General features: G+C 44.4%; 204 protein-coding genes, 7 tRNA genes and 3 pseudogenes (2 of these 214 only partly in view). 72 read left to right on the forward strand and 142 right to left on the reverse strand.

Annotation, left to right across the window (positions count from 1 at the left end; all coding sequences use genetic code 11):
* A pseudogene (locus PN836_RS05135) lies at positions 1–310 on the reverse strand (mechanosensitive ion channel family protein) (its annotated part extends 155 nt beyond the left edge of the window); the annotation flags it as partial.
* Between the two features lie 248 nt (positions 311–558).
* Between PN836_RS05135 and PN836_RS05140 the strand changes: the two are divergent.
* A complete protein-coding gene (locus tag PN836_RS05140) occupies positions 559–1,131 on the forward strand; it encodes a hypothetical protein (RefSeq protein WP_395344191.1) in 573 nt (190 codons plus the stop codon).
* Between the two features lie 393 nt (positions 1,132–1,524).
* Here PN836_RS05140 and PN836_RS05145 read toward each other — a convergent pair whose 3' ends face one another.
* Together PN836_RS05145 and PN836_RS05150 are read right to left on the reverse strand one after the other, a co-directional pair.
* Complete coding sequence (locus PN836_RS05145) at positions 1,525–1,887, reverse strand: hypothetical protein (protein ID WP_395344192.1); 363 nt, start codon at positions 1,885–1,887, stop codon at positions 1,525–1,527.
* Positions 1,888–1,949: 62 nt separating this feature from the next.
* Entirely contained in the window at positions 1,950–2,189 is a 240-nt protein-coding gene (locus PN836_RS05150; RefSeq protein ID WP_395344193.1) for a hypothetical protein, read from the reverse strand.
* 298 nt (positions 2,190–2,487) lie between these two features.
* Between PN836_RS05150 and PN836_RS05155 the strand changes: the two genes are divergently transcribed.
* Together PN836_RS05155 and PN836_RS05160 are read left to right on the forward strand one after the other, a co-directional pair.
* Positions 2,488–2,613, forward strand: a complete 126-nt coding sequence (locus PN836_RS05155; protein ID WP_395344194.1) for a hypothetical protein — start codon at positions 2,488–2,490, stop codon at positions 2,611–2,613.
* A gap of 9 nt (positions 2,614–2,622) precedes the next feature.
* On the forward strand, positions 2,623–3,165 hold the full coding sequence (locus PN836_RS05160) for an FRG domain-containing protein (RefSeq protein WP_395344195.1): 543 nt from the start codon (positions 2,623–2,625) through the stop codon (positions 3,163–3,165).
* A gap of 159 nt (positions 3,166–3,324) precedes the next feature.
* Here PN836_RS05160 and PN836_RS05165 read toward each other — a convergent pair.
* A tRNA-Pro gene (locus tag PN836_RS05165) sits at positions 3,325–3,401 on the reverse strand.
* 224 nt (positions 3,402–3,625) lie between these two features.
* Here PN836_RS05165 and PN836_RS05170 point away from each other — a divergent pair.
* Together PN836_RS05170 and PN836_RS05175 are read left to right on the forward strand one after the other, a co-directional pair.
* Positions 3,626–4,492: a YiiX/YebB-like N1pC/P60 family cysteine hydrolase gene (locus PN836_RS05170; RefSeq protein WP_395344196.1), complete on the forward strand. Its 867-nt coding sequence runs from the start codon at positions 3,626–3,628 to the stop codon at positions 4,490–4,492.
* A gap of 92 nt (positions 4,493–4,584) precedes the next feature.
* Positions 4,585–4,935, forward strand: a complete 351-nt coding sequence (locus PN836_RS05175; RefSeq protein WP_395344197.1) for a DUF1428 domain-containing protein — start codon at positions 4,585–4,587, stop codon at positions 4,933–4,935.
* A gap of 206 nt (positions 4,936–5,141) precedes the next feature.
* Here PN836_RS05175 and PN836_RS05180 read toward each other — a convergent pair whose 3' ends face one another.
* The 3 genes from PN836_RS05180 to apbC form a co-directional block, all read right to left on the reverse strand.
* On the reverse strand, positions 5,142–5,708 hold the full coding sequence (locus tag PN836_RS05180; RefSeq protein ID WP_395344198.1) for an exopolysaccharide biosynthesis protein: 567 nt from the start codon (positions 5,706–5,708) through the stop codon (positions 5,142–5,144).
* A gap of 3 nt (positions 5,709–5,711) precedes the next feature.
* Positions 5,712–6,308, reverse strand: a complete 597-nt coding sequence (gene dcd / locus PN836_RS05185; RefSeq protein ID WP_395344199.1) for a dCTP deaminase — start codon at positions 6,306–6,308, stop codon at positions 5,712–5,714.
* A 115-nt stretch (positions 6,309–6,423) separates the two neighbouring features.
* Positions 6,424–7,716 (reverse strand): iron-sulfur cluster carrier protein ApbC, encoded by a 1,293-nt coding sequence (gene apbC / locus PN836_RS05190; RefSeq protein WP_395344200.1) that lies wholly within the window; start codon positions 7,714–7,716, stop codon positions 6,424–6,426.
* Positions 7,717–7,831: 115 nt separating this feature from the next.
* Between apbC and metG the strand changes: the two genes are divergently transcribed.
* Together metG and PN836_RS05200 are read left to right on the forward strand one after the other, a co-directional pair.
* The gene (gene metG, locus PN836_RS05195; protein WP_395344201.1) at positions 7,832–9,898 is read left to right on the forward strand and encodes a methionine--tRNA ligase; all 2,067 of its coding nucleotides are present in this window, start codon (positions 7,832–7,834) and stop codon (positions 9,896–9,898) included.
* Positions 9,895–10,866, forward strand: a complete 972-nt coding sequence (locus PN836_RS05200; RefSeq protein ID WP_395344202.1) for a hypothetical protein — start codon at positions 9,895–9,897, stop codon at positions 10,864–10,866. Before metG ends, PN836_RS05200 begins: the two co-directional genes overlap by 4 nt.
* A gap of 22 nt (positions 10,867–10,888) precedes the next feature.
* Here PN836_RS05200 and PN836_RS05205 read toward each other — a convergent pair whose 3' ends face one another.
* Positions 10,889–11,683, reverse strand: coding sequence for a methyltransferase domain-containing protein (locus PN836_RS05205; RefSeq protein WP_395344203.1), 795 nt, complete (start codon positions 11,681–11,683; stop codon positions 10,889–10,891).
* 179 nt (positions 11,684–11,862) lie between these two features.
* Between PN836_RS05205 and gloB the strand changes: the two genes are divergently transcribed.
* Positions 11,863–12,669 carry a hydroxyacylglutathione hydrolase gene (gene gloB / locus PN836_RS05210; protein WP_395344204.1) on the forward strand — a complete coding sequence of 269 codons (807 nt, stop codon included), beginning with the start codon at positions 11,863–11,865 and terminating at the stop codon, positions 12,667–12,669.
* A 52-nt stretch (positions 12,670–12,721) separates the two neighbouring features.
* Positions 12,722–14,410, forward strand: a complete 1,689-nt coding sequence (locus PN836_RS05215; RefSeq protein ID WP_395344205.1) for a lytic transglycosylase — start codon at positions 12,722–12,724, stop codon at positions 14,408–14,410.
* Positions 14,411–14,440: 30 nt separating this feature from the next.
* On the opposite strand, the gene cysS is transcribed toward PN836_RS05215, so the two are convergent.
* The gene (gene cysS / locus PN836_RS05220) at positions 14,441–15,859 is read right to left on the reverse strand and encodes a cysteine--tRNA ligase (protein ID WP_395344206.1); all 1,419 of its coding nucleotides are present in this window, start codon (positions 15,857–15,859) and stop codon (positions 14,441–14,443) included.
* A gap of 242 nt (positions 15,860–16,101) precedes the next feature.
* On the opposite strand from cysS, the gene PN836_RS05225 reads away from it, so the two are divergent.
* From PN836_RS05225 to PN836_RS05235, 3 genes are all read left to right on the forward strand, one after another.
* Positions 16,102–16,596 (forward strand): peptidylprolyl isomerase, encoded by a 495-nt coding sequence (locus PN836_RS05225; RefSeq protein ID WP_395344207.1) that lies wholly within the window; start codon positions 16,102–16,104, stop codon positions 16,594–16,596.
* A 73-nt stretch (positions 16,597–16,669) separates the two neighbouring features.
* Complete coding sequence (gene lpxH, locus PN836_RS05230) at positions 16,670–17,425, forward strand: UDP-2,3-diacylglucosamine diphosphatase (RefSeq protein WP_395344208.1); 756 nt, start codon at positions 16,670–16,672, stop codon at positions 17,423–17,425.
* A gap of 155 nt (positions 17,426–17,580) precedes the next feature.
* Positions 17,581–18,561, forward strand: a complete 981-nt coding sequence (locus PN836_RS05235) for a hypothetical protein (RefSeq protein ID WP_395344209.1) — start codon at positions 17,581–17,583, stop codon at positions 18,559–18,561.
* Positions 18,562–18,602: 41 nt separating this feature from the next.
* Here PN836_RS05235 and miaE read toward each other — a convergent pair whose 3' ends face one another.
* From miaE to PN836_RS05250, 3 genes are read right to left on the reverse strand one after another with little or no spacing between them, the layout of a single operon-like run.
* Positions 18,603–19,451, reverse strand: coding sequence for a tRNA isopentenyl-2-thiomethyl-A-37 hydroxylase MiaE (miaE, locus tag PN836_RS05240; protein ID WP_395344210.1), 849 nt, complete (start codon positions 19,449–19,451; stop codon positions 18,603–18,605).
* A complete protein-coding gene (locus tag PN836_RS05245; RefSeq protein WP_395344211.1) occupies positions 19,408–19,539 on the reverse strand; it encodes a hypothetical protein in 132 nt (43 codons plus the stop codon). The genes miaE and PN836_RS05245 overlap by 44 nt, the downstream gene beginning before the upstream one ends.
* Before the next feature lie 34 nt (positions 19,540–19,573).
* Complete coding sequence (locus PN836_RS05250) at positions 19,574–22,228, reverse strand: DUF305 domain-containing protein (RefSeq protein ID WP_395344212.1); 2,655 nt, start codon at positions 22,226–22,228, stop codon at positions 19,574–19,576.
* A 350-nt stretch (positions 22,229–22,578) separates the two neighbouring features.
* Here PN836_RS05250 and PN836_RS05255 point away from each other — a divergent pair, with 350 nt between their 5' ends.
* The 6 genes from PN836_RS05255 (at position 22,579) to PN836_RS05280 (ending at position 31,778) form a co-directional block, all read left to right on the forward strand.
* A complete protein-coding gene (locus tag PN836_RS05255) occupies positions 22,579–23,097 on the forward strand; it encodes a type II secretion system protein (protein ID WP_395344213.1) in 519 nt (172 codons plus the stop codon).
* Between the two features lie 127 nt (positions 23,098–23,224).
* Positions 23,225–26,554 (forward strand): S41 family peptidase, encoded by a 3,330-nt coding sequence (locus tag PN836_RS05260; RefSeq protein WP_395344214.1) that lies wholly within the window; start codon positions 23,225–23,227, stop codon positions 26,552–26,554.
* Positions 26,555–26,708: 154 nt separating this feature from the next.
* Positions 26,709–27,851: an acetate kinase gene (locus PN836_RS05265; RefSeq protein WP_395345482.1), complete on the forward strand. Its 1,143-nt coding sequence runs from the start codon at positions 26,709–26,711 to the stop codon at positions 27,849–27,851.
* A gap of 75 nt (positions 27,852–27,926) precedes the next feature.
* Positions 27,927–30,113 carry a phosphate acetyltransferase gene (gene pta, locus PN836_RS05270; protein ID WP_395344215.1) on the forward strand — a complete coding sequence of 729 codons (2,187 nt, stop codon included), beginning with the start codon at positions 27,927–27,929 and terminating at the stop codon, positions 30,111–30,113.
* Between the two features lie 111 nt (positions 30,114–30,224).
* A complete protein-coding gene (locus tag PN836_RS05275) occupies positions 30,225–30,773 on the forward strand; it encodes a TlpA disulfide reductase family protein (protein WP_395344216.1) in 549 nt (182 codons plus the stop codon).
* 399 nt (positions 30,774–31,172) lie between these two features.
* Positions 31,173–31,778: a Yip1 family protein gene (locus PN836_RS05280; RefSeq protein WP_395344217.1), complete on the forward strand. Its 606-nt coding sequence runs from the start codon at positions 31,173–31,175 to the stop codon at positions 31,776–31,778.
* Positions 31,779–31,925: 147 nt separating this feature from the next.
* Here PN836_RS05280 and PN836_RS05285 read toward each other — a convergent pair whose 3' ends face one another.
* The 9 genes from PN836_RS05285 to PN836_RS05325 form a co-directional block, all read right to left on the reverse strand.
* Complete coding sequence (locus PN836_RS05285; RefSeq protein ID WP_395344218.1) at positions 31,926–32,243, reverse strand: hypothetical protein; 318 nt, start codon at positions 32,241–32,243, stop codon at positions 31,926–31,928.
* Positions 32,244–32,245: 2 nt separating this feature from the next.
* On the reverse strand, positions 32,246–33,643 hold the full coding sequence (locus PN836_RS05290) for a hypothetical protein (RefSeq protein ID WP_395344219.1): 1,398 nt from the start codon (positions 33,641–33,643) through the stop codon (positions 32,246–32,248).
* Positions 33,644–33,781: 138 nt separating this feature from the next.
* Complete coding sequence (locus PN836_RS05295) at positions 33,782–35,209, reverse strand: hypothetical protein (RefSeq protein WP_395344220.1); 1,428 nt, start codon at positions 35,207–35,209, stop codon at positions 33,782–33,784.
* Positions 35,210–35,636: 427 nt separating this feature from the next.
* Positions 35,637–37,157 carry an amidophosphoribosyltransferase gene (gene purF, locus PN836_RS05300; RefSeq protein ID WP_395344221.1) on the reverse strand — a complete coding sequence of 507 codons (1,521 nt, stop codon included), beginning with the start codon at positions 37,155–37,157 and terminating at the stop codon, positions 35,637–35,639.
* A gap of 71 nt (positions 37,158–37,228) precedes the next feature.
* The gene (locus PN836_RS05305) at positions 37,229–37,717 is read right to left on the reverse strand and encodes a CvpA family protein (protein WP_395344222.1); all 489 of its coding nucleotides are present in this window, start codon (positions 37,715–37,717) and stop codon (positions 37,229–37,231) included.
* 69 nt (positions 37,718–37,786) lie between these two features.
* Positions 37,787–38,443, reverse strand: a complete 657-nt coding sequence (locus PN836_RS05310; protein WP_395344223.1) for an SPOR domain-containing protein — start codon at positions 38,441–38,443, stop codon at positions 37,787–37,789.
* A gap of 2 nt (positions 38,444–38,445) precedes the next feature.
* A complete protein-coding gene (locus PN836_RS05315) occupies positions 38,446–39,774 on the reverse strand; it encodes a bifunctional folylpolyglutamate synthase/dihydrofolate synthase (protein WP_395344224.1) in 1,329 nt (442 codons plus the stop codon).
* Between the two features lie 24 nt (positions 39,775–39,798).
* Positions 39,799–40,737, reverse strand: a complete 939-nt coding sequence (gene accD, locus PN836_RS05320) for an acetyl-CoA carboxylase, carboxyltransferase subunit beta (protein WP_395344225.1) — start codon at positions 40,735–40,737, stop codon at positions 39,799–39,801.
* An 89-nt stretch (positions 40,738–40,826) separates the two neighbouring features.
* Positions 40,827–41,480, reverse strand: a complete 654-nt coding sequence (locus tag PN836_RS05325; RefSeq protein ID WP_395344226.1) for a TetR/AcrR family transcriptional regulator — start codon at positions 41,478–41,480, stop codon at positions 40,827–40,829.
* Between the two features lie 165 nt (positions 41,481–41,645).
* On the opposite strand from PN836_RS05325, the gene PN836_RS05330 reads away from it, so the two are divergent.
* The 4 genes from PN836_RS05330 (at position 41,646) to PN836_RS05345 (ending at position 48,282) form a co-directional block, all read left to right on the forward strand.
* Positions 41,646–42,569, forward strand: a complete 924-nt coding sequence (locus PN836_RS05330; protein ID WP_395344227.1) for a sterol desaturase family protein — start codon at positions 41,646–41,648, stop codon at positions 42,567–42,569.
* Positions 42,570–42,624: 55 nt separating this feature from the next.
* Entirely contained in the window at positions 42,625–45,228 is a 2,604-nt protein-coding gene (locus PN836_RS05335) for a TonB-dependent receptor (protein WP_395344228.1), read from the forward strand.
* A 204-nt stretch (positions 45,229–45,432) separates the two neighbouring features.
* Positions 45,433–46,470, forward strand: coding sequence for a hypothetical protein (locus PN836_RS05340; RefSeq protein ID WP_395344229.1), 1,038 nt, complete (start codon positions 45,433–45,435; stop codon positions 46,468–46,470).
* A 9-nt stretch (positions 46,471–46,479) separates the two neighbouring features.
* Complete coding sequence (locus tag PN836_RS05345) at positions 46,480–48,282, forward strand: S8 family serine peptidase (RefSeq protein WP_415926388.1); 1,803 nt, start codon at positions 46,480–46,482, stop codon at positions 48,280–48,282.
* 30 nt (positions 48,283–48,312) lie between these two features.
* Here the strand turns inward: PN836_RS05345 and truA are convergent, their stop codons facing one another.
* The 6 genes from truA to PN836_RS05375 form a co-directional block, all read right to left on the reverse strand.
* On the reverse strand, positions 48,313–49,125 hold the full coding sequence (gene truA / locus PN836_RS05350) for a tRNA pseudouridine(38-40) synthase TruA (protein ID WP_395344231.1): 813 nt from the start codon (positions 49,123–49,125) through the stop codon (positions 48,313–48,315).
* 6 nt (positions 49,126–49,131) lie between these two features.
* Positions 49,132–50,028, reverse strand: a complete 897-nt coding sequence (rluB, locus tag PN836_RS05355) for a 23S rRNA pseudouridine(2605) synthase RluB (RefSeq protein WP_395344232.1) — start codon at positions 50,026–50,028, stop codon at positions 49,132–49,134.
* A 15-nt stretch (positions 50,029–50,043) separates the two neighbouring features.
* Entirely contained in the window at positions 50,044–50,691 is a 648-nt protein-coding gene (scpB, locus tag PN836_RS05360) for an SMC-Scp complex subunit ScpB (RefSeq protein WP_395344233.1), read from the reverse strand.
* The gene (locus PN836_RS05365; RefSeq protein WP_395344234.1) at positions 50,684–51,550 is read right to left on the reverse strand and encodes a segregation and condensation protein A; all 867 of its coding nucleotides are present in this window, start codon (positions 51,548–51,550) and stop codon (positions 50,684–50,686) included. Before PN836_RS05365 ends, scpB begins: the two co-directional genes overlap by 8 nt.
* A gap of 117 nt (positions 51,551–51,667) precedes the next feature.
* Positions 51,668–52,288 (reverse strand): L-threonylcarbamoyladenylate synthase, encoded by a 621-nt coding sequence (locus tag PN836_RS05370; protein WP_395344235.1) that lies wholly within the window; start codon positions 52,286–52,288, stop codon positions 51,668–51,670.
* 146 nt (positions 52,289–52,434) lie between these two features.
* Positions 52,435–53,262, reverse strand: coding sequence for a PHP domain-containing protein (locus tag PN836_RS05375; protein ID WP_395344236.1), 828 nt, complete (start codon positions 53,260–53,262; stop codon positions 52,435–52,437).
* Positions 53,263–53,776: 514 nt separating this feature from the next.
* Between PN836_RS05375 and PN836_RS05380 the strand changes: the two genes are divergently transcribed.
* Genes PN836_RS05380 through PN836_RS05410 form a run of 7 tightly spaced genes read left to right on the forward strand, consistent with a single transcriptional unit; the run spans position 53,777 to position 60,982 of the window.
* Positions 53,777–55,444: an anthranilate synthase component 1 gene (locus PN836_RS05380; protein ID WP_395344237.1), complete on the forward strand. Its 1,668-nt coding sequence runs from the start codon at positions 53,777–53,779 to the stop codon at positions 55,442–55,444.
* A 1-nt stretch (position 55,445) separates the two neighbouring features.
* Entirely contained in the window at positions 55,446–56,081 is a 636-nt protein-coding gene (locus PN836_RS05385) for an aminodeoxychorismate/anthranilate synthase component II (RefSeq protein WP_395344238.1), read from the forward strand.
* Between the two features lie 9 nt (positions 56,082–56,090).
* Complete coding sequence (gene trpD, locus PN836_RS05390; RefSeq protein WP_395344239.1) at positions 56,091–57,152, forward strand: anthranilate phosphoribosyltransferase; 1,062 nt, start codon at positions 56,091–56,093, stop codon at positions 57,150–57,152.
* 1 nt (position 57,153) lies between these two features.
* Positions 57,154–58,647 carry a bifunctional indole-3-glycerol-phosphate synthase TrpC/phosphoribosylanthranilate isomerase TrpF gene (gene trpCF, locus PN836_RS05395; protein ID WP_395344240.1) on the forward strand — a complete coding sequence of 498 codons (1,494 nt, stop codon included), beginning with the start codon at positions 57,154–57,156 and terminating at the stop codon, positions 58,645–58,647.
* A gap of 13 nt (positions 58,648–58,660) precedes the next feature.
* On the forward strand, positions 58,661–59,842 hold the full coding sequence (gene trpB, locus PN836_RS05400; protein WP_395344241.1) for a tryptophan synthase subunit beta: 1,182 nt from the start codon (positions 58,661–58,663) through the stop codon (positions 59,840–59,842).
* The gene (gene trpA, locus PN836_RS05405) at positions 59,842–60,672 is read left to right on the forward strand and encodes a tryptophan synthase subunit alpha (RefSeq protein WP_395344242.1); all 831 of its coding nucleotides are present in this window, start codon (positions 59,842–59,844) and stop codon (positions 60,670–60,672) included. The genes trpB and trpA overlap by 1 nt, the downstream gene beginning before the upstream one ends.
* 10 nt (positions 60,673–60,682) lie before the next feature.
* The gene (locus tag PN836_RS05410) at positions 60,683–60,982 is read left to right on the forward strand and encodes a YciI family protein (RefSeq protein ID WP_395344243.1); all 300 of its coding nucleotides are present in this window, start codon (positions 60,683–60,685) and stop codon (positions 60,980–60,982) included.
* 37 nt (positions 60,983–61,019) lie between these two features.
* Here the strand turns inward: PN836_RS05410 and PN836_RS05415 are convergent, their stop codons facing one another.
* Both PN836_RS05415 and PN836_RS05420 read right to left on the reverse strand, forming a co-directional pair.
* On the reverse strand, positions 61,020–61,928 hold the full coding sequence (locus PN836_RS05415; protein WP_395344244.1) for a GGDEF domain-containing protein: 909 nt from the start codon (positions 61,926–61,928) through the stop codon (positions 61,020–61,022).
* A gap of 88 nt (positions 61,929–62,016) precedes the next feature.
* Complete coding sequence (locus PN836_RS05420; RefSeq protein WP_395344245.1) at positions 62,017–63,102, reverse strand: AI-2E family transporter; 1,086 nt, start codon at positions 63,100–63,102, stop codon at positions 62,017–62,019.
* A gap of 135 nt (positions 63,103–63,237) precedes the next feature.
* On the opposite strand from PN836_RS05420, the pseudogene folX reads away from it, so the two are divergent.
* The 6 genes and pseudogenes from folX to PN836_RS05450 all read left to right on the forward strand — a co-directional run bounded on the left by folX (position 63,238) and on the right by PN836_RS05450 (position 69,603).
* Positions 63,238–63,614: pseudogene (folX, locus tag PN836_RS05425) on the forward strand (dihydroneopterin triphosphate 2'-epimerase).
* Between the two features lie 37 nt (positions 63,615–63,651).
* On the forward strand, positions 63,652–64,542 hold the full coding sequence (locus tag PN836_RS05430) for a TIGR01777 family oxidoreductase (RefSeq protein WP_395344246.1): 891 nt from the start codon (positions 63,652–63,654) through the stop codon (positions 64,540–64,542).
* A 116-nt stretch (positions 64,543–64,658) separates the two neighbouring features.
* Positions 64,659–65,321 (forward strand): dUTP diphosphatase, encoded by a 663-nt coding sequence (locus PN836_RS05435; RefSeq protein ID WP_395344247.1) that lies wholly within the window; start codon positions 64,659–64,661, stop codon positions 65,319–65,321.
* A gap of 9 nt (positions 65,322–65,330) precedes the next feature.
* Positions 65,331–66,542, forward strand: coding sequence for a cation:proton antiporter (locus tag PN836_RS05440; RefSeq protein ID WP_395344248.1), 1,212 nt, complete (start codon positions 65,331–65,333; stop codon positions 66,540–66,542).
* A 158-nt stretch (positions 66,543–66,700) separates the two neighbouring features.
* Positions 66,701–68,662 carry a hypothetical protein gene (locus PN836_RS05445; RefSeq protein WP_395344249.1) on the forward strand — a complete coding sequence of 654 codons (1,962 nt, stop codon included), beginning with the start codon at positions 66,701–66,703 and terminating at the stop codon, positions 68,660–68,662.
* 32 nt (positions 68,663–68,694) lie between these two features.
* Positions 68,695–69,603 carry a hypothetical protein gene (locus PN836_RS05450; protein ID WP_395344250.1) on the forward strand — a complete coding sequence of 303 codons (909 nt, stop codon included), beginning with the start codon at positions 68,695–68,697 and terminating at the stop codon, positions 69,601–69,603.
* A 392-nt stretch (positions 69,604–69,995) separates the two neighbouring features.
* On the opposite strand, the gene PN836_RS05455 is transcribed toward PN836_RS05450, so the two are convergent.
* The 4 genes from PN836_RS05455 to PN836_RS05470 form a co-directional block, all read right to left on the reverse strand.
* Positions 69,996–70,307: a type II toxin-antitoxin system RelE/ParE family toxin gene (locus tag PN836_RS05455; protein ID WP_395344251.1), complete on the reverse strand. Its 312-nt coding sequence runs from the start codon at positions 70,305–70,307 to the stop codon at positions 69,996–69,998.
* Positions 70,300–70,560 (reverse strand): type II toxin-antitoxin system Phd/YefM family antitoxin, encoded by a 261-nt coding sequence (locus tag PN836_RS05460; RefSeq protein ID WP_395344252.1) that lies wholly within the window; start codon positions 70,558–70,560, stop codon positions 70,300–70,302. The genes PN836_RS05455 and PN836_RS05460 overlap by 8 nt, the downstream gene beginning before the upstream one ends.
* 308 nt (positions 70,561–70,868) lie before the next feature.
* Positions 70,869–73,385, reverse strand: coding sequence for an ABC transporter permease (locus tag PN836_RS05465; protein ID WP_395345484.1), 2,517 nt, complete (start codon positions 73,383–73,385; stop codon positions 70,869–70,871).
* Positions 73,386–73,449: 64 nt separating this feature from the next.
* Entirely contained in the window at positions 73,450–74,163 is a 714-nt protein-coding gene (locus PN836_RS05470; RefSeq protein WP_395344253.1) for an ABC transporter ATP-binding protein, read from the reverse strand.
* A 109-nt stretch (positions 74,164–74,272) separates the two neighbouring features.
* On the opposite strand from PN836_RS05470, the gene PN836_RS05475 reads away from it, so the two are divergent.
* Entirely contained in the window at positions 74,273–74,929 is a 657-nt protein-coding gene (locus tag PN836_RS05475; RefSeq protein ID WP_395345486.1) for an arylesterase, read from the forward strand.
* Positions 74,930–75,045: 116 nt separating this feature from the next.
* On the opposite strand, the gene PN836_RS05480 is transcribed toward PN836_RS05475, so the two are convergent.
* The 7 genes from PN836_RS05480 to gltX form a co-directional block, all read right to left on the reverse strand.
* Positions 75,046–76,362, reverse strand: a complete 1,317-nt coding sequence (locus PN836_RS05480; protein ID WP_395344254.1) for an amidohydrolase family protein — start codon at positions 76,360–76,362, stop codon at positions 75,046–75,048.
* The gene (locus PN836_RS05485; RefSeq protein ID WP_395344255.1) at positions 76,359–77,768 is read right to left on the reverse strand and encodes an amidohydrolase; all 1,410 of its coding nucleotides are present in this window, start codon (positions 77,766–77,768) and stop codon (positions 76,359–76,361) included. Before PN836_RS05485 ends, PN836_RS05480 begins: the two co-directional genes overlap by 4 nt.
* A 308-nt stretch (positions 77,769–78,076) precedes the next feature.
* Positions 78,077–79,003, reverse strand: a complete 927-nt coding sequence (gene dusC / locus PN836_RS05490; protein ID WP_395344256.1) for a tRNA dihydrouridine(16) synthase DusC — start codon at positions 79,001–79,003, stop codon at positions 78,077–78,079.
* A 281-nt stretch (positions 79,004–79,284) separates the two neighbouring features.
* Positions 79,285–79,360: transfer RNA gene (locus PN836_RS05495), tRNA-Glu, on the reverse strand.
* Between the two features lie 167 nt (positions 79,361–79,527).
* A tRNA-Glu gene (locus PN836_RS05500) sits at positions 79,528–79,603 on the reverse strand.
* Between the two features lie 133 nt (positions 79,604–79,736).
* Positions 79,737–79,812: transfer RNA gene (locus PN836_RS05505), tRNA-Ala, on the reverse strand.
* An 84-nt stretch (positions 79,813–79,896) separates the two neighbouring features.
* Positions 79,897–81,306, reverse strand: a complete 1,410-nt coding sequence (gltX, locus tag PN836_RS05510; protein ID WP_395344257.1) for a glutamate--tRNA ligase — start codon at positions 81,304–81,306, stop codon at positions 79,897–79,899.
* A gap of 281 nt (positions 81,307–81,587) precedes the next feature.
* Here gltX and PN836_RS05515 point away from each other — a divergent pair.
* Positions 81,588–81,663, forward strand: a tRNA-Val gene (locus PN836_RS05515).
* 27 nt (positions 81,664–81,690) lie between these two features.
* A tRNA-Val gene (locus tag PN836_RS05520) sits at positions 81,691–81,766 on the forward strand.
* A 125-nt stretch (positions 81,767–81,891) separates the two neighbouring features.
* Here the strand turns inward: PN836_RS05520 and PN836_RS05525 are convergent.
* Positions 81,892–82,395, reverse strand: coding sequence for a hypothetical protein (locus PN836_RS05525; protein WP_395344258.1), 504 nt, complete (start codon positions 82,393–82,395; stop codon positions 81,892–81,894).
* 560 nt (positions 82,396–82,955) lie between these two features.
* Between PN836_RS05525 and tnpA the strand changes: the two genes are divergently transcribed.
* The 5 genes from tnpA (at position 82,956) to PN836_RS05550 (ending at position 86,242) form a co-directional block, all read left to right on the forward strand.
* On the forward strand, positions 82,956–83,228 hold the full coding sequence (gene tnpA / locus PN836_RS05530) for an IS66 family insertion sequence element accessory protein TnpA (protein WP_395338416.1): 273 nt from the start codon (positions 82,956–82,958) through the stop codon (positions 83,226–83,228).
* A complete protein-coding gene (gene tnpB / locus PN836_RS05535) occupies positions 83,228–83,563 on the forward strand; it encodes an IS66 family insertion sequence element accessory protein TnpB (protein WP_395338414.1) in 336 nt (111 codons plus the stop codon). Before tnpA ends, tnpB begins: the two co-directional genes overlap by 1 nt.
* A gap of 23 nt (positions 83,564–83,586) precedes the next feature.
* Positions 83,587–85,170: an IS66 family transposase gene (gene tnpC / locus PN836_RS05540; protein ID WP_395341210.1), complete on the forward strand. Its 1,584-nt coding sequence runs from the start codon at positions 83,587–83,589 to the stop codon at positions 85,168–85,170.
* 7 nt (positions 85,171–85,177) lie between these two features.
* Positions 85,178–85,513: a hypothetical protein gene (locus PN836_RS05545; protein ID WP_395338410.1), complete on the forward strand. Its 336-nt coding sequence runs from the start codon at positions 85,178–85,180 to the stop codon at positions 85,511–85,513.
* 534 nt (positions 85,514–86,047) lie between these two features.
* Positions 86,048–86,242 (forward strand): ATP-binding protein, encoded by a 195-nt coding sequence (locus PN836_RS05550; RefSeq protein ID WP_395344259.1) that lies wholly within the window; start codon positions 86,048–86,050, stop codon positions 86,240–86,242.
* 102 nt (positions 86,243–86,344) lie between these two features.
* Here PN836_RS05550 and PN836_RS05555 read toward each other — a convergent pair whose 3' ends face one another.
* Entirely contained in the window at positions 86,345–87,001 is a 657-nt protein-coding gene (locus PN836_RS05555) for an ankyrin repeat domain-containing protein (RefSeq protein WP_395344260.1), read from the reverse strand.
* A 141-nt stretch (positions 87,002–87,142) separates the two neighbouring features.
* On the opposite strand from PN836_RS05555, the gene PN836_RS05560 reads away from it, so the two are divergent.
* Positions 87,143–87,218 (forward strand) — tRNA-Val (locus tag PN836_RS05560).
* 170 nt (positions 87,219–87,388) lie between these two features.
* On the opposite strand, the gene PN836_RS05565 is transcribed toward PN836_RS05560, so the two are convergent.
* The 4 genes from PN836_RS05565 to PN836_RS05580 all read right to left on the reverse strand — a co-directional run bounded on the left by PN836_RS05565 (position 87,389) and on the right by PN836_RS05580 (position 90,545).
* Positions 87,389–87,679, reverse strand: a complete 291-nt coding sequence (locus tag PN836_RS05565; RefSeq protein ID WP_395344261.1) for a hypothetical protein — start codon at positions 87,677–87,679, stop codon at positions 87,389–87,391.
* A 294-nt stretch (positions 87,680–87,973) separates the two neighbouring features.
* A complete protein-coding gene (locus PN836_RS05570; protein WP_395344262.1) occupies positions 87,974–88,564 on the reverse strand; it encodes a hypothetical protein in 591 nt (196 codons plus the stop codon).
* Between the two features lie 125 nt (positions 88,565–88,689).
* A complete protein-coding gene (locus tag PN836_RS05575; protein ID WP_395344263.1) occupies positions 88,690–89,235 on the reverse strand; it encodes a hypothetical protein in 546 nt (181 codons plus the stop codon).
* A complete protein-coding gene (locus PN836_RS05580; RefSeq protein ID WP_395344264.1) occupies positions 89,226–90,545 on the reverse strand; it encodes an RHS repeat domain-containing protein in 1,320 nt (439 codons plus the stop codon). Before PN836_RS05580 ends, PN836_RS05575 begins: the two co-directional genes overlap by 10 nt.
* Positions 90,546–90,599: 54 nt before the next feature.
* Here PN836_RS05580 and PN836_RS05585 point away from each other — a divergent pair, with 54 nt between their 5' ends.
* Complete coding sequence (locus PN836_RS05585) at positions 90,600–91,637, forward strand: IS110 family transposase (RefSeq protein WP_395344265.1); 1,038 nt, start codon at positions 90,600–90,602, stop codon at positions 91,635–91,637.
* A 305-nt stretch (positions 91,638–91,942) separates the two neighbouring features.
* Here the strand turns inward: PN836_RS05585 and PN836_RS05590 are convergent, their stop codons facing one another.
* From PN836_RS05590 to PN836_RS05615, 6 genes and pseudogenes are all read right to left on the reverse strand, one after another.
* A complete protein-coding gene (locus tag PN836_RS05590) occupies positions 91,943–92,119 on the reverse strand; it encodes a transposase domain-containing protein (protein WP_415926400.1) in 177 nt (58 codons plus the stop codon).
* 12 nt (positions 92,120–92,131) lie between these two features.
* Positions 92,132–93,193, reverse strand: a pseudogene (gene tnpC, locus PN836_RS05595) (IS66 family transposase); the annotation flags it as partial.
* Between the two features lie 348 nt (positions 93,194–93,541).
* A complete protein-coding gene (locus PN836_RS05600; RefSeq protein WP_395344265.1) occupies positions 93,542–94,579 on the reverse strand; it encodes an IS110 family transposase in 1,038 nt (345 codons plus the stop codon).
* 242 nt (positions 94,580–94,821) lie between these two features.
* The gene (locus tag PN836_RS05605; protein ID WP_395344266.1) at positions 94,822–94,992 is read right to left on the reverse strand and encodes a hypothetical protein; all 171 of its coding nucleotides are present in this window, start codon (positions 94,990–94,992) and stop codon (positions 94,822–94,824) included.
* 112 nt (positions 94,993–95,104) lie between these two features.
* Entirely contained in the window at positions 95,105–95,827 is a 723-nt protein-coding gene (locus tag PN836_RS05610) for a hypothetical protein (RefSeq protein ID WP_395344267.1), read from the reverse strand.
* A gap of 395 nt (positions 95,828–96,222) precedes the next feature.
* Positions 96,223–96,888, reverse strand: a complete 666-nt coding sequence (locus PN836_RS05615) for a hypothetical protein (RefSeq protein ID WP_395344268.1) — start codon at positions 96,886–96,888, stop codon at positions 96,223–96,225.
* 343 nt (positions 96,889–97,231) lie between these two features.
* On the opposite strand from PN836_RS05615, the gene PN836_RS05620 reads away from it, so the two are divergent.
* Both PN836_RS05620 and PN836_RS05625 read left to right on the forward strand, forming a co-directional pair.
* Positions 97,232–98,260: a BNR-4 repeat-containing protein gene (locus PN836_RS05620; RefSeq protein WP_395344269.1), complete on the forward strand. Its 1,029-nt coding sequence runs from the start codon at positions 97,232–97,234 to the stop codon at positions 98,258–98,260.
* A 59-nt stretch (positions 98,261–98,319) separates the two neighbouring features.
* The gene (locus PN836_RS05625; protein WP_395344270.1) at positions 98,320–98,634 is read left to right on the forward strand and encodes a hypothetical protein; all 315 of its coding nucleotides are present in this window, start codon (positions 98,320–98,322) and stop codon (positions 98,632–98,634) included.
* 217 nt (positions 98,635–98,851) lie between these two features.
* Here PN836_RS05625 and PN836_RS05630 read toward each other — a convergent pair whose 3' ends face one another.
* The gene (locus PN836_RS05630; RefSeq protein ID WP_415926389.1) at positions 98,852–99,925 is read right to left on the reverse strand and encodes a Fic family protein; all 1,074 of its coding nucleotides are present in this window, start codon (positions 99,923–99,925) and stop codon (positions 98,852–98,854) included.
* 328 nt (positions 99,926–100,253) lie between these two features.
* On the reverse strand, positions 100,254–101,672 hold the full coding sequence (locus tag PN836_RS05635; protein WP_395344272.1) for a hypothetical protein: 1,419 nt from the start codon (positions 101,670–101,672) through the stop codon (positions 100,254–100,256).
* A gap of 90 nt (positions 101,673–101,762) precedes the next feature.
* Between PN836_RS05635 and PN836_RS05640 the strand changes: the two genes are divergently transcribed.
* Positions 101,763–102,503, forward strand: a complete 741-nt coding sequence (locus tag PN836_RS05640) for a hypothetical protein (RefSeq protein ID WP_395344273.1) — start codon at positions 101,763–101,765, stop codon at positions 102,501–102,503.
* Between the two features lie 552 nt (positions 102,504–103,055).
* Here the strand turns inward: PN836_RS05640 and PN836_RS05645 are convergent.
* Genes PN836_RS05645 through PN836_RS05655 form a run of 3 tightly spaced genes read right to left on the reverse strand, consistent with a single transcriptional unit; the run spans position 103,056 to position 106,318 of the window.
* Positions 103,056–103,859 carry a hypothetical protein gene (locus tag PN836_RS05645; protein ID WP_395344274.1) on the reverse strand — a complete coding sequence of 268 codons (804 nt, stop codon included), beginning with the start codon at positions 103,857–103,859 and terminating at the stop codon, positions 103,056–103,058.
* Entirely contained in the window at positions 103,852–104,508 is a 657-nt protein-coding gene (locus PN836_RS05650; RefSeq protein WP_395344275.1) for a sigma-70 family RNA polymerase sigma factor, read from the reverse strand. The genes PN836_RS05645 and PN836_RS05650 overlap by 8 nt, the downstream gene beginning before the upstream one ends.
* Positions 104,471–106,318, reverse strand: coding sequence for a vWA domain-containing protein (locus tag PN836_RS05655; RefSeq protein ID WP_395344276.1), 1,848 nt, complete (start codon positions 106,316–106,318; stop codon positions 104,471–104,473). The genes PN836_RS05650 and PN836_RS05655 overlap by 38 nt, the downstream gene beginning before the upstream one ends.
* Positions 106,319–106,514: 196 nt before the next feature.
* Between PN836_RS05655 and PN836_RS05660 the strand changes: the two genes are divergently transcribed.
* From PN836_RS05660 to PN836_RS05675, 4 genes are all read left to right on the forward strand, one after another.
* Positions 106,515–106,934 carry a c-type cytochrome gene (locus PN836_RS05660; RefSeq protein WP_395344277.1) on the forward strand — a complete coding sequence of 140 codons (420 nt, stop codon included), beginning with the start codon at positions 106,515–106,517 and terminating at the stop codon, positions 106,932–106,934.
* Positions 106,897–107,391 (forward strand): PQQ-dependent sugar dehydrogenase, encoded by a 495-nt coding sequence (locus PN836_RS05665; protein ID WP_395344278.1) that lies wholly within the window; start codon positions 106,897–106,899, stop codon positions 107,389–107,391. The genes PN836_RS05660 and PN836_RS05665 overlap by 38 nt, the downstream gene beginning before the upstream one ends.
* Positions 107,392–107,640: 249 nt before the next feature.
* Positions 107,641–107,889, forward strand: a complete 249-nt coding sequence (locus PN836_RS05670; RefSeq protein ID WP_395344279.1) for a hypothetical protein — start codon at positions 107,641–107,643, stop codon at positions 107,887–107,889.
* Positions 107,890–108,018: 129 nt separating this feature from the next.
* Positions 108,019–109,533: a M20/M25/M40 family metallo-hydrolase gene (locus tag PN836_RS05675; protein ID WP_395344280.1), complete on the forward strand. Its 1,515-nt coding sequence runs from the start codon at positions 108,019–108,021 to the stop codon at positions 109,531–109,533.
* Positions 109,534–109,545: 12 nt separating this feature from the next.
* On the opposite strand, the gene PN836_RS05680 is transcribed toward PN836_RS05675, so the two are convergent.
* The 27 genes from PN836_RS05680 to tssA all read right to left on the reverse strand — a co-directional run bounded on the left by PN836_RS05680 (position 109,546) and on the right by tssA (position 142,108).
* On the reverse strand, positions 109,546–110,019 hold the full coding sequence (locus tag PN836_RS05680) for a DUF2802 domain-containing protein (protein ID WP_395344281.1): 474 nt from the start codon (positions 110,017–110,019) through the stop codon (positions 109,546–109,548).
* A gap of 149 nt (positions 110,020–110,168) precedes the next feature.
* A complete protein-coding gene (locus PN836_RS05685; protein WP_395344282.1) occupies positions 110,169–110,660 on the reverse strand; it encodes a chemotaxis protein CheW in 492 nt (163 codons plus the stop codon).
* Between the two features lie 16 nt (positions 110,661–110,676).
* The gene (locus PN836_RS05690) at positions 110,677–111,573 is read right to left on the reverse strand and encodes a chemotaxis protein CheW (protein ID WP_395344283.1); all 897 of its coding nucleotides are present in this window, start codon (positions 111,571–111,573) and stop codon (positions 110,677–110,679) included.
* Positions 111,570–112,337 (reverse strand): ParA family protein, encoded by a 768-nt coding sequence (locus PN836_RS05695; protein ID WP_395344284.1) that lies wholly within the window; start codon positions 112,335–112,337, stop codon positions 111,570–111,572. Before PN836_RS05695 ends, PN836_RS05690 begins: the two co-directional genes overlap by 4 nt.
* Before the next feature lie 35 nt (positions 112,338–112,372).
* The gene (locus PN836_RS05700; RefSeq protein WP_395344285.1) at positions 112,373–114,622 is read right to left on the reverse strand and encodes a chemotaxis protein CheW; all 2,250 of its coding nucleotides are present in this window, start codon (positions 114,620–114,622) and stop codon (positions 112,373–112,375) included.
* Between the two features lie 12 nt (positions 114,623–114,634).
* The gene (locus PN836_RS05705) at positions 114,635–115,429 is read right to left on the reverse strand and encodes a protein phosphatase CheZ (protein ID WP_395344286.1); all 795 of its coding nucleotides are present in this window, start codon (positions 115,427–115,429) and stop codon (positions 114,635–114,637) included.
* A 57-nt stretch (positions 115,430–115,486) separates the two neighbouring features.
* On the reverse strand, positions 115,487–115,870 hold the full coding sequence (cheY, locus tag PN836_RS05710; RefSeq protein WP_395344287.1) for a chemotaxis response regulator CheY: 384 nt from the start codon (positions 115,868–115,870) through the stop codon (positions 115,487–115,489).
* 75 nt (positions 115,871–115,945) lie between these two features.
* Positions 115,946–116,674 carry an RNA polymerase sigma factor FliA gene (locus tag PN836_RS05715; RefSeq protein ID WP_395344288.1) on the reverse strand — a complete coding sequence of 243 codons (729 nt, stop codon included), beginning with the start codon at positions 116,672–116,674 and terminating at the stop codon, positions 115,946–115,948.
* 10 nt (positions 116,675–116,684) lie between these two features.
* A complete protein-coding gene (locus PN836_RS05720; RefSeq protein ID WP_395344289.1) occupies positions 116,685–117,536 on the reverse strand; it encodes a MinD/ParA family protein in 852 nt (283 codons plus the stop codon).
* Entirely contained in the window at positions 117,533–118,927 is a 1,395-nt protein-coding gene (gene flhF / locus PN836_RS05725) for a flagellar biosynthesis protein FlhF (RefSeq protein ID WP_395344290.1), read from the reverse strand. Before flhF ends, PN836_RS05720 begins: the two co-directional genes overlap by 4 nt.
* 35 nt (positions 118,928–118,962) lie before the next feature.
* Complete coding sequence (flhA, locus tag PN836_RS05730) at positions 118,963–121,062, reverse strand: flagellar biosynthesis protein FlhA (RefSeq protein WP_395344291.1); 2,100 nt, start codon at positions 121,060–121,062, stop codon at positions 118,963–118,965.
* A 516-nt stretch (positions 121,063–121,578) separates the two neighbouring features.
* A complete protein-coding gene (locus PN836_RS05735; protein WP_395344292.1) occupies positions 121,579–122,163 on the reverse strand; it encodes a hypothetical protein in 585 nt (194 codons plus the stop codon).
* Positions 122,160–124,589 carry a hypothetical protein gene (locus PN836_RS05740; RefSeq protein WP_395344293.1) on the reverse strand — a complete coding sequence of 810 codons (2,430 nt, stop codon included), beginning with the start codon at positions 124,587–124,589 and terminating at the stop codon, positions 122,160–122,162. The genes PN836_RS05735 and PN836_RS05740 overlap by 4 nt, the downstream gene beginning before the upstream one ends.
* A gap of 3 nt (positions 124,590–124,592) precedes the next feature.
* Positions 124,593–124,958 carry a hypothetical protein gene (locus tag PN836_RS05745; RefSeq protein WP_395344294.1) on the reverse strand — a complete coding sequence of 122 codons (366 nt, stop codon included), beginning with the start codon at positions 124,956–124,958 and terminating at the stop codon, positions 124,593–124,595.
* Between the two features lie 68 nt (positions 124,959–125,026).
* Positions 125,027–125,569, reverse strand: coding sequence for a DUF4123 domain-containing protein (locus tag PN836_RS05750; protein ID WP_395344295.1), 543 nt, complete (start codon positions 125,567–125,569; stop codon positions 125,027–125,029).
* A gap of 1 nt (position 125,570) precedes the next feature.
* Positions 125,571–127,793 (reverse strand): type VI secretion system Vgr family protein, encoded by a 2,223-nt coding sequence (locus tag PN836_RS05755; protein WP_395344296.1) that lies wholly within the window; start codon positions 127,791–127,793, stop codon positions 125,571–125,573.
* A 315-nt stretch (positions 127,794–128,108) separates the two neighbouring features.
* Positions 128,109–128,624 (reverse strand): Hcp family type VI secretion system effector, encoded by a 516-nt coding sequence (locus tag PN836_RS05760; RefSeq protein WP_395344297.1) that lies wholly within the window; start codon positions 128,622–128,624, stop codon positions 128,109–128,111.
* Positions 128,625–129,167: 543 nt separating this feature from the next.
* Positions 129,168–129,428, reverse strand: a complete 261-nt coding sequence (locus PN836_RS05765) for a hypothetical protein (protein ID WP_395344298.1) — start codon at positions 129,426–129,428, stop codon at positions 129,168–129,170.
* A 234-nt stretch (positions 129,429–129,662) separates the two neighbouring features.
* A complete protein-coding gene (locus tag PN836_RS05770) occupies positions 129,663–130,178 on the reverse strand; it encodes an Hcp family type VI secretion system effector (RefSeq protein WP_395344299.1) in 516 nt (171 codons plus the stop codon).
* 224 nt (positions 130,179–130,402) lie between these two features.
* Entirely contained in the window at positions 130,403–132,046 is a 1,644-nt protein-coding gene (locus PN836_RS05775; protein WP_395344300.1) for a sigma-54 interaction domain-containing protein, read from the reverse strand.
* 27 nt (positions 132,047–132,073) lie between these two features.
* The gene (tssH, locus tag PN836_RS05780) at positions 132,074–134,779 is read right to left on the reverse strand and encodes a type VI secretion system ATPase TssH (protein ID WP_395344301.1); all 2,706 of its coding nucleotides are present in this window, start codon (positions 134,777–134,779) and stop codon (positions 132,074–132,076) included.
* 106 nt (positions 134,780–134,885) lie between these two features.
* Entirely contained in the window at positions 134,886–136,202 is a 1,317-nt protein-coding gene (locus tag PN836_RS05785; RefSeq protein ID WP_395344302.1) for a type VI secretion system baseplate subunit TssG, read from the reverse strand.
* Positions 136,166–137,956 (reverse strand): type VI secretion system baseplate subunit TssF, encoded by a 1,791-nt coding sequence (gene tssF, locus PN836_RS05790; RefSeq protein ID WP_395344303.1) that lies wholly within the window; start codon positions 137,954–137,956, stop codon positions 136,166–136,168. Before tssF ends, PN836_RS05785 begins: the two co-directional genes overlap by 37 nt.
* Before the next feature lie 4 nt (positions 137,957–137,960).
* On the reverse strand, positions 137,961–138,359 hold the full coding sequence (gene tssE / locus PN836_RS05795; RefSeq protein ID WP_395344304.1) for a type VI secretion system baseplate subunit TssE: 399 nt from the start codon (positions 138,357–138,359) through the stop codon (positions 137,961–137,963).
* A 38-nt stretch (positions 138,360–138,397) separates the two neighbouring features.
* Positions 138,398–139,879 carry a type VI secretion system contractile sheath large subunit gene (gene tssC, locus PN836_RS05800; RefSeq protein ID WP_395344305.1) on the reverse strand — a complete coding sequence of 494 codons (1,482 nt, stop codon included), beginning with the start codon at positions 139,877–139,879 and terminating at the stop codon, positions 138,398–138,400.
* A 9-nt stretch (positions 139,880–139,888) separates the two neighbouring features.
* Complete coding sequence (gene tssB, locus PN836_RS05805) at positions 139,889–140,377, reverse strand: type VI secretion system contractile sheath small subunit (protein ID WP_395344306.1); 489 nt, start codon at positions 140,375–140,377, stop codon at positions 139,889–139,891.
* A 24-nt stretch (positions 140,378–140,401) separates the two neighbouring features.
* Positions 140,402–142,108, reverse strand: coding sequence for a type VI secretion system protein TssA (gene tssA / locus PN836_RS05810; RefSeq protein ID WP_395344307.1), 1,707 nt, complete (start codon positions 142,106–142,108; stop codon positions 140,402–140,404).
* A gap of 291 nt (positions 142,109–142,399) precedes the next feature.
* Between tssA and tssJ the strand changes: the two genes are divergently transcribed.
* From tssJ to PN836_RS05855, 9 genes are all read left to right on the forward strand, one after another.
* The gene (gene tssJ, locus PN836_RS05815; protein ID WP_395344308.1) at positions 142,400–142,912 is read left to right on the forward strand and encodes a type VI secretion system lipoprotein TssJ; all 513 of its coding nucleotides are present in this window, start codon (positions 142,400–142,402) and stop codon (positions 142,910–142,912) included.
* A 14-nt stretch (positions 142,913–142,926) separates the two neighbouring features.
* On the forward strand, positions 142,927–144,270 hold the full coding sequence (gene tssK / locus PN836_RS05820; RefSeq protein WP_395344309.1) for a type VI secretion system baseplate subunit TssK: 1,344 nt from the start codon (positions 142,927–142,929) through the stop codon (positions 144,268–144,270).
* A gap of 25 nt (positions 144,271–144,295) precedes the next feature.
* Positions 144,296–145,696, forward strand: coding sequence for a type IVB secretion system protein IcmH/DotU (gene icmH / locus PN836_RS05825; protein ID WP_395344310.1), 1,401 nt, complete (start codon positions 144,296–144,298; stop codon positions 145,694–145,696).
* 2 nt (positions 145,697–145,698) lie between these two features.
* Entirely contained in the window at positions 145,699–149,277 is a 3,579-nt protein-coding gene (gene tssM / locus PN836_RS05830) for a type VI secretion system membrane subunit TssM (protein ID WP_395344311.1), read from the forward strand.
* Position 149,278: 1 nt separating this feature from the next.
* Complete coding sequence (gene tagF / locus PN836_RS05835) at positions 149,279–150,097, forward strand: type VI secretion system-associated protein TagF (protein WP_395344312.1); 819 nt, start codon at positions 149,279–149,281, stop codon at positions 150,095–150,097.
* A 1-nt stretch (position 150,098) separates the two neighbouring features.
* Entirely contained in the window at positions 150,099–150,872 is a 774-nt protein-coding gene (locus PN836_RS05840) for a PP2C family protein-serine/threonine phosphatase (RefSeq protein ID WP_395344313.1), read from the forward strand.
* A 63-nt stretch (positions 150,873–150,935) separates the two neighbouring features.
* Positions 150,936–151,310 (forward strand): hypothetical protein, encoded by a 375-nt coding sequence (locus PN836_RS05845; protein WP_395344314.1) that lies wholly within the window; start codon positions 150,936–150,938, stop codon positions 151,308–151,310.
* A gap of 310 nt (positions 151,311–151,620) precedes the next feature.
* A complete protein-coding gene (locus tag PN836_RS05850) occupies positions 151,621–152,136 on the forward strand; it encodes an Hcp family type VI secretion system effector (protein ID WP_395344315.1) in 516 nt (171 codons plus the stop codon).
* A 435-nt stretch (positions 152,137–152,571) separates the two neighbouring features.
* Positions 152,572–152,709 (forward strand): hypothetical protein, encoded by a 138-nt coding sequence (locus PN836_RS05855; protein WP_395344316.1) that lies wholly within the window; start codon positions 152,572–152,574, stop codon positions 152,707–152,709.
* 63 nt (positions 152,710–152,772) lie between these two features.
* On the opposite strand, the gene PN836_RS05860 is transcribed toward PN836_RS05855, so the two are convergent.
* From PN836_RS05860 to PN836_RS05885, 6 genes are all read right to left on the reverse strand, one after another.
* Entirely contained in the window at positions 152,773–153,045 is a 273-nt protein-coding gene (locus PN836_RS05860; protein ID WP_395344317.1) for a PAAR domain-containing protein, read from the reverse strand.
* Positions 153,046–153,048: 3 nt separating this feature from the next.
* Positions 153,049–155,145, reverse strand: a complete 2,097-nt coding sequence (locus PN836_RS05865; protein WP_395344318.1) for a type VI secretion system Vgr family protein — start codon at positions 155,143–155,145, stop codon at positions 153,049–153,051.
* A gap of 408 nt (positions 155,146–155,553) precedes the next feature.
* Positions 155,554–155,724: a hypothetical protein gene (locus tag PN836_RS05870; RefSeq protein ID WP_395344319.1), complete on the reverse strand. Its 171-nt coding sequence runs from the start codon at positions 155,722–155,724 to the stop codon at positions 155,554–155,556.
* Between the two features lie 15 nt (positions 155,725–155,739).
* The gene (locus PN836_RS05875) at positions 155,740–156,534 is read right to left on the reverse strand and encodes a hypothetical protein (protein WP_395344320.1); all 795 of its coding nucleotides are present in this window, start codon (positions 156,532–156,534) and stop codon (positions 155,740–155,742) included.
* 55 nt (positions 156,535–156,589) lie between these two features.
* On the reverse strand, positions 156,590–157,384 hold the full coding sequence (locus PN836_RS05880) for a hypothetical protein (RefSeq protein WP_395344321.1): 795 nt from the start codon (positions 157,382–157,384) through the stop codon (positions 156,590–156,592).
* 8 nt (positions 157,385–157,392) lie between these two features.
* Positions 157,393–158,826 (reverse strand): DUF4123 domain-containing protein, encoded by a 1,434-nt coding sequence (locus PN836_RS05885; RefSeq protein WP_395344322.1) that lies wholly within the window; start codon positions 158,824–158,826, stop codon positions 157,393–157,395.
* A gap of 491 nt (positions 158,827–159,317) precedes the next feature.
* On the opposite strand from PN836_RS05885, the gene PN836_RS05890 reads away from it, so the two are divergent.
* The 4 genes from PN836_RS05890 (at position 159,318) to PN836_RS05905 (ending at position 166,371) form a co-directional block, all read left to right on the forward strand.
* Positions 159,318–159,833 (forward strand): Hcp family type VI secretion system effector, encoded by a 516-nt coding sequence (locus PN836_RS05890; RefSeq protein ID WP_395344315.1) that lies wholly within the window; start codon positions 159,318–159,320, stop codon positions 159,831–159,833.
* A 220-nt stretch (positions 159,834–160,053) separates the two neighbouring features.
* Complete coding sequence (gene tssI, locus PN836_RS05895; protein WP_395344323.1) at positions 160,054–164,544, forward strand: type VI secretion system tip protein TssI/VgrG; 4,491 nt, start codon at positions 160,054–160,056, stop codon at positions 164,542–164,544.
* Entirely contained in the window at positions 164,537–165,247 is a 711-nt protein-coding gene (locus tag PN836_RS05900) for a hypothetical protein (RefSeq protein WP_395344324.1), read from the forward strand. Before tssI ends, PN836_RS05900 begins: the two co-directional genes overlap by 8 nt.
* A 410-nt stretch (positions 165,248–165,657) precedes the next feature.
* On the forward strand, positions 165,658–166,371 hold the full coding sequence (locus tag PN836_RS05905; RefSeq protein WP_395344325.1) for a hypothetical protein: 714 nt from the start codon (positions 165,658–165,660) through the stop codon (positions 166,369–166,371).
* 90 nt (positions 166,372–166,461) lie between these two features.
* On the opposite strand, the gene PN836_RS05910 is transcribed toward PN836_RS05905, so the two are convergent.
* The 3 genes from PN836_RS05910 to tagH form a co-directional block, all read right to left on the reverse strand.
* Positions 166,462–167,067: a zf-TFIIB domain-containing protein gene (locus PN836_RS05910; protein WP_395344326.1), complete on the reverse strand. Its 606-nt coding sequence runs from the start codon at positions 167,065–167,067 to the stop codon at positions 166,462–166,464.
* A gap of 140 nt (positions 167,068–167,207) precedes the next feature.
* The gene (locus tag PN836_RS05915; protein ID WP_395344327.1) at positions 167,208–167,591 is read right to left on the reverse strand and encodes a hypothetical protein; all 384 of its coding nucleotides are present in this window, start codon (positions 167,589–167,591) and stop codon (positions 167,208–167,210) included.
* 65 nt (positions 167,592–167,656) lie between these two features.
* The gene (gene tagH, locus PN836_RS05920) at positions 167,657–169,423 is read right to left on the reverse strand and encodes a type VI secretion system-associated FHA domain protein TagH (RefSeq protein ID WP_395344328.1); all 1,767 of its coding nucleotides are present in this window, start codon (positions 169,421–169,423) and stop codon (positions 167,657–167,659) included.
* Between the two features lie 154 nt (positions 169,424–169,577).
* Between tagH and PN836_RS05925 the strand changes: the two genes are divergently transcribed.
* From PN836_RS05925 to PN836_RS05935, 3 genes are read left to right on the forward strand one after another with little or no spacing between them, the layout of a single operon-like run.
* The gene (locus tag PN836_RS05925) at positions 169,578–171,905 is read left to right on the forward strand and encodes a protein kinase domain-containing protein (RefSeq protein WP_395344329.1); all 2,328 of its coding nucleotides are present in this window, start codon (positions 169,578–169,580) and stop codon (positions 171,903–171,905) included.
* An 8-nt stretch (positions 171,906–171,913) separates the two neighbouring features.
* Positions 171,914–172,885: a polysaccharide deacetylase family protein gene (locus PN836_RS05930; RefSeq protein WP_395344330.1), complete on the forward strand. Its 972-nt coding sequence runs from the start codon at positions 171,914–171,916 to the stop codon at positions 172,883–172,885.
* Positions 172,886–172,889: 4 nt separating this feature from the next.
* Positions 172,890–173,825 carry a hypothetical protein gene (locus PN836_RS05935; RefSeq protein WP_395344331.1) on the forward strand — a complete coding sequence of 312 codons (936 nt, stop codon included), beginning with the start codon at positions 172,890–172,892 and terminating at the stop codon, positions 173,823–173,825.
* A gap of 10 nt (positions 173,826–173,835) precedes the next feature.
* Here PN836_RS05935 and PN836_RS05940 read toward each other — a convergent pair whose 3' ends face one another.
* The 22 genes from PN836_RS05940 to PN836_RS06045 all read right to left on the reverse strand — a co-directional run bounded on the left by PN836_RS05940 (position 173,836) and on the right by PN836_RS06045 (position 196,643).
* Positions 173,836–175,272: a LysM peptidoglycan-binding domain-containing protein gene (locus tag PN836_RS05940; protein WP_395344332.1), complete on the reverse strand. Its 1,437-nt coding sequence runs from the start codon at positions 175,270–175,272 to the stop codon at positions 173,836–173,838.
* Between the two features lie 332 nt (positions 175,273–175,604).
* A complete protein-coding gene (locus PN836_RS05945; protein ID WP_395344333.1) occupies positions 175,605–176,477 on the reverse strand; it encodes a hypothetical protein in 873 nt (290 codons plus the stop codon).
* A 10-nt stretch (positions 176,478–176,487) separates the two neighbouring features.
* On the reverse strand, positions 176,488–177,537 hold the full coding sequence (locus PN836_RS05950; RefSeq protein WP_395344334.1) for a DUF2515 family protein: 1,050 nt from the start codon (positions 177,535–177,537) through the stop codon (positions 176,488–176,490).
* Positions 177,538–177,580: 43 nt separating this feature from the next.
* Positions 177,581–178,168, reverse strand: coding sequence for a type VI secretion system PAAR protein (locus PN836_RS05955; RefSeq protein WP_395344335.1), 588 nt, complete (start codon positions 178,166–178,168; stop codon positions 177,581–177,583).
* Between the two features lie 147 nt (positions 178,169–178,315).
* Positions 178,316–179,449 (reverse strand): flagellar biosynthesis protein FlhB, encoded by a 1,134-nt coding sequence (gene flhB, locus PN836_RS05960; protein WP_395344336.1) that lies wholly within the window; start codon positions 179,447–179,449, stop codon positions 178,316–178,318.
* Positions 179,450–179,468: 19 nt separating this feature from the next.
* Positions 179,469–180,245 carry a flagellar biosynthetic protein FliR gene (fliR, locus tag PN836_RS05965; protein ID WP_395344337.1) on the reverse strand — a complete coding sequence of 259 codons (777 nt, stop codon included), beginning with the start codon at positions 180,243–180,245 and terminating at the stop codon, positions 179,469–179,471.
* 7 nt (positions 180,246–180,252) lie between these two features.
* Positions 180,253–180,522, reverse strand: coding sequence for a flagellar biosynthesis protein FliQ (fliQ, locus tag PN836_RS05970; protein WP_395344338.1), 270 nt, complete (start codon positions 180,520–180,522; stop codon positions 180,253–180,255).
* Between the two features lies 1 nt (position 180,523).
* Positions 180,524–181,291, reverse strand: coding sequence for a flagellar type III secretion system pore protein FliP (gene fliP / locus PN836_RS05975; protein ID WP_395345492.1), 768 nt, complete (start codon positions 181,289–181,291; stop codon positions 180,524–180,526).
* Positions 181,284–181,823, reverse strand: coding sequence for a flagellar biosynthetic protein FliO (fliO, locus tag PN836_RS05980; protein ID WP_395344339.1), 540 nt, complete (start codon positions 181,821–181,823; stop codon positions 181,284–181,286). Before fliO ends, fliP begins: the two co-directional genes overlap by 8 nt.
* On the reverse strand, positions 181,783–182,214 hold the full coding sequence (fliN, locus tag PN836_RS05985; protein ID WP_395344340.1) for a flagellar motor switch protein FliN: 432 nt from the start codon (positions 182,212–182,214) through the stop codon (positions 181,783–181,785). The genes fliO and fliN overlap by 41 nt, the downstream gene beginning before the upstream one ends.
* 2 nt (positions 182,215–182,216) lie before the next feature.
* A complete protein-coding gene (gene fliM, locus PN836_RS05990) occupies positions 182,217–183,296 on the reverse strand; it encodes a flagellar motor switch protein FliM (protein WP_395344341.1) in 1,080 nt (359 codons plus the stop codon).
* A 37-nt stretch (positions 183,297–183,333) separates the two neighbouring features.
* Entirely contained in the window at positions 183,334–183,846 is a 513-nt protein-coding gene (gene fliL / locus PN836_RS05995; RefSeq protein ID WP_395344342.1) for a flagellar basal body-associated protein FliL, read from the reverse strand.
* Positions 183,847–183,873: 27 nt separating this feature from the next.
* Positions 183,874–186,267 (reverse strand): flagellar hook-length control protein FliK, encoded by a 2,394-nt coding sequence (locus tag PN836_RS06000; protein ID WP_395344343.1) that lies wholly within the window; start codon positions 186,265–186,267, stop codon positions 183,874–183,876.
* A gap of 341 nt (positions 186,268–186,608) precedes the next feature.
* On the reverse strand, positions 186,609–187,064 hold the full coding sequence (gene fliJ, locus PN836_RS06005) for a flagellar export protein FliJ (protein WP_395344344.1): 456 nt from the start codon (positions 187,062–187,064) through the stop codon (positions 186,609–186,611).
* A 5-nt stretch (positions 187,065–187,069) separates the two neighbouring features.
* Positions 187,070–188,422, reverse strand: a complete 1,353-nt coding sequence (fliI, locus tag PN836_RS06010; RefSeq protein WP_395344345.1) for a flagellar protein export ATPase FliI — start codon at positions 188,420–188,422, stop codon at positions 187,070–187,072.
* Complete coding sequence (gene fliH / locus PN836_RS06015) at positions 188,403–189,197, reverse strand: flagellar assembly protein FliH (RefSeq protein ID WP_395344346.1); 795 nt, start codon at positions 189,195–189,197, stop codon at positions 188,403–188,405. Before fliH ends, fliI begins: the two co-directional genes overlap by 20 nt.
* Positions 189,198–189,199: 2 nt before the next feature.
* Complete coding sequence (fliG, locus tag PN836_RS06020) at positions 189,200–190,249, reverse strand: flagellar motor switch protein FliG (RefSeq protein ID WP_395344347.1); 1,050 nt, start codon at positions 190,247–190,249, stop codon at positions 189,200–189,202.
* Between the two features lie 22 nt (positions 190,250–190,271).
* Complete coding sequence (fliF, locus tag PN836_RS06025) at positions 190,272–191,972, reverse strand: flagellar basal-body MS-ring/collar protein FliF (RefSeq protein WP_395344348.1); 1,701 nt, start codon at positions 191,970–191,972, stop codon at positions 190,272–190,274.
* 12 nt (positions 191,973–191,984) lie between these two features.
* Positions 191,985–192,314, reverse strand: a complete 330-nt coding sequence (gene fliE, locus PN836_RS06030) for a flagellar hook-basal body complex protein FliE (protein ID WP_395344349.1) — start codon at positions 192,312–192,314, stop codon at positions 191,985–191,987.
* A 371-nt stretch (positions 192,315–192,685) separates the two neighbouring features.
* Positions 192,686–193,513, reverse strand: a complete 828-nt coding sequence (locus tag PN836_RS06035; RefSeq protein WP_395344350.1) for an isocitrate lyase/PEP mutase family protein — start codon at positions 193,511–193,513, stop codon at positions 192,686–192,688.
* Between the two features lie 455 nt (positions 193,514–193,968).
* Complete coding sequence (locus tag PN836_RS06040; RefSeq protein ID WP_395344351.1) at positions 193,969–195,330, reverse strand: sigma-54-dependent transcriptional regulator; 1,362 nt, start codon at positions 195,328–195,330, stop codon at positions 193,969–193,971.
* Positions 195,327–196,643, reverse strand: a complete 1,317-nt coding sequence (locus PN836_RS06045) for a sensor histidine kinase (protein WP_395344352.1) — start codon at positions 196,641–196,643, stop codon at positions 195,327–195,329. The genes PN836_RS06040 and PN836_RS06045 overlap by 4 nt, the downstream gene beginning before the upstream one ends.
* Positions 196,644–196,936: 293 nt before the next feature.
* Here PN836_RS06045 and PN836_RS06050 point away from each other — a divergent pair, with 293 nt between their 5' ends.
* The gene (locus PN836_RS06050; RefSeq protein ID WP_395344353.1) at positions 196,937–198,394 is read left to right on the forward strand and encodes a GGDEF domain-containing protein; all 1,458 of its coding nucleotides are present in this window, start codon (positions 196,937–196,939) and stop codon (positions 198,392–198,394) included.
* 74 nt (positions 198,395–198,468) lie between these two features.
* Here PN836_RS06050 and PN836_RS06055 read toward each other — a convergent pair whose 3' ends face one another.
* From PN836_RS06055 to PN836_RS06185, 27 genes are all read right to left on the reverse strand, one after another.
* Positions 198,469–199,929 (reverse strand): sigma-54 dependent transcriptional regulator, encoded by a 1,461-nt coding sequence (locus tag PN836_RS06055; RefSeq protein WP_395344354.1) that lies wholly within the window; start codon positions 199,927–199,929, stop codon positions 198,469–198,471.
* Positions 199,930–200,052: 123 nt separating this feature from the next.
* A complete protein-coding gene (locus PN836_RS06060; protein WP_395344355.1) occupies positions 200,053–200,904 on the reverse strand; it encodes a pirin family protein in 852 nt (283 codons plus the stop codon).
* Positions 200,905–200,969: 65 nt separating this feature from the next.
* Positions 200,970–201,689, reverse strand: coding sequence for a pseudaminic acid cytidylyltransferase (pseF, locus tag PN836_RS06065; RefSeq protein ID WP_395344356.1), 720 nt, complete (start codon positions 201,687–201,689; stop codon positions 200,970–200,972).
* The gene (gene pseC / locus PN836_RS06070) at positions 201,686–202,843 is read right to left on the reverse strand and encodes a UDP-4-amino-4,6-dideoxy-N-acetyl-beta-L-altrosamine transaminase (protein WP_395344357.1); all 1,158 of its coding nucleotides are present in this window, start codon (positions 202,841–202,843) and stop codon (positions 201,686–201,688) included. Before pseC ends, pseF begins: the two co-directional genes overlap by 4 nt.
* A gap of 29 nt (positions 202,844–202,872) precedes the next feature.
* The gene (gene pseB, locus PN836_RS06075; protein WP_395344358.1) at positions 202,873–203,871 is read right to left on the reverse strand and encodes a UDP-N-acetylglucosamine 4,6-dehydratase (inverting); all 999 of its coding nucleotides are present in this window, start codon (positions 203,869–203,871) and stop codon (positions 202,873–202,875) included.
* Positions 203,872–203,900: 29 nt separating this feature from the next.
* Complete coding sequence (locus PN836_RS06080) at positions 203,901–207,533, reverse strand: 6-hydroxymethylpterin diphosphokinase MptE-like protein (protein WP_395344359.1); 3,633 nt, start codon at positions 207,531–207,533, stop codon at positions 203,901–203,903.
* A gap of 2 nt (positions 207,534–207,535) precedes the next feature.
* The gene (locus tag PN836_RS06085; RefSeq protein WP_395344360.1) at positions 207,536–207,886 is read right to left on the reverse strand and encodes a hypothetical protein; all 351 of its coding nucleotides are present in this window, start codon (positions 207,884–207,886) and stop codon (positions 207,536–207,538) included.
* A 14-nt stretch (positions 207,887–207,900) separates the two neighbouring features.
* On the reverse strand, positions 207,901–208,314 hold the full coding sequence (fliS, locus tag PN836_RS06090) for a flagellar export chaperone FliS (RefSeq protein ID WP_395344361.1): 414 nt from the start codon (positions 208,312–208,314) through the stop codon (positions 207,901–207,903).
* Positions 208,315–209,769: a flagellar filament capping protein FliD gene (gene fliD, locus PN836_RS06095; RefSeq protein ID WP_395344362.1), complete on the reverse strand. Its 1,455-nt coding sequence runs from the start codon at positions 209,767–209,769 to the stop codon at positions 208,315–208,317. It abuts the gene before it with no gap.
* 39 nt (positions 209,770–209,808) lie between these two features.
* Positions 209,809–210,315, reverse strand: a complete 507-nt coding sequence (locus tag PN836_RS06100; RefSeq protein WP_395344363.1) for a flagellar protein FlaG — start codon at positions 210,313–210,315, stop codon at positions 209,809–209,811.
* 129 nt (positions 210,316–210,444) lie between these two features.
* The gene (locus PN836_RS06105; RefSeq protein ID WP_395344364.1) at positions 210,445–211,269 is read right to left on the reverse strand and encodes a flagellin; all 825 of its coding nucleotides are present in this window, start codon (positions 211,267–211,269) and stop codon (positions 210,445–210,447) included.
* A gap of 868 nt (positions 211,270–212,137) precedes the next feature.
* Positions 212,138–212,974, reverse strand: coding sequence for a flagellin (locus PN836_RS06110; protein ID WP_395344365.1), 837 nt, complete (start codon positions 212,972–212,974; stop codon positions 212,138–212,140).
* Positions 212,975–213,607: 633 nt separating this feature from the next.
* On the reverse strand, positions 213,608–214,429 hold the full coding sequence (locus PN836_RS06115) for a flagellin (protein WP_395344366.1): 822 nt from the start codon (positions 214,427–214,429) through the stop codon (positions 213,608–213,610).
* Between the two features lie 223 nt (positions 214,430–214,652).
* Positions 214,653–215,474 (reverse strand): flagellin, encoded by an 822-nt coding sequence (locus PN836_RS06120; RefSeq protein WP_395344366.1) that lies wholly within the window; start codon positions 215,472–215,474, stop codon positions 214,653–214,655.
* Positions 215,475–215,815: 341 nt separating this feature from the next.
* Positions 215,816–217,039: a flagellar hook-associated protein FlgL gene (flgL, locus tag PN836_RS06125; RefSeq protein WP_395344367.1), complete on the reverse strand. Its 1,224-nt coding sequence runs from the start codon at positions 217,037–217,039 to the stop codon at positions 215,816–215,818.
* Between the two features lie 59 nt (positions 217,040–217,098).
* On the reverse strand, positions 217,099–219,252 hold the full coding sequence (gene flgK, locus PN836_RS06130; RefSeq protein ID WP_395344368.1) for a flagellar hook-associated protein FlgK: 2,154 nt from the start codon (positions 219,250–219,252) through the stop codon (positions 217,099–217,101).
* Between the two features lie 43 nt (positions 219,253–219,295).
* Positions 219,296–220,270 (reverse strand): flagellar assembly peptidoglycan hydrolase FlgJ, encoded by a 975-nt coding sequence (gene flgJ / locus PN836_RS06135; protein ID WP_395344369.1) that lies wholly within the window; start codon positions 220,268–220,270, stop codon positions 219,296–219,298.
* Between the two features lie 31 nt (positions 220,271–220,301).
* Positions 220,302–221,414: a flagellar basal body P-ring protein FlgI gene (locus PN836_RS06140; RefSeq protein WP_395345495.1), complete on the reverse strand. Its 1,113-nt coding sequence runs from the start codon at positions 221,412–221,414 to the stop codon at positions 220,302–220,304.
* A 5-nt stretch (positions 221,415–221,419) separates the two neighbouring features.
* Entirely contained in the window at positions 221,420–222,106 is a 687-nt protein-coding gene (flgH, locus tag PN836_RS06145) for a flagellar basal body L-ring protein FlgH (RefSeq protein ID WP_395344370.1), read from the reverse strand.
* Between the two features lie 10 nt (positions 222,107–222,116).
* Complete coding sequence (gene flgG, locus PN836_RS06150; RefSeq protein ID WP_395344371.1) at positions 222,117–222,905, reverse strand: flagellar basal-body rod protein FlgG; 789 nt, start codon at positions 222,903–222,905, stop codon at positions 222,117–222,119.
* A gap of 31 nt (positions 222,906–222,936) precedes the next feature.
* Positions 222,937–223,680, reverse strand: a complete 744-nt coding sequence (gene flgF / locus PN836_RS06155) for a flagellar basal-body rod protein FlgF (RefSeq protein WP_395344372.1) — start codon at positions 223,678–223,680, stop codon at positions 222,937–222,939.
* A gap of 395 nt (positions 223,681–224,075) precedes the next feature.
* On the reverse strand, positions 224,076–225,461 hold the full coding sequence (gene flgE, locus PN836_RS06160) for a flagellar hook protein FlgE (RefSeq protein WP_395344373.1): 1,386 nt from the start codon (positions 225,459–225,461) through the stop codon (positions 224,076–224,078).
* A 10-nt stretch (positions 225,462–225,471) separates the two neighbouring features.
* Entirely contained in the window at positions 225,472–226,164 is a 693-nt protein-coding gene (flgD, locus tag PN836_RS06165; RefSeq protein WP_395344374.1) for a flagellar hook assembly protein FlgD, read from the reverse strand.
* Positions 226,165–226,226: 62 nt separating this feature from the next.
* A complete protein-coding gene (flgC, locus tag PN836_RS06170) occupies positions 226,227–226,649 on the reverse strand; it encodes a flagellar basal body rod protein FlgC (protein WP_395344375.1) in 423 nt (140 codons plus the stop codon).
* Positions 226,649–227,095, reverse strand: a complete 447-nt coding sequence (gene flgB, locus PN836_RS06175) for a flagellar basal body rod protein FlgB (RefSeq protein WP_395344376.1) — start codon at positions 227,093–227,095, stop codon at positions 226,649–226,651. The genes flgC and flgB overlap by 1 nt, the downstream gene beginning before the upstream one ends.
* 120 nt (positions 227,096–227,215) lie before the next feature.
* Positions 227,216–228,067, reverse strand: coding sequence for a CheR family methyltransferase (locus tag PN836_RS06180; protein WP_395344377.1), 852 nt, complete (start codon positions 228,065–228,067; stop codon positions 227,216–227,218).
* Positions 228,068–229,006, reverse strand: coding sequence for a chemotaxis protein CheV (locus tag PN836_RS06185; RefSeq protein WP_395344378.1), 939 nt, complete (start codon positions 229,004–229,006; stop codon positions 228,068–228,070).
* A gap of 169 nt (positions 229,007–229,175) precedes the next feature.
* Between PN836_RS06185 and flgA the strand changes: the two genes are divergently transcribed.
* The 3 genes from flgA to flgN all read left to right on the forward strand — a co-directional run.
* Positions 229,176–229,883, forward strand: coding sequence for a flagellar basal body P-ring formation chaperone FlgA (gene flgA / locus PN836_RS06190; RefSeq protein WP_395344379.1), 708 nt, complete (start codon positions 229,176–229,178; stop codon positions 229,881–229,883).
* 411 nt (positions 229,884–230,294) lie between these two features.
* Entirely contained in the window at positions 230,295–230,627 is a 333-nt protein-coding gene (gene flgM, locus PN836_RS06195) for a flagellar biosynthesis anti-sigma factor FlgM (protein ID WP_395344380.1), read from the forward strand.
* 8 nt (positions 230,628–230,635) lie between these two features.
* A protein-coding gene (gene flgN, locus PN836_RS06200; RefSeq protein ID WP_395344381.1) for a flagellar export chaperone FlgN crosses the window boundary here: on the forward strand, positions 230,636–230,686 show its start. The gene runs 381 nt beyond the window's last position; 51 of the gene's 432 nt are visible here — the first part of the coding sequence; its start codon is at positions 230,636–230,638; its stop codon lies off the right edge, out of view.

Below are 230,686 nucleotides of genomic sequence, written 5' to 3' on the forward strand. Positions count from 1 at the left end.
AGTATTCTTGCGCTCGCAGCATAACAGTGAGGTTAATACTTGAGTTATCGAAGCCTGTAAAAATCACAAAGGTATCATAATCAGCAATGCCCCACTTGTGGCTTTGTAGAATTTCTTTGGCCACTTCGAGCGTGACACGTTCAACTTGATCTAGGTCAGAATCATAATGAACACCTAATTCAACAGGAACCGACAATTGCTTTTCCGGGTAATAATAATTAATGATTTTTGATTGAGCTAACACACTGTTGGGCATAATAACGACGTTATTCGGCAACATCTTTATCCAGGTAGAGCGCCAGCCAATTTTTAATTAGGGGATAGCGAGAAAAGTGTCGAGTTTTTTTACATACTTTTTACCATTATTCTCAACTGATTGTATTTACAAGAAAATTTACTTGGCTCTTTAATTGCTTATTTTATTGCTCATATCATATTGATTCGCAACTATTCATACTCAAAGGCAAATGTCCTTAGGATTAAGTATGTGAACGCATGTTTATCCATCTGCCCTAAGTCAATAATAGTGTTACAAAAAATAGTTTAAAAAGGACTACCATGAAAAACATAATAAGGCTCGTTATATTGCCTATTGCGATGCTTTTTGCTGCAAGTGCACAATCAGCTCTAATTACATTTAACTTCATAGATACTGATGAAAGAGGCCTGCTTTCTTATACTGACACACAGCAAGGTTTGACGTTAACGGTGGACAATCCAAAAGGTAATGACATATTTGACGAAAACAGCTTTGGATTTATATTAGGCGGTTTATTCCTTGACGGTGGATTTGCGCCTTCTGTAGATTTTACATTTTCGCAAGACGTTAGTTTAGTTAGTTTCACCCTTGCCAACGACGATATAGGCACTACATTTGATTTAACGCAGGGCACTGTTCAATCGCTTAGTCAAAGCTTAGACGTCTTAGGAACATTTAGCTTTAACAACACCAATTCAGTGTTTAATGCAAATCAAGCGATCACGCTGCTTCATAGCAATCACGATGGTGCAGGTTTCTCATTCAGCTCATTTACTGTCGAAACGGTGAGCCCAGTATCGAATGCGCCTTTGCTTTCATTAGTGACTTTGGCTGCCCTTGCAGTATTTTGGCGACGCAAATTTACAGTGTAGCGTTACATCACGACGTTTTACGATGTATTAACAAGTTAGAAAAGGAGCTTGAACGCTCCTTTTTTTATTGGTCTTAAGTTTCAATTAAGCTTGTACAATTCTTATTTAAACGCAGATTTGAGATAAAAAATTTTTCCTTCATTTAAACCTTTCCAATTTTGGAAACGACACACTAAATAAGCGCATATTTAAAGTGCGAACACTTTTGTAAAACAGAGCTTAGATATAGTCTAAATAAACTAAAAACTGACTGAAGGCTTGGTGCCGCGAGCCGTCGCGTAAATGATTAGTATTGCATGTGGACTTTGCAAAACAAGCGTCGCTCAATGTTTTAAATACTTTGATTTCTTGACACGACGTCTGTTTCAATGCATCGGTATCGCATTTTGAGAGCTACTTCTGAATGCATTGCCGAATCAGGAAATAGTTTGCTTTTTCGATGATGAAAATAAATACTAGCATGCTTAGCCAGCCTACTGCGGTTGCCGCGATATCCATCGGATCGAAAGTACGCTCGTCTATTTGGATTTGCAATATTTCATAGATAATGAGCCCAACCGAACAATAAAGGCTATTGATAACCAAATGACTTTTTAGGATTGCTAGCGCTAATCCGCTTACGACGAATACACTTAGAAAGTTTGGCGCAGTATCGAGTATAAGTATAGGTAGTGTTGTTGGTGCATTAATTCGAATGTCTGTTACGAGACCATTCAAATGATACGCTAATCCGGCAAACGCAAGATACAAAAGCATTCTAGGAGCATGCTTAAAAGAAGCTCGAAGGCTTCTTTTAAGATGCCAAAACCAAAAAGAAATCATGGATTTTCTCGGCGCTCGTCCTCTCGTTGCTGCGAGCGCGTTATTCTATCTATTCGTCTTTTCCAGTATCGATAACTTGCTCGCGCAGACGCGGTGCTCTTATCCAAGTAACTATCGATGCCTTCTTTACCGCCAATAGCCTCATAAACATAGGCGCCCGCAACCCCGTAGCCTATCGTAACAAGTGGATGTCCGCCGCTAACACTCGCCATCTCATCAGTATTTAAGTTCTGCATTTTAATTTCTCCTTGTTCATATTAAGCATCAAATGCAGATTCATCATAGCAACCCTAAGTCTAGCATCTACTGATCTAAAGCCTGCTTTTTGGTCTTCTGCCCAACGGCGTTATAGGGCGAGTCGCTGTCACACTGAAACTGTTTCGTGATACCTATGATCTATCATTTCATGAGGATATAAAAGGAGCTATTTTCATTCTAGGGTTTGAATTGAGTGAGTCACCAAAACTCTCTCATATACCGTTTAGTACCAGATAGGTTTGGGATAGATACGTATTATGAAAAGGTATATCGAAGGTGACTACATCGCAACGTGGAAAAAATAGCCCTAAACTCGCAGATAAGGAACAACCGTCTGATAAACCCTATCATGCAAGAGGCATGAGTTGGGCTCAGCGCCCGGTAGCCGCCACTGCTGATTAAGAGGCTTTAGTGCAAATTGAAAAATCAATGCTAAAACAGTTCAAAATCCAAGCTTACATTTTTATCAAAGAATCCCCTTCGAACGATTTTGAATGGCTAGCTCTTGCACAACACTTCGGGCTGCCAACACGCCTCATGGACTGGACTTTCAACCCGCTTGTTGCATTGTTCTTTGCTGTAGAGAATGAGCACGAAACAGACGCGGCAGTTTATTGTGCTATGCCAAGTGGTGGGCTAACGATTGAAACCATTTTATTTTCGCCGGATGGCATCTTTAATACCACTCACAAGGCCTTTAGAATTGTCCCCGATAGAAAACAAGTACGGTATCCAAATCAGAACGGACTTTTCACGCTCCACCTAAACCCTAAAGTCTGTGATGTGCAAAATTTTCAACAAAAGTTGCTAATACCTGCAAGTGCTAGAGAGAGCATTAGATGGCGGCTGCGTTCGATTGGGATTACGAAAGCATTCATCTATAACACGCTAGAAGGTTTAAGCCATGATATCGTTAAAGACCGCAAACGTATGTACGAGGACTTCTTTAACTAGGTGTGTCGAACGCGATACATTAACAGCGTTATTCTCTATTTTGAGTTCACTATAAACTCACAATAAAAGTGATTTTAGACCGCTACCCGTGACATAACCGTGTGACATATTCGAAAATGTTATAATGAAACTTAGATGAGGGCTACAGGCCTTTAGAATTGGTCGGTGTGAGAGGATTTGAACCTCCGACCCCTGACACCCCATGACAGTGCGCTACCAAGCTGCGCCACACACCGACCGAAGCACAGCATTATATTGATTGAGCATTAAAAAGCTACCGTTTTTCTAGTCAAACCTTTACATTTTTTGCTTCTCCTTGAAATCGCCTAAGAATCGAGCCATTGCATGGATACCATGACCTCGCTTCGAAGCAATCGCCGTGTCACCCTTATAAGACATATGAGCTACAATAAGCAATAATAAAAATGCGCTGATCGATGACGTCGCGAGGGGACAAACATTGGATAAACCAGACACACAAAAACACATCAAGCCATGGTCCAAATTTGCCAGCGCAATTGGCGCTCGGCTCGCTTCATTCTTAACAAAACCACGTACTGGCTACCGCAGTTTTAGCACACTCACTGCTGAGCAACTTCGCGAAAATTTAAAGCCAGGTGATTTGATTTTAGTCGAAGGCAACAGCCGAGTTAGTTCAGCTATCAAGTACATCACGCAGTCTACCTGGTCGCATGTTTGTATGTATATTGGTGAAAACACCACCCGTGGAGACCATACCCCTGAAACCCCTGACGCTGAACAAACCCCTCTCCTACAGCTTCTTGAGGCCGATTTAACTGAAGGGGTAATTACCTCACCATTGGACAAGTACGACGGATTCAACTTGCGGATTTGCAGGCCCGTAAACCTCTCTGAAAGCGATACGCAAGCGCTCATTGCATTTGCAGTTAGTCGTTTAGGCCATCAATACGACAAAAAGAATATTGTCGATTTAATGCGGTATTTAATGCCTACTCCTCCAATACCTCAGCGGTTTAGGCGGGGCTTATTAGAGTTTGGTAGCGGCGATCCAACAAAGGCCATTTGCTCCACGCTTGTTGCGCAAAGCTTTCAATCCATTAGCTATCCAATATTACCAATACAGCTGAATCAGGATGGAGAGGCCTTAAATATTGAGGATGCGCCTCTGGTAAAGCCCCTTTCTAGAATTAAACATCTGTTAGGTAAAAACAAAAAGGTCTTGTCTCGTCGACATTACAGTCACTACACACCCAGAGACTTTGATTTATCACCTTACTTTGAAATCATCAAACCCACTATCCGATGCGGCTTTGATTACAAACAAATTAACTGGGCAAACGACTAAGTCGCACTTATGGATTCAACAGGCTTGCTCACTTGACAATGAACCACTATAGGTAGATAACTTACAGACCGCTGATCTAATAAGGAAGCATCATGGCTTATGTAGACGGATTTTTATTAGCAGTACCTAAAGACAAAAAAGCAGAATACACAAAAATGGCAAAAACCTGCTTAGATATCTGGAAGGAAGAGTACGGTTTACTTGCTGGCAAAGAATGCTGGGGTGACGACGTTCCCGACGGAGAACACACTTCTTTCCCTATGGCAGTCAAACTCGAAGAAGGCGAAAACGTCGTTTTCTCTTGGACAATTTGGCCTGACAAAGAGACTCGCAATAATGCATGGGCAAAATGTCAGGAAGACGAGCGCTTTAAGAACATGGACATGGCCTTTGATGGGAAGCGCATGATGTGGGGCGGCTTTGAAGTGTTAATAGAAGTTTAGTATTTCAAAAGCAATCATTGTCAGCCCTTGGTGCTAAATCGACCAAATGGTGCTGCACTAAGAGACTGACTTTAATGTAAGCGACTTTATCGCTAGCACAGGTGTGGCAAAACTTTTTACCGCTATCGGACGGCGTAGCGCTGAGATTTTGCGTTGCCACTACAAACACAAAAGTGAGATTGAAGCATTTGGTACTTCGGCGTAGCTCAAAGAACCTGCGTATAAACCAAATACCCGCTGACGACCGATAGTATAACGCCGATAACTGACATCACGCCATCTTCTGTACTGATGCTCAATCCCAGCATCAAAACAGCTGCAGCAGGCAGTGCCGCGGCAAAGGGCACAATTTCTAAAGGGATCATTAAAAGTGCGGTAAGTCCGGCAACCGCCGATATGACACGTTTGCCTACCTCATTCGTCAAAAATGATAAGCGCGGTTTGAACACCTTGTCGATACGTTTAGTGTAGGGTTCAAATTTCTCTACGCCAGATTTAAGCTTATCTCGGCCAATTTCGATTTTTTTGAGCTTGTTAGGTAGCCACGGATGGCTTTTCCCCGCAATAATTTGAAGTACTATCAGCAGTATGCTTAAGCCGCAAATACTGGGTATGCCGGGAATAGCGCCTGTGGGCAGAAGCGCAACAAGGGCTGGTGCGATAAGCAAGGGCCCAAAACCACGACTCTCAAGCTGCGACACTACATCATTGATGGTTGTCGTATCTCCGTCAGTGTCATCGGAAATTTTGTTGAGTATCTCGGTAAGGTTCAAGGTTTACTCCTTACCCGCATCATCCCCGCTAATGCGGCTCGCAATTGCCCCATCTTGGTTGCGATACTTGGCATCTTCTCTTGAGTTATAGGGGCGCTGAGCATGGCCGCTTAACATTTCAAAGCTAATTGCGCCTATTTTCATGCCCGGCTTGAGCGCAAGCGGCAGCTTTCCTGAGTTGAAAAACTCAAGGACGATATTGCCTGACCAGCCTGGGTCAATCCTATGCGCCGTGACGTGCACCATGAGGCCGAGTCTTGCCAAAGAAGACCGACCGTCTAACCAGCCCACAATATTATCAGGCAAGCTTATGGATTCATGTGTAACGGCAATAGCAAGCTCTCCAGGGTGCAGAAAGAAAGACTCATCTGGCCCAATATCAATTTCATCCGACATGACTCTATCAAGCGCTGCTTGCACTTGTGCCTTTGGGCCGCTTAAGTCGATATAGGGCGCCGCATGGTCTTGAAATACACGGAACTTGTTACCTAGGCGAACATCAACCGTGACTCCGCTAATTTGGTCCTGCACAGGCGCAGGCGCAATTGCAATCTTTCCTTCGTTAAGGTACTTGATGATGTCCGTGTCGCATAAACGCATGAGATGCCTTTTGTCTTAGTGTTATTAGGTCGATGAAAGCTAGCGCCTGAATTATGCGCACTGCCTGTGGCCTTGGCAACAGCTTTATGCAAAAGCCAGTGACAAGGTCAGTGCTTTACAGTTGCGTAATATCTATTTGCGCTGCATCAGAGGCCATTGAGTGCTTAGCCAGGTCAGAGATTTGCAAGCGATGACACATTTGCAAGGACAACCGTTGTGCCCCCTGCATGAAAATCTTAGTCAAAACGTGGTCGGCTTGTTCGTTGATGATAGAGCGCCCATTGTCAGAATACTCTCTAAGCGCTGGATCAAGCGGCACTTCAGCTAAAAGAGGCACTTCATATTTATTTACCAAGGTCTGTGCACCCTCTTTATCAAAAATATGGCTTTGATGATGACACTGCGGGCACTCGAAGTAGCTCATGTTCTCTATTATACCAAGCACCGGCACATCTAATTTGTTGAACATCGCAATGCCTTTTTCGGCATCGCTTAGCGCAATAGTTTGAGGTGTGGTGACGATCACTGCGGCTGTCAAAGGAAGTTGTTGGGCCATGGTTAACTGAATATCGCCCGTGCCGGGGGGCATATCCACAATTAAATAGTCTAGCAGTGGCCAGTTGGTCTCATTTGCAAGCTGTGTCAGCGCTTTGCTTGCCATCGGTCCTCGCCATATTGAGGCATGGTCGTTTTTGACCAAATAACCGATGGAGTTAGACACCAATCCATGCGCAGGAACGGGTATCATGTGTTTGTTATCGGAGCTTTGTGGTGAAGCATTTACCGTGTTAAGCATGATTGGAATGCTAGGACCATAAATGTCAGCATCGAGTATGCCAACCCTTGCACCTTGTGCGCGAAGCGCCATGGCTAAATTTACTGCGGTCGCCGATTTACCGACGCCGCCCTTGCCTGATGACACCGCGATGATGTTTTTGACGTTTTTTATCAGCGATTGTTTTGTCTTAAAAATCGGAATATTGTACTCCACTGATATGGCTATCTTCTCGCGTTGAAAATCATGCGCTAATGCAGATAACCCATCTACGGTTGCTAGTCCTTTACGGACAAACTCGATTAAATCAGCCTCAGCGCTGGCACACGCGAAACCAAGCTTTACGAGATAGTGATTGTCTTTTCTGGAGGGGAGTACCTGCACAAATTTTGAAATGTCTTGAGGATCTTGAAGATTCACAGGGTTTGAATCATCGGCACCTTCTTTCGCTAGCTTATGGAAGCTGCCAGCTAAACCCTGCACAAAAAAAGAGACGCACAAGTCCTTAATATGATCTAAGTCACTTTGCAGCTCAGCAACAGTAATTTGGCCATCCGTCCCATCACTTTCGACAGATGTCGCTTCATTTTTCGTTTTGTTCTTGTTTTTGTTTTTATTTGTACGAAAGAACATATACCGCCTCGTATTAATCTTAGAACAAGCTATCAATATTAATGCAAAATTACGCGCTTTGGGCTAACATCTGCGCCCTATCAATCAAACTACAGCAATACAGGTTACGCTTTACATGCAAGAAAGTCAGTTGCAAGCACGCAAGCGCCGCATTTTAGTCACAAGTGCCCTTCCCTATGCTAATGGCTCTATTCATTTAGGCCATTTGCTTGAGCATATTCAGACCGATATCTGGGTGCGTTTCCAGCGCCTTCGTGGAAACACATGCTACAGCGTATGTGCCGATGACGCGCACGGTACGCCGGTCATGCTAAAAGCGCAAGAGCTTGGTATCACGCCCGAGGAAATGGTGGCTCAAACACGCAAAGAGCACCACCAAGACTTGCTCGACTTTCATGTAGATTACAATAACTACTATGTGACTCACTCGCCGGAAAACAAGGCTTTTTGCGAACTCATTTACAAACGCTTAGATGACGCAGGTTACATATCTAAGCGGTCAATCAATCAATTATACGACCCTGAAAAAGAGATGTTCCTGCCGGATCGCTTTGTAAAAGGCACTTGCCCTAAATGCGGGGCCGAGGATCAAAACGGCGACAACTGTGATGTATGCGGCGCAACATACTCTCCAACGGAGCTCAAAAACCCGCGCTCAGTAGTATCCGGCGCACAGCCGGTGATGAAAGAATCTGAGCACTACTTTTTTGACCTACCGCAGTTTGAAGGCATGTTGAAAGAGTGGATAAACAGCGGTGCTGTACAAAAAGAAATGGCGAACAAGTTCAATGAGTGGTTTGAGCAAGGTCTGCAACAGTGGGATATTAGCCGTGATGCGCCCTATTTTGGTTTTGAAATCCCTGGCGCGCCGAATAAGTTTTTCTACGTATGGGTAGACGCGCCAGTTGGTTATATGGCGAGCTTTAGAAACTACTGCGAAGCCCAAGGCATTGACGACACGCCCTATTGGAGCAATAACAACGACACTGAGCTTTATCACTTTATTGGTAAAGACATTGCCTACTTCCACTGCTTATTTTGGCCTGCAATGCTTGAAGGCGCGGGCTACAGAAAGCCTACCGGTGTCAACATTCATGGCTTTGTAACAGTAAACGGCGCGAAAATGTCAAAATCCAAAGGGACGTTTATTAAAGGACGCACCTATCTTGACCACTTAAATCCTGAGTATTTGCGTTATTACTACGCGAGCAAACTCAATGATGGCGTGAGCGATATCGACCTTAACTTGCCGGATCTAGCACAAAAGGTAAATGCAGATTTGGTCGGTAAAGTCGTCAATATTGCATCTCGCTGTGCAGGCTTTATCACGAAACGTTTTGATGCGAAGCTTTCCGACAACATTATTGATCAAGCACTTCTCACGCAATTCCAAGAAGCCGAAGACGACATTGCCTACGCATTTGAGTCGCGTCAGTATCACAAGGCTATTCGCGAAATTATGCATTTAGCCGATAAGGCTAATCAGTATATTGATGCACAAGCACCTTGGGTCACCATCAAAGACAACAGCAAACAATCCTTTACACACGATGTATGCTCCCTAGGTATTCACATGTTCAGAATCTTGATGATTTATTTAACGCCTGTGCTACCGAAACTGTCTGAACAAGCGCAAGCCTTTTTAAATGATGATTTTTCGTGGGACGGCGCACAAACGGTGAAAACCGGGCACAGTATCAATAAATTCAAAGCGATGATGCAGCGCGTAGACATGGATAAAATTGAAGCGATGGTTGAGGCAAGTAAAGAGAACCTTAAAGAGACACCTTCGAAAAAGTTAAGCTACGAGACAGCAGGTTCAACTAGCTCCAATCTTTCTGCTGACCCCATTAGCGACACCATATCATTCGAAGACTTTGCAAAAGTCGATTTGCGCGTTGTTAAAATTGTTCATGCTGAAGCCGTCGAGCAAGCCGACAAGCTTTTGCGCCTTGAACTCGACCTAGGCGGTGAAACCCGTCAGGTATTTGCGGGTATTAAATCCGCTTACGACCCGCAAAATCTCATTGGCAAACACACTGTTATGGTTGCCAACCTTGCGCCACGCAAAATGCGCTTTGGCGTATCTGAGGGTATGGTGCTTGCGGCGGGTCCTGGTGGCAAAGATTTATTTATTCTAAACCCAGACGAGGGCGCCCAAGCAGGTATGCGAGTAAAATGATGCGGACGCTATTTTTGCATGTTGGTCCAACAAAAACGGGAACCAGTGCAATACAAGCTTATTTTAAGGACCGGTCTTTCGCATCGCTCCACTACCCTAAGATTGGTCGTTGGGCAGATGGTTCTCATCATAAGCTTATGTTCGCAAGCCATGGCAGAAAGCAACATGGAGCAACTGAAATCCCTGACTGGCCCTTAATAAAAGAAGAGTTGATAGAGGAAATCGCGGCCACTGAGAAAAATGTCTTACTTAGCTCAGAGGTTTGTCAGCCAAATTTTGTTGCCCAAATCCAAGATATTATTGAGACATTCCACTTCAAGCTAATCGTCTTATTAGTATATCGAAGCGCTCAAGAACGCGCCGCCTCTGTATACAATCAAAGCGTAAAAGATCCACTTGTAGGCATGCATCTTGAGCCGGCGGAATTTCTTAGGCAAAACAGCGAGCAACTAAAAATCAGGCCGCTGTATGAGAGATGGTACGCAGTTTCGCAAAACATAAGGCTACTGCCATATTTTGATGAGCGTCCACTAATTGACAGGTTCTGCGATACCGTCTGCGTCGAATATGAACCCAGCGCGGTTAACACGATATATAACCGATCAATGGGTGGTCACGCCTTACTCGCAATGCTGCTTGCAAACCAGATTTTGACTTCCGATTCTGAACGTTCAGCATTTTTTGAAGCTATGCGTCAGCTAACAGATTTTCACATCTGGTCAGGCAATTCATACCCGTTTGATGCATCGGAAGTTCAGGAGATATCGACGCAATATCATGATGATCATATGTGGGCCATGTCCGTCATTCACAAAGTTAGTAGCAAGGCCAACAAAACTACTCACCATGAGCGCTTTACACTTAGTCCAGTCCAATGCGAAAAAATACGCGATTTGTTTATCAAACAAGGTCTGTACAGCGCTAATCAAGGGCTTATAGATAGTTCAATAGCGCGTTTTGCTAGCTAAGGAAGCTAAACCTTCTCGACACTTAGGCAACTACATCGTCCTCTTCTTTTATATCATTTGACTCTTTAATTAAATGATATAGCTCCGTTCTAATCGACGCAGCCGCTGGGCTTGATGCAAATTTTGGATTCAATTGCCATTTTGGTTTAATAGGCGAAAGCGGTATTTCACGTTTGCGCGCAACAATAATATACATGGACGAAAACCACGGTAAATATCGCTTACACCATTTTTGTATGCGGCTTTTTTGATTAAGTGTTTTGCGCATAAACAAGCCGGAATACATCACTTGTTCTTGTTGGATAATTTCAAAATCTAATAGCTGCAGCCAGTCTTTGATTCGAGCCGCAGTAAAAAACCGCCCTTGATGAAGAATATTCTTGCGATTTATTGGCAAGTATTTCATCACCCCTGCCAGACTAAAGGGGTTAAATCCGGCAATAATAACGTGACCATTCGCCGTAATTGCACGGTCAATTTCTCGAATAATCTGATGAGGGTCTTGCGCAAAATCAAGTTCAGCAGTGAGTAAGAATGCATCGACGCTGTTATTTTGCAGCGGCAGGCGACAGGACTTTGACTGCACATGGCAGGCATCTTGAGTATTTTGCGCTAAATTATATTGATTTTTGATTGGGCAGGCTGAGGCATCTAACTGCGAACTCAAATTCCCAAGTTTGACCAAGTAATAGCCAAACACTCGCTCCAAAATAGGCGCAATGGCCCGCTCAAGCTCAATACGCACATTTTCACCCTGACTTAAAGACAGCCATGCTTTTGGATACTTAGGGCGCTTAATTATTCGCGCTTCGCGCATTAGCAAATTGCTTTCCTTTGACTGACACGGTACATTCCGACCTTACATTAGGACGGCGCACTTGTACAACAGGTTCAACCGACAAAAAATACTGAACGAAACCTGATAATAGCCATCTAAGATAGACTTTATACGTATGAAAAATAGACGAACATATAATAAGAATATTAAATAGGTTTATGACTCAATCCATGTCCGACATCAGCATCTTCCCAATCAAAGCCTTTGAAGATAACTATATTTGGTGTATTCATGACCATGAGCGCGCAGTGGTAGTTGACCCGGGTGACGCTAAACCGGTTTTAGATTACTTAACGCAGCATTCACTTTTATTGAGCGAAATATTAATCACCCACCATCATTATGACCACACCGGCGGTATCCAAAGGCTTTGCGAAGCCGTTAATCACCTTACCGTTATTGGGCCGCACAACCCCAAAATTAGTGGACTAACGGCCAAGGTTCGCGAAGGTGATACTGTATCTGTGCTAAGTGATAAGGTGTCGTTCGACGTTATCGAAACTCCCGGCCATACAATGGATCATATTGCGTTTTACAATGACCACTGGCTTTTTTGCGGTGACACCTTATTTTCTGTTGGTTGCGGAAGAATGTTTGAGGGGACGCCTGAGATATTCTTAGCGTCGCTTGATAAATTAGCAGCTTTGCCTTCCAGTTTAGCGGTGTATTGTACCCATGAATATACCTTGGCAAATTTGCAGTTTGCCCGCCATTTATTGCCTCACGATTCAGCATTAAGCGATTATGAGCAATGGGCGAAGCAAATGCGTGCACAGGGTGAGATTACACTGCCAAGCAGCATCGCGCAGCAAAAACATCTAAACCCTTACTTGCGCTGCCACGACAAAGCATTTCAGCAAATTATTGCAGAACAATTAGCGATTGAGGCGAATGAAGCTGGCACAGACATTGCTCGCGCTATTAGCACATTTGCCGCCATTCGCTCTGCCAAAGATCATTTTTAAACCGAGAATGGTTGAAGCTCAGATTAACGCGAATAATAAGAATTAGGATGTTATGAAACTTTTATTTTGGATATTTTTAGCGCTAGTCATTAGCGGTTGTAGTCTTACCGAGGCGCCAGATGCCGAATCCCCAGAGCTTACAACAAGTCAGATAACTGATGAAAACAAGGTCACTGACCTTTCTTCATTAGAGCCATGCAGAATTAATCACGAGACCAGTGGTAATCAGCAAAAAATGGCGGCTGGAGGCCATGAGCAAGAAGCCTGCATCGAAAGTCAAGAAGGTGTCGCAAAGCTCATTCACCCCACCCAAGAAGTTGACGTTCCGCTACCCTTGCCCGAAACAATCCCAGCGGAGGTTGAAGCTAACTTATGGAAGTATATTGCGAAAAACGTTTCGCTGGAGGTTCCAACTGGCGAGCCGCGTCTAGAGGCACAAAAACGTTGGTATCTGCGTCACCCCGATTACATGAAGCGCGTTTCAAAGCGTGCTACGCCTTTCCTGTATTACATTGTAAAAGAGCTCGAAGCGAACGACATACCATTAGATATTGCGCTTTTACCCATTGTTGAAAGCGCCTTTGACCCCTTTGCCTATTCTTCCGGACGGGCAGCAGGTATGTGGCAATTTATCCCCGGTACCGGCAAACGTTTCGGTATGCCGCAAAACTGGTGGTATGACGGTAGGCGCGATGTGGTTGCATCAACTCAAGGCGCTATTGCATATTTAAAGTATCTTCACAATATGTTTGACGGCAACTGGATGCATGCGCTTGCTGCATACAACAGCGGTGAAGGTCGAGTACAGCGAGCGATACGCAAAAATAAGCGCGCTGGCAAGGCCACCGATTTTTGGTCACTAGATTTGCCTAAAGAAACCCGAGCATATGTGCCCAAGTTACTCGCACTATCCGACATGCTCAAAAATGCTGAAAACTATAATTTCAAATGGCCGGTCATTGATAATGTTGAAGTCATTCAAGTAGTTAATGTGGGCTCACAAATCGACTTAGCGAAAGCCGCACAAATGGCGAACTTAACGCTACCGGAACTGCAAGCCCTTAATCCTGGCTTTAATCAATGGGCAACTAATCCACAAGGCCCTCACCGATTAGTGCTGCCACTCGACAGAGCAGAGAGTTTTGGACTTGCGCTGAACAATACACCAGAAAATGAGCGCCTGAACTGGGAGCGCCACAAGATAAGAAGCGGCGAAAGCATTGGTAAAATTGCTAAACAATACAACACCAATGTTGATGTGATTAGGCGGATTAACAACATTAAGGGCAATACTATTTACGCCGGCGATCATCTGCTTGTTCCTGTCGCGTTAAGCGAGCTTGATGCCTACGCGCTAAATGCGGCTCAGAATCTTTATCACACTAGTAGCAATCGCTCTCAACAGGCGAAATTCACTCACACGGTGCAATCTGGTGACACGCTCTGGGACATCGCCGGATTGCACAAAGTCAGTGTTAATGATTTGGCAAGATGGAATCGCATGTCGACGCGCGACACTTTAAAGCTTGGCAAAAAACTTACGGTATATCAAAAAGGAAGCAGTACAGATTCTCGACGCTCAGTGACTTACAGCGTGCGCAGAGGCGACTCACTGTCGTTGATTGCCAGTAAATTTCAAGTAAAGGTGAATGACATCTTGCGTTGGAATTCGCTAAGTAAGAATAAGTATTTGCAGCCAGGTCAACAGCTTACACTTTTGGTTGATATCACCAAAAGCTAAGCTGCAAATATAAGTGAGGCAGCAGGCGCTTTAAAGCTTGCGCCATGTTGTGCCTGCAGCGCCGTCCTCTAATACTACACCTAGTGCGGTCAGTTCGTCTCTGGCAGCATCGGCTTGCGGCCAATCCTTATCGCTTCGAGCTTGATTACGCTTGGCAATAAGCGCGTCAACTTTCGCTGCAAAATCATCATCTTGTTCACCTGCTCCTTGCAAGTAAGCATCAGGATCGCTTTGCAATATGCCTAATATGGCACCTAACCGTTTTAGAATACTCGCTAAACGAACGGCAGAATCGCTGACTCTATCAAGCTTATTTAGCTCTTTTGCTACATCAAACAAAACTGAAAACGCCACGGGCATGTTAAAGTCGTCATTCATCGCCGCCTCAAAACGCTCAAGGTAGCCGCCGAATGACAAGTCAAATTGCGCGTGAACGCTATCGCTTAATTCAAAGCCTCTAAGTGCCGTGTATAAGCGCTCTAGTCCTGCCCTTGCTTGATTAATGTTATCTTGCGAGTAGCTTAGTTGGCTGCGATAGTGTGCCGACATGAGGAAAAAGCGTAAGGTTTCGGCATCGTGCTTTTGCAAGACGTCACGCAGGGTAAAAAAATTGCCCAAAGACTTAGACATCTTTTCGTTATCGACCTGCACCATTCCAGTATGCATCCACGTGTTAACGTAGTCGGTATCAAAGGCACAGCATGACTGCGCTACTTCATTTTCATGATGGGGGAAAATGAGATCAGAGCCACCGCCGTGAATATCAAAATGCGCCCCCAAATGTTTGTGATTCATTGCCGAACATTCTATATGCCAGCCCGGACGACCTTTGCCCCAAGGAGAATCCCAGCTTGGCTCATCAGGCTTTGCTGATTTCCAAAGCACAAAGTCCAACGGATCTTGTTTGTCGGAGGTTGTTTGCACGCGAATACCGGCCTGTAGCTGCGATAAGTCCTGCTTTGATAGCTTGCCGTATTGCTCAAATGCGCTGACATCAAATAGCACATCACCTGAATCGGAGACGTAGGCATAGTCTTTTTCAATCAAACGTTCAATCACGTCGATTATTTCAGGCATATGCGTGGTGACTTTCGGTTCAATGTCCGGCTCAAGCAAATTCAAAGCGGCAAAATCTTCATGCATCATGGCGATGGTGCGTTCGGTCAAGTCACTTGGACTTTCACCGTTCTCTGCTGCACGAGCAATTATTTTGTCGTCAACATCGGTAATATTACGCACGTAGGTCACGTCAAACCCAAGGTGGCGTAAATAGCGCACAATGATATCGAAACTTAAATAGGTTCGAGCATGTCCCATATGACATAAATCATAAACGGTGATGCCGCACACATACATACCTACTTTATTCGCATGCAGAGGCACAAATACCTCCTTTTTCCGACTAAGTGTGTTGTATATATGTAAGGCGCCTGCCTGATTTTCTGTCATGTAATAGTACCTGTTCATTGTTGGTGCACGGTTTGTATTGTTATCTATATTTGCGAATTTGTGCCCGCAAGCACATTTACAAACATTGAAAGCGCGTAAATTCTAGCATCTGTCTGAGCTTTTAAGCTACCATTGCGGTAACAAATAAGAATTCTTTTTCATGCACTTAAGTTTTACAACATTGAATGCCTTGAGACGATAGGTATCTATTATTAAGCTAAGCCAACAATATAGGAAATACGATGGTAGTTTTAGAAACGAATTTTGGTGACATCACATTAAAAGTACGCCCGGATAAAGCTCCGAAGACCGTAGCTAACTTTAAAAAATATGTTGAAGATGGATTCTACGACAACACCATTTTCCATCGCGTGATCAGCAATTTTATGATCCAGGGCGGTGGTTTTGAGCCGGGTATGCAACAAAAATCGGTCCGCGATCCCATCGAAAATGAAGCAGACAATGGCCTAAGTAACGCATTGGGCACAGTTGCGATGGCGCGAACCAACGACCCGCATTCAGCCACGGCGCAATTTTTTATTAACGTAAAAGATAACGATTTCTTGGATTTTTCAGCACCCAACCCGCAAGGTTTCGGATACTGCGTATTTGCTGAAGTTACTGACGGCATGGATGTTGTCGAAAAGATTAAGGGCGTCGATACAGGCAACAGCGGATTCCACCAAGATGTGCCGCTGGAAGATGTGGTAATTAAGTCTGCACGTATTGTTGAATAATAAAGTTGATCAACAAAGCATAGGAATAAAGTCTGTGAACTTGCTATACACGTTTGCGGTGTTTCGTTAATCAATGAATACTGCTAAGCAAAACCCGTCCAAGATCACCTACTTCATTTCCGATTTGCATCTTAGCGCAGAAAGAGAGGATATTACCGAGTGTTTTCTGCGCTTTATGCAGGATGAAGCCCCTCAGGCAGAAGCGCTCTATATCCTTGGCGACCTATTTGAAGTATGGGTTGGCGATGACGATGTAAGTGACTTCAGTGAACTGATTGCAAGCGCAATTGCTGAGATTTCTAAGCGAATGCCGGTATACTTCATTCATGGAAACCGTGACTTTGCAATTGGCAATACATTTGCCGATAGATGCGGTATGCAGTTGCTGCCCGAACAAGCAGTAATTGACCTATATGGAAGACAAACCTTAATTAGCCACGGTGATGAGCTTTGCACTCGTGATATTGAATACATGAAGTTTCGCAAAAAGGCGCGTGGCTGGTGGTGGCCAACAATGATGCTTGCTCTGCCTTTGCGTTTGCGTAAAAAAATTGCAGCGCGCGGACGAAGAGTTAGTCAAAAGAATCACCAGCGGCTTACAGAGGAGATCATGGATGTGACCCCTGCGGAAGTCCATAGAGTGATGCGCCATTATGGTGTCGATTTTTTCATTCACGGTCATACGCATCGTCCAAACGTCCATAACTTTGAGCTGGATGGTGAAAGAAAGCAGCGGATTGTGCTGGGCGATTGGTATGATCAAGGCTCAATTCTTTTGGCAAGTGCCAATGAGCTTAGCCTGCAAACTCGAGCATTTAGCGGCCAATAGAATAGATTTTTGCCGCCCTTGCAGTCGCAATTATACAAAGATCGCAAATTTCGCTTGAAACATCATATAAATGATGAATAATTAAGCGGAATAAGGGCGCCACGAGGCACGCATTTCCCCGCCATAAACACAACACAACTTGAGAAGGAATTCGCTTGTTTAATCGAAGCATTAAATACATCGTATTGCTGGTTATAAATATCATTATATTGATTGTGCTCTATGCGAATAATGACGCCGAGCAAACTGGCGTTTTTGACACCGAATTTGTTATTGATTTGCTCGCCGAACGCGATTCGCTTCAAGAAGCCCTAATAGATGCGGAAATCCTGCAACTTGAAGCCGAAAAAAAGCTAGGTGACGCACTTATTCGGTTTGCTGACAGTGATGTCAATGTGGAGCTTGCTCAGCAGCGGTTTGAGCGCTGCGAAAGTGCGCGAGAAAGCGCTCAGCAGCGCAGTCAAGACCTCGCCGCTCAATTAGCTAATTCTCAGTCAACGCTTGAACAAAATAATCGACAAATTATCGGCTTGCAAGACGATTTGATGGCGGCGAGAGCAGCTGCTAATAGCTCGACAGAAACACCAGCTTCGGAAGCTAACCCAGCCCCGGTTGTTGCCTTATGCGATACACAAGAGGCGGAGTTGGCAGAAGCTCGACAACAACTTGCTCGAATTGGTGTGCAAGTGGAGCAGCAGCAAGATACTATTAATGAATTGGAAACTCTTCTGTCGCAAGCCTCTGCACAAGACGATAGTGAAGCGCTAAGGGCAGAACTTGAAGAACTAAGAGCGATTATCGCTCAGCTTCGTTCGGATATAGAAAACCCTATTTACTTAAAAACAGTCTATTTGAACGGGAAAAAGTGTGACGCTCCACCTTTTGAGGAACTCGTATGTGTAGAAGAGTTTCTAGTGCGACCTCAATTCTCCAAGGCACCCACAAGTGATGTAACGGTGAGTGTTTATTCGCCTGATGAACAACTCATTGCCTCAGCAACATTTTCCTCAAAACGTGCACAGCTTTTTAGATTATCCATGAATAGTCAGCGCGAGTTAAACGCAGGTGAATTTACCGCGACTTTTGAAGTGGAAGGTGAATTGCTAAGAACAGACGGTCATTTAATTACCCATTGATCATGACGCTTACACAGTGACGGGGACAGGCTTTTACTTCATCAGCTAGCTTCGGCTACTTGGCTGCGCTCTTCGCTTTCTTTAGCGGTAAGGGGTGCGCCACTATGAAAACGAAACTCATTATCGACAGATCCAATTAACTCTGCTTCAATCTGCCCAAAATATAAAACACGTTCGCTAATGTCTTTGCCCGAAATTCGTTCTGCTAAGGTCAAGTAATCTTGAAAATGGCGCGCTTCTGAGCGCAATAATGATACATAAAACTGCCCTAGCGTTTCATCTACATGAGGTGCAATGGCGGCAAAGCGTTCACAAGAACGCGCCTCAATGTGCGCGCCGCATATCAATGTATCAATTAACTTGGCGGGCTCATGAGTGCGCACGTGCTTCATCATGCCTTTAGCGTATCGAGAAGCTGTGAGGTTGCTGTAATCGATATCTCGATTTTGCATGATCTCTAATACTTGCTGAAAATGGTGCAGTTCCTCTTTTATTAACAAAACCATTTTAGAGATAAGCTCATCACCATGCTCAAAATTAGATTTACTGATTAGCTTTTTTGATAAGCTTACGTGCTGGCTAAAATCACCATCGCCTAGCTTACGGTACACGAAATCCTCAAAAGGCCTAAGCCAAGCTAGCAAAGCATCACCGCTCTCCTTATCAACCGCATAACGTCGAAGTAATAACATGGCTGTTTGTGCGGCTTTTAATTCACAATTTGCATGGTCAACTAATAAGGTTGGCAGGTTTTCAGGCATTATCGCTTCATCAATCCAACTTTGTGGGCTCGGGCATTGAAGAAAGGCTTTTATTGGAGAAAGTAGCTCGGATATGTTCAAAATATTATTTCCAGCGTAAATGTAAAATTCGGATAATCGTAATGCCATAATCCGTTACTTTGAAATGAATGACATGTTTACCCTCTCTACAAAATCGATAACCAACCCTACTAATATGATCACATGAAATTGACATTTTAGAAGCGTCCGCAAGAGCAGCAAATGCGCCTTTAACTAAGCTTTTTAGATATATTGGACAAAGTATCCTTCAAGGCTTCTAAGCGTGATTTACCGTGCGCGCTTTGAATGTCAAAGCTGTCAGCCATGTTTTCCAATTCGTCGGCAAAATCATCGTCTTTATCACCGTTATCAAGGTGTTTTTGTGCGCGCTTAAGCATGGCCATAGCCTCTTGGTGAACTTGTTCGCTTAAGCCAAAATCACGGTGCAATTGGTCTACATACGCCATGGCAACCACCGGCACGGCGGGCCAGCTAACCGGCAGTTGTTGCTGAGGATTAAATACCTTACCCATATTGGCAATTTCGGCGGCGGCAATCTCATTCTCTGTCAAATGTTCGCTTGGCTTAAGTTCAAATACATCTAAACCGCGCACAATTTCGGTGCCGTAAATCTTACCGTCAAACCAATAGGTAGACCAATAACCGCCCACTACAATTTGTTCATCATGAATTGGGCCTCGGTCAAAATATGCGATTTCTTGCGGATTGGCAGCATCGGTGAAGTCTGAAATTGATAGACCACCCTGGTACCAAGCTTGCGCAAAAATATCGCGACCGGGCACGGGTATCAGTGAACCATTGTGCGCTACGCAGTTTTCTTGATCTGATTGTGGTGCGTCAATTTTATAATAACTTTGGAATTCAAGTTTGCCATCCACAATATTGTATATCGCGTTTGCACCCCATGTGACTGGATCAGAGGCTCTGCAGCGTGGTTGCGTGCCGCCGCCCCACTCATCCGTGAACAATACTTTTGTACCATCGTTGTTAAATGTAGCGGAATGCCAATACGCGAAACCCGGGTCTTTCACATCATCAATTCGTGTGGGGTTATATGGGTCGCTAATGTCAAACAAAATACCGTTTCCTGAACATGCGCCAGCCGCGATATTCAGTGAGGGGAATACGGTAATGTCATGGCATTCGTCGGTTGGGCGCGTGTCTTGCGTGCCTGCACCATGGTCACCACCGAGCCACAGGCCCGCTACGCGTCCTTCGTCGTCAGCAAATACAGCGGGGCTTGATGTAATGCGCGCACTTGCCGGATCATTTACCGGAATTTCGACCACATCAATTCTAAATAAAGCCGTGCGTTCATCTCCCGGCACCTCACCAACGCAGCCCGCTAGCTCCTCTTCATCTCTTACACTGGAGGTGCCAGAGTTATAAACAATAATGTTTTCATCGTCTGCACGCACAACTGAATGAGTATGCGAGCCGCGGCAAGTTTGCACTAAGCCCACTTGTACCGGACGCGTCACATCTGAAATATCAAAAATCCGCAAGCCTCTGAAGCGCTCATCGCTGATGTCTTCGTTTATACCTTCAAGCCCGCAGTCAATGCGTCCTCGCGTTTGCTCCACCGACATTATCAATAAATCGCCCACAATGGAGACATCGCCCTGCCCCCCCGGACAAACAATGGAGCTTTTAAGCGAAGGAATACCGTCGTAGTTTAATTGATAAACGTTAAATCCGTGATAGTTACCGGCAACTAAAATATCGTTGGCAAAGGCCATATCGGTATTCCAAAAGCTAAGCAGCGGCCAGCGTTCACTGTATTCGGTTTTCTCATCAGAATCAGCGTCGCTGCTGCGTTCAGGCATTTGGTGCTGGGCATGTTCATGAGCGGAAGGAATAGATTCCGTTGCACCGCTTGCTCTTTTTCGTGCCTCAGCGGCAAGGTCTTCTGGGATCAAATGATCAGAAAACTCAGGAACGTCAAAATCTTCATCCTCAAGATTTTTCACGTCTGCATGCATCGCATGATTAGAATGATCCATCGCAGGGGCTACATCCTTATCGTCATCATCGCGACTCAGGCGAATGGGCGGAATGTTTGACGGATTTTCGGGGTCAAAAAAACCAGCGGGCTTTTGCAAGGTAGCCACTAAACTCAAGTTAGAAATCGCTTCGCCTGCATCTCTAAATCCGGCTTGCAAGCCAACGCGAGGATCGTTTGACAAACCGGCTAAAAGCTCATTCATTCGCTCTATTTCAGCTTCTTGGTCGTTCACAATATCATTCACAAAATCATACAATATAGGGTCGTAAGCAGAGCCCGGTTGGTCGAGCAAATCCTCCACCATGCGAATAGCGCCTTCGTGATGCGGAATCATCAAGGTTAAAAACAAGCGATCAAAATCGGTACCTTTAGAAGCTGCGAGTTGCTGCATTTGTTCAGGCGTTGCCATGCCCATCATGCTGTGGTCCATATGCATGTGATGCGCAATTTCGGATGCTTGCCCCCGCTCCTCTAACCAGCGCGACATAAAAGCAATCTCGTCGTCTTGTGAGCGTTTGATTCGCCCTGCAATGTCAATAATTTCTGGGTTATTAGTGCGAGCATCAACCAGTAAGCCCATGTCTACAGCTTGCCCATGATGCGGAATCATATTCTGCATAAAGAGCACGTCATCGCGCGTAAAGCTGGTGTTGCTCAGCGCTATGGCTTGCTCAGCTGAAAGCGTTTTGCTCTGCTGACCTGGCGCACCTGGTTGAACAATAGGCACTTCTTGAGCTTTGGCATCATTAGGAAGAACAACACTCGATAAGCAGAGCGTGGTAGCAATAGCACTCACGATGGCTGTGGATAGTTTCGAGAATTTTAAATGGGATGTGTGTCGTAGGTTTTTATTATTCATCACTCACAAAGCTCGCATAAAGGACATTTAGTTGAACTAGCAATTCTGCCCTGCATAGCCGCGTTTATCAATAACATCTCAAGCGATAGCGCTAGATACTGCGTTCAGCATTGACTACTATAAGAAAGTGCTGAAACAATATTTGAAGGTATTGTGCAAAAAGCGAATTGCCTATGTGGAAAAGTCACCATTAATGCAGACTTTGACGGTCATAGTGCAGATGCTGTTCAGTGCCAATAAAGGATTTACTCTGCGTGCCGAAACAATAAGAAGCGCTGCATATGCTAGGACGTCTTGATGCATAGTTTGCAAAATCCTGCCCTCCTAAATATATATTGATGAGGCTTTTTATGAAACACCAGCACGGTTTTACATTGATTGAATTGATCATCGTAATTGTAGTGTTAGGCATTTTAGCCCTTGTCGCAGCGCCTCGTTTCATTAATATCCAATCAGATGCACGCACGCAAACGCTTAATGGCGTTAAAGGCGCGATTGAAAGTGCATCGCAATTAGTGTTCGCTAAATCAGCCATTGCTGGCATTACTAAGGTTCCCAACTCTGCTAGTAACTCTGAGGTACAAATTAACGGTGTACCCGTGCAAACGCATTTGGGCTATCCTGATGTTAATCCATACACAAAAATCGATTCTGATTTAAGCGCTTCCCCACCGACATATGGCATCGACAGTTTTGTAGATATTGACGCTTCCCAGCTTAATGTGACCATCAATTCGACGACTTCAGAAATGCGCATTACTTTTGCTGGAGAAGACTCTGCCACAAACAACTGCTATGTCAGCTACTTTAATGCCAATTCGAGCAATACTTCTACGCCAACACTGTTTGTTATTTCAGACGGTTGCTGAGTGAGATGCGTTTCATCATTGGATATTTCAAGTTTTAATGTAAACTCAACATCCAATTGGACAAACATCCAGAATAACCAAACCTAGGTTCCCCTAACAATAACCAGATTTACTTAACAGGTATGTTATGACTTCACTTTCAAACGCAGCCAAGTCTCTTTCTTCGCGCTTACGCACTCACTTTCAAGTTGGCAAATCAAACTGCAATCTAGCCCTTGTATGTATTGGCGTCGCCTTCTCAGCAGGCTCTATAGCCAAAGTCACACCTGAATGGATTCGTTATGCGGCAATTTCGCCAGACGCATCCACCATTGCCTTCACCTACCAAGGCGACATCTATTCTGTGCCTGCTGCGGGCGGCCAGGCAACGCGATTAACCTTTCACGAAGCACATGATTATGCAGCTGTATGGAGTAGCGATGGTTCTCGTATTGCCTTTGCTTCTAACCGCTTTGGCAATTTTGATGTGTACGCCATGAACGCAAAAGGCGGTGAAGCGCAACGGTTGACATATCATTCATCTGATGAAGAGCCTTACACCTTTTCTAATGACGATAAAAACATCATGTTTAAAGCACAGCGCATGGATACTGCGGAGCATAGGCAGCATCCTACTAGAAGACTGCCAGAGCTTTATTCAGTGCCTGGTACCGGCGGGAAGATTGAACAGGTAATGACCATTACGGCTGAATCTGTGCAGTTAAGCGCAGATGGCAACACATTGCTGTATCAAGACCACAAGGGCACTGAAAATCAGTGGCGCAAACATCATAGAAGCAGCGCGACGCGTGACGTATGGCGCTATGATGTAAACAGCGGTGAGCATCAGCAGTTGACGCAGTTTTCCGGAGAAGATCGCAACCCTGTTTTTTCACAAAATAATGACGCCATGTTTTATTTAAGTGAGCAAAACGGCAGCTTTAACGTTTATCGCATGGCCATAGATGATCCGCAAGACATTGAGCAAGTGACAAACTTTGACATGCACCCAGTAAGATTTCTATCCCGAGGCCAGAACACGCTTGCATTTACTCATCACGGTAGCCTATACACCCTCGATGTATCGTCAGACGCGCAAACCGCCTCACCTCAACAAGTTGATGTCACTATTCGTACGCAAGACATTGGCAACAACATGGAAATGCTCAGTGTAAATGGCGAAATTACGCAAATGAGTATTTCACCTAACGGCAAAGAAATTGCGTTTATTGCCCATGGTGATGTGTTTGTTAGCGATACAGAGGGTAATTTTACTAAGCAAATTACCGAAACTGCCGCGCGAGAAGCATCTGTTAGTTTTTCTCCTGATGGCGATTATTTAGTTTATGCAGCGGAAAGAGGCACCAAATGGAGCGTTTTTAAGGCTGAAAAAGTGCGTGAACAAGAGCCTTTCTTTTATGCTGCTTCGCTAATAAAAGAAAGCGCACTCATTGATAATGAGAAAGACAATTATCAACCTAAAATTTCTCCGAATGGTGAGCGTATCGCCTATGTTGAAGACCGCCGAACCATCAAAGTCATGGAGCTAGATTCAAAGGACAGTGTTGATGTTGTGCCCGGCGACCTTGCTATTCATTTTCGCGATGGTGACCAAGAGTTTAGTTGGAGCCCAGACGGTGAATGGATACTGTTTGAGTATCGCAAACTGCTTCAAAACACCGACGTAGCGATAGTGAGCGCAGATGGCGATGAAGATAAACGCATGCTTATCCCCAGCGGATATCGAGATTATAGACCAAAGTGGGTCAATAACGGCAAACAGGTGCTGTATTTTAGTAATAGCGAAGGTTTGAAAAGCTATGCAACGAGCGGAAGAAGTCAGTTAGACGTATTTAGTGTATTTCTTACACAAGAAGACTGGGACGAATTTACCATGAGCGAAGAAGACTTTGAGCTCATGCAAGCAATTGAAGATGCCCAAGACGAGAATGCGGAAGACGATGAACAAAGCACTGACGATGATAAAAAAGATGAAGTGGAAGTAATTGAACCCATCGAAATCGAATGGGACGGCATGGACAGACGCATTGCACGCTTAACCATTCACTCTTCTCGCCTAAGCGATGCCGTGCTAAATAAAGATGCCGACACGCTCTACTACTTATCAGAATTCGAAGACGGATTTGACCTATGGGAAACCAACCTTCGCAGCAAAGAAACCAAAAAACTCATTAGTCTTGACGCAAGCGGCGGCAGTCTCTTGTGGGATGACGATATGGAAACGCTTTATCTACTAAGCGACGGCAGTATCGCTAAATTGGATTTAGAAGACGCTTCTCGTGAGAATATTGGTATAAATGCAGAAATTCTGGTGGATCATGATGCGGTTCGCAAACATGCCTTTGACCATGTATGGCTGCGCACGTCTAAGATTTTCTACGAGCCAAGCTATCACGGCGTGGACTGGAGCTTGATGCAAAGTGAATACGCGCCAAAAGTCTCTCATGTAGCAAATGTGTTTGAATTTACTGAGTTACTAAGCGAAATGCTGGGAGAACTTAATGTATCTCACTCTGGCGCAGGCACGGGTCGCTTCGGCTCGCCTGACTATGGCATAAAAGATGAAACCGCAAGTTTGGGTATTTTCTATGACCATAATTATGATGGTGCTGGCATCAAAATTACAGAGGTGATTAAAGATGGTCCTCTAGATAAAGCCAAGTACGACGTGGAGGCTGGCTCAATCATCCGTAAAATAGACGGACAAGATATAAGCGAGAATATGGACTGGGCAAAATTGCTCAATCGTAAAGCAGGCAAATTTGTTTTACTGGATATCGCAAAGGGAGAGCGTGATAAAGCGGTTGAACAAATTACCGTTAAGCCCATTTCTCGTCGCGACGAAGGGAGGCTGTTATATCAGCGCTTTGTGAAAATTAATGAGCAAGAAGTGCTTGAACGAAGCGACGGAAAACTAGGCTATGTGCATATACCCAATATGGCTGATGGCCCCTATCGCAGTATTTATGACGATATGCTAGGGCGCTTTTTTGATAAAGAAGCCATGGTGGTGGACGCCCGCTTCAATGGCGGTGGCGACTTAGTGGCCGACTTAGCCATGTTTTTCACAGGCGAACCCTTCCTTACTTACGCCACCGAAGCGAAGGTGGTTGGCGGAGAACCCACCTCTCGCTACACCAAACCCATCATTTCCCTGTTTAACGAAGCCATGTATAGCGACGGCCATTGTTACGCTAGCGGCTACGTTGATTTACAGCTAGGTAAGTCAGTTGGCATGCCAGTACCGGGCACATGCTCTTTTGCTGGCTGGGAAGGCTTACCTTTAGGCGGTTTTTGGGGAGTAGTACCGGTTAGCGCGAAGAACAAAGCGGGGGAATGGTTGGAAAACAATCAAACCTCACCACAAGTGATTATCAAAAATATGCCTGAGGTGATCATTAATGGACGAGACCAGCAGCTCGAAAGAGCGATTGATGAAATCTTGGAAGACCTTTAGCAAAATACACGCCTTATTGGTTAGTGTGTATTTGGTTTAAAAAACACTGAGCTTACATGCTCACTGCATATTCTTAAGGAACGCGTCATTGGCAAAACAAGAACCACTGGTTTTAGTCCTTAATTGCGGAAGCTCTTCTATTAAATTTGCGATTATGAATGCAAAAACTGGCGAGACTTTATTAAAAGGGTTAGCCGAGAATCTGTTTTTGCCAACGGCTAGCCTTAGCTACTCTAACGAAAGTACAAACGAACAATATCCGCTTGCTAGTCAAAGTGATCATACACAAGCCTTGGATGCAATTACGCAGCTGTTAGATAAGCACCCGATGCTCAAAACATCATTAATTGCTGTAGGTCATAGAGTCGTTCATGGCGGGGAGTCATTTTCTGAATCGGTGCTCATTGATGACTTAGTGATTGACGCAATCGACAAAACATCGCTCATGGCGCCATTGCATAATCCTGCTAATTTAGCGGGGATTACAACCGCCCAAAGGGCTTTCCCGCACTTACCTCACGTCGCTGTGTTCGACACTGCATTTTTTCAAACCCTTCCGAAGCACGCTTATATGTATGGCTTGCCTAAGCGTCTTTATAAAGAGCACAGTATTCGCAAGTACGGCTTTCATGGCACAAGCCACTACTTTGTCAGCCATCGAGCAGCAAAACTGCTTGGCAAAGCCATTGAAACATGCAATTTAATTACCGCTCACTTGGGAAATGGTTGCAGTATTAGCGCCATTAAAAATGGCAAGGCGATAGATACCAGCCTTGGCTTTACGCCCCTTGAGGGTTTAGTCATGGGCACGCGCAGTGGCGATATTGACCCAAGTTTACCGAGTTATTTGATTGAACACTTAAACTACACAGCTTCTGACGTAACAACTATGCTTAACAAAGCATCCGGTTTGTTAGGGATTTCTGGTGTGTCGAATGATTGCAGAGAACTCGAAGCACAGGCGGCCTGTGGCGATGCAAATGCACAACTCGCGCTGGATGTGTTTTGTTATCGATTAGTGAAATATATCGGCAGCTATATGGCCATTACAGGCCCTTTAGATGCCCTAGTATTCACTGGCGGTATTGGCGAAAACTCAGCCCTGATACGAAATCAAGTTATCAAACAGCTGGCGCATATGGGCTTGGCCTTATCCGAATCTGCAAACAATACAATCCGCTTTGGCAAATCAGGCGCGATTAACCATCCGAATTCATTGCCCATTTTTGCGATTGCCACAAATGAGGAATGGGTGATTGCAAAAGATGCTTACGAACTGGCAGGCGCTAGTGATTAATTTCAGGCATGGAAGTGATGAAACGCACTTTCGATATTTGACCCGCAAAGAATAATTGACTTACAAAGGCTCACTATGACACACCGAATAATGCTTATTCCCATTGGCAGTGATGCCGGCTTAACGAGCGTGAGTTTGGGATTGGTGAGGGCTTTGCAGCAAAAAAGCTTAGACGTGAATTTTTTCAAACCTGTCAGTCAGCGCCGACAAGGTGACTATTCTGAAGCACATGCCACAGCAGATGAACACGATAAGAGCGAAGATAAATCAACCGCTATTTTAAAAGGTCTTGGGTTTACTGACATCAAAGCGCCTTTAGCCACAGGACATGTGGAGGATTTAATTGGCAACAACAAAACTGACGAACTCTTAGAAGAAATTATTGATAATTTTGAGCAATACGCCAATCAAGACGACATAGTAATGATTGAAGGGCTCATATCGACAGCAGGTCATCCGTATGCTGTAAAACTCAATCGAGCGATTTGTAATGCCCTTGACGCCAAAATCATCTTAGTAGGCTCTCCGGGAGGACTTAACTTATCGCAATTAAACGATAAAATTGAGATAGTGGCCGATAGCTATGGCGGCCATAAAGGTAAACGCGTCGTTGGGTGTATCTTAAACAAAATAGGTGAGCCTGAAGACCTCAAAGGGCGTTTGGGAACAGAGCTTATTCACCAACCGAGCAACGCTCACAGCGCCGGGAAGATAAAAAATCTGTCTCAACTGCCTGTGTTTTCACGTTCATTTAAGTTAATTGGCGGCATTACTTGGAATTTTGAGTTGCTTGCCCCGCGTGTTCAAGATATACAAAAACACCTGAATGCTGAGCTTATTAACGAAGGAGACTATTTGCATCGGCGTTTACGCAGCGTGCACTTGTGCGCGCGTGAAATACACAACATGACCTCGATATTGCGCCCTGGTGCGTTACTTATCATATCAGGTGATCGCAACGATATAATCGTATCCGCTTGCCTTGCCTCACTCAATGGCACAAAACTAGGTGCACTGCTGTTAACCGGTGGTTATCGACCTGCCCCCAACATTCTCAAGTTATGCGAGAGTGCCCTTGAAACCGGGTTGCCGGTTATGTTGGTCAACGACAACACTTGGCAGACCACTTCAAACTTACACAGGTTCAATCAAGAAGTGCCGGTTGATGATGCACAGCGCCTCGACCGCGTTATGGACCATACTGCAAGCTGTATCAATGAGCAGTGGTTAAGCAGCTTGTCAAAAAATGCCATGCGCAGCACAAGGCTTTCACCCCCCGCATTTAGGCATAAATTGACGCGTTTAGCACAGTTAGCTAACAAAACGATTGTGCTACCAGAAGGGAATGAGCCGCGCACCATTAAAGCCGCTGCGCTTTGTTCCCAGCGAAACATTGCTAAGTGTGTGTTGCTAGCCGAGCCAGAAGAGGTGCATCGAATCGCGAAACAACAAGGTATTGAACTGCCCAAAGGCATCTCGGTCATCAATCCCAAAGACATTCGAGACGACTATGTAGAGGCCTTAGTCGAGCTTCGAAAGCATAAAGGTTTAACGGAAGTTTACGCAAAAGAGTATCTTAAAGACCCTGTAGTGCTGGGCACCATGATGCTGCAACAGGGCCACGTTGATGGTCTTGTATCGGGTGCGGTGAATACCACGGCAAACACCATAAGGCCTGCTTTGCAATTGATTAAAACCGCGCCAAATGCCTCTATTGTTTCATCCATATTTTTTATGCTGCTCCCAGAACAAGTATTGGTATACGGAGATTGTGCGATTAATCCAGACCCAAACGCTGAACAGTTAGCAGAGATTGCGATCCAGTCTGCCGATTCCGCTTCACTGTTTGGCATTGAGCCGAAAGTTGCCATGCTTAGTTATAGCACGGGTGACTCTGGCTCGGGTGCTGATGTTGAAAAGGTCAAACAAGCCACTAAGCTTGCGCAAACTAAACGTCCTGATCTGCTGATAGACGGACCGATGCAATATGATGCAGCCGTAATGGAAAATGTCGCTGCCAAAAAGGCCCCCCAAAGCAAAGTAGCAGGACAGGCAACCGTCTTTGTTTTTCCGGATTTAAATACCGGAAATACAACCTACAAGGCCGTTCAAAGAAGCGCAGACCTCATCAGTATCGGTCCAATGCTTCAAGGAATGGGTAAACCCGTTAATGACTTAAGCCGAGGCGCACTTGTTGATGATATTGTGTATACCATCGCGCTGACGGCTATTCAGGCGTCTGATGAAGAGTCGAAGGCATAGTTAAAGACTTGGCTCAAACTTCTTAAAGGTCTTTATAATTGATTTGATGAAAGATAATGTCTTTTGCGCCTGTCTAGTTAATCATACTAACTAAGGGTTAAATGACAAATTATGAAACGCGTACTTCGCTCGGCTAAAATTACACTGATAACAACACTTACGCTAATAAGTCTTTCCACATTTGCTCAAAACGAAGCAACTAAACCAGAACAAACAGCACAGGATGCTGCTGAGCAACGCGTGCTTGCACCTAATTGGACGCTTGAGAATGCCGATGGTGAAATGGTGAGCTTTAGCGATTTCAAAGGCAAACCTACGATTATTCATTTTTGGGGCACCTGGTGTTCGTTTTGCAAGCGCTTACATCCGGGCTTAGAGAAAATTCGCGCTGAATATGAAAGCCAAGGTCTTCAGATTGTCGGTATTAGTATTAATGAGCCGATTGGAGCTAAGCCGGCACAAGTGCTAAAAGACCGAGGTATCAACTTTCCTACCCTTCTAGATGGTGATGACGTAGCACTTCAAGACTTTGAAATTTATGGCACGCCGACCACTATATTTATTTCTGCTAAAGGCGAAATACTTGGTGCTACGATGGAGTCAAATCCAGATGATCCGCGCTTTGAAAAAATTGCACAATATCTTGTGCAAACGCAATAAACCGCGTCGCAGGTATTTAAGCATCAAATTAAACGAAAAAAACTGACAATTTATCAGTATAAACTTGATCTAGATCTTGTTACACTTTTGTTAATGACTTATATTTATTGTTAAGAGTCGCTTATTCATTAGACTCATAACGCAAGTAAGACTTTCAGGTCTTAAATAACCTGAATCCTGTTTAAGAAACGGCGCTCAGCACCGCTAGAATTGCGAATTACTGCGTTGCAAAAGCCAGCAATAGAATAACTATTACGTGACTTTTGCGCCTTGTCCTTCACAATTCTAGCAGCACTGAGTGTAAAAATTAATTTAAGTATGTGAAACAAGCGCTTGCACCATTTCTTAAACAGGATTCAGGTTAAATATGGTTTCGATTAATAAATAAGGAGCAAGTTAGTGATACTGAACCATCTGTGGGGCATTTACCGCTCACCAAAACAAGAATGGCAAAACATAGACAAGCAGAAAGAGAGTTATTTCTATGCTTTGAGTCATATCCTAGTTGTTTCAATCATTCCAGCGGGCATGGCGTATTATGCCTCGGCTTATTTAGGTTGGGATATTGGTGCGGGCGTTACCGCAGAAACGATTAAATTAACCCATGCTAGCGCAATGTCAATGGCTGTTGCAATGTATGCTGGCCTTATTTTTGGTGTATGTGCACTTGCTGCGCTTATTTACGAAATGGCTAAAGCCTTCGACGCGAAAACCAGTTTTACACAAAGCTTAGACATAGCAGCCTACACCGCAACGCCATTATTTATGGCGGGGTTTAGTGCTTTTTATCCCGAGCTTTGGTTTATTATGATGGGAGTGCTTGCCGGTCTAACTTACTCGGTGTATTTGCTGTATACCGGCGTTCCAATTATGCTTCATATCCCCGAAGAAAAGGGCTTTATTTTTTCCAGTTCAGTAGTTACTTGCGGATTAGTGCTCATGGTTATTTTGATGGCTGCATCGGTCATATTATGGAGTTACGGGCTCGGTCCACAGCATATGTAAGCGAATATGCCGAATATCTGCAGCAATATTGCGGCATTAGGTAGACGGTTTTCCACACGCTTTTCACCACCTGCAGTACTTTATGATGGCTAATATAAACATGTATACGCTGGGCTACGAAATCCAGCGTATACAGTGAATAAGAACTTACTGTTGCTGCTTCATTTTAGCCAAACAGGCCTCATATTCAGCAAATGCCTGATTGTAGGCGTCTCCGGCTATATCACTTTTGGTCCTCGCAGTATCAGCCTCTGCGACGGCATAAGCGAGGGCGGCGACTGCGGCAGCGCAGGCTGCACCCGTGAAACCTCCACCTCCGAGAGTCCATATCGCTACCCCACAGGTGCCAACCATGGCAGCATCTGCGGCCAGCGCTAAATTTCGAGCACCCTCCCAATCTGCATATGCATTTCGCCAAGCGGTGAATTTGTCTTGTTGTCGATTATTTTCTGCTGTGCAAGGCATGATTAATTTACCTCCAACGCGGGTGTAAAGGACATGTTCATTCCATCTTGGTAGAGCAAAACATTGCTTCTTACTCTAAACACAAGATCATCGTACCAACTGGTTTTACGTAACTCGCTTAGGCTAACTCGGTCAATATCGACGCCAGGCGATGCGGACCACGCCGGGGCATTGCGAACAAATCCACTTAACTCTACAAACGCGCCGTCGCTCAAGCCATTGTTAATGAGACTAAACATATGTGCGCGCACTCGAATTGATTCATCGGTATCACTTGGTTTCAAATCAAAAAAGGATGAGAACTTAGGCGGTGACGGATCGTCTTCTATGGCCAAGTTGTCTACATAGCCTTGAATTTGAATAAAAGCGCCTTCAACTTGAGCACCACCTTTAATCGTATTTACATCAACAGGATCGCCCGAAGGCGCCTCTGAGTCCATTTGTCTATCGTCGACCCTGCGTTTTTCAAAGCTATACCACCTGTTGGCATTGACCCCGTTTGATTCCGCTTTAACCATACACAAATAGGCATGCACAACGCATAAACGGTTGATCATATCTAAGAGACTAAGAGCGAGCACGTGCTCATTGCTAGTGTCGGTGGCCGGTGTGTTTTGCTCAACTAAGTATAAGTAGCTCCCCACCAACATAGCACTGATAGGTAAACGCTTAGATATATCTTGCTCTGTGCTTTGGCAAAGTTTATAAAATGTATCTGCCTCTACTTTACTTACCAGCGCGTCATACAGCGACTGAATGCTTGAATCATGCAAGGTTGATAATTGATCGATCTCTGCACTTAGTATATCGCTATCGTCATCACCCTGCTCGCCGTCAATTTGTCCAGCATCCGCAAGCGCAGCCGTCTTCTTGAAAGCGCTGTTCATACTGGACTCAATATCGGCGCGAAGTGCGAGAGTAGCAAGTGATGTTTGCACCGGAATCAAAATATCTTGCTCGCTGTCTATCACCGATTTCGCTTGTTTTCGCGACTCAAAAAGCGCGCCTTCACCTGCCAGCAAGTTATCTAAAAACGCTTGTGCCTGCGTCTCATCGCCCTGAGAGGCGGTGAGCTCAGCCAACATCGCCGCTCTTAAAGTATCAGCCTGAGCTGAGTTGTCGGAGCTTAAGTCGGTAAACGCATTTTTTAGGCCACTGTCACGCAGTGATAAATAATCCACACTGCAACTGTATAAATGGGTTTTACTGGCGATGAAGTTAAGGATTTGTTCAGCACTTCCGCGCAGAGGGATGGTTTGGCTCTGAACCAGACGCCAATTGCGGGCTAACAAAAAACCTTTGTAAGTCTCCATTGCAAGCGTGGCTGATTCAACAAGTTCCACCGGGCCATGTGCAAAGGGCGGGAAACTCTCAAGGGGTAATTTTCTAATATTTGTCATAGTGTACCACCTTCAATTTAAGTCAGGTGAAAAGGAATGGGCTGCTCATTGCTCAGCCCTCGGTAAATCGCGACTATTGCAATAACCGTCTTATGTTTAGCTATATCAAACTCTGCGTTAATGAGCTTAAAAAGCTTATTAACGCTGGCTAAGATCAAAGGCAGCTTGAACGGCTAAGCCCCACTTCCTGCTACCGATTTTGGTGTAGCGCTTAACTTGGTATTGCATCCATTTTTCTAGCGCGAGCGTGTTCCCCATTCGTTCGCGCACCGACATACAAATGTTTCTTAAAATCCAGTAATTATGTCCAGAGCGATCCATTCTCAGTCGCTTGAGCATGGGCTCATCGCCTGACCTCATTTTGCTAAAAAATGGGGTGTTAGCTTCCACCAAGTCGGGGTTTTGCTTAAAATCTCGCATAACATTTTTGATGGTTGAGCTACTGGACACACCTAACTCAGCGCGCATTTTCGACCAGTTAGAGGGAAAGTCGTTTTCAAAACTCTTAAAAAACGGTGTTGTAGAGGTATAGGCCGTATTGTTAATTAGCGTAATGGCAGCCACCTTGTACATATCCATTTTTAAAAAAGCACTGCGAGAACCATAGAGCGTGCCCACGTATGCGTCCTTGAAAGGTGCGGTTGAGTCTATGCTTACCGCCCTCGAATTACGCAACATATGTCCGATTAAAGCCACTAAAATCGGCGTTCCAACGCCTAATATATGAATGGGTAAATTGTCTTCCAAGCCATCATTGGCGCCAAGGGTAATCGCAGTAGAGACTAAATATGGTTCGGGGAGCTTTTCATTAAACCTAATATTTTTCCCATTAAAATTCATTTCAGTGATCCAGCGTTTGCTCTTCATTGGACCGCCATAACTTATTGCAATGCCATCTGCCGGCGTTTGTAATTGCTTTGCCCCTTGAAAAGCGCTCGCATAGTCGTAAGCGTGAAGGACTAAAAACTGATGAGTGCCCTGCAATTCTTCATGCTTACCGAAGGCGCCTGCACGCTGCTGCTTAAAAATCTCTTGGGTCTTTTTCTGGCGGGCTTTAATCGACGCCGCTTTCGGTTTAAAAATAGGGTGCGTAAGCCCGCACATCATCAGCACTGGAATCACGTAGTCCTCCAAGCCAATGATATAATCTGGATTAATTAAGGTTTGCGTTGCAATAATTTGATTAAAATCCGCTGACTGGAAATCTAAGTCGCACTGCGCCTCAATTTCAGCGATTAACGCCAGCCTTTCACTCAAGGTTTGCTCGCTTATCGCTCCATCCTCTTCTTGCTCGTCAAGCGCCTTGTTTAGGATAGTTTCGCCTCGCTGTTCAAAAGTCTTAGCGATAGCGCTCATTCTTGAGAAGTTGCCATTGTCACTGACCAAAAGATTTCGACGCGCTTTCACCCACTTTGCACGAGCGACCTGTTCGGTGTTGGAGTATTGATCAGACAGCAAATACGCTTCACGCTTCAGCGTAATGGGGTGTGCTTCGCTTGCAGTAACTTCTTGCAAGTTAGAGACAAATATAAACTTATCTCTTTTGTAGCGAGGTATGTCAGGCATGCTTATCTCTCACGTTGACCAAGGCAGCGCAAACATTGTTGAAAGGTCAACTACGACAAGCACATATTCCAAGACGTCTGAGAAATAAAATTAGAAGATATGTTAAGCAGACAAGAGCAAGCAATGCTCCGCTTAACACAATATTAACAATTGTTCATATTTTGTACAACGCTTTGCGCAACAAGACCTCGTGCAGGCGCTTAAGCGTCAGAAAGCTAAAGGAATTTAGATGAAGATAATCTATTAGATGAGAAAAAAGAGCGACAGTATCTCGCTGTTAGAATGAGAATGAAAAACTCGGTTTCTACTCACATTATTTCAGTAAATTCTGAAGCGTACTGGTCGATTGCACAAAAACTTGCTTAGATCGGTAAAAACAATGTGCCTTGCTACCGCGCTAGAAGTTTATGGAACACAACGCTAAGTATCACTCGTTATCCATATTGTGCATTTCTAAATTACTCAACTCTGCCTGAAAAGTTAAAGCTGACTTTGAGGACTCACCGCGCGCTTTATCGATTCTCTCTAAGTAATCGTGATCGATATCTCCCGTCACATACTTTCCATCGAATACCGAGGTCTCAAATTGTGAAATACTTGGGTTTTCTTCTTTCACCGCATCAACCAAGTCTTCGATATCTTGGAAGATTAATCCGTCTGCTTTTATGCATTCACATATTTGTTCAATTTCGCGTCCATACGCAATGAGTTCGTTTGCCGAGGGCATATCTATGCCATATACATTAGGGAAGCGAATTTCCGGTGCTGCCGAAGCAAAATAGACTTTATTGGCTCCAGATTCACGCGCCATCTCAATGATTTGCTCTGAGGTCGTGCCGCGAACGATGCTGTCATCCACTAACAATACATTTTTCCCTTTAAATTCTGAAGGGATCGCATTGAGCTTTCGGCGCACTGACTTACGGCGCATTTTTTGGCCTGGCATAATGAAAGTGCGGCCTATGTAGCGGTTTTTCACAAAGCCCTGACGATAAGGTAAATCAAGCGTATTCGCTATTTGAAGCGCCACATCCATTGAGGTTTCAGGGATGGGGATCACAACATCAATATCAACATTTTCCCATTCTCGTTTAATCTTTTCACCAAGCTTACGCCCCATATTGACACGGGATGCATATACCGAAACCCCGTCGATAAAGCTGTCAGGGCGGGCAAAATAGACAAATTCAAATATACAAGGGTGACACGCTGCCTTGCTCGCGCACTGTTTGGTGTGAAGCTCTCCGTTTTCAGTCACATACACAGCTTCACCAGGTGCCACATCGCGTATAAAGGTAAAGCCTACCGCGTCAAGTGCAACACTTTCTGAGGCAACCATGTACTCGTCGCCTTTTTCAGTAACGCGTTTGCCCAGCACGAGTGGGCGAATGCCGTGCGGGTCCCTAAACGCGACCATACCCTGCCCGATAATGGCAGCGACAACCGCATAAGCGCCTCTTATCGCGCTGTGAACACGCTCAACCGCAGCGAATATTTCATCAGGGTGTATGGTTAAATCTGCCGTTTCATGCAAAGCGTGGGCAAATATATTGAGTAACAATTCAGAGTCTGAGCTTGTGTTTATATGCCTGCGAGCAATCTTAAACACGTCTTGTTGCAATTGATGTGAATTTGTCAGATTGCCATTGTGAGCAAACGCAATGCCAAAGGGAGAATTAACATAAAAGGGCTGTGCTTCGGCAGAATCTGAACTACCAGCGGTGGGGTAACGGCAGTGACCAATACCCACGTTACCCGTTAAGCGCTTCATGTGTCGGGTGTGGAAAACATCACGTACTAAGCCATTTGCTTTTCGCAAATTAAACATGTCGTTTTCAATGGTCATAATGCCCGCGGCATCTTGGCCGCGATGCTGCAGCACAATCAGTGCGTCGTAAATTGATTGATTGACAGGCTCTTTCCCTACAATACCGACGATGCCACACATATTTTATAAAACCCTGTTGTCACTTAAAAATGCGCATTAGCTGTGTAAACAGCTGATGCATAATTCGCGCACTATGCGCCAGAAAGAAAACTTGAGCTTCCTTCCACATATTCAAAAAACCATTCAATGATAAATGCAAATTCAGGAACGAGAATAGATGCCTGCCACCAAGCAGATGAGGCCGCTGGCGTGAATGTATCTAAAAAGAATAGTCCTGCGCTGATTATCAATACGCCTCTAAGCGCGCCAAAAACCGCGCCAAGCACTCTGTCGGTGCCAGATAAACCTGTGGCTTTTACGAGCTGAGAAATCACGTAATTTATGAGCGCGCCTGTGATTAACGTGCCAATGAACAAAATGGCAATGGCGACGCCGTTGCGAAACATTGTATCGTTTATTTGTGTGAGATATTCTGCAAGAGAGAGATAAAACTGGCTGGCAATAAAAAACGCCGAAATCCAGATAACAAGTGAAATTGCTTCTTTGACGAACCCTCTAACGACACTGATAATCGCAGAAAATGCGATAATGCCAATGATAGTAAAATCAAACCAGTTCATGGATGTGAACGTTCCCGACGACGGACATTTTAGCTTTCGGTTAAGTGGCGCGAAGTTTATCAAATAACCTTATTGAGCGCTAACCTCAAATTCAGTTATTTTTCCTTTTAAGTTTGTCAGTTCTTGCAGGCGAGGAAGCGCTTGTTCCAGCGGCTCTCTTTGCAGCTCAGGCCCAACAAAAACTTTATTTAATACGCCAACGCTAGTTTCAACCGGTCGGCTAAAGGCGCGATATCCCTCACCCTGTAGAGTGGCAATCAACTCTTTGACGTTTTTTTCATAGCGGAAGCTGCCTAATTGAATGACCCATCCAGAATCCTGCACAACAGCGTCGTTAGGAGTCGAGCTTGGTATAGTTGCATCTTGCTCAGGGCTTGGTTCATCTAAGGACACTTGCGCTTGCTCGCTTACTTCGCTGATATCATTAGATGGTGCTTGAGAGGCAGCATCAAGAGATCCTTCCTCTGACGCTCTATCCTCTGGCGCAATGTCATCTAGTGCTTGTTCATCAATAAGCTCTACCGGTCTGTCGAGCTTTTCATCTAATAAGGCTTGCGGAAAGGGCTCAACTTCTTCTATTTGCATTGCGGGTGGCGCGTCAGGTATGTCAACAAATTCGGCGCTGGATTGCGCCTTTTCGCCATCGAGCACTTCTGGCAGCACTATCACGACTAATGCGACAACAATAATTGTTCCAACTAATCTGTTTTGTAACGCTGCATTCATATTTACTGCCAATCTAAGCCTAAAACGTGCGCGGCATTCGCCACCGTGACAAAGGATCCAACCGCTACAATAATATCAGCAATCGATGCTTGTTTAATAGCACTATTAAGCGCGCCCTCTACACTGTCAAATGCGCTAATGAGCTCGCCGTAAGCACACACATCTGTCGCAAGAATATTTTGCAATACTGCGCCCTGTTCGCCTCGCGAGCCTGGCAGTGATGCACAATACCATTTCACTTCACCCTGCCCATTGATACGATTTAGCGCAAGCAAAGTTTGCTTGATGTTTTTATCTTTAAGCATACCCACTACAATATGACAGCGCTCAAAGCGATAAGTGCAAAGCACAGATACTAAGTAATTAGCAGATGCCTCATTATGTGCAACGTCTAAAAGAATATTAGCGGCGTGTTCACCGCCCTCTATAAGCTGCGCGCGACCCGGTAAACGAGTTTGCGCGATAAGCCTCGCAATGCCTTGACTGTCGACTAAACATTCATTCAGCGCCTCGCCTCGCTTAGTCTTCTTCGTTTGCTTAAGTAAGTCCTGGATGCTCCACAGCGAAGCTAATGCAGTCATGACATTCTGCTGTGGAATGTGGCGTTGTGACCAAGCGTAGTCAAAGGTTTTTCCTGCAAACTTTATGTGGCCTTTGCTCGGTGAAGTTAAGAAAAAATCTGTGTCGCGCCTGAGCACTGCCTTAGTTTTTTCGTTAATCGCATTTTCAGCATCAACGAAACGGTCCGCATAGCCAATTACCACGCGTTTGTGTGCTTTTACAATACCGGCTTTTTCTAACGCAATCTCCTCTAGCGTATCGCCAAGATAGTCTTGATGGTCCAAACCGATGCTTGTCAGCACCGCTAAATCCGCATCCACGATATTAGTCGCGTCCAACCTGCCGCCTAAACCCACTTCTAACAAAATAATATCTGGCTTAAAATCATTAAATATGAGCAATGCCCCAAGCGTTGCATACTCAAAGTAGGTGAGGCTAATGCTGCTTTTAGCGCGCTCTATTCGCTCAAAAGCATTAATGATTTGATAATCAGCGCATTCATCTTGATTAAGTCTAATGCGCTCATTGAAACGTAAAATATGAGGTGAACTGTATACGCCAAGGCTCAAGCCAACTGATGCGCATACAGTCTCAATCATCCGGCAAGTGGTGCCCTTGCCATTGGTGCCGGCAACGCCAACCACAATACAATCGCTGAAGTCGAGCTTAAGGCGGTTAGCCACTTCGCCCACTCGTGACAAGCCCATATCAATCTCGCTCGGATGGCTTGCTTGAATATGGCTTAGCCATTCAGTAAGAGACCGCTTCATCAGCGCACTAGGAAGAGTCGTTAGTTAATCGGGCTTGGGATTAGAAACGGGTGTATTGCTTAAATCGGGCAGCTCTTCGGCACTTTGAACTTTTCCACCAGTACTATGTCCAGTACTGGCTGAGTTGCCTTGAAGCTTGCTCAAAATACGATAAAGTGTATCGCGCATTTCTCGCCTATCCACAATCATATCGATTGCGCCTTTCTCTAATAAAAACTCGCTACGCTGGAAGCCTTCTGGAAGTTTTTCACGCACCGTTTGTTCGATTACCCTGGGCCCCGCAAACCCGATCAGGGCTTTTGGTTCAGCAATATTAATGTCACCCAGCATCGCTAGACTTGCCGATACACCGCCCATGGTTGGGTCGGTTAATACAGATATATAAGGCAGACCCTTTTTACTTAGACGTGCAAGTGCTGCGCTCGTTTTGGCCATTTGCATGAGTGATAGCAAAGCCTCCTGCATGCGTGCACCGCCACTGGTAGAGAAACAAATCAAAGGCAAATTATGCTCTAAACAGGCATTCACCGCTTCAACAAAACGTGCGCCGACTACCGATGCCATCGAGCCACCGAGAAAAGAAAACTCAAAACATGCTATCACCACAGGCATGCCATTCATTGTTCCTTTCATCACCACCAATGCATCTTTCTCTTTTGTCGCTTTTTGTGCACTGCTTATGCGGTCTTTATACTTTTTAGAATCTTTAAATTTCAACACGTCTTGGGGTTCGAAGCTCGCACCAAGCTCTTCCCTATCTTTACTATCAAGAATCGAATTGATGCGCGCTCGCGCGGTAATTCTCATGTGATGACCACATTTGGGACACACTTCAAACAGCTTCTCAAGCTCGGTTTTATAGAGCACAGCGTTACATGAGCCGCATTTTGTCCAAATCCCCTCAGGTACATTACTCTTAATTGAAGAGTTTGTTTTTGGCAGTATCTTTTCGATCCAGCTCATGGCAGCGATCCCTTTTTAGAATTCTTGACTGTTGTGTGCAGCATTTACAATGCACGTACTATAAATGATAGCACTGATTAATTGAAGGGCTAAGTGCTTGATTTAGGTAGGTCAAACAATAGGCTTAAGCATGTATCGACATGTTTGTTGATCACAGATTCATCATCAGCCGATTGACCACTGATAAGTTTAAATTCAGGCGCAAGAATAAAGGGAGAGGCAACCGCAGACGCTAGGATGTATTTTGCATGCATAATATCGACTTTTTTGAAGGTACCTGCATTTTGCGCTTGCTCAATAATATTCATAATCAGATGACTATGATGACGCTGATGAGTATCAACAAGCCACTCTAGCCTGTCGCTCTGCTGCATGCCTTCAAGAAAAAGCAAACGCATGTATTCTGGCGCTGAAGCGGTAGACTTTATATATCCAGTTAGTAAAGCGCGAAGATACGCTTCACCACTTAGACCTTTCAAAGTGTCAAACAAATGCTCTAAAGCAGCATCTAAGCGCGCAAAAACGTCATTGACACACGCTTTCCACAAGCCTTCTTTATTCTTAAAGTGATACACCACCAAGGGCACTTTTACCGAGGCATCGCTTGCTATATCGCTCAGCGAAGTGCCGGTAAACCCGATGCTAAAGAAGCGCGCGCTAGCGGCATCTTTAATAGCCTGTTGGGTGAACTTTTTTCCCTGAGCTCTGGTCATGGATGCCGGCGTCGGCATGTTCGATTTCATTTGTTTACCTAATCTCTACTCGCGTTTGCACGCGTAAATCTTTTCAAAAAATTCATGATGATATTTTTTCATTGACAAACTAGTCAGTCAATGAAAAACTTCAACTGACATGAGATTAACATCTTTGTTACAAATCGATCCAAAAAAAATTGACGAGATACACGCATGCAAGAAGATGCTGTCGGAGTACTAAACTTTATATATTCACTTGCCGAAACGGGAGAACTGTTTACGGTATTGTTATTTACGTACTTATCAATGATAGCGATAGAACGCTTGTTATACATCTGGCTCAAACCGAAAGAGTATAACGACAAAGACGGCCTTTACAGCATGGGGGTATCCACGCTCACGTCTATATCTCAATCTCTTATATTTGCTGCACTCTTCGTTGCTATCTACATTTTTGTCTATGAAAATTTTAGACTGTTCGACATGCCAAACCTCTGGTGGGCTTGGGTCGTTATTTTTTTGCTTCACGACTTTGCTTATTACGTCGACCATTACATTAGCCATCGCGTAGGTTTTTTCTGGGCATTTCACCATGTTCATCATTCATCTAACGAGATTAATATTACTACGGCGGCCAGAGGTTTTTTGTTGGGACAGCTCGCACAACCTGCCTACTTTTTGCTTCCGCTGATGGGTGTCGATTTAATTCAACTCGCTATCGTCGCCTTTTTCAAAAATCTTTGGGGTATTTTTAATCATACCCGTTTAGTCAATAAGATGGGGGTGTTAGAACAGTTTTTGTGCACTCCATCAGTGCACCGAGTCCACCACGGAACCCAAACTAAATACATCGACAAGAACTACGGTCAAGTTCTGTCTGTCTGGGACAAGATCTTCGGTACCTTTAAAACCGAAGAAGAGGAGCCAAAGTACGGCTTAGTCACCCCTTTGAATACCTACAACCCAATTGTTGCTCAATTCGCTGGCATTAAAGGCCTCGCGCTTAAAATCAAGCGAGCAGAAAAGCTTAGCGACAAGATAAAATATTTATACAAACCACCCGGGTGGGATCACATCAGTCAAAGTGAGCAAAGCAGGTACTCTGAAACCGTGCAGCAAGCAAGCAAACCGGGCTGAATTTTATATTGATTAATTTTGTAGCAAAGCTTTCAGTGCTTTGATGAGTGTTTGCGTGCCTAAATTTAGCGATATTTCGCGCGCCAGCGGCACTGAGCATTGTTTAAGAACGTCAATTTGTGGCCTTAGAATCGAGGGAATCATGATGAAGAAAAATACCAATCAGCCAAATGTAGCATGCAGGTACCGCTTAAAACCGATGGTATTTTCTATTGCGATGGCGCTAAGCACGCAAATAAGCTTGACCATGACGCTTAGCACTTTTGCGCAAGCGCAAGCACCTACTCCACAAGAATCAGATCCCTCTACTGACGATGATTCAATTGCGCTGGAAGTCATCGAAGTCAATGCGCTCAGGCGAACCGCCTCCATGCAAGAAGTCCCTGTCTCCGTGTCAGCATTTCGAGCAGATTTACTCGATAACATTGGTATGCGCGACATACGAGATTTGGAAAACTTGTCTCCAAGTATCGACGTCAGCACTGGTCAATCGGCTGCAACGGCCACTGCAATTAGTATTCGAGGAATAGGGACAGGGTCTGACAACCCCGGTTTCGAGCCCGCCGTCGGTATTTTTATCGATGGCGTCTATCGTAGCCGCACGGGCGTTGCTTTGTCAGAGCTGCCCGAATTAGAACGTGTAGAGGTTTTAAGAGGACCTCAAGGAACTTTGTTCGGCAAAAACACTTCAGCGGGTGCGTTAACAATCACCACTAAAGCCCCAACATTTGAACAAGAGGGATATGTCGCGCTTGCGGCAGGAAACTTCAGCGCACGCGAGCTAAGAGCCGCCTTCAATCAACCTATAAATGATGAATGGGCAGTGCGCATAAATGGCTCAACGAGACAGCGCGACGGATACATCGACGACGTAAACAGTGCACGCGAATTTAACGACGTGGATAGATTTACCCTGCGCGGTCAGGCTATGTATGAGGGCTCGGATTTGCGCGCTAGAATTATTGTTGATGGCGCTTCCACCGATGAAAACTGCTGTGCGGGAATCAATATTTTTACTGGACCAACAGCGCCTGCAGTGGACGCTGGCGCAAGCCTCCTTGGCCTTCAAGGCATAGTGACTTCAACCATCGAAGAATCACAAGTCGCCTTTAGCCCTAATCGCGATTTAGGGGAAGAGGTGGATGAGTGGGGCATTTCTGTCGATCTTGAATACGAGCTTTCATTTGGCACGCTATATTCTCAAACCGCTTATCGTGACTGGGAAGTAAACAGGGGTATGGACGTTGATTTTTCTGGCATTGACCGCGCATACCGCGATGACTATGTCTCTTCGGTTGCCGATTTCATGCAGGAAATTCGCCTGCAAGGCCTGGCATTCAATGAGCGCTTAGACTACTTAGTTGGCGCATTTTATTCCAATCAAGACTTAGGGTTGACCGACACTGTGCGCGTTGGTAGTCAAGGCAATTTATACGTAGATTTGTTGCTCAGTGGCCTGGCGGGTGGACAATTATTCGGTAGTCTTGGCCCCGCTGTTCCGACATTGCTCCCCATTCCAGTGCCTAGCTCAGCAGAAGGCGATGGACAACTAGCGGATAACTTTGATGTGAGAACCGAATCCATCGCTTTATTTAGCCATAATGTGTTTTCAGTGACTGAGGATTTTAGCATCACCGCAGGTATTCGCTTCCTGCATGAAAGTAAAGATGCTCGCGCTGATCTTAACGGAAGACTCCCCGCCTGTGATTTTTACCTTGATCCTAACAATGCACCTTTTACGCAAGGATTACTAAGCGTTGCTGGAGGTGCAGCAGTGTTGCTATCTTGCAACCCGGCCATTAACACAGAATTTAACGGTCAATATGCAGATGATAGAAGCGAAAACGCTGTCACGGGGACATTGAAACTGGCCTATCAACTTAGCGAGAACACACTACTGTTCGGCGGTTATGACCGCGGTTATAAGGCGGGCGGCTACAATCTGGATCGCGGTGGATTCGATAGCATACTCTTTGGGGGCGATGGCGCGCAAATGGACGATTTAGAGTTTAATGAAGAAACAGTGAATGCTTTTGAGTTCGGCTTAAAAACAAGCTTCCTTGATAAGTCTCTTGTTGTAAACACAAGTGCGTTCTATCAAGATTTTTCAGATTTTCAGTCACTGGTTTTTTCCGGCACAAATTTTACCGTACAAAACGTAGACAAAACCATTTCAAAAGGGCTTGAGATTGAGTCCACATACACGCCATCTGATAGTGTCCAAATTGGTGTTGCCTACACATACAACGAAGCCAATTTCGATGATGATGCAAACTTAGCTGGAACACCGCTTGATGGCTTGCAAGGCCAACAGCTTGCAGGCTCCCCTCGAAATGGCTATAACTTCAATATTACCTACACGCCGCAACTTACCGACACGATTAATTGGGTTGTACACAGCAATGTAAGGGCTTATTCATCGCATCGCGCAGAGAGCAGCGATTCATCACCTTTTAATGATTCTGGGGCCTTGGTGGGCCTAAAGCTAGGTATACAAAGTAGTGATCAGCAATGGGCGGTAAGCTTGCGCGCAGAAAACTTGTTTGAGGAGGAATTTTTTGTTGCCGGATTCTTCGTACCTGAACAAAACGGCACATTTGCAGGATATCCAAATACGCCTCGATTTGTCACAGTCGAAGCTGAATATCGCTTCCATTAGCAAAAGTGACGTAATAGTCATTCTATTGCTCGCTTTTGCAACACAGTAATTCGCGTTTTTAGCGCTATTTGGCCCTGTCGCTTATCCCAAGTTGAGGTTGCTTTAGGCTTTATAGCTACATTAATAAACAGGTATTAAATGGCAAACCCTTGCCAATTGAAATCTCTGTATCATTCGTTTGGTGAATGAATTTGAGATTATCGTATGAATTACAAGTTTTTATTGTTAGCGATTGTAGCATCAGCTTCGCTAGGTGCATGCGGCGGTGGCGGTGGCGGGTCCGATTCTGGTTCCTCAGTGTCTCCTTCGCCAGTATCAACAGCACCTTCACCTAATCCGGCACCTGCACCGACTCCAGCGCCAGTCTTAGAAGTGTCCATAGTGTCTGCGGATGGTAGAGATAACCCTGAAACAATACTGATTGATGACGGCACTTCTGTTGAGTTAACTCTCCAAATAAAAAATACCACAGGCGAAGCGCTTGTTTATGAATCAAGCACTCGTTCTGATAGTCAAGCGATAAATGTGCGGTTTGATGACAACTCAGTGGTCTTGGAAACAAATGAAATCTCATTCGATATAGACGAACTCGTCCAAACTTTAACCCTTAAAGTCAAAGCTGGTGATTTAACTGCAGAAACCAATCTTGTTGTCGCAGTGATGAATAATGAAAGAGCGCGTTATTCTGATGCTGCAGCAATGCTTACTGCGCTTGAAAACTTCAGCAAATTTCCGTTAGACCAAATTCGATCCGTTGAACGGCGCTACAGTCTTCAATCAGAAATACTCGGCTACATATCGCGTTCCGAACTCGACCGACGCACTCAATACCAGATAGACAAGGCCAATTCAGCATGGGAATCTTTAGTTAGTCTAATCAACGACAATTCCGACATTGCTTATCGCTCTGAACCTTTAGATGATGAAGATGCAGTCAAGCAGACAGGTGAAATGCAATCACTTATTACAGAAGCCTTTGAAATCTACAAGCACTATTACGATGACTCTTTTCTAGCGAATGAATATTCGAACTTAGATTTAGGACTTCCTCAATTCTACCCAATTTCTAATGTTAGTGACCTATCGATTGACAAAGATTCGGGCGAACTTTCTGCCATAAAAATAGATGGCCGTTACGGTCAATGGCTCAAAGGCAACAATGGAAGCTCTGAATTTGAATTTAATGAAGAGTATCGATTTTTAGAGACCGCTAGCTCTGCTGCATACTGCGGAATTTTGTAGGAGTTACTAATGAAATTACGATCAACCACTTGTGTAGCAGTAACTTGCGCTTTACTTAGCATCAATTCAGCGCTTGCGACTGAAAAGCTTATGGAGCAACTATTCGTCGAACAACAAGGCAAACAAACAGCTTTTTCAGCAAATTATAAAGGTGCACACAAGCGCGATATAACGATGGTGACGGGTGAACATCGCCAGCGCATTTTCGACGAACTTTACGGTCATTCTAGCTCAAAAGCTGAGCGGGTTGTCATTCTAGGGACAGCAATTAACAGCGAATACTACGAGACAAAACTGAAAAACGCACAGAGCTCAAGCGTCATATGGCAGCCCAGCGCATTGGCTAATGGAAGTATTGAAATTGTTCCAAACGATCCTTTTTTCCGAAGTAGCCAACTTGCTAACTTTGAAGATACTTCTGCAGGCAAATTCGCCTCACCCGAAGCGATAACCGCTTTTAACATCGTCTCTCCTATCCGCCCATCTCGAATTGGCATAGTGGACGGTGAATTTTCGATGGCCGATGATTTTGTGCTTAGAGACGGTGCTAACTTTGTTCGTGAAGAAAGCGAAGATGGTCGTGCAATTGGTCCAATTATGAATGACCAATTCAGCAGCGGTGCTAAACGCATCTGTGATGGCGACTCAGCATATCATGGTTTAGGTGTTGCATCGATTGCAGCCGCGAGCATGAATAATGGCGTTGGCCTAGCAGGCTACTCTGATGCCGACATCGTCTATGCTAGAAGCATGGAGTGCGGCACTGGATGGAGCTCAGACATAGCGAAAGGAATATATTGGCTTTCTGGCGCAAGCTCTGCAGAAGTTGCCAGTACACTTATTAATGATGAAGAACAGCAAACGTGGAGACAAACTGAAAAAACTGACGTTATAAACTTATCATTAGGGGGTGCGAATGAAGCCTGCATTAGCGCTTATCAAAACGCCATCGATTTTGCGCGCGACAAAAGTGTCGTGGTGGTTGCCGCTGCTGGAAACAGCGATATCGACAAAGCCGAGTCACCAGGAATATGCGAAGGCGTTATCACCGTCGTTGCACTCGATAGCAATGGTAATAAGGCTGAATATTCAAATTATGGCACAGGTGTTGACATCGCAGTCATCGGAGACGGCGTCGCCGCATATGGCGTGTTCGAGCAGATGACCGGCGATGAAACCCTTGATATATCTCGCGACATTGTCAGCAAACGACGCTTTATGTCAGGGACAAGCATGGCAGCACCTATTGTGTCTGCGGCAATTGCACAGTTAAAGCAAATTGATCCCTCCATTACGCCAGACGAAGCTTTACGCCTTATTCAGGAAACTGCAGATCCCTTCCCCAAAAGCTCCGATTGTTATGAAACTTATTACTGCGGCGCGGGTATCTTAAATACAGAAAGGGCTGTGCAAGTGTTATCAGGTATGACATTAAGCACAAAAGCAAAAGCGACGCCTGCATCTAATGTTTCTGGGCTATGCAATGAACAGGTGCTGACTTTAAACTACACAGCGCTTCAGAAAATATGTGAAACCTACCAACTCGATATTTCAGGCTTACAGTACAGCGTAAGACACTTTGACAATCCCGTATTCAATATCTATGCGATAGAAAAGGGAACGCAAACGCTGAGCAATAGCCAGCCGATTGCTCAGATTGACAGTACCATCGCATACATAAGAGATATTGACGCCACTGCACACGATTTTCTGGTGAGAGCATGTGATTCAAAACAATGCCTAGACTACCAAGACACAATTATTGAGTTTGGAGAGCGAAGCAATCAACTTTGCACAGAATTCGACCGCTAGACTAAAAGCAAGGTTTAAGCTTAGTTGTAGTCAACTTGCAGACAAAAAAAGCGGGCCTAGCGGCGTTGAGGGAACATTGAATTGCTCAGGATAATACACTTTTACTAAGTACAAACCATTGGGCTTAGCCGTGGCCGCCGCCAAGGTTCTATCTTTGGCGGCAAGCAAACTCTGCATCCAGCCAACTGGCGCTTCTTTTTGACCAATCACAAGTAGTGATCCGACAATATTTCGCACCATATGATGCAAAAAGGCATTCGCTTTGATATCCAATATGATGTAGCTACCCATTCTGTTGACGCTAACATTGTAAATGTTTCTAAACGGCGTATTGGATTGGCACAATGATGCTCTGAAGCTAGTAAAATCATGCTCCCCTATTAGGCATTGAGCAGCCTCATGCATACGACGCTCATCCAAGGGCTGATAACAATGCGTTAATCCACTTTGTAAAATTCCCGGCCGAAGTGCGCTGTTGAAAATTACGTAGCGATAGCGACGAGCAACTGCACTAAAACGCGCATGAAAGTCGCTACTCATTTCTTGTGCCCAGGTCACCGCAATATCTTTTGGCAATAAGGTGTTCATACCTCGGGTGTAAGCTTTTAAGGGTCGAGAAACCTCGGTATCAAAGTGTACAATTTGCCCGGTGGCGCTCACGCCCGCATCAGTGCGCCCAGCGCAAGTGACGTTCACCGGGTGCCGTAGAATATTTTCAAGAGCCTGTTCAATTAAAGGCTGAATACTTGAAACATGCGACTGGCGCTGCCACCCTCGATAAGCCCCGCCTTGATACTCGATACCTAAGACCATACGAGTCGCATTTTGCGAATTATTTTCCATTGTTCGTTAGCGTCTCGTTGAGGGTTTTTTCTTTAAATTTTGTCGGTTGCGCTGACGAGAAGACGCTACCTTACTGGTTTTGTGTTTTCTCACCGACCGGCGCATTCGCGATAGTTTTGTGTGGTCGAGTGTATCCAAGGTGTGCACTTTTGTTTCGGTCTCATCAGGTAATTGCACCATAGTACGAAGACCATTTACGTTTTTCAAATCAAGCTCTATCCAGGCGCCTTGAGGCAAGCGCTTAAACATTTCCAGGTTACCGTAACGAACGCGAATAAGTCGACTAACCTGCAAGCCTTGGGACTCCCACAAGCGTCTCACTTCTCGATTTTTGCCCTCAGAAAGGGTCACGTTATACCACTGGTTAAGCGATTCTTCGTCGCCCGGGCGAACATGAATATGATTAAACTTAGCCATGCCGTCTTCAAGCTCTACGCCTTTGCATAAGGTTCTCAGCGTTGCGGGCTTTACCTCGCCAAACACGCGCACAGCGTATTCTCGCTCCACCTCATGGGAGGGATGCATTAATCGGTTAGCCAGTTCACCATCGTTGGTAAATAGCAGCAAACCACTGGTGTTTATATCTAGGCGTCCAACTGCTATCCAACGCTCGCCCACAATGTGTGGAAGCCGGTCGAATACTGTCGCCCTGCCCTCAGGGTCTTTTCTTGAACACAACTCGCCCTCAGGTTTGTTGTACATTAGCACGCGACAGGCAGACTTTTCCTTAGCGCGAGCCAGGGGATTTCCGTCAACTCGAATTTGATCATTCGCTTCGACTCGATCGCCTAGCGTGGCCACATTACCGTTGACTGACACACGGCCGTCTTCTATCCAGCGTTCCATTTCCCGTCTTGAGCCTACGCCATTGTTCGCCAAGACCTTTTGTAGTTTTTCACTCATCGACTGTTTCTATCCCTAATGTAAATGCTGCTTATCATTTTCGATGCCGCTTGCGTCATCTGCGGTGCTCGTTTTGCTTGGCTGTAATGCATTATCCGTTGCTGCAAGTTCGCTGGCATCATCATCGCTCATGTGTTCGAATAAGTCTGTCGATGGCAGCTCGCTAATTGACGAAAGCGCAAAGTAGTCTAAAAAGGTATTGGTTGTTGCAAACAATGCCGGTTTTCCAGGCACTTCTTTATGTCCAACAGTTTTTATCCAGTCCCGCTCGGTCAGCGACTTTATAATATGACTACTTACGGCTACCCCTCTAACTTCCTCGATTTCACCGCGGGTAATGGGCTGGCGGTACGCAATTAGTGCGAGCGTTTCTAACATGGCGCGAGAATATTTTGGCACGTTTTGCTGCCAGAGTTTGCTTAGCAGTTGGCCTAGGCCCGAGTTGGACTGAAAACGATAGCCTGACGCAACTTTCAGCAATTGAATCCCACGCCCACTATAGTCAAGCTCAAGCTCTTTTAGCGCCTTATTTAACTGACGTGAGGATACCGAAAATTCGCTTAAAATGGTTCCCCGCATCTTATCTGTAGACAGAGGCTCGTCAGCAACGAATATAGCGGCTTCAAGGAGCTGTTTGAGCTGGGAATCGTTTATCTTATTCATCGTCAAAACTTCCGAGTTTTAGATGGATATTACTATAGGGCTGCGCTTGCTCAATTAGCACCAAACCCTCTTTACACAACTCTAAAATCGCAATAAAGGTCACCACTACACCTGATTTCCCCTCGCTTGGATTGAGCACTTTATCAATGCTGATATAGTCTGCATGAGACAGCTTGGTGAGTAACAAACTCATGCGCTCCCGAGTAGAAAGCACTTCTTTTTCGATGTGATGATGTTCAAAGGCATTCGCTCTTTGCATGGCTTGGGTAAAAGCAAATGCAAGCTCTTGAAGTTGTACCTGCGGCAACAATTTAATGGCCTGTACGTTGTCACTGGCGTCAGCATGCGCGACAAATAAATCGCGCTCAAGCCTCACAGCGCTATCTAAGCTGTGGGCAGCCTCTTTAATTTTTTCATACTCTTTAAGTCGACGAATAAGCTCCGCGCGAGGATCTTCTTCATCTTCATTATCATGAGCCACCTTGGGCAATAGTAAGCGTGATTTGATCTCAGCAAGCATTGCCGCCATTAATAAGTATTCGCCTGCAAGCTCAAGTTTTACCTCAGACATGGTGTCAACATATTCCATATACTGGCGAGTTACCTGCAACACTGGTAATTCAACAATATCAAGCTTCTGCTTTCTAATCAGGTACAGCAGCAAGTCTAGAGGACCTTCAAAGGTTTCCAGGATAACTTCCAGTGCATCCGGCGGAATATAGAGGTCTTCTGGTTTTTCGATGAGTGCTTCACCGTTAACAAAAGCCAGTGCAAGCGGTTGTTGTTGAGTAAGCGCGTCGCTTCGACTGGGCGTACTTTGATGGTTTTCGCTGTTAATCGGTTCGTTGGGAAGCGCCATATCAGCGTTTACCTATGAGCATTTTAACTAAAGGAGTTACAAAATTGGACGCAATATTGGGGGAAGCATTGTCCTTCACAGCGCTGAGTATTGAGAAAACAGTGATATTAAAAAACATCATTCAAATGGCGTCGCATCGCCGCTGCCATATCGCGCCACGCGGGTGCCTCCTTCAGACATGTCTATCACTGTGGTAGGTTGTTCACCCAAATATCCTCCGTGAATAATCAGGCCAACGCGTTTCTCGAGCTTATCTCGTATATCTTCAGGGTCAGTCTCGGTCATGCTTTCGTTGGGCAGAATCAGTGAAGTCGACATTAAGGGCTCGCCTAACTCTTCAAGAATTGCAAGCGCAATTGGGTTGTCGGGCACGCGGATACCAATGGTTTTTCGTTTAGGATTCTGCAAGCGTTTTGGTACTTCTTTCGTCGCTTTGAGGATAAAAGTATAGGGCCCGGGCGTATTGTTTTTAATCTGCCTAAATGCCACATTGTCAACTCGCGCGTAAACTGATAACTCAGACATATCGCGGCACATCAAAGTAAAATTATGCTCTTTGTCGATGTCTCGAATGCGGCATATTTGGTCTAAAGCCTTTTTGTTTTCCATTTGACAGCCAATGGCATAACCGGAATCCGTAGGGTACACCACTACTTCACCTTGATTGATAAGCTCGCACGTCTGCTTCACCAAGCGCGCCTGTGGATTATCGGGGTGGACGTAAAAAAACTGGCTCATTTGAAGTTGTTTGCTCTAGTGCGTGTTGACTTTATTATGCCTGCGCTCAATTTAAAACAGGGTCGTCGCTGTATAAATGCGCCTTATGGTGAGAGTATATCAAAGCTACGCTGAATTGCAGTGGAATTTATGCCTCAAGCTCCACGCTAAAACCAATCATGCCAAAGCGGTTTAATCGTATCTGGCAAATCTAAACGACGACCAAGTTCAGTCCAGCGGCCGGGTGCATGAAAATCGGAACCGGCGCTGCCCAATAACTCACATTCATTGGCTATCTCAATCATCAAGTCTCGCTTAGGTTTAGGCAAATTAGGATGCTGAACCTCCATTGCATCGCCTCCGTCATGCGCAAATTCATGACACAGACGACGAAGCCATTTTGTCGTCATATCATAATGAAAAGGATGCGCCAATACTGCTTGCCCGCCAGCATCATGAATCCAAGCAATTGCGCTTTTAATGTCTATCCATTTAGGACGCACATACGCTTTTTTATGTTTCCCCAAATAGTTGGAGAAGGCTTGCTGAGGATGGGAACACACTTGTTTATCAACAAGCAATTTTGCAAGGTGCGCCCTGGAGATAACCCCTTGTGCGAGGCTGTGGACTTCCTCCAAAGTAATATCGACGCCGACCTTTTGAAGTTTTAACACCATATCTTTGCCGCGCTGAGCACGTTCATTTTGCTGCTGAGCCAAACGTGTAAGGAACGTTTCATCGTTGTGATCGACACCAAGCCCGAGCACATGGATTTCAAATCCGTGCCACCACGTAGAGATTTCAACCCCACTTATCAACGAAAGTTTAGGGTAGATTGTGTTGATACTTTTAATGGCAGGTTCAATTCCGTCTACTGTGTCGTGGTCGGTGATAGCAAGCACATCAACTTGCATTTGTTGCGCACGCATTACCAACTCATCAGGGCTCAAGGCACCGTCTGAGAAACGCGTGTGGGAGTGAAGGTCAATTCTCAAGTTAATCGCTCTCGTATCTAGGGCATGTTGATCTAGTTAACCCGACTTCAGGTTATTTACAAATCCTCTTGACAACTTTGCGCATTTGTTATCTTCTATAGGGGCTCGTTGCAAGTAGGTTATCAAGGATACCTTCTTTATCGGCAAAGTTTTAAGTTAATATGTAAATTGCGTTATTTTAGTGCTGTACGTTTCATTTGTCTCTTGTAAAAGAGATAAAAAGAAACGCTTCTATATAGCGCAATCTACTTATCCAAAAGCAACTTTTGAGCAAAACAAATAATGGTTAACATGCAAATATCGAAACACAATGCATTGCTGGTAAATACACTTTGCCTTGCAACAGCAAACTGGTGGTGGAGCAACTCACTTTAGGGGCTCTGCAATCTTGTGCATGTTAATAAAGCCCGTTTATCGGGCTTTTTTTATGCTTGTTTTTTGCGATTTTTCCGATGAGATTTTTTAATAACACCTTGTAAATGCATCAAGAAATAACAATTTAATAGGAACGTACATGAGTTTGGCTCAACTAGGCACACAATCAGGAAAGGTAGAAACCATATTTGCAGAAGCGCCCTATTTGCCTGATCCCTTGCAGGGGTATCAAGCCATTGCAGGGAAAAATAGTGTATTGTTAGAGTCCGCAGAGATTGATAGTAAAGACAATTTGCAAAGTCTTATTTTATGCGATGCGGCCCTTAGAATTGAATGCCAAGGCCAGCAGGTATTGGTTCAGGCCTTGACGCAAAACGGCCGATCCCTACTTCCCTTTCTCTCAGAGAAACTGCCTTCAAATATTGCTAAGCACAATCCTCAGTCTCAGTTAGACGAATCTCAAAACAACACGCTCGAGTTTGTATTCGAAAAAGCCGACGACTCACTTGACGAAGACAGTCGCCTAAAGCAGCCCTTTGTATTGGATGTTCTGCGCACATTGCAATCTGAGCTTCACGTAATCAGAGAGCACCCGCACTGCGTGTTTTTGGGCGGTGTTTTCTCGTACGATTTACTAGCATGCTTTGAGTCATTACCTGAGGTCAAAACAGGCTTAAACACCTGCCCTGATTACGTTTTTTATCTCGCCGAAACACTCTTGCTGATTGATCATAAAGCGCAAACAACGCAAATTCTGGGTAGCGTGTTTAGCTCACCCAATGTGGCTCAGCAATACTTTGATATTCAACAGCGTATAGAATCGATTAAGCATTCATTGGAAAGCCTAGAACCTGAAAATGACTCGCTTAATGCGAAGAGCGCGCTTGGCAAAAAGAGGACCGACTCCGTACCGAATGTTGATAAATCCGACAAAGCATTCTGCCAGGAGGTAGAAGCCCTTCAAGAACACATTCTAGATGGTGACATATTTCAAGTGGTTCCCTCGCGCACGTTTTCACTGCCCTGCCCTGAGCCATTGCTTGCTTACAGACGCTTGAAGCAAAGCAATCCTTCGCCGTATATGTTTTTCTTATCCGACCAAGACTTTTCAATCTTTGGTGCATCACCAGAATCGGCTCTGAAATATGACAAAGACTCTAATCAAGTAGAAATCTATCCCATCGCGGGCACTCGTCCAAGAGGCAAGCGCAGTGATGGCACAGTTGACCTTGATTTGGACAGCCGACTTGAGCTCAATCTACAGCAAGATTCAAAAGAAAAGGCAGAGCATATTATGCTGGTAGATTTAGCGCGAAACGATGTTGCAAAGGTATCAAAACCAGGCTCAAGGCATGTTAAAGACTTACTTAAAGTGGACCGTTACTCTCACGTAATGCATTTGGTGTCCCGCGTGGTTGGCGAGCTTAGAGATGATTTAGATGGCCTGCATGCCTATCAAGCCTGTATGAATATGGGCACCTTAGTGGGCGCGCCTAAAATTAGCGCAGCCACATTAATACGCGAAACCGAAGGCTGCACGCGCGGAAGCTATGGCGGCGCGGTAGGTTACCTTAACGGACATGGCGATTTTGATACCTGCATTGTGATTCGAAGTGCGTTTGTCACCGATGACACAGCGTACGTGCAAGCCGGCGCCGGCGTAGTGAAAGACTCCATGCCGCAAGCAGAAGCGGACGAGACCCGTGCAAAAGCGCAAGCCGTTGTTCAAGCGGTGACTCAATCGCTTACGCCCACCACGTCTAATTCGGACGATGATGCATCGCTGACAGAAACGAAAGGAGCGTAGCATGGAACGCACACCAACTAGCCATATTAAACAAAACCAGATAAAAGTCGTGCTCATTGATAATCACGACTCGTTTACTTACAACTTGGTCGACGAACTGAGAGTGATGGGCGTAGAACTCACCGTTTTTCGAAACTCCGTCGCAAGCGAAACCATTTTGCAAACGCTGAATGGTTATAAAGCTAAAGGCCCCACTCTTTTGATGCTCTCACCCGGACCGGGAAGCCCCAGCGACGCAGGAAACATGCCCGAGATACTGCAAAAAGTGAAGGCGCAATTCCCAGTTCTTGGCATTTGTCTTGGGCATCAAGCGATTGTTGAGGCTTATGGTGGAGAGGTGGGGCGCGCAGGAGAAGTCATGCATGGAAAATCGTCGTTAATGGCGCACGATTTTGAGGTTTTGTTTCAGGCGCTTCCTAATCCACTGTCGGTGGCGCGGTATCACTCACTAGTAGCCACTCGCGTACCAGATTGTTTGCAAGTTATTGCCAGCATAGGGAATCTTCCTATGGCGATACTGCATAAGACTGATAAAATGCTGGGTTTTCAGTTTCACCCTGAGTCAATACTTAGCTGCGAAGGCAGTTTATTGCTCGAACACGCCATAGATTTTCTGGTAAATAAGGATAGGTTTTAAGCAAACATTATGACCCAACTAAGCCATTCTCAAAATCATTCAAATAGCGATGCAACTGCGCTGGAAGCATTAGAGCAGTTATATCAGCGCGAAACCTTAAGTTTTCAGCAAACCAGGGCGCTATTTAACGACATTATGCAAGGAAAGCTAAACGACACCTTGCTTACTGCCGTATTGGTTGCGCTTAAAATGAAAGGCGAGCATATAGACGAAATTGCCGGTGCCGCTAGTGCAATGGTGAATAATGCAAAGCCCTTCCCTCACATTACGTATCCACTGAGCGATATTGTTGGTACCGGTGGGGATGGCCACAATACAATCAATGTATCTAGCGCGGCAGCGATAGTGGCTGCCTGCTGCGGAATTAAAGTTGCAAAACACGGTAATCGCAGCGTTTCAAGCAAATCAGGCTCTTCCGACTTATTTGCTGGCTTTGGTATGGATTTAATGATGACGCCACAAAGCGCGAAGCGCTGCCTGGATGAAGCAAACTTGTGTTTTTTGGCCGCACCTAACTACCACGCGGGAGTCGCTCACGCCATGCCCGTGCGTACATGCCTTAAAACAAGAACGCTGTTTAACATACTTGGCCCGCTTGCCAATCCTGCACAGCCTCAAAATGGCGTATACGGTGTATACACCCCGACGCTATTAGGCATCTATGCTGAAGTTCTCCAAAAGCTTGGTCATCAAAATGCATTAGTGGTCCACGGCGATGGTTTGGACGAGATTGCCCTTCATGGTACAACTGAGGTACGCCACATCAACAATGGCAAAATTCAGTCCATGCAGTTTGAAGCGGCTGACTTTGGTGCCACGCCGGCCAATATAGATGCAATCAAAGGCGGTGAACCTGCGCAAAATGTTGAATTTACTAAAGCCGCTTTAAGCGGGACTGGCAAAGCCGCCCATGTGGATGCGATTGCCATGAATGCAGCTGCCTTGCTGTGGGTAAACCAAGCACAAAGAAGTTTAAGCGACTGCTTCGACCAAGCAAAAGCCGTCATGTCATCAGGTGAGGCGCTTAACACAATTGAACACGCTGCCAGCATCAGCCAAAAAGGAGCCTGAAGTGACTCAAGCAATTGAAAGCACTACTGTTACAAAGGCGTCTTATGCCAACAACGTGCTTGCTAAAATCGTTGATGACAAACGCGCTGAAATAGCCCAGCGCGAAACAGACTTTCCCTTGCAAAGCTTTATTCGCAAACTAAAGCCATGCAATAAATCCTTTATTGAAGCGCTTAGTCAGCCAAACGCGGGCTTTATTTTTGAGTGCAAAAAAGCGTCGCCGTCCAAAGGTTTGATCAGAGAACATTTTGATTTAGATGAAATTGTCAGTGCTTACGAAAAAGAGGCCGCCTGCTTTTCCGTATTAACAGACGAGAAGTACTTTCAAGGCAAGTTTGAATATTTAGAATATGTGACAGCCCGTGTTAAGCAACCCGTGCTAAATAAAGATTTTTTTGTTGTTCCGTATCAAATTTATTTGGCGCGTTTTTACAACGCCGATGCAGTGTTATTAATGCTGTCAGTATTATCGGATGATGAATACCGCGAACTTTCCTCCCTTGCGTTCGAGCTAGGTATGGAAGTGTTAACCGAAGTGAGCAATGAAGAGGAAACGGCACGCGCATTGGCGCTTCATGCAAAAATTATTGGCATTAATAACCGCGATTTACGGGACTTATCTACTGATTTAGCAACCACCGAGCGTTTGGTTCCGCAAATTCGCGCCACTGACTTTGACGGAGTGATTATTTCAGAATCGGGGATTTACACGCATCAAGACTTACTGCGCTTAAATCACTTAGTTGATGGTTACTTAGTTGGCTCTTCGCTCATGGCGCAAGCAGACCTAAACCGAGCAGTGAGTCAATTAGCATATGGAGAAGTGAAAGTATGCGGCGTTACCCAAAAACGTGACGCACATAGTATTTCACAAACACCGGCAAGCTACATGGGACTTATTTTTGCCCAGAAATCACCGCGCTATGTGAACCTTGAGCAAGCGGCCAGCATTTGCGCCCACGCGCCATTCAACTATGTAGGCGTATTTGTAGATGCCCCAATTAAACAGCTTGTAGAGTATGTAAATCGCTTGGATTTATGTGCCGTTCAGCTTCATGGTAATGAAGATAAGCAGTACATCCATGAGCTTGCCACAGCTTTACATGCCAATAATAACGCTACAGCTATATGGAAAGTGCTTCCTGTAGAAGCCGATGATACCGCTGAACACATTCAACAGCGTTTGGATTCGATAGAGGCAAACGAACATATTGATCGCATCTTATTTGACTGTAAAGTCGGCCAGCAATCCGGAGGGACTGGACAGCCCTTCAATTGGGATTTACTCGCTCACATTAAGACCGACAAACAAGTAGTACTGGCAGGCGGCATTTCACCCGATAACGCAAGCGCTGCGCGACGCACACTAATAAATACTCGCACTTCAGGACTAAAAGCGCTTGAGTGCATTGACGTCAATAGCAAAGTGGAAGATGCACCTGGAATAAAAAATACAGCAAGCATTGAGCACTTGTTTGCAACGATCAGAATATAAAGAGGAGAACACCATGAATCAACTTGAAACGAAATTTGGCGACTTTGGCGGTATGTACGTCCCCGAACTCCTCATTCCCGCGCTTGACCAGCTGGAAAAGGCTTTTTTAGATGCTAAGGAAGACCCAAGCTTTCAAGCCGAGTTTATGGCTTTATTAAAAGACTATGCAGGTCGTCCTACTTCAATGACGCTTGCGCGAAACTTAGTGGCTAACCCTAATGTAAAGCTTTACTTAAAGCGTGAAGATTTACTTCACGGCGGCGCGCATAAAACTAACCAAGTGCTTGGCCAAGCGCTACTGACCAAGCGCATGGGGAAAACCGAAGTAATTGCAGAAACTGGTGCGGGGCAGCACGGCGTAGCAACTGCCCTTGCCTGTGCACTGTTGGGACTAAAAGCCAGAATTTACATGGGTGCAAAAGATGTTGAGCGCCAAGCCCCCAACGTATTTAGAATGCGTCTTATGGGTGCACAGGTCATTCCTGTTGATTCAGGCTCTGGCACACTTAAAGATGCGGTTAACGAAGCCATGCGAGATTGGTCTGCAACTTACGATAAAGCGCATTATTTATTGGGAACGGCAGCAGGTCCGCATCCATTCCCAACCATAGTGCGTGAATATCATCGTATGATTGGCGAAGAAACCCGCGCACAAATCATGGAGAAAGAAGGACGCTTACCCGACGCTTTAGTGGCATGTGTAGGGGGCGGTTCAAACGCCATCGGCATGTTTGCCGACTTTATTGACGAGCCTAGCGTTAAGCTAGTGGGCGTAGAGCCGGCTGGCAAAGGCGTCCATACCAAAGAACATGGCGCGACCATATGCACCGGTACAAAAGGTATTTTGCACGGCGCGTTCACCTTTATTATGCAAGACCACGATGGGCAAATTGAAGAGTCATACTCGGTCAGTGCTGGCCTTGACTACCCTGCGGTTGGCCCACAGCATGCCTATTTAGCCGATATTGGTCGCGCAGAATATCATGCGGTAACCGATACCGAAGCGCTTAATGCCTTTCAACTGCTGGCAAAAAAAGAAGGCATTATTCCCGCACTTGAATCCTCACATGCCATTGCGCACGCGCTCAATATGGCTGAAGAGGCGGAAGATGGCACCATTATTGTGGTCAATTTATCTGGAAGGGGCGACAAAGACTTGGCTCACGTGACAAACATTTTAGGAGATAAGCTTTGATGACGACGCAACACTTTGAGGGAACGAAGCGCTACCAAAATATGTTTTCACGCTTGGATAGCGCAAATGAAGGCGCCTTTGTTCCTTTTGTCATGCTAGGCGACCCTGACGCAGAAGTATCATTTCACATCATTGAAGCACTCATTTCAGGTGGAGCGGATGCGCTTGAACTCGGCATTCCTTATTCTGATCCCATCGCAGACGGCCCGACGATTCAAAAAGCCAGTATTCGTGCACTCACAAATAAGGTCAATCCTGAGAAGTGCTTTGACATTATTGCCAAAGTTCGCGATGCACATCCCGACATTCCTATTGGATTACTATTATATAGCAACTTGGTGCTGGCACGCGGTATCGATGATTTCTACCAAAAATCGGCACAAGCGGGCGTGGATTCTATTTTAATTGCAGACGTTCCGCTTAGAGAAGCAGACCGCTTTATTGATATAGCGCAAACGCATAATATTCAGCAGATATTGATTGCACCGCCTAACGCAAGTGAAGAAACCTTAAGCGCTATTGGTGAACGCTCGAGTGGTTATACCTACTTACTCGGACGCGCAGGTGTAACTGGCGCAGAGACCGCCGCAGAAATACCCGCTGAGACCTTAATTGCGCAATTGGAGCAGTATCAAGTTGCACCACCATTACTTGGCTTTGGGATTTCTACGCCAGAACAAGTTGCTAGCGCAATAAAAAGCGGCGCAGCTGGTGCGATATCAGGTTCCGCAACGGTTAACATCATCGAAGAACATCTCAATGATGTACCCAAAATGCTGCGCGAACTCACGGGCTTTGTGCAAAAGATGAAGGCCGCCACTATCAAGTAGGAGTTTGATTATGTATTACACCATCGTAAGCGAAGATAAACCCGACTCCTTAGCCAGGCGCTTGGAGGCTAGGCCAGCACATTTAGCCAGATTACAATCCTTGCAGGCTGCAGGGCGACTTTTACTTGCTGGGCCAAATCCGGCGATTGATTCAGAAGACCCAGGGCCCGCAGGCTTTACCGGCTCACTCGTGGTTGCTGAATTTGAGTCTTTGGAAGAAGCCAAAGCCTGGGCAGGTGATGATCCGTATGCAAAGGCTGATGTGTACGCGACTGTAACCGTCAAACCCTATAAAAAGGTGCTACCCTAGCAGCCGTCAGCGACGGCTCAATTATTACTCCATAGCCTTAGGCAACATTTATTTGGTCGCGACCATTTTGTTTTGACATGTAGAGCGCCTTATCTGCGCGCTCCATCCAATCAGCCACTGATTCAGATGAGCGCAAGCGGCTAATACCAAAGGACACAGTGTATTTCGGCAAGTCTGAGTGGGTGCTTTGTGCAATGCAACTTTTAATTTTTCCTGCAACGCCAAGCGCATCATCTTCTGAGGCATCTTGTAAAATAATCGCAAACTCTTCGCCGCCTAGTCGATAGAGTTCATCGGAGCTGCGTAAGCACTGATGGACGATAGCCGTCACGTCTTTTAGGACAGCATCTCCCGTATTATGACCATAGGTATCATTGAGGCGCTTAAAGTGGTCCATATCAAACAACACTAGCACGCTACTCATGTTTTCGTGTTGCATCAATGCAATACATTGATGGGCAACGTAGTCAAAGGCTCGTCGATTGCCCGTTTGGGTTAAAAAGTCTTCTGTGGCTTGGGAGCGCAAGTTTTGATGCAGTTGTCTGAGCTGTTCAGAAAACACATACACAAACACGACAATCGGCACAATTGTCGCATAAAGCGTAAATACCTCAATGCGCGGGAAACGCTCAATGACAAAAGGAAATACAATAACGCAAATGGCAAAGCTTAGCGTGAACGCAAGTTTTGCATGCACGATGAAGAAAATAGCCGTGATGCCGGGGTACAACCAATAGGCATTGCTAGATTGGCCTATCGCCGTTGTGCCAATCATCCCCATGCAAATCATGAATGTCAGGACATAGCGGGAGAGGTCCATGTATCTCCCTTTTATAATAGTCAGGCTGATGAGGAAGAAGGCGATAATAAGAGCACCGTCTAGCGCTACCATGAGCCAATGCTCTGCGCGAAAACGCGCAACTAACATTGGGATAACTGCTAACATGCTAAGTCCTGCAACCGAAAACACCGCTCTTTCCATGAGCGTTCGGCATTTTAGTCGTTGGGAAATTATCGTAAACATCTTAAACAGCTCAATTCGTTTCACTCGCTGCATCACTTGCATCAGACAAGGCATCAATGGTTTTATTTTCTGGCTCTGCTTCAGAGGAGAGCAGCAATGCAAGCCATTGCGTTTCTTCACGTGACTCCATCGCAATTTTCACCACCATCGTCAGCGGCACTGAGAGCAACATACCCACGCTGCCGAGTAACCAGCCCCAAAAGATAAGGGATAAAAATACGACAAGTGTCGACAGGCCCAGGCCTCTACCCAAAAAGCGCGGTTCAATTAAATTGCCCATTACCATATTAACCACGACAAAACCTAATCCAGTCAAGCCCGCCTTGGCAAAGCCAAACTCAATAAAGGCCATAAAAATAGCGGGCACTGCAGCAATAATGGAACCTATATTGGGAATAAAATTGAGCATGAATGCTAACACGGCCCAGAGCATAAAGTGATCTACGCCTAAAATATAAAGCCAGATACCAATAAACGCGCCAGTGCCCATACTAACTAGCATCTTTATCACTAAATATTGATTCACCGATGTTAGAAAACGGTCGATGTGTGTGAGCTTCATGTCTGGGTCTGCCATGGCGACATGCACGCGCCGCGGCATACTATCGGCTTCGAATAGCATGAATAGCACAGTTAGCAAAATTAAAAATACGTTCGAAAGCACCGTGCCAAGGCCAGTGATAAAATTAGTCGCTACGTTCATCGCAAGGCCAGGGTCTAGATGTTCACTAACTAATTCGCGATTAATGTGAATATTAAAACGAGCAAGTTTATCCGCAATCCAAGCGAACTCTCCAGACAATTGGTCTCGGTAAACCGGCATGTTTTGACGAAATTCTGCAAGCGATTGGGTGATAAGGCCGGCTAACATAAAACCAATCACTACCATCAACAGTATAACTAAGCTAATAGAGAGCCATCGAGGCACGCGATATTGTGCAGACCAGTTAATTAACGGGCTAACGGCGATGGCAATAAAGGCTGATAGCAACAAGGGAATGACAATCACACTGGCGGCCTTAATACCTGCAAGCACAATGACGACTGCCGCCATTACGACCAGTACTTTAGTGGTTGAGGTAAGTTTTAAATCCATATATGTGTCCGTGATTGTATTAGTACATAAGCGAATACTGTTCGTTGCAAAAATGCATTAATGGATACCTTGCGATATCGCAAATTCAAACAATAATTATGAGCAACATCAATCCAATAAGGAAGTAGAATCTACATGAATTTAAATCTTGCCACTATTCGCATTAAAAACCTTCGCCTTCGCACTTACATCGGAATAAATGAAGATGAAATAAAGAACCAGCAAGACGTCGTGATTAACGTCACCATAGAGTACGACGCGAAAAAAGCGACTGATAGCGACCAAATGCAAGATGCACTTAACTACAAAACCATCACAAAACCATCACAAAAGCGATTATTCGTTTAGTTGAAGACAACCGATTCTCACTATTAGAAAAATTAACAGCAGATGTACTTGCGATCGCGGCAGAGCACCCATGGGTGATCACAGCCGAGGCTGAAGTCGACAAACCACACGCCTTACGCTTCTCTGACTCAGTGTCACTAGCCATTTCATGTACAAAAGACTAAGCGTGTTAATCGCCATGCATACTAAGGATTCAGCAGAATGAAAAGCATGTTGCTCACAGGCGGCACTGGACTGATTGGTCGCCACTTAATCAAAAAACTCAAGGACCAATACGATATCACCGTTGTGACGCGTGACCCTAGCCGAGCGCTACGCCTTTTAGGCAACGATATTAAAGCCATTGCAATGGATGATATTGATTCACTTGACAGCTATGATGCAATTGTTAACTTAGCGGGCGAACCCATTGCAGACAAACGCTGGAGCGACGCTCAAAAAGAGCGAATTTGTCAGTCTCGATGGCAGATTACAGAGCGCCTTGTTGCGATGATTAATCAAGCACAAGATAAACCCGATGTGTTTATCAGCGGGTCTGCCATAGGGTACTACGGACGCCAAGACGACACGCCAATCACAGAGGACTTTAAAGACTTCCATGAGGAATTTAGCCGCACCGTATGCGCCAAGTGGGAAGATATTGCCAACACCGCAAGCATACGGACTTGCGTGTTGCGCACGGGTGTGGTGCTAAGTGATGATGGTGGCGCTTTGTCTAAAATGCTCATGCCGTTTAGATTGGGTCTAGGCGGTCCTATAGGCGATGGAAAACAGTTTATGTCGTGGATACATATTGACGATATGGTGCGCGGGATTCAATTTTTGCTCGAAAATGACCAGTGCAGCGGCCCATTCAATTTTACATCGCCAAAGCCTGCGAGTAATGCTTTTTTCGCTCATAAGCTGTGTCAACGTTTGGATCGGCCATGTATTTTTACAACGCCAACCTTTGCGGTAAAAGCGCTAATGGGAGAATCATCTGAGCTGGTTATCTACGGTCAAAAGGTTATTCCGATGCGCCTTGAAAACGCAGGGTTTAACTTTTCGTTCCCGGTGCTTGCTGATGCGCTCGCTGCCTTGGATTTACGATAAAATACATTGATTTTTTGAGCGCTTGTCGCTAGTCTCGACGCCTTAGCGCTTGTCAGTTCAAGCGCGCAAACAAATAATATCGCGCTTGATACCAACCCCCTCGGAAACAACGATTCATGATTTCACTTGAACAAATCAACAAGATTGTCCTGCTGCAAAAAACAACTAACGATATAGCCAAACCAGACTGGCTCGATAATCCTCCGAATTATTTGCGCGCGGCGAAAATGGAAACCGTTGAGGCAATTGATCATTTATGCTCATGGAAGTGGTGGAAGGCAAATAATCCCGACTACTATAACGCTGCAATGGAAATGGTAGATGCTCTGCATTTTATCATTTCTGAAGAACTGGTTCGCTTTAAAGGTGACGTTGATGCGGTCTCAGCCTTGTTATTAAGCTACTTCAATATGCCTATTGATGAGGAGCAAGTTGCAGCCATGTCTGCAGAAGACGCCAATCAAATTATGGATGCAATGGACGTTGATTTTACAACTGGCAACATTCACTACCCTCGCTTTTTTACCGCGTCCGCTTTTCTGGGTCTAAAGCCTGAGCAACTTCTTAGCTGGTACTGCGGCAAAAATGCGCTTAATAATTTCAGACAAGCCAATGGCTATAAAACGGGCGAATATGTGAAAAACTGGTTTGGCAATGAAGATAATGACTACCTTATTGAGATAATTGAAGCCTTATCGACTGATGAACAACAAGACAGCTACCATGTTATCTATGAACGTTTAGGCATCAAATACAAAGAAGCTTTGGCCCAAGTGTAAACCTACATTATGCACAGTCATTCAGTATTTATCATCCTCGCGGGCTTATTGCTCGCGTTTGGCTTAGCTTCTAAACTATCACATCGCACTTTGGTATCTGGTCCAATGGTATTTGTGGCAGCAGGTGCATTGTTTGGATCCTTGGGTTTAGATGTTTTAGAGCTAAACATTACCTCCGAAGAGCTGAAGTTCGTCGCAGAAATCACCTTGATTTTGATTTTGTTTGTTGACGCTTCAATCATCCGTTTTAAGACGCTTGGGAGTGTTTTAGGTGGCATCCCTAGTCGTTTACTGGGAATAGGCCTTCCGCTTTCAATGGTGCTTGGCACGCTAGTGGCTGTTTGGATGTTTCCCAATAGCAGTATTTGGCTATTAATGTTAGTTGCACTGATGCTCTCACCTACAGATGCTGCGCTGGGGCAAGCAGTAGTCAATAATGAGCATGTTCCACAAAAAATCCGAGAAGGTATCAGTGTAGAAAGTGGCTTAAACGATGGTATTGCACTTCCTCCCATTCTATTGTGCATGGCGGTGTTAAGCTACGGTAATTCGGCTATAGGGCACGACGGTTACTGGTACGGCTTTTTGGCTATGCAACTCACTATCGGCCCGCTAGTGGGTGCTGCAGTGGGCATCATCGGTGCAAAATGCATAGATTGGGCGACTCATCGAAACTGGATGAATGCGACCTTTCACCAAATATCTGCTATTGCATTATCAATTTTAGCATACTCTTTGGCGGAGGCTTTTAGCGGCAACGGCTTTATCGCAGCTTTTTTTGCAGGCTTGCTGTTTGGTTCTAAACATATGGGTTCGAAAATCCCAAAAGTGCTAACGCGCTCGAGTGAGTTTGGAGAGGCGTTCGGTGAACTTTTATCGCTCATTGTGTTTTTTGTGTTTGGTGCAGTTGCTCTTCCCCACTTCTTGCCATTTTGGGATATAAAAACCATCATTTATGCACTACTGAGCTTAACGCTTATTCGTTTCATCCCGGTGTACATCTCACTCATCGGCACTGGGATTAAGCCCTACACAAAGTGTTTTATCGCATGGTTCGGCCCAAGAGGAATCGCTTCAGTCTTATATCTTTTGATGGTGATCACCGAGCTGGGTTTAGAACAATACGACCAAGCGCTTTCGATTGTCGTGCTTACCATTCTCATAAGCGTTTTTGCCCACGGTGTCAGCGCTGTGCCCATGTCCAAACGGTTTGCGAAATAACACAGCATACCAATGTGTGTCACGCGATTGATAGAAGTACCCTTGTCAACCTCGCAAAAGACCTATATCTTAGTTTTATTGAAACACTGAAAACTCGCGACTAGCATTTGCAAGAAGTGCAGTATGATTCATATTGCAAGCAAAGGAGCCGGTGCCACATGATGACACTTAAATGGATACAGGATGTTAAACCCCATGAGTTGGGCAAACTAGAGCAGCCCTTTGTGGCGCTAAGCTATGTGACGCGAGCCTACCACGATAAGTTTAATCCTGAGGTGCGCGGCATCGACGAGGTGATTAAGCGTTTTTCCGCTTTTAGCATTCCTGAGCGCGACAGCAACACCCTCGATAAGCTCACTAAAGCCATAAACGAAGGCGACATAGTGCTGATGCACCACCATAGCAATATACCCTTCTCCCCTATTTTTGTTGAAAAAAAGCCACTTGAGAGCGAACACGCTCAAAACATCGATAGCACAAAAGACAAAAACCTGCCCACATCTGCAAAAGTAGAATATGAAGTCAATCCCTCCCTGCAAGGGCGGTATATGTTTGCGAGAAATAAATTCAGCCGTTTGCAGCAAGGCTTCTATTGGCCTACATCATCACTGCCCAAAACAGATAGCCATGATTTGCTGGATGATGACACCAGTGAGGATAGCTTTGAAGGCAATGCGATTGCACCGGGCGTTGAGCCAACACAGGAAATCACAGAAGAGGCCACCGCCAATCTCGAACTCGATTATTGCTTTGATGATACATCCCCCGTAGACGATATTCCCTTTGAAGTCACTGACAGTGCAGGCACCAAACACACCGGCACGCTGAGTAAAGGCAAAGCTAGCTTAAGTGGTTTACCGCTAGGTAGCTGTCAAGTGGTCTATGTGAGCGATAGCGATGAAATAGAAGCGGAATTAACGCGGCAAAAAACACAGCTGTCAAACGCACTAAATGCCATGATAGCCGAAGTGAAAGTCATTGCTGCCAGAGAAGATGCATTATTTGAACAAGAAAGCTTTATCAGCCAGTACTTCATCCGCAAAGGGGCACAGCTCACTGGCCTTTATCAGGGCGGTAAAAACTTCGTTGTCGGCGCCTGCGATTTAGCCCTACTGCTAGATGAAGTGCAAGGCGAAGCACGAGATGCCGCCTTGAACGCCCTTAAAAAACTCGCCGCAGGCGATGCGCAAGGTATTAAGCAAGACTTAGAAACCTTATTTGTCCATAGCGCCAAACAGCTAGATGATTTGGCGGATGCCTTTGAGTTGCTCCTTGCCATTGCCGATGACAAGGCTCTGCTGAAACAAATTGCGACCTTTCCCTATGATTACATTGATGCACACTCCATTGTCGAAAAAGAAAAAATAGGCGGTATCCTGGCTTTTGAAATCCTATTATGCGTGCTCACCGCAGGCGCAGGTGCAGCAGTATCGGCGGCGAGTCAATCCAAGTACCTCCTGAAAGCAAATTCGAGCCTGCAAAAGATTGCGACACTGCTGAAGCGCAAAAAGCTGGCGAAGAAAACCTCCCCCTCTCTTAAGCAAGGCGATAATCTGGATGTAAATTCGGCACCTAAGCAACAGCTTGAGTTGGAGGATAAGCCGAAAGTTGTGCCAAATAAATCAATGCCCTTTGATTACACTAAGGCCCGTGCACTCAAACCGGGAGAAAAACTGGGTAACTACGGTGAATCTATTGTAGAGGATATGCTCAGAGCCGATGGCTACGAGACCTTTTACCGGGTGCAAAATAAATCTGGCAATGGCGTGGACATTGTGGCTAAAAAAGCGAATGGCGATATTATTCGGGCAGAAGTGAAAACGACACAGCAAGCGCGGCTTTGGAATGATGGTAAGCCAAAAGATATTCCGCTGAGGGGCGACCAAAAAACGATGGGCGGAGAAGCCTACACTACTGACCGATTAGAGCGAGCAATCAATAAGGATGATGGTTATACCGATGGTGTGGTGGATGTGGAGGCCGAAAAGGCGCAGCAAGCAATAGAGGATGCATTGTTAAACGATAACTCAGTAATTGATAAAAAGTATGATGTTTATGTGGATAAAAACGGCACTCTTCTGGCCAATCCAATTGAAAAAGACTGGCTACCTAAGCCTTAGTACCCTCCAGTTTAATAATTTTAAGGAAAAGCATGCAGACGCTTGAAGATTCAATAGCATATACTAAGAGGAAAAAGCATTTCCAACTTTATGGTAGTGATGTTGACCTACTGAACAAACGCATTACAGACTTATCTCGCTATTTAAAAGGAGAAGAAACGTTGGGGTCGGTTGCATTAAATTTAGATCGCCTATCAACTTACTACCATTGGAGTTTTATCGAGCTTAGCGTAAATACTAACACCATTGAAATGTCTACTTTAGCTAAGGCATCATACATTGCATTTGAAACAAATAATTGGTACGAGTTTCTCGGTAAAAAGGTAGCTAAATATTCATCTGCTGTTTCTTTCAATACTGCCGTCAAACACCTAGGCCAATTGCTCTACCTCGGACAATACGACAAAGCAAAACAATATGGCAATCTGCTGATGAAAATGCTTTACGGTAAACAATATGATGGAGGCTTGGTCTATCCTACACACCCTTGGTTTATGCTTGAGCTTTTCTGTCGTTGGCAAGGTAAGGCACTTGATAAAAAAGGTACGCGTTATCCTGAGAATCTGGGCGTATATCAAACCGCGTTAGATAATTGGGATACCGGCGACACGCAGTTGCTGTCTGACATTGTCGATAGCCTAACGGAATTTCATATTGCACAGTCGGATGAAGATGTGACAACCGACGAATACGGCAATGAATTCAGTCCTGAGTTTACCTCTTCTAACTACTTTATTTTCCCTATCGAAATTCTCATGTGGCTGGCTATTCGCAAACACTTAGGCTTACCTGATTATATTGCATCGCCAAGTAATGAGTTAATGAGCATGCCCATTAATCAACTGCCAGATACCCCTGTTGAATGGGTAAAAGATGACTTGGTGAATCAATGCAAAGCTAAACTAAAAGCAGACAACCCTGATATTGAGTTTGCGCTATAAGAAGATACTTGCGTTTTGTGCGCGGCGAGATACAAAATGAGTAAGTCGGGCAAAAACCGTCGAACCAGAAACTAGCTTGTGGATTTTCATAACGAATAAGCCATTGAAATCCTATTATGCGTGCTCACCGCAGGCGCAGGTGCAGCAGTATTGGCGGCGAGTCAATCCAAGTACCTCCTGAAAGCAAATTCGAGCGTGCAAAAGATTGCGACACTGCTGAAGCGTAAAAAGCTGGCGAAGAAAACCTCCCCCTCTCGCTCAATAGCATTTTGAGGCTAAAAGTGGTCGGCATCGATTTTATTGGGTGGTGACGATGAATGTTATCTAGTGATTGCCAACGGTGTTACAGGGCGATCGGGATGAATAATGTTTTGCAGATACTACTCATTAATTCAAGTTCTTCCCTGTGGTGAGACATTAATAGATTGCTCCATTGCCTTATGATGAACGTGAATAACCGTAATACCTTTAGGGTTTTGAATATAATAAATTAGATGTTTTTCAAAAGGAAAGACATGAACTCCACTCGTTTTATATGGGTCGTATAACTTCCCCATCGTTGGCATGTTTGCGAGTATCTCAGTTTGCTTTTTTAGCGCTGAAATATAGCTTATAGCCTGTGTTTTTCCCCATTTATTCTTAGTGTAAGAAACAATCTCCTTAAGGTCGCTTTTTGCATTGTCTGCAAAAACAACCCTAGACACTGGCGATATCCATTAGCTCTTTAAACACATCTTCACTATCTGATACACACCCCTTTTGTGCAGCTTTTAATCCTTCATCCAGTCGCTGATGAAGAAGCCTTTCTCGAAGAGATTGAATTTCTTCGTAATCTTGCATAGATATCATGACGGCTGCTGGCTTACCATTCTTACTGATACACACTGGCTCTTTTTGTGCTTTCATGACAACATCACCAAAAGCGTTTTTTGCATCTACTGAGCTAACAATTTCCATGTTTATGACCTTTCGTTAGTAATAACTAATACAGCCAGAATAGCTTTTATAGCTCTTTTTTGTCAATACATAAGATTTCGATAACATATCACTAAAATGCCAAGTCAAAGCGATATGCTGATGCTGTCATATCAGCAAACAGTGCGACTGGCGCGAGCATTCTTTTGAGGGTTCCTGACAATGGTGGATTCAATGCCAAGAATGCCAATGGTACTTTGAAAGTGCATGCAATATATCAGTTCACTCGTGATTTTACGGTCATGAATGTCAGTGGCGAGCCGAAAAACTTGAAGAGGCGCGCCTCAACGTCATACCATTTTTCGCAACAGATGACTTGTATTTAACGACAGCAAGCGCCAACACCCAATTGCGCCTAATATTCCTACTACGATAGCACCTGCACTTGGTGCAATTGCCCAGTACTCGACATGCACCGATGGCGGCATTTGGAAGACTTGGGTTTGCAGCATGTACAAACTAAATTCGTTCGCCAACGCTGCCATTAGCCCCGCAACCGTGCCGATGATAATAAACTCATTGATCACACTAAAGCGTATACTTGAGCCTTTCAAACCGAGGGTTCTGAGAATCGCCAGCTCTTGTAAACGTTCATCCATGCTGGCCTGCACTTGGGCAATCAGCACTAACGCACCGGCAATCAGCACAAGCACCAGTATAAATTCAACCGCCATGGACACCTGATCGATAATTTCTCTCAATTGATTAATTCTAGCATCGACGTCAAACAAGGTTACGCTGGCAAATGGCGCCATAATGCGGGAAATTTCGGATTTTCTCGCTTCATCCAAATGGAAACTTGTTATGTAAGTAGCACTAAAGCTTTCCATTGCTTTTGGGTGCAGCACAAAAAAGAAGTTGGGTTGCAAGGTTTGCCAGTCGACTTCTCGCATACTCGTAACGGTAGCGGTGATAACTTCACTGCCTACATTGAAAGTCAGTACATCCCCTAATTCAATGCCCAAGCGTCCGGCCACTTCAGTTTCAATACTCAAGGGAACTGGCTCGCCTTGTTGCCAGTTATCGTGCCACTGACCGTCAACGATAATATTGCCGCGTTGAAGCTCTGTGCTCCAACTTAAATTAGCTTCGCGCCCTAGTCCTTGGCGGCCATCATTGGCTACTTCTTGATCTTCTTTGGTAATTTCTGTACGAATACGTTCATCATTAATCCCTACGAAGCGTCCGCGCGCAACCGGATAAAACTTTTCATATTGCACATCGTTTTGAGTGAAGTGTTCTTTTAGCGCGTCTTTTTGTGTTTCAGTGACGTTTGCGATGAAATAATTGGGTGTGCCCTCTGGCAGTTGGTCGCGCCATTGTTTGACCATATCGTTACGCATCACTAATACGACAAGCAGTAGCATTATAGTAATTGCGAAACTAATCAATTGAACGGAGTTACCCATAGCGCGTCGACGTATTCTCGCCCATGCTAAGGTCCATGAACCCATGCTGCCGCTGCCCAGCTTTCGTCCAAGCATAATTAAAAGATAGGTCATGCCGAGTAAGCTAATTACCAGCAGGATCCCAGAAGCGAATAAAATACTACTGATAAGTAAGTTTTGACTATATGTCCACATCAACAAGAAAACGGCGCTTCCAGAAAATACAAACTGCAGCGCTTTTGAGGATAAAGTCGCTTGAATGTCTTTGCGTAATACTCGCAAAGGTGGCACTGAAAAAAGCTGCAAAAGCGGATAAAGAGAGAACAGCAGTGCACATATCACACCAGTAAATACTGCAATACCAAGTGGACGCCAGTACCAAGTGTTCAAGGCAACTTCGACTTGCCCGGCTAGCAACGTGACCACTGCTTGTTGAATCAAATAACCTGCCACTACGCCAATTACAATGCCAAGCGCGGTGATAAAGCAAATCTGCATCAAATAGATGCGGCGCACCATCGCTTTGCTTGCACCCAGCGTTTTCATGATAGCGACGGGGTCAAAGTGACGCTGAGAGTAGCGCTGTGCAGCTACTGCGATTGATACTGCGGCAAGCACTATGGCAAGCAAGCTCGCCAACAAAAAGTATTCTTCTGCTCTGGCAACCGAGCGGCCAATTGGCGAATCATCGTCTTCAATACTCGTCCAGCGATGAATCTCGCGATTTAACTGCGGTCTCAACCAATCGTAATAAGCATCTATTTGGGAGGGCTCTCCAGTAAAATAGTATTTATAATTAACACGGCTGCCTGGCCCAGTAATGTTTGTTTGAGCAACATCTTGTGAAGACATCAAGAGCATGGGGTCGGTATTAAAAACACTAAAGCCCGCATCAGGTATTTCACTTAAAATTTCAGTGACAGTGAGCGTTGCGTCGCCTACTTCAATTTGTTCGCCCTTATCAATACCAAGCAGTTGATAAAGTCGTGAATCAATCCACACTTCCCCTGGCTGGGGAGAGCGTTCAACTGCTTGCCCCTCACCAAAGGCGATGTCTGTCAGCTTTACTTTCCCCTTCAATGGATAAGCATCGTCCACCGCGCGAAGGTCCGACAAGGCAAGTTCGTCGCCTGCAAACACCATGGAGCGGGTCGATACCTGAAATGCGGTTTGTAAATCATAGTCTGCGGCCTTGCTGATCCAAGCCTCATCCACAGGTCCGCGTGAACGAAGCTGACTGTCTGCAGCAATAAACTCCGCGCTTCGGTCGGTTAAAGCCTGCTGCAAACGCTCACTGAACAAAGACAGCGAAAGCACTGAAGCAACAGAGAGAACTATTGCGAGCAAAATAATCGTGAGTTCGCCACGCTTGGCCTCATGCTTAAATAAGCGCCATGCCAAAGAAAATGACATGCTCATATTTGAGTTGGTACTTTGGCTCATCGAAGACCCACCAAGTTTTTTAGAAGACGCCTCCATATGCTTATTCGCCTCCAGCGATGACGCGTAAGCGCTGAGTTTCTTCCTCAAGCTCACCTGCGCTCATGCGCAACTGCCTCTGACAGCGCTTTGCCAGTTCGTCGTCGTGGGTCACCAATACCAATGTGGTATCGGAATCTTGGTTAAGCTTAAACAACAGTTCTTCTACCTTTTGCGAGTTTTTCGAATCTAGATTACCCGTTGGCTCATCAGCAAACAGAATTTTGGGATTGGTGATAAAGGCGCGGGCAATGGCTACGCGCTGCTGCTCACCGCCTGACAACTGATTAGGAAAGTGTGTGGCGCGATGGTCAAGCCCGACCTGCTGCAAAATTTCCTGCGCACGCTGTTTGGGTTTGTCGAGCCCCGAAATTTCAGCAGGCAGCATGATGTTCTCCAGCGCCGTTAAGCTTTGCACTAACATGAAGCTTTGAAAAATAAATCCAACTTTTTCGCCTCTAATTCGGGCTCGTTGCTCCTCATCCATATCGTGCAGTGGCGCGCCATCTAGCAGTATTTCGCCACTACTTGCTTCGTCCAAGCCAGCAAGCAAACCAAGTAATGTAGATTTACCCGACCCAGACGCACCGATAATTGCAACAGATTCGCCTTGCTTAACGTCAAAGCTAATGGGCTGAAGGATCTGTAATTCGCCCTCGCTCGTAGTCACTTTTTTAACTAAGCTTTTTGTTTCGATAATTGTAGAGGCCATTGTCATAGTGTCAGTTTTTTCATCCTGCGGTTTAGTATCTGGTATTTCGAGCGTTTATTCGGCGCTTCGTTCGCGTTTTACGGGTAAAGGTAATAATAAGTTTCGCACGCCTGCATTGAAATCAGTCAAATATGCGGTGTTTATTGTAGTTTTATTCCCATTTTTAGCCTTTTCAGATCAAGGATTAAGCGCTCTCGAAGATGACAAAAATGTAAGCGAATATAAATTACTCGTTTTAGGCGATAGTTTAAGTGCAGCCTATGGTTTGACTGCCTCTGAAGGCTGGGTATCTTTGTTACAAGAATACTGGGATGAAAAACGTCTGCCGATTGATGTGGTAAATGCCGCAATTAGTGGCGATACAACCGACGGCGGTCTTGCGCGCTTACCTCGACTAATAGACTTACATAAACCCACGCACCTTTACATAGAGCTTGGCGGAAACAACGGCTTGCAGGGACATAATCCGAAGAAAATTAAAGACAACCTGGCGCAAATGATTGAACTGGGTAAACGCAATGACATTGAAGTGATTTTGCAGGAAATTCAAATCCCCACAAATTACGGTCGACGCTATACGCAAATGTTTACCGAAAACTACCACAGCCTTGCCCAGCAATACGATGTGCCGCTCATTCCTTTTTTCTTACAGGAAATAGCCTTAGACCCCGCTCTTATGCAAAACGATGGCATCCATCCAACGGCCGAAGCACAACCCATGGTGGTTGAATTTTTAGCGCCTAAGCTAGAGCCACTCATTGTCGCAGATTAACGCGGTGCGGATACAAAAACCCCCGAAACTTTTGTCTAAGCTTCGGGGGCAATCCATTTGCTTCTTTCGTTTTTTATAGCCTGACGATGACGATTGCCGTTAAATTGCGTTAGGGCCTAGCGAGTGTATGCAACCGGCTTAGTTTCGTCTCGATTCAGATAGCGGTCACGTAACTGGATTTGACGAGAAGTCATTTCCACTGGCTCTCCGCCAATAAAGACTTGTTCTGCCGCCTCTGTTACTTCCAGGGGATCACCCGACCAAATAACCAAGTGAGCATCTTTGCCAGGCTCCAGACTGCCCATGGAATCATCAACACCGAATATTTTAGCGACGTTGAGCGTTAAGGCCGCCAAACCCGCTGCATGTGGCAAGCCATTTGCCACAGCATTCCCCGCATGCTGAGGGGCTAATCGGATATTATGCGTATCCATGCCAATCGCTATCATCACGCCCGCTTTGTGCAAACGCGCCGCGTTTTCAAGCGTAGCACCCAGTTGGTCAAAACCTCCGGGCAGATTGTTTTCTGGGTTGAGGATGACCGGCACATCAGCGGATGCAATATCAGATGCGACGCGCCAACCTTCTGTCGCATTCACCAACACTAGATTCAAATCAGCAAAACGCGATTTAATCGCAAGGGCTTGCATGATATCCGAGGCACGATTGGCAGATATCAACAAGGGCACCTCACCGGAGACAACCGATGTCAACGCTTTGGCATCGGCACGAGTGATCATACCATCCCAATCTGCGGAGGGTGATAAATCATAGCTCGATGCAAAGACGGCTTCATCTAAACTTTGATTGAGAGCGACCCACATTGCCGCGCGGCTCTCACCATTGGTATCAGCACCTCGGTCGCTTACATCAACATGCATAAAAGCTTTAGGTTTAAGCACGGCGTTGAAACTACCGCCCAAATCAATAATCGCGCCCTGCCCGTTGAACAACTGCCCAGTACGGCTGATGCCCGTCACTGCGTGAGTAAAACCCTCTACACGTGTAATTGGGATTAAGGTAGAGTCTGAGTTAACACCAAAACTCACGTCATACGCAGCGCCAACACTCGACACAGGGTGCGCGTGTACGCGAGCATCAACAACACCGGCTGACAAACTGACCTCTTCTAAGCCTAAGCTAGTCATCGCACCAATGAAACCAGGCGTCACGACTTTTCCTGAGGCATCAATTTCTCGATAGCCAGCGGGGACGGAGTCTGAGTCAAGCACTTGCTGAATCTTTCCATTGTCGAGCAATATCGTCCCTTCTGCAATCACGCCAGAAGAAGCCATGGTATGAATTTGTGCACCTGTAATGGCAATTTTTTCAGCTAACGCGCTTGCGCTAACACTTGCTACTATCGCACATGCCACAGCAGATTTCGTCAGGGTGCTAAGCGCGCCAGTTACTTGTTTATGAAAATGTCTCATTTCGCATCCCCCTGCCCAACTTGTCCTAACTCAAAATCACTCACAGGCCATGTTTCAGGCTGCGTTCGGTCATACACCATTGCGCCATCGATAAAGACTTTCTCTGCTTGTGTGTATGTGGAGAATGGGTCACCCGACCATAGAACCACGTCGGCATTTTTACCTTCTTCAAGTGAGCCAGTATGTTCAAAGATACCCAGGGATTTAGCAGGATTGGCTGACAGCCACTGCCACGCCACAGCTTTTGGAATATCAATGCCAGCGCGCTTGCCATCTGACCATGCTTTTGCCGCTTCTTGATTAAGGCGCTGAATACCAATGTCGCTATCAGAGTGGACAATGGCGCAAGCACCCGCTTGATGAACCATAGGAATATTTTCGCGAATGCCATCGTAAGCTTCCATTTTAAAGCCCCACCAATCGGCCCACATCGCACTACACACGCCATTTTCAGCAAGTTTGTCTGAGATTTTGTAGGATTCAACCGCATGATGGAAGGTGCCAATTTGATAATCAAACTCTTTCATGACATCCATCATCACCGTCATTTCATCTGCTCGGTAACAATGCATATGCACCAGTATTTCGCCCTCTAGCACACCTGCTAATGTTTCCAAACTTAAATCGCGTTTTGGCGCATCACCCGCCGTACCCGACTCCTGAGCAGCCTCATAATCAGCCCATTTCTTTTGATAAGCTTGGGCGTCGATCCATGCTTTGCGGTAGCCTGCTACGTTTGCCATGCGCGTCATAGGGCCGCCTTTTGAGCCATAGACGCGCTTTGGATTTTCACCGCAGGCCATTTTAATTCCATAAGGTGCTTCCGGAAATTTCATATCTTGCATGGTGCGATTGGGCAAGTTTTTAACGGTCACCGTTCTGCCGCCAAACAAGTTTGCCGAGCCTGGCAAAATTTGCAATGCGGTAACGCCTCCTGCAAGCGCGCGTTGAAAACCCGGATCTTGCGGCCAAATACTGTGCTCTGCCCATACTTCTGGTGTCACTGGACTGGTCATCTCATTGCCGTCAGAGTGCGAATGCGTCCCCGGCGATGGATACACGCCTAAATGGCTATGATTATCAATAATTCCCGGCGTTACCCACTTGCCCGTCCCATCAATCTCAATCGCATCAGATGGCACTGAAACGTCATCGCTGACTTCGGTAATTTTGCCGTCTTCTAGCAAAATGGCACCTTCTTCAATTTTTCCGCCAATGCCATCAAGAATAGTGACATTACTAATAACGATTGGATCGGATTGAATGCGTTGATAAGTACTAGGGAAAGGATTGTTCTTGTCGTACTGCTGCGAGTCTTGAGCTTGTTTATCGTCACTGCATGCGGTTAAAAGTACCGCAGACAGAGCAAGCGCAACACCCACCTTTTTATGTTTGGTGAGTTGCATGGTGTTCCTTTGAGAGTGTATAGGCGCTAAAGCATGATTATTTTTAGAATGCGCCTGAGTTTTTAACCTTTAAAGCATAGATATTTCTGCAAGATTTCGCAAATATCGGTAGAAGATTTTTGTGGACTTAAAGGCATGGCAGGGACTTAGCGGGAGGTGTAAGCGTCTGAAAACCGCTGTGAACCCGTCCTTGGGCGCTCAGCGAAATCATCCATGATTTCGATGTTTTCAGACGCTTACACCTCCCGCTAAGTCCCTGCCATGCCTTTAAGCGCAAGTTCGCCGCTATTTTGTTTTGAACGACGCACTTACGAGCTTATACACGCAAGGATCTCATCAGATTTTCTTAAGGTTCGAATCTCTTGAAATAGGCTTCTTGCCTCCTGATACTCACGCTGCAAATACCCCAACCACTGCTTAATTCGATTAGGATAGTAGCGGCCTTTGTCACCAAATATTTCGTAGCCGGAATAGTCAATCAGCAACTGCGTCACTTCACTCCATGGCATGGGCGCATCACCAAACTTAATACAGGCTGCTAAGTTGGGTAAAGAAAGCGCGCCGCGACCGAGCATAAGGTCTTGCGTATGACTTTGTGTTTGGCACTTTAGCGCATCGTGCGCATGCCAGATTTCGCCATTTGCGATAAGCGGGATTTGCGTATGCGCCTTTATCTTCGCAATCCAGTCCCAGTAGGCAGGTGGTTTATAGCCATCTACTTTTGTTCTCGCGTGCACGGTTAGTAAACTCGCACCGGCCTGTTGGATTGCATCTGCATTCTCAAGCGCAAGGCTTGTATCATCAAATCCAAGCCGAATTTTTGCGCTTACCACATGCTCACTTGGCACGGCATCGCGAACAGCTTTAACCACATCAAACAAAGCCTGCGGCTCTTTGAGCAACACTGCCCCACCTTTGCTCTTATTGACCGTTTTTGCAGGGCAACCAAAATTAAGGTCTACGCCATGGGAGCCCAGCTCAATAGCGCGCTGTGCATTTTCAGCTAGCCAACTCGGATGTTGACCAAGTAGTTGAACACGCACAGGCACCCCCACAGGCGTTAAACCATCGTGATGCAACTCAGGGCAAATTTTGTAAAAGGTTTTACGAGGATGTAATTGCTCCACCACGCGCACAAACTCTGTCACGCAAAGGTCGAAGCCGCCTATTTGCGTGAGCATATCGCGCATTAAATGGTCAACAACGCCTTCCATGGGCGCTAAGTAAATTTGCATGCTTTGCACTCGTAAAAATTGAGCGCCGATGATATCTGGCAGCATCGTATGGCGCAAGCTCTGGTAAGAGCACTAGCATTTTTGTCACTCAGGGGGAAAGCTAGGGCTAGCCTATCTCATTACAAAGCGTGCAAAGCCATGGACGGCTTTGCCCGAGCGTCCAGGGATGGCGCAGAGCGGCTTTGTAATGAGATAGGCTAGCCCTAGCTTTCCCCTTGAGTGACAACATCTTGCATAAAAATCGCGCAATAAAAAACCCAGCAAAAGCTGGGTTTTTTATTTGGCGTCCCCTAGGGGATTCGAACCCCTGTTACCGCCGTGAAAGGGCGGTGTCCTAGGCCTCTAGACGAAGGGGACAAAAAATCGGTTTTGAAAAGCACTGCTTTTCAGATTTTTTGTAAGGCCAAGTGAGCTTCGAAACTGAACGACCTTATTGAGCGTCGCCTGTTCAAACTACTTAACCTTATCTGAACCTAGAACTGCGTATGTTAGCTCTACCGAGCTCTCAATTACCACTGAGAAAATGGCGTCCCCTAGGGGATTCGAACCCCTGTTACCGCCGTGAAAGGGCGGTGTCCTAGGCCTCTAGACGAAGGGGACAAAAAATCAGTTTTGAAAAGCACTGCTTTTCAGATTTTTTGTAAGGCCAAATGAGCTTGCGAACTGAGCGACAGTATTTAAAGTCGCCTATTCAAACTACCTAACCTTATCTAAACCTAGTACAAAATAATTCTGGTGGAGCTAGGCGGGATCGAACCGCCGACCTCTTGCATGCCATGCAAGCGCTCTCCCAGCTGAGCTATAGCCCCGAGTCTTGGAGCTGAACGTATCGCTACAGTTCCGTGACAGCGGGGCGCATTCTAGGCATCCGCCCCATTTATGTCAACGGTTTTTTAAGAATTTTCGCGATTTTCGATAAATTCAATTGCCTTGTTTATTCGTTGTTCAACTTGCGCTTTGGTCAGCAACACAAGCGTTACATCCAGCGACGGAGAATTGCCAGAGCCTGTGACCGCAACACGCAAAGGCATACCCACCTTGCCCATGCCAACGCCCAAGCTTTCAGCCGTGCTATTTATTGCCTCTTGAATGCTCCGCGAAGACCAGTCACTTAAACCCAATAGTGCATCTTTTACTGCAATTAGATTCGCTTTTGCAACCGGTCTCAAATGCTTTTTCGCTGCATTAGCATCAAATTCATCGTAATCTTCATAAAAATACCGGCTGATTTGTGCAAGTTCCTTCAAGGTTTCTACCCTTTCAGACTGCACAGCGATCACATCCTCAAGCGCAGGACCGTTTGACACATCTATTCCCTGATCATCAAAATGCCACTTTGCATGCTCAGCCACTTCCTTAGCAGGCAATGATTTTATGTAGTGTTGATTTAGCCACACTAGTTTTTCAGTATTAAACGCACTGGCAGACTTGCTAATATTATCGAGTGAAAATAATTCGATCATTTCATCAACGATAAACACCTCTTGATCACCATGCGACCAGCCCAAGCGAACTAAGTAATTCAAAACAGCCTGCGGTAAATAACCATCATCTCGATATTGCATTACACTCACTGCGCCATGACGTTTAGAGAGTTTTTTACCATCATCTCCCAAAATCATCGACACATGAGCATATTCCGGGATAGGCGCATCCAAGGCTTTAAGAATATTAATTTGGCGTGGCGTATTATTGATATGGTCTTCACCGCGCACCACATGGGTAATTCCCATTTCCCAATCATCGATTACCACGCAGAAGTTGTAAGTAGGCGCGCCGTCAGAGCGACGAATCACCAAATCATCTAACTCTTCATTAGAGATGCTAATTTCTCCGCGTACATGGTCTTTGAATACCACCTTTCCACTTAACGGATTTTTAAAGCGGATCGCATAGGGCGCATCCTCCGGATAATCTGTTCTCTCGCGCCACGTGCCAGGATAGCGAGGTTTTTCGCCCTTGCGTTCTTGCTCTTCTCGAATGGCATCCAGCTCTTCACTTTTCATATAACAGCGATAAGCCAGTCCCTTCTCTAGCAACTGGTCGATGTATTGATTGTATTTGTCGAAGCGCTCAGTTTGATAAAAAGGCCCCTCGTCGTGTTCAAGCCCTAACCAGCTCATTCCATCCAATATAGCTTGTTTTGCTTGGTCGGTTGAACGCTCTAAATCAGTGTCTTCAATTCGTAATACAAATTTACCGCCCTGGCTCTTTGCGAAGAGCCACGAATAAAGCGCGGTTCGAGCGCCACCAACGTGCAAATAACCCGTGGGACTTGGCGCAAATCGAGTAACAACCGACATGATGAATCCTTGTAATTGAGGCATGAAAAAATAAGGCGCATAGTCTAACGGTTTACAAGGCGAACAAAAAGAGAATAAGAGATTATGTTTTTTTGCGATTTCGTATTGACTCTTTTGTACTCGACTCTATAATACGCGTCCACTTACCAAACACCTGTTTGGAAGTAGAGAAATATTGCAGACGCTTAGCTCAGTTAGAAAAAGAGCAAGCATCGCCGCCTTTCACAAAAGAAGGGCGAGAGTCACTGGTTCAAACCCAGAGGCTTGAGAAAAATGATAATGGACGCTTAGCTCAGTTGGGAGAGCATCGCCCTTACAAGGCGAGGGTCACTGGTTCAAGCCCAGTAGCGTCCACCATTTTTATTTTACAAAATCAGATATATCGGACGCTTAGCTCAGTTGGGAGAGCATCGCCCTTACAAGGCGAGGGTCACTGGTTCAAGCCCAGTAGCGTCCACCATTTCCCCTCTTGTGTTGCAATCTTCTGTTGAATCAATATTGGACGTGACTTAACCGCAGTTCTAAAAGTTTCCTCAAAATTCTTAAGTGGACATTCACAATATTCGATTTTTCAGCTGTATAAGCTTATTCCTGCGACGAAAAAATACCTTTCCCTCCCGACAGAATAAGAAAATATCGTGATAAAAAAGGCTCCCTGCTTTTATAGTTAATGATTTCAAGGCGCAATTCAAATGCAATTACGCCTCTGTCTTTATGATATAAATAAGTATAGTCTCCATGTTCATCTGAACCAGTAATTGATAAGACTTCCAACTCTTTCGAAATGAGTTTAATTTGCGTGGGCTTTATAAAAAAGGACTTACCTCCAAATTCAAATATTTGTTGTGAGCCTGTTAGAGCGTCAATGGGAGGCTTAAACAACATCGTCTCCCCAACCAAAATACAATCCGGCTCATGACACTTTGTGATAGCTCGAGATAAACTTTCGGTATTGAATGAATCGTAAGAATTAGGAAATTGATATTGAGTTGCCGTGCTGTCAACGTAAGTGTAGTACTCAATATCCATCGCGAAACATTTTTGAGTCGCCAGAATGAATACTATTGTTGTGAGAGCACCTCTTTTCATCCACAAGATCATTGGTAGTATTCTCCCAGTAAGTTGACTGCCATTGTGTTGTCAATATTATCAGCATAATTTGCGATAAAGAGGCTGAGGAAAAGTTCGATTACTTTCAGTCTCTAACGCTACATAAAACCTATCAACGCCGACACATTGAATCAAGATTTTTCATCATCACTCATTAACACCACTTTTTTCAGGCATAAAATGAACAGTAATATTTTGTGTGCCAATATGATGCATTATATAGACATTTTCACCATAAACGCTCTGAAACTCAGAGATTTTTCCCGCGAGGCGAGGGTCGGTAGTGCTTAGTTCTGCAAACCCAGTTGAAAAACAAGTCCCCAGATGTTTTTTAGGATCACGATATTGTTCCTCTAGCAAAACCTCTATTAACGTCCAGTCATCAAAGCCCTCAGGAAATGATATTTTCTTCTTTGATAAAAGTTTTCCCTTATATCTAAGTATATCGGTTATACGTAAGCGATCAAAATAGACCGTTCTTCACCCACTCGTAAGCATAATTTAAGATCGCGTCATTGATAAATACAGGAGACCTATCAATGACCAGACGAACAAGTGAAGAATGGCAACGCCTCATCGACGAGCAAGCCGTTAGCGAGATGACAATCCAGCAGTTTTGTCAGTCGCGCAACATCAATCAATCTACGTTTTACCTGCAACGCAAAAAGCGCAGTGACAGTCACTTAGCGCAAGCGCCATCTCAGTGGTTGCCGATTGATACGAAGTCAATGGCCTTGCCAGACACGCGCCAATGGCAAATTGAGCTAACGCTACCAAACGGTGTCGTGCTGAATATGAGTACCGATGGCTGATGTTGTCCTCTACCAATGCACGCATTTGGTTGTATTTGGGCATTGCCGATATGCGCAAACAGTTTGACGGCTTGGCGGCCTTGGTGAAACACCAGATGCAACTGCCTGCGCATGCAGGCGATTGGTTTGTGTTTGTGAATCGTAAACGCACGATGATGAAGGTGCTGTATTATCATCAAGGTGGGTACTGTTTGTGGTCAAAACGACTGGAGCGCGGCACCTTTGCCAAGGTGGCGGGTAACGATGGCAAACTATCGCTCAATGCCGCGCAACTGCAGTGTTTAATAGATGGTATTTATTGGCAAAAAGGCAAACAAAACAAGCGACTTAAGTAGCTGAATTTGCTATACTTCGCGGCATGAAAAGCGCCTCAACCAGTATACAAAACAGCACGCATATTCCTATCGAAGAATATGAAAAAGTGCGTGCGCAAATGGCAGCATTACAGCAACAAGTTGACTGGTTTAAACGCCAATTGTTTGGGCGCAAATCAGAAAAACACATCATCGATAATCCTGACCAAGCCAACTTGTTTGGTCAAGCTCAGGATGAAGGTTTACCGTCTGCGCCTAAAAAAGCCGTCAAAGGCTATGCGCGTTCAGTCAAGCAAAAAGATGAAAATAACGTCAATGACACTGGTCTTCGCTTTACTGATGATGTACCGACAAAAGTGATTGATGTCCCATGTCCGGAGCTTGAAGGTGAAGATGCAGATAACTATGAGGTCATTGGCGTAAAAGAAAGCCATCGCTTGGCACAATTGCCAGGTAGCTATCAAATTCTCATTTACCGCAAAAATGTACTCAAGCACAAAGACAGTGGGGATATCCAATCGCCTAAAACACCACTTAACGTACTAGAAGGCACCTATGCCGATGTGTCCTTATTAGCAGGGCTCATGGTAGATAAAGCGGTTTATCATTTACCCCTTCATCGCCAGCATCTGCGGATGTTGCAATCGGGGGTCACGCTATCACGCGCTACCCTAATTAATTATGTTAGCCAAGGGATTGATTTACTGACCCCTATCGCCAAAGCGGTGCTTGGCAATATACTGAGTGGGGGGAACATCAGTATGGATGAAACGCCGATGAAGGCGGGTCGACAATCCTCGACTCGCCGCAGCCGCACATCAAGCCAACCATCAAAAACAATGAAGCAAACGTACTTCTGGCCGATGTATGGTGAGCAAGATGAAGTGGCCTTTACCTGGTCGTCTTCTCGCGGTAAACAACATGCAATGGAGCAACTAGCAGGCTTTAACGGCACCTTGTTAAGCGATGGTTATGCGGTATATAGCCAAGTCATTGATACGCTTAATCATCAAGGTCAAACAATTACCCATGCAGCGTGCTGGGCGCACACGCGCCGCTACTTCGAAAAAGCATTGGATTATCACCCTAAAGAGGCGCAATACGCCTTGGCTGAAATACAAAAGCTATACAAGATTGAAGCGCACATACGAAAACAGGCACTTAATGCCGAGGATACCGTGCAATATCGCCTTAAACACAGTGAGCCTATCATTACTGCATTATTCAAATGGATATACGAGCAGCGCCAGAGACCTGAATTACTGCCTAAAGACCCGTTAACCAAAGCACTTGCTTATGCCTATGAGCGCCATCATGAGTTAAAAACTTACCTCACTCATGCGCAAGTCAGCATCGATACGAACCACTTGGAGAGAGCCCTGCGCGTTATCCCTATGGGAAGAAAGAATCACTTGTTCTGTTGGAGTGAACTAGGCGCAAAACAGCTTGGCGTCTTGCATACACTCACCGTGACGTGCAAATTACACAACATCAATCCGTATCACTACTTGGTGGATGTACTGCAGCGCGTCTCACAACATCCGGCAAAAGACGTTATCGATTTAACCCCTCGGCGCTGGAAAGTCCTGTTCGCAGACAAACGCCTGCGCTCAGATATAGAAAAGTAAGCACACCATGACAAATAAAGACATCAAAACCACGATAGACATCAGCCATTTATCCATTGACCAACTATATATACTCAATCAATTTGTATGTGAGCGCATAGATACCCTGCAAAAGCAGCAAGACGAAGCCGCGATTGCCATCTTACGACCTGGTATGAAAGTGCAATTTACTCATGACGGCACGACAGTCACCGGCACGTTACTTAAGAAAAACCGAAAAACGGTGTTGATTGCCAACGACAACGCAAAAACACATCACAAAGTACCGGCAGGCATAGTCAGGCATATTAGCGCTGCACCACTAGACCTAAATCAAACGGTTGTAAAGAACGGTCTAAAATGATCGCTTACGGTTATACAGCTAACCTTGTTATCAGGGATGAGTATTTGGTCACTAAGGCCCCCAGATACATCATTCGATTGGAAGAAGCGAGATAACAGCATTCCTAATGCAATTCCCCCTGTGATCAGTAGCACACAAATAACGGCTCTATTGCGGGAAGAAGTGTTGTTGTAGCTCGAAGAAGCATCTTGCATTCGCAGTCTCTATTCAGATGTTTAAAACCTTTCGAGAAGTGTAGTTAACCTTTCTGCGGAATGCATAGTCAATGCCTACTAACGAGCAGCATTTGCATCTGCCGTATCTCAATATCCGCGGACAACATTACTAAATTAAGTGTGTATAACGAATTAATGAGCACCTACCAAGATATGAGTGCGAGGAGCGACTTGGATTGCTGGCTCAACATGATACTGTTAGGTATTATTGATTAGTCCAGTTACTAGACGAGCTTCATATTGCATACGCTGATGGCAGCTATCGGCAACAACTCGCTTAACTCGCGAAAAAGAAACTATCAATAGTTGATGATTGAGGATGAAGGAACTCAATGTTCGTCAAGCAAACGACTTACTGGACGTGATGGAGGAGATATATCAGAACGCCATAACCATTATTGCAAGTCAAATACTCGCTACTGAGTGGTACAAGCTCATATCAAATCCATTCGCTGCTTATGCATTGCTCGACCGATTATTACACAACAGTCACCGCATTAAATTAACAAGATAATCGATGAGAAAACTAGACCAATTCGAGCAGATAGCGTAGAAAAAATCTTGCGAAAAAGAGAGTTATTAGGCGTTCCAATAAAACCAAAACGGCTGGCCGCTTTCACCGAAATACTCGCTTACTATTTAGTTCACCTATATTCTGCTGTTCTCTATCTCGGCTAAGGTTTTTTTCAATCTCCTTGGCTATCAATTCCTTAAAGAAATTGGGTTGACCAACCAAAATAGAATAATGAACTGGATCAATACCGAAAATATTTTTTTGCATAAAGTCGACGTTCTTTTGGTATAGAAAATCTAGGATCTTTTTGTTCCGACCCTGCAATACAAAAAAATAGATATTTCTTTGATTATTGTCTGAAACATGCAAGTTAGCGCCGTTATCGACCAGTATTTCGAAACATGATAAGTCTTCATGTGCAGCAGCCCAATGTATCGGGTATGACCCGTCAGATTTAGAAAACACATTCACATCGAGTCCTGAATCAACCAACTCTTGAAGAATATGGGGGTAGCAATCGTCGACGATCAGATAAAACACAATGGATAAACCATCTGAAAACTGGTTTGGGTCTTTACCGTCAGCCAATGCTTTTCGCACGGTTGTGATTGATTTCTCTTTAACACCATAAATTAAGGCTGATTCATCTGGATGTGATTGCGACGAATCTACTTGCTGCAAAGCGTTTTTACTGAAAGCTTCGCCCAAAGTAAAATTAAGAAGCATCAGGGTAAAATATATTTTAAGTTTAAATTTCATTTAGTCACCTGTTTGATCAATTACCATGCATTTCTATAAGGTTTTGATATTCATAATCATTCTGAGCTAGCCGCAATACGACTCACAAAAGAAGGGCGAGAGTCACTGGTTCAAACCCAGAGGCTTGAGAAAAATGATAATGGACGCTTAGCTCAGTTGGGAGAGCATCGCCCTTACAAGGCGAGGGTCACTGGTTCAAGCCCAGTAGCGTCCACCATTTCCCCCTCTGGGGTGTCAATACCCTCTAAAAGCCTGAATGGGCATGACTTTACTGCGGTTCTAAAGCCCCCTGTTGCGGTGATACACCATACAATAAAAACCACATATTTTATGTAGGCTCCTGAGTTGTAGTACACAACAATTTATTTCTTATCTTGATTATTTTTGTCAGTTAACTGATTTGGCCTCTCTATCCTCAATATTTACATAATTGCTCTCTATAAAAAGGTAAATGTCTTCATCGTGCATTTCGTAAAAGAATGTCGGGAGATCTGTAGACGAGCCATCGAAACTGACGAAACGAACTTCACTAACGTCGGTCACAGTAAAAAAATTCAATAAATAAAGAAAACGGTCGAAGTCACCCAAGCCGACGCTGTCTGTCAACATCTTATGAATTGATTCTTTCCCCACATTCTGTCTCTCAATCACATGACCCAGATCGACAAGATGGCGCATATAAAAGCTTCTTTCCTCATCACTTAGATGTGAATTGTTTAAAGTTGTAGAAACATATTCAAACACATGAACGTTCGAGTACGCCTCTATGTCCCCTAAAATTTTTACGCGCCAAGAGACAACAATCGGTGCTAGAGACTTGTACAATCCATAGCCAAATTCGGCTTCTAGTTTGGTAAATGTTTTAGTTGATATCAACAAAACGAGAGAGAAAAACACAACAACAGTTATAATCACTGTTTTGATTAATTTAAACATTTATTTTGTAATATCCCCCGACGTTAAGTAGCCTAACTACGATTTAGTATTCATGAATAAATGCCGTTTAATAAGTTCGGGAGAATTAATGGTTCCAATTTGGACATCATCCCACTCTTTTGATGGAATTCTTATTTCAAACCGAATTGTTTGGTCAGTGTTTTGAATAAAGCGCTCGGTTATAAATATCCTATATCCATTGTCATTTGTAGTTGAGTATTCAGGTATGCTAAATTCTGAGCAATCAAACCTGCTTTCAATGCAAAAGAAACTAAATTCATCCTTTGCCATAACTGCAGCTCTTTCTTGGCTTATGGGCCGAGCGATAAAGGAGAAGGTTAGAATGATCGACAGTGTTATAAATCCAAACAAATATTGAAGTGGTTTAATCGTTCCGATTCCTTGAAATTGAATGTTAAAGTCCGTTGGTGTTCTATTCGGCATTGAGTACGTGTCAGCATGAGTTTCACCAACGATGTTAGCAACATTAGCGATTGTATTCGAAACCCCATTATAAGGACGGCCATAAAAGAAATCATATGTGTCAGGAATGTTTGCAACAGCTTCAGTTGGCGAAATTAAGGTGAGGCTGATATGACCATAAACATTTCCATCTTCAGACCTCAAAAACAAGTCAATAGATTCCGTAGAGCCAATACTATTTGGGAATAGGTGTACTAGCTAGACGGTACAAATGACATTCAAACTCTAATCGTGCCCCCTGACTCAGAGTTCAAAAATAAGTTTCTGTTTTACGGCCTCAGCCCCGATGTACCTTTTAAAAAAACTGGCGTTCGGTTTAGTTCAAATCCTCCGGTCTTGAAGTCTAATTCTCGAGTCAGATATTCAAAAAATACTACTCCTACATCCTTACTATAAAAGAATGAATCAATTTCGGTCTGCTCCTTTCCTAAATGCTTGAACGTTTTTATAAGGTATCCTTTGAATTCTTGGTTGAAAAACCTCATCTCCTTCAATTCTAAGACCTGAACGTAACGCTTGTCTGAGAATGCATGATGCTTAAATAAGGAGTTCGTTTCAACACTGTCTAAAACTTTGTTGCTTGGGATACTAATCCTAGTGTCGTCAAATTCAATGCAGAACTGACCGAAATTACATCGTAAAACTTTTACATACGAAGTATTCATTCGTATTATAGTGGCATTGTCTTCAAACGAGTAGACCTCGCCTTCCAATGTCGAATATTCTGCACCGACATTGGCATAAGAACCATTTATAGACTGAGTGATCAATAAACCAGCAAAAAACAACTTTATAAAAGTATTAGCTATCGACATAACAGGCTCCAGTCTAGTTTACAGCTATTTCCATAAGTCTCTCTAGACGTTCGATTTATGGATTTCATTATTTGGTCAGTATACTGCACAGTGTTTCCCTCTGACCTAATGTTCGCAACCGCATGTATCATTTCGTGAGCAATTAGTCTTGCTGATGAAGCCTGCACAACCTCTTTGCTTCCTGCTCTATTGCGGAAATATATTGGTGAATGAATATCGACAGTCATTAAGTTTTGACCAAACAAACCACCATTGCTTCCGTAATCGTTAAGTAGAATCTTAAGTGGAGCTTCTACAGACAGAGCATTGAGCATTGCCTCACCATATTCAGTAGCAAATATTGATTTTAAATCAGACTTTACTGTTTGAAGTTCACTAAACGACACCTTAGCATCATTACTACCCCACCTTGCCAGTTGGACTTTACCATCAAACAGTTCAAGAACGTCACCATGATTATCAGGAGTCTTAGTAAGTATTGCTCGAGAACCTGTACCAAAAAGCTTAAAATCGCCTGATAACCTACTAAATTCACCATTGAAGGCTGCTGTTACGGTAGTAGCAAAGCTGGCACTTATGGCTCCATTAGCGAATTTTCCGCCCGTTATTTTAGAAACTGTACCACCAATAATAGCTGATGCTAAAATTCTAACGCTCACATTGCTTATGCCATTTGCTGCTCCGCCTGCACCGGCTGCGATAAACCCGTGTCCAAACTTACCCCCTTGAACACTTGAAGCGAATCCACCTAAGAAGCCTCGAGCTAACAACGCACCGGGCGTAAAGCCACCGGGCGATACGGCCCCTACAAACGCGCCAATTAGTGCACCTTTCAGACTGCCGGTCACTGCATAAGTGACCGCTCCGTTGAACGCGGCTGTGGCTGCTGCTGCGCACCAACCAGTGCAACCCGGAATGAAATTCAATCCGATGCTGATAATCGTTGATAAAAATGCGTTGCTTCCAATCGCCTTGAATAGTTTCTTAAAGAAGAAGCCGGTTGGGTCAGTATAGCTCATCGGATTGTTCAACACGTAACTATAACGATTGAAGTTTTGCGTATTATTAGGCGCTTGAATATGCGGGTCTGCCTGCATAAAGCGACCAATACTGGCATCGTAAATTCTTCCGCCCATGTGAATAATGCCAATACTATTCATCATATGATGACCGGTGTAGCCTGCGCGAGTCGGGTCTTCATAGCCGCTTGCAGCAAAACTTGAATCTACATACAGCGACATCTGCTCACCAAACGGCGTGTATAGCGTAAGCAATGGGATGGACTCCTCCTCAACCTGACGATGCGGCATTTTTAGGCCACAATGGTAATTGTCAGAAAACCATGTTCAATTGAGGAGAAACCCATGGGTAACATTACTAGAGTAGGTGTTGATATTGCAAAGTCTATTTTTCATGTCCACGCGGTCGATAGATTTAGTGAAGTCAAATGGAAAGGAAAATATTCTAGATCTAAATGGCTCGCAGCAATAAGTCGGAAAGTACCTCATGGTGCGGAAATAGCTATGGAAGCGTGCAGCTCCGCAAATTATTGGGGGCGTGAATTACAAAAACGAGGATATAAAGTTAAAATTATTCATGCGCAATTCGTAAAGCCCTATGTCAAGAGCAATAAGAACGATGCTGTTGACGCAGAAGCTATTTGTGAAGCAATGAGTCGTCCAAGTATGCGGTTTGTTAGCTTAAAAACTGTCAGACAACAAGATGTGCAAGCGGCGCACCGAGTACGCGATAATTTAATGGTTCAAAGAACGGGTAAGGCCAATCAAATTCGTGGCTTAGTCGGTGAGTATGGATTAGTAGCGCCGATTGGTATCAAGAAGCTGCGCCAGGCTATTCCTTTGTGGCTAGAGGATGGGGACAACGGCTTATCATCCATGTTTAGGTCAATATTAAAAGGTTTATTTGATGATCTGATTAATCTTGATGAACGGATAGACGAACTAGATAAAACTATTCAAGAAGATGTTCAACAAGACCCTGTTGCCACTAAATTATTAGAGTTGAGAGGAATAGGCGTTTTGTGCGCTAGTGCTTTATCTAGTGCAATAGGAGACGGAAAGACCTACAAAAAAGGCAGAGATTTTACTGCATCCATAGGTCTCACGCCAAGACAACATAGTACAGGTGGCAAGCCTAAATTATTAGGCATTAGCAAAAGAGGTGATGGCTATTTACGCAAACTTTTAGTGCATGGTGCTAGGGCTGTTATTAGACACGCGCATCGTCACAATGATGCTTTGAGTCAGTGGTTAATGAAGCTTACTTCCACTAAACATGTAAACATTGTCACGGTCGCGTTGGCAAACAAAACTGCTAGAGTCGCATGGGCAATAGTTAACAATAATGATAGTTATCGCCCAGAATTAATAGCTTCAGTATAAAAATTACAATTAAAACAGTTAAGTACAACAATTTCATCCAAAGTTGCAAGAGTATAGCGTGAGATGGCAAACAGGTAAGACCGACACTTGTAAAACCCAGAGCGGACGAAGAGCCTATCCGAGCTCGTGTAAGCGTTAGGGACCAAGTGTGCGAATAGCCCATAGAGGTTCGATGCTTAATAAATAGCATCATTCAGAAACCGAATATACGTAGGCAGTTTATACCATTAGCCATTAACCGAAATACTTGCAAATGAGGAGGAGTCCATATACGTCGCCTAAAGACCGCGACCTAAATTAACATTTCACGGCAGCAATTGCTCTATATCTGGCTGTGCGTAACTAAATTGCTCGAATAAGTGATTTAGGTAATCATAGGGCACAAGCCCGTTCGCTTTAGCCGACTCGATAATTGAATACAGTACCGCGCTGGCGTTTGCCCCTTCTGCATTTTGTGAGAACAACCAAGCTCGCCTGCCCATCACGAAGGGTTTAATCGCGCGCTCCGCGCGATTATTATCTATACTCAAACGCCCATCAAGTGTATATCGCTCGAGTTTTTCCCACTGGTTTAAACAATATTGAATGGCCGCGCTTAAATTCGTTTGCCCTAAGACTTGGTGTTGTGATTTCACTAGCCAGCCCTTGAACTGCTCAAGCAGTGGAAGGCTCTTTTCTTAGCGAATGCGATAACGCTCATCCACGGTTTTATCTTTGATGAGGGTTTCTACCCGATATAGCTTTTGAATATGGTTAAGTGCCCATTCTACTTTGCCGCTTTTATGCTTACCCATCGCTTTTTGTGCATCGGTGAATTTGCGCCTAGCATGCGCTAAGCACCCAACGATGGTAGCGTTTGTTTTATGGTATCCGGCATAACCATCAGTCAGCATATAGCTGCTGTACCCGTCAAGGTAATCTGCCACGACTTGCCCGCCACGACTGATGTTGTAGTCATACAACACGATGTTGGGGATATCACATCCGCTAATCTTACCGGCAGGCGAGTCTGCACCGCAGCCATATAGCCACATGTAAGATTTTGACTTATCATCACTGATGACATTCATGGTCGTGTCATCACTAAATATCACAGGCTGCTCAAGTAATATCCGCCGCAAGGTGTCGTAAAGAATTTGTAAGATATCGGCGCACTTTATCATCCATTTGGCAGTGGTTTGCCGGCTTAATTCAATGCCATATTGTTTGAACATAGCCTCTTGTCTATAAAGTGGCAGGCCATATTGGTATTTACTAGTGATGACTTGACTTAACCAACATGGCTCGGGAGTTTGCAAAATGCTAATCACAACATCTTGATACTGCAAACTCAGTTGCGGCGATGGATGGTGTGTAACAGGCTGAGATTTTCTGACTTTTACCCAAGCTTTAGCCTTTGGCTTGGGCCATGGTTTATTGATATCGCTTTTTCTGGCGTAAAACGTTTGCAAATGGATATCGTGCTTGGCACAGTATTGAGGTGCGGTGAGCCCGCTGGCCTCTTGAGCTTCAATCGTAGCTTTCCATTCTTCTTTGGTTCGGCGTTTTCTGGGCATGCTGTCCTCGATACATTATCAAAAACATCATTATGCCGAGATATATGTGCGACCAATAGATGGGGTTTGGGCGACGTATATGGACTCCTCCTCATTTGCAAGTATTTCGGTTAATGGCTAATGGTATAAACTGCCTACGTATATTCGGTTTCTGAATGATGCTATTTATTAAGCATCGAACCTCTATGGGCTATTCGCACACTTGGTCCCTAACGCTTACACGAGCTCGGATAGGCTCTTCGTCCGCTCTGGGTTTTACAAGTGTCGGTCTTACCTGTTTGCCATCTCACGCTATACTCTTGCAACTTTGGATGAAATTGTTGTACTTAACTGTTTTAATTGTAATTTTTATACTGAAGCTATTAATTCTGGGCGATAACTATCATTATTGTTAACTATTGCCCATGCGACTCTAGCAGTTTTGTTTGCCAACGCGACCGTGACAATGTTTACATGTTTAGTGGAAGTAAGCTTCATTAACCACTGACTCAAAGCATCATTGTGACGATGCGCGTGTCTAATAACAGCCCTAGCACCATGCACTAAAAGTTTGCGTAAATAGCCATCACCTCTTTTGCTAATGCCTAATAATTTAGGCTTGCCACCTGTACTATGTTGTCTTGGCGTGAGACCTATGGATGCAGTAAAATCTCTGCCTTTTTTGTAGGTCTTTCCGTCTCCTATTGCACTAGATAAAGCACTAGCGCACAAAACGCCTATTCCTCTCAACTCTAATAATTTAGTGGCAACAGGGTCTTGTTGAACATCTTCTTGAATAGTTTTATCTAGTTCGTCTATCCGTTCATCAAGATTAATCAGATCATCAAATAAACCTTTTAATATTGACCTAAACATGGATGATAAGCCGTTGTCCCCATCCTCTAGCCACAAAGGAATAGCCTGGCGCAGCTTCTTGATACCAATCGGCGCTACTAATCCATACTCACCGACTAAGCCACGAATTTGATTGGCCTTACCCGTTCTTTGAACCATTAAATTATCGCGTACTCGGTGCGCCGCTTGCACATCTTGTTGTCTGACAGTTTTTAAGCTAACAAACCGCATACTTGGACGACTCATTGCTTCACAAATAGCTTCTGCGTCAACAGCATCGTTCTTATTGCTCTTGACATAGGGCTTTACGAATTGCGCATGAATAATTTTAACTTTATATCCTCGTTTTTGTAATTCACGCCCCCAATAATTTGCGGAGCTGCACGCTTCCATAGCTATTTCCGCACCATGAGGTACTTTCCGACTTATTGCTGCGAGCCATTTAGATCTAGAATATTTTCCTTTCCATTTGACTTCACTAAATCTATCGACCGCGTGGACATGAAAAATAGACTTTGCAATATCAACACCTACTCTAGTAATGTTACCCATGGGTTTCTCCTCAATTGAACATGGTTTTCTGACAATTACCATTGTGGCCTAAAAATGCCGCATCGTCAGGTTGAGGAGGAGTCCATCCCATTGCTTACACACAGCCTTCTGAGAAGGATTGGACACATTGATCTGTTTACGCTTGAGTTACCTGTCTTTGTGTTCAGGTTCGTGCATTATGAGACAAACGGTGTCGTGCCAGCATACACGTCGGTTTGTTAGTATACAGATTGATAGCTAGCTTAAGCTCCAAAATCGAAGTCTCGCTGAACGCTATAGTCGCGGTATTCGTCAATGGCTTCTGGTGGTACACGAAGTGGCGGATTAACAGAATCATTGCTAGCGTTCGGTAAGCCTTGCTTGACCAAGTGTGAGAAGATTGGTAAAAATCGAGTTTTAAAGTCGATTAGCATAAGCCAAAAGTAAATGCCTATTTTGTGCGTTTTATATCGTGGCAGCCATCACAATACTGCTAACTATTGGTAATTCAATATTACAATCGACGAAATTGCTCTTTTATTTGGGTTACAGTGAGCACATTCCGCGGCTACATACAAAACTACTATCCGGCCATGCAGCGAAATTGCTTACTCTCCACGATTGATAGCCAAAATCATCTCCGCCTCTATTTTGAAACCTTACATTAACTTTGGCATTCCACGAATTGCCGATTAGACGACTTGCCTGAGCATATACCTTAGTCATCGTATTACCGCTACGACCGCCACTTCTAGCTTCTTCCAAACTCGCGACAACTACAATTACCTCAGGTGGATCATCGCCTTCGATGGCGAGCGCCCGCCTGTCAATATCGTAAATTCGTAAAATCGATGCTTCAAGGATAGCCATCTTTTTCATAGCATTCGTATATTCGATAACCGACACGCCCACATAGTCAGCAAGTCCTTTTTTATACGCTTCCATTAAAAAAGCAACCTCGTCCTCCAGCGTTAGTGAGGGAATTCCGCCTCGCTCAACTAAACTAATATACTGTAATAAGGCAGGATGTGATTCCAACGAAAATCCAGGCACTTTATCTTCATCTAAAACATCTCGAAGCGTGTGCTGTAGCCTCGCATATTCGTCGACACTAAGGCCCACCAACTCTGCATAATGATACAGCGGAGACTCTTTTATGGAGGGTGACTGATTATCTTTCGATACTACTAAATCTGCCTTAGCGCCACTTACAGCTTGGACCGAAGTCACAAAACACAACAGAATTACCAACCTACTCAACTTGTTCATTTATGCCTCTCGATTAAGCTCATATTGTAATCGTTAACTCTAGGCTAAATACAATCTAAGAATTGTCAATTGTTTATGAAATGTATCGCGGTTCTTTTTATGACTGCTTCCAAGAAATTAGAGACTGTTAAAACTAAAGTTAAAAGCGCCGCAGCGCAGGAATTCATGGCCGTGGAATAGCAATATGTAAGGTCCTTATCATATGCCAGGCAATAAATGATAGAGTCGTTGTAGTAATCCACTGTTTTTGATTTCAATTTTGTATGCAAAGAAGGTAAGGAAGCGAGTGCGAATTATGACTAAACGAATTTCGCAGCATTGTCATTTTTCGTTTCAGAATTACCAAGCGCACCGCTTATTAAGATTTCCCTATCCGCCTCATAAACCCGAGTAAACTAGGCTTTATAACGACGCAATACTAAGGCTATCGCCCCTAACACTACAATATAAAAACTGGCAGGTGCCGACACCACGGCTGCATTGGCGAACCGTAGATCATCAAGCCCGATGAAATTTGTGTCGCCGCTGAGCTCTAATCTTTCTATTGCGACTGAGCTAGTGAAACCAAAAAAGCAGTTTGCGGGATTTAAATCGCAAGATAAGGACAAACTTGTTGCCAATCCATCAAGATCGAAGATGGTCGCTGTGAGATTCGCTGCAATAGGTGTAAGGTTACTGCCAAACAAAAATCCGCCTAATGCATAAGTAGGAAGTCCACTTATATTCGAAATCGTAATTGTGTCAACTACAGATTCGTTGCTGATGTACTCTTCTCCGCTTGGCGCTATGCTTTGAGAACCAATAAAAACACCTATGCCATCAATATCAACATCGTATGAACCACTATCTATGATGCGAGTGAGAGGCGATGAAAGGGTGTCGCCACCATCCGCAAAAGATATAAGGTCATTGAAAGTATCAAGCACTGAATCGCTGGTAGAAAGTGAAAATGATGCTTCGTCAGTAAAGCTGATGACTGCCGCATTTACACTGGAACCGACCGTGGCCAGTGATGCAAAAAATGCCACCTTTGTAATTAAACTTGTAAATCGTTTTAGCATGACTACTCCTTCATATTATTATTTATCACACGTTTACCAACCGTGCCTTGCGCTAAATGAATTGTAGTAACACATTGCTTTACGTTTCATCGCAGGTAAAGAGGTTCTCGTCATTAGCTCTGGTAACTACATAAACTAGGCATTCCAAACTACTTTACGATGATGATTTCAAAAAGTTGCGGTATATACGAATTATCTCGGTTTGCGCTAAATGAAAAAGTCGTCTCCAAGTGTTATGGTTTCAAAACTGCATCAAAATATGAGTTGAAGGAACTTCAATTCTTCTCAACAAGACTAGGGATTTATGATGAGTTACAAACACTTAGTAGTTTGGGTTTGCGCAATGAGTTTCACAATCGCATGTACTGTTGTAAAACCATCAAGTCAAAAAGAGCAATTGTTCTTTGCCGAGAACGGGTTTGGTGAAGGAGTTGCCATTGTTCAACACCCAGCAGGTGAGCACATTAATGGAGTCACCTATATTTCTTATCAAGGGCCTCTAGAAGACCCATATGTGGCCTCATATAATCATAAAACTGGTGAATGGTCAGGACCATACAAAGCAGGCACAAGTATACTAGGCAAAGATCCCACAGGGAAAATAGACAGTCACGGTAAGCCAACCATGATCATTGATAATGAAGGTTACATCCACATTTTTTATGGTAGTCATGGCGGTGTGAAAGCCTTACATGGTGTTAACCCTTTTGGTGGCTATCACTCAGGCGAGAATAGACATGCGGTTTCCACTAAACCCTACGACATTAGCAGCTGGGAAGATTTAAATAACCTCAAGCCTTTTGGTACTTACAATCAAGCGGTCAAAATGGATAACGGTGATATTTATGTCTTCTCTCGCCAAGGCGCGCATCGCAGCGACTGGGTGTATGAAAAGTCAACCGACAATGGGCGCACATTCGAAGAGCCGGTTTCTTTTCTAAAACATAAACGAAGAGACGATGGTATTGGTAGCGATAGTTGGTATCCGTATGTTTCGAAAGGCTTAAATAATGAAATAGTGGTTGGCTTCGACTACCACTACTGTTGGGATAGAGATGCTCCCCGCAATAATCGTGGGGGTCATTCAACAGAGCGCAAAAACTTATACTTTGTAAAGTTTGATACTTTAAGCAATACATGGTCTAACGTTGATGGAGACGCGCTTGAAATACCTATTACTAAAAAGCTTGCCGATGAAAAAGCCTTGGCAGTTAATACCGGCGACTTATGGACATTTAACGGTTCAACCAAAGTAGATGCTAATGGTAATCCTTCAATAGCAGCGTATATTGGTGAAGATATTGGCAAATTGGTGGTCCCAAACGCGCTGCCTTTTTCACATACAATGGCCAAGAATGGGTTGGCAACGTAAATAGTGGCCTTCCAATTGGACGTGGTGACTTTCTGGTTGATGGTGAAAATGTAACGTTTTTGATTAGCGGAATTAACCCTGAAACAGGGTTAACCAGTGTAGCTTGGTGGGAAAGTAATGATTCAGGATTAAGCTTTCAAGCGGGTGACGAGTTGCTCCAATTTGGTGAGTATAAAGTTGAGCCAAGTGAAAGGTCCGATAAGCGTCCTAAGTCCTTAAGCAATCTTGATAGTCCTGGGTCGGCGGCCAGCTCTTTTATTCGTAACGCCCATCCAGATGCGCGAATAATTATTGCTGAAAAGCCCGAGGGAACTGATTATCGTCGAATGTACTTAGTCGGTGATAATGGCGCTATTGCAAGGCGTATTGACTAGGGTTTAGTCACCATGCAGCCACTGAAAGTGGTTGCATTTTGCGTCATGAGTTTAGCTGGATTAGCTAAACTGTAGTGTAGCTAAACTGTAGTGGCTAAACTGTAGTGGCTCATATTTAATCTGACACTTTTGGTTCGAGGTTTCGACTTGACCTGACAGGCAGAATTAGACAAAGAGCGGTCGGTCAGGTTTTTAAATCTAGTCTTGTGTTGGTGTTTCATAGCTGAATATTTACATGGTAGCGGGTGCTTCGACCTCCCCCATCAAGTTGTATTATACAATTCTTATTTAAAAGATCGGTTAGATCTCTCGTTGCGGTAGCTTTACTCACTCCAGCTATACCTTTGTATTTTGATGCATTAATACCTTCAATAAACGCATCACCAAAATTATCTAACAAACGATTTAACACTTTAATTTGGCGTTCACTAAGAACCGTTTGCGCGTGAGAGTACCAAAATTGCGATTTTGCCAATACTCGTTTAATTCGATATTGTCCCTGCAATAATGCTTGCTTTAAAACTTCACAGAACCAAATGAGCCAATCGGTAATGTCTAACTGATTTTGCCGTTGCGAAACGGACTTTACATTTTGTGTTGTTTCCAACATATCGTAGTAACCAACGTTATTCTGTTCAATGGCGGCACTCAATGAATAAAAACGTACTGAGGACTGCTCATCCACAGCAAGCAATCTGTCAGTGAGCGCTCTGGCTATCCGTCCGTTACCGTCGTCAAAAGGGTGAAGCGTTAAAAACCATAAGTGTGATATTGCCGCTTTAACAACAAAATGCTCTTGGTTTTTTTCATTAAACCAAGATAAAAACTCGTTCATTTCATCTGCTAGTATTTGCTTGGGAGGCGCTTCAAAATGCACTTTAGTAAATCGGCCTCGCTGAGAAACGACCTGCATTGTTGGTTCACCTCTCAACTTACCTGTAATTACTGGTTTTAATGCGTCTTCATCAGTAAACAACATGGATTGCCACTTAAATAGTGTATCTAGAGAAAGTGGTTCCGATAAATTCGAGGTCGCTTGCAATATCATATCAACTAAGTTGTCGGTTTGTTTAGTGCCCGAAATCAATCCTGCTTGGTTTAGTCCTAAATGTTTGGCTACCGATGAGCGTACAGAGCCTACATCAAGTTGTTCGCCTTCTATCTCCGAGGTTTTTATTGCATTTTGAATCAGCGCATTAAGCTGAGCTTCAGAATCTAGTCCTTCAGGTGTTGATAATATTTGTTCTTTTAACTTTGAATGCAGCAGGTCTAGCTCGTCGAGTAAAGTCACTACTTGATCTTGCTGATAGCAGAAAAAAGGCCAGTTTTTTAATTCCCAAATATACACAGTGAACACAAATGAGCCGATTAGAATTAATTAATCAAATCATTTTGTGAGCCGAATAACAAGTTTTATTCGACTCATATTGTGAACTTTAAGAATTCTTTGATTTTTTTCATGTAGATCTCCTGCGTTTAATTTACGAGAAAATTCTACTTTTGAGCGCAATTATTTTTCGGGAGGATTACATGACGTTGGAGACTAATCATTTGGTTTTCAATTCTGTCGATACTGCTGATAAGAGTCCATCAATTGACATAAGGCTACTACAAACATTTTACTCAAACGCAATACCGTTGAGTTCGCTCACTTTGGCAATGAACCCCCAATTGAATTTCTGACGGGAGTCTCCTGTGAGAACGAAGGTCAATCGATTTCTACCGCTCATCAAATTTAGCGTAATTTCTTCATCTTCGACGAAAACTCTACCTTCGGCGCCTTTGTCAGAAGGTGGTCGAAAATTCATTTCACCTTCATACAGAGTTTTAGAATTCAATAAAATGACCAATTGATCAGCAAAGTCGAAATTAAGGACGACCTCCTTCTCTGAGTCTGAAAGCAGCGTAGTGGTAAAAATTACTGACTTTTCCATATCCTCGTAAAACCGACTTACATTAATCAGTCCATCCTCATCTGCCGTAATTTTTTTAAATTTATCCTGATGGGTAAGAAATGAATTCACTTGCTGCTCATAATTTTCGGAATCTTTTGCAAACGCTTCGGACATTCGCCATTTGGTAATGTAATTTGGCGAAATTTGTCTTTCTTCCTTTTCAGTGCGGTGAATGTTGGCAGTTTCGATTTCTTGAATTGAAAAATCGCTGAAATAGAGGTCTCCGAAATTGCTAAAGAAACCTATTCCACCGGCTTGGATGTCCCGCTTTAAATTTTCTACGACGAAAGTAGGTATATCCATATCATGGACGTAAATGGTCATCGTATCTTCTAAAACCTCAATCCTTACACGTACCCACACCTTATAATCCAAAAAAACGATACCCTCTTTGTTTATTTCAAATAAAAGTGCTTCATTGCTTACAGGGTCAAAGATATAGGCGGGGCTTCCCTCTGGGATATCTATAAAAGACTCTTCTGAAAAAATGACGCCTTTTTCTTTTAGACTATGTAAAAGGCTTTTATCTACCTTACCACTCACCAGTTGATCCTCCAGTGAAATGGGTATAGTTGCGACTTCTCTTCTGGGGTACGTGGCGAATCCTTCATATTTGGGATAGTTATATAACTGCCAAGGCAGACTACCATTGTGGATTGGGACATACTGCAGTGCATCCTGTCTTCCACTCATCATCATTCTAAGGTACAAATACTCATAATTGTTTTTATCCTGTTTCCTAAAAACGAATCCTGGGACCTGGCCGTTACAATAGAAATCCACGACGAAGTTTTTAAACGAAACATCTTTCATAAAAGCTTTTTGACCGTTTTTCACTAACAAGGATTGTCTTCCCTGATGCTCTAAAATCTCTAAGCTATCGAGCGAACCATCGCTATTCTCAATTTTCCAATACTTATCAGTGAGAGCATAGTTTGTAGAAGAATTCTGCTCTCTACTCTGCACTTGATAAGATATGAATAACAGACCCACAAATAATATTAGATAACAAAATAGACTGGCTTTCATTATTTGCCTTTTGAAGAAACCTTTATCAATTTGGAACAAAGCTATATCAGACATGATTTTGAATAAAGTACTTTCAGCAAGGTATCAATATATGATACTTGTATAATTAAATAGGTATGCTAATTTGCTCTTATGAAATCAACTTTGAAACTGAAAAATTGTCTCGATGAAATAAAAAAGCGTCTGAAAGAAAAGCGTATTACTTATCAGCAAATTGCTGATAACTTGGATGTATCGTTGCTTACGATCAAGCGTCAACTAAATGCCGATGACATTGCTTTTGTTAAATTGCTCTCCTTGTGCGATGCAGCAGGTTTATCACTAACAGAAATACTGAGTGAGATAGAAGACACAAAAGCTAAGCATACTTCATTCACTGAAGAGCAAGATTTAGCATTCTGTGAAAATGAATGCCTCTTTCATTATTTTGCAGAACTATTCTTCAACAAAAAACCACCAAAAAACATACAATCTGAATATCATCTGACGCAAGCATCAACGCATCGATATCTCAGAAAACTGGAAGACATCGGGCTTATTTCGCTTTCCGCAAAAGGTAATATTTCCTTTCTTGTAGAGGCGCCTATTGGATTCGTTGAGAGCGCTCAGTTTGTATTCAAGGAAATTGAAAACGCGCTAAAGGTTGTAGCTGGTAGACTGTCAAACGTGTCACAATTTAATGATTTTGTCATTGTAAAGCCGTTGACTTTACCTACTGAAATTCGAGATCAAATGTTTAGAGAAATTGCAGATATCGTTTCAAGCTACGCTGAATTATCCGAAAGATTTTATCTGATGTCTGACTGTCCAGTCACCTCATTGGTCGTTTGCGGTTACAACGATAAAAATGTAAAAAACTCGCCTATGATTGAAAATTTTAATTAACCTCAACTCGGGATAAGCGATAGTGCAAATGCTTGTTTTAACTACGTACTTATTAAACTAGCACCAAGTAGTGATAAAAACGTGAAGTACAAGGCGCAAAAGTGACGTAATAGTCATTCTATTGCTCGCTTTTGCAACGAAGTAATTCGCGTTTTTAGCGCTACTTGGCGCTGTCGCTTATCCCGAGTTGAGGTTAATTAACCCGAGATCGGTTTGAGCCACAATTATCGAATTACGCTCAACGTCACTGATATTAGGGGGTATTAGAAGAATTAAAGCTATTTACTGCTCTTTGTGACAGTTGCCTTTTTGATTGAATTGATTTGTTTACATGTTGAATTCTTTCATGACGTATTGGTCCTCAAGATCATGTGTAGATAGACTATTGGTTTAGGAGTTGGGCAATTGGGATGTCAGTGTTTCCACCATATTGTTGTAAGTCCTGCTGCCCTTTGCAGTAAAAATACATTGCGTCAAGGTCCGTTCTGCGTATACAGCAGTCAACCAGACTTGATTCCGCTCTGCTATCGAGGTTTCCGGTTCAAGTCGAGATTACTTCACATCAAGCATGCTTCTTTGCTCATCATTCAACACCTTTGCATACTTATCATCCAATACAAAGTCCTCATCTAAGGTTTTGAGTTTTAAGAGCGTCTCAAATAGTGCCCTAGTGAGCGCATCTTCGGAAGGTGTTGACTTGCTAATGCCATCGCTGCTCTCAGCCGGTTCACTAGGAGGTGGTGTATCGTTCTCATTTAGCTGAGCCAAACGATTTCTCGAAGTCAGCGCTTGGCTGCCGTTTCGAGATAAAGCTTGGGCATCTAAGACTACTTGCAGTTGGGAGTTAGCCCGAGCTTTCAATACTTCAATATGCTTCACTAAAGCTAAATCATATTCCTGAGCGTAATTTTGTTCTTGCTCGACTTGTTTGTCGTCCTCAAGCACATCTTGCTGGCCTAGGTCATATACTTTTTGTCCTGTTACTATGACGTGTTCTAGCTCAGACTCCACTGCATCGACTGAATGCTGTTCAGGAGAAGGTGCCCCTGGCGCTGTTTGATGCATCTCCAAAGGTACCGCGTTGGCAGGTTCTTGCGATGGTGATGGCGAATAAAGCGGCTCTATTGGCACAAGCAAATATAACACAGAGACGATGAGCACAGACGCTGCGACCGAACTTAGGCTGAGCCAGTTTAAATAAGTCGGCTTTTTGCTTTTCGCGCGCTTTCGTGCCATTGCTAAAACTGCTTCATCAAGGCTTTTGCAGGGCATTTTCGATTGTGTAGACTTGTAGATACCGCTCACGAATTGCTCATCGCTGTTGCGGGCGGGGTCGGAATCTGTCCGCTTAGACATAGCGCTCCCCCTCTAGTTTAATGCTTAAACACTTGCGTAATGATTGATAAGCGTTGCGCAAACGGCTTTTTGTGGCTTCAAAGCCCGTGGCGATAATCTCAGCAATTTCATTTGCTGTAAAACCGCCCTCTTCTTTCAGCAAGAAACACTCTAGCTGGTGCTCAGGCAGTTTTTCAAGGCAGTGCTCAATAGCAACTTGCTGAGACTTTATCAGCAAGTTCCGCTCAGGCGAAGCGGGGTCAGAATCAAGCGCTTGTTCTTCAATGGGCTGTTTGCCTCTTAGCTCAGGTTCTGCGTCATTTTCGTTTCGCGTGCGCATGATTTGGTCTGCACTGCCTACCTCAATCTTGCTTTTCATTTTGCTATGGCGCGAATGGTCAATCACTTTGTTTCGAGCTAGGGTGTACAAAAATGTGCTAAATTTCGCGTCTGCTGTATAGGTAGATGCCGCCGATAGCACTTTGCTCCAAACGTCTTGATAGATATCCTCAGCTAGCGCTTCGTTTTTAAGCTGGCGCAACAAATAGCGATATAGCCCGCCTTTATGGCGGGCATAAAGCGCCTCAAATGAGGTAAAATCACCTTTTATAAAGGCGATAAACAACTGCTCGTCAGAAAGCAGGTTTAAAGCTCGGTGCTGCGTCATCATTATCCATCACTGGCGCTAAGTGCATGCTAAGGTTGTCATGAGTAGAAGACTGAATATCCACTAGTTGAATGAACTCACTTCTATAACCAAAAGGATCATGTCCTTTTGTTCGTTTCGCAATACTCATAATATCATCATAACTCATTGCATCTGAAAACTTACCGCCCTTTACTTTTTGTGCGAAGCTGCTTACCGCAACCGCAAACTGAAAGTCTTGTGCACTTTGCGCAAAGTCTACAATCTGCTTTTGAGTCAAACTTTTTTCTATCAAGCGACTGCTGTCAGAATGCGGTGTTTTATATCGCAATTTCACCGTGGCAACATCACTACTGGCACTTGAATGTGAGGCTGCACTTGTTTGGTCATTGCTAAACGCATATTTAAGCTCATCTACAAATTTATCTTTGCTAGTAGTCAATACTAGCTCATACAAGGCCGTTACCGTGTGCCCCGCCCCAATATCACCTGCATCTACTTTATCGTTGTTAAAGTCGTCATTTGCTAGGGCTCTATTTTCATAGCCGATTAAACGATATTGAGACACCACGGCTGGATTAAACTCCACTTGTATTTTGACGTCCTTTGCAATCATGTGCATGGTTGAGTGCATTTCGTTAACGAGCACTTTGCGCGCTTCATTAATTGTGTCGATGTAGGCATAGTTTCCATTACCAGCATCGGCGAGTTGCTCCATCAGGTAATCGTTATAATTACCTTGACCAAAACCTAAGGTCGTTAAAGCGATTCCTTTATCTCGCTTTGCTTTGATTAAATCTAATAATGCGTCTTGATCGGTCATCCCTACATTGAAATCGCCGTCGGTGGCTAAAATGACGCGATTATTACCCTCTTCAATATAGGCATCTTCGGCCAGTCTGTAAGCAAGCTCAATACCCGCCGCTCCGTTAGTTGAGCCGCCAGCACTGAGTGAGTCTAAAGCACGTGAAATCGCCTTTACATCGTTTCCTTGTGCGCCTTCTAACACCACACCAGATGCGCCCGCATAAACAACGATAGAGACCGAATCCTCTTCGCTAAGTTGTTTAGTCAACATAGTTAGCGACCGTTTGAGCAAGGGAAGTTTATTTGGCTGATTCATAGAGCCTGATACGTCCAGCAAAAAAACAAAGTTACTGCCTTTAAAACTATCAGCATCTGGCATGTAGCCTTTAAGGCCGATGCGCATCAAATGTCGTTGGTCATTATAAGGAGATACTGCAATGTCAGTGGTCACGCTGAATGGTTCTTCACTGCTTGGCGCCGATGGATAATCGTAGGAGAAATAGTTTATAAACTCCTCGGCACGCACCGCATCAGCTACCGGCGTCATGCCTTGCATAAGCATGCGCCTCACATTGGCATAACTACCCGTATCCACATCAATTGAGAAAGTAGAAAGCGGCTCTGCTTTCACAAGTTTCACCTTGTTTTCTTGAATATCCTGATAGCTTTCAGTATTTACTATGTGCTTATGCGTAAAATCCGGTTGAGACAATCCAGGCATATACACGCCCGCCAGCGGCGTTGATTGTGCAGGTCCACGATACCTTTCCTGTGCCATATCTGCTTCGGCTAAATGCAATGATCCGGTAAGAGAGATGGCTTCTAGTTCTGTGTCTTCTGGCGCGATGATCTGCGCATTCTGTACTCCCTTTCTCTCTGTGTTTAATTCAGTCTCTGGCTCTTTTTGTTGTTTTGCATGGCGAGATTCAACAACTGGACCCGCACAGGCTGCTATACCCGTCACAGCTATTGTTATAAGGCTATATCTAAATGCTTTAGAAAAAAGCTTAGCGTTCACTGTTATCATGTTTTATTCCTTCACTTAACTTATGGATTATCCCAAATATTACTTGGCGCTATAACGGTTTCGCGTATGGCGATAGCCGCGCTTATTCCCTACCAACGAACGAGAAATCAGAAAGGGTTTTTTATTTTTATAATTGCTTCTATTTTTTGCGCAGTAGACAATCAAATGCATAAGCTCTCGCCGATTGAGCCTTAAAATGAATGCTGTATTGACCATCGCAACCTCTATTAGCATAGTGCTTGCTACGCATGCTCAAGCGCAGCAAGCACTAAGCGAAGGAAAAGTGCTGTTTGAGCAACAGTGTGGTGCTTGTCATAACTTTGAGGCGAACGGCATTGGCCCCTTTCTGGGCCAGCTTTTTCGCGATAAAAATACCTATAAAGACAAACAGTGGGTGAAGGCATTCATTAGCGATCCAAAAGGTCTGGCCGACGCGGGAGACGAGCGTGCGATGCACGTAACCAGTTTGTACCCTGCGCAGATGCCGGCCTTCAATTTGTCTGCATCACAACTTGAGGCAATCATTGAATATTTGCAAAGTAATCAAACGGCTTCCGCGACACAAAGGCCCAACGCATTTGCAAATAGAAGAGTTGAACGTGGTAAAGGCTGGTAAAAATTATGGCTGGCCTGATTATGAGGGCACGTTTGTGTTTCCCATTACAAGCACTGAGCAAAAGAATGTATATCATCGAAAAAACGCCTCTGCGCTAGCAAAAGACCCAAGCGTCATGCTCGATCACGACGATATGTATGCCATTGCATCGGGCTTCCCTTATGATGGTGACACGTTGCCGCATTTGTCAGGCAAATATTTATTCGGCGACATTGTTGATGGAAGTCTATATGCGATTAGTCAAAACTGGTTCAAAGAAAATCCGTTTTCACCCGCGCCAATTGAGAACATTACCAAAGTATCGCTTGAGCAAAATGGAATAAGCCTTAGCGTCAGTTCACTCGTTAACAATGAGCGAGCTGACCTTCGTATCGCCAAAGACGCAATGGGTGACTTATACCTGATGAGCAAAACCGATGGCAGTATATGGCGAGTCGCAAGCACTATCGGTTTATAACAAGCGAACGACCTTATTACCAATCTATAATGCTACTGCCATAAAGCGCGTTGCTAGTTGGAGAAAATTCTGACCACTACACAATTATAATATCCACTATATTTTGGTCAAATTCACACTATTTAGTTGGTAACAGTGTTCACTAAAATACAAATTAACAATAAAATCATATAGTTAAAATTTGGTCTAAGTTATGCAAAACAAGAATTAACTACCACGTAAACAACATGAAGTTTTTTAGGAGCCACCATGAACACCGTCAACAAGTATGCGATAGCTTTTACAAGTGCAATGCTAATGTTTCCCGCCGCTGCCGTATATGTTGCACACAGCGTTCACACCACCTTAACGAGCGAAGATGTGATGGTTGCTGAAGTTGAGTGTCTAGAGTCGGAGCAGTTTTCTGGACTCGCTAATTCGCAAGCACTGGGCGAATTCTCGGCAAAGGTGCTAGCAAGTGCTAGCGAGCGCGCCATCCTTAAGAGAGCGCCTAAATAGATTTAGTTAGCTTGAATCCTGCTCAATGAAGGGCGACTGTTGTATGAAACTTTTTAAGTCGCCGCTGGTAAATTTTGACTGCTTGTATATTCTATACAGCAGTCATTCATTATTAGAGCCAGTTTTAACGTGCCTTCAAAATATTCTTTTACGAACTCAAATCAAACAACACAGCTAATACCTACGCTTATCGCCAGTATTTTTTTGTTAAGCGCCTGCTCTCAATTAGAAGATACTGCAAGGCTCGAAAACGCCACCACGACAGCACAAACTCCTCAAACCGATGCAACAATTCGCTCTCATGAGGGAATAAAAAATACACAAATCACGCAGCAAATTGAACAAGTCAAAGCTGCCAGTGAGCAAAGCGAGTTATCGTACGAGATTGTGCGCTCACTAACGGTTGAAGTTGGTCCGCGAATAGCGGGTTCAAAGGGCGATAGAGCAGCCGTTGCATGGGCAGAAAACAAATTTAATGAAATGGGATTCGATAAAGTCTACAAGCAGCCAGTGCGAGTTCGCAATTGGGAGCGTGGATTTGCAGATGCCAAAACGCTTTCACCCTTCGAGCAGCCTTTGGTCATCTCAGCGCTTGGCGGAAGTATCGCTACGCCAGGCGATGGTATTCAGGCCAAAGTGTTAATGTTCGAAGACTTAGAGAGCTTATCGAAGGCTTCACCTGGGAGTGTGGAAGGAAATATTGTATTTTTAAACACTCGCATGCAGCGCGACAGAGCCGGGCGATTCTATGGCAAGGTTGTGCCAAACCGTGTGAATGGGGCGGTAGAAGCGGCCAAGCTAGGCGCAAAAGCCGTGATTATCCGTTCTGTGGGAACGGACAACTCGCGCTTTGCTCACACGGGCATCATGCGCTATAACGACGAAGTAGCAAAAATACCTGCTGGCGCCATTTCTACTGCCGATGCCGACAATTTAGAAGCGATGTTTGATAAGACTAATGAAGACATCATCTTGAGCATTAACATGCAAGCTAAAGACGCCGGATGGCAAACGTCTCACAACGTGATTGGCGAGTTTACAGGTAGTGAAAAGCCTGAAGAAGTGGTGCTTATATCGGCGCATTTAGATTCTTGGGATGAAGGCACAGGCGCATTGGACGATGGAGCGGGCGTGGGTATCGTCATGGCCGCTGCAAAAATTATCAAAGACACGCTTGGTCAGCCTAAACGGACAATTCGAGTGATACTGTATGCGGCAGAAGAGATTGGCCTTGTGGGCGCATATCAGTATACACGGGCGAATAAAGATGATTTGAAAAACATCATCATGGCAGCTGAGTCTGACTTTGGGGCAGGCCAAATTTATCAGATTGATACACGATTCAATCCTGATGTGCGAAATCATCCTACTGAGCTTTATGATGCATTAGCCGGCATGGGGATAATACTCGGAAACAACACTACCAATGGTGGCCCCGATGTATCCATGTTACCTGCGCAGGGCGTACCTGTAATTGCGCTTAAGCAGGATGGGACATACTATTTTGACTATCACCACACGCCTAATGACACCCTTGATAAAGTCGATATCAAGGACATACAGCAGAATCAAAGCGTATGGGCAATGGTAACAACCTATATGGCAAATACTGATTTTGACCCAAGACCTGCTCCAGTAAAATAGGCGTTTTGTCGCTTAATTTTTAACCTTAGCTTTAGAGTTAAGCGACACCAATACTTCCACTTCCGCTCTTGGTAGTCCACTTGCCTCCATAATATCTTCAAGGCTAGCGCCCTGCTCTACCAGTTTGCTAGCTTTGCTATACATCTTAAGCGCAGGATCTTGCTCTTCGATTCGCTCCACCGTTGATTCAACTTTTTCAATCCGAAGCTCAGTGTTGGCAGCCAGTCGCCCTGCCTCTTCTGCACTTTCATCTATGCGTTTTCGGATGTGCAAGACATCACTTTTCGATTGATCTTCAATGCCCTGAATTTGTTTGCTTTGCGCTTGTGTCAATTTATACAAATCGTCAATTAGGCCAATTGCACGCATCAGTTTTGCATTTAGCTGTTTAGCGTAAAGCGCCAATACAAGCAACATTGCAATACACGCTAATGTTATTGAGAGCATTACCCATAAAAGGGTGTTATCGGCAGTCGTTTCAAGCATGGCTATATCAATCGTCTTTTACGTCTCGTTAGTGCACAAGCTTATGTGCTCGGTGCGTGTCTGTCTACCGTGAAATGTGCATTAAATTTACAAAAAAAGGCGACAGAGCTCTAGCCTGCCGCCTTTCGTTTATCTGTCGTCTATTGGCACTAAATTGCCATTACGTCATCCCATTCTTCGTCACTTAACAGTTTGTTAAGATCCACAAGAATCAGAAGCTCATTGTCACGATTAGACACGCCTTGGATAAATTTAGCGCTTTCTTCCGTACCCACGTTTGGCGCACTGTCGATTTCGCTTGAACGCAAGTACACCACCTCGGCAACGCTATCTACCAAAATACCGACCACATGCTCATCTGATTCGATGATTACGATTCTTGAATTATCGGTAATTTCAGATGATGGCAAACCAAAACGAGCGCGCGTATCAATAACGGTGACGACGTTACCGCGCAAGTTAATGATGCCCATCACGTAATTGGGTGCTCCAGGCACGGGCGCAATCTCAGTGTAGCGAAGCACTTCTTGCACCTGCATTACATTGATGCCGTAGGTTTCGTCGTCTAAACGATAGGTTACCCACTGAAGGACTTCATCGTTTGGATCGGCGGCCGCTGCTGTCGCTCTTTCTTCAGACATAGATTTTACTCCGTTATCACACTAATTGCGCTTGTAATGGTTTTGATTCGAACATCTTCACAAGCTGTGAAGGGTCAATCAAAGCACACATTTTCTGTTTAATCATTCCAGCGAGCCATGGCCGCTTGCCACGTTGATCTCGCCAATTTACATCCTCATGATGAAGCTCATGCGTTGTCGATAGACTCGAACAAGCAATCACCCAAGGGGTTTTTTCTAACTGAATCGCATAACCGTAATTGAGCTGCGCCTCTAGGGCATCGTTATACTTTTCAGGCATTATCCACTTCGCAGTATTTACGCAGTGGTATTTATTCTCGTGACTACCATCATCGCTGGTAGTTTGCTTCAACAGCATTCCCATGTACCAATCGGGCTTGCCTGGCAGCTTATTAATGTCGTGTATTTGCAATATCCCACCTAACTTCACAAGCGGGATAGCAAGTGTCAAACCAGCCACCTCAAAAAAGAGCGCTTGAAAACGACTGCCTACTGCATCGCATAGCGACACGTCGCTTGCTAAGGGTGCAGTGCAATGATCGACTTCTCTGCTTACTGTTTCGACCGAATCAACAATTTCTTTATTGGATTCTTCGATTGCTTCAGTCATTTTTAGTGGTGCACGAGAAACGGCTGGCTCTTTTGCATCGTATTTCGCTATCGCGGCGTCTCTGCCCGGCACATATAATTCTTTAACAGATGAAGTCTCGCCAACTAAAACGCGATTCGCACTTTCGAGCAAACGAGCGGCAATCGCTAAGTCGTCAGCCTTCTCATGTATGTCATCATGCTTGACTAAACTTTCGAAGTAAGTCGTTAAGGCTTTTCTTGCCGGTGATGCGTGATTCGTCGATTTCATGTCAGCGATGTTGATGTCAGCAATATCTATATCTGGAGTCGAAGCATCACTCATGCCAATTTCGCAACTAATTCGTTAGCTAATTTGTCATATGCAAAGGCACCTCGGCACTGCTTAGCAACCACATTCACGGGCACGCCTTTCTCGCTGGCATCTCTAAATTTTGTATCGTTTGGAATGTATCCTCGCCAAATATACTCTGCATGGCTAACACGCATTTTGTTATAGGTATTGATACAGGCATTTACCCTACGATCAAATAGAGTTGCCACCACTTTCTTAACAACATTGGGCTTTAAGCTGTTCGTTAACTGGTCAATGGTGCTAAGCATGCTTTGCAGCCCCTTAAGGGCAAGATGCTCAGTTTGTGTGGGTAAAACAATCGCATCTGCCGCCAATAAACCGTTAATCATCAGAACACCAAGCGATGGTGGGCAATCGACAATTGCATAATCAAAGGCAGTGTCCAGTTGTCCCAAGGCTTTGCGAATGACTAAACCTTTACCTTGTGCAGTCCCAAACTGTTTATCAAGTGTCGCTAGTGCACCGTGAGCGGGCAATATCGCGATCTGGTTGAGTGGTGTGGCATGAAGTGCCGATATTGCTTCAAGTGATGCATCATCTTGGGTAAATACGTCATATAAAGTCGCATTGAGACTGTCTACATTAAAACCGAGGTACTGACTCAAAGAGGCTTGAGGGTCTAAATCGACCAACAAGACTTTATAGCCTTGGGTCGACAAAGCGCCCGCTAAAGAAATGGCGGTAGTGGTTTTACCCACACCGCCTTTTTGATTGACTACCGTTATAACCTTCATTTAAGCCTTCACTGGGCTAATATTTACGTTAGTGCTTAAGCGTAACGTTTGAGCAAGCTTGGGATATCTAGAATAAGGGCAATGCCACCATCCGAAGTAATCGTCGCACCGGCCATTCCGGCTGTCCCCTGAAGCAGGGCATCAAGCGGTTTGATAACAACCTCTTCTTGACCTATCAGAGAATCTACAACAAAGCCAATTTGCTTCGTACCGATTTGAACTACGACCACATGCCCTTGTGAACGATCGTCGCTCGGGTTCATGGGGTTTAGCCAATCATTTAGATAGAACAACGGTATGGCTTTAGAGCGCACAATCATGGTCAATTGTCCGTCAACAGTGTTCGTTTTGCTCAAGTCCATATTGATAATTTCGTTTACTGAACCAAGTGGTAAAGCAAACGTCTGTTTGCCAACAACAATCATCAACGTCGGCAGGATTGCAAGGGTTAACGGCACTTTGATTTCGAGGGTAGTGCCCTTACCCATTTCTGAGTCAATGGTCACAGAGCCATTAAGCTGGTTGATTTTGGTTTTCACCACATCCATACCAACACCACGGCCACTAATATCACTGATCTCCGTCTTGGTAGAAAAGCCCGGGGCAAAAATCAAGTTAAATGCTTCAACATCTGACATACGGGCAGCCGAATCAGCGTCTAACACACCTCGACTAATCGCAATTTCTTTCAGCTTCTCAGCATCCATTCCTTTGCCGTCATCGGCAATGGTTAATAAAATATGATCGCCTTCTTGAGACGCAGCAAGTCTTACTGTACCCATTCTCGGTTTGCCGGCCGCCTCGCGATCATCTGGCATTTCGATGCCATGATCCACAGAGTTTCTGACCAAATGCACCAATGGGTCGGCTAAGGCCTCAACTAGGTTCTTATCTAAATCGGTTTCTTCGCCTTCTAATACAAGTGATATTTCTTTTTTCAGCGTACGAGCCAAATCTCGAACGACGCGAGGGAAGCGACCAAATACCTTTTTAATAGGCTGCATGCGCGTTTTCATCACCGCACCTTGCAAGTCACCTGTGACCACATCCAAATTCGCTATGGCTTTGGACATGCTTTCGTCAGCTAGGTTGATTCCCAGGCTCAATAGGCGGTTTCGCACCAACACAAGCTCACCTACCATATTCATAATCTGGTCTAGGCGTTTGGTATCAACCCGCACAGTTGTTTCACCTTGAGGCGCTGCTGGTTTGTCCGACTTCTTGCCCGCTGCTTTTGCAGGCACTTTAGGCGCAGTGGCCTTGGCAGGTGCTTTTGTAGACTTATCAGAAACAGTTGTATCTGCCGCCGCCTTTGGTGTTTCTTTTTCTGTATCTGGCGAATTCGCTTTCGATGCTGCCGGCTTACTTGCAGATTCTGCCTTTGCTTCTGTGCTGCTTTTGCTATCGACGGGGGCTTTACCCTGACCGTGTAAATCGTCAAGTAAGGCTTCAAACTCTTCGTCGGTTATTTCATCGTCATCTGAGCCTGTAGTGGCATTGCTCGTATCTTTGCTATCGTTTGAGATAGATTTATTAGCACCGGCGTCAGCTTTGAAACTACCTTTGCCGTGAAGGTCATCTAGCAAAGCCTCAAATTCATCATCGCTAATGTCTTCACTAGCGCTTGCGTCGTTATTTGAAGCTGATGACGCTTGAGAATCATTTTTGGCGCTGTCTTCGTTTTGCTTTGCGCTAGGACCTTTATCACCGTGAAGTTCATCAAGTAAGGCTTCAAATTCGTCTTCGGTTATTTCGTCAATACCTTCTTGATCAGCAGCAGAATCACTTAACTCAGGCGTGGGAGATTGATCGACGCCTTCGTCTGAGGTCTGAGCTACTTCGCTAACAATAGCTTCACCTGCGTCTTCGGCAACAAATATTTGTTCACCCTCTTGCTCTGGCGTGCTTAGCTTGTGCAGCAAATCAATTAAGTGAGGAGGCGCTGCCTGTAATGGCTCTCTGGCCTTCACATTTTCGAACATGTCTACCACAACGTCTGTGGCTTGGAGGATCACATCCATCAGTTCTGGCGTTAGCGTGCGCTGGCCATTACGCATAATATCGAATACGTTCTCAGCACCGTGACAAATATCCACTAGCTCGGTAAGCGACAAAAATCCTGCGCCACCTTTTACAGTATGATAGCCACGGAAAATAGCATTCAACAGATCGGAATCTTCCGGGTTGTTTTCTAAATCTACGAGCTGTTCTTGCAATTGCTCTAATATTTCTCCGGCTTCCACCAGAAAGTCTTGCAAGATATCCTCGTCAACTTCAAACGACATTCGTTTGCTCCCCTAAAAACCTAAACTAGACAGTAAATCGTCAACGTCGTCTTGTCCTTGTACGACGTCGTTACGCGTTGCTGCGTCAATAATTGGCCCTTCGGCTTTCTCTTTATCGTCAGATTCTGCAGAAGGTTGAGTATCGGGTTTGTCAACAGTGCTACTGTTCGTTTTTGTAGAAGAACAATGCTTGTCGCGTTTAGCTTCTTCATCACTAAAGGCAGAGAGCATATCTACTAAGTTATCTTCCACTTCTTTGACAAGTTCGATAACGCGCTTAATGACCTGACCGGTAAGATCCTGATAACCTTGTGCCATCAACACTTCAGTGAGCATGGTATTGAGGTTTGCGGAGTCCTCTCTAGCATCGTTTAAAAGCGTGTCCAGCTCTAAGCACAGGCTCTTGAACTCACCGAGTTCAATCTGCCGAGACATCAACTTCTTCCACTCGGGCATCACGGTATTTAGACGGTCATTTAAGGCTTCAGCAATGGGCATGCTACGCTCAACTGCATCCATCGTAGAGTTGGCGGCTTGCTCTGTCTGTTCAATGACGTATTCAAGCCGCGATTGCGCGTCAGGAATTTGGGTATTCGTTATGTCTGCCAACCTATGGTCAAGCTGAAACGTCGATAAAGAGTCATGTAGTTGACGTGTGAGCTTGCCCACTTCAGAGAAAAGCTCTGTCGATTCACGCATCGTGATGTTATGCACAATGTTGTTGGCTGATTCAATTTCACCCGCTTGGATGTGCTGGACCAAAGCCTGCGCCTCTTCAAGCGAAATCAAAGATGCTTCATTAGTCATTAGACCTTCCTTTTAATCGTAAGGATCTCGTTGAATGAGAATGTCTCAAAACAAGAATTATCCTAAGCGTTCGAAGATTTTGTCTAACTTCTCTTTCAGCGTCGCGGCAGTAAATGGCTTAACAACATAGCCGTTTACACCTGCTTGAGCTGCTGCAACAATCTGCTCTTTTTTAGCTTCAGCCGTTACCATTAACACGGGTAAATGCTTTAACTTGTCGTCAGCACGTATTGCTCGTAGCAAATCAATACCTTGCATACCTGGCATGTTCCAGTCAGTCACTACAAAGTCGAAATCACCTTGATTTAGCATAGGCAATGCCGTATTTCCGTCATCTGCCTCTTGCACGTTTGTGAAGCCTAAGTCTTTCAGCAAATTTTTGATGATTCTTCGCATCGTTGAAAAGTCATCAACAACGAGAATTTTCATGTTCTTATCCAAAACTACCTCCGCAATGGAAAATGTGATTTATCTAATCTTTATTTATGTCGCGCTTACTTGATTTCACAGTAAGGGCTATTCAGCAGTGCGCCACGACTGCATCTTCGCTTTCAATTTCAGCATGGCCTGGCTGTGAATTTGACTGACGCGAGATTCACTTACTTCGAGCACTTCACCAATCTCTCGTAAATTTAACTCTTCGTCATAGTAAAGTGACAATACGATAGCTTCGCGCTCTGGTAATGTAGTTATCGCCCGCGCCAGCGCTTTCTGAAATGATCCTTGCATCATTTCTTCAAAAGGTTTGTCTGACCCCTTGTTTTCTTCGTTTGAAAGCACATCTTCACTCACGCCTAAGTCTTCAATGCCGACCAGTTTGCCTGCATTCACTTCGTTGAGCATTTGATGATATTCTTGTACAGATACGTTCATAACCTCGGCGACTTCTGTATCGCGAGCATCCCTTCCAGTTTCTTTTTCAACCAGATTGATGGCCTCTGTAATTGCTCTAGAGTTCTTGTGCACGGAGCGCGGTGTCCAGTCACCTTTGCGAATTTCATCGAGCATTGCGCCTCTTATGCGAATACCGGCGAAGGTCTCAAAACTTGCGCCTTTCGTGCCGTCGAAATTTCGAGCAGCCTCTAGTAGGCCAATCATGCCTGATTGAATGAGATCATCGATTAACACACTTGCAGGTAATCTAGCCATTAAGTGGTGAGCGATGCGTTTCACGAGCGGAGCATGACGCTCAACCAATTGGTTTTTGTCTATTTGCTGTTGATATACGGTCACTTTATTACTCACTTTTATTTACCTACTCATGCAAAGACACTAGGTTTTCAATAAAGAACTCCAAGTGTCCGCCTGCTTGTGTGGGAATCGGCCAGGTCACGGCTCTCTCTGCTAACTTTGCAATGGCTTTTGCAGCAGGTGAACCAGGGTAAGCATCTACAAGTGCAGTTTGCTTGCGAACGGCCTTTCTTACATTCTCGTCAAATGGCACGATACTGACTAATTCCAGCGCTACGTCTAAAAAGCGTCCAGTGACCTTTGACAACTTACTGAAGAGCTCACGACCCTCTCGTTCAGAGCGCACCATATTGGCTACCACTTTGAACTTAAACACGCCGTGTTCTCGATTTAAAATTTTAATTAATGCATAGGCATCGGTTAACGATGTTGGCTCGTCACAGACAACTATCATCACGTCTTGCGCCGCACGTGAGAAACTCACCACCATGTCAGATATACCGGCTGCGGTATCAACCAACATCATATCGATGGGTGTTTTCAGCTCACTAAAAGCACGAATTAAACCCGCGTGCTCATGCTGCCCAAGCTCTGCCATTGATTGCGTACCCGACGTTGCAGGCGCAATTTTTACGCCATGAGGACCGGTAACTAACACCTCATCTAGGGTGCAATCGCCTGACAAGACATGCGCTAAGTTTCTGTCGACTCTTAAGCCGAGCATTACGTCAACATTGGCTAGGCCAAGGTCAGCGTCGAGCACCATTACGCGTTTTCCACGTTTAGCTGCCGATACTGCGAGGTTGAGTGTAATATTGGTCTTACCAACACCACCTTTACCGCCGGTCACCGCAATGACTTTTATTTGTTTTGATTGATTCATAGTTCTTAAGCTACTTGCTTGATCGATTATCATAGACCACCGGCTAAGGCGAAAGCCGCCTCGTCGTCTGCATGCACACCATATTTTTTATGAAGCTTGGCAGCAACAAGGGTTAAATTAGCCGAGTCTGCGAGTTTGATATCCTCCGGAACACGCTGACCATCGGTCACATAATTTAGTGACAGATCGTTTTCTATTGCCACGCTCAGTGCTTCTCCCAGGCTGTAACATTCATCTAGCTTGGTGAATATGCAGCCTTGAATATCAGTGGAGTGATAAGCCTTGACGGTTTGCGTCAGCACTTGGTATTGCGCGCCTGCGGGAAGCACAAGGTACTTGCGGATATTGACAGATAAGCCAGTTTCGTACTCATTGAGCTGCTCAATTAAGCGAGCATCTCGCTGACTGAAACCGGCAGTGTCTATTAACACTAATTTTTTGTTGCGCATTTGGTAGAGCAATTGATTAAGCTCTTCTGCGTTTTGGGCTTTTTTCACACTGCAGCCAATAATGCGGCCATAGGTTGCCAGTTGCTCATATGCGGCAATGCGATAGGTATCAATGGTAATCATGGCAACCTGATCAGCGCCATATTTTTGCGCGTATTTCGCCGCCAGTTTCGCTAATGTCGTAGTTTTGCCTGTTCCAGTAGGACCAACCAGGGCAACCACCCCAGACTGTTCTAGAATATCGTTTCCACCCACGTGCAAGCGATTCGACAATAGGTTAAGCAGGTATTTCCAACCTTGCTTCTCATCCACGTTGTGGGGCAAAAAGTCGATAAACTGACGCGCAAGTTTTTGCCCTAAGCCCATGCTGATTAACTGTTCATGCAAATAATGATGAGTTGGGTTGTTGCGTTTCTTGCGCTCATCAGCCAGCTCTGAAACTTGAAACTTCAACACGTTTTTTATCGACTCAAGCTCTGCCTTTATGGTATCCATTTGGTCTTGCTCCAATACGCTCGGTGGTGGCGTAAGGCTGGCGGCTTGACTGTTACTCAGTTTTTCGTCTTCGTTGTCTTGTGCAAAGGCTGGCGAGCGAACAATTTCATCATCAGCACGCATTTGCTCGCGCGCTTTCGCTTGTTGTATAGCAGCGTTTGATTGAGTATTCATTGAGTAAGGATTTGGCGCGGAGCTAAGCTGAGAACTTGCAGACTGCTTTTCAAGCAAGGCTTGTAAACTGTCGGGAATGTCATCACCAATCACTTCACTGAGCGTGGGTGTTGTCTTGCTAGGTTTGCTCGCCTTAGCCAGACTGACAGGAGGTTCAGGGTTAGCGCCTGGATCAACCGCTGCAACTAGCTCCACGCCTCCAGAAACTTTTTTATTAGACATAATAACAGCGTCACCACCTAGCTCGTCTTTCACTTGCTTGAGGGCTTCACGCATATCTTTGCCAAAAAAACGTCTAATTTTCATATCTTCCTCGTTAACTGCTCAGCATTTACGCCGAATTATTGACCCACCGATGAGACAATCTTTATTTGTTTGTCGTCAGGTATTTCTTGGTATGACAACACGTGTAAACCACTCACAGACTGCTTTAAGAATCTTGATAACACGGGGCGTAACATACCCGATGTCAATAACACGGCGGGCTCGCCTGCTAATTCTTGCTGCTGATGTGCCTGAGATAGCGATTCACTTAGCTTTTCAGCTAGGCCTGGCTCAATGCCAGCGCCATCTTCTCCACCTGCTTGAAGTGACTTATGCAACATCTGTTCCAAATCAGGGGCAAGCGTAATCACTGGAATTTCTTGTGCGCCATTCGTAATTTCTTGCACAATTAATTTTTTAAGTGCGATACGAAGTGCCGATACCAGAACGTCTGGGTCTTGGCTCTTTGGGCCATACTCTGAAAGGGTTTGGACAATGGTACGCATGTCTCTAATAGGCACGCCTTCTGACAACAGCGTTTGTAATACTTTTACCACGGTACTAAGTGGGAGTATGTCAGGCACTAAGCCCTCAACAAGCTTAGGATGCGTTTTCTCAAGCATGTCGAGTAACTGCTGTACTTCTTCATGTCCGAGTAATTGATGCGCATGTGTACTCAGTAACTGACTCAAATGCGTTGCGATTACAGTTGCAGCGTCTACCACCGTATAACCAAGCGTTTGTGCATGGTCGCGCTGACTAGCTTTAATCCATACCGCTTCAAGGCCAAATGCAGGGTCTGTAGTAGGTGTGCCCTCAAGGGTGCCAAATACTTGACCAGGGTTAATCGCCAACTCGCTGTCGTGACTAATTTCCGACTCACCTACTGTGACGCCAAGCATAGAGATATTGTAAGCGCTCGGAGAGAAGTCTAAATTGTCTCGAATGTGAACTGGCGGGACTAAGAAGCCAAGCTCTTGAGAGAGCTTTTTACGCACGCCTTTAATGCGATTGAGTAACTCACCACCTTGCGACTTGTCTACCAGCGGGATTAAGCGATAACCGACTTCTAAGCCAATAATATCCACTGGCTGAACGTCATCCCACCCAAGCTCTTTGACCTCTTGATTAGCGACTTGTGGATCAGGAAGCGCTTCAACACGTGCTGCTTCTTCTAACATACGCTTGCGGTTGTACTCACGGTAGTAGGCGTAACCACCCACAAGTGCCGCAAAGCTTAAAAACGCAAAATGCGGCATGCCAGGCACGATACCCATGATGAATAAGATGCCAGCGGTAATATACAAAGCTTGCTTGTTGGATAACTGCTCTCGAATTTCATCGCCCATTTCTTGGGTGTCATTCTCACGAGTCACGATAATGGCAGTCGCCACCGACAGGAGCAAAGAAGGAATTTGAGCTACCAGGCCATCACCAATAGTTAGCATGGTGTAAACTTGCATGGCGTTGTTAAAGTCTAAGCTGTGCTGATACATGCCGATGAAAAGACCACCAACAATATTGATTAACATAATGAAAAGGCCTGCAACCGCGTCGCCTTTCACAAATTTTGACGCACCGTCCATTGAGCCGTAAAAGTCTGCTTCTGCAGTGATTTCTTCGCGCCTTTTTCGAGCCTGATCCTGATCGATATAGCCGGCGTTTAAGTCAGCATCTATCGCCATTTGTTTTCCGGGCATCGCGTCTAAGGTAAAACGCGCATTCACCTCTGAGATTCGTCCGGCACCGGCAGTCACTACTTTAAAATTGATAATCAACAAGATAGCGAATACAACCACACCCACTGCATAGTTGCCGCCAATAACCACTTCACCAAAGGCTTGAATCACTTTACCCGCGGCGTCTCCACCTTCGTGCCCCTCTAGCAGAACAACACGCGTAGAAGCGACGTTGAGTGCGAGTCGTAAAACCGTCGCGACTAATAGCACGAGCGGGAAAATGCCGAAATCTATAGGGCGGGAAGTAAATACACAGACCAAAATAATGACGAGAGAAAGTGCAATGTTAAAACTAAATAGGACATCTAGCAGAACAGCAGGCATTGGTAATATCACCATACCCATAAGCGCTAGCACGATGATTGGCGCGCCTAAACCAGTGGTAAATTGCTTGAACTGGTTTTTATCAACATTTTGGAAAAAAGAAACAAGTTGCATATATCAATTTTTTGACAGCTAGGTGTAATTGAAGCTGGGTATTACAACTTGCGTGCCAGTATTGATAACTTGAAGATGCAGCGGGATATTCGGCGCCATTTTTATCCGCGTCGTCATAAAAACTCTGAGCTACTTGGTGCATGTTGGCGCACGGCTCAGACACAGGACCATTTTCTGGTGCACTTTCTAGTTTAAGGTTTTGTTCTCTTTATTGTTTACAATAAACGGCAATCGCAAACAAAAACATCGTAGCGAGCAAATATTCGCTTGTCGTTTGATATACCAATGATCAAAGTTTAGCCAGCAGCGCTTCGTCCTCAAGCACAGCGAACATCGTTCAGCAGGTGGCACGCTCTCGCAAAAAGCGCTCTGCGTTGTTTAAGAAATGGGCGGGTGATATCCGTGCATGTTGCTCGTCGCTTATCATTAACATAAGCTTCTCCAAATAGGTACATTCGCATCCAACTTGAGCAAAATAAACGCCCGACCTATTTGGCGTCCCTACAAAACGTTGACTTAGCTTAGCACTGCTACTGACGTTTCATAATCAATACCTATCGCTTCACAAAACTTGACAGATTTTGCTTCCAAGGCTTCGGGTGTAGCTGCGTTCAATAAAGAAATCATAATACGACCACTGATTTCAATGGTGTATGGAGGAAGGTGCTCACCAACTTCTAAAAACATAGATAATGTTGGTGTGACAAGTTTGCCGACCTTGCCATGTTGCTTTAGCGGAGAGATTTTGAAGGTATCGGCTTCAACTAACCCCGTTTTTATTTTCTTTTTGTTTTGACTTATAAGCTCGAATTTCATTCCGGCATTTGAACTAAAAAACCTAATCCTCGCGCCATTCTTGCGAGACATAATGCGATCGCTTAAAACCACACTAAACAATAATAAGCATATCAGCGCTGTAATTGCGAAATCATTCGGTGCGTTCTCTTGAGTAAAAAATGCAAACATACTTAAGGGTACAAATACCGCAGAGGCAGCACCAGAAATCACCATTAAAAGATATGATATAAGGCCACGGGGTGTTGATAAAAGATATTCAAACTCACCGTTTGATTTCTTGCACAGACCACTGACCGTCATCATTCAAAAAAACCTTTTTGAACATTAAAGCGAGTTGTATAACCGTGAATATATCCACCAGGCCCGATGTTCAAATCTGCATTACCGCGAACAGAGTCAATATCTTGTCTCGCCCAGATGGACAAGGTTATTTTAGTAACTCGCCCATCTTCTCTTTCGAAGGTAACGCCTCTACTTGAGCCTCCAGGATCGATGGTAAAGTTGCCATGACCTGATGCCCCAACCGTGAGGTCATCTCTATCCCCTATCAAGTATTCAATCGCACGAGCCCTTGCGCCAGTAGTAATATTGGTAAGTTCTAATACTGATTCTTCGGTGAACAAGCGCGGAGTAATCTCTAAATTTACGCGTCGGTCGCTAACAAAGTCTGCCTCCACTTCAAACTTACACATTATTTCATTCAATAGGCGAATATCTTCATCCAGCGAATTAGATTGAATGTTTGTGCCAAAGCGACTTTGTTTCAACCATTCGTCGAATTCGTCGTCATTGGCCAACCAAACCCACAGTAAGCCAATGGCCTCAACAACAAAGCCAAGTAATATTAATGCCCCGCCCGGCACAGATCCAGTCCCTCCAGAACCAACTGCTACTGTTCCGCCTGTAAGCTGCAAATATCCACCCACAGCGACTATTACGCCGCCCACCGTAAATACCGCCCACCCAAAGGCAGCATCATAGTCACCACTACTCATCTCTTGGGTCACCCCTCGAGCACCAATAATTACATCGACAATACCCGCAAAGACAACTAAGCCGTAAATACGAGACGCTTGCCAGCCTCTTCTTTGTATAAATCTAGCAGCATGTCGCTCCAAAAGACCTGCCGCGGTCATGTCAGCTGTCGCGCCTGCTGCGTTGATGATGTTAAATATTAGATTAGAGTTATACCCTTCGCCTCTCGGTGCTCTATAGGCTTCACTCACACCGTATATTGCAATACTTAAATTAATCACTTCGAAAAAGGTGATAATCGACCTACCGCTCGTACTATCGGCAAAATTGCGCATACTGGCGGCGCTTGACTCAAGTGCATCCAAGTCAATATGCGCAAGACGTGTACCCACTGTTCGGGATGCTCGGCTTTGACTGCTTTGAATCCTAACCCCTTTCGTTTGCGCCCATCGAATAAGGCGGCTAGTAACTTGACGTGGGTCCCCATTGTCTTTGACGATCAGTGCCGCAAACTCATGCAGCCCAGCAAAGATTACATTACTCACTTTTCTAACTTCCACCGCGAAATTTGAATGGGCTGCAGGGTCAGAGTATTCGCGTCGAATCTCAGGAATATGGGTCGCCATGTTGAAAAAAGAACGAGGATCGTCAAAATGTTCTTCTAGAAATTCCCTTCCTCTATTTGAAAGAGATAATTCCATGATGCCCGACACAAAAGCTCCTAAACTTAATTCTTGAGTATCATCATCGTCACTATGGTTATAATCTAAAAGCCACTCTTTAAAAATCGACGAATCAAGCCACGCAATTAAAGCTTCCGTCGCGTAATGCAAGGGGAAAAAATGCTGTCGATATTCTTCATTGTCATTACGCTTCCAACGTCTTAGTAGGGGCATATTAATAGCATCTTCCCGATCGGAGTCTTGCCGAATAGTTGCGGCAATTATTTGATGAATATATGCTTCTTTATTTCGGTCTTCGTCGTTCAGCCATATTTGGTAGGTCTGTAGTCTTTCTCGGTAAACCTCATTGCGTCTATTTGCCTCATTAAATGCATGAGGTCGACGTAAATCAAAACCTGTCTCACCGTCAAAAGTCTGTTTTTTCATGTTATAGGTAACTAGGTCTGGCGTATCACCTCGACTGCGGTAGTTCTCTAGGATTTCGCTCCCTGCCAGCGGCGTTTCTGGTGCATCTGACATACGTGAAAATGAAAGCTGAAAAATAACGCCTCGCCTCCTAGGATCAGCATCAATACTATGCAAGTGGCCTGACAAACGGTTCGGGCTAAGGCGAATAAGACTGTCGATGATAACAATTTGCTCAGGAATGCTGTGCTCTGACTCGAAGTAGTCTTCGATAAATACATGGTTTCTAGCGGGCCCGATGCTTGAACCATAACTGACATTGCCACCAGAAACGCTGACTTCCTGATATTGCCCATTCGTGACTGTAAATACCTTCCAAAGACTCGTTCCCTTATAAATATACACATAACCTGTTTGCAAAGCCGTAACAGATTGGGGATCACCCATGTATCCGTCTAAATCTAATCCTATCTCACCATAATCATCGGATGTATAAAATCGACTCCAATTGTAATTTAAGTAATCATTGTAGTGACTAATGGTAAAGCATAAAGGTCCCGGTATGCTCATACACGGCATAACTGCTTGATCCACCGCCGTGTCGTCAAAATCATTATCGGCTTGATTTACCGCATTGCATAAAGCCGCGCTATCATTATCCGACATCGCTTACGTTTCCTTTTGATTTAAGTCTTGGACTACCGCTGAACATAATTTGTCAATTACTATTGCTTCATCTAATTTTTCTGGGTTTTCTAGTATTTCTTTTGCCCATAGATACTCAGGCTTCGAATCGAAGTCTTGCCCTAAAATGACGGTTATTCCAATAAACTTACATACAGATTTCTCAGAGAACAAATTGTATCCCTTGGCTATGTCTATGCCACAAATGATAAATGAATGTAATTGATTCGGTGTTTTCTCCAACGACCAGTCAGGAAAAGTTTTCGTCAGATAAACCTTCATTTTTGCTTCAAAGCGGGAAACAGATTTGGCTTTAAATGCAGTAATCTGTTCTTCTGTAATTTCTAACACGCCCTTCCTCCGGTGCAATCGGTCCTAATATTCTCATTTAGCTAGGTTAAACACTCACCACCTTAAATCTAGATATTGATTGATACTTGATGAAGGCGATTAACCTTATCTACTGTTTTCATTTTGCTTTCTATTAGCGTTGGCGAATGTTCAGACACTGCTAAAACTTTCTGTATACCGGAAAAAAACATCTGCAATTGTGCCTCATCACATAGCGGCAAAAAGGTTTCCAATACTCTTGGATCAAAAAATCGAAAGACCATGGATTTACCAGATGGCGATCTGACTAACAAGAGCTTTCTTATCTGCTTCCTCATGTCTTTGAGAACCAAGCTCGACGCAACAAAGATATTCCAAAAATTAGCACACCCATTTTTTAGCATCCAATCAGTCAACTCCGAATCTCGTTCGAGTAATACCAAGTAAGGAGCCACCTCTTCGATATCCGGTGCTAATTTCCCGCTCCATAAACATGTACTTTGTGGCTTAAATTCATGAATTTGGAAGCGTAACTCGGGGCAAGCGGCACCATCAACCACCGCATATATATGTAAAGAATCATCTGTGAACAAAGCATTTTTGACCGTCTGCATTTGATCGTCTGAAAGCATTCTATTTTGCCGCATCGCATTGCTCGCAGAAAGGAGCGCCGGCTCTAGATGACGCTTTTACGGCACGCGCCTGAGGACCGTACGACGAAGGTTTAATCGGCATTGAATTATCTTGTGTGCTTTCCACCTTACCCGCTTCCGCTTTATCAGCCTCTGCTGGCGCTTTTGGTAATGTAGCAGTTGCAGGAGCACCGGGTTTTGATGGCGAGGCTGAGGCAGCTGAGCCGCCGCTGTTGAGCATTACTGTAGGGCCTTTAATATAGATGCCGCTGGGAGTAATATTGATAAAGCTGCCACCCGCTTTGAGATTGACGCTAGCGCCCTCAATATTAATGGTTGCACCCGCTTTCATATCCACTTTTGCGCCGGTCTTAAGCCCGTAGTTCATGCCAGTATCTAGCTTAATATCCATGTCAGATTTTAGATTGTCAGAGCCTTTAAGCCCCGTCATTCTGTCACCACTTATATCGTAGTGTTCGTTGCCTTTGGTGGTTTGGATAAAGTCGGCGTCGAAGCTATTGTGAGTCTCGCCGGTCACTTGCTTAAAGGAATCGTTTTTAACAACTTCGTGTTTATCGTTCCCCACTTCTAAGTACTGGTCGTTAATGACCTTTTGGTGATCATCATTACCCACAAACTCAAACTGGTCATTTTTAATACGGGCGTCTTTATTACGCTCGGCATGCACAAATATTTGTTCATTGCCTTTTTCATCATCAAAGCGCAACTCGTTAAAACCTTCGCCTCCAACAGTCGACTGGGTTTTAAAGGTGGTGATTGTTTTTTTGGCTGGCAAGCGGTATGGGCTTCGATTGTCTGCGTGATGCACACGGCCCGTAATAATTGGATCATCAGGGTTGCCATTGATGAAATCAACAATCACCTCTTGACCAATTCTCGGTAGCGAAAAGCCACCATAGCCCTGGCCCGCCCACATTTGACTCACGCGGACCCAGCAAGAGCTCTGCTCATCAGACTTGCCGTAGCGATCCCAGTGAAATTGCACCTTAACGCGGCCTTGGTCATCAGTGTAGATTTCTTCACCCTTTGGCCCTGATACAATCGCCGTTTGTGCGCCGTGCACTGTTGGTCGCTTTGTCACTATTGAGGGGCGATAAACTGTTTGAGCCGGTATACATTCAAAATGATTATTGTATCGACTGCCTTCGGCATTTGCATACTGTTGATACGCCTGCTGCTGAGTACCCTCATGGTTGACTTGGGTCACTAGATATTCGCCGCTGTAATTTCCTCGTCGTTGGTCGTCTATCTCAATCAGAAACCCAGGACACAGACGATTTATATTGCAGGTCCCTCGTCCAAGTTCTTTAAATGTGGCAAGCGACTCTAATCGCACATTAGCGAGGTGCTCACCACGACCTTTTTCGTCAAAATAACCGTATTGAAAAACCTCTCGCTCGCGCTCTTGAGGCAGACTTTTTTCATCATTGCTTTCAAACTCGAGCTTTAAAGTGGGTTTAAGAAAGTTGTAGTCTTTATAGGTTACTTTGCCCGGTGTAAGTGATTTTTTAGTAAAAAACTTAGTAATATGCTGATTCGACACCATGCCTTTTACATCTGAGATGTAAGTAAGCGGATCTTCGTCTTCAATGGGCTTACAGGATGATGAGTCATTTGAAAATACCAATACATGCTTGTCATTTTGATGTTCAAAAAAGTAAAAAATACCTTCCTCTTCTAACAATCGACTAATGAAATCAAATTCAGACTCGAGGTACTGAACGCAGTATTCAATGGGAGCAAAATTTCCTCGGCAATCCCAGCGATATTCATCGCCCTCTAGACCAAGCTCATCAAGCAGAGTTTTTACAATGTCGTGTATGGATTGTTTTTGGAATATGCGGCTATTGACTCGATGCTTCATGGGCCAAATTTTAGGCACCACGTTTACGTTATAACTCGTGAACTTCTCACCTTCGTCTTGAATAACAAAATCAGAAATTACGCCATGAATAAAACGGTCTTTTAAACTGGCCTCTGAAAATGCACCCGCCTCCTCTGTATGATGATTGCCTTGGATAGTAATAACGCATGCTTTACCAATCATGTCGTCAAATGCGATATCGGCGTCTTCAGATAGCACTTCAAGGTCAAAATGGTAGAGCATGGACATGCCCTCTGTGCCGCTCAAACTCGCGACTTTAAAATCGATAGGGTCCGTCACTTCGAAGAACATAAATTCTTCATTTGATCCAAAGCTCATTTTTCTCTCCCTTGTGCTGCGCTGCTAAGCAAATACATCAAGCATAAAACAGCACTCCCGACCTTTTTATCTTACATCTTCATCGGTGTGCATCGACCGTGCAATGCATCCAAATCATGCATGGATACTGCATATTTTTATGCACAAAATATCGTTTTATTCGTTCCGCTCGTATACATAAAAAATTGAAGTCCGTATCTGGAATACTTTTAATCTATGTTCTTTCAAAAAGCGACAAAAGCCGCGCTGAATAAATTCAGCGCGGCGTTGAGCCTTCCTAAGGCGACGATTGAATCTCTTCTTTCTTCGCAATCACTAAACGCGAGGCGCACGCCAGTCGTCAGAGCCAGTGGTACCGGCCACTTCATGCGTCCAAGTAATACGACGGTAGGTCATCGATACTTCTTCCATGTGCGAGAAGTGCGCCATGGCTGGATCTTGTGCGTTAGGCATGATGGAATCGATGTTGACAATGACTGCATCTTCTAACTCATGCGTGAAGTAATGCTCTTGCACACCGGTCATAGAGGTGCGATACCATTTAAGTACTACTTTGCTTAAGCGCTCACCTGAACACAAGGCATCAAATAACTTTGGTGAAGACTTATCGTACACCTTAGTGATTTTAAATGGTTGGTGAACACGCTGACCGCTTGGTTGGCCACTTTGCGGGTCTCGAGGAATAATCACTTGGTGCTCAAAAGCCTGTACAGTAGATTCTGACTCGTGGTCAGACTGATAGGCATTACCCATTGATTCAACGGTATTTGCGCCTTCGGTAATATTGCCCGACTTGGTTCCTTCGATTGAGATATATGCAACTGTAGGCATCTTAGTGCTCCTTTAAAAACGGTTGTAAGCATGAAATGTGCACATCGACGAAGCGAGGCTTTTAGCTTCATTTCGACCAACGTGGATGTTGTTAATGATAGGCTATTCACATAGTGTGCCAACCTCCAGATGAACACCAATTTCCATATAAATCAATAACTAAGCATGCTTCGATTTCTTTAATATAAGGTTTCGTCGCGAACTGCGCACATTTCCGTCAACGAAAAACTGCGCAGGTGAGCAGAAAATCGCGCAATTTAAAAGCGATGTAAAGGCTAGTATGTTACTCGCACAGTCGCACAGCTTGAGGGCTTAAGTAAAAGTGGAGAACATCTTATGCTTGGCGCGCAAAACCTAACCATAATGCTTAGAAAAAATGGGAGGAGGCGAGTATCTCCGTGAGAGATCTTAAAGAATAAACGTGAATCGTATGAGTGAAGTTAGACACCTTGCAAATTGGATGCTTAATACTCCGAATCTGTATTGACTACAGTCTCTTGCCAGCCTGACGCTTTACGCTTTATATTGCCTAACGAAGCGTGCTTAACAGAATGTTAATTTATTCGCTTTGCCCGCACAGTTTTTAATCACGTATGCACGGCCTTTGGCTACCGCTTTTTCAATCGCATCGAAGGAAAACGAAACGGTCTTTGCGCCATTTTTATCCGCGCACTTAATATCCACCAGTTGAGTATCTAGCTGTATTTTTGGCTCACCCGTCATAGGTGCGTTCCCAACAAGAATTTCATCGCTACTATTAATTAACCAGAGTATTTTACTTAGCTTTTCAGATACTGTCTTCATGGTATGGCCCTCGTATTCGCGGTATTAGTGTGCTGTTTGCAATAATGATCAAAACCAAATCTTAATAAGCGTTACGCCATGTATTTTTAATTAGTTGCAAGGAATTGTTTTTATGTGGTTGTGTCAATCTCTTGTTTGGAATAACAAAAAATCGCGTATTACATCTAGCGCGATTTTTCATTATTCTGAGGCTTAACATGTGTCACTCAAATGAATAACAACTAGTCAGCCAATTTAAGCGCGCGGCGCTCGCCAATCGTCAGAGCCGGTCGTCCCTGCTACTTCATGCGTCCAAGAAATACGACGATAGGTCATCGATACTTCTTCCATGTGCGAAAAATTCGCCATAGCTGGGTCTTGAGCATTGGGCATTAAAGAGTCGATGTTTACAATCACAGCATCTTCAAGCTCATGCGTAAAGTAGTGTTCTTGCGTACCGGTCATTGACGTTCGATACCACTTCAAAACTACCTTGCTTAATCGCTCACCTGAACACAAAGCATCAAACAGCTTGGGGGATGACTTGTCATACACTTTCGTAATTTTGAACGGATGATGGACACGCTGGCCACTAGGTTGACCGCTTTGAGGATCACGAGGAATAACTACCTGATGCTCGAACGCTTGTACTGTAGCTTCAGACTCATGGTCTGCCTGATAAGCATTACCCATTGACTCTACGGTATTAGCACCTTCGGTAATATTGCCCGACTTGGTTCCTTCGATTGAGATATATGCAACTGTAGGCATTTTCTTTTCCTTGAATAGTTAGAGTATAAAATTTGTACTACCCTCTCTACTATTCATTAAATATGCCAAAAAATGAAATATTGAATATACCGTTAAATATCAAGAATTTATGCATTACCTTAGAGAATGGAACATGTGTTGAAAATACTTATGTGCAGAAACTCGTTGACGAAAAATTGCTCAAGTGAGCATAAATCTGCGCAGTTTTACATATTTTCGTGTTGCTAGTATGCATCTGTATCTACTCTGCGCAAATTGTATTTTGCGAGCTTGTCCACCAGAGCCCTTCGAGACAGGCCTAACTGCTGAGCAGTTGCTGTCTGATTGCCCTTATTGTCTTGAAGGCATTGCTTCAACAAATTGGATTCGAAGGTGGCAACGGCTTCTTTGAGCTTCACCCCAGTATGGTTTTGCTGCACTTGTGTCGACTCAGGCGCTGAACCATGTTTTAACTCTTGAGGCAAACATTCAAAACTCAGGCTTGATTGCTCACCTGCGAGTATGACCGCGCGCTCAACAATGTTTTGAAGCTCTCGCACATTGCCAGGAAAGGCATAGGTTTGCAGAAAGTCCATCACATTCGGTTCTACTCGTTGTATCGTTTTCCCATACTGTTTATTGTATTTGTTGACAAAATACTGCACCAACGCGGGAATATCTGCACTTCTTTCTCTCAGTGCAGGAAGTAAGATGGGGAACACATTGAGACGATAGTATAAGTCCTCTCGGAACGTGCCCTCTCTGACCATCTCTGCCAAATCTCTATTGGTGGCGGCAATTATTCTCACTTGTACTTTGATGCTCTCAGTACTGCCCAGCGGCCTTAATTCGCCCTCTTGCAGTACCCGCAAAATTTTTGATTGTAACTCCATTGGCATCTCGCCAATTTCATCGAGGAAAAGCGTGCCTTTGTGCGCCTCTTCAAATAGGCCACGTTTGCTTTCAGTTGCACCACTAAATGCACCTTTTTTATAACCAAACATTTCACTCTCTAGCAAGTCGGGCGGAAAGGCGGCGCAGTTTTGCGCAACAAATTTTCCGTCTCTCACAGGGCTGTTATGATGAATAGTGGCGGCAAATAGCTCCTTACCAGTGCCTGTTTCACCATTTAAGAATACGGTTGCGGTAGAGCTGGCTACCTTTTCGATAAGGCTGAATACCGCCTCCATCGCTTGGCTTCGACCAATAATCTGATCGAGTTGAAGACTTTTATAGATACGCCCTTTAAGTTCTTTGTTTTCGATGATTAACGATTCATTGAGCGCTTCTTGCTGCTTAAGCAAAGAGTGGTTTTCATTAATTAACTGCGAGTTTGCGATTGAAATAGCCGCGATGGCCGCAAACCCTTTGACTAGGTTTTCAAGATCATTAGGAAAAGGACTCACCTTTTGGTTTGAGGGGTTAAGGTGATTGAACATCATCATAACACCAGTGCTTAGGCCTTCTCGGTCAGTGAGTGGCACACATAAAATTGACTGCGTGTGCAAACCGCTTAGCTTATCATTTTGGTAAAACGCATGAAAATCAAAGCCAGAGTAACTATATATGTCAGCAATATTCACTAACTGACCGGTCATGGCGCTGTAGGCACTTATCTCGCTTAAACGCGAGCCAGCAGCAGATGATAGGGCAATCTTATCAAGCTTAATATTATTGCTCTCAAGTAGCTTTCCTTGTTTGATAGTTGGCACCAAGAAACGTTGTGTCTTATCAAGTAAATAAATGCAACAGGCTTGCGCTGCGGCCATTTTACTGGCAGCCTGCGCAATAGCATTAAGCTGGTGATTTAAATTGTGCTCTCGCGCAATTACTTGGCTAACATTGAGCACATCTTCTAGCACCGCGAGCGGATTGTTCAGTCCATTCATATCCTATCCCTTCACTTGAGTTTAGCCCTATGAGAACCGCGTCTCAAAATGGCCTGCTTCATCCATTGTCAGGTTAAGCTTGGTAAATTCGTGGTCATCGCTTAGATTTTCTAAGATATCACTGGCCAATTTAGGCAGCAACGAACCATTGAGTATGTGGTCGACGTTTCGTGCGCCAGATTCGACTTCTGTACACCGAGATGCAACTGCATCCAGTACGTCGTCTCCATACACCAATTCGAGTTTTTGGCTTTGCGCTAAACGCGCTTTTACTTTGCCTAGTTTAAGTTTAACGATGTCGGCCATCACATCACTTCCAAGCGGATAGAAGGGCACAATCTGCATCCGAGCCAGCAGCGCTGGTTTAAAATGTGCGCTTAGGACAGGGCGGATAGCGTCACTTATTTCTTCCACGCTTGGCAACGTATCGCTGTTTACACACATCTGAGTGATAATATCGGTAGCAAGATTACTGGTCAGAAACATAATGGTATTTTTAAAGTCTACCAACTGCCCTTCCCCATCAGACAGCACGCCTTTGTCAAATACTTGATAAAACAAATTGAGGACTTCTAAATCTGCTTTTTCAACTTCGTCGAGCAACACGACTGAATAGGGCTTCTGGCGCACGGCTTCAGTCAGCATTCCCCCTTCACCAAAGCCAACATAACCTGGAGGCGAGCCTATCAAGCGCGACACCGAATGCTTTTCTTGAAACTCAGACATATTAACGGAGGTAAGATACCGTTCCCCTCCAAACAAAAGATCGGCGACACCGATACACGTTTCAGTTTTGCCAACGCCGCTTGGCCCAACAAACAAAAATACTCCCATGGGAGTGTCAGGGTTGTTTATACCTGCTTTTGCCGCTCGCATGCCTTTGTCTATGGCCGCAACTGCATGATCTTGGCCCTTGATTCTTTTACCTAGCTCTTCTTTAAAGGTGAGCACTGCAGCTGCTTCGTCCTTCACCATCTTACCAACGGGTATCCCTGTCCAGTTTGATATAACTTCACCAACGACCTTGGGTGAAACCTCATAATGCACAAGTGGCTCATCTCCCTGAACCTCCTCTAGCTCAATTTTCAATGTTGCCAGTTTTGCCTTAAGTTCGCTCTCACTTTGACTTGCTTGCGCATCGCTATGTGATGCTTCTGAATCGCCTGGGTCTTGCGCGCCTTCGATACTTTCTTCGTTTTCTGAATCTGACGACATACCTGCGGCGATCTGTTTGCGCAGTGCGATAATTTTGCTCGCAAGTTCCGTTTCTTGCTCCCACTTTTGGCTGCGCTCATCAAGCTCATCTCTTAGGTCATTAATTTTTACAGTCAATTCTTCTAACTGCTCGCCCTCTTCCACAATATCCGACTTAACATCCCGTTCAATTGCCGTGTATTCTCGCTCCAGCGTTTTAATATCACGCTCTAGGTTGTCAATCACGTCAGGCTTTGAACCAATGCTGATTTTCACCCGCGCAGCGGCGGTATCAAGCACGTCAACCGCTTTATCGGGGAGCTGTCGGCCATTAATATAGCGAGCAGACATCTGCGCTGCAGCAATAACCGCATCGTCGCGGATGTACACCCCATGCGTTTTTTCATAAATGCTGCTTAAACCTCGGATAATGGTGGCAGCTTCTGCCGGAGTGGGTTCATCAAGCTTGACCAATTGAAAGCGTCGAGACAAGGCAGGGTCTTTTTCAAAATACTTTTTGTATTCTGACCAGGTGGTCGCGGCAATGGTGCGTAGCTCACCTCTGGCAAGCGCAGGTTTAAGAATGTTAGCCGCATCACCACTACCCGCTGAGCCACCGGCACCAATCATGGTGTGAGCTTCATCAATAAACAAGATTATCGGCTTTTCAGATTGTTTGACGCTTTCAATGACGCCCTTCAAGCGGTTCTCAAACTCTCCTTTAACAGAAGCGCCAGCTTGCAGCAAACTGAGGTCTAAGCAATAAATATCAACGTCTTTGATGACCGACGGAACATCACCCTCAACAATTTTAAGCGCTAAGCCCTCAATCACCGACGTTTTACCCACACCGGCTTCGCCTACGCATATGGGGTTGTTTTTGCGACGGCGAGCGAGTATGTCAACCATCTGCCGTATTTCTGCGTCGCGGCAAAACACAGGATCAATCTTTCCATCACGGGCTTGCTGAGTGAAGTTCACGCAATATTTTTCTAACGCTTCATTGGAGGCGGTGACAATGTCGCTTCCGGCAGCTGATGGGGCGCTTTGTGTGCCTTGCTGGGTATTCTCGTTCGAATCAGCGACAATATTGGCAAATTGACGCTTTAAATCGTCGTAAGCGATATTGTCGATATTATCAATGTAAGTGGAAAGACCATGGCGGCGTGGATTAGCCAAAATAGCCAAGACAATTGAGCCAGAACGTATCTTGTCAGTGTTCTGCTCCAATGAAGCCACCAACCATGCATCTTCTAGCAAGCCAACTAAGGTTTTAGAAAAGACCGGTTTTTGGCTGTTTCCTTTTTTTTCGTTTTCAACCGCAGTCTGCAGACCTTTGACAAATTGGATGATGTCAACGTCGAAATGCGCCAATATTAGCGCTAAATCACCTGTTTGCTCTAGTAGCTTGAGCAGAAAGTGCTCAACACTTATTTCAAAGTTCGCGTTAGTTACGCACAGGCCGGCTGCACCTTCTAATGCTTGGGTGCAAGAGGCATTTAACCTGCCAACGAAGGCCTTTAGTTTAATCTTTTCCATTGTTGTTTATTCCTTAACTATTATTTGTTCCATACCATTACTTGTTCCACACGCTAATCTGTTCCACAAGCCTACTCACCGTTTCGCGTCGCTTGAGACGACAGAATTAAATCACAACTGAACGTGGCATTTTCGAGGGTGGATTTAACCAACCAGAGAATCCTAAACTGGTTGGCGTTTTTGTATTTAAATTAAAACTTAACTTTTGTTTTTCATGTAAATGTAGGCACACGTCAGCCAACTGCTCAGGCGCTTTTACAAAAATCAACAAACTCTTGAGCTCCTGGTAACGCGAAAATGCGCCAGTTGCCTTGTCTCTTCGCTTGTCTTTCAATGGAAGCAGTTCGTTAAATTGTTCAATTGACAAATCCAATAAATGCAGTCTAAATTTACTCATACGGTCCGACACTTTGCCACCGCAAACAATATCACTGCCAAGCGTAAAGCTCTGTGAACCTACCAAAGAGCGCTGCTGTTCTGAAATCACCACGCTTCGAAGCACATGTTCTTCAACTTTTACGCTTTGCAGGGGTAAGGAAAAATAGCCCGCTATCACTTTTTCAATGGTTTGTGCAGAGCCTTGCTGAAGAGAAAGAAGACCGGCATACGGTAATAACTTTCGCCATTTAATTGCAGAGGACTTGCGAATGCTATCACTGGGCGCGCCAATAAGACTTAGTAAGGTATCGGGAATATAATCCCCTCTGGAGGACAAGTAGCGATGCGGATGATATTTATTGGCAGCATCCAAATAGAGGGAAATCAACCGATGATTAAACACATCCAAAAAGTCACGCTGATTAGAGCGAGGAACATGATGCACCTCAATTAACGCACGTCCATAGCGTACATCCTCAATCTGTTGTGACGTTAATACGCGTTCTGGGCGCTCATTATTCGATATTCGACTCAATTGATTTGGGCTAAGCACTATTTTTGTGAGCGCTTTACTTGCAAGCTTTTGCTTGTCGGATACCGCTCGCTTTTTACAAGCCGCAATGTCTAGACGTTTCTCTCGATAAGCATTCAGTTCTTTCAAACTGCTCAGATAAAACGTACTCAGCTCAAGCACATCAACTTGCAGCTGCTCGTCAATAATAGCTTGGGTGTAAAAATCCGGTAAGGGAGATGATGGGCCATACAGGCCCATAAAGTTAACTACTAGCTCATGTTTTCCGCTTTCAGACTGACTAATGCTGTCGATGTCGGATGATGGAAAGCCCATACTGGGATTAGCCCTAAACAAAAGGTCTTGATCGATTCGCTTTTGGTCAAAGCTACGGGCTTGCTCATTCGTTTTTTGCTGTGGTGATTTTTGAGCAGACAAAAAGGCCTCAACCACGCGCAAAAAACTATATTTGCGCGGTTGCTTTAACACTTCTTTAATCAAAACCGAGCTTTCAGGCCCTGCTCTCTGTCCCATTGATAAATTTCACCCGACTCTATTGCGTGTACTTCTAACACATGAAATGAATTGGTTCTGGCGTACTGCGCAAAGTAATGATTGAGTACCGATGCAAATAAGAACATGTTAGATTCCCCAACAATACCTTTTGCACCAAACTTACTCTCTCGTAAACGCAAAACTGTTTTTAAACCAGTAACCGGTACCCCTTTTATTAAACGGTCGTAATTTTGAATATCGATATTCTCAATACCTTCATACATTTGCTGATTAGAGCGCTGCTTTTGCCGATTATCAAAGGCAGCAAAATCGTAATACTTAATCAGCAGTCTGATGGCTTCGACTGAATTTAACGACTTGTACTGAAGTGCGAGATTTGAAATTAAACGCCAATGCAGTGATTTCTCAAAGGGTGGCGGTAAAGCGTTTGTTGTTTTCGTTATGTTTTTAAAGGTCACGATATCGGGCGAGTCGCCCGTATCGTAGGCAATTTGTCCGGTTTGCAGCGTTGTCGCTAAATGGCGATTGCTACACGTTAACTGTGCACTTATCGTTTCTTGATTGAGGCCTTGCTCTTCAAGTTGAGGATTATGCAAATAAATGTAGTGATCAACACCATCACCTACCGTTGCAGGCACAGTACGGATCTTGTAAAAACAAGGTGCATCGTCGCTATACTCCTCATCGTGATGCTCGAATTCCTCGTAAGGGACATAGATATTATTTTGTGTCGCGCCTTTCAGTTTGCCCACAACTTCGTTCACTGAGAATATTTCGTAATGGCTTTGGTTTCTTGTTTCTGGACGCAACACATATTCAATGCGCAAGTTGTCTTTTCTGATAGGCGTGGCATCAAATTCGAATAGATTCACAATAGGCGTGCAAAAAAGCTTAAAGTGCTCTTTTGAAAGATTAATATTGTTTGTAAACAGCTTGCTGAAATTAAATTGCAAACTAAATGATTCCACCTTTTCCTTTTGTATGTGAGTCCCAATGTCACATACATCGATAAACAAGAATTTATTCTGAAACTGAAAGTACTCCTGTATCAATCGATAGCCTGAAAACACTTTTTCAGAACTGGGTAGCAAGTTTTCATCATCATCGAAGCCAACTTGCTTTACCGCATGTTTATCAAGTCCTTTCACCGTTTCTTTGCTTCCATCAACATAGTTGATATGGATATCGAAATGGTTTAAGTAGCGGAAAAAAGAGAGATAAAGCGCATTAGCAACCGGAATTTTCTGATTGTCGTGTAAAAAGAGGCGTAAATCGTTTAAACCAATTGCTTTGGTATCAACCCCAGGCTCCACAGTGAACTCTAGAAGAAGTTCGGTGCCGTTTGTCTTATCTTTAGTATGCGCCGCACTAAGCCTTATGGGTGAGACTTCTACGTCATAACAACTTTGAAAAATACATGGCGTGCCGTCTACTTCGGCTGACTGCACTCTTGCTCCGCGTTTTATGGTTACACATTCAGACAAAATGTGTTTACGCGGCGTAAACTCCAATATGCTCATAGCGGGCACTGGACGCAAATAATTTGGCCACAACAGTTCAATTAGGGAATGTGAAATCTCCGGTAGTTCATCATCGAGTTTTTGCCTGATGCGACCGGTTAAAAATGCGAAGCCTTCGAACAAACGTTCTACGTCGGGGTCATCCCCTTCTTCAGAAAGCAACTTTGCGAGGCTGGGATTGTGCTCAGCAAATTGAGCGCCTAATTCCCGAAGGTAATTCAGCTCGTCCTGGAAATACTTATTGTGAGCCATTCGTTTACAATACTTCTAAGTAGCCAGATGAGCACTTTCTCGTCTCGAAACGAATGCGCTCTGAGCGTTTACCAACCACTAACACACCCACAATTTCGAATCTTAAATCGAGTGGCGCAGTATCGTCTTTTAAAAACTTTACGCGCACACGCGATAAACCTGACTCATGTTTTTCAATATTCTCTTTAATTGCCTTGATAATTTCTTTTACAGCAACACTAAAACCGTGCTTCATGTCTAAATCATTAAAATCAGGCAAGCCATAGTCGGGATTGGACAAACTGCTACCTTGACGAACGTTAAACATATCTTGAAGGTGATGAAACACACTGGCCTTATATGCATCATAATCAAACTCGACGCTGTGCTTTTCGCCATCAGCGCCTAATCTGACACGTTGCATAAGATACTGTTCTTTTTTCAGCACCCTTGCCATATGATTTACTTATCTAACTTACCAATAAGCGACAGCGTAAAATCTGCTCCCATATATTTAAAATGCGGGCGTACTTGTAAGCCGACTTTGTAGTACCCAGGCTCACCCTCAACATCATCAACTGTAATGGATGCAGAGCGAAGTGGTCTGCGTGCGCGCACATCGGCACTTGCGCCATCTTGGTCAGCAACAAATTGGCGAATCCACACATTCAAATCATCTTGGATATCCAAACGCTCTTTTGTGGTACCCACATTTTCACGTTGCAAGACTTTAATATAGTGCGCCAAACGGTTAACTACATACATGTAGGGAAGCTGTGTACCTAACTTATAGTTCGTTTCAGCCTGTTTGCCTTCTTTGCTGATCCCATAGGATTTTGGCTTTTGAATGGAATTTGCAGAGAAAAATGCAGCATTGTCACTGCCCTTGCGGAAGGTTAGTGGAATAAAGCCAGCCTCCGCCAATTCAAATTCACGTCGGTCTGATATCAACACTTCTGTGGGTATCTTGGTTTCTATCTGACCCATGCTTTCATACTGATGCAGATGCAAATCACTCATCGAACCGCCACTTTGTGGACCAATGATATTTGGACACCAACGATAGTTAGCAAAGCTTTCATTCAGTCGCGTGGCTAATGCGAATGCCGTATTACCCCAGCAATAACGGTCATGATCTTCTTCAATTGACTCATTGTAGTTGAATGCTTTGATTGGGTTTTCTTTCTCGTCGTAAGGCAAGCGCAATAAGAAGCGTGGCATGGTCAGCCCTAAATATCGAGAATCTTCTTGCTCACGAAGTAAACGCCATTTTGCATACTGCGGCCCTTCGAAAATAGAAGCAATGTCGTTTAAATTAGATAGCTCTTGAATATCGTCTGTACCAAAGAACTTGGGACTTGCCGCAGCAATAACAGGAGCATGTGCCATGGCGCCAACACCAGACAAGGACTTCATCAGGTTAATGTCTGGTGAGCTGTGATCAAACTCATAGTTTGCAATAATTGAGCTGTACGGTTCACCACCAAAGGTGCCGTAGCCTGAGGTATAAACTTGTTTATAAAAACCCGATTCAGACAATTCAGATGCATCTTCAAAATCAATCGTCAAATCATCTTTTGAAGCGTTCAAAATATGAATTTTGTTATTTTCTTTGAAGTTAGTGCGACTGACTAAAAAGTGAAGACCACGCCAGGCTGATTCCATCTTTTGGAAGTTTTCGTTGTGCAGCACTTCGTCAAGTTGCACGCTAAGCTTTTTATCTACCTCAGCAATCATCTCATCAATAAGCGCTTTTCGAACACGCTCATCTTTTTTATCCGTTTTAAGCATTTCAGCCATAAAGGCCTGTACGCCTTTAGCCGCAACACCGTATGATTCGTCGGACTTTGCGATATTGGCCTGCTCCATTATCTGGTCTAATAATGAGCCGCCCTCTTCAACGCTAGTCTCTTGAGCTTGAGTTTGCTTTTCTTGTTCTGACATGACTTTCCCTTATTCCTTATCGATACCAAGCTCACCCATTAACTTCTCTCGGGTAGCGTCATCGCCTAACAGTTTTTCCAATTGCTTTTTAAATGCAGGGATATTACCGAGCGGACCTTTCAAGAATGTTAGTGCATCACGTAGCTCCAACAAACTGTTTAACTCCGGCACGCTTCTCACTACATTCTCAGGCTCGAAATCGCGTATGTTTTTAACGTCGAGCGAGATGGGGATATCATCATCGTCATCTTCGCTAAGCTTATTTTCAACAACCATGTCGATTTTAAGATTTTGTTTAGCCATTACATCATTGAAGTTGTTGGAGTCCACTGAAATCGTTTCCCGCTCTTGAATTTCATCATCCTCTTCACGCATGGTGAAGTCACCTACTACTAAGAGCTTGTTCGGCAACTCAATCTCTTCCGAAGCTCCATCGGTATATGCTTTATAGGTAATATTGACGCGCTCTTTGGGCGCGATAGAAGTTTCTTTACTCATTTCAGGGTCCTTTCAAAGTCAAGTTTAAGAATCAATAAATTCAAATGCTTCCAGAGGCGAGATAAGCGCTAAGGAGCGTTGAAGACAATTTACTTTTTCAAGCATTTGCGGCTCATACTGCTTTTTTTGCTGTAGCCTTTTGTGACTCATAATTGTCAGTTTGAGTACATCTTTTGTCAATTCTGGTATCCAGTTGGCAGCCGATTTCTCATTTAATTGTGTCAGGATATGCTCAAGTTGCATGATTGCCAAGTCGTCCTTTCCTGACTTATACAATAATGCACATAGCTCATATTGCCACAAAATTGTTTCACGTAAAGTATTTGCTGTACCTAAACCTTGCTGAAAAAGCGCAACGGCTTGTTTTAACTGCCCCGATCCCACTAACTTATTCGCTTGTTTTTTCGTTTCAATCCATGGAGAAGCGCCATCGTTAAGATTGGAAGCGGCGTTTGAATTTTCCGACTCGCCGCTGCCCGCCATCTGGCTTTGCAACCACTCTTTGGTCAACGCATCGGCAAAGGGCTCACCGTTTTTAAAGGTAACATCGGCAATATCAGGAAAGCGGCTAACGAAGTTTATTGTGGTACTTAATACAACGTCGGCACAATGTTGTTGCTCTAACGCGACCAAGGCATTGTAGATATGTCGATGCAGCGCTAAGTAAAATATTGCACCATTGTTAAATTCGGATTCACATATATTCAGCAATTGTTCATAGTTGCCGCTGCTTTGGTGTTGTTCAATTGTCGTGATGACTTGGTCGTTTGGCTGCCTATCTAAGACGCCTGATGCTGGTGCATCTTGAATCATCATCCATTTTGCAGTTCTCGCCAAGAAAAACGCATTAGCAGAATAAGTTTGAGTATCTTTTAGCAGAACGGCAACTGATTTAATGGCATTCCCTGCGCTTGATAAGGCTTTGTTAATATCTGCAGGGGATGCAGAAGCGGCGCTGGCGGCTGTAGGAATCGCAGCACTGCTGGATGTTACTTTAGTGGCTGTTGGAGTCTCGTTGCTAGGCGCTTGTTGTAGATTACTGCTATTAGATACTTTGCTCGCTATCTGACCGGACGACTGATTGTCTTGTGCTTCATGCGTGTCATTTTCCGTCGCTGGTGAATCGCCATGCTCAGACTCATTTTCATCCTCACGTTCTTGAGTTTGCTCTTGATGTTCATCAATAGTTTGTTTGAAACGTCTTAGCGTGGTCTTCAACTCACTGAACGAAGGTGCGCTTTCTCCCAAGTAGTCTTTGAGTTTCTCATCAAGCTTTTCGAAAGCTTCAATCGCCTCATCTGCAGACTCAAGTTGGTCAATATGGCTTATTTGTGCAATCTCAAAATGTTTTTCAAGCATGCTAGCTAGCCATGTAAACGTTGCGGCACGGCCTTTTTCAGGTTTTTTCCGTCGATTCGGATAGAGCGAAGGAGCATAGTCGCTTGTTATTAGTGCCGACAATAGTGAAAAGCCGTCAGCTAAGCCCGAAAAACCTGTCTCATGGAATACTGCATAAGTAAGATAGTTTGAAACGCGCAGGTCTTTGCTCTTAGTTGACAAAAACTCATGACATTGGATGGCGAGTTTGTTCCAGTCGATTGGCTTTTTTTCAATCGCTTCAAGCGTCTCAATTTGCGCCAATATGGCGTCATATTCAATAAAGCTTTGTGGGTCTTCGCCGCTTGCGTTGTTATCTAACGGCTCGACCAATGAGGCAAGTTCGATTTCCACAGATTTGTCCTTTAATGCTATCCATGCGCCGGGTTAGTCATCGTTATTTTTTTACTCCGAGACAGCGACTCACATCATTTATATCGAATATCAGTATCTAAAGTTCATAAATACAATGTCTGAGTATGCAACCAAAACAGCTAAAAAATCAACTATTAGGCAATTCAGTGAGCTTTTCGATCGGATGATATTGTGCTAATTTGAGCGGATATATGTAATCATCCTGTAGAAGCAGCATCGCTGCACTCATAAGCAAGCATATTTTACATTTGTCAGGCAAGGATTAGCATCGTGAGCAAAGTTGATAAGTTACACCGTTTTTTCATCTATGTTGGTTTGAGTATTGTTGTAGGTTTAGCGACTGGATGCTCAAGCAATCCACAATTTGGCGCTGCCGTGTCAGAACTGTTAACGGTAGATTCTTACGACATAAGAGTAAAATTAACCGTCAGCCAAGATGTGAACCCGGACCCAAATGGTCGCCCCTCTCCAGTCGTTTTACAAATTTTCCAGCTAACAAACGACTCTAAATTTCAGCAGGCCAATCTAGCCGATTTATTGGACAACCATGAAGCGATGCTAGCCGCCGAGTTAATCAAAATGGACCGAACACTGGCCTCACCAGCTAACAATCTGACTTACGAACTCACAGTGAACGCGGATACTAAATATTTGGGTGTTTTGGCAGCCTTTCAAAAAGAGGATGGTATTGCCAAACGAGTGATTGACATAGAAGGTGGCTGGTCAAAAGATATTTGTATAGAGCTTGCAAAAACTTCAATAGCTGCCGCAACACGTTGCTAGGACACAAGACTAATATGACACATAGAGTACTATGGAAGGAAGGCACATTTATTTTGCCTCAGCACTTTCAGCAACAAGAGCGGTTTCTTCTCAACGAGCTGCAGCATCGAATTGCACATGTTCAAAGCTATTGGTGGGGATTCTCAAAGTTAATTATTGCTGAGGCTGAATTAGGTTTTGGGCAGTTCTCACTTGAAAAGTGTGATTGTCAATTTCAAGACGGCACTGTGCTAAATGCACCTCAAGAAAACCGATTACCGAGCGCATTGAAGCTGGAAGACGGCGTGACTGATGCGATAGTTTATCTTGTGCTCCCTAATCGAATTACGAACACCAATGAATTAAACACAGAAGATGAAAACAATAGCGTCGGTCGTTTTACTGCGCACAGTGTAGCAGTTTCTGATAATACAAGCTCTGATGCAGCGCTTTCCAATATCGAAGTGGGTGATGTGTGCAGCACCTTAATGGTTGAAACCGAAGACGCGCCAATTCCTGATGGCTATATGAAATTGGCAGTAGCGAGAGTGAAAGAAGTAATAAGCGGGCGCATTGTTCTTGATGACGATTTTATTGGGAATGTCTTAAATACCCAAGCCTCCTACAGAATCACACGTTTTTTAAGGGAACTAGCAGGTATGTTAAGCGCGCGTGGTGACTCCCTTGCAGAGCGCGCTACTGATACTGGCAGCACATCTGGTGTAACCGAATATGCTGACTTTCTCTTGCTACAACTGATTAATCGTCTTGAACCTTGGCTAGCGCAGACTTTGACACTACAGACGATGCATCCTTATCCACTTTATACTGCCTTAGTATCCGTTGCCGGTGAGCTCTCGACCTTCATGAAACGAAACCGCAGGCCGGCAAAAAGCCCCTTATACAAGCACGATAATTTGACCGAGTGTTTTAATTTCATTTTTGATGATATTGAAACGTCCTTTACGGTGGTGCTTGAGCAAGTTGCCACTCAAATTGAGTTATCGCCGCCTAAGAATAATATCCGTGCTGCTAGGCTCAACCACAAATCGTTGTTGGAGTCAGGTGTATTGATTTTGGCAGTATCGGCAAAGATGCCAGAAGAAAGCTTAAGAGCGGACTTCCCAGCGCAAACGAAAATTGGCCCAGGCGAGAAAATCTTTCAATTGGTACAAAGCGCCTTACCAGGTATTCAGATTAATTTGCTATCACACGTACCACAAGAAATTCCTTATCACAGCGGATTTTGCTATTACGAGTTGAGTAAGCAAGATTCACTTTGGCACGAGCTCCAGCAGTCCAAGGGCTTAGCTATTCATGTTAGTGGGAATTTCCCTGAACTAGAAATGAAACTATGGGCGATAAATCGAAAACAGTGAAGGCGATTAAACACAGGTATGTATCATGAATGACAGGACTGTTATACGCCCTGGTGGCCGTAGACCTCGAAATCAAAAATCGGATCGCGATTCTAATGCTCGAGCCGATAAGTCCAATCGCAATAAAATTAACTTAGCGAGCTTAGCAAAAGAGCAAGCCGGTCAACAGCATCGTGGCAGTAGTCTATTCCGACGCTTTCAGTATCAACCCGATACAAGCCCGTCTCTGGTGGAAGAAAACAACCCTATTCTCGCTTTGGTATCTCCTTTAATTTTACTGGTTTCCAAGGCAAAGATCGCGGCTGCTAACGTAGACCTTCGGGAGCTCAAAGAACATGCTCAACAAGAAATCGAGTACTACCGAAGCATCAACTTTGCGATGGATGCGCCTTTTGATGCATATGAACAAGTCAGTTATGGCTTATGCTGTTTGTTAGATGAAATCGTGCTTAATACGCCGTGGGGCGCAAAGAGTGAGTGGTCTACTCAAAGCCTGTTGGTCATTTTTCACAAAGAAGCTTGGGGGGGCGAGCGATTCTTTAATCAGCTTGATGACATGTGCGCAAACCCAAGTCATTACATGGCGGCTATTGAATTTTATTATTGCGCGCTTGAGTTAGGTTTTGAAGGTAAGTATCGTCAGGCGGCAGACGGTATTAGAGAGCATCAAATCGTTAAGAACAATACGTATTTGCTCATTGAAAAATACAAAGTACTCGAGACTCAGGCACTTTCCGGTAAATGGGAAGGCAGCTACGACCGGCGTCAAGCTCTACTCAAAGTGCTGCCTCAATGGGTGGTATGGTCAATCACCGGCGGCTTACTTTTGGTTATTTATTTTAGTTTCAGTTTGTTATTGAGTTATCAATCAGACCCTGTGAAGCGACGCTTGGTAAGTTTACTCGATAAAAACATCGTGAACGTCGCCCCTTACAACATCGAGTCATTGGGCAGTTTGTTCACAGCTCAACCTGATTTGCAAGACACCTCAGACGGCATATATGAGCTATTGTTAGCGGAATTTGAAAGCGAGCTTGCAGCAGGCAAGCTCATTATTGAAGAAAACGAAAAAGGAGTCAGTGTGCGTCTCACCGATGCAAATCTATTCGCATCAGGCAGCGATGCCTTGGCCTTGGACTATGTCGATATAATGAAACAAATGGGCATGTCGCTCACCGGACAGCGCGTTAGAATCGAAATCACCGGACATTCAGACGACATCCCTATTCGCACTTTACGCTTTAACGATAACTGGGCACTCTCTGAAGCTAGGGCGAGCGCAGTAAAAAGTATTATTAGCGAAAACTTAGATGCCAATGTGCAAGTGTTTGCGCGCGGATTGGCCGATACTGTGAATTTAGTACCAAATACGAGTAGTGCCAATCGAGCGCTTAATCGTCGTGTTGAAGTGTTGATTAGGAGCTAGCAATGGAAAAGAAGTCTGCCCCTAATAAATTCGTGAAATTCATCACCAATAAGTGGTTTTTGCATGGTTTAGGGCTGTTTATATTAGCTCTGCTGGTATGGTTTGTTGGCCCTATCATTGCCATTTCAGAAAATTATTTTCTCGAAAGTGTCGCGAGCCGACTCCTGCTGATTTTATTCATTGTGTTCTCATGGGCGCTGTATCAGTTTTATCAGCATTACAAACGACGCAAAAATGACAGTCAATTTGCTGAAAACCTAACTGTTCAAAATGCGAAGAAAGACGAAGCGCAAACCATTTCCGACCGCTTCAATGAAGCAATTAACATTCTACAAGCGAAGTCGGGTAACAAGCGCGATAAGAATGCCCAGCTCAATGCTTTACCTTGGTATATCATTATTGGCCCACCTGGTTCCGGGAAAACCACAGCCTTATTAAACTCTGGTTTGGAATTTCCACTTAAAGATAAATTAGGTGCAGATGCAATCAAGGGCATCGGCGGCACTCGACATTGCGACTGGTGGTTCACCAACGAAGCTGTACTGATTGACACCGCAGGTCGTTTTACTACTCAAGATAGTGATTCAGAAGTAGACAAGACTGCGTGGCAAAGCTTTATGTCGATGCTTAAAAAGCATCGTAAACAGCGCCCAATAAACGGAGCGTTAGTCACTATGAGCCTATCTGACATGCTGACTATGCCCGAAGATGAGCGCACCTACTACGCCAAGACCATTCGTAAGCGAATAGAAGAACTTAATGACCAATTGTCAATTAAGTTTCCAGTGTATTTCATGTTCACCAAATGTGACCTAGTGAATGGCTTTATTCCCTTTTTTGATGCGCTAAGCGCTAAGCAGCGCGACCAGGTTTGGGGAGAAACCTTTGACATAGACGAAAACGGGAATTGCGCAATCGATATTCAGCAATACCACGAGCACTTTGACGAACTCATCGATCGTCTAAACACTCAGCTTCTGCTCAATATAAAGCAACAGCATGATCCGGCGAAAAAAGCCGATATCTTTAGCTTCCCATCGCAAATGGATGCGCTCAAAGAACCTATTCATGACTTTCTCGTCAATATTTTCGGCGAAAATAAGTTTCAAAAAACCGCTTTGCTTCGAGGGGTTTATTTTACGTCCGGCACTCAACAAGGCAGCCCATTTGACAGCCTTTTAGGCACCATGGCGAATGACATGGGCTTACAAGAAGAAACTGCCGTCAACTATAGCGGACGAGGAAAAAGCTATTTCATTAGTGACTTGCTCAGTCAAGTAATTTTCCCTGAGTCGGAAATGGCGGGCGTCGATCAAAAACTTCAGCGCTGGATGAAACGTCTTCGGATCCTCAGTTTAGTCAGTGCATCGGCTGTCATTATCGCAATGAGCATAGTCTGGTATACCAGTTACGAAATCAATGTAGATAGGATCCAGCGGATTGATGCATCGATAGAGCAGCAGAACGAGCTGATTATTCAAAGGAGCGAAAGCACCATTGATTTCATGGAAATATTGGATGAACTCAACGCCGCCCGGGCAGCAACTACTATTTTTGAGCCTAAAGAATTCTCTGATAATTTTGGTTTGAACCAACGACGAAGTTTCGACAGCCAAAACCAAGCGATTTACCTTAATGTACTCGAAACTCGGCTTTTACCCTTGGTTAAAACGCGCTTGGAAGAAATTATGATTGATATTCTTCGCCAAGGTGACCACGCAGATTTATATACATTCCTAAAAGCCTATTTGATGTACGCTGGTCAACATACCATTGCCGGCGCAGAGTTGGAGCCTGAGTGGTTAAAGGCCATTGCATTAGCCGATTGGCAAGTCAGTTTATTGGCAGAGCCTGAAGCGGTTGTGCAACTCAATGCTCACTTAGACTATCTGCTGTCGCAACCATTTGCGTTTATTATGCCTGATGAAAACGTGGTCTCCTCGGCTCGCCTTGCCTTGTTAAAACTGCCTTTGGAAGAACAAGTTTATGCGGCAATCAAAGATTTTATGCTGTCGGATAAAAGCGGCGATTTGTCATTTTCAGATATCGCAGGTAATGATGCAATTGACGTATTTGTGACGCGCGATGCCAGGCTACCCAGCGAACTATACATTCCCTTCATGTTTACTAAAAAGGGCTTCTTTTCCAGCTTTATTAGCACCGCCTCCGATAAGGCAGATGAGTATTTAAACAACACATGGATATTAGGCGAGCATAATAAACAGGACGATATTCCGTCTCCAGACGAATTACAGGATCGAATCTATACAATATATTACAGAGATTACATTGGCACGTGGCGGCAATACCTTCGTAATCTTGAAATTGCTGATGTGAGTAATCAGCAGCAAGGGTTCTCTATATTGCGAACCATAGGTGATCAAAACAGTCCCTTGGAAAAACTTCTGACTACCGTATCGCAAGAGACTAACTTGACGCAGGTGAGTGAAGAGGGCGAGCAAGCCCAAGCACTTGGCGAAGTGGCAAGTGTTGTAAACGCGAGAGCACAAAGAGTAGTGAGCCAAGCCAACCGCGTATCTAGAGCGGCTAACAAAGCTGACTTGGTAAGCCTTCCGGGAAGTGAAGTGACTGAGAATTTCAGTGAGTTTCATCAACTAAGTTCTACAGAGCGTGGAGACCCTAAACTGTTAGCGATTTCGAATGGTTTAAATCAGTACAGCAGTTTTATAGAGCAAACTCTGCTGGACAACTTTGCTGAGACGCCTGCCTTTAATGCTGTGCTAGACCGCATGAACAATCCTGCTCGCTCGGAGTTTAGTCGTTTAGTAATGAAAGACTCCACCAACCCAGAAGCGTTAAACAGATGGCTCGATGAAGTATCAGATATTGGTTGGTCTATGGTCGTGCAAGATGCGAAGGATAATATTGAACAAATTTGGCAGCAACAAGTGTATCCTATTTATTCGCAAGCACTTGCTGGGCGTTACCCTTTTGAAACCCAATCAATGAGTGAAGTTGAGCTGCGCGACTTTGCCAACTTCTTTAAGCCAAATGGCGTGTTTGATGAGTTTGTTAAGCAGTATATCGTGCCCTTTGTAAATACCAATACCGCTTCTTGGCAATTACGCTCATTTGGCGGTCAGTCGCTGAACTTTTCTCCACAAGTGCTTTCGGACATGCAAACGGCGAATCGAATTACCCAATACTTCTTTACGCCAAATGCAGCTATGCCGAGCCTATCTTTTTCCATGCTACCTTTATCACTTGACGCCAACGTGGCGCAATTTTCGATGAATGTAGGCTCTCAAAAACTAAGCTATGCGCACGGACCTAGACGCTCTAGCAAAATCACATGGCCATTGGTAGCGAGTGACGAATCTACCCGTATCGAATTTATGCAGCTAGACGGACGCGTGAAGCAAGCGACTGAGACGGGGCCATGGTCGCTGTTTAAACTTCTAGACAAACAACGCATGAGCGCGACGCCAAGAAATGCAGTTTATAATGCAAATATTAGCGTTGAAGGCTTATCGGTGCAGTATGAAATTAGAGCCGACAGTGAATTTAATCCTCTTGGCGCTAAAATCCTGCAAAACTTTACATTGCCAGAGGAGCTTTAGTATGGCTGCTTACTATGGAAAGGTCCCTGGTAAAGGCGATTTTGTTTCTAAAGACATGCCACGTGAAATAAGCGAGCAGATTCATCACTTTTTTGCCGATGGGTTGAAAAGTGCAAGTAATGAAATCGGGCCAGAATGGCTCGACAATTACGCCATTACGCCCCTTTGGTACTTTTACTTACAGCCTGGAATTATCGACGAGCACGCATGGATTGGCATGTGGATGCCCAGCGTCGATAGAGTGAATCGGCACTTTCCATTTATTGTGATGCAGCATCTATCATCTCCTATTCAGACGATAAGTGAACTCGGTCATTTTCAAAACAGCATGTTTGAAATGGAAGATTTTCTTTTAGACATGTTAGAACCTGACGCTGAGCTAGAGCCTATACTTGAAAAAATTGCCACATTAACGCTTTTTTCCAATCCAAACGCAGCGGCTACCATCGACGCCTATCTCAATCACCAGCATGACATGGTTGAGAGCGCGCCACAGCCACAAACTGAGTTTGAGGTTCATCTACTCGACAAAGTGAATACGCTTGAGGAGCAACTGAGTGCCTTGCAAACGCAAGTCGCCGATTTGCTTGCAACCGAGCAAACGGTTGACAAGCCAGTTACACCCTCACTGGAGGGTATTAGCACGAACCTGAATTTAGCGGCTCGCTATTGTTCAGCACAAAAACTTTCGATCATTGATACGCTAGAAGAACACAGTATTTGGATGAGCGCTGGGAATGCTCAAATGCGGCCTCAGTTAATTGTGCACAGCGGTTTACCAGACGCCGAATTGTTTAATCAATTTTTGGTAGGAATCTAAAGTGGCCATCCTGACAACCAATCCCATGATAGACAAACAATATGGTTGGCGTTTTGCTCATGCGACTGACACAGGCAAAGTTCGGCGTGTGAACGAAGACTGCTTTTTTTCTAACCCAGAACAGGCTCACTGGGCTGTTGCCGACGGAATGGGTGGACACCAAGCAGGCGATGTGGCCAGTCAGATGATTGTTAAAAACTTATCCGCTATTGTGCAAAGTGAATCATTTTCGAAATTTGTGGATGAAGTTGACGATACCCTGTTGGGTGTAAACGAAAATTTAAGTGCCCTTGCTTTATCGCGCAACACGGTGATTGGGTCTACCGTAGTAGGTGCAGCTTTGCATCAACAACATATCCTATTTTATTGGGTAGGCGATAGCAGAGGCTATTTGTTCAGGGACAAGCGCCTTGTTCAAATAACTAAGGATCATACCTTGGTGCAAGAACTTGTAGACAATGGCGAAATAACGCGTGAACAAGCCGAGCAGCACCCCGACAAAAACGTCATTACTCGCGCTGTGGGCTCGCACCCAGAATTGTTTGCCGATTATACAATGATTCCATTTCAATCAGGGGATAAGTTTTTAATCTGTAGCGATGGTATTGAAAAAGAAATTAATGATGCTGAGCTGTCCTTACTATTAGCAAAACACAATGATATTGAGGAGTGCACACAGGCTATACTCGACAAGGTTTTATCCAGAGGCGCGCGGGACAATGTCTCGTTCGTATTGATTGAGCTAGTTGCCCTGTATGATAGTACCCAACAATAGACTTTCGAGCATAATAATGGCGAATTTAGGATTCAATAATAAAAATAAAGACATGCCGACAAGATGAATATATTACATAAACTCTCCACCGCTTATGCAAGTGGTGATATTACAAAGCAAGAGTTTCGTGCACAGCGTGGTGCCCTTATTAAAGAAATTGTAGAAGGCAAGCGCGAGGATGAAATACAGCCCGAGATCACCGGCGAAATCCCTTTTGATGATACAACTCGCAAGATATCAATAGCAAAGGTCAAACCCAAACGCGCGCATCCAATAAAGACGCTGATGTATTTGCTAGTCTACTTAACACTGTTCTCCATTGTGTTTTTTGTCGCATTTATGTTTGTTCCTCAAGTTGCTGAATTTACGCATTCGGTAAGCCCTGAGTTGTTCCGTGCCTTAAAAGCGTTAGCCTCTACCATTTCCAATTTTGTATAAACGATTTGTACTCGCCAGAACAGTAGAGCTAAGCGAAACACCACTTGCGCAACTTTCTGCTCAACTGAGCAGTTTAACGTGAACGAAAAACTGCGCAACCAGCGTGTTTGAAGCTTGCCCACTCATATCAATCCACTATAAGTGGTTGTTTTAAATGGATAAACGGACTTACTATATATTTGGCATGCTATGTGTAATGTAAACTTAGAACATTGGCTAATACGTTAGTTCGCTATACGCCTTGGCCCAAAACACTAAACAAGGTCGCTCTGCGTTTTAACAACGACCCAACATAGATTAAGGAAATAAGATGCCTACAGTTGCATATATCTCAATCGAAGGAACTAAGTCTGGTAACATCACAGAAGGCGCAAATACCGTTGAATCAATGGGTAATGCCTATCAGTCTGATCACGAGTCAGAAGCTACCGTACAGGCTTTTGAGCACCAAGTGATTATTCCTCGCGACCCGCAAAGTGGCCAACCAAGCGGTCAGCGTGTTCACCAACCATTTAAAATTACTAAGGTGTATGATAAGTCTTCTCCAAAGTTATTTGATGCGTTGTGTTCAGGTGAGCGCTTAAGCAAAGTAGTACTTAAATGGTACCGCACGTCTATGACGGGTGTGCAAGAGCATTACTTCACGCATGAGTTAGAAGATGCAGTCATTGTCAACATCGATTCCATCATGCCTAACGCACAAGATCCAGCCATGGCGCACTTCTCGCACATGGAAGAAGTATCGATGACTTACCGTCGTATTACCTGGACGCATGAAGTGGCCGGTACCACTGGCTCTGACGACTGGCGTGCACCTCGCGTCTAATCACGATCCAATAATATATAACCTCAACTCGGGATAAGCGATAGTGCAAATGCATGTTTTAGCTATGTATTTATTAAATTATCACCAAGTAGTGATAAAAACGTGAAGTGCAAGGCGCAAAAGTGACGTAATAGTCATTCTATTGCTCGCTTTTGCAACGCAGTAATTCACGTTTTTAGCGCTACTTGGCGCTGTCGCTTATTCCGAGTTGAGGTTATATACAAAACCGCAGTTAAAAAGGCTGCGGTTTTTTGATCTAAGGTTCGAATATGGGATTGTCAGCGCCTATCCGTCTTACTAACTATGGAAAAGTTGTTTACCAAGAATCGCGTGAGCAAGCCACTGAGAAGGCATAGAGCGCAAATATGACTGCATGGGCTGAACCTTCAGTGTAACCGGCAGCCAGACCCAACACACGCAGATGGTGGCATTCAGATGAACACAGACCATCTTATATTGACCACTGAAATTTCAGAACAAAGCGAACCCAATGCAAGTAAGGCCTTAGACTTATTTTCGCAACGCGGTCCATCAATGGTGCACGTTAACAGAATATTTTCCCAAGATAAATGAGCAAAGATATCCTTAGGTATTGAAGCTGTAATTACGACCTCAACACTGTTGTTTGGGTAAATATCAAGGTTTCACTTTAGCTTGCGGAGCGCCAGTCGTTATTTTTCCGCTATGCGAACCACACTGCGTTTTGGCACCTAAGAACGCAATAGGCACGCCGTTTTCACTGGCTTGAGAAGAGCCCTCCACTATCACGGCACCACAGGCACATTTGTCACCGATTCGAGCAACTATTGCACCATCTACGACACTTTTCCCGCCGGTAATAATAGGTGATGGCGGGTGTTTAGAATTTCCACAAACGTGCATGTCGCCTAGTCTAGCTACTGGTTTCATAGTCTATTTCTCCTTCTGCGCTTCACATTCTTCGCAAATCGGAAGGGCTTTATTCGCAGCCAAATCGAGTGTCGGCACCTGAGAAGAGCCCGAACCTCCCATAGAGACTTGTCCTTTGAGATTAATTTTTGCAGCTTCTAGCGTGATCCCCGATGAGTCAAGCGTAATCTTTCCACCAGGGCCTCGGATTTCAAACTTTTGCCCTGCCATCAGTTGATGCACCTGTCCAGCGTTTGTCGTAATAGTATCGCCAACATCGAGTTTGAGTTTCCCGTTGACTTGTCCCTCGTAGTTTCCCCCAACCATTTCAAGGTGATCAGCATGTATATTTTGTTTAAGAATATTTCCAACATTGTGAATATGGTCTTTACCATATTGCTCTTGTTGGGTTTTTCCCACTTGGTAGAACACGTTGTTGCCAATCGTTTCTTTATGATCATTACCAACATCGATTGACTTGTTTTGTGCCACTCTTTCCGATTGGTCATTCCCCACCGATTTAGACCGATTGTGCCCAATCGTATGACTCTCATCATTCTGGATCACGGTATTGTGATCCTTTTGAGCATGCATATACACTTCTTCACTGTCTTTTTTGTCTTCGAATCGAAGCTCGTTAAAGCCACCCCCACCTTTTGACGAATTCGTTTTAAGCGTACTGACCGTTTTTTTATCAGGAAGCTTGTAGGGACTTCGGTTTTCGCCATGGTGCACTCGGCCCGTAATGATAGGAAGGTCAGGGTTCCCATCAATATGATCTACAATAACCTCATGCCCAATGCGCGGCAAAGAGAAACCACCGTAGCCTTGTCCAGCCCAAAGCTGGCTCACGCGTACCCAACATGACGAATTTTCGTCGGCGGCGTTGTATCTATCCCAGTGAAATTTGACTTTTATACGACCGTGCTCGTCGGTATAAATCTCTTCATCCGCAGGGCCAGTAACAACAGCGGTTTGCGTACCGTTTACAACTGGCCAATTCGTTTTCTGCGCTGCACGATAAGCAACATTAGAAGGCACGCACTGAAAATCATTTGCATATGTGCTGCCACCTACCGAGGCTCCTTGCTTACGCACACCAGGTTGTTGCGCCTCATGTGCTACGAATGTAATCAAGTAGTCACCCGAGTAACGCATCTGCTGTTGGTCATCCAACTCAAATGTGTAACCCGGGCAAAGTTTATTCACGTTAGATGCCCCCATTCCGAGGACCTTTTCTGCATTGTGAGATTCGAGTCGTATTTGGGCGAGCTTGTCACCCCTGGTTTTATCGTCAAAACGGCCATATTTATAGTCCTCATGCTCAACAAATTCGCTTGCGTTTTGCACTGAATCTAATTTGAGTGATGGCCTTTGGAAATTATAATCCCGAAATGCGACTTTTCCGTTTCGAATTTGCTTGCGTGAAGTAAAACGGCGAACGAACTCATTTGTTACAAATCCCTGTGAATCTGAGGCAAAAGGAACCGGGGTGGCAGGTTCAACACTGATACACTTGAACACATCATCGCTAAACACCATCACGTGGTTTTCAGCGCTGTGTTCAAAATAGTAGAAAATACCCTCTCTCTCAAGCAAGCGGCTAATGAAATCAAATTCAGACTCATCATATTGAACGCAGTACTCAATGGGTTCATAACTCTGTAGACAGTCCCATCTAAAATCGTCAACTTCCATGCCAAGCTCTTTAAACAAAATCGCGATAATCTCATCTACTTTGAGCTTTTGGAAAATACGGCGATTAGTACGATACGTTGAGGGGAAGGCCTTTGGCACAACGGTCATATGATACGTCGTCATATCCGGCCCCTCTTCATCCAGCACGAAATCAGACACGACACCGTGGATATAACGGGTGTTAGTCTGAGCATCACTGAACACGCCCAAAAAATTTTGATGATTGATTCTATCGATTGATATAACACAAGCTTGTCCAAGCATATCGTCATAATCAATGTGAGAAGAGCTGGAAACGACCTCAAGGTTAAAACTGAATAACGAGGAGATGCCCTCAGAACCATACATTGCGGCGACCTGAAAATCGAAGGTGGGGTCTATGGTTTCAAAAAATAGGAATTCTTCGTTTGAACGGAATGACATCTGTATCTCCTTCACAATTGTCTACGTTAGGTACAATAACCATCAAAGCCTGATTATTCAAGCAGTCGTATGTGCGCCGGCTTAACGCGTGTGCGAGTATGAGAGCCATGTATAAGTTTAACAGTGCTGGCGCCAATGTATAGTGTTAAAAGAGGCACAAGCTATTATAAGCGTATCAAACTTTTATCACTAAAATCGACGTTTACAAGGCTATATCTAATGCGATAACTCCTCGTAGTTAAGTTGACAATATAAGTGACTGAGCGCAAAAAAGCGCCCGCGTTGAATTTTGCTGAGCCACTTGCCATTCCACGCAATACGATTGCCTGCCGCATCATATAAATAGCCCGACACTAACGCTTCGACAAACATGCATACGTCGACATTTTAATCAGCGTGACACACCGATTAGCTACCTCTACAAAATAGCTTAGGAGAATTATTGTTTTTACCATTGCCGTCAGCGTTAGGGGCAAACACCAATCCAAACGCTTGAGGTAACGCAGCAACTGCACTGGCATCCTCTTGCTCGTTATTGACAGCGAGTTCTTCGAAACTTGAATAAGGCCTTACGTCCATATAAAACCATGCGCCCTATAACTCAAGCATCTCAGCTTCTTCCGCTTCAAACTTGCTCATATATTCGTTATTGATTTTCGCATGCAAATCACGCAACGCTTGACTTGTAATCCAAGGTGGAAGCTCATTAGGAATCGCGCTAACTGCCAAAAACTCTTCAAAGCTTGCATGGTATATCCAAGCATAGGCGGCAAGTTGTTCGCGTTCCGATAGCGTGTCAAAAACCTCATTAAACGTGATGCTTTTAGCTTTTTCAGGCTCGCTAGCTCTGAATAAATTTAGATAGTTGTATTGGCCTTGGAAATATTCGGCGTTAGGCCAAAAGTCTTCTCGACTGAAATCGCTGCTGTAGCTCCAGTCAACATATCCGAGTGCTTCTTTTAAAGGCATTACTAGACTCTGAAAACGTCTAAAATCGTGAAGTAGCTCATCCTTATTGCTAAATAGCTCGTGATCCGCTGCTAAGAAATTTTTGTTTAGTGCAACGAACTGCTGAACATAGGTGCTTGCTTTAGTCTCAGCGAAAATCATTGGAGCGATGTTTTCATTCATCGCTATCGACTCCCGCTTTATGGATTCGATGAGCTGATACGTTTCAAGCTTTTGGTCTTTTATGGACTGCAAGGTTTCTGGATGGCTGGTAAATATAAGCGCGCTCTCTACACTATGCTGTTCAAAAATATCAAATAAGCTGCGGCTAGCGGCAAGCCCGTCGCTTTGTTTTGAGGCTGCACTTTGCTGCACAGCCTGTATGTTTTGGGCGACGTTTTCAATCTTCGGTATATCGATATGGAAGTCAAAACGGTTCATAGTAATTTCTCCAAATGTAGTAGTGGTTATAAAAAGTAAAAAAATACAAAAGCACTTAACCTTCATTGAAGTTCTCTTGAACTATCAGCTTTACTCTATCGATTTTTACGCCCAAGCTATGCCTTGACTCACCGGTAAATTCGTGCAATTTTTCTAGAAACGTAAGTAAGGTGTTTACACTACTGGTTTGGTCAAAACGATATCTCCCATCTCTTACCTCGCCGCTACTGTGAAGGACTATGCATCCTACAGACCAGCGGTGGTGACTACCCGCATGAATCAAAACACCTGTTCGGCGATCCATTGCGCCAGAGCTTGATCCATATATAGCAATACCGGGGCGAGGCTTTTGCAAATACGTGGTGTTGTATCCATATGTTTTATAATTCGTCGTTCTATGTGCCGACAAACCATAATCATCTGAGGGCATAATCAAAAACTGATTGTAGTATTGATAATTACTTCCTTGCCTCTCGTTAGTGCGATAGTGAAAATCTGCATTTGCAGGGCCACCTCGCTCACTCGTTTTACATCTGAAAATTGGCGTCCCCGAGCCACTGTCTTCGCTATCCCAAATTTCCATTTTCAAATCGCCTACAGTGCAGTCCCATCGTCCACCAAAATTGTGTTTGATATTGCGTTCGATGGTCACTACCAGCCACTTGTCGTCGCATGGTTGACAAACTTCTTCGACCTCCTGCGTTTCAGCATTGTCTGCGGCTGCGTTCGCGCCTTGGGTAGCGCCTGTACCTAATGCATCAGCGCCATTGCTAATTCCGTTTGCTCCCGAAACTGAGGAGCTTAGATTATTAATGGCATTCATTATGCCTTGAAAAAATTCTCTGCTCATTGTCGTATCTACGTTAAACGTCCATATGATTTAAAGAAATTAGCCACACCCTCTCCGAGTAAATGTCTGCGCTTTTCAGGATTTTTCAGGTTTAAGGCCTCACTTGCCCAGGGATAAAGAGGGTCTTGTCCAAATTCAAACCCGAAATACATCGCGAGCACAATGTAAGTGACAAGATCACTACCCGTTAGTTTATATTTTTTTTGAGCAAAATCGGCTGCTTCAACAACAAACTGATAAATATCCTCAAGGGCGAGATAATCAAATTGAGCCGGCCAAACACTTTGCAGGACCACACTAACCGTTTCATGACTGATGACCTCTAAGGGCTGTGAATACAGTCTTTCAAAGCCCAACAAAATGCGCTTTGGTTGTGATAGGTCTTCGCTCCTCAGTTCTGCACGCTCATCAATTTTTGAAAATACGCTTGAGAAGTTGGTGAACTCCTGCTCATCCCAACGCACATCCCGTAGAGCGCTCTGATACATTGGGTCGCGTTCAAATCCACTCCCCCAAAATGCAACAATCGTGAGATATTTGAAATGGTGCTTTTCTGAGGCAAGTCCGCGCTGCTTTGCATTTTGATACGCCAGCCGAATTGCTTCAGACAGTTGTTCATTGGTTGAAAGTCTTGCTAATTCTGGAAATTGCTCATGGAAAAAGTTTAAAGCACGTTGTTGATAGCGGTATATTCGGTATTGTTCAATACCAAGCATTTCTTCTTTACACAAGGTGGGCATAGCCGGCGGTTTTATATCTTCAATCTCACTCAGCTCTGGAAAAAATTGCCATACTTGCGCGGCATCTTCATGTTCACAAATGACGCTATCAAGGCTGTTTCCATTTCGCATATCAATCCACTGAGCGACTTTGTGGGGCATTGCCTTAATACTGTCAAAGTAGCTTGGCAATATACGCGGATCCCAAAATCTGAAAAACACCCACTTTTTGTCAGCTTCGATTTGAATCTTTAGAAAGCGCCTAAAGTGCTTCCATACGTCGTCCATAGCTACCGTTGTACGAATAAAAATCCCGGTACTATGCCCCCAATGGTTTTTGAAAAAGTCTTTATGGAAGTGTGGCACACACTGATCATCCTCAAGCGCCTCATAAGATAAGGTCATGTCAATTAAAAATGGCGCCGCTTCTTTAAATTCAGGGCCATCTTTGCCTTTAACCAAACATCTGACGGGTATCTCGTTCGAAGACATATCAAGGTCAAAATAACCTATGACCTTCTGTCGCAAGGTGGGATCTAAAATACAGTAAGTTCTAGAGAAACTCGCTTTAGAAGCTTGACCGAACAAAACATCTTTCAATTCAGGGCTTATCCACTGAGCCTCCCAAAATGGAACACCTTTTTGTTCATCTAAAGGCGTAATGTTAAGTTTTACAAGAGAAAGGGCGTTTGCGTCAGGATATGCCCTGCCAAATTCTTCCATGATAGATATCCTACCTGCCGAGTTTAAGTGTTGTAAGAGTCTAGGGCGAGTTGATAAATTATCGCAAACAGATTCGAAACTCCCAAATATATTTTACTTTTCGCGATGTGATATTGATTGTTTTTTAAGCATTTCATGTTTTATGATTTGTTTCAAGCACTGCAGCCATTCTTAACTTTTTGTTTATTGCGCGATGTTTACACACTAAGCTAATCAAGCTCTGAACTGCGCAGATTTCTGCTCAACTGAGCAGTTTAACGTGAACGAAAAACTGCGCAACCAGCGTGTTTGAAGCTTGCCCACTCATATCAATCCACTATAAGTGGTTGTTTTAAATGGATAAACGGACTTACTATATATTTGGCATGCTATGTGTAATGTAAACTTAGAACATTGGCTAATACGTTAGTTCGCTATACGCCTTGGCCCAAAACACTAAACAAGGTCGCTCTGCGTTTTAACAACGACCCAACATAGATTAAGGAAATAAGATGCCTACAGTTGCATATATCTCAATCGAAGGAACTAAGTCTGGTAACATCACAGAAGGCGCAAATACCGTTGAATCAATGGGTAATGCCTATCAGTCTGATCACGAGTCAGAAGCTACCGTACAGGCTTTTGAGCACCAAGTGATTATTCCTCGCGACCCGCAAAGTGGCCAACCAAGCGGTCAGCGTGTTCACCAACCATTTAAAATTACTAAGGTGTATGATAAGTCTTCTCCAAAGTTATTTGATGCCTTGTGTTCAGGTGAGCGCTTAAGCAAAGTAGTACTTAAATGGTACCGCACGTCTATGACGGGTGTGCAAGAGCATTACTTCACGCATGAGTTAGAAGATGCAGTCATTGTCAACATCGATTCCATCATGCCTAACGCACAAGATCCAGCCATGGCGCACTTTTCGCACATGGAAGAAGTATCGATGACTTACCGTCGTATTACCTGGACGCATGAAGTGGCCGGTACCACTGGCTCTGACGACTGGCGCGCGCCTCGCGTTTAGTGAGAGCAAACGCCATTTGCTTGATCGTATTATTGAAACGAATAAAACAAAACATCTACGCTGGTTTATACCTGTTCATTTGTTGTAAACTTGAGGTCGAAAACCCGGGTAGGCTTATTAACTGCGCTAGAGGAATTTAGCGCAGTTTTTGTCTTTTTATGGAGCCTTGCATTATGAAACATGCGCGGCTTACAAAAGCAAAATTAGCATGGAGAGAAGCATGAGCTTTGGTTCAAACGAAGAATTTATGTTCTTTGAAACAGCTGAGCCCATCGATTTTAGTGTCGCAAGCCTCAAAGGCAGCGAAGGCATCTCCATGCTCTACGGATTCGAACTAGAACTTTTATCAGAAGACCCAGACATTACCTTTGATGAGATGATTGGTCAGGGTTGCGTTATCAGCATCCAAGGTAACCACCATTCGGAGATTGATGGGAATTTCAGTGATGCCAGTTTGAAAACCCGCTACATTCATGGCGTGGTATCTGACTTTTGCATTGAAGATGAAGGCGAACAGTTCTCCACCTACAAGGTCAAAGTTGTTCCAAAAATATGGCCTTTGCAGCACCGCATCAATAGCCGAATTTTCCAAAAGCAATCCGTTCATGATATTGTCATTTCCATACTCAAAGAGTTAGGGCTAGAGGGTGATGAATACCGATGGGATTGCAAAGGCACTTACGCAGCTATTGAATATTGTGTGCAATACGGCGAGTCTGAGTTCGACTTCATGAGCCGATTGCTTGAAGAAGAGGGCATTTTTTACTTCTTTGAGCATAGTAATGATAAGCACGTTTTAGTCTTTTACGACGATTCGTTTTCATGTAAACCTATTGAGGACGAAGATCCTCTTAGCTATATCTCAGATGCAAAGGGGATGGTATCTAATCAAAGCGTGAGTAAGTTTTATACCCGCAAAGCACTTACGCCTGGCCTAGTTACCTTTAAAGACTACAATTTCTTAAAACCTACGCTTAAGCTGGAAGCAGAACATCAAAACAAAGACGTCTTAGATATTGAGCAAGACCGAGAGCTATATCAATACGGCTATTTTGATGAAAAAACGCGAGGTAAGCACCTCGCTAAGATTCAGATGGAATCGCTCAATACCCGCAAAGAAGTGGGACATGGCGCAAGCAATGCTAACCGCTTATGCCCAGGGTTTTTAATCGAGATTGATGATAGGCGCAGAGGTAAATTCAGCGGAGAGTATTTGCTGAGTAAAGTGACTCATAACGCCAGCCAACAGCAGGCTTATCAGCAATATGCCAATACCCAAGGCAGTCAATATGCAAATGAGTTTGAATGCGTGTTAAGCGAGGTTGTATACCGCCCTGAAATTGCCACAAAACGCCCTTTGATTGAGGGCAGTCAAACGGCAATTGTGACCGGCCCAAAGGGTGAAGAAATATACACCGATGAGCACGGGCGCGTAAAAGTACAATTTCACTGGGAACGCTACACCAAATCTGACGAAGAAAGCTCATGCTGGGTGCGCGTAAGTAATGTTTGGGCGGGCCAAGGCTACGGCGGCTTTGCCTTACCGCGAATTGGTCAAGAAGTTATCGTAAGTTTTATCAATGGTAACCCCGACCAACCTATCATTACTGGCCGACTGCACCACGGCCACAACACCCCTCCCTATCGCTTGCCTGCTCAAAAAGCCATTAGCACGCTGAAAACGCAATCGACAAAAGGCGGCGAAGGTTTCAACGAACTGCGCTTTAATGACGCAAAAGGCACCGAACAACTGTTCACACATGCCGAACGTAACTTAGACCGACGCATTCAGCACGACCAATTCGAATTCGTCGGCCACAACGACCACAGCAAAGTTATCCACGACGCTTACACTGAAATTGGCAACGACCAACACAGCGTCACAAAAAATGACGCCTTCATCCAAGTGCAAGGCGAAGCGCATCTTCAGCATGATAAACATCTCATGCAATTCAATGGCGGCAGCAAAAGCTTTGATATTACTGGCGACCGTTACACTCAAGTTAAAGGAAGTGACAGTGTTCAAACTGGAGTGGATATTAAAATTGAAGCCGCCATGAACTATGGTTTAAACGCCGGTCAAAACATCGATATTAAATCGGCTTCGGATATTACACTTGAAGCAAGTAATATCAGTCTCAAAGGTGGTGGCGGTATTTTGATAAGCTCAGGTGCTATATTTATTAAAGGCGCCGTGGTAAACATCAATAATGGCGGCAGCCCCTCACCCGCTAAACCAAAAGCGCCTGATGCTCCAAAACTGCCCACTGCGCCCGAGCCGCCTATTGAGGCCGATACGGCCTTAGCGGGAAAGGTAGAGACAGTGGAAGATAGGGCAATTAAGCGGGAGAAGGCAAAAGCACTTCAACAGGCTGAGGCGCAAAAGGCGCAGAAACGGAGTGACAGCTTACAAAATACCCTAACTAGTTTAGATAATACCACCGACAGTAAAATGCCAGTCAATGAAGCGAGCAAGTTAGCTGGGGCCACACAAGGTGCCTTTACTGCGTCAACTAACGATAAAGATGATACAGAGGAAACCGAGTTCTATGAGCTTGCTTCCCTTTTTGCGAGAGAACAACTTTACGTATTAGCTAAACAACTCGCTGAGGCGCCGTTTATGAGTGCCTTGGTGACTACTTTTGGTTCCGACATTCCGGTTGAGGCTTACGCAAAGCTATATGAACTTGCGAGCGACAAATCATTACCAGCGCTTGAAATTACCGTTACAAAAGGTTCTATCAAAGGGAGACTAGGCGCGTTTGATAGCAGTCAAAATAAAATTCTTGTTGCTGAATCATTAGTAAAGTCCGCCATAGACAATGATGATGATAAAGCAAAATTGATGGCGCTTCTGATAGAAGAATACGGCCACTCAATTGACTATATGCTTCGAAACTCTCTTAGTTCAGTTGGCGGGGACGCAATGGATGACGAAGGCGCAAAGTTTGCCTATCAACTAATCAGCTTCGAACAAGTGTCTGCTGCCTCCATTAATTTTGCACAAGTAACATCAACTCCCTACAGCGGCGACCTTGTGATCGATAATGCAGAGTTATCTGAAGCATTAGCTAGTGTGAGCTCACAAGAGCAAATGAATGATGACAAAGATGGGAGTTTGGAGTTTTTTGGAGCTGGGACGGGAGATGCGAATAATCCAGCTTCCTACGGCCATCAGTCGATTGAGTTTGTTCTAGCGGAAACAGGATTTGACGAGGATTCGGACTTGCCTAGAATATACTTCGGAAACTGGCTCCGAGATTTTTCACAGTTCGTTGATCCTGCTATCGTAAGACCTTCTAATGCAGCGCTCAAACGTATTCAAAACCAAGGTATTAGTATACCTGGTTTAGATACTTTACGCTTATCACGCCAAGCCTTAACCGACCTAGTGGCATTGCTGGCAGGGATGGAATTTAGCCAGTTTGGTGAAACGCTTGGTACTTACTGTTATAAGTATGTAAATACGGACACGCTGGGCGTATATCGCCCAGAGGAACACATCGACAACCCGTATTCACAGAAGAACGGAAAAGTAGACAATAGTTTAATTGATAAGAGCTTCACACCCCCATACATTGAAACACAAGTGCAATTAAATGAAGAAACCGGCTTAAAAAATTACATCAATACGCCTGTTAAAGGGCAAACATTTGGTACCGCCGTCCAGTATATGACCCAAGAGCTTGAACACGCCAAAAACGCTGGCTCGACTAGCGAAGGCTTACTGCACTTTGGACAAGCACTACATGTATTAGAGGACTATTTTAGTCACTCTAACTTCGTTGAAGTTTGCTTAATTAAACTAGGTAATAAGAGTAGACTCAAGCACTCCAAGCTAAACGAGCTTGCCCGGAACATCTATCCAGTTGTTGAAACAAGCAACGTGAACGGGCGCATACCCATTGTCACCGGAAGATTTGGCCAGACCGACGTATTAGCCAGCATTGGACCAAAACTCGCCCAACTTTTCCAAGCAAGTTTTACGGATTATGAGCAAGCTAAGCCTGGCGAACGCTCGCCTGCGCAATTAGCTATCAAGATAGTATTAAAAGACTTGGCCGCTGCTCAGACGGCTGATAGCAAAAAAGAAGGCACCAACTACACAGGCCTCGACTATGCTGACTATCTAGAAAAATACGAACAATTGTTATTGTGGCAAGATGAATTGCTACGAACTAAAAATAAATATCTATCTAAAGTACTATTAAGCTCCATACACTACTTGAGCCAGACCTTTATAGTGATTGCCAATTTCGCTATTCATCATATTATTGAGACGGTGGCACATAATATCGACGATGCACAAACCATATTAGGTGATACTGGTGAAAACCCTACGCATAGTCAGTTAGCCAAAGACCATGATACGCATCATTTTCATGAATTAGCCGCGTTAATGGCGATTGAAGCGGTTGAGAGTCTCGGTGAAAGTATTAAAGAATATTGGGGCGGCGTTGCAGGAACAAACCCTGTTGAACTTGCGCAATCAATTATAGCGCACCCACTTGACATCCAAATATTTGACCAAATTGCAATCGATTGGGCAAATGCGAATGAAGACAAGCTTCGTAGCGGTAACTTTAAATCTGATATCCATGAACATCACGACAATTTCAAACAAAAAGCGAAAGACCTAAGAAAAGAGGTAGAGGGGATGAATAAGTATATTTTTGATACTTTTAATTATTTAAGGTCATATTTTGAATAACACTAGTTTTCGAGTAAGTTGCTTTGTTTTTCTGTTTTCTATTGGGCTGGTTGGCTGCGACACCGTTAAAGCTGCATTTGATAACATACGAAGTCAAGACGAGTATGTTGCTGCTGCAAAACCAAACGAGGGTTTTGCCATAGAAGATTGCACGCTGACTTTCAACGGAAAAATGCTGGATTACAGTAAACGAATAGAACACTGGGAAACGGTTCTCGGAGAGTCTAGACCTGCTAGCCCCACATCTGATCGGCACGTTTGGGATGAACACGGCTTAAGAGTATCTACTCGCAATAAAAACAATGCGCCGTCTAGTCTCACTTTTGTTTTTTATGAATACATGCCCTACTCTGAGAAAGACATTGCTGCTGCGTTTGGTGAAAAAAGCAAAACACGCAAACGCAACGCGAACCAAGCCAAACCAAAAAAGGTTTTTTCTTCATCAATTTGGTTCAACGGCGCGGAGATATCCGCTAGCTGGGATATAGATAGGATTAATGGCCAAATGGCAAAATACAACAAAAATAATACGATCTGGTTTCGCGAAGCTTATGCCCCCACAATATTCGCAGCCTACAAAAGGTGTGAGCTTTCAACGTATCCAGATTACAGGGACAAAGAGATGATATTTCGTATTGATGTTGAGCAGCAAAATCGATCTATTATTCAAAAATTTACTGTGGGATTAAATTTATACGAATAAAAGGTAAATAATCAAATATCCCTTCACTACGAAAACAGTACCATTCAATCTCAAGAGGCATACGCCCCTACAATATTTGTTGCAAATAAGCGATGCGATCTTAAAAACTATCCAAATTATAAAAACAAAGAAATGATTTTTCGTATCGACGTTGAGCAACATGACCGCAGCCTTGTTCAGGTATTTACGGTGGGCTTGAGCCTAGATTGATTGATCTGTGATCATTCAGATAAATTCGTTGTTTCTTTGTATCGATAATTCAATGTGATTTGTGACATAGTCGCTACACTCAAATTAGAAGAGTGATATGTAAAAAGCAAATTGATAGCTGCGACTAAGGTAGCGATAGAACTGTGCTATAAGGATAAAGAAATATATTTTCACTTGGTTTAATTATTGAAGGTCATTTTTTGAATAATCATCGTTTCCGATTGGGTTGCCTTGTATTTTTATCAACTATTGGGATGGTCGGCTGCGACTCAGTCAAAGCGGCTTTCGATGACATACTTAGTCAACAAGAGTACATTGGCATGCCAAAACCCAGCGAGGGTTTTGCTATAGAAAACTGTACACTGACTTATAACGGACAAGTATTAGATTATAGTAAACCAATCGAACAATGGGAACGTGTACTTGGAGCGGCTAGACCCGCAAGCCCTTCATCGAAAAGGCAAGTTTGGGATGAACACGGCTTAAGAGTATCTACTCGTAATGAAAACGGCGCGCCGTCTAGCCTTACTTTTTTCTTCTACAAATACATGCCCTACTCCGAAAAAGATATTGCCGCGGCTTATGGTGACCAGAGCAAAACACTCAAACGTCACATTAACGAGGCTAAGCCAAAGAACGTATTTACCTCATCAATTTGGTTCAACGGCGCGGAAATATCAGCTCACTGGGACTTGAATAAGGTTAATGGTCAAATGGCCCACTATAACGAAAACAACAAAAACTGGTTGCAAGAAGCTTATGCCCCTACAATATTTGTTGCTAATAAGCGATGCAATCTTAAAAACTATCCAGATTATAGAAACAAAGAAATGATATTTCGTATCGACGTTGAGCAACATGACCGCAGCCTTGTTCAGGTATTTACGGTGGGCTTGAGTCTGGAAGATCTATAGTAATTCGCAATTCTAGCGGTGCTGAGCGCCGTTTCTTAAACAGGATTCAGGTTACGTAAACAAGCTGGAACTTCTGCTAATTCCTGAAGATTAACGCCCAATCTTATAAAACCACCATTTGCTATCGAAACGGTTCATCATTTTGTCCATAAACTCTAGGTCTGTGACGCATTTATTAAGCTTATCAATCTCGTGAGCGGTAGTACGAGCATGACGTTCAAACTTTTTGTCTTGAGCTCTATCTAAGCCGCCGCTCGCGATAAAATCGCGAATTTGAGCAAGCTCATCTTTATCTAGCCAAAAACCGCAATACGCACACAGATCAATCATCACTCCCGAAATGCCTTTAAAGTGCTGACGAACCATAAGCTCAGAACAGTTCGCACAAGGCAAATACCCCTCTCCCTTTGGCAAGCCAGGGCGCTCGTAGTTCGGGTTTACCTTTGGGTCTTTGTAAACATCAAGCTCAGTTGTTAGCGTTCGAAAGGTTTCAGGCTCTACCCACATGCCTCCACACTGTGCGCAAGTGTCAATATCGTGATGATTAAACGGGTGTATTTCAAGCGCTATTCTGCAGCGTGGACAATTTCGTTCACGGTCTTCAAGCACCAACTTCACATCCGCATTACACATTGGGCAGACCCGCGAGATGCCTTTTATTTCATGTTTACATGAGGAGCATTGAGATACATTCATAAAATGGCCTTCTTCAACAAATCAGCATAGCTGCCATCAGTTTACTTTTTCTAAGGTCTAACAGAAATATTAGCGGCTATCCCAATTAAGCGTCACAGCAAATTTAATTTACGGCGAAGACGCTTCAGCAACTAAACCGTTCATTTTCTATTTCTCATTGCTTCCAGTTCATCTTCTATTATGTCAACTCGCTGATAAATGGGAAGTTGTTGTTGCTGAAATTCAAAATCGGGATTTGCTTTTTGCCGCTGCCAAAACTGAGGATCCTGACACGTATAAATGCCCTCGGTCGTGTAGCTACAAACGGGTATGGTGGTGCGTTCGTCGTCACTGTTCAACAGATTATCAATAACATTGGCAATGTAACCGCAATTAATAACACATTCATTCTCGCTATTGACCAACTTATCACTATTGCTTGCGCACCCAGTCTGCAGAAGCGCTGCTCCAGCACACAAAAATGTCATACAAATCGTTCTTCTGTAGCGATTTTCTATCGCTATTTGTTTTGTAAATGATGCCATCTGGTTTATTACCATCTAAAGGTTCGGGAGCAAGAAAAGCCACTACTAAACACGAGAACTATGCTTTAATTATGCTTTAACTTATTCAATTGTAACTCATAGTGCTCTTTAAAGTGCTTGATGAAAATGTTAGTGGAATCAGATTGGGCGCTGTCGGCAATCGACTCATAAATAGAGCAGTATATGTCCCAATATTTTGCCTTTTTGCTCAGTGCAAAGCCTACCTCAAACTCGTCTTCTAAGGATTTAGGGTCGAAGGACTCTATGGTTTGCTGAATGGCAATATTTAGACCGCTTATCATTGCCATTTGATGCGCTTTCGCATCATCAACAGCTTCTCTGGCCGCACTTACCGGATCTAAATAGCCAGCCTCTTGGGTTAGCATTTTAGCGAGCGCTTCTTCGGGAGAGCCAGAAAACTTAAAGGGATTGTTCTTCGCTTGACGGATTTGGGTTTGATCCATCGCAAGCTTCTCTTTCATTGCTGAGCGTGCATTTAATACACCCATCATACCTTCAGTAAGGGTTTTCAAAACTGTGCCTGCTGCTCGCATTATATCTGTTTTTTGCTGACCAATTAACTGCGAAGGGTCAAGATCTAACTCTTTTAAGAAAGCGCGTAGCGCGAGCGTGTCTTGCGACACCTCGTGACTAGTTTGTTTTGGCGCCGACGCGACGGGTGTAGCAATCTGTGTGTTCACACCTTGCTGGGGAATACTTGTAGAGTCACTTTGTGTACTTGCCTGCGGCTGTGGTAATGGCGAGTCTTGTATAGTGGGCGTCTCGCTGGCAACGGGTTCTGGATCATCGTTAAAAAAATCGTCGATGTTGAAGATTAATGATTCTGCGGTGTTTTCGTTTGAAACTTTTTCTTGCGAGGGGCCTTCTGGTAAAGAATCTTCTGACCGCGGGCTTTGCGTTGCTGAGGCTTCTGGTGTTGCACTTTGTGTGGAAAGACTTTGGTGTATCTCGCTTTCTATCGAAGCACTATTTTGTTCACGCCTATCAAAAGAGGTGCTCAGATTATCAAGCTCGGATGGAACAAGCACGGGCTCTGGTGTCTCCGGCGCCCCTCCTTCTTCACTTCGCTCAATAGATTTAGGTATATCAACACTAAATGCAACTTGAGACTTCTCTGTCCGCGAGCCGCTTGCGGTAGATGGCTCGTCACTAGTACTATTCGAATTAATACCAACGCTTGCGGACGACTTTAAAGCGTCAGTTTGCCCAGGTGTTGGCATATTAATCGCTACACCTTGTTTTTCATCAGAAGAATCAGGTTTTGCAACCGGCTTAATCTCGAAAGACACAATCTCAACTTTCGGCGGCTTTGGCGTAATCGTTTGCGGCGCTTCGTTAGTTGCTGGTGCAACTTGCACATTGGGTGTTAAGTCTTCCTCTGTCGCGTCAGTGACAGTCGCATCCTGCTCTAAGGATTTTACATCGTCAAAGCTGCTTTGCTTGGTCTCCTTTAATGGCTCATGCGCAACTAATGCATTTCCATCGTCGTAAGATTGAGTGATGGCGTCTACCACTAATACACTCTCGCCTATGGCAATTTGATCGCCTGCTGAAAGCAGAAAGGTCTGCCCTTTTTTTAAGGTCACACTGTTATTGATGACCGTTGCTGTGGAGGAAATATCTTGAATAAACCAATTGTTGTCCTCAAAAGTAAGCTCTGCATGATAGCGAGAGACATACTTTTCAGGATCGTGCAGTACAAATTGATTATTAGGCGCGCGACCGATGGAGCCTGCCTGCGAAAAGTCTTCAACTTGAGAGTAAGGTGGTTTGCCTCCTTTGAAGCTTTGCCACGATATTGTTACCGCCAATTTTTTATCCTCAAAAACCATCGAATGTCCATTACCGATAACTATATAACACAATCACGATGTTTTGCACAAAACCCGCATTATCGGTAGACTGAGCTACTTAGGAAATGTACTCGTATTTTGCTTTGTGCGCGTGTTTAAAAAGGGACGATATATGTCAGAATTGATTGATCAAAAAGTAGGTAGATATCAAATAAAGGAGCTTATCGGCGAAGGCGCCATGGCCTCTGTTTATCGTGTATACGACCCAGAAATTGATCGATCTCTAGCACTGAAAATCCTGAAAAAGGATTTGAGTGTAGACGGCGAATATTTGACTCGCTTTTTGCGCGAAGCAAAGGCCGCAGGCGCACTCTCTCATAGCAACATACTCACAGTATTTGATGTTGGCGAATATGAGAAGTCTCCATACATATTAATGGAGCTACTAGAAGGTAGTGATTTAGGCGACCTGCTAAAAAAACGAAAAACGATATCTGTCCGCGACACCCTTATTATCGCGCTACAACTTGCTAAAGCGCTCAACTATGCCCACGACGCCGGCGTGATTCATCGAGACATAAAACCAGACAATATTATGATACTCGAAGACGGCGTCAGCGTTAAAATCGCTGATTTTGGGATTGCTCGCATCAATGAAAATGAGGATGCACAAAAAACGCAGGTGGGCTCAGTATTAGGAACGCCCCGTTATATGTCACCCGAACAAGCGCTTGGAGAGGAAGTCGATGGGCGCACCGATTTGTATTCAGTTGGCGTCATTCTTTACGAAATGTTAAGCGGAGAGAAAGCCTTTGATGCCGCTAATATCGGCACCTTGATGACACAAATTATTCAGCAACAGCCGACCTCACTTAAGCAAGCTTACCCTGATCTACCCTCTGGTTTGTGCCGAATTGTGCAAAAATTATTGCATAAAAAGCCTGACAAACGCTTTCAGACTGGCGCTGAGTTAGCCAAAGCTATTAGCAAAGAGCTTGCTGTATTCAATGAACAAGAAGAAAATTCTAAAAAAGAAAAATATGTACCTCTGAAAGTTCGCTGGACGCTCTATATGGCGACCATTGTTGCGTTTGTAATGATGGTTTCGGTCACCACCGTGTTTAATATTCAGTCCAACGCCATGCAGCGACAAGCAATTGACTCTGGTAGCGCATTTGCAAAATTTATTGCCATTGAAACCGCAGTACCTCTGTTGAGTGAAGACTGGATAACGCTTGAAACATTCATAAATGAGGCATCTAGTCGAGGTACCTTTAGCTACTTAGTGGTAACCGACCGAAACGGTATTGTGCGCGGAGCCAGTGACAAAAGCTTAGTTGGTGCAAAGTACGAAGTTAGCGATGATGAAGAGGTGATAGAGGAAATAGATGGCGTTATTACTACTGAGTCCGTGTTCAATGACGAAGAAGAAGTGTTTAATCTGCAAGCCCCGGTGCTATTCCAAGATATTGCCGTTGGCCAGATTGTTCTTGGATTATCCCAAGACAGTTTGCAATCGGTAAAAAGCGTTACTGGTTGGTTAATGTTTGCATTGTCTCTGATTACGGTGTTGTCAGTGAGCGCTGTATTATATGTATTTGGAGCGCTTATTACAAAACCGCTTAGAATAGTCAATGAATCCATTCAAAGAGTGGGTGAGGGAGACTTAGACACACGCATATCCATCCATAGAAACGACGAGATTGGCGAAATCGTCAATAGCTTTAACAACATGGCCCATGCTATCCACCAACGTATCTACCCAGATGAATTGACAGAAAGCATGATTGATGAAAGAAAGGGCTCGCCCTTGGATGAAAGCCTGGGCGCTTCGAATCAATCGAAGGAGGATAATAAGAATTCAAGCTCTGGCTCAGTCTCAACCAAAAAAGATGCAAAAAGTGCAGAAGGTAACAGCGCAAAGAGCGAAGCAGTAGAAAAGCCCCCAACAGGCCTTGATAAAGACGCGACCATTAAGGCAGCCAATACCAAAAAAGCGGCTTCCAAAAGTGATAAAGCAAATACATCTGCATCGTCAACGGTAAAACCCGCAACAAAACCGGTGAGCAAAGCAAACAAGGTGGATATTGATAGCGATGATACAGATAAGACGGTTATCGCAAAACCCAAAAGAGCGGCTGCAAAGCCGACCGCGACTACAAGATCCAAAGCGGCAAGTGATAAGGTCAATGCAAATAAAGCCGCGACTAAGCCACCCGCAAAACGAACTCGCAGAAAGCCAACCGCAAATACCATTGGGAGCGGCGCGAGTAAAGTGGCGTCCGAGACAGAGCAAAACAAAGCAATAGAAAACGATAAAATGGTTCAAGATGAAGCGGATAAGACCATCATTCGAAAGCCAGCCGCTGCGACAAAAAAGTCAGCGAGCCCTGATCCAAGCGCGGATACTAAAGGTGTTGTCGATGCCAAAGATGCAGGAAGTTTAGACAAAACAGTCATCTCAAAGCGCTCAACTACGAAAAAGTCGACGAAGGATTAAAGGCCAGCATGTTACGGTCATTGGCTATTCTTTTCATCCTTTTCGGTCTATCGGCTTGTCACTCTGCCAGACATGTCGAGTTAGACACTGCCGATTATATGATAGTTAAGGCCGGTTCATCAGATACTTTCGCCAGCTTGTCTAAGCAGTATCTGGGTACAGAATATGCGGTAGATGCTTTAAAACGCTTGAATCCGCATATCACTGAAGCACAAAACCAAATGGTGGCAATTCCGAAAAGCAATCCATATCCACGCGGCATTTTTTCAGACCGATATCAGTTAATTCCGGTACTTTGTTATCACCAATTCACGGATGACCCAAGCAAAGTCAAACCGATGGTTTTGCATGTGGATGATTTTAAAAAGCAAATGGCATATTTGCAGGAAAATGGCTATTCGGTGATTACGCTTGAACAACTCAGTGCCTTCGTAAACGGTGAACTGTCCATCCCTGAGAAGTCGGTAGTGATTACGATTGATGACGGCTATAAAAGTTTTTATGAATATGCCTTCCCTATTCTTGAACAGTACCAATTTGACGCTACTGTCTTTATTTATCCAGATTTTGTAGGCGGACGTTTGTCGCTCACATGGAAGCAACTTAATCAACTTGAAGCGCACCCGCTAATAAGCATTGAGTCACATTCAAACACTCACGATAATCTAAAAAGAAGGGAGTCGGATCCAAACCTTAACAGATACCTCGACAGACTTGAGCAGGAAGTGATTACGCCGCAACGCTATTTTGATCGCCGCTTGAATAAACAAACACAGTTTTTTGCATATCCATTTGGCGATACAAGTCGTGAACTAATTGACCTATTAGATAAACAAGACTACGAGCTGGCCTTTACAGTTGAGCGAGGAAGCAACGCAGCGTATTCTCCCGAGTTTCTCATGAAGCGGAATATGATTTTTGGAGGCCGAAGTTTTAACGACTTTGTGAGAGCCTTAGATACATATGAGCCACTGGAATAAGCAGATGCAAGTGAGACTCCTATTCGTCATTCTTACCATGTTTTTAGGCGGTTGCTTGAAAACACCGGAGTTAATCAGTGGTACTTTGCTCAATAAAGTCTCCGTCGAACAAGATCAACGTTACCAGTATTCTCAAGAACTAATTGCGAAAAAACACTACTATGATGCGCAGCTTCAACTGGAAATTCTTAATCTTATTTATCCAAACTCTCCTGTTGTTAAGCAAGACTTGGACGATATTTCGCAGCTGATAAATAAGCGCGTTATCGATTTATATGGGCAGTTAGAAAGCACACAATCCGCGCAAGAAGAGAAAAAAGCGCTGCTACAAATCCTCGCACTACGGCCTTATGAAGACAAAGCGTTTGACATGCTCCAGAGCTTAGAAAAACGTGCGTCGATCAATGAGTTGAAATCAGGCACCAGTATGCGGCGCATTATCAAAAAGCCGGATACAAAACAGACCAAAAATAAAAAACCAAAGGTCGATCCGCAAGAGGAGTTTAGTGATGCTGCAAAGTCTTTACTGGCTAAAAGTGAGCACCTAGCGATAGTTAAGCTCTCAGATGAATTCCTATTTAAGCATTCAAAAAACAAAAGCGCTTTGCGCTACAAAGCCGATGCCTGCTTGGCACTGGCGCGGCAGTTTCGCTCTCAACAAAACATGTCTGAAGCGATTAAGTATTATGAATGCAGTATCGATGCTGGCGTAGAAAATAGCGAAGATGTTGAACTGACACTGCAATCAATAAAAGATGAATCTTCCCAAAAGTATTACGAACGCGGCGTCAAACTGTTTAATGTCAATCTACAAGACGCCATTGAAATGTTTAAGCAAAGCTTACAGTACAAACCAGAAAACGCGCTGGCAAGACGTCAGTTAGTCATTGCTGAGCGTGCTTACAGAAATTTGAGAACAATTAAATCCTCTGTGCAATAGTTAAAGTTATTTATTGTTTAAGCTCTTGTAAGCGCTCTTGAAGCTCAACTGCTTGCGCTCTGAAAACTTTCGCATTTTCATGCTCAGGCTCGAGCACTAAGACTAAGTCCCAATCAGATATCGCTGCATCCAACTCTTGACGTCTGAACGCAGAAGATGCCTGCCTGTGATATTTTTCGGCCAGCTCGTTGGCTAAGGCTTCGCTACGGGCTTGAAGTTCAATATTACTTGGATCTAGGCGCGCCGCCTCATCCAACATTTCCCATCGACTGAACTCATTACTTGCAAGGTCAAAATCGTCAACGAGTTCGACGATTGCAGCAGATGCGCGTTGAGGCTGACTTTCCTTTTCTTGCTCGACGAACGAACTAAGTGTTTCTTTAACGAGCTCGGTATTTTGAGAAAGATCAAACCCATCCATTTGTCTTAGCTCATCCAGTTTCCCCATAGCCATCGAATAGTCCTGATCACTACTATGCTCAACAAGCTCAGCGAGCACTAATGAAACAGTTCGAACGACGGGCAAAGTCTCGTTAAAATCAAGATCTGTTGAGGCATTAAGCGCGTTCTCATCCAAAGAAGGCGTCATGTCACTATCTACCGCCTCGCCAACGGTTGCAGTATTTTCAGCACCATTGGGCATGGTCGAGTCAGCATTACTATCGGCACTTAATATTTCGGGTAAGTCTTCTTCCGCGATTTCAGTATCCACAGTTGAATCAATGCCCATTTGCTCATCCGGCAAAGAGTTGTCTAATATTTGACTCTCAACTAATGCTAGCTCATCAGAAGGGTCGATTATGTCCTCAGCCTGTCCGACTAAAACCGCCTCACTCTCAACTTGCTCAGGTGTGTCAACAAGCTCAATCTGAGGCTCAGCATTTTCAATTCGCTCCTCGTCATTCGGTGCTTCAAGGTCTTGTTGTCTCACCTGAGACGCCAACTGTGTGTTGGGGATCTTTATCTCTTGCCCTATCAATACTCTACGAGGATTTTCAATTTCATTATATTTAGCTAAAGCATAAAAGTATAAGGCTGAACCAAGATATTTTTTTGAAAGTGTAGACAAGCTTTGACCAGACTCTAGAGTTAAGGTGAAAAACTCTTCAGGAAAATATTCACTAGCGGGCGTTTCTATTTGTTCTATTAAATTAATTACGCGTGAATTATTGGGGCGGACTCGGTCAAATTCTTTGAGTTCGGCAAGCGCGTAATCTGACTCACCGGTTTCTAGATAAGTCAGGGCTTTTGCAAAGCGCTCACGCGTGCTTAAATTTGGTTCGGCCTCTATAATCGGCTCAGGCGGAGTCACTTCAACAACAATGGGTTCAGGCTCTACCGGCTGTGCTGGTTCCACTGTTTTACTGGTTGTTTGACAACCTTGAACAAACAATGACGCTAGCACGGTAGCGAGAATAGTAAACTTGGGTGTATATGATTGTCGCATTCGTCCCTCTAAATATGTCACTCAGAAAAGATACACAAGCTCCGGTGTATGCTTTATTTCTACAACGATAGCATAGCCGATAGGCATCACTATACTGAAATGAATATAGGCTAAGATATAACCACTTTACGAGTACGAATTAGTATACAGTTTAGATTTTTCGCCACAAGTTAAAACGCTAAATTACCGTCTCGTTTTTATCATTCGTTGTTTTGCACCTATGTCGATGAAATACTCTGTGATGTCTTTAACAAGAGTAAGAAGTGAGAAGAACTCTATGATGCCTTATGCACCGCTAGGTGAGCTATGCCTTAGGATTAGCTCATAAGACGTCAATCAAGTTTTAACTCAGGGTCAGAGTACGAGGTATCAATCTCGAAGCCCTGCTCTTCAAGCATCACCTCTTTTTTGTGGCGTTGGTCAAGAAGCTCTTGAAGCTTGCTGGGAAATGCAGACTTTACGTTATCCATTTCATCTGATGGTAGCTCCAGTTTAGCAAGTTGTTGGCCATCCATAATTTCGTAGCGGAAAAAATAGCCGCTGGGTTTATCCAAATCAAGGCGAGTGTTGTCTCTTATAAAACTGATGAAGACAAACATGCCATCTGCATACATTCGCCACTTTTGACTATCGACCTTCATCCATTGTTCAAGTGTCAAACGATATTCTAGCGGCATTGTATAAAATGAATCTTTTTCGAGTGCATATTTCACCCCTTCTTGTGAAGTAAGCCTGGCGTCAGAAAAGTTTCTGAAGTTCCGCCAGCCCAATTCCTGCATTTTTTGTAAAAAATCCATAAACCTTATGCGGGCTTCATCATGACTAATATCGCTTTGCGAGGCCATACCGCCACTAATGTTAAAGGTATATATTCCCCTATCAGGTTTACTCAATTGATAGGATCCCATAACACCAAGGCTGTTTTCGATGGTGAAACTGTACTTGCTATGATCCACATAAACGGATCCACGATCATCACTGGGCCAGTCAATTTGATAAAAATTGACGCCAGCGGGTTGCGCGTCTACAGCTTTCTCTTCGTCTAGCTCATTTACCCTGATGAACTTCTCTGGTGGCATTTTTAATTCAATAAATGCTTCTTGCTTGATGTTCATGCTCGCTTCCTCACTCGAAGATGAATAAAAAATCAAAGCAGCAACGATAACGCTAAACATCATCATACTGACTTTTATATAAGTTGACATGATGCTCAGCTTAGTCGGCAATTGCGCGGGTTCGTCCCGCATAATCTGAAAGGTTATACCAAGTAGCAATAGTTCTAAGCTCACCCATCATATAAGCACGCTCGGTGGACATTAGACCGTGGAATTTATTGGCTGCTGTCGTTATCCATTTCATTCTGCTATCAAAATCCTCAACTTTCATATCATCCGGTGCTTCTGATTTCAGCCGTCCGTCCCTTATTGAGCACGAATGTGAAAACACTAATTCAAGCGCAGGCGAAAAAAACTTTGCAATTCCAAACCAGCCCTCACGCTGAAATTTTGACCAATCCGAAAACCGTTCATCTTCATATATAAGAGGCTGAAGAACTTCGTTCTGTTCATGCTGAGCAACGGCCATTAGATGTGCCATTTGCTTATCTTTTCTTTGCCGTCCATCAGACATTACTTCAACTTCGCTGGTTAGCCTAAACGCACGTTTCAAATCCGAAGATAAAGCCATATTATTAATTACAGGTAGCGAAGAATCCGCCCAAGGCATACTGTCGACGACACTTTGAATAGGTGCTTCTAAGTCTTTTGCGTCGCGCTTGTCGATGCAAACCATCCCCTCAAAAAAGTTCTGTGGAAAGTTATTGTAAAAATAGTGCGGTGCGCTGATATCCATAAATAGCCATAAATTCCCTTTACCTAAGCCATCAGCAATGATCTTTGCATCAAATGGATCGCGTGGTATAAGACCGACAACAGCGTCGTTGCTTTTAACTCTCCAATCGTCTAAAACGCAGGCGACTGTTTTACTGGCAAAGGCTCCCAACGCCATCCAGTAATAACGCCCTATTTTACTTAAATCACCCCCCTCTTCTGTTTCCAAATAAAAACGCGCGTATGTTGCAGCTATGCGTTTGGCTCGAATTTCATACCAATCTAACAAGTCATACTCATTGTTAGCCCTACTTTCAGACATCCTTATGATTGAAAATTGCTGCGCTTTCGACCAATAGGTTTTGCAGTTCGCAACAACCTCTTGGATTTTATCGGTATCATCGTTTACGCCTTCAGTGGCGTCGGGGCTTCCCATTCTCAAACTCCTTTACGCGTCTGAGACAGACGCACCAAAATATCTAATCTTTCGATTTATACTCACTAGCGTTAGCAAGCGCGACCGCTTTATCTGTTTTAATTTTTGGCCACACAAGTTGATATTCAAATTGCTCGCCCTGCTTGGTAGAAACCACGGATGTGAGTCCATCCTGACGGCTCTTTGAGTCCGCTTGATGCCAATTATCGTCACTTGCTTGACCTTTGGGCACAACGCGATAAGGCATACCCTCAACTGGCTGACCTAGCTCGTCTATTAATTCGAAGCGCAGCGCAAAGGTATGTGTGATGGGTATTTTTTCCACTGGCGGTGCATCGTCACCAATGAAAACATTATTTGAACCAATGATAATTTTTCCACCACAATCGATTGCATCTCCCACGCGTGCTGCTGGCTGATTGTTAATAAATACTGTTGGAGCGCCTTGTGCGATAGACCGGGGATGAGGAGGACTATTGGGTTGAGTATGAGGCGCAAGCGCGTCACCCTGTCGAGCAGCGGGTATACCGTTGATAATTACGTCGCCACTTCCTTTAATAATGGGACTGGGATGCCACGCCCCGTGGTTAGAGCCCATATCGCCCAAGCGTGCTGCTGGTTTTCCCGACATTATTGCGTCCTCATGCATGTGAATATAGCTTAAGAGCTACGATGTGTTGGTAATAATATGCTGATACTTCCGTGTGTTTCATATATTAATACAACAAACCAGTCTTGCATAATTTTCGCTCGTTTTGATCAAGCAGTTGATGTGCGCTTAACGTCTCAGCTCCGGCGGGATGGTAAAGTCTTTCTTAAGCTTTTTAGGACGCTTTCCTTTACCTGATTTAAATGCTTTCAATTGATAGACATAAGCCAAAATTTGCGCCACTGCCATAAACAGCTTTTGTGGCACTTCGTGGTTGACTTCGGTCGAATAGTAAATCGCACGCGCAAGTGCTGGCGACTCAACAATGGGAACGTCGTGAGCGTTGGCAATTTTACGAATGTGCATTGCCAGCTCATCTAAACCTTTCGCGACCACAACAGGTGCGCGAGTGCCATCTTGCTCATATTGAATCGCTATTGAGTAATGGGTTGGGTTGGTAACAATGACATCGGCTTTTGGCACCTCTTGCATCATGCGATTCGCCGACGCTTGATATTGCAGTTTACGAACGCGGCCTTTTACGAGAGGGTCACCCTCTGCATTTTTGCGCTCGTCTTTGACTTCCTGCAAGGTCATTTTCATTTCTTCGTTGTGCTTATGATTCTGATAAGGGACATCAATTAGCGCAATCGGTATCATTGCCGCGCAAAGCAGTAAAAACGCCCATTCAATCATATCGATTGCATGAAAGAGATTAAGCGGATATAGCTCAATGTCTAAATGCAGTGCTTCATCTTTGAAGATCACGAGTGCCAAATAGGCCATGAAAATCACCACTAATACTTTGGCAATACCTTTTAACAATTCAACCAAGGCTTCAGTGCCGAACATTCGCTTGAAACCTTTTAGTGGCGACATTTTGCTTGCTTTAGGACCAGCCGCTTCCCAAGAGAAGTTATACCCCCCCATTGCAATGCTGCCATACACACCGCCAATCAACGAGATGATCATAAAAATAAGCAGTGGACCTGCGCTTTCCATGACAGACATATCCAAAATTTGGAACATGTGATCAAGGTCATAAGTTTCGTCTCTGGAGAGCGTAAACGCGCGTTTGGTGATGGTATACATGGCGCTGGCAATTTGAGAGCCCACCGCGATTAAGGCAACCGCGCTGGCAAGCAAGACGAACGCAGTCGATAATTCTTTGCTGCGCGCAACCTGCCCTTTCTTGCGGGCATCCTCGAGTTTTTTGGGTGTGGGTTCTTCTGTTTTTTCCTGAGCGGATTCATTTTCAGCCATGCTGTTTCAAACGCCCCCTTTAGCAGGTCAATAGAAGCTTGCACATAAACTCTTGTGCACGGCCCCATTGAAGGTTGAAGTGATATACCTGGTTCGACAGCGTGATCCAGATAACGACTAGGCCCATAATTTGTGCAATGGCAAAACCCAAGCTGAAAATATTAAGTTGAGGAGCAGCTTTGGTCATAACCCCAAAGGCCAGGTTTACGATAAGCAGCGATACAATCGGGGCTAAGGAAATTGTCACCGCAGATACAAACATCCAACCCGCCCAGTGTGCAATCTGCTTAAATTGCTCACCTGTCCACCATGGGCCGTCAATGGGAAAAGCATCAAAACTAATCACAATCATATTGATCATTAATAGATGACCATCGACCGTCCAAAAAATCAAGGTTGCGAGTATCAGATAAAACTGACCGACGGCAGGAACGTTAATACCATTTATCGGATCGACAATTGACGCAAATCCCAAACCCGTCTGCATCGCGATTATTTGACCCGCTAACACAAAAGTATTAATCACCATCATGGAGATAAATCCAATCGCAAGCCCAACAATTAATTGCTTAGCTATCTCAATGAACGTACCTAAAGACATAATATTGTCGATGGGAACAGGGGGTAGCATGGGTACAATCATTAAGGTAAGTAAAATAGCTAACAAATTGCGCACGGGAGTGGGGATAGTTCGGGCGCTAATGCCCACCATAGAGATGAATAAGCCAGAAATACGCATAAACGCCAGCATGTAATCGCCGATCGCATCAATGATGGTACTGCTGAGCAAATCCATATATCGCTTAGCCCACCACGGACGGAATGCTGAGCACTAGCTCATTAGTAAAATCCATCATTTTCGCCACCATCCAATTGCCCAACCATGCAAGGGCGAGCAAGGTAACGACCAAGCGTGGTAAAAAACTCATAGTTTGTTCATTGATGGAGGTAGCAGCTTGAAATACCGCTACCACAAGCCCGACTAATAATCCCGGCATGATAATGGCGCTGGTGATAACCACAATTATTAGCATAGCGTTGCGCATGATTTCGACGAAGGCTTCTGGACTCATGTCAAACTCCCATCCCAAAGCTCGTCGCCAGTGTGCCAAAAATCAAATTCCAACCATCCACTAATACAAACAACATCAGCTTGAAAGGTAAGGACACAATCATGGGGGATAACATCATCATACCCATGGCCATCAAAATAGACGCAACGACCAAATCTAATATTAAAAACGGAATAAAGAGCATGAACCCGATTTGAAAGGCGGTTTTTAATTCACTGGTGACAAAAGCGGGAATCAAAACGGTCATCGGTACTTGCTCGGGTGAATCAAACTGTCCCTCATAACCCCCTATGCGTACAAAGGTTTCTAAGTCGGTCATGCGAGTTTGGCTTAGCATAAATTGACGCATAGGTTCTTTTGCGGCTTCAAAGGCCTCAAGGGATGTCATCTCTTCGTTTAAATAGGGCTGAAGCGCAGTTTCATTCATTTTTTCAAACACGGGCGCCATAATAAACATGGATAAGAACAAACTAACGCCGATGAGTATTTGATTGGATGGGGACTGCTGCAAACCAATGGCTTGACGCAATATCGACAGCACAATAATAATTCTTGTGAAGGATGTCATCATCATAACAAAAGCAGGAATAAGGCTGAGCGCGGTCATGATAAACAGCGCCTGCAAGGTCATTGAGTATTCTTGTGAACCGTCATCATTTGTGGTGACCGTTACCGCAGAAATGCCCTGCTGTGCTAGTACATCGGAACTAAATCCTAAAAGCATTACAAGTAAAATGAGGAGCTTGAGCACCCATGCGTATTTATTCATCATGGCTGGCTCCTTTTTGTGCCTTCTCTTTATTTTTAGATGAGCCGCCCGTTATGGATTGCGCCATGGCCTGCACTAGCTTTTGTTGAAACCCAGCTTTGCCATCGAGCATCGGTGCTTTGGTATTGGTTTCAAGAGGCGTGCTCAGTGTGGATAGATGATTGATGTTGTGCGCGGTTATACCGAGCAAGTGCTGCTCATCACCCACCTCTATCACCATGATTTTTTCTTTTGCGCCCGCCATCATGCTCGCAACGACTTTCATTTGACCGTTTCCAGCTTGAGTGACATTAAATCGACGCATGATGTAAGCAAGCGCAAAAATAATGGCGATCACTAATAGAAGAGATAGGAAAATGGATATGAAGGATGACATACCGCCGAACTCGCCGGCGCTGTTGCTGGAAGTTTCTTGAGCCTGTACCGGTAGCCAGATGAGGCTTAAGAACAGGGCGTAAGCCCCTGTTCTTAATGAGTTTTTAAATACTTTTCTATTTAAGCTTTTTGATTCTCTCGACTTGACTAATAACATCCGTTAACCGAATCCCAAATTTATCGTTGATGACCACTACCTCCCCATGAGCAATCAACGTGCCATTTACTAAAACATCTAATGGCTCTCCGGCAACTCGGTCCAACTCAACTACAGACCCTTGATTTAACTGTAATAAATTTCGAATACTAATATTGGTTCGGCCGACTTCCATCGATATAGTGACCGGAATATCTAAAATTGTATCGAGCTTTTTCTGATCAGTCGCACTGACTGGATCGCTTTCACTTAACTCATCAAGCTCAGCCGTTTGCACTTCATCAAGTAGGGCGTCGGCGTCAACATTTGCATCGCTCTCGCCTGCTTCAGCCTGAGCCTGCTCGGCCATTGCTTCGCCCCATGCGTCCAAATCATCGTTTTCATCGCTCATTTTTACTTCCTCACTAAAATTTTGTCTAAGTCCTCTTCGAGCACTTGTAACTCTGAATCACTGTCAATCTTCTTACCGCCTTTGGTGAAGGAGTTAAGCTCTGTTTTCACCGAAACCGGTCGCGGTATCTTGCTGGTTATTTGCAGGGCTAGAGCATCACGAGAACGACCCATTTTGGCTCTAAATGAAGGCAAATCTTCAATCGAAACGGTTACCGTTTCTGGCATATGAATCGGAATAATATCGCCTTCTTCGTAATTCATTAGCTGTTCTAAGGTCACTTCTACATCTAAGAAATGCGTGCTTAAATCTACCTCAACGTCCATAATCTCGTCGCGCAGTGCTTTACTCCATCTGAAGTCGGTATCTTCTTTGTCAGTTTGTACACCCGCGTCCAAGGTATCTCGTATCGGTTCAAGCATAGAGTAAGGTAGCGACACGTGGAAATCACCGCCGCCGCCGTCAAGCTCGATATGAAATGAGCTGATAACCACCACTTCCGTTGGCGATACAATGTTCGCCATTGCTGGGTTGACTTCCGAATCTAAATACTCAAACGACACGTCCATCACTGGCGCCCACGCTTCTTTATAATCCTCAAAGATCAGTTTAAGCAGCATTTGAATAATGCGACGTTCGGTGGGGGTAAATTCTCTACCCTCAATTTTCGCATGGTAGCGACCGTCTCCGCCAAAGAAATTATCCACCATGATAAACACTAAGCGGGCTTCCATAGTAATAAGACCGGTGCCTTTTAACGGTCTAAATCTAACCATGTTAAGACTGGTTGGCACAAAAAGGGTGTGGATATACTCACCAAACTTGATCATTTGAATGCCATTAATCGACACTTCTGCACTGCGACGCATCATGTTAAATAAGCTTATGCGCATATGCCTTGCAAATCGTTCGTTGACTATTTCCAAGGTTGGCATTCGACCGCGTACAATTCGGTCTTGAGACGAAAAATCGTATTCCAGCGCCGAGCCGTCGTTTTCAATTTCATCGACTTGCTCTTCTTCAACGTCGTCTACACCATGGAGTAGCGCGTCAATTTCGTCTTGTGATAATAAATCGCTCACTTGGCTTCTCTATTCATTGGATATATTGCAAATTCTGCTACTGAATCACAAAACCGGTAAACAATACTTCTTCAATCACCGGATTTTGTTCGAGATCATTCATAACTTGTCTTACCTGCGCAGTGGATTTGCTTCTTAATTCCGCTTTGCCACCTTCAGTCACTAAGTCATCTGCATTTGACGCACTAAATACGCGAAGCAAGGTTCCCTCAATCATTGGAATATGACGCTTTGCACGCTCTTCGTTTTCACTGCCGCGTACCATCAACTGCACGTCAATTTGAACAATTCGCTCGCGAGTTGTGCCAGGCGCATTAAATTGAAACGGCCGTGGCATACCAACATACACTGCCCCACCTGTGTTGGTCGCCATTTCTGACTCTGATGCAGCGCCATCTTGTACACTCACCTCATCTGATGCATCAGATGAGAATAGGAAAAAATATGCACCTGCAGAGCCTGCCAAGAGCACGACTACAGCGATGATGATTAACATCATTTTGCTCTTTTTCTTTTCACCCGCTGGCGCTTCTAAATCTGCCTCTGCCATGTTTTTTCCTATGTTCTCAATTTGTACTTACACAAAGTAGTCAATGCCACCCAAGGCGCTACCAGCAACTCTTTGCTCAATGACGGAGCCTGTAGCATCTTCCATAGCTTGCTCTGAACTTGTTTCAGAAGCTCGACTACCAGAAGAGCCATCTCTGGCTAGTTCACCTTCATCATTCGCTTGTGAACCACCATTGCTGTCTTGCTGAACAGATGATTGTCCAAGTTCAATACCTTGTTCCTGGAGCATTTCGCGCAATTTTGGAAGCGCTTGATCTAAGGCTTCTTTTGCCTGCATCGATTGCACGCTAAAATTCACGGATGCTGCATCACCATTTAGATTAACGCGTATCTGCATTGCTCCTAGCTCAGGTGGGTCAAGTCGAATCTCTGCCGCAGGATTGCGACCATTGACCATCCATCTCACTTTTTCAGCTAGTTGCTGCTGCCCATCTGGTTTAAAGATATTTACCGCTTTATCCAAATTGTTTACTGTGGCCTGAGCAAGTTTCGTACCTTCTGTGTTCAATGAGGCAGATTCTTTTATCAAGCTGACTTCGTTTAGCGTAAACATCTGGTTTTGCTGGCTTTGTACAGACTGAGAAACAGAGTTTGCCAGTCCCAGGATATTGCTAAACTGGGCTAGCGCACTGTCAACTTTACTGGTCTGTTGCGGTGGAATTTCGACATTAGCTTGCGCAAGTGCGTCAGAAACCAGTGACTTTAAATCAATACCGGGTTCACGGCCGCTTTGCAGTTGTTCTTTGAATTCTTTTAGCCCAGATTGCATGGCAGCAACAAACTCACTGCCTTTTTGCTGCGCTCCTAAATCGGCCGCAAACTTTTCAACCCGAGACTTAATGTTTTCAATCGTATTTGTTTGTGAGCGCTCGTCCAACAATGCAAGCTGCTTGAGCATGTCTTGTTCGTTAGGCGCCTTCACGTTTATTTGAGCGTCTACTGGCATTTTTCCGCTACTTTGTGCGTTAGCAGAATTGCTCAGAGCCTCTTCATCTGTTTGTCGTGTCTGCGCAACATCAAGAACCTCATCAGAAATTGCGGTTTCGCCTCTTTGCGCAATATCATTTAATTGAACATCTTGCGCCTGTAGTGATTTACCATTGTTTAAGTCGCTTGAGGCCTTAGCTTCAGACTCACTCAGTATTTGCTGATTTTGTGCATCCAGCGTCTTTCCTATATGTTCCAAGTCTTTTGCCGCTGCCTGCTCTATTGAAGCATTCAATGCTTGTTCTGAATCGTCAGTCGGATTTGAGCTGTGCAACATGTTCTCAAGTAGTGCTTTATCCAGCGCTAGGCTTTCCTCAGAAAGCGCATTATTGTTATCTGTTTCACCTGCTTTAGTATTTTGTTCGTGAAACTGGTTTAACATTTTTGTAATGGCTGCAGTTAGTTTGTCTAGCTGCTCCTGAGCAAGCTCATCTTGGGCAAAAATATCATAAAGACTAACGCCCGCTTTCTGCGCATCCAGAATTATCTGAAGTTCGTCTTCTGTCAAACTAATGCTAATTAAGTCTTTAGCTTGCTCATCTTCGCTCACGCCTTCGGAAATTTCACTGGATTGTTCATTCAGCGCTTTTACATCAGAAACAAAGTCGACGTAGTTGAACTCTTTGTTAGCGTGTTTAGCAAGCAATTCAACGGTGTCTGAATGAATGCTAATTGGGCTAAAGCCTTGCTCATCTTCGCTCACGCCTTCGGAAATTTCATTGGATTGTTCATTCAGCGCTTTTACATCAGAAAAAAAGTCGTCTTGGTTAAGCACCTTGTTAGCTTGCTCTGCTAGAAATTCAACTTCGTCTGAGTGAGCGCTAGTTCGCTTGAAAGCTTGCTCCTCTGGGGTAGCGGGAAAATTATCAATATTGGCCTCCTCCAAAGGGGAATCTCGTTCAATCGTCTGCTCCAAAATTTGCGCATCAGACAGAACCTGTTCGCCATCTGTCTCGGCGGCAGCATTTAGGTCGGCGCTAGATGAGCTTTTTCCATTCGATGCTTCAGTTGTTGCCTCATTTAATGCAGCCTCACTTACAGGCTCATTATAAGTGGCAGTTCGCATTAAATCTTTAGAGTGATCATCTGTTGCACTTTTACTATCAACTCCCTTGTCGTTTTCTTGATTGCCGTGCTCAACAGGTTGCGTGTAGGCAATATTGTCATCACTACGAAATCGACCTGAATCCTCTTTGCTACCTTCTCTCATACTAGGACGCGCAGCGCTTGATTGCGCAAAAGCACCATTCTCTGCGTCAGCAATCGCGCGCTCGAATGCACTTCGACGGTCCTCATATCCATTTGCTGCTTGGGCGCTCTGACCGCTGTGTTCTGATACAGCAGGCTTGACCATGTCAAACGGCAAACTGCTTACGGCAGATTTTGATGATGGAGTGGCAAATTGTTGCATCATAACAATATTGTCCTAGTCTTTATAATTTATAAACCACTGTAAATATTGATCTTTTTTAATTTAACAGTGAAGCATAAAGAGGATTTTGCAATTGGCGTACCAATTTAATTACACGCGAATGTAAACCTTGGGGACAAGCGGGCTTATAACTTAACCTGAATCCTGTTTAAGAAATGGTGCAAGCGCTTGTTTCACATACTTAAATTAATTTTTACACTCAGTGCTGCTAGAATTGTGAAAGACAAGGCGCAAAAGTCACGTAATAGTTATTCTATTGCTGGCTTTTGCAACGCAGTAATTCGCAATTCTAGCGGTGCTGAGCGCCGTTTCTTAAACAGGATTCAGGTTAACTTAGACAGGCTTTGTTTTAAATGCGCTAGGCCCGACAGCTCATCGAATAGTTTTTGCTCTTGCTTAGCCTCAATAATCGATTGTTGTTGGCTGCGTTTGTCGATGAGTTTAGAAATGGCTTGTGATTTAGCTTGTTGTTCGAAGTACAAGCGTTTGCGCTGATCCACGACCAGCGTTGCTTGATTAATCATGTTTACCTGTTGCTCGCAGGCTTTATCGAGTTTACCGACGAAGCTTTGATGCTGTATAAGCGCTGTAGCACCCAGGCCTTCGCTGGCTTTTTGTTTAATCACGTTTAAGTAATCCAAACGATACTGCTCAAGTGCGGTGAGTTTTTGTTGATGCTCAAAAAGATGCTGCTTGGCTGCTTGAAAATCGCTTTGCAACTTGTCTTCTTTATCTTTTTCAATTCCCAAAACTAGCTGAAGTTGTTTTACACTCGCCATCTGTTTTATTGACTCTGACCTTGTGAGGCTGCATTTAAGCCTTTACCAAGTGTTTGCAAGGCTTCACCTCCTTGTTCAAAACTCACAATTTGTTTGGTGCTTTGTTGCAAAAAGGCATTTATGGCAGGCGCGGCGGCAATCGATAAATCGATAGTGGCATCACTGCCTTTTGCGTAAGCGCCTAAGTTAATTAGGTCTTTATTTTGCTGGTATGCGGAATACACACGTTTAATACTTCTGGCATTTTGTTCATGCTCAGCGCTGACAACTTGTGGCATTACGCGCGAAATGGACGCTTCAATATCAATTGCAGGATAGTGACCGGATTCTGCCAGTGCGCGCGACAAAACGATATGCCCATCGAGAATGGCACGGGCAGAATCTGCAATTGGGTCTTGCAAATCATCACCTTCAGTTAACACCGTATAAAATGCGGTAATAGAACCTTGATATTGACTGCCATTTCCTGCGCGCTCAACTAATGCGGGCAGTTTTGCAAACACTGAGGGCGGATAACCTTTCGTTGCTGGCGGCTCTCCTACGGCAAGGGCAATTTCACGCTGCGCCATGGCGTAGCGTGTCAAAGAATCCATTAGCAATAACACGTTTTTACCTTGGTCACGAAAGTACTCAGCCACGGTTATAGCGGTTTCGCTTCCTTTTAGGCGCATTAGCGGGGAGGTGTCTGCGGGAGCGGCAACAACTACGGCTTTTTGCCTATCTTCTTCACTAAGAATATCATCGATAAATTCTTTGACTTCTCGGCCTCTTTCGCCAATTAGCCCCACCACCACCACATCAGCATTGGTGCCGCGCGTCATCATGCCCATCAATACGCTTTTACCAACACCGCTACCAGCGAATAACCCCATGCGCTGACCTTTGCCAACCGTAAGCATTGAATTAATTGCTCTTACCCCAACATCCAACGGCTCTGACACTGGTTTACGTTGTAGAGGGTTGATTGGTGAAGGTTGCGTAGAGGCTCGCTTTTCAAACTGAATAGGCCCTTTGCCATCAATTGGCTCACCGTTACCATCGATAACGCGACCCAATAAAGCCTCTCCAACACCTAAACCAGCATCGTGAGAAATGGGCTCTACCAAGGAACCAGGCACAATCCCTCTGATGGACTCTACGGGCATTAAGAAGGTAATGTCATTGGCAAAGCCAACAACTTCAGCTTCTACTTTTCCGCTCACCGTTTTGACTCGGCACCGCCCGCCTATTGGGATTTGACAACCTACCGCTTCAAGGGTTAAACCCACACCGCGAACGAGTTTACCCGATGCAACAGGCGTTGACTCAGATACAGAGCGTCTAATTGACTGCAGGTGCTCAACTAGCGCGAGGGTCATCGCTCAATCCTTGCTCTTGCAACATTTGATCAAATATCGCCTCGCAGCGTTTTGCTATCGACATATCTACTGCATTATTTTGGCTAAGTACTTTGCAACCGCCCCGCCCTTGTTCTTCACATGGCACTAAACGCCAATTATTTTTTTCGTTTGCCTCGTCGCTAGCAAGACGTTCATTAATAAGCAATACATCTTCTGGGTGCAGCATGATTTGATACTGCGCCTCCTGAATCGGAAGTGCCGTAATACTTTCACTGATGATTTGCATAAGACTGTCGCTAGACTGACTAAGCTCTACCTTCAAGACTGCGCTTGCCAGCGCTTTTGTCAACATCACAAGCTCTTGTTTAACTTCATCATTCACTTGCTTTAGAGGCTGTTGTAGCTGGGCAACGATTGATGCTAACGCGTCAATTTGAACTTTTGCGGCTTCATCTGCCTGCGCTTTACCGGCTTCAAATCCTTCGCTTTGCCCTTGTTCAAAGCCCTCTTTTTTGCCAAGCTCAAGGCCTTCTTCTTGACCTTTTTCAAATCCTTCTTGCTTGCCGCTTTCGAAACCTTCCTCAAACGCAGCGCTTCGAATTGCTTCGATATCTTCGGCAGTCAGGGGTTTAATTTCTTCCTCTACCTCTGGCGCTTCGTATTTCCACTGCGTAAAAGGCTTATTAAACGCCGTTGTGCGCTTTAACGCTTTAGCACCTTTACTCTGTGCGCTTTCAACAGGCGGCAAATCCCAAAGTTTAGCATCAGCTGTTGTGCTGTTTTGCTCACTCATGCTTATACAAACTCTTCGCTACCGCCGCCACCTAGGACGACTTCACCGGCGTCGGCTAAGCGACGTGCTATTGAGAGGATCTCTTTCTGTGCAGTTTCAACTTCGCTTAACCGCACCGGCCCCATTGCTTCCATGTCATCAAGCAGCATTTCCGCAGCACGTTTTGACATGTTGCCCGTAATTTTTTCTTTCAGCTCGTCGTCTGCGCCTTTAATCGCTTTCATAAGTGACTCTTGCTGCACTTCACGCAGAATTGCTTGAATACCTCTATCGTCAACGTCAATCAGATTGTCGAATACAAACATCAAGTCCTGAATTTGCTGAGACATTTCTTCATCTTGCTCACGGATGGCATCCATTAACTGAGCTTCGATGTTGGTATCGAGGTAGTTCATGATATTAGCGGCAGATTTCAATCCGCCCATCTTCGCAGCTTGCGCACCCGCTTGACCCGCAAACTGTTTCTCCATAATTTCGTTAAGTTCTTGCAGCGCCGCCGGTTGTACTTCTTCGAGGTTGGCAACACGCATTAATAAGTCTAAACGAACTTTTTCTGGGAATTGCGCCATAATTTCTGCAGACTGCTCAGGCTCTAAATACGACATAACGATGGTTTGAATCTGAGGGTGTTCATTGCGAATAATGTTTGCCACTTGCTTCGAATCCATCCACTTGAGCGACTCGAGGCCTTTTGCGCCTGCACCGGCAAGAATTTGGTCAAGTAAATGCGCTGCCTTATCTTCGCCTAAGGCCGTAGTCAGCGTGCGGCGAACAAAGTCTTCGCTCTTAAATCCAATGGTTGAGTAGTTTTGAATTTCTTCAATAAAGTGCTTATGCACTGCATTGATTTTTGACTGCGTCATATCATCCATCGCGGCCATCGCGGCGCCAAGAGCTTGAACCTGCTTGGGCTGCATAAACTTTAATATCTGCGCGGCGTCGTCTTCAGACAAACTCAATAACAAGATAGACGCTTTTTCAATGCCATCAAGCTTGCCAATATCATAGCTTGGCGCTTCTTCTTGTGTTTGTAGTGCTGTATTTTCTGCCATGATTCTCTCTAATTCGGTGTTTCTATTCGTCTTCTAATAACCAGCCGCGTACGACCTGCGCGGATAATTCGGGTTCATTGGCAACTAGGGCACGCACGACCTTAAGCACATCTTCATCTTTGTTTAAGTTCGGTAGCGTGAGCGAACCGTCTGCTGCAAAACCTACTTTGGCTTCATCAAATTCATCGCTCAACATGTCCATAGTTTCGTCACCAAGGTCAAGTTCGATATCGTCGTCACTCACTACTGCGCTCATATCCGCTTCTGGGAAGATGAGGCGCTTAAGCATCGGTCTGACAACGGCCATTATTAGCACAATGATAACAATCGCGCCCATAACGAGCTTTAAGATGGGCATGAAGAAGTCTTCTTGCCAAAATGCTTCCTCTTTTACCTCACCCATATCAATGCGATTAAATGGGATACTGACCACTTCAAGTGAATCACCGCGAGTGACGTCAAACCCAATGCCACCTTGCAGCAAACGTCGAATGTTTAACAACTCTTGCTGAGACATTGGCGTTGATACTGTCTGTCCGTCGGCTCCGGTAGAAGCAATATGATCAACGGCAACAGATACGCTTAACCGTCTGATTACGCCCGTTTGCTGTTTAGTGTGGCTAATGGTGGTATCTAATTCGTAGTTGCGTGTTTCTTCTTTTGTTCGGTTACCAGGAACGGTCTGGTCACCACCATTGCCGCCCATAGCGTCTTCTGGAATATTGGAATCAAGCGGTGGCTGATTGGTGAGCGCGCCTGGAATACCAGCAATAATTGCGCCCACTGTATTTTGTTCAGAAATCATTTCACTGCGCACAGCGGGTAAATCTGGGTTGTAGCGACGTTGAGTTTGTTCAACGGCAGTAAAATCCATGCTGACATCTGCCTGAGCAGTATAGTTACCCAGGCCAAGCACAGGAATCAAAATAGAATCAATTTTCTGTAAGTACTCTTCTTCGCGCTTTTTCTCAAGCTCGTATTCTTTGCGGGCACGTGAACTCATCGAATCTTGTGAGCCAGAATTAAGCAGTCGCCCGTTGCTGTCAGTTACCGTCACGCGGCTAGGCTCCATGCCTTGCACTGCAGATGCAACAATATCCACAATCGAGTCAACTTCTTCACCCGATAACACTGAACCACGAAGCGCGGTTACCACCACTGTCGCGCTGGCTTGCTTTTCTTTACGGGCAAATACGTTTTCTTTTGGAAGCGCCAATAACACTCGCGCTTTGCTTACGGCATTAATGTCTTCGATGGTGCGCGCAATCATCTGTTCGCGTGCGTGTTTTAGACGTTCTAGCTCAACGCGTTGACTAACACCAAACCCCATGTCTTGCATAATGATATCGGCACCACCAGACTCTTGTGTGGAAATGCCTTCTCGCACCATACCTAAGCGCACATCTTTAAACTGGCTGTCGACCACATAAATGGTTGTACCTTCAATTTTGTATTGCACTTGCTGCTGATCAAGATAGTCAAGGGTTTCTATCATCTCTTGCGCTGGCATTTGTGCCAGGGGTCGATAGGTTGGCTCTTTTGACCATAAAAAAATGAATATTGCGATAGCAACACAAATGACCAAGGTCACAATCATCGTCATTTGACGGATAGTTTCTGCGTTACTTAAACTCTCGACAATGGGGTTTTTGCGAGCATCAGCAACTTCACGTTCACTTATGTCGTCAGAAATTGCCAGTTCGGTACTTGTTGATTCAGCCACGTCTTACTACCTCTATACCGGCATGTTCATAATGGTTTTATACGCTTCAAGCAGCTTATTTCTGACCTGAACAGTCGCTTCAAAAGCAATACCTGACTTCTCTTTTGCCACCATTACGTCAACGAGGCTTAAATCGGGGTCACCCATCTCAAATCGTTGCTGCATGGTGCGCGACTCTTTTTGCATGCCATTGACGTTGTTAATTGCTTGGCTCAACATATCTGAGAATTCAGAACCCGATGGATTAACTTCAAGACGCTGCATTGGCGCATTTGGCACCGCACTAGCCTGCGCTGCCATGGCCTGCATTTCTTGATAAAGTGAGTTTGCTTTTACATCCATTTGAACTACCTTAAGCGTCATTTTTTTGCTAAAACTGCAATCGATACGAGGGCATATGCAATCGAAATGCCATTTTGAGAGAAAGCGGCAATTTATGGTCAAAATGAACGGCAAGGGTTTGCACTTGCCTCGTCATTTGGGTATTCGGCTAATTCGGTAGTTGGGCAAGGGTTGCCTAAAGAGGATGTTCAAGGGAGGAGACCCACCTTCAAATAGCTGCTGGCCCGTCCTTGGGCGCTCAGCATTGTGGGGCGTTCGCAATTGTTGGGCAAGGGTTGCCTAAAGAGAATGTTCAAGGGAGGAGCCCCACCTTCAAATAGCCGCTGGCCCGTCCTTGGGCGCTCAGCATTGCACGTCCGTGTGCAATGATGCTATTTGAAGGTGGGGCTCCTCCCTTGAACATTCTCTTTAGGCAAAATGCTATAGGTTCCATCTTTGAATAAGCGATTCATATTTTCAAAGTTCAATCGCTTGTTTTCAGCTTGCTCTGGCGTTTGAGATTGCAATACAGTGTACGCCGCAAGAAAAGGATTCGGCCCAGCGCTATAGCGAGACGCACCACTATTTGCGTGATCAAAATAAGCGGAAGAAATACTTTCTACCATTAGGTTTATTGGCACTTCTACAGCATCGGAAAATTGCTTTGCAGCAGTGATATCGCTTAAACCCGGGATAAAAATGCCACTCGCCCCCGCCTTTATGTAGCGTTTCATTCGAACAAGGGTTTGATCAAAACACTCAGCATCATCGACTAGCTGACGCAGATAGACATCGGTTCGTGCGTTGATATAAAATTGCGCTCCCACGCGCTCACGCATTGCCATGATCTTTTGTGCTAGCAATTCGGGCGCATCCATTCCATCTTCTATATTAATGCCTACCACACCCAAAGCGCACAAACGCTCACATAAATCGGCAACTTCATCCGGCAAGTCGGAATAGCCGTTTTCAATATCTACGGTTAGCGGAATTGTCGCAACTCGCTGTATACGTTCAATGGCATCAATTAATTGTGATGTTGGCAAGGCTGCACCGTCGGCGTAACCCAATGACCAAGCTAAAGACGCACTGCTTGTTGCAAGCGCTTTCGCGCCATTTGCTTGCACTATGGCAGCGCTAGCGGCATCCCATATGTTGTTAAGTAGCAGTGGCTCTTGTTTGTTATGTAGGCTTTGAAACTTGGTAAATTGTGTTGTCATCTAACTATCTCCTAAGTGAGTAACTAGTGTATAAGAAGATCTCGTTTAAACACGTGTTTTTCGGAACTGATAGTAAAGTTAAATACAAAACGCCGGCGCTTGTTTTGGCTCTTCGAGATGGGATTTCCGCAGAGAGCTGGTTATTAATAGTGTCATTGCACACGGACGTGCAATGCTAAGCGCCCAAAGACGGACTCAAACCAACAGCCCGGCGCTTGTTTTGGCTCTTCGAGATGGGGTTTCCGCAGGGGGCTGGTTATTAATAGTGTCATTGCACACGGACGTGCAATGCCAAGCGCCCACGGACGGGCCAGCGACTATTAATAACCAGCCCCCTGCGGAAACCCCATTTCGAAGAGCCAACCCTCATAAAGCAAAAAAAGCCGCCTCTTGGGGGAGGCGGCAATAGGGAGACATCCATATCATTGCTTACAAACTTTTAGCGCTTTGAAGTGTTAATTAGGGACTTCAATTCCCGACTCGCGCATTTTCGCGAGCTTATAACGAAGGGTTCTGGGGCTGATGCCTAACTTCTCAGCAACATCTTTGCGCTTACCATTGTAGGCTTGCAGCGCATCCAAGATGATTTGATGTTCCTGGAATTTAAGTTCCGACCCCAATAATTTGTTATCGGACTCTTGTGCATCAACTTGAGCAAAAAATTGCGGTGCGCTAGATTCCATCATTGGGCTGGCTGGCTCAATCAATAAATCGGAAGCATCAATTTGCCCCTCTTCAGCCAATATCAAAGCCCGCTGAACCACATTTTCAAGCTCGCGCACGTTTCCAGGCCAAGTGTGGTTTAAGAGTTTGTGTTGGGCAGCAGCGGTTAATTCACCAATCTCAATGTTTTGAGATTGGCTATGGCGCACAATTAAATGGTTCGCCAGAGGAATAATATCGCCTTTACGCTGAGCAAGTGGCAACCACGTAATTGGGAATACATTCAAACGATAGTATAAATCTTCTCTGAATTTACCTTGTGCGACCGCCTCTTTAAGGTCTCGGTTACTAGTAGCAATTACCCGCACATTTAATGATATGGTTTTGCGGCCGCCCAAGCGCTCAACTTCACGCTCCTGCAACACCCGCAACAACTTGGCCTGAAGCGCCAAATCCATCTCTGTGATTTCATCTAACAGTAGCGTACCTTCTTGCGCCTGTTCGAACTTACCCGGGCACGCTTGTATTGCGCCCGTGAATGCGCCTTTTTCGTAGCCAAACAAAGTGGCTTCAAGCATATTTTCTGGAATCGCCGCACAGTTGATAGCCACAAATGGACATTCGTTACGCTTTGATTGGTCATGGATATATCGTGATATAACCTCTTTACCCGAACCACTGGGGCCAAGCACCATAACCGTGGCATCTGATTTAGCGACCTTTCTTGCCAATGCAAGCATATCGATACTGCTCTGATCGGCTACAATCGGGTTAGTTGACTCCACGCGCTGAGCAGGTGCATAGCGCCCTACTAAATTCAGCAATACTTGTGGTGCAAAGGGTTTTGAAAGATAGTCGGTCGCGCCGTCGCGCATTGCCTGTATGGCATCATTGATGTTCGCGTATGCGGTCATCAAAATCATTGGCAGTTTCGGGTATTTGTTTTTTACGCTTTTAAGCAGAGACAAACCGTCCATACCCTGCATTTGAATATCACTGACAATTAAATCAAATTCATTTTGCGACAGTTTCACCATCGCAGACTCCGCGCTTTCGACAGGCGTTACTTGGTAACCACCTAACAATAAAGTATCGACCAGAGCCTCTCTTAATCCGTGATCGTCTTCTACTATTAGTACTTTAGTTTTGCTCATGCGCTGACTCCTTGATTGTATTGGTCAGATTGTGTGTTTGCTTGGTCTTCGTTGGCAGCATCACCCACTTTTCGATACCCACTGATATTTGGTGCAATTGGCACGTTTATAGTGAACTGTGCGCCCGACTGGGTAGATTCATTTGCTGTTATGTTCTTGCAAGAAACAAAGCCCTTATGAGACTTTGCGACAGTGTTAACAACTGCCAAGCCCAAACCAGTGCCTTGGGACTTGGTTGTAAAAAATGGCTCGAAAATCCGATTAATTTCAGCTTCATCAAGGCCTGGCCCATTGTCGCTGACAACGAAACTGATAAACTCACGCCCCTCAAACTCCATAGCTTCAACATGCAGTGAAACACGATATTCGCTCAATGGGTGCTGAGGCTGCGCCTCATTGTTGTTAGTGTCGACGTGATCGACAGACGTTGTGATGGCCTGTAAAGCATTGCTCAGTAAGTTGCTGATCGCGCCAGACAGTGCACTCAAATTACAAATAAGCGCTGCATCGTTCTCACTCAGGTTTATGTCGAGCTGAACCTTGGCTTGCGTAAATTGCGCTTCTACGTTTTGCTTGGCGACATTCGCGATATGATTCGCGCTCACCGATGTAACGATTTGAGTGTCGCCACTTTTGGCAAACAACAGCATGTCATTGACTTGCGACTCTAAGTCTTTCAAACGCATAATTAGCTTTTCGCTAAAACGTGAAGTGGTTGCGTCTGTCGCTTGTATACTCTTAATATTTTCTGCGTATAATAGAGCTGAAGAAAGCGGCGTACGAACCTGATGTGCCAGCGACGCAACCATTTTACCCAGCGACGATAATCGCTGCATATGACCTACTCTGCTCTGAAGCTCGCGCGTTTGAGTCAAATCGGTAATAACGATTAACTGCCCTTTTTCCTCAACCAATGGCGAGATGTCGATTTTAACGCGCTTGCCATTGCGCATTGATACTTCATGCCCATCATCAGACCGCGGGCTAAACGCACGACTTATTACGTCACGCCAGAGTTCACCTTCAAGTGGCTCGCCCAGTAAACTGGTCGCCTGTTGGTTAGCCAAAGTGACCTTTCCTGTGTGATCAATAACCACAACGCCAGCAGGCATAACCGACACTAAATTTGAGAAACGTTCTGGATTAAGCGCTTGCACATCACTGGCTTGGCATGCATTTTCTAAAGAAGTTCTTTGCGCATATACCTGACGCACGGACGGTACCATTGTATATTCTACAACGCGGCCGTTTTTGCAACCGTTTGCATTACTTGCGTCAAAGTGTGGATCAGCGCTGAAAGAAAGTGTTGCCATAAGCTTAGAAATTCTGTGCATTTACTACTAGATAGAAGCTTTAATGCACGGCACGTGCCAAATTTTTATTTACTAATATCAATAGCTTACTGAATTTTTGTTTTTTGACGCTGTCAAATTTTTGTCTTTTGACACCGTTTAAAAACCTAGCAAAGCTACGCGTCAATCCACAAAATTTTTACACGCGCGCGCCTTATCACATTTATATCTGAGGGAAAAATCGACTTGTTTTTTAACGCTATATACGTCTAAATAGTCGCCGATGAAAAAGAATCAATATAAACGGATTTAATATGAAAAAAACGCAGGGCTACTTGCAAGATTACGTTCACAATCATGCAGGGGCTGTTTTCGCATCAATCTTCGTTTTGATGATTGCCGTGTCCGGCTTTTTTGCTATCAAAGATTTGGCAGCAGAACAAAGCCAACGGCATCAGCAATCTATTTCTCCTGTTTTTGCCTTGGTGGAAAGGGAACTCATTCGTCCACTGCATACCGCTAAAACGATTGCCGACCTAGGCTACTATTCTAGCTATTTCCTTGCAGAGCAGCCAGACGAAAGCAGCTTAATGCCGCTACTCAAGGACTTAGAAAACGAGTTTGGTCATGAGTTTTATCTCGCGCACGAAGTATCAAAAAAGCAATTCAATTCCAGTGGGCGCACCTTCGATTTAATTGAGGGCGAAGTCATTTGGTATTTTGCCCTTCGCGATGAGTTTGACTCTGAGGTTCAAGCGGTTCTTGGTAATCGAGAAGATCCGCATCTGTATATTGACGTGAGGCAGTATAATGATGAAGGGAAATTTTTGGGCTTCGCTGGTTTAGGTAAGTCTCTCAATGACTTTCTCGACTCCTTTGATACCTTTCGACAAGAATATGGCCATGAATTTCTGTTTGTGAACAACCGAGAAGAAATTGTGCTTTCATCGCTTGCACAATACTCTCCCACGCAAGCAGATGGCGCAGATGCGCGCATTGGCATTAAAAACATCAATGATGTTGAATGGTTTCCCGAATTCTTAGAGGAAACCAAAGAAGTCTCAGAGCCAAGCATCATTGTGCGCGGTGCACAAGGCGGTTTATTGGTGTCACAGCTTAAGCTAGAGAGTTTAAATTGGAATCTCTACGTCATGACACCACTTGATGCTCGCCAAGAGGATGTTAATCGTTCTTATACACTTTATGTTGCCCTCAGCTTTCTTGTTCTACTAATCGTTTTTAAGGTGGTTCATCACATTACCGACCGCTTTCTTGATAGCAGAAATAGCCGCGCCAACATCGATGAGCTAACTAATTTAGCCAATCGCGAGTATGGACGAACGTTTTTTAACCGAGTTCGCAGGCGCCATCATCAAATGTCAGTGATTCTTTGCGGCTTGGATAACTTAAATGAAATACGCGAGAAATATGGCAGTGAAACGGTAAATGAAGTGATTGCCCATGCCGCAGATTCTTTTCTAAAGGCCGTTGGAAGTAAAGATTTAGTCGTACGATGGGGAAGCGAAGAATTCGTTGTCATCATGTCTGAGCAAAATGAATCGGCAACCGCAGAGCTTGCCGAATCGCTGCGCTCATCATTGGCTGCATCTGATGAAGCGTCCAGTGAGAGTGGACTGCTTGTCACTGGAAGTTTTGGTGTCTATAGCTCTCGGCAGCTTTCTGACACGCTCGATTTTATGGTCGACAGAGCGAACAAAGCCATGTTTGAGGCAAAGACATCCGGCAAAAACAAAGTTGTGGTAGCCAGCTAGCGAGATTACGACTCGCTAATGCCAACAGTACGTTGGCCTTTTTCAGTAGTTCTCTTATTCACCCAGACTTTGGATTAGTTTGTTTCTTTATCTCGACTGATTTCATATTTGCGCATTTTTTCAACAAGCGTTGTGCGGCGCATTCCTAATTGATCGGCGGCGCGGGCAACTACCCAATCTTGTTTTTCCAAAGCCTGACGAATGAGACTAATTTCCAGGTCAGATAAGTACTCTTTTAAATTAACGCCATCGCTTGGTAGCGTGGTATCTGACGCTGTAGGTAGATGGGTATCTGTACTAACAGGATTGGCTTGAGCGTACTTAAACATGGCGTTAATAGCGTCTCGTTCGGCATTTTCATCCTGACCGGCTTCGGCATGAACCGCTTGTGTGCCGTCATCTTCATACTGATACTTATGCGGAAGATGCTCTACATCAATCACCTGCTTGGGATGTAAAATAGACAAGCGTTCAACTAGGTTTGATAATTCGCGCACGTTGCCCGGCCAAGAGTGAGCCATCAATGAGCGCATTGCACTTTCAGTAAAACGCACGCTATCTTGTTTGCTTCCTTCAAGACGAGAGGCAAGTTCTTGCAACAGCAAGGGGATATCTTGAGCTCGCTCTCTAAGCCCAGGAGACTCAATTGGAAAGACATTTAAGCGATAAAACAAATCTTCTCTAAATTTACCGTCGGCAATCATCCCTTCAAGATTTCTATGTGTCGCGGCGATAATTCTGACATCACATTTAAGGGTTTTCGTTCCGCCAACACGCTCGAAAATTCGCTCTTGGAGTACGCGCAGTAGCTTTACCTGCATTTGTAGCGGCATATCGCCTATTTCATCGAGAAACAGTGTGCCACTTTCGGCCATTTCGAAACGTCCTTTGCGGGAACTGATGGCGCCGGTAAATGCGCCCTTTTCATGACCAAAAAGTTCGCTCTCAAGCAGCTCTCCGGGAATGGCACCACAGTTTACGGGAACAAAAGGCCCCTTTTGGCGCTTTGACATATAGTGAATATTTCGCGCGATAACCTCTTTGCCGGTTCCTGATTCACCAAGCACCAGCACATTCGCTTCCACAGGCGCCACTTGCTCAATCAAATCACGAACTTCGGTGATCCCGCGGCTATTGCCAACCAAGCTTCTAAATAATTTAGTTTTACCAGATACGAGCGTGTCCAGAGGACGATTGGCAGTGTAGTAGTCAGTGCTCTTTTTCAATAATTCGTTAAGATTTGCATAGGTGATAGGCTCAAACAGTGACCCCATCAAATTTTTAAAACTGCGCTCGCCGCTCAGTTGAAAACCGATATTGATAAATGGCGTTTCAGGATATTTTTCTATCACGTCTTCGGCCACTTCAGGCATTTCGCCGTCAATCAGTACCGACGACCAATTATCGCCTTTGCCAATCACTTTTAAGCAATCGGAATAGCCAGAATAATGCCCGTCTTCAGCTAAGAAGCTGAGAATAATTTTAAAATGTTCGATGCGAGCCTGATTATCGCTTATGACCAATATTTCACTCATAACCGCAACTTTATTCCACTGATCTCATAATTATGCTTCGGATAGTACCGAAATCCCGCCATTATTGACACCCATAAATAGAAATTCGCCCGACTTTCAATGATTAAGCAGGCAATACGAGCACTAATAGGGAATAAACTCTTTGTTGTCATCCGGCACAGAAGGGAATTTACCAGCACGCCAATCTTCGATTGCCTGATTGATGCGCTCTTTGGAATACGCAACAAAGTTCCATGTAATATGCGGTACTTGCTCAAAGCGCTCTCCACCTAACATCACCACTCGTCCAGCTTGCGTGAATGTGAAGCCTTCATCTCCCTGTTCAAAAAGCACAAAATCACCTTTACCAAAGTGCTGCCCGCCAAGCTCAATCTCACCAGAAATAATATAAACTGCCGTCTCTTGCTCAAGATTGGGCACAGTAATTTCGCTGTCAGCACAAGCGGCAATGTCGAGATAAAACATCGGCGAATACGTTTTGACCGGCGCACTCATGCCGTAGGCCTCACCCACCACCAAGCGCATCATCACGCCCTCGTGAGTTAAGGTTGGTAGGTTTTGTTTTTTTACATGCTGAAAGCTCGGTTCTAGCTCGCATAAGTTTTCGGGCAAGGCAACCCAACACTGTAAACCATCAATAAAATGGGGATTGGCTCTGACCTCAAAGGTTTCTCTCTCAGAATGAACAATGCCTTTACCCGCTGTCATCCAGTTCACATCTCCCGGAAATATCTCAAGATGGTTACCCAAGGAGTCTCTGTGCAATATGCTGCCAGAGAATAAATAGGTCAGAGTGGAAAGCCCGATGTGCGGGTGCGGTCGTACGTTAATTCCCTGTCCTGCATCAAAATCGCTTGGCCCCATGTGGTCGAAAAATATGAAAGGGCCAATCATTTTCTTTTGCATGTGCGGCAATACTCGTTTAACGGTGAGGCCGCCTAAATCGTGTTCTTTTGAGGCTAAGGGTATGGGCATGTAACTATTCCGAGTTGAGTTTTCTTGTAATAATTACAGAAAACACAAGAAAATAAATAGTTAACTTATGACTTTTTTAAGCCTTGGTGCATCAACTCAGCTCTTCGCCAATCATCTAAAGTATCAATATCTTGAACAAGATAGTGAGGCTGAATGATAGGGAGAGAATATTCTGAAAATACCGGTTTTTGCGACTTAAAGCCTTCTATCGTGCCCCAGTAGAACTGACCAGCATCATGATAAGCGGGCACTAAATCTTGGGAGCGAGTATTGCGATGTTCAGGATACATCGGCGCAAGCTTGCCCTGCTGATATGTTAAGGCTCGCTGTACCGGAAACAAATACTCGCAAACAGTAAACGCGAAACAGGGTTTTGGCGCATCAGTACTATCATCGTGCTGAGTCTGAGCTAGATTTAACGTATCATAAGCCTGTTTGACCACATCGCTTGTTAAAAATGGCGCAGTGGCATAAATGCAGCAACAGTGAGTCACACTTTGATAGTGAAGCTGCATATACTCAATCGCATGTAAAATGACATCCATTGTGCTGGCATGATCATCTGATATATCAGCAGGTCGCATAAACGGCACCGAGGCGCCGTACTGCTTGGAAATATCAGCTATCACTTTAGAATCGGTAGAGACAATCACTTCATCAAACAGGCCGCTATTTATCGCCGTTTCAATCGAATAAGCGATGATGGGCTTGCCATTAAAAACCTTAATATTTTTATTGGGAATGCGCTTGCTTCCGCCTCGTGCGGGGATCAGCGCAAATTTCACTGCAGAATCTCGGTGAGTGTCTTAATGACGAGGTCTTGTTGCTGGTCGCTTAAATCAACGTATAAGGGCAATGTAATCGCATTTTGGTAAAAATGTAGCGCGTTCGGGTAATCCTCAGGCAAAAACCCTAAATCTTGATAATAAGGATGATTGACGATAGGAATATAGTGCACATTGACCAAAATATCCGCCTCATGCAGCTTATCGAACACCATTTTACGATCATGCTCAGTAAGCTCAACCATAAACAAATGCCATGAACTTTGCTCTAAGCTGTCAAAGCGAGGCAGTTTGAGCGACAAGTCTTTTAGTCCTTCAAAATAGCGTTTAGCAAGGCGTCTTCGTTTGGCCACAAAATCATCGATACGCTTAAGCTGCGCAATACCAAGGGCGGCCTGTAAATCACTCAAGCGGTAATTATAGCCAAGCGCAAGTTGCTGATAATGCCACGGGCCATCTATTTCACCCTGCATTTTTTCAAGGTCACGTGTGATCCCATGCTTTGCATACAACACACAGGCATCATGTAATTTTTTGTTGTTCGTCAGAATTGCCCCGCCTTCAGCGGTGGTTATTGACTTAACCGGGTGAAAACTCAATACGGCTAAGTCTGAAAATTCGCAAGCCCCGATCTTTTTATTATTGTAGTCGGCGCCTAGTGCATGCGCTGCATCTTCAATAATGGCAACATTTAAGGGTTTACATAGCGCTGATATGGTTTGCATATCGCAACTTTCGCCTGCGAAATGCACCACCACAATGGCTTTGGGCAACTTATTTTCCTGTTGCGCCTTGAGTAATTTGGATTCTAATGCGATGGGACAAAGGTTACGTGTATCTGGATTAATATCGACAAAGTCAACCGACGCGCCGCAATACAGGGCGCAATTGGCAGAGGCGGCAAAAGAATTTGGCGCTGTCCAAACATAGTCACCTGCGCCTACGCCCAAAGCCAAACAAGCAACATGCAAACCTGAAGTGCCACTGTTGACCGCAGTACAATACTCACCGCCAGTATAGTCGCACAGCGCTTGCTCAAACTCTGGTACTTTACTGCCTTGCGTCAGAAAATGATTTTCAAGTACGTCGATTACGGCATCTACATCGCTGGCAACTATTTGATGCTTACCATAAGGAATAGGCGCTGATTTCATATTCGTACTCATATGTTATTTTTTGCTGACTACAGCGTTTGTTTATCTAAAGCGATAAGTTCTTCAACGCTTAAAAAGTGTGGATTGGTGCCTGAGTGATATTCAAATGACTCAGTGCACACTTTACCCTTTTCAAGCAGTTTATTATGCGCATAGTTTACGTCAAGGCCGGTAAACTTTATGGCGGGCGTGATCACGTAGTGATCATCAAATTCGACGCTATGATGTGCCATTTCTTCTGGCACCATTACTTCATGAAGCTTTTCACCCGGACGAATGCCAATGGTTTCATATTCACGCTTGCCGCTCATTGCCTCCACTAAGTCTAGAATACGGATAGAAGGAATTTTAGGGACATATATTTCACCGCCTTGCATACGCGAGAAGTTTTTGACCACAAAGGCCACCCCTTCATCCAGGGTAATCCAAAAACGCGTCATGCCATCATGCGTCACAGGTAGCTTTTCTCTGCCTTGTTTTAACAGCTCCCGATAAAAAGGAACCACTGAACCGCGAGAGCCTACCACGTTGCCGTAACGAACGACTGAAAAGAGCGGGCCATTGGCACCTGCGATATTATTCGCCGCCACAAATAGTTTGTCAGAGGCTAGCTTAGTTGCGCCATATAAGTTAACTGGGTTTGCAGCTTTGTCGGTAGATAAGGCAATCACTTTGTCGATGCCGTTCACAATACAGGCATCAATCACGTTTTGTGCGCCATTGATGTTAGTCTTGATACACTCATTTGGATTGTATTCCGCTGCTGGCACTTGTTTCAGTGCAGCTGCATGAACAACTAAGTCGACATCTTTGGTGGCGGTTACCAAGCGCTCTTTGTCACGCACGTCGCCAATAAAATAACGCATGCAGTCTTGATTAAAGACTTGCTGCATCTCGAACTGCTTAAGTTCGTCGCGTGAGAATACAATTAAGCGCTTGGGCTTATAATTATCTAACAAGTGCTGAATAAAACGTTTACCGAAAGATCCGGTGCCGCCGGTGATCAAAATACTTTTGTTATCAAACACTGTTTACGTGCTCCTTTAACTGACTGAGCTTAAGCTGAGTGATGCATCACTTGATTCATAATCGCAGTTGCATCTGCTTGCTTATACCATTCTCCAAGCAGTTCGTATGGCTGTAACGCTCTGTTGATAAACAGGCCTCGGTTTTTGAAACCGTCTAACATAGAAGGAACAGGCTTAAGATCTTTGGTAAAAGCGATATACTTTTTAAATGAATAAGCAGGTTGCTTCGACAAAATATCTGTAAAACTGTCCGCCAAATAATCAACGGCATCGCTGTCATATTCATCTGTTTGCTTAGCATAAGCACGATTCAAGCCAAAATCGAAAAATTTGGCTCGATGGAGTATGTATGAAAATGTCGGTACGTCATTTAAGCGTGCAGCAATAAAGGCGATTGCCTCTTTTCTAGCGATTAATGGCGCGCTTCCCTGCTCTATTTTGCTGATTATCGCATCATTAGTGTCGACGAAAATCGGCAAGTAGGCCAAACTTAGATGTGATGGCATACTACCAGTATCGTCATCGGTAAAATGCCTTTCAAGCTGCTTAAACAGGCTTGCGCTTGTGGCTACTATCAAGGTATTTAATGGCGTTATTCTGTCCAGAGAAAGCATCAGTGGCTTAATATCACTTTCGCGGCTAACGATGCGAATTGAATCTTCGCTGATGCGTTCATTTGCATTGCACAACACAAACTGCTCAGGGAAGTCTTCGCTTAAATACGCCTGTATATCGTCGTTAAATACTTGAAAGGTAATCTTGCGATCTGCTAACAAATTGGCTTCCCGTTTTTCACAAAACGAAGCAGCATTATCGAACAGGTCGCCCGGCAAATTCACCATCGACTTCGTGTCTTCGGCCAATCGGTTCCAATAAGCAAGTATCAATGCAGCGTGTTTTAGCACTTGTTCGTCACTTTGCGCCATTAAAGTCTTATTTAAGGTGGCGCATAAGTTGTTCAAAGAACCAAACATATAAAAGCCGAAGAGTGATTTACCCTTTTGCATGTTCTTTGTTAGAAACGCTCGACACTTTTCAATGATGTCTCTCACATCTTCTTTATCGTTGAGTGTTTTTGAAGTGATGCGGCTGAGCTTTTCAAATTGCTTATTCATGCGCCCTCGGCTGAAGGCCTTCTCATAGCTTGCGTTTACATCAATATCTAATACGGCAAACGCTTCTCGTATATCATACATACACTGCTTTTTGTCGATTGCATCGTTCAATATCAGCACTTGTTCATCATTTAGCGGACTGGTGCCTTCAATGTAGACGCCGTCTGACAAATTGTAACAATCGACATTGACCGTACTCAGTGATTGCTCCATCGTCAGGCGAGAAATATTAAACTCCGCTTTGGTGTATACGGTCTCTCTAAAGTTGCCTTTAACCGGCAAGCTTTTCGCTAAGTTTTCTTCGTAGTCGTAAATCTGCTGACCATTTTCAAAATAGCCTGACTGACTGCTATGGTGTTTTTTGTAATCGACAAAACCCAGATCCACTCCCAATAAATAAAGATTATTGAAGCCCAGCTCCAAAAAGAAATTCACAGCAAGATTGGTAACCGTAGGAAATGCGCGCTTTAAGGTAGCGAATTTATCGCGACCAAAAATCGACAGCGCAGACGCGGTGGATGATTCGCCCGATTTAAATGCAAACAGCGTGTCTTTATAAATTCCGCAAGTGTCTGGGTGAATACCATTGACGCTTACCAGCGTAATTTGCTTTAGATACTCAGCGTCATTAATGCGTGAGGCCCAATCAAAGGTTGCTCTGCATTGTTCTACTTCTGCATGAAAGTCTGGCGTAATGCCATAGTTGTAAAGCGCCTGGAGCGCCGTTCCGCAGCTGACCACCAATATTTGTTCACGATACTCTTTTACCAACGCTATATTGTTGTCCAGTGATGGACCATTGCCCACGATGAAAAGCGGCAGTTCCCGGGTGGCTTGCGGAATTCTCTGGGGAGCGTGCGACAGCATGGCAGGGATTTTTTGCGCTAAGGCATGCTTTGTATGATTGATTCCATACAACACGTGATCAATGTTTTCGCATAGCGTAAAGGTAATTCTTAGCTGGTCGCGCACATCTTGAACCACTCTCGACAATGGCGCATTGTAATAAGACTGAAAGAAATAGCTTTCTGCCAGTAAATGCGGCCCAATCTGCATAAATTGATTGTTGATATCAGAAAATAGCTGCGAGCCGGCTTCACCCACATTAAGATATATTCGACCTTTTTGTTTATCTACGCGCTTAATGATTTTTGCCCAATCAACGGCGTACATAGAAGCAAAGAAAAAGTCAGGATTAGGCTCGCAAATGAAGGCGTTAGTAATCTGATGTTTTTCATAAAGCGCCTCTAGGGCATATCCAGTTTCCACTCCAAACAAAATAAGCGAGCTCACCTTTTGGGGTAATTTACCCTTTTCGTATTGCTGCGCTCCAAGTAATGTTGCCGTTCGGCGAATAAATATATTGTGCAGATAGTGTTTTTGTTTGTCGGAGTCGTAGCCAAACACAATGCTATCTTGGTTTGGATAGCGTTTGAAATGACGAGCCAACGTTCGCCCGGCGCGCTTCGCTTCTTCAATTGAGATAAAGGTGCAAGTGTGTTGATTGAATAAATTAATCTGCCCCGACTCTACATGGACGACTGGATGCCAAATTTTGCTTTGATACTCTGAGAATTGCTTGGCTAAATCTGGGAAATACTTATGGAAGGCCTTAAGGTTCTTTTTGTAAGTTTGTTTGCAATTAGTAAGTGTGCTTGAATTGTCTGAAGATGCACTTTGTACACAAGACCACTTGGAGGGCTTAAGTGAACTTGTCCAGTGCCCTACCCACTCGTTGAAGGCAACATTTTCATCAGGCACGCATTCATAGTTGAGTACATTTGTATTCCCCAAGCGCAGGGCAAGCATGATCGCATCAAAGCTTGGCTCATTATAATGCTTATAAAATAGGATTTTATTTAAGCTGAACGCCGCGCTCAGCTCACGTAAGTCTTGATAAAGATATCTAGCATTTTTATCGAACTGTATAAAAAGGCGGGCTTGATTTTGCTGTGCATAATGCAGTATTTCTCGCCAATCACAGCAGTACAATGAACAGAAAAACAAATCCCAACTTGGCTCGTAAAGGACAATGTATTGAGCGCTGGTTTGTTTAATTAGCGGCAACAGATGTCGACCTTTGCCTATGCCAAACACAACTAAACTATCAATGGGCAGAGAATGCTGTATTAGTGTGTCTGATGATTCAGCATATGATTTAAATCTGTCGAACCCGTCAATAGCATCCATTTTGACGTCGATGCCATTTATTTCGGTGTTCTGAGTACCCGTTTTGGGCCAATTGACCAGTGCGCTATGCAAGCCAAGGTTTTCGACCTGTTTATCAATTTCGGTATCTACGTCAAAGTGATAGAAGGTGATCCCCGTCTTCACATCGACAATGTTAATGTCGCCGTTTTGATCCACCATAATACTGCAGTCAAGCGATTGCGACTTCGCTATTTCTGCGGCGATGTTGGGGATGAATTGCTTGAATGCCTTTACGTTAGCATCAAATGTCTGTTGCACCTTCTGTGCAATTTTAGCTTCGCTTTGTGACTGCTTTTTTTCGTTTTTTGCTAAGTGAAGTCTAATGTCATTATGCATGGTCACACTTTTTGATATTGTTTAATCGCTTTAGAAGATTTAGTAATTCCCGTGAGCGTCGCTTTTGCTTCATCTCGAATACTCGAAACAAGTGCAAGCAAGGCGTCATTTACAGTAAGCTCCGCCTTTGCGAAATGCTTAACTTCGGGTTCTGCTAGCTCTTTAAGCAATAAGTTGACCAGTTTTTCGCGTTGGTCAATCAATATCTTTAAGTGTGAGTCGTTTATCGGGTCAGCGTTTAGATCGCCGCCTGCATTTGCCAGGCAGCACTCAATCTCTTCATTTATGGAAGATAAGGCTTTAGGGGTATGGTGGTGCGTCAGCTTAATCAAGCTTAATACACTGATTTTCAATGAAAAAGCTGCACTTACGCGCTAGCTTGCGCATACGCTTCTCGTTTTGCGGTTTCTGGGATTTGCGCCCATGCATCTTTAATTGGCAAAAACAATTGCAACACTTCGTTGATAATGTCTACGCCATTTTCCGCTGAAATGCCCGCTAACTGCGATAGAAAATAATCGTAGAGTGAATATAAATTCTCGGCAAACTCACCGCCAATATTTAAATCAAGCGTATCACGCAAGTTAATAAAGATTGCGGTAGCTTTTGATAAGTGTTCGGCTCGACCTTTTAAGTCGTTTCGCTCAATACAACCTTTCGCATATGCAAGCTTGTCCAATGCACCTTGCATTAGCATTAGCGTAAGTTTGTGAGGATCAGCATTGGCGATATCTTGTTTTAGTGTGCCCTTTTGGTACGCGTTAATTGCTTTACGTGTCATCTAAATATTTCCTAATGCTGCAAACAAAGCATTGCCGGTCGATTGCAAACTAGCTACGGTGGAATCAAGGCTTAAGTATCTGGCTCTAAGCGTTGCTTCATAGCCCTCCATACGCAGCTCAAATTGTTCTCGTTCGGTTTCTAAGTTGCCCTGTTGATCCTTGATTACGTCTTCACGCGATTTGAGTAGGCCTGAGCTCTGTGTATATTCTTCGGTAAAGGCGAGTAAGGCAGTAGCGATACCGTTCTCTCCCGAAAACAGTTCCGATACTTCGTCAAAGTTATCGGCAAGTGCATCATTCAATCGTGATGAGCCTGAGCCTAGACCAAAGTCGCTCGCGCCTATTTCTAATCGACCCTCGGCCGTTAGCTCAACACCAATGGTAAATAGGCTACCCAGAACAGAGTCAGATATGCTACTACCTAAAATGTTTGATAGTCCTGCTTGAATACCTCGCACCATAGAATCACCAGCAAGCGCACCGTCTTCGTCTTCCTCGGTCGCGCCATATCGCGTCAATTCATCGAATTCGTCCATCAATTCGTTATATTTTTCGATGAAGGTATCAATGTTTTCTTTAACGCCTTCAGTATCAAACCCAATTGTTAGGGTGGATGCGATAGCGTTTCCATCAGCGTCTCTGTCAGATAACTCTCTAGCATCAAAACGCACATTTTGAATGGTGTTTTCAAAGCGGTTAGTTTCGCTTTGCACTTGGATGCCGTCTATGTTTGCAATGGCATTTTGAGCATTAAGCACCGGAGTAAGGAAGGTGGCAGACTCTGATGAATCAGTCGTACTTACGCGATTTAGCTCAGCGACATTATCGTCATTGATAATTTGTAGGTCGTTGCCATCACCAGTCACGTCTGATGTAAATACGAGTTTTGCTCCACCGTCTGCGGTGCCGGTGTTAATAATATTAGCGCTCACGCCAAAATTGTTTTCGTCGTCATTGATTTGGGCGCGCAGTTCTTCAAGCGTAGTACCGGCAGCCACTGTCAGCGTAAACTCCTCGCCATCATCGCCAATTCTAAAGGTTAAATTTGCACTGCCTGCCGTTAAAACTGCATCGTCAGCTGAAGCAAACCCACCGTCAATAGCATCGGCAGTTTCTACGCGAGAACCGCGAGCCATTTGCTCTATTGCGATTTTATACTCACCCGTAACAGCAGAATTGCCGGGGCTTGCCGTAAATGGCTCATTACTTTGTGAAGGGTTGTCTATTTGTGGATCTCTACCGCTTAAATTATCTGCGTCTTGAAGCGCCTTAACAGCATCTTCAAACTCAGATAGTTTGGATTTCACTTTACCAACAGCAGAAATTTCTTCTTCAAGAATATCTTCACGAGCATCCAATCTATTTTCTTTAGGCGTACGTTCTGCCGAAATGAGCTGGCGGACAAGACTCTCTAAGTCTAAACCGGAGCCTACTCCCAATGATTGAATACTCATGATTTACCTCATAAATTAAACGCCTAGCTATTCACCTTACTAGGCTTGTCTGTCTATTAGCACTCCTACGGATTTACCAACATCAGACGACAATTCTTGCATACGTTGGGCAAAGCTCAGCACTTCCTCGGAAGGTATTTGCCGGATCACATCACCGTTTGCCGCATCTTTAATCGTAACAACTTGACGTTCAGTCGCTTCATCTACACTGAAAGAGATTGCTGTCCCTCTAGCTTGTAGAAACTCACCCGCGCTTTGTATGGTGCTCGATAAGTCGAAATTTTCCTCTCTCGTAGATGTATCGGCAGAAGAGTCGGAATTCTTAAGCTTTTTTTCATCGCTTTGACGCTGTTGTTCTGGCAACTGCGTCAAGCTTTTGTCAAGGTTTCGTACCTGTTGAGCAACGACTGGGTTATCGCTTTTGGTGAATTGACTTGCACCCGTTTGCATACCCACCACGTTATTACTCTGAAAGGTCTTTTCGTTAATTACACTTGCTTGTTCCCTAGCAATATTTTGACCAATTTGCGAACTTACATTATCCATAATCGTCTCCTACGTATTTACTTACCAATCTTGCTTGCTTTGTAAACTGCGATACACTCCCAAAAAGGGAGGAGCGGTTGCACCTAGAGTAGCTGGTGAACCGCCCGTTCAACGCAACTTAGAAAGCATTTAGCCTAGCAGCGCAAGCGCTGACTGAGGCCGCTGTGAGGCTTGCGATAATATGGATAGCGAAGCCTGCTGTAATATTTGGTTTTTGGTTAAATCTGCGGTTTCTTTTGCAAAGTCAGCGTCTTTAATCTGACTGCGAGCGGCTGATATATTTTCGGACACATTTGAAATGTTGCGAATGGTTGATTCGAAACGATTACTTAATGCACCTAAGTCTGCTCGTTGTCCACCCAAGGCACTTATAGCGCCGTCAATTGTCGATAGCGCTGTGGAGGCACCGGCGACGGTTGAAATTGAAATACCGCCAACACCCAATCCTGAGGCACCAAAACCACCTGCTCTGGATAAATTCACTGAGATGTTTTGACCGGCCTGACTACCCACTAAGAATACCGCTGAAAACGCACCTGCTAGAATATCATTACCGTTGAACTGAGTATCAGACCCAATTCGCGATAGCTCTAATATAATTGCAGACACTTCCTTGTTTAAGGCTTCGCGATCTGCATCTGAGTTAATACCATTTTGTGCTTGAATTGCCAGCTGTCGCATTCGCTGTAAGCCATTGGTTGTTTCTGCCAACGCGCCCTCAGCTGTTTGTGCAAGTGAAATACCGTCGCTTGCGTTACGAACCGCTTGATTCAAACCTTGAATCTGTGAGGTCATACGATCACTGATTTGAAGGCCTGCAGCATCGTCCGAAGCACGATTAATGCGTTGACCAGAAGAAAGCCTTTCAAAAGACTTGTTGAGTGCATTCGAAGAATCGAATAATTGACGCTGCGCATTAAGTGCAGACACATTTGTATTAACAAATACTGACATACTACCTCCATAAACCAGCGTTGCGTGAACGTTTTACATGGCGTTCGCTGGCTACTTTTCTTTTTAATTTTGATACTGGGTCACTACGCCAGTACCAAAAACCTCATATCGACAATACAAACTTAAATATTTTGGATGTATTGCCGCTCAACTAAGGGTATCGGCCTGAACATCACAATCTTTAGAAAAATTCTTAAAAAAATTTGAAAAATATTTTAGTGATTGTTTTTGTTATATTTTTTATTAAATAAGGTTTTCTTTTTTATTGTGAACACAGAGATGTGTTTAACAGTGGGTATAAAGAATTCGCGAAACAATCATGCTCACCACCTACAAAACCTAGCATGGCTACGCACTAGGCGAATACAATGCTGCTAAGACGCAGGAAGCTAAGCTCAATGCCCTAAGGCTTGATAAGTTTTTCTCCAATCTTATAAAGCATTCTTAGACCAAAATTCCGATTCTGGCACATAATGTGCTTAGTATTTTTCACAAATGTTGAAGCGATGTTTGTATCTTTATGTAGGCGCCATGAAAGGCAATATATAAATAGGACTCTAGCGGGTTGTGCGATTGAGCGACAAAGACTTGACGACAATTTGACGCATAGCCTTATTAAAGATAAACATCACCAAAAGAAAAAAGGCCGAGCCATGGGGCGGCTCGGCCAACTTGCTCACGTTAGGAGTTGGAGCAAACTTTTCCGTCGACTGGCAGGATGGTAGAACGTAAGTACTGGCCTCTCAACCTATCCTACACTCTCAGTCTTGTTAGTCGACTTTTTACCTCTTACATACATTGTTCATTCGAACATTTTCTTTTTTAACATCCCTTGTTATCGTCAATCCTTGTTTATTCTCTTGCTCGCTTAACCTTGAAGAAGCGATAATGCCGCTTGCGGACGCTGATTCGCCTGCGACAAAATTGTAGTGCTCGCCTGCTGAATAATCTGCAGTTTTGTTAAGTTAGCGGTTTCAGCGGCAAAATCGGTGTCTTGAATACGACTTCTAGCCGCAGAGACATTTTCTGAGATGTTGCCAAGGTTTCTAATCGTCGACTGAAAACGGTTTTGTATTGCACCTAAGTCAGCACGCTTTGAATTGACGACTTGAATCGCATCATCAATTGCGGCAAGCGCTGTAGATGCCGCACCTGGCGTAGCGACTGAAAGCGCAGCTGCGCTTGCACCGAATAATCCTGATGTACCAAAGCCGTCAGCACGCGATACGTTTACACTGATGGTCTGACCCGCATTAGCACCAACCAAGAACCTTGACGAAAATCCGCCTTGAAGCACATTTACGCCCCCAAACTGAGTGGTTTGCGCGATTCTGCTAATTTCTGATTTTAATGCCGACACTTCTTTTTGAAGCGCCGCCCTATCTTCCACACTATTGATTCCGTTTTGGGATTGTATGGCTAGTGTTCTAATTCGTTGCAAGGAACTCGTAATTTCTGTCATCGCACCTTCAATAGTTTGTGATAACGAAATTCCGTCGTTTGCATTTCTAACGGCTTGATCTAAGCCTTGAATTTGCGAGGTCATGCGGTCAGAAATCTGTAGACCCGCTGCGTCGTCTTTTGCACTGTTAATCCGCATACCGGATGAAAGGCGTTCAAAAGCCGTACTTAAATTGGTGTTGGTTTCATTAAGAAAACGACGGGCGCTTAGTGATGAAACATTAGTATTGACAAATAAAGACATAACAATCTCCTAACGATTTAAATAATAGAGCCTTTTTATTATATTTATTAAGGCGTTTTAAGTTATTGGCACATATAGTGCTTGTTAAAATGTGAATCATGGACTGATTCGTTCCATTAGCTGTTCACTACAGTTACTGGTGCATATATGCTGTAACAGAGCGAAAGCTCTTTGCTGACTGACAGGTAAGATGTTCCAGACCTCATACCTCTCACTACCTCCTGGCGTCAAACCTGTCAGTTGGCAGTTCAGCGTATATTCTTCAACTTCCTTTGAAATCTTGCTTGTTTCAGCAATCGCATCCTTCACAACACACAATTTAGTCGTTTGGTTTTTCTTATTATTAGCATATGAGCGTTGTTGCAAGGTCTAATTAATCGTTATTATTATTGTGTATTTGCCTTGCTCAAATAAGGTATCGGACAGGCAGGGGAAAACCTTTAGAATATTTTCTAAATAGATGGCAAGCACTGGTTAAGCGCATGTTTTTGATAGGAAATATTTGGCCAGGCAAGACCTGGCCAAATGCCTTATTTAGAGAGTTGGCAGACTCTTTTGCTGTTTGGCTGGTGAAAACAAGCTACTACCTCCTGGCTTCATTCCCCAAACAGAGGGTTTCTAGCTTCTAGGTGATTATCCTAGAAGCTGAAGCGCTGACTGCGGACGCTGATTTGCCTGAGACAAAATCGTTGTGCTCGCCTGCTGTAGAATCTGCTGCTGAGTTAAATTAGCTGTTTCTTGTGCAAAGTCAGTATCACGGATTTGTGAGCGGGCATTTGACATGTTCTCTGCAACGTTCGATAGATTACGAATAGTTGACTGGAAACGGTTAGTCAGTGCACCTAAGTCTGCGCGTGTACCACCGATGGCCGAAATAGCACCATCAATCGCTGAAAGTGCAACAGAAGCACCTGCAACCGTTGAAATACTTAAGGCACCAATTAGACTAGAGGCACCAAAGCCTCCTGCGCGTGATAAGTTAACCGAAATATTTTGATTGGCGTTTGCACCTACCAAAAACGCTGCTGAAAAACCACCTGATAGCAAATCAACACCATTAAATTGGGTGTCTGATGCAATGCGTGAAATTTCAAATTTAAGCGCCGATACTTCCTTTTGAAGTGCAATGCGGTCTTCATCTGAATTAATACCGTTTTGCGATTGGACGGCTAGCTGACGAATACGCTGAAGTGCGTTTGTTGTTTCAGACAACGCGCCTTCTGCAGTTTGCGATAGTGAAATCGCATCATTTGCATTACGCACAGCTTGATTCAAACCATTGATTTGAGTGGTCATGCGATCTGTAATTTGAAGACCAGCTGCATCGTCTGCTGCTCGGTTAATTCGCATACCAGATGATAAACGTTCAAATGACGTATTTAGTGAATTAGATGTATTAAATAACTGACGTTGGGCGTTTAAGCTTGAAACGTTAGTATTGACGAACATAGACATGGGTGTCTCCTACTACTCTCAGTCCAGCGCTTGCTGGCAGCCGGACCAATTCCGGTATTCTGTTACAAATGGCAGAACATTACTTTTCATCAATAGAAAAGTTCATGTACTGGCTCTCTCAAATACTGTATCGACCGTGTAAAAAAACTCTTTAAAGAAATTTGCCACTAAAACTAAAAAAGCGGCAAATAACTGCCGCTTTTTTGATTATAACTTGAAGCGATTAACCGAGAAGCTGAAGCGCTGACTGCGGACGCTGATTTGCCTGAGACAAAATCGTTGTGCTCGCCTGCTGTAGAATCTGCTGCTGAGTTAAATTAGCTGTTTCTTGTGCAAAGTCAGTATCACGGATTTGTGAGCGGGCATTTGACATGTTCTCTGCAACGTTCGATAGATTACGAATAGTTGACTGGAAACGGTTAGTCAGTGCACCTAAGTCTGCGCGTGTACCACCGATGGCCGAAATAGCACCATCAATCGCTGAAAGTGCAACAGAAGCACCTGCAACCGTTGAAATACTTAAGGCACCAATTAGACTAGAGGCACCAAAGCCTCCTGCGCGTGATAAGTTAACCGAAATATTTTGATTGGCGTTTGCACCTACCAAAAACGCTGCTGAAAAACCACCTGATAGCAAATCAACACCATTAAATTGGGTGTCTGATGCAATGCGTGAAATTTCAAATTTAAGCGCCGATACTTCCTTTTGAAGTGCAATGCGGTCTTCATCTGAATTAATACCGTTTTGCGATTGGACGGCTAGCTGACGAATACGCTGAAGTGCGTTTGTTGTTTCAGACAACGCGCCTTCTGCAGTTTGCGATAGTGAAATCGCATCATTTGCATTACGCACAGCTTGATTCAAACCATTGATTTGAGTGGTCATGCGATCTGTAATTTGAAGACCAGCTGCATCGTCTGCTGCTCGGTTAATTCGCATACCAGATGATAAACGTTCAAATGACGTATTTAGTGAATTAGATGTATTAAATAACTGACGTTGGGCGTTTAAGCTTGAAACGTTAGTATTGACGAACATAGACATAAGTCTCTCCTACTACTCTCAGTCCAGCGCTTGCTGGCAGCCGGACCAATTCCGGTATTCTGTTACAAATGGCAGAACATTACTTTTCATCAATGAAAAAGTACGTGTACTGGCTCTCTCGAAGTTTGTATCGACGATGTAGAAGATCTCTTTAACCAAATTTGATTAAAAAATGACAAAAGCGGCAAACTTTTGCCGCTTTTAAAAAATGAACTTTGTTTGGAGCACTTTAGGAATGGGCTTTATCTGTGTTTAGAAACCATTATTTAAGGAGGAAAAAAATCTTAAATAGTTTTGTGAGACGCCCAATTAGTGACGTTTTGGGCGCTTCAGCTTTTGACTTAAATGTAATTGAACAAAGATAGATTTGCGATACGAGGAAAACTTGCAAAGGCTGCTTCCAATGCTGTTTCTTGACGCGCAAAATCTGAAGATGCTTGCGCATAATCCACATCTTGGATTGCGGAACGCGTTTGGCTTACCGTTACCTCACTGTCTAGCAAGGCGCTATTTACGGACTGAGCAATGTTCAAACGCGCGCCAATAGAAGAGCTCTCCCGAGACATTTTGCTCAAGCCATTATCAATGCCAACTATTGTATCTTCGATGATAGAGGCAAACTCTCCATCACTCAGTGTCTCATCGTTGAGGGCTTGCGCCATCTTGTGAAGGGTTTCTGCCATATTGTTTTTTTCAGGACGATTCAAGTCCAAGCGCACCGAACCGCCAAGTGTGCCGATAATGTTAAGCTCGATACCATTAAAACGGATGTTTTCGCCCGATGAAAAAGCAATAGTGTCGATATCTGCGCCTGTCGCTACATGGGTCACGGTGATTTCATCTAAGGCCGTGATCCTCAAATCATAAAGATTATTACTTGGATTAAGGGGATCAAAGTTATCTTGATGAAAATCATCAAAACTGCGCTGATCCTCAATTTCTGCTTTATTTAGGGCGACACCGGGCACCGCGACGACTGAAAAGTTAAGTCGAGCGTTAACATCCTCAAACAATGATTTGCCGGAGCTTGTCGTTTGAATGCTAACGCTGTCAGAAATTTGTACTCGATTGGTACCATCGTCTCCCATAAAACGAACCGGGTTGTCATCATTGGCTGGATTAAACTCAAAGGCCTGCTTTTCAGACTGATAACCGGCAAAAATGAAATCTCCGGTGGCATTTTGGGTATTCATTAAGTCGACGACTTGATTACGCAACTGCTCAATCTCAGACGCAATGGCCTTTCGGTCGTCTTGCGAAAAAATCCCGTTGCCTGATTGTATCGTTAACACTCTCGCTCGATTCATCGCATCAGTTATGCTGCGCAGTGATGTTTCCTGCAACTCTAGGTTGCTGGTTGCCATGCTTATGTTGCGTTGATACTGCTCATTTTTGTTTAATTCTTCGGTTAAGCGAACAACTTGCGCAGCACCAACCGGGTCATCCGAAGGTTTCAGTATTCTTTTGCCACTTGCTAACTGACTTTGTAAATCAGACAGTTCACCTTGACTTGTGTTGATAGCACGAAGATTTTGGTCGAATATTAAATTGGTGGTCACTCTCATACTACTTCCCAATAGTCTAGTTTTCTGAGTACGCTAATAAATAAATGGCAATAATTCATCTACCGAGTTACTGCCAATATTGTGTCAAACATTTCTCGTGCAGAAGTAAGAATTTGCGCAGCCGCTGCATATGACTGTTGAAACTGAATTAAATTTGCCGCTTCTTCATCTAAACTCACGCCAGCGGTTGATTCGAACCATTCAGAGGATTGCACTTCCATTACCTTCGCTGCTTCAAGACTCACGCTGGCATTCGCTGTCGCCGAACCAACAAACCCAACTAGTGAAGAATAAGCTTCGTTAAATGTCGTTTTGTTTGTATTACTTGCATTGCCCTGGCGCACTGAATCTTGTTGCTGTAAATTAGCAAACTCAAGGGCGTTGCGGTTATCATTTATACCATCGGTATTAAAACTAACGGTAAAGGTATCGCCCGGTTTGGGCTCTCCTTGAAGAGAAAAATCGTATCCTGGGTAGTCACTTAAGGCGGCAAACTCTGCAGGCCATGGAGGACTTCCTCCACCTTTTGCTTTACTAAGTAAGTCATTTAAGTCCGTCACGCCGCTCACGGTCGTTATGATATTTGCCGGAACACTATTGTCTAAAACCTCGTAACTATCAGGAGCGGTAAATCTTACCGAAACCGGCGCGCCAAAAAGTGGGGACGGGGATGCAGCGAGTGTGTGCAAGCCCCCTGCTCCATCAAATGCGGAGCCACCTGAGCCAACGAAGCCCACGTCAACGTTCGTATTCGTAGAGAGGGTCGCGACCAGAGTTGCGTCACCTAAGTTTTGTCCACCGCTGTCTACGCGAATGGGTTTTGCAAATGCCCAATCTTCCGCTCGCGTGGTTGCCATGCTTAGGTTCGCTGCTGCGAAACGCGTAGGTTGAATTAAAAATTTATCTCCTACACTGTAGGCTGCGCCGCTCGCGAACTCTAGTTGGATACCACCTATCGTTGCGTTGAATACACCGCGCCCTGCCCGCACCGTTTGCACTTGAGTAATCGGGTCGCCGCTTGCATCAAGTTGTGGTCGTCCATCGCTTTTTACTGTGGCAACTTCAATATCAAAGGTAGCGGGACTGCCAGAAGGTGCCGTCAAAATCGTAATATCAAAGTCATTGTTAGTGACTTCATCACCTGCGCCTGAAGATATTCGTCCGGCTACATGCAGCGACAAGTCGCTATTTTGCGGATAGTTTATTGCGCTAAAACTTGGAATGTTGAAGATGTCACCACCAATCTGTTGATCGATGTCCATGCCTCGCCGATTTTGCGTATTCACCGCATCTGCAAGAGCAATAGTCAGCTTGCCCAAATCGCGTTGGGCTGGTTCTAGGACTTGCTCACGATATTGGAACAAACCGCCCAGCCCACCACCTAAATTTTCTTCAAGTACATTGATTGTCGCATCGCCTTTGGTGGGCGACCGAAAATCCGTTCTAAGGGTCAACTGACGATTAGTAAAGTCAGGCTCGCCGCCAACCGCAAAAACGTTGAAACTTCCGTCCGCCATTACCAAAGACTCTCCGGTCTTTAAGTTAACTGTCAGCCCTTGGTCGCCGTTTGGACTGTTACGAATTTCTACTTCGACGATACGCGAAAGCTCCAATATAGCTTGATCGCGCTGATTTAAAAGTTTGGTTGGCGTATCGACAACAGACGACCCCACCGCAACCTGCACAGCTTCGTTTAAGTCACCAATTTGTTGGATGAGTGAATTCGCTCTATCTACCGATTGCTGAATTTGAAGTTCCGCCTCTTCTTCCTTAGCTTTCATAAAATCGCCAAGTTGCGTAATGCGATTCATCATTCCCTGAGCTTGCCCCATTATGGCATCTCGAGCAGGCATAGACGTGGGGTCGTCAGCAGCAGTTTGAATGGCCGAGAAAAAACTCGTCATGGCACCCGCTATGCTATTTGCCTCGCTAGCGAGCACCTGATCTAGACCCTTTACACGGTCATAAAATGCTTGGGATTCACCTACCAATGAGGTATCACGGCGTAATTGATTTTGTGCAAACACGTCAAACACCCGATCGGTAAAACCAAAATCTACCCCGCCATTCAGGCGGCTAGTGAACTCTGTTCGCTCTCGTATATAGCCTTCGCTATTGACGTTTGCGATATTGTTACTTGTGGTGTTTAGTAACCTGTTGCTGGCGTTTATTCCCGTTTTAGAAAGGGTAAACAAATCGGCATTTCTGATCATATCGGTTTTCCACTCACTTGGGATGTTTGATTAAACCCTTGCATCACGGCAATAACTCTCGCATGGTCGGACTATTGTAAACTGACATAATTTTGTCAGCGTAGTTGGGGTCAGTTGCATAACCAGCCCGCTGAAGCTCTCGAAAATAGTCTTTCGGTTCATCGGTTTTTGATAGGGCTTGTTCATATCGCGGGTTAGAGCGCACAAAATCCACATAATCGTGCAGTGACTCAGAAAAATTATTATAGGCTCTAAATACCGCCTGTTGTTTTTGCGGCAAATTATTTTCGAACTCTAATGTGTCTATCGCGGTTTTGTTGCCGTCCCAGCGCTTATCTGCTTTGATTCCGAAAAGGTTGTGTGCATTGTTGCCATCACCCTCGTGGATCATAAATTTGCCCCAACCTGTTTCGACTGCGGCCTGAGCAATAAGCGCTTTAGGTGAAATACCTAAGCGTTCTGCTGCTGCCTGTGCTTGAGGGTATAGAGACTCAACAAACGCTTTAGGGGAATCAAAAGCCGCCTTTTTTGTCGGCATCTGCACTGAAGAACTCGAATCGACATCTGAATTGCTTACTTGGCTCTGCTGAGAAGCCTGTGACTGTATCATTGAGCGTAACATCGCGTTGCGATTGAGAATAGAGAGTTCGGCATCATTTCGTACAGCGCTCGCGGGCATCACGCCATTGTTTACACTCATTTGCTGAACAATCACATCCGCTAGACCAATACTTCCATTGGTCGACAAATCGGTCGCAATTTGCTGATCATGCATATCCCGATAAAACTTTACCTGGTCAGAATTAAATGGGCTGTCTTTATCCGCGAGAGATTCTTGCGCTTTACGCATCGACTTTAGCAGCATTTGCACAAAAATAGCTTCAAACTGTTTCGCGGCCTCTTCTAAAGCAGCATCATCACCAGATTTAGCGGCAGCACGAAGAGAATCCAAACCTTGGAGGTCGTGCACAGAGCGCGACATCTCGAGTTTTGACTTCATGTTTGCTGATAAATCCATATTCACGATCTACACCCTTTCTTTGCTGTCACTAAATAACGATTAGTTCGCCCTGCAAGGCACCGGCCTGCCGCAAAGCTTCTAATATCGCCATCAAGTCACCAGGCGCTGCACCAATTTCATTTACCGCTCGAACTAGCTGGTCAAGCGTTACGCCTGGGTCGAACTTGAACATGCGGCTATCGTCCAGCTCTACATCAATAATAGACTGAGGCACAATCGCTGTTTCACCGCCACCAAATGCATTGGGCTGTGCCACGAGAGGGTCTTCTGAAATAGTGACGGTTAATCCACCGTGGGTAATGGCAGCGGGCATTAAACGCACATCTTGTCCGATTACGATTGTGCCCGTACGGCTATTTACGACAATGCGCGCAGGTGCAGCAGCCGGTTCAAATTCAAAGTTTTCAATAGTCGCTAAAAAACCGACTCGTTGAGCAACATCTCGCGGGGCTTGCACCTTGACTGAAGCTGCATCCATGGGGGATGCAATCGCATATCCCATGCTCGGGTCAGCACCTAATCGATTGTTGATTTCATCTGCCATAGCTTGAGCGGTACTAAAATCGGGACTGTGCAGATTGAGTGTCAAAAAGTCGTTTTGCATCAAACCGCTTGGCACCTCTCTCTCCACTAAGGCACCATTGGCGATGGTACCTACGGTAGGTGTGTTGCTGACAATGCGAGAACCGTCATTACCTTGCACACCGAAACCTGAGACAACAAGTGAGCCTTGAGCCACTGCGTAAACCTCACCGTCTAAACCCTTCAAGAATGTCTGTAGTAAGGTCCCGCCGTGTAAACTTTCTGCTTCACCCATTGACGATACAGTGACATCAATTCGTTGACCTGGCTTTGTAAATGCTGGAAGTTCTGCATGCACAGCGACCGCAGCTACATTTCTGATCATTGGACGCGTATTCGAGTCTAAGCTGATGCCAAAGTTGGTCAACATGGTACGAAAAGACTGCTCTGTAAATGGACTCTGCTCACCTGTACCCGGTAAACCAACGACTAAGCCATAACCCACCAACTGGTTCGCTCTTACGCCTTGTATGCTAGCTAAATCTTTGATGCGCTGGCCGGAAAATGCAGGCGCTGAGCTGACAAGCGCTAAGCACGTGATAAATAAGTAAGTAAGCATTTTCATTAGAGCGGCCACCATGTGGAAGAGAAGAACTGCGTGAGCCAGCCCTTTTCTTGAGCGCGGGCAAAACTGCCGGTGCCGCTATATTGAATGCGAGCGTTGGCGATTTTTGTCGATTCGATTTCGTTTTCAGGTGAAATATCCGCCGGACGCACAACGCCAGTCAAACGAATATATTCGTCACCATTATTCAAGGTGAGCCACTTTTCGCCGCGGATAACTAAATTATTATTTGGCAAAACGTCTAACACGGTTACCGAAATGTTGCCTTGTAAAGAATTACTCTGGCGAGCCTGCGCGTCTCCCGCAAAATCATTGCTCGAATCAACCCCCAGTTGAATCGCCTCATTGCCGATACGAATTGCATTACCACCAAGCCCCAACATCGGTTGCAAGTCTACATTCGACTCGCGCGAAGTTTGCGTGTTTGCACTTTTGGTTGCTGCGGTATTTTCTCTTAGCGTTACGGTAATAATATCACCCACGCGACGCGCTGTGACATCGCTGTACAAGCTATTGGCGAGTGATGCGGTGAACAAACTGCCGTCATGGACAATTTCATCGCGTTTTTGTACGGGGACCGGCGGCGCATAAAATGGGTCGTTTGCGCTTACCGTTTCTTGCACAGTTGATTTGCACGCACTGACGCTGGCCAGTATTAACAATATTGGAATGAGACGAATAATCATCTTAAGCCTCTTAAAGCTGTTGAATAACTTGACCAAGCATTTGGTCAACCGATGAAATCACTTTTGAGTTCATCTCGTACAAGCGCTGAGACTCAATTAAGTTAACCAGCTCTTCTGTTACATTCACATTGGAAGTTTCAAGCGTACCTTGGGCAAGCGTCCCTAAACCTTGCAAACCGGGAACGCCTTGCACAGGCGCACCAGATACGGCCGTTTCGGCATACAGATTTTGGCCTAGAGGCTGGAGGCCAGCCGGGTTAATAAAATCGGCAATGTTAATCTGTCCCAACACCTGAGGCTCAGCTTGTCCGCGCAGCTGAGCGGACACTTCACCGTCTTGAGATATTGTGACTTGTTGCGCATCTGGTGGTAGGGTAATCACTGGCTGAAGCACAAAACCCGCTCCGGGTGTCACCATTTGCCCCTGATCGTTTAAGGTAAACTGACCGTTTCGCGTATACGAAAGACTGCCATCAGGCATTTGAATCTCAAAAAATCCTCTGCCTTGAATCGACATATCTAAGGCATTTTCAGTCGTTAGCAAGTTACCTTGAGTATGCGTTTTCTGAGTGGCAACCACTTTGGAACCCGCACCCAACATCAAACCGGAGGGTAACTCGGTATCTGCTGAGCTTCGACCGCCAGGTTGATTAATGTTCTGATACAGTAAATCTTCGAAAACTGCGCGGTCTTTTTTAAATCCTACGGTGCTCGCATTTGCCAAGTTATTTGAAACAACCGCAACATCTGTTTGTGCGGCATCTAGGCCTGTTTTACTTATCCAAAGAGCTGGATGCATAGTGTGTACCTCTTGAAAAATTAAGCACTAATTAAAATATGCGCATCATCATGTTGCCGCGCATGGACAATTCGTCGGCCTTACTCATAAGCTTGACCTGCATTTCGTAGTGACGCTGCAAACTTATCATCTGCACCATTTCATCGACTGCATTGACATTGGAGCCTTCCAACATGCCGGAACGAACGCCCACGGTGTTATCTTGCTGAGCAAAGCCGCCATTTTTAAGCTCAAAAAGGCCGTCTTCTCTTCGTTTAACATCATTTAATTCTGGATTGACAAGCTTTAAGCGCCCCACTTCTTCAATGGCATTTTGTGGCGCACCTTGAAGCTGAGTGGTGATGGTTCCATCACCTGCAATGGTCACGTTTTGAATGGGTATAGGCAGGAAAACCGGACCGTTTTCTCCGAGTACTAAATTGCCTTTAGCGTCTTGGAGAGCACCCTCCGCGGTCATCGTGAAATTACCATTTCGCGTGAAGGCTTCACCACCTTCTGGCGTTTGTACGCTAAACCAACCTTCACCTTGAATAGCAACATCCAATGGACGGTCGGTTGTGATCATCGCGCCGCTATCGTAATTATTGCTTGGACTCTCAGTCATACTAAAAATACGGGACGGCAAACCCTCGCCGTATGCTGGCATGGCACGCGCTTGCTCAAGCTGGGCTTTAAAGCCATTCGTTTGGGCATTAGCCAGGTTGTTGGCTCTCACGCCAGTAGCCAGTAAGTCTTGATTGGCGCCGCTAGCGGCGATGTAGAGTAACTTGTCCATCAATACTTCCTTAATTCACTCATGTAGCATGCAAAACGAATGCTGTATGTAAACGGTCAAATTTGACGTTTATAGAAATCTTATAAGGGAGTAAGCAAGGAAAATGCCAAAGCGGATAAAAGAGAGTTGCTCTCTATCCGCTTTGGGTGTTTTTACGATATAAGGTAGGTGTTTAGTTAACCCGAACTCTGGATAAGAGACAGCGCTCAGCAGCCCTAATGGCGCGGATTACTGCGTTATAAAAGTGAGCAATAGAATCACTATTACGTCACTTTTATGCCTTGTCCTCCACGCCATTAGGACTACTGAGTCTAACAATCTGAAATCTCAGCACTTTTTATATTCCTGCACTGCCTCTTATCCAGAGTTCGGGTTAGTTAGTTTTTAACTGCCGACTATCGAATATTCAAAATAGTCTGATTCAACTGGTTATTCACTTCAAGCGCTCGTGAGTTTGCCTGAAAGTTACGCTGAGCAATAATCATATCGATAAGTTCAGTCGTCAAATTTACGTTGGCTTGTTCAAGCGCTGACGAATTAATGTCACCAAAAGTACCTGTGGTGGCTTCACCGGCAAGTGCTTCGCCCGACAATATACTCTCTTTCCACTGAGTACCCGATTGCTGCGTTAAGCCCTGTTCATTTGCAAAGCGAACTAGCGCCACACGCACAATGGGTTCTGAGGTACCGTTTGAAAAGGTTGCTCTGACTAGGCCGTCAGGGCCAATGTCAATGCCGGTTAGTCGCCCAACGGGTAAACCATTTTGCTCAAGTGAGGTTACTTCAAACGCAGATGCGAACTGAGTAGGCTCATTTGGATTGGCGCCAACGGGGTCTAAGTTAAAGTCAATTGCAATTTGTTGGGTTGCATCTGAACCATTTGAAAGTATATCGCCACCCAGCGCTTCGGTCACAATTTTTAAGTCTAACTGCGGGTTTCCGTCGGCAGATTCAATGCCAATAAAATCACCACCCTCGCTAAATTGCAATTTTGCAGCCGATACTGCAAAACCAGAATCCGTGCCAACAGAGTTCACTGCAGTAGCGGGGTCTGAGTCAGTGCCGTCAGAATTAGTGATATCAACCAATTGGTCATCGACTGCCGCTGCGACATACCATTCATTTACCGCAGCAGGATCGTTGTCTTTCAAGAAGTAATAGGTCATTACATGGCTATCGCCCAATGAATCATACACTGTGACCGACGTAGCCGCGTTGTAGGTCAAGGGGTCACTTGGGTCAAACTGTGCTGGATTCTTTGTTTGGTCACCGGCGGGTAAGTTAAACCGTACATCAACTTCTGATGTGCTTTGTGGTGAACCAGATGAGTCAGGGATGCGAACTGGCACAGTCGTACTCAACGCTACCGAAGCAGAGGTTCCATCAGGATTGACCGGAAAGCCCAAAAGATTGTCACCATTTGAGTTAACTACAAAGTTATTATTATCAAGCTTAAACTGCCCTGCTCGTGTAAACGAGAAGTCGCGTGATGTAATTTCAGGAATTGTTGCAAAGAATCCGTTGCCGGTGATAGCCAAATCTAGCGCATTGTTAGTAAAGCTTAAGCTACCTTGAGAAAACTGCTGAGAAACTTCTTGTGTTAATGCACCGTCACCTACTTTTGTTTTACCAGAAGCAAGTAATGAAGCCGCATACACGTCACCAAACTCTGCACGCGACTCTTTAAAGCCGACGGTGTTGACGTTGGCGATGTTGTTCGCCGTGGTATCTAGGTCTTTTTGTGACGCAGAAACGCCGCTTAAAGCTATATTAAAAGACATGTATGTTCTCCTATGAATTACCGATTTGAATGACGTCGTCTAGCTTGATGCTAACGTCACCGTCTAAATTAAGCACTACACCTTGACCCGCGTTGGTTAAGCTAACGCTGTCAACGTGTCTATTGATGGCGGTAGGAAGCGCTTGAGCTTCTCCAAATACGTTTCCTTGCACCTGAACTGCATAATTGCCAGGTGGCAATGGATTGCCGTTTTGGTCAGTACCGTCCCAGTTAAATTCGATATTGCCTGCTGCTTGCGTACCCACATCCATAGTGCGAACCACTTCACCCGCACCGTTATAAATGCTGATTTGCGTGTCTTGGGATGTATTTTCGTTAATAATGACACCGCTGAAGCCAGTGCCCTCTGCATCTTTATAACCCACGTTACCCGTCACCAATACTTCTTGGCCAATTAACCCCGAGGCTTGCAGCGCCTGGTTCGAAGTCATTGATGCGGCAAAGCTAGTAAACTGCTCGTTCAATTGAGTGATGCCTTCTGCAGTACTAAATGATGTCATTTGCGCAACCATTTGATCATTATCAACAGGCTTAGTTGGATCCTGATTGGCCAACTGCTCAGTAAGCAAAGCAAAAAAGTCTTCTTGCTTAAGCGTTTGCTCAGTGCCATCGGCAATGGGAACTTCGGGCTCCGTGTTCCAATACAAGTCTCGATTAAGGCCTTGCTGCTCTAATACATTCATGAAAATATTCCTCTATACGACGCTGATTAAATGATTGTCGTAAGTGTTAATACCCTAAGTGATTACTGACCTTGACCAAGCTGCAATACACGACGGAAAATTTGTTTGGTGGTATCGGCCACCTGCACGTTTGTTTCGTATGCTTTAGATGCTGACATCATATCTGCCATCTCCTGAACGATGTTTACATTCGATTTGTAGATATAGCCATTCTCATCTGCCATCGGATTGCCGGGTGCATACTCAATTTGCAAAGGTTTATCGCTTTCAACAATGCCTTTTACCTGCACGCCAACACCCTTGGTTTGGTCTGCCGAGGCTTGATCAAGCGCCGCGGCAAATACCGGGTGCCGTGCGCGATAAGTATCTTCATAACTGCTGCTCACACTGTTCGCGTTGGCGATATTACTTGCGGTTGTATTGAGGCGGACACCTTCTGCCGACATGCCAGTTGTGGCAATATTCATTACATTAAATAAACTCATTATTGTCCTCCGCTACTTAGTGCTTTTTTCATGCCGCTGAACTTGCCGTTAAGTAACATTAAGCTCGCTTGGTATCGCATACCGTTTTCTAGAAAGGCGTTTCGCTCTTGCTGCACGTCAACGGTATTTCCGTCGCCTGTGTCTGGTTGAAGTGGCACTCTGTAGTCCACATCAAAACGTGGAGCGCCGCCGCCTGTCATATGTTTACTGTTTGTCGTCACCATGCCTGAACTTGCCACCGACAATTTATTACTAGTAGATGCTGTGCTATTTAAACCCGAAGTGCCCATGGCTTGCTTCATCGCATCTTGAAAATTTATATCGCGGGCTTTGTAACCCGGTGTATTAGCGTTCGCTAAATTCCCAGCAATGATTTCCATTTTGTCAGATCGCACTTTCAGTGCGTTGTGGTGAAATCCTGCTAAGCGGTCTAAGTTAATGGCCATAACGTATACCTAATTGCTTAAATGACTGTCATGTCAAAAACAGAGCAAGTGCTATGCCAAGGAGATAAAAAAGAAGAAATTTAGAGTTTTTTAAAACGGGGGGAATACAGTTAGCTGACGCTAAGCCTTTGAATAATATAGGCCTTGCTCACATTTTTTAAGCCTTAAATGCTGTTCTGCGCCATTGATGGACTCAGAAGCACCCAATAGAAGCGCACCCTCATTATGAAGTAAAGCGGAAATTTTTTGCAGTATGTTTGCCTTGCGTTCTGCCTCAAAGTAAATCAGTACATTTCTGCAAAAAACAATATCGAAGCTTCCAAGATGTGCAATGCTGTCGAGCAAGTTAAGTTTTTTGAAAGTCACGCGGCTGCGAATAGCAGCGCTAATACATGCCTTATTGCTTACTCCACTTTCAAAGTATCGTTGTAGCATTTGTGTGGGTAGGCCACGATTGATTGCAAGCTCGTCATACTCACCTTGCTTTGCAAAATCCAACACTTGCTGAGATACGTCACTTGCGACAATTTCAACCCCATTGGCAAAGGCTGTGGGATACTGCCTTTGGAATTCTGCAATCACCATTGCGATTGAGTATGGCTCCTGTCCAAATGAACATGCACTGCTCCATATACGTAACTTGTTCTTTTGCGAAGCTAAGTTTGGCAGCAAATGTTTTGCAAGAATTTGATAGGGGTACTCGTCTCTAAACCAAAAGGTTTCATTGGTTGTCATCGCTTCTAGCGCGCCAGTGCTAACATTAGGATTTTGTTGGGATACGACTTGATCAATGAAGATATTGATATCCTCATACGAAAAATCTCGCATGACTTTAGATAAGCGGCTCGATACTAAGTATTGCTTATTCACACCTAAAGTAATACCAAGTCGAGCCTCTAAAAATCGAGCGAACTTGTCGTATTGCGCCGCAGAAAGTAAAGTTTTACTCTGTGACGGTCTTGGCTTTGTCACTCAAAGTTTGCCTTTTAGGTCAGTCTGAAGCCACTTTTGTACCGAAGAGGCAAGCTCATCTGGATGAAATTTGGCAATAAAATCATCTGCGCCAACCTTTGTTACCATGGCTTGATTGAATACGCCGCTTAAAGATGTGTGCAAAACAACATGCAGTCTGGAAAGCTCTGGTGTGTTCTTAATTTCGGCTGTGAGCGTATAACCATCCATTTCAGGCATTTCTATATCCGACACAATAATTCCGACTTTATCCGTCACATCACCGGTTTCAGCCGCTAGCTCCTTAAGACGTTTTAGCGCCTCGGCTCCGTTTTTGGCCGATTCAATTTCAAGGCCTAGCGTATTGAGCGCTTTTTTAACCTGATTGCGAGCAACAGAGGAATCATCCGCGATGAAGATAATTTTACCATCGCTCTTTGATACATCTACGTTATCTGCAATGTCGTTAGAGACCTCGGTCGACAGCGGCGAAATTTCATTTAATATTTTTTCTACATCCAGTATTTCAATAAGCTCATCGTCAACTTCTGTAACTGCCGTCAAATAACTGGCTTTTCCTGTTCCGGTAGGCGGCGGCATTATGGCGTCCCAGTTGGTGTTGATAATGCGTTCAACTGAACCAACCAGAAAGCCCTGTACTGAGCGATTATATTCCGCAATGATGATAAAGGCTGTCGTCAAATCTTCTATTCGAGAACCGCCCGTTGCCATAGATAAATCAATAACTGAGAGAGTCTTTCCGCGAATGTGGGCGACACCTCGTACTAATGAATTTAGCTTTGGGATAGAGGTGAGCGGCGGGCATTGAAGCACCTCACGCACTTTAAATACATTGATGCCAAAGCGCTGCTTCGAATTGAGTCTAAACAGCAGCAGCTCTAACCGATTTTGGCCGACAAGCTGCGTCCGCTGATTTACTGAATCTAAAATACCTGACATTAATTCCCCCTAAGCATTTGTGCAGTTGCTTTGTTCATAAAGGCACTGCGAGAAGTCTGTTTCTTGCGTGGCACGAACCTTGCTGAATTCGCTATATTAGCTTGTCGCATTGTTTGATTTGTTTTCCACAATGCGATTGAAATCAACATGCCACCAAAGGATGACTACCATGCACTTCATAAAAGATATCTCTGTATCGACAAGAATGAGCATTGTCTTTACTTTATTTTTGGTAAGTTTTTGTGGCGTTGCACAACCCAATCTTCACGAGCTTATACAAGAACAAACGAAAGACTATGTTCTGAATACCCTCATTAATGACGCAGATGCTGACACTCAGGTGAGTGTTCGTCAGCTTGACGCTAGAATTACTGTGCCTAAATGTGCGCAAGCGTTTGAATTTGAAAGTCCAAACTACGATCCACGACTCAGTAATATCTCAGTAAAAGTGTCTTGTCCGCACCTTAATTGGTTTACGTTCGTAAATGCGAGTGTCGTGACTATTCAGAAAGTGGTGGTGAGTGCCGATACTCTTAGTCCTGGCGCACTATTAACATCGCAAAATATTGCTCTGGCTGATGTGAGTAAAAACAGTTTGCGAGGTAGCGCATTTCGCTCAGTAGAAGAAATTAGCGGCGCTCGTTTGAAACGCAGAGTCCGACCGGGCACAGTGATTAATGCATCAATGCTATGCTTTGTATGCAAGGGGGATCGCGTCACCATCAGCGCTATCGCAGGCGGCTTAAGTATTCAGGTATACGGAATCGCAGAGCAAGATGGCACATTAGGCGATACGATTGCAGTTCGTAATATATCGTCCGATAAACGAATAGTTGCGACCGTTGCCAGCACTGACCGGGTTACCATAAATATATAAAACGGTTCAGGTGAGAAGGGCGATGTATCGTCAAGGGAAGCAAGATGTGTCGCTTGGCACGATGGTTGCAAATAGGCTCATGTAGCGTGTGATTTAAGTAAAAGCGTATTTAACAGCATAACTACGTACAGCTTGTGAATTAAACCTCAGGCTAAACGCTACGATACATTCTATACACGCCGAAGCGTCGCAAGGCCCAGATAACGAGGGTATTTGGACAAAAAGCGTAAAACAAACTTAGCAGAGCTTGTTTGAGTGCTCAGTATACATATAGCACTTTTTAAACGGCAGCTTGTCAATAAATTGCTATAATTGTATTTGGCGACAAAAAAATGTCGCATATAGCACTAAAGATTAGACAAGTGCAGCCGATACAAGAGATGTAGAGGTAATAAATGGTGGTGCAATACTATGTCAATTAACAATATTAACAACACAAACAAGCCGCAGTTAGATCCGTCTAAACTCGCGCAACAGCAAACACAAGCGCAGTCTTCAAACGCTGCAAGCAATGCTTCCGCTTCTCAAAATGCGGCGCCTGCTCGTCAAGATTCTGTTTCGCTAACGCAGTCTGCACAGCAGCTTGCTAACGTACAGAAAAAAGGTAGCGAAGCGCCCGTAAATCAGGAAAAAGTGGACAAGCTTAAAAAAGCAATTGCCGATGGCGAATACCGCGTCAACCCTGAAGTACTCGCAAACAAAATTGCGGTACTAGAATCGCAAATTTTAGGCGTTAAGGCTTAGGAGTTACCATGGCTAGCAGTCTTGAAAATGCAATTTCCAAGCAGCTGGAATTGCTATGT

The sequence above is a fragment of the Ningiella algicola genome (assembly GCF_028401415.2).
Classification (GTDB): domain Bacteria; phylum Pseudomonadota; class Gammaproteobacteria; order Enterobacterales; family Alteromonadaceae; genus Glaciecola.

Bases quoted from the DNA above. Each gene is read 5' to 3' on its own strand.
- PN836_RS05140 (WP_395344191.1), top strand. From the start codon at position 559: ATGAAAAACATAATAAGGCTCGTTATATTGCCTATTGCGATGCTTTTT.
- PN836_RS05145 (WP_395344192.1), bottom strand. From the start codon at position 1,887: ATGCTTTTGTATCTTGCGTTTGCCGGATTAGCGTATCATTTGAATGGT.
- PN836_RS05150 (WP_395344193.1), bottom strand. From the start codon at position 2,189: ATGCAGAACTTAAATACTGATGAGATGGCGAGTGTTAGCGGCGGACAT.
- PN836_RS05175 (WP_395344197.1), top strand. From the start codon at position 4,585: ATGGCTTATGTAGACGGATTTTTATTAGCAGTACCTAAAGACAAAAAA.
- dcd (WP_395344199.1), bottom strand. From the start codon at position 6,308: ATGCGTTTATGCGACACGGACATCATCAAGTACCTTAACGAAGGAAAG.
- apbC (WP_395344200.1), bottom strand. From the start codon at position 7,716: ATGTTCTTTCGTACAAATAAAAACAAAAACAAGAACAAAACGAAAAAT.
- metG (WP_395344201.1), top strand. From the start codon at position 7,832: ATGCAAGAAAGTCAGTTGCAAGCACGCAAGCGCCGCATTTTAGTCACA.
- PN836_RS05200 (WP_395344202.1), top strand. From the start codon at position 9,895: ATGATGCGGACGCTATTTTTGCATGTTGGTCCAACAAAAACGGGAACC.
- PN836_RS05205 (WP_395344203.1), bottom strand. From the start codon at position 11,683: ATGCGCGAAGCGCGAATAATTAAGCGCCCTAAGTATCCAAAAGCATGG.
- gloB (WP_395344204.1), top strand. From the start codon at position 11,863: ATGACTCAATCCATGTCCGACATCAGCATCTTCCCAATCAAAGCCTTT.
- PN836_RS05215 (WP_395344205.1), top strand. From the start codon at position 12,722: ATGAAACTTTTATTTTGGATATTTTTAGCGCTAGTCATTAGCGGTTGT.
- cysS (WP_395344206.1), bottom strand. From the start codon at position 15,859: ATGACAGAAAATCAGGCAGGCGCCTTACATATATACAACACACTTAGT.
- PN836_RS05225 (WP_395344207.1), top strand. From the start codon at position 16,102: ATGGTAGTTTTAGAAACGAATTTTGGTGACATCACATTAAAAGTACGC.
- lpxH (WP_395344208.1), top strand. From the start codon at position 16,670: ATGAATACTGCTAAGCAAAACCCGTCCAAGATCACCTACTTCATTTCC.
- miaE (WP_395344210.1), bottom strand. From the start codon at position 19,451: ATGGCATTACGATTATCCGAATTTTACATTTACGCTGGAAATAATATT.
- PN836_RS05245 (WP_395344211.1), bottom strand. From the start codon at position 19,539: ATGTCAATTTCATGTGATCATATTAGTAGGGTTGGTTATCGATTTTGT.
- PN836_RS05250 (WP_395344212.1), bottom strand. From the start codon at position 22,228: ATGAATAATAAAAACCTACGACACACATCCCATTTAAAATTCTCGAAA.
- PN836_RS05255 (WP_395344213.1), top strand. From the start codon at position 22,579: ATGAAACACCAGCACGGTTTTACATTGATTGAATTGATCATCGTAATT.
- PN836_RS05260 (WP_395344214.1), top strand. From the start codon at position 23,225: ATGACTTCACTTTCAAACGCAGCCAAGTCTCTTTCTTCGCGCTTACGC.
- PN836_RS05265 (WP_395345482.1), top strand. From the start codon at position 26,709: ATGAATGCAAAAACTGGCGAGACTTTATTAAAAGGGTTAGCCGAGAAT.
- pta (WP_395344215.1), top strand. From the start codon at position 27,927: ATGACACACCGAATAATGCTTATTCCCATTGGCAGTGATGCCGGCTTA.
- PN836_RS05275 (WP_395344216.1), top strand. From the start codon at position 30,225: ATGAAACGCGTACTTCGCTCGGCTAAAATTACACTGATAACAACACTT.
- PN836_RS05285 (WP_395344218.1), bottom strand. From the start codon at position 32,243: ATGCCTTGCACAGCAGAAAATAATCGACAACAAGACAAATTCACCGCT.
- PN836_RS05290 (WP_395344219.1), bottom strand. From the start codon at position 33,643: ATGACAAATATTAGAAAATTACCCCTTGAGAGTTTCCCGCCCTTTGCA.
- PN836_RS05295 (WP_395344220.1), bottom strand. From the start codon at position 35,209: ATGCCTGACATACCTCGCTACAAAAGAGATAAGTTTATATTTGTCTCT.
- purF (WP_395344221.1), bottom strand. From the start codon at position 37,157: ATGTGTGGCATCGTCGGTATTGTAGGGAAAGAGCCTGTCAATCAATCA.
- PN836_RS05305 (WP_395344222.1), bottom strand. From the start codon at position 37,717: ATGAACTGGTTTGATTTTACTATCATTGGCATTATCGCATTTTCTGCG.
- PN836_RS05310 (WP_395344223.1), bottom strand. From the start codon at position 38,443: ATGAATGCAGCGTTACAAAACAGATTAGTTGGAACAATTATTGTTGTC.
- PN836_RS05315 (WP_395344224.1), bottom strand. From the start codon at position 39,774: ATGAAGCGGTCTCTTACTGAATGGCTAAGCCATATTCAAGCAAGCCAT.
- accD (WP_395344225.1), bottom strand. From the start codon at position 40,737: ATGAGCTGGATCGAAAAGATACTGCCAAAAACAAACTCTTCAATTAAG.
- PN836_RS05325 (WP_395344226.1), bottom strand. From the start codon at position 41,480: ATGAAATCGAACATGCCGACGCCGGCATCCATGACCAGAGCTCAGGGA.
- PN836_RS05330 (WP_395344227.1), top strand. From the start codon at position 41,646: ATGCAAGAAGATGCTGTCGGAGTACTAAACTTTATATATTCACTTGCC.
- PN836_RS05340 (WP_395344229.1), top strand. From the start codon at position 45,433: ATGAATTACAAGTTTTTATTGTTAGCGATTGTAGCATCAGCTTCGCTA.
- PN836_RS05345 (WP_415926388.1), top strand. From the start codon at position 46,480: ATGAAATTACGATCAACCACTTGTGTAGCAGTAACTTGCGCTTTACTT.
- truA (WP_395344231.1), bottom strand. From the start codon at position 49,125: ATGGAAAATAATTCGCAAAATGCGACTCGTATGGTCTTAGGTATCGAG.
- rluB (WP_395344232.1), bottom strand. From the start codon at position 50,028: ATGAGTGAAAAACTACAAAAGGTCTTGGCGAACAATGGCGTAGGCTCA.
- scpB (WP_395344233.1), bottom strand. From the start codon at position 50,691: ATGAATAAGATAAACGATTCCCAGCTCAAACAGCTCCTTGAAGCCGCT.
- PN836_RS05365 (WP_395344234.1), bottom strand. From the start codon at position 51,550: ATGGCGCTTCCCAACGAACCGATTAACAGCGAAAACCATCAAAGTACG.
- PN836_RS05370 (WP_395344235.1), bottom strand. From the start codon at position 52,288: ATGAGCCAGTTTTTTTACGTCCACCCCGATAATCCACAGGCGCGCTTG.
- PN836_RS05380 (WP_395344237.1), top strand. From the start codon at position 53,777: ATGAGTTTGGCTCAACTAGGCACACAATCAGGAAAGGTAGAAACCATA.
- PN836_RS05385 (WP_395344238.1), top strand. From the start codon at position 55,446: ATGGAACGCACACCAACTAGCCATATTAAACAAAACCAGATAAAAGTC.
- trpD (WP_395344239.1), top strand. From the start codon at position 56,091: ATGACCCAACTAAGCCATTCTCAAAATCATTCAAATAGCGATGCAACT.
- trpB (WP_395344241.1), top strand. From the start codon at position 58,661: ATGAATCAACTTGAAACGAAATTTGGCGACTTTGGCGGTATGTACGTC.
- trpA (WP_395344242.1), top strand. From the start codon at position 59,842: ATGACGACGCAACACTTTGAGGGAACGAAGCGCTACCAAAATATGTTT.
- PN836_RS05410 (WP_395344243.1), top strand. From the start codon at position 60,683: ATGTATTACACCATCGTAAGCGAAGATAAACCCGACTCCTTAGCCAGG.
- PN836_RS05415 (WP_395344244.1), bottom strand. From the start codon at position 61,928: ATGTTAGCAGTTATCCCAATGTTAGTTGCGCGTTTTCGCGCAGAGCAT.
- PN836_RS05420 (WP_395344245.1), bottom strand. From the start codon at position 63,102: ATGGATTTAAAACTTACCTCAACCACTAAAGTACTGGTCGTAATGGCG.
- PN836_RS05430 (WP_395344246.1), top strand. From the start codon at position 63,652: ATGAAAAGCATGTTGCTCACAGGCGGCACTGGACTGATTGGTCGCCAC.
- PN836_RS05435 (WP_395344247.1), top strand. From the start codon at position 64,659: ATGATTTCACTTGAACAAATCAACAAGATTGTCCTGCTGCAAAAAACA.
- PN836_RS05440 (WP_395344248.1), top strand. From the start codon at position 65,331: ATGCACAGTCATTCAGTATTTATCATCCTCGCGGGCTTATTGCTCGCG.
- PN836_RS05445 (WP_395344249.1), top strand. From the start codon at position 66,701: ATGATGACACTTAAATGGATACAGGATGTTAAACCCCATGAGTTGGGC.
- PN836_RS05450 (WP_395344250.1), top strand. From the start codon at position 68,695: ATGCAGACGCTTGAAGATTCAATAGCATATACTAAGAGGAAAAAGCAT.
- PN836_RS05460 (WP_395344252.1), bottom strand. From the start codon at position 70,560: ATGGAAATTGTTAGCTCAGTAGATGCAAAAAACGCTTTTGGTGATGTT.
- PN836_RS05465 (WP_395345484.1), bottom strand. From the start codon at position 73,385: ATGAGCATGTCATTTTCTTTGGCATGGCGCTTATTTAAGCATGAGGCC.
- PN836_RS05470 (WP_395344253.1), bottom strand. From the start codon at position 74,163: ATGACAATGGCCTCTACAATTATCGAAACAAAAAGCTTAGTTAAAAAA.
- PN836_RS05480 (WP_395344254.1), bottom strand. From the start codon at position 76,362: ATGAGACATTTTCATAAACAAGTAACTGGCGCGCTTAGCACCCTGACG.
- PN836_RS05485 (WP_395344255.1), bottom strand. From the start codon at position 77,768: ATGCAACTCACCAAACATAAAAAGGTGGGTGTTGCGCTTGCTCTGTCT.
- dusC (WP_395344256.1), bottom strand. From the start codon at position 79,003: ATGCAAATTTACTTAGCGCCCATGGAAGGCGTTGTTGACCATTTAATG.
- gltX (WP_395344257.1), bottom strand. From the start codon at position 81,306: ATGTCGGTTGTTACTCGATTTGCGCCAAGTCCCACGGGTTATTTGCAC.
- PN836_RS05525 (WP_395344258.1), bottom strand. From the start codon at position 82,395: ATGAAAAGAGGTGCTCTCACAACAATAGTATTCATTCTGGCGACTCAA.
- tnpA (WP_395338416.1), top strand. From the start codon at position 82,956: ATGACCAGACGAACAAGTGAAGAATGGCAACGCCTCATCGACGAGCAA.
- tnpB (WP_395338414.1), top strand. From the start codon at position 83,228: ATGTTGTCCTCTACCAATGCACGCATTTGGTTGTATTTGGGCATTGCC.
- tnpC (WP_395341210.1), top strand. From the start codon at position 83,587: ATGAAAAGCGCCTCAACCAGTATACAAAACAGCACGCATATTCCTATC.
- PN836_RS05545 (WP_395338410.1), top strand. From the start codon at position 85,178: ATGACAAATAAAGACATCAAAACCACGATAGACATCAGCCATTTATCC.
- PN836_RS05550 (WP_395344259.1), top strand. From the start codon at position 86,048: ATGAAGGAACTCAATGTTCGTCAAGCAAACGACTTACTGGACGTGATG.
- PN836_RS05555 (WP_395344260.1), bottom strand. From the start codon at position 87,001: ATGAAATTTAAACTTAAAATATATTTTACCCTGATGCTTCTTAATTTT.
- PN836_RS05565 (WP_395344261.1), bottom strand. From the start codon at position 87,679: ATGCGCCATCTTGTCGATCTGGGTCATGTGATTGAGAGACAGAATGTG.
- PN836_RS05575 (WP_395344263.1), bottom strand. From the start codon at position 89,235: ATGTCGATAGCTAATACTTTTATAAAGTTGTTTTTTGCTGGTTTATTG.
- PN836_RS05580 (WP_395344264.1), bottom strand. From the start codon at position 90,545: ATGCCGCATCGTCAGGTTGAGGAGGAGTCCATCCCATTGCTTACGCTA.
- PN836_RS05585 (WP_395344265.1), top strand. From the start codon at position 90,600: ATGGGTAACATTACTAGAGTAGGTGTTGATATTGCAAAGTCTATTTTT.
- PN836_RS05590 (WP_415926400.1), bottom strand. From the start codon at position 92,119: ATGGGCAGGCGAGCTTGGTTGTTCTCACAAAATGCAGAAGGGGCAAAC.
- PN836_RS05600 (WP_395344265.1), bottom strand. From the start codon at position 94,579: ATGGGTAACATTACTAGAGTAGGTGTTGATATTGCAAAGTCTATTTTT.
- PN836_RS05605 (WP_395344266.1), bottom strand. From the start codon at position 94,992: ATGCTAATCGACTTTAAAACTCGATTTTTACCAATCTTCTCACACTTG.
- PN836_RS05610 (WP_395344267.1), bottom strand. From the start codon at position 95,827: ATGAACAAGTTGAGTAGGTTGGTAATTCTGTTGTGTTTTGTGACTTCG.
- PN836_RS05615 (WP_395344268.1), bottom strand. From the start codon at position 96,888: ATGCTAAAACGATTTACAAGTTTAATTACAAAGGTGGCATTTTTTGCA.
- PN836_RS05620 (WP_395344269.1), top strand. From the start codon at position 97,232: ATGAGTTTCACAATCGCATGTACTGTTGTAAAACCATCAAGTCAAAAA.
- PN836_RS05635 (WP_395344272.1), bottom strand. From the start codon at position 101,672: ATGTCTGATATAGCTTTGTTCCAAATTGATAAAGGTTTCTTCAAAAGG.
- PN836_RS05645 (WP_395344274.1), bottom strand. From the start codon at position 103,859: ATGTCTAAGCGGACAGATTCCGACCCCGCCCGCAACAGCGATGAGCAA.
- PN836_RS05650 (WP_395344275.1), bottom strand. From the start codon at position 104,508: ATGATGACGCAGCACCGAGCTTTAAACCTGCTTTCTGACGAGCAGTTG.
- PN836_RS05655 (WP_395344276.1), bottom strand. From the start codon at position 106,318: ATGATAACAGTGAACGCTAAGCTTTTTTCTAAAGCATTTAGATATAGC.
- PN836_RS05660 (WP_395344277.1), top strand. From the start codon at position 106,515: ATGAATGCTGTATTGACCATCGCAACCTCTATTAGCATAGTGCTTGCT.
- PN836_RS05670 (WP_395344279.1), top strand. From the start codon at position 107,641: ATGAACACCGTCAACAAGTATGCGATAGCTTTTACAAGTGCAATGCTA.
- PN836_RS05680 (WP_395344281.1), bottom strand. From the start codon at position 110,019: ATGCTTGAAACGACTGCCGATAACACCCTTTTATGGGTAATGCTCTCA.
- PN836_RS05685 (WP_395344282.1), bottom strand. From the start codon at position 110,660: ATGTCTGAAGAAAGAGCGACAGCAGCGGCCGCCGATCCAAACGATGAA.
- PN836_RS05690 (WP_395344283.1), bottom strand. From the start codon at position 111,573: ATGAGTGATGCTTCGACTCCAGATATAGATATTGCTGACATCAACATC.
- PN836_RS05695 (WP_395344284.1), bottom strand. From the start codon at position 112,337: ATGAAGGTTATAACGGTAGTCAATCAAAAAGGCGGTGTGGGTAAAACC.
- PN836_RS05700 (WP_395344285.1), bottom strand. From the start codon at position 114,622: ATGTCGTTTGAAGTTGACGAGGATATCTTGCAAGACTTTCTGGTGGAA.
- PN836_RS05705 (WP_395344286.1), bottom strand. From the start codon at position 115,429: ATGACTAATGAAGCATCTTTGATTTCGCTTGAAGAGGCGCAGGCTTTG.
- PN836_RS05720 (WP_395344289.1), bottom strand. From the start codon at position 117,536: ATGATAATCGATCAAGCAAGTAGCTTAAGAACTATGAATCAATCAAAA.
- flhF (WP_395344290.1), bottom strand. From the start codon at position 118,927: ATGAAAATTAGACGTTTTTTTGGCAAAGATATGCGTGAAGCCCTCAAG.
- flhA (WP_395344291.1), bottom strand. From the start codon at position 121,062: ATGCAACTTGTTTCTTTTTTCCAAAATGTTGATAAAAACCAGTTCAAG.
- PN836_RS05735 (WP_395344292.1), bottom strand. From the start codon at position 122,163: ATGATGACGGTCAGTGGTCTGTGCAAGAAATCAAACGGTGAGTTTGAA.
- PN836_RS05740 (WP_395344293.1), bottom strand. From the start codon at position 124,589: ATGTCGGATAATGATAGCGCGGCTTTATGCAATGCGGTAAATCAAGCC.
- PN836_RS05750 (WP_395344295.1), bottom strand. From the start codon at position 125,569: ATGCTTTCAGACGATCAAATGCAGACGGTCAAAAATGCTTTGTTCACA.
- PN836_RS05755 (WP_395344296.1), bottom strand. From the start codon at position 127,793: ATGAGCTTTGGATCAAATGAAGAATTTATGTTCTTCGAAGTGACGGAC.
- PN836_RS05760 (WP_395344297.1), bottom strand. From the start codon at position 128,624: ATGCCTACAGTTGCATATATCTCAATCGAAGGAACCAAGTCGGGCAAT.
- PN836_RS05765 (WP_395344298.1), bottom strand. From the start codon at position 129,428: ATGAAGACAGTATCTGAAAAGCTAAGTAAAATACTCTGGTTAATTAAT.
- PN836_RS05770 (WP_395344299.1), bottom strand. From the start codon at position 130,178: ATGCCTACAGTTGCATATATCTCAATCGAAGGAACCAAGTCGGGCAAT.
- PN836_RS05775 (WP_395344300.1), bottom strand. From the start codon at position 132,046: ATGAATGGACTGAACAATCCGCTCGCGGTGCTAGAAGATGTGCTCAAT.
- tssH (WP_395344301.1), bottom strand. From the start codon at position 134,779: ATGGAAAAGATTAAACTAAAGGCCTTCGTTGGCAGGTTAAATGCCTCT.
- PN836_RS05785 (WP_395344302.1), bottom strand. From the start codon at position 136,202: ATGGGACAGAGAGCAGGGCCTGAAAGCTCGGTTTTGATTAAAGAAGTG.
- tssF (WP_395344303.1), bottom strand. From the start codon at position 137,956: ATGGCTCACAATAAGTATTTCCAGGACGAGCTGAATTACCTTCGGGAA.
- tssE (WP_395344304.1), bottom strand. From the start codon at position 138,359: ATGCAACGTGTCAGATTAGGCGCTGATGGCGAAAAGCACAGCGTCGAG.
- tssC (WP_395344305.1), bottom strand. From the start codon at position 139,879: ATGTCAGAACAAGAAAAGCAAACTCAAGCTCAAGAGACTAGCGTTGAA.
- tssB (WP_395344306.1), bottom strand. From the start codon at position 140,377: ATGAGTAAAGAAACTTCTATCGCGCCCAAAGAGCGCGTCAATATTACC.
- tssK (WP_395344309.1), top strand. From the start codon at position 142,927: ATGACACATAGAGTACTATGGAAGGAAGGCACATTTATTTTGCCTCAG.
- icmH (WP_395344310.1), top strand. From the start codon at position 144,296: ATGAATGACAGGACTGTTATACGCCCTGGTGGCCGTAGACCTCGAAAT.
- tssM (WP_395344311.1), top strand. From the start codon at position 145,699: ATGGAAAAGAAGTCTGCCCCTAATAAATTCGTGAAATTCATCACCAAT.
- tagF (WP_395344312.1), top strand. From the start codon at position 149,279: ATGGCTGCTTACTATGGAAAGGTCCCTGGTAAAGGCGATTTTGTTTCT.
- PN836_RS05845 (WP_395344314.1), top strand. From the start codon at position 150,936: ATGAATATATTACATAAACTCTCCACCGCTTATGCAAGTGGTGATATT.
- PN836_RS05850 (WP_395344315.1), top strand. From the start codon at position 151,621: ATGCCTACAGTTGCATATATCTCAATCGAAGGAACTAAGTCTGGTAAC.
- PN836_RS05855 (WP_395344316.1), top strand. From the start codon at position 152,572: ATGAACACAGACCATCTTATATTGACCACTGAAATTTCAGAACAAAGC.
- PN836_RS05860 (WP_395344317.1), bottom strand. From the start codon at position 153,045: ATGAAACCAGTAGCTAGACTAGGCGACATGCACGTTTGTGGAAATTCT.
- PN836_RS05865 (WP_395344318.1), bottom strand. From the start codon at position 155,145: ATGTCATTCCGTTCAAACGAAGAATTCCTATTTTTTGAAACCATAGAC.
- PN836_RS05870 (WP_395344319.1), bottom strand. From the start codon at position 155,724: ATGGACGTAAGGCCTTATTCAAGTTTCGAAGAACTCGCTGTCAATAAC.
- PN836_RS05875 (WP_395344320.1), bottom strand. From the start codon at position 156,534: ATGAACCGTTTTGACTTCCATATCGATATACCGAAGATTGAAAACGTC.
- PN836_RS05880 (WP_395344321.1), bottom strand. From the start codon at position 157,384: ATGAGCAGAGAATTTTTTCAAGGCATAATGAATGCCATTAATAATCTA.
- PN836_RS05885 (WP_395344322.1), bottom strand. From the start codon at position 158,826: ATGGAAGAATTTGGCAGGGCATATCCTGACGCAAACGCCCTTTCTCTT.
- PN836_RS05890 (WP_395344315.1), top strand. From the start codon at position 159,318: ATGCCTACAGTTGCATATATCTCAATCGAAGGAACTAAGTCTGGTAAC.
- tssI (WP_395344323.1), top strand. From the start codon at position 160,054: ATGAGCTTTGGTTCAAACGAAGAATTTATGTTCTTTGAAACAGCTGAG.
- PN836_RS05910 (WP_395344326.1), bottom strand. From the start codon at position 167,067: ATGAATGTATCTCAATGCTCCTCATGTAAACATGAAATAAAAGGCATC.
- PN836_RS05915 (WP_395344327.1), bottom strand. From the start codon at position 167,591: ATGGCATCATTTACAAAACAAATAGCGATAGAAAATCGCTACAGAAGA.
- PN836_RS05925 (WP_395344329.1), top strand. From the start codon at position 169,578: ATGTCAGAATTGATTGATCAAAAAGTAGGTAGATATCAAATAAAGGAG.
- PN836_RS05930 (WP_395344330.1), top strand. From the start codon at position 171,914: ATGTTACGGTCATTGGCTATTCTTTTCATCCTTTTCGGTCTATCGGCT.
- PN836_RS05935 (WP_395344331.1), top strand. From the start codon at position 172,890: ATGCAAGTGAGACTCCTATTCGTCATTCTTACCATGTTTTTAGGCGGT.
- PN836_RS05940 (WP_395344332.1), bottom strand. From the start codon at position 175,272: ATGCGACAATCATATACACCCAAGTTTACTATTCTCGCTACCGTGCTA.
- PN836_RS05945 (WP_395344333.1), bottom strand. From the start codon at position 176,477: ATGTCAACTTATATAAAAGTCAGTATGATGATGTTTAGCGTTATCGTT.
- PN836_RS05950 (WP_395344334.1), bottom strand. From the start codon at position 177,537: ATGGGAAGCCCCGACGCCACTGAAGGCGTAAACGATGATACCGATAAA.
- PN836_RS05955 (WP_395344335.1), bottom strand. From the start codon at position 178,168: ATGTCGGGAAAACCAGCAGCACGCTTGGGCGATATGGGCTCTAACCAC.
- flhB (WP_395344336.1), bottom strand. From the start codon at position 179,449: ATGGCTGAAAATGAATCCGCTCAGGAAAAAACAGAAGAACCCACACCC.
- fliR (WP_395344337.1), bottom strand. From the start codon at position 180,245: ATGGATTTGCTCAGCAGTACCATCATTGATGCGATCGGCGATTACATG.
- fliQ (WP_395344338.1), bottom strand. From the start codon at position 180,522: ATGAGTCCAGAAGCCTTCGTCGAAATCATGCGCAACGCTATGCTAATA.
- fliP (WP_395345492.1), bottom strand. From the start codon at position 181,291: ATGAATAAATACGCATGGGTGCTCAAGCTCCTCATTTTACTTGTAATG.
- fliO (WP_395344339.1), bottom strand. From the start codon at position 181,823: ATGTTATTAGTCAAGTCGAGAGAATCAAAAAGCTTAAATAGAAAAGTA.
- fliN (WP_395344340.1), bottom strand. From the start codon at position 182,214: ATGAGCGATGAAAACGATGATTTGGACGCATGGGGCGAAGCAATGGCC.
- fliL (WP_395344342.1), bottom strand. From the start codon at position 183,846: ATGGCAGAGGCAGATTTAGAAGCGCCAGCGGGTGAAAAGAAAAAGAGC.
- PN836_RS06000 (WP_395344343.1), bottom strand. From the start codon at position 186,267: ATGATGCAACAATTTGCCACTCCATCATCAAAATCTGCCGTAAGCAGT.
- fliJ (WP_395344344.1), bottom strand. From the start codon at position 187,064: ATGGCGAGTGTAAAACAACTTCAGCTAGTTTTGGGAATTGAAAAAGAT.
- fliI (WP_395344345.1), bottom strand. From the start codon at position 188,422: ATGACCCTCGCGCTAGTTGAGCACCTGCAGTCAATTAGACGCTCTGTA.
- fliH (WP_395344346.1), bottom strand. From the start codon at position 189,197: ATGAGTGAGCAAAACAGCACAACAGCTGATGCTAAACTTTGGGATTTG.
- fliG (WP_395344347.1), bottom strand. From the start codon at position 190,249: ATGGCAGAAAATACAGCACTACAAACACAAGAAGAAGCGCCAAGCTAT.
- fliE (WP_395344349.1), bottom strand. From the start codon at position 192,314: ATGGATGTAAAAGCAAACTCACTTTATCAAGAAATGCAGGCCATGGCA.
- PN836_RS06035 (WP_395344350.1), bottom strand. From the start codon at position 193,513: ATGACAACACAATTTACCAAGTTTCAAAGCCTACATAACAAACAAGAG.
- PN836_RS06040 (WP_395344351.1), bottom strand. From the start codon at position 195,330: ATGAGCAAAACTAAAGTACTAATAGTAGAAGACGATCACGGATTAAGA.
- PN836_RS06045 (WP_395344352.1), bottom strand. From the start codon at position 196,643: ATGGCAACACTTTCTTTCAGCGCTGATCCACACTTTGACGCAAGTAAT.
- PN836_RS06050 (WP_395344353.1), top strand. From the start codon at position 196,937: ATGAAAAAAACGCAGGGCTACTTGCAAGATTACGTTCACAATCATGCA.
- PN836_RS06055 (WP_395344354.1), bottom strand. From the start codon at position 199,929: ATGAGTGAAATATTGGTCATAAGCGATAATCAGGCTCGCATCGAACAT.
- PN836_RS06060 (WP_395344355.1), bottom strand. From the start codon at position 200,904: ATGCCCATACCCTTAGCCTCAAAAGAACACGATTTAGGCGGCCTCACC.
- pseC (WP_395344357.1), bottom strand. From the start codon at position 202,843: ATGAAATCAGCGCCTATTCCTTATGGTAAGCATCAAATAGTTGCCAGC.
- PN836_RS06080 (WP_395344359.1), bottom strand. From the start codon at position 207,533: ATGCATAATGACATTAGACTTCACTTAGCAAAAAACGAAAAAAAGCAG.
- fliS (WP_395344361.1), bottom strand. From the start codon at position 208,314: ATGACACGTAAAGCAATTAACGCGTACCAAAAGGGCACACTAAAACAA.
- fliD (WP_395344362.1), bottom strand. From the start codon at position 209,769: ATGAGTATTCAATCATTGGGAGTAGGCTCCGGTTTAGACTTAGAGAGT.
- PN836_RS06100 (WP_395344363.1), bottom strand. From the start codon at position 210,315: ATGGATAATGTAAGTTCGCAAATTGGTCAAAATATTGCTAGGGAACAA.
- PN836_RS06105 (WP_395344364.1), bottom strand. From the start codon at position 211,269: ATGTCAGTATTTGTTAATACAAATGTGTCTGCACTTAATGCGCAGCGT.
- PN836_RS06110 (WP_395344365.1), bottom strand. From the start codon at position 212,974: ATGTCTTTATTTGTCAATACTAATGTTTCATCACTAAGCGCCCGTCGT.
- PN836_RS06115 (WP_395344366.1), bottom strand. From the start codon at position 214,429: ATGTCTATGTTCGTCAATACTAACGTTTCAAGCTTAAACGCCCAACGT.
- PN836_RS06120 (WP_395344366.1), bottom strand. From the start codon at position 215,474: ATGTCTATGTTCGTCAATACTAACGTTTCAAGCTTAAACGCCCAACGT.
- flgL (WP_395344367.1), bottom strand. From the start codon at position 217,039: ATGAGAGTGACCACCAATTTAATATTCGACCAAAATCTTCGTGCTATC.
- flgK (WP_395344368.1), bottom strand. From the start codon at position 219,252: ATGATCAGAAATGCCGATTTGTTTACCCTTTCTAAAACGGGAATAAAC.
- flgJ (WP_395344369.1), bottom strand. From the start codon at position 220,270: ATGGATTTATCAGCAAACATGAAGTCAAAACTCGAGATGTCGCGCTCT.
- PN836_RS06140 (WP_395345495.1), bottom strand. From the start codon at position 221,414: ATGCTTACTTACTTATTTATCACGTGCTTAGCGCTTGTCAGCTCAGCG.
- flgH (WP_395344370.1), bottom strand. From the start codon at position 222,106: ATGATTATTCGTCTCATTCCAATATTGTTAATACTGGCCAGCGTCAGT.
- flgG (WP_395344371.1), bottom strand. From the start codon at position 222,905: ATGCATCCAGCTCTTTGGATAAGTAAAACAGGCCTAGATGCCGCACAA.
- flgF (WP_395344372.1), bottom strand. From the start codon at position 223,680: ATGGACAAGTTACTCTACATCGCCGCTAGCGGCGCCAATCAAGACTTA.
- flgE (WP_395344373.1), bottom strand. From the start codon at position 225,461: ATGTCTTTTAATATAGCTTTAAGCGGCGTTTCTGCGTCACAAAAAGAC.
- flgD (WP_395344374.1), bottom strand. From the start codon at position 226,164: ATGAATGTATTAGAGCAGCAAGGCCTTAATCGAGACTTGTATTGGAAC.
- flgC (WP_395344375.1), bottom strand. From the start codon at position 226,649: ATGAGTTTATTTAATGTAATGAATATTGCCACAACTGGCATGTCGGCA.
- flgB (WP_395344376.1), bottom strand. From the start codon at position 227,095: ATGGCCATTAACTTAGACCGCTTAGCAGGATTTCACCACAACGCACTG.
- PN836_RS06185 (WP_395344378.1), bottom strand. From the start codon at position 229,006: ATGTCAGGTATTTTAGATTCAGTAAATCAGCGGACGCAGCTTGTCGGC.
- flgA (WP_395344379.1), top strand. From the start codon at position 229,176: ATGCACTTCATAAAAGATATCTCTGTATCGACAAGAATGAGCATTGTC.
- flgM (WP_395344380.1), top strand. From the start codon at position 230,295: ATGTCAATTAACAATATTAACAACACAAACAAGCCGCAGTTAGATCCG.